This window comes from Aquimarina macrocephali JAMB N27, from assembly GCF_000520995.1.
GTDB classification, from domain to species: domain Bacteria; phylum Bacteroidota; class Bacteroidia; order Flavobacteriales; family Flavobacteriaceae; genus Aquimarina; species Aquimarina macrocephali.
Window position 1 is genome coordinate 1 of the sequence record NZ_JACA01000020.1, and the last position, 199547, is coordinate 199547.

Genomic DNA, 199547 nt, shown 5'->3' on the forward strand with positions numbered 1-199547 from the left:
CGAATAATAGCAATTATAAACTAGAGCGTAATTCTTTTAAGGTATTGGCTTTACTTTTTTCAGCATAATAAAAAGCTTGATGTAGCGATTCTTGGTTTTGATCAATTTGATGAAGTAACAATTGTGCTTGTATAGCTCCTGCATATATTTTTTGAGTTTGTTTTGCAAAAGTGAGTTTATCCTGATACGTATGTAATGATTCTCGTATACCATACATTAAATTATCTGCTTTTTGATAAGCAATTATACTTTCCTTAAGATCTCCTAAATTATTATCAACATTAAATAGTTCTTGCAATACCTTAGCTTTACCATAAAAAGTGCTTAGCAAAATATTTAGATCCAAATAATCGTTCGGATTCAACTTATTAACATTGCTTAGAGCATTATTAGAATTAGCTATAATAGCTTTTTCATAATACTCTATTGCTTTTTTATAGCGTTTAGTTTGATCATACACCGCTGCGATCTGGTTATACGATTTTGCGGTTCTGGGATGATGATTACCATCGGTACGAAGCCTAATCATTATACTTTTTTGCAAATACTCCAAGGCTTTATTATACTCCTTTTGTTCTGTATAGAGATTTGCAATTGCATTATAAATATCACTTACATAATAATTTATTTCTCCAAACAAACTTATATGAATTCTTAAGGTTTTTAGATAATACATCAAAGCAATATCATATTCTTTTTTTAAAACATAAAGATTCCCCATATCAAAATAGGTATGTGAAGTATCAGAATGATATTCTCCCTGAGTATTTATTCGTATGGTTAGTGCTTTTTGATAGTAACTTAATGCTAACTCGTATTCTTCTTTGGCTTTATATGTATTCGCTATATTATTATAGGTACGTGCAACAGCAGAATGATTCCTTCCCAAAGAATGAATAAAATTAATAACTGCTTTTTTATAATATAACAAAGCCTTGTTATACTCTCCTTTATATTGATATACACTACCAATATTATTATAACTAGACCCAAAATAAGAATGCTGCCTTGGGTATATCTTTAATTTAATTGTTAAAGATTTTTGATTATTCTTAAGACATTGATCATACTCTCCTTTTTTAAAATTAATAATACCTATCTCAGTATACATACTTGCTATTCTAGTATGTGTGTCCCCTAATTTTTGAACAAGACTAGTTAAGGCTTTATTATCATACAACAAGGCCGTATTGTGCATCCCCATATATCTATATATAATACCAATACTTTCATAACAAAGCGCAGCATTAGGATGGTCTTCCCCAAAAACATTAATTAAAATCTTTAACGCCTTTTCTTGATTTTTCAATGCTTTATCAAACTCATTTAATCGGGGGAGAATATTACCTATATGATTATAACAAAAAGCTACTTCGGGACTATTAGCTCCAAAAATAGGAGTTCTTATTTCTAAAGCGTTTTGGTAATTCTCTAAAGCCTGATGGTATTCTCCCAGATGGTAATGAGTAGTTCCTATATCTATATAGCTATCCGCTATTTTTTGGTGTTTTTTACCAAAAGTGTTTATCCTAATAGCCAGGGCTTTTTTGTACTGCTCCATTGCCTTATCATATTGGGCTAATACATGATGAATGGTCCCTATATTATGATAACAATCTGCCACATGATGATCATTCTCTCCAAAAGTATCCAATTGAACTGTTAAGGCTTTTTGATAATATTCCATTGCCTCTTCATATTGGTCCTGTTGCTTAAGAATATGCCCAATACTATTGTAAGAATACGCTACTTCGGGGTGTTTGTTACCAAAAGCTTTTAATCGTATATCCAATGTCTTTTTAGCATACACCATCGCTTGATCAAAATTGTAATTAGCCTTGTGAGCTTCTGTAATTTTATCACTGCAATCTGCTACTCGTTTTTGAGAGTCTGATAGCATATATACAACTAGTGCTTTCTCAAAATATACCAATGCGCTATCTTGTTTTCTATCAGCCAACAACTCTTCTCCTTTTGAGAAATACTGAGCAGCAATGATAGTATCTTGCGTGGATTGTGCACGAATAGTAGAACAAGAGATCAAACAAATAATCAGGAATACAATTTTAACAGGAAATAGAAATTTTAAGGGACTCATAAAAGCACTTGTATTAAGGCAATTGCAAAGATCGTAAAAATGTTGTTTATGATAAACATCTACACTAAACATTAAATCAACAAGTATTAACATCTGCCCTTCGACAGGCCTGTCCTGAGTTTATCGAAGGGCTCAGGGTGACAAGCGTTTTTATATTTGTCATTATTAGAAACAATGTCATACTGAGCCTTTCAGGAAACTCAGAGGTAAGCCTATCAAAATACACTTCCTAAATCGAGAAAATACTCTGACTTACGTAATTTTGTGTTACCTCAAAACTCAATTAGTCCAAAACTACACTTTTCTTTCATTCGTTTTTGTGCTATGTGGTTTATAGAAGTTTCTGTTAGTTGTAAAACTCTTGGGTATCCTCCCGTAGTTTGGCAATCTCTCATTAACACAATTAAACTTCCAGACGGAGTTAATTGTATTGTACCTGGTAAAACAGGTGAAGTTATAACCGAAGGTAAAGTGTTATCAATTTTCTCTTCTAACTGAATTGCCATTCGGTTTATAGTATTAGAAATTGTAAAAAAGGAATCAAACAATCTAGATTTTTGGCCTTCATTTAACATATCAAATTCGGGTCCTTTATACACCTCTAATGTATTTGAATTTTCTAAAAACAAAGGTGGAGAAATTGTAGAAAAATGGTTGGTATAACCACTACTACTTTGGTATGAAATTTTGTCATTTTTATCCAATCGAAACTGAGATGTAATTGACTTATAAAAAGATCTACTATGTAACACTTCTTCTGAAAGAAATCCATCCTTAATTCCTACATAACCATACATTCCTTTCTTACAAAAATTTATTTTAAGAATATCATCTTTTAAGACTTTAACCTCGCGATACATTTCTATTTTTTGATCATTCAAAAATGCATCCGTTTCGCCACCCGTTAAAACAATGGTTGTTGTTTCACCAAATTTTAAAACAGGGGGCTGGATTGTCCATTCGATACATGCTGTATTTTTAGCATTTCCCAATATTAAATTTGCGAATCCAAATGATACTTGATCCATTGCTCCACTTTTTGGAACTCCATATTTTGAAAAACCAAAACGTCCTTCATCCTGAATTGTAGTAAAAAGCCCAGGCTTAACTATTTCTACATCTGCAATCATAAACTAACAGATTCTGGCATATAAGTACCTTCTAAAACTGAAGTACTTATTTCGTTATATTCTTTTTCTTCTATCGATATAAACTGAATTTTATCTCCCAACGATATAAAACAACAATCTTCCGTTTTGGGGTTAAAAAAATCCAGAGGACACATCCCAATTACATACCATCCTCCAGGACTGTTTATAGGATATATTCCTGTCTGATTTCCACCAATTGCCACAGCACCTTTTTTGACATGTAAAGAGGGTGTCATTTTTCTAGCATTATGCAATTGATCATCAAGACCACCCAAATACAAGAAGCCGGGTAAAAAACCAATAAAATATGTAGTATAAAGTGGAGTAGTATGTAACCTAATTATTTCTTCTACTGTAAGAGATTTACTTTCTGCAAATGTTTTTAAATCCTGAGCAAGAGAAGTAGTGTAGCAGACAGGGATTTTCCACAGTCTACTTTCGGACCTTGTTTCACCAAACCCTTTAGAATACAATGATTTTAGTCTCAAAACCTCACTATAGAAATCCTCTATAGTATACACATAATAAATTAATAGTGAGTTATATGCAGAAATTACCTCAACAATTGATTTATCATAATAGGAAAGTATAGATTTTTTAAAAGAAAGTAGATTTTGAAGGATATTTTCTTCAATTTCTGGAGGCCATTCTATTAAAATTGATCTTTCAGAATATCTTTTATATTGTAATTTGTATTTCATGAGCTTCTCATTATAATAAATTTAAATTCGAAAACTCTGTATACAAATATTTCAAAATCTGAACAGATTTTGGATTATCTCCATGCACACAAATTGTATCAAAAAAAATCGGAACCTCTACTCTATTTTTCGTTTTCACTTTTCCTTCAAGAACCATTCTTTTTACATGATCAAAAACTTCTTTTGGTTCTGTAAGCATAGCCTCTTTTTCTTTTCTTGAAACCAATGTCAAATCATCATTATAATTTCGATCTGCAAAAGCTTCGTTCTTGACCTCAAAATCTCCACGGGAAAGATACGATAATTTAGCATTTTTTAAAGTAACTATAGACAAACTTTTATCGACGTTTTTCACAGCTTCAATAATTGCACCAGCAACTGATTCATTTTTCACTGCTTCATTATAAAGTGCTCCATGTGGTTTTACATGATGTAGTTTCCCTCCTGCTTTTTCGGTATAAGATTTCACCAACTGTATTTGTTCGGTTATTGTTTTTACCAAATCATCATATGATATTTCAACTTTGATTCTTCCAAAATTTTCACGATCAGGGTATGATGGATGTGCACCAATTTTCACATTATGCTTCATTGCCAATTCGATCGTTCTTTGGATTACTTCAGCATCTCCCGCATGGCTTCCACATGCAATATTGCACCAAGAGATATACTGCATAATTTGGGTATCGAAACCTGCCTCTTCCCCCACATCTGCATTAAGAATAATCTTCTTCATATTCCTACATTTGTTATTATAAACTCCTACATACTTTCTATTACTTTCCAAATACCTCTAAATCCTAAAAAACAAGTAATGACAAGAATGAAAAAACCAATCAGGTTTTGTTTCCATGAATTGGTATATTTTCCTAATATTTTTTGTTGGTTCATTACCCACAAAAGGAAGATTGCTATTACCGGTAAAAGGAGTCCATTTGCGATCTGTGCAAATCGAATGATCACTATTGATTTTATACCTAAGGAAGAAAACAAAACTCCCAAAAAAAGAATAAACATCCATACTGCTCTAAAGGATTTACTTTTGAGTCCTTTTTGCCAACCCATACATCCTTTTACCACATAAGCTGCTGCAAGAGGTGCTGTGATCGCAGAGGTAATTCCAGCTGCAAATAACCCAATAGATAGTACATATTTTGCCATTGAACCAAAAACCGGTTCTAACCCTTTTGCCAGATCGGCTGCATTATTTACTTCTGCTTCTTGAATAGCTGCTCCGGCAATGATAATTGCCATTGATACTAATCCACCCAGTACTATTGCAACTACAGTATCCTTTTTTGCTTCTGGCAGGTCTTCTGTAGATTTCCACTTTTCACTAACAATAGATGCATGTAGAAAGAGATTATAAGGCACTACTGTTGTCCCGATCAACCCAACAATGGTAAGTACATTATCACTAGAGAAGTTAGGAACAAACCCTTTAAAGATCATAGAAATATCTGGTTTGGTAACTATTGCCGTTACTATAAAAGCTACACTCATTAACAAAACCAGTACGATTAAACTTCGTTCTAAAACCTTATAATTACCTATATATAATAGTATAAAGGCAATCACCCCAATAACAATACTTAAATACTTCTCTGAACCCTCGATTGAAGATTCTAGGATTGTAGACAATCCAAGTACTCCTCCACTAATATTACCAGCTTCGTATGCTGCATTTCCAATAAAAATTGCTGACAAGATTAATGTAATAAGAGCTCCTCTTACAATCTTGTTATCAAATTGAGATTTTAGCACTTCGCTTAATCCCTTTTGGGTGACTACACCTAATCTTGCTGCCATTTCCTGTAAAATAACACAAGCTACAATAGATAACACCAATGCCCATAGTAACGAAAACCCAAACTGTACTCCTGCTAATGTACATACAGTTACTGTACCTGGACCAATAAAAGCTGCAGTCACCCATGTTCCTGGGCCTATATTAAAAAATTTCTTCATTTATTTCGTATTAACATCAAGTGTATAAATAGCAAATGATCCTAACCAATGCCCTCCTTCATAGCTATCTCCAACCAGATTAGGCAAAGAATAGTTTACATGTGTATTTGCTACCGAAAAAAGATGTGCATACTCCTTATACTGTTTGGCAAGTCCATATAACACCCATGCTCTACTAAAATTAAGTCCATCTAAATGAACCAATTTTCCATCGGTACGATCAGACACTTCTCCTACATTAATGGTAAAATTTTTGGCTTTAAGTTGAGGCATAAAAGTAGAAACCCAACTATCAAATTGTTCTTTGTTTAAGACTCTTCTCATTACATCCATTTCTTCAAAACAAGGAGATAGGAAATCATATCCACTAGGTTCCCAACCGATGGGACAATCTTGATCATTGGCATAGAATTCTCTTGCTCTGGTTTCGATAAGGTCTTTTAGCTTTTGATCCTCCAGGGTATTTGCATAGTCCCAAGCAAAGGATAATCCAAAGGCAGTATTCGTATGCTCTCCTACTCTAATTGGATATTTAAGTTTTGGGAGAAAATCAATATACCGTTGCACGATCAGTGCCGTTAGAGGCTGTAGGTTTTGTTCTAATTCTCTTGCTAGCGGATCATCCCAGGTATGTAGTTCTTCGGCCAGCTTAAGCAACCAGGCCCAACCGTATGTTCTCTCGTATGATTTGTTATGTTTTCCTTCAAAATATTTGATTTCTTCTTCAATATTCTTCTTAGACATATTTTGAAGCAATTTATTTTTTGCTTCTTCCTTTTTTTCCAGATCGGGAAATGCTTTTAATAACTTCACCAATGACCAATGCCCATGGACTGAGGAATGCCAGTCAAAACAACCATAGAAAGTAGGATGCAATACGTGAGGTTCTCCAATATTTTCTTTCCCTCCTAACGTTTGTCCCAGTTTGTTAGGGTATTCTACTTGCAAGCAAGCTAATGGTAGCTCTATCAATGTATTGGCTTGCTTTAATGTGAGTTGTAAAGGTTGTTCTATCGGGTTTTCTTGTGGTTGTTCTTGAGTTTTTATATCCTCAGACGGTTGTTTTTGTGTATCATTGTTTTTATTACATCCTAATAAAACAAGCATTGAAATCAGAAAAAGTATTCGGTACATAATCAATATTTATAAGTTTAAAATATCTACTTTCTTAAAAATATCAATTTCCGGAATCATGCGTATATGATTGTTGATAAGAACAGGAAATAGTTTATAAATTCTCAAAACCATTCACTAAAAAGCATAATCCAGGCTGAAGTATCTTTTACCGCCTGGAGATAAAAAAAGGGATATGATTAAATCATATCCCTTTACTTTCATTTCTAACTTGGATTTACATCTTCACGTCGGTAAGTTTCACTTCTTTTCCTTCTTTATCTAACATCAACACTTCATCAAACCCTGCATTTTTAAATTGCTCAAACTGTGTAGCTGCATCTCCAATTAACAGGTATGCCATTTTGGTTTCATCAAGATATTTATTTGCCAGTGCCTTATGCTGTTCTAAGGTCATTTGTTCTATTACCTTCTCTTCTTTGGCTATATAATCTGATTCGAAATCATACCTCCCCATTTCTTGTAACATTCCTAATAATGCACCTTGAGTTTCAAATCTACGAGCATTTGATTTTATTAAGGCATTTTTGGTAAACGCTAAATCTTCTTCGGAGATACCATTTTTATACTTCTCTATTTCATCTTTAAAAATCTTTACAGATTCAAAAGTAGTATTGGTACGAACACTTGAAGATGCTGTAAAAGTCCCTGGTATTTTACTCCCGCTAAACCTTGATCGTGCACCGTAGGTATATCCTTTTTCCTCTCTTAAAATTAGATTTACATTTCCTGAGAAAGATCCTCCTAATTTATAATTCATAACCGTAGCCGGAAAATAATCCTCATCTGTACGTGCCATAGAAAGATACCCTATATTAATTACAGATTGTTTTGCATTAGGAATATCAACAAAATATAACGATGATTTATCTCTAGTATTAACTACTTCATATTCTGGAATAGTTACTTCTTTGCTGGCCCACTTACTTTCTAAGTTTTTAAGAGCAGCAAGTGCTTTGTCCTGATTTAAATCTCCTACAATTTGAAACTTACTTACTGAAGGAGAGAAATTATTGGTATAAAACTGTTTTAAATCATCTATAGTAATAGCTTCTACAGAAGCTACAGTACCACTGGTAGGGTAAGCAAACATATGTTTTTCTCCATAAAGAAGTTTATTATATACATTTCTTGCTACTGTGTTAGGATCTGCAGCAGATCTTTTAATCCCATTAATAGTCTTCGTTTTTATTCTTCCGAATTCTTCTTCATCCCATCTTGGTTCTAATAATATTTCACCTATCAAATCCATTGTTTTGTCAAGATTACGAACCAAAGTATTACCTCTGATAATAATTGCTTCTCTTGTAGTATACATTCTGATAGAAGCTCCCAGCAACTCTATCTCTTCTTCTAGTTGCTCTGGAGTTTTGGTAACTGTACCTTCCATCATGATATCGGTCATTAGGTTTGCTACTCCAACTTTATCAAATGAATCTAACAAATGTCCTCCAGAAATTATCAGGCTAAAATTAACCAATGGAAGTTCATTTTGTTCTAAACCATATACTTTCATTCCATTAGATAATGAAGTACTCCAGGATTTAGGAATATTCAGTTTTGGAGATTCTCCCTCTTTTGGTGCTACAGAACGATCAAAAGCCGAAGGTGTTTTTTGTATTTCTTCTTTTGTTTCTGCTACCGCTTCTTCTACGTTTTCTTTAATAACTTCCTCGACAACTGCTGCTTTTTCTGAATTATTTGCTGCCAAATCCAATTTTCCTTTAGGAACAAAACTAGTGATCACATAAGGCTTATCTTTGATGTATGTATTATATACTCTAATCACATCTTCTTTTGTAACCTTCTTAATATTTTCTATATCTTCGGTAATAAATCCTGGGTCACCGGCAAATACATTGTATTGTGCTAATTGAAATGATTTTCCTAACACACTACTAATTCCATTATAAAATTGTGTTTCGAGTCCTGCTTTAATACGTTCGATATCTGTTTCAGTAATTCCTTCTTCTTCAAATTTTTTAAATGCTTCAAAGACTCCTGCTTCGATATCGACCAGACTTTTTCCATCATTAGCAGTAATATTCACTCTGAATTTACCTGCTATTTCCATAGATCTATTCCATGCATTGGTATCCGAGGTTAATTCTTTTTCTTTTACTAAAACTTTATATAATGGAGCTTTTTTTCCATCGGATAACAATTGCCCTAAGAAGTCTAATGCATATGCATCTTTAGTATATTGTTCTACTGTTGGCCAAACCATATTTAATTGTGCGGTAGTAGCAAAGTTATCTTCGTGAGAGAATCTTTTGGTTTCAGATAAAGTAACATTCTGTACTTTTAATTTCTCTACCGGTTGACGTTTTTTAATTTCGCCAAAATACTTCTCGATCATTGCCTTAGCCTGTTCTGTTTCAAAATCCCCGGCAAGTACTATAGTAGCATTATTAGGCCCGTAATATTTATCATAAAACTCTTTTACATCCTCTACAGTAGCACTTTGAAGATCCACTAATTCTCCTATTACCTGCCAGTTATATGGATGTCCTTCTGGGTAAATATTCTTATCAATTACCCAATTGGTATGCCCATAAGGATTATTATCTACACGTTGTCTTTTTTCATTTTGTACAACTTCCTGTTGGTTTTTGAAAGCACTTTTTGTGACTGTATTAATTAGAAACCCCATTCTATCGGACTCTAACCATAATACGGTTTCCATAGCATTTTTAGGAACTACCTCATAATATATGGTTCCATCCTGCCATGTTCCTCCGTTAAGTGTTCCTCCAACATCCTGAATCTTTTTAAAGAATTGATCCTGAGGTACATTTTCTGATTCCTGAAACAGCATATGTTCGAATAAATGTGCGAACCCTGTTCTTCCTGGCTTTTCTCGATTAGAGCCTACACCATACTGGATCGCAACTGAAACGATCGGATCAGACTTATCCTGATGCAATACCACCTGAAGTCCGTTTTCTAACTCATATTTTTCGAAATCAATAGATAACTTACCTACTTCTTCTGTTTGTGTTTCAGAATTTGTTTCCTTCTTGCAAGAAATAACTCCTAAAAATAAAAAGGATACTGCTACAATGAGTACCCTATGAACCTGAGTTTTCATAATTATATTTTTTGTTTATGGAGTTAAAAATAATCTTTGCCAATGAGTATTTCTATGGATGCATTATTAAAATAAAGTTAAAGGAATCTATTTTATGCCTGCGAATTCTCTTAAAGGGGCTTTTATGAAGTAAGGAAATGAGATTGTTTATGCTGATCTATTTCTTGATTAAATTGAAAGGTTTTGAATAAAAAGGCCCTCCATTTTCTTGGAAGGCCCTTCTATCGATAAGTAGTATTTACTCCTTTTAAAAAATTGTAGTTAGTTAAGTTACTATAGTTTATCTGAGTTTGTTTGTACTTTTGAAATATAATTTTCTAATCATACATCAACAGATTCAATGTAGTAAAGAAATATTGCTATTTTTCTCAACATAACAACAAAACTGTATAACTCTAAAACGAGGTAAATTACTTACACGGAAGATTCTTAAGCCTTGATTAAAACAAATCACGGGTTAATATGTACATTGATTTGCTGCATTTGTACATTCTGTTGAAATATTGGCCAATCTGTTTCGAAACTCCTGAGAATTGGCTACTCCGTTAAGAACCTTTTTTAGCCCTTTATCGTATAGCAGGTTGGTCCAGCCCATTCCTCCTGTTACATCTGGTTCTCTTAAAAGCATCCCTCTATACGTAATATAAATAAGCTTGTCTACTTGATTACTACTAAGACCATTTCTACTTAGATAACTATTATATTGAGAGTTCCATTTTACACTTGCTTCGTTTGAAGTTACAAATCCTTTTGTCATATCATCAAACCCTTGAGAATTCAATATATTAATCCAATAATTCATCACTCCAGAGTTTTCTGGACATCTTCTTAAAAAAGACAAGTATGATAACCTAACTACACAAGGTGCATTATATCCTGGTCTAGGAATATTAGGTTCTCTTAAATCAGGATCTAAAGGAAATGATTTTTCTGATACTTCTTTGGTGTCCACTATTTCTACCGGCTCATTATCTGTATCTTCTTTTTCGCAGGAAGAGATCAAAAGCAATCCTAAAATCATAGGAAATAGGACAAGGTAATGTGATCTAAACATTAGTTTTTTCATGATATAAAAGTTGTTTTAATGATTTATTATGTGAAATTATTTATGTGTCAAATAGAGGCTAAACTACATAGAACTTAGCCTCTTATTAATTGATTCGTCTCATCCGAATCCAAGATGCATTATCCTCTAATACAATGACCATTATTACTACATACCGGCCATAAAAAAGGGCAATCTGCATCAGAATTGCAGTCTATTTTTATCCCTCCTTTAATAAAAGCTTGTTCGTCTCTTTTTAATTGATCTACACCATTAAGGTTTACAATGTTTTTTAACATAACTATTAATTTAAAAAATCGTATTTGTGTGAACATTTATAGACACTCACAGTTTATGTCTATCCTTGCAAGAATATTTTTATATCCTAAAAAGTTTTTACATCTTTAAGACAGTTTCTTTTTTAATTTTTAAAATACTAGATCTTGTTTGCAAATAGTTCCAGAAGTAGAACACATGCTAAGCACTTATCTCAAAATTAGGTGGTGTATCCCTTTAAAACAAAGGGTTAATATTCATATTTATAAATTTGAACAACCAAAAATCAATAGCTTGATTTTAACAAAATGGCACTTCTTGAAGGATTGTTATTCTCATCGTATTAGAGTGGCAACTCTTATGTGTTTGGGTAATCAAAATAGTTAATTAGTAATAAGAAATTCTCGTTTATAGGTATGATAAGAATACATTAAAATAAGTTCAACAACAAAAACCGTCTAGACGTATCGTTAGACGGTTTTTGTTGTTGAACTCATCTTGAGTAGTGGTTTTAGTTTTTTATCAGAGTTTTATAATACTTATTTTCTCCGCAGGTAATCTGGCAATAATACATTCCTTTTTCCAGATCTAATGTTTCAAAATTATACATTGCTTTTGATCCTATACTGCCTTTACTTTTTAAAGTACTACTCCTTAATTTTATCCCATTGTTATTATATACATCTATTTGAATTTTATGATCATTACTCTTCTTACCAAAATATTCAATAGTCAAATGATCTTTAACAGGATTAGGATAAAATTGAATTGCATTTTGATGAGTAGATTTCATTGATATACGATCAGAACGACCTTTGCCTATAAATACGTCAATTTCTAAAATATCATCCAACCACACCCCATCTTCTTCATTATGATAATCTTCTTCATTATCATATTCCATCAAACGCAATGAAATTGTATTGTTCTTCTTTTTAAAAAATAGAGGGGTATTAAAAACATAGGGATAATCAAATATTGGTTCTACGATTGATAGAGCCGGTATAGGGTCGTTTTTTACGGGAGGTATAATTACAGGTGCACTGGCTCCAAATGGGTCACTGGGTATTACGGTAACGGATAATCTAAGATATTTTGTAGTATTTATACTAGAGCTATAATCTAAATTAAGCTTTAGCCTTATAATATCATGTGGCCCAAAGGCTAATCTTTCTGGCCCTTTTAATTTTACAACCTGTTCTATTATCCCTTTATCATTAAAGGAATCTGTGACAGATATAGACACATCAACGGTACGATTTTGGGGGACTAATGTTTCTTGTGCATTAATAAAATAAGGAATACATACGACAAGAAGAATAAAAAAATACTTCGTTTTCATGATTGAAATTTTAAGAGTTATACATTAAAAACAAAGTATCAATATTTGAGCTTATCTAATAATCCGAATTGTTCATATTTATAAATTTAAACAATAAACCCCTAGTTTAGCTCTAGTTTCTTAATATAATAAGCAGGGTTTAGTCCAGTCTTACCTTTAAAAACTTTAATAAATGTAGTCGCACTTTTATAACCCGTTTCCTTAGCCACTGCCCTAATAGTATACGATCTAAACATGCGATCTTCTTTAAGTTTTAGCAACGCATAATTAATTCTTAACTCATTAAGATATTGGTTAAATGATTTCTTTCTTATTTCGTTTAAGGCTTTTGATAAGTAAGTAGTATTGGTATTAAGTAATTTTGCTGTTGAATATAAATTACAGTCTTGTGAGATATAAAAATGAGTATGTTCTAATTCTTGAAGTTCCTTGAGAATTTTTTCTGATTTCTCATCTTTTATTTTTACCTCTAGAACCGGGTTTTCTGGTTCGTGATCTATAGATTTTTTCTCTTTAATATCTTCAATCACTTTTAGAAACTTTTGTTCTTTTATCTTAGTTTTTCTTCGATATATCAGAAAAACAGACAATAACACTGTAATCAACACTATAGATACGGCAACAATAATTCTCTTACTTGTTACGCTTTTTGTTTTTTCACTTACCAGTTTATTATTCTCGATTTTGAAATCTTCCAAATCATCTTCATACAATAAATCTTTGGCCACTAATCTTTTGTCACTTTTTACCTGAATAATGTTTTGAAGCTTGTCATAATAAGATATCTGCTTTTCCTGATCACCCATCATTTTTGATGTTTCGATCGCCAGTTTATACATGTTTTCTATTTTATCTGCCTCTATGTTATCACCAATTAAGTCAAAATTTTTGTTTAATAAAGAAATTGTTTCATCATATTTTTTTTGTTGATATAAACATCTTGCTATATAATAATTGGCTATATACAAATTGGTTTGTTGCCCCCCTATATTATTTGCAAAAATGTCTTTTCCTTGTTTAAGGAACCCTAGCGCCTTATGGTATTCTTCTTTTTTATAATAGATATCTCCTAGATTAATATAAAAATAACTTTTGTATATAGGCAAATCATAATTATCTGCAAACAAAACACCTTGATTATTAGTCTTTAAAGCCTCGTCAAGCTTATGAATTTCTGCCAGGCATTTGCCTTTTCCTAGTAATGAACTTAGATAGGTGTTTTTATATTGAATGAAATTATTTTTTGTTTCTTTTTCTAAGGTTTTAAGCACTAAATCATATTCATTAATGGCATCTCTGTATCGTTTTAATTTCATACGTACATTAGCTATATTGGTATGACTTATAAACTTATATGATAAATTCGGTATACCTTTAGAAAGCTCTTTTGCTTTAAGGTAAGATTGTAGTGATTCTTCATACGCTCCAAGAACATAATAACTACCTCCTAGCAAACTGTGGCTTCCAAAAATCTTTATGGTATCCTTTATTTTTTCTGCAGCTTTAACGGATATGTAGGCATTTTTTATCGTGTTACTGTGATTAGAACGTATGTATTCTATATATGCAATTTGATAGCTTGAGAAATATTGAATATTATAGTCTTCTTGTATTTTTCCTCTTTGCAAAAAAACTTTGCAATAGGCTAAACCTTTTATAGTATCTTTCTCTTTGGAGAATGCGTTTTTGATAAAATTTTCTATTTTTCTTATAGAATCAGATTGAGTAATAAACAGTTTTTCTTTTTCTGAAATCAAATAAGACACCTCTCTTTCTTCTGCTTTGTTTTGCCCAATCACAATGCTAGAGCATAGAATAAGAATATAAAAGATAAGATAATATCTACAGTATGTAGAATTACCAAAAACTGACAAAATCAGTTTTAAAAAATGTGATAGTGAAAATAAGGTCATTGGTTTTAAAGAGTTAAATTTTCATATCATCTTCAATTATATGTAGGACTATTTATACAGCCCTTTGTTACAAATTGAATTTTAATAATTAAAGAAATGTACATTTATATTTCCAAAATCATATCTTAATTAACACAAATAAAACTTATTTTCTTATTGCTTTCTAATATTACCCTAACCATCCATCACGGTCCAGGCTTCTATATTGAATTGCTTCAGAAATATAGTCTCCCAAAATTGATTCTGCTCCTTCTAAGTCTGTTTTTATTTAAAATCTATCAAAATATATGCTGAATTCAGTGTCATTACAACTAGACGGAGAAAGACAAAGAATTACTCTTGTGAAGATTAATAAATAATATTTTTGGATAATATTATTTTATTAAATTAATTAAGGTTAGTCATTGATATTTTACCTTTTATCTGATGTCTATCCTGAGCTTTAATAAAGAAATCTGAAGATGAGTGTGGTTTCATTTTTAGTGTCGTCGACCTTCTTGCATAACCACTTATAAACCTTATTTCATTATATCTTACCTTACAATGGTAGCCAGAGCACAAGTCACATGTTTTATGACAACCCCAAATATTACTCGACAATTCAAGTTGAAGTTTACCAGAAATATAGTCATTAAGGTTTACTATAAAATCAACATTATGAGCATAATTATTCAGTTTGTTGATATTTCTTTTATGGTAATCCTTGTTTAAGGTTCCGTTAAACAATAACAAATTGAAGTTGTAATCCCCAACATAATTGACAGATGGAGCTAAAGTATTTTTTGTTGGATAATAATACTCTGAGTTATCTATGTTCTTGATTTTTACTATAAGAGAACCTTGTAACCTCGAGCAGTCACTGTTATGAAAGGATTCAAAAGACATATCAGAGACGCTTATTCTAATTAATTGATTTATTCTTTCTCCTTTCTCTATAGTTTTAAGTTTCCATGCAGAACCGTATCTTTTCCACATAACTATTTTGGTTCCATCTGTGCGTTTTCCCCATTGGTTAATCATGTATGTTCCTTTTTTAGATTGAATGGAATAGTAACCATCTCCTATATCATTAAATTTCCATTTTGTATTAGAATTCCCTTTCCCTTCCCAAAGAACAACTTTAGCATCAGAATTGGAAGAATTATTTTCTATATGAACATATTTCCCAAGGTCGGATTTGATATAAAAATATCCATTGCCAGCATCCTCTAAATTAAACCGTTGAGTGACACCATCACTGCCATTCCTTAGGTTTAGTGGTGTGCCATTTTCTGACATATGCAATTCAATGTCGAGGTATTTGTTTTCAAATTCTGATTCTATATAATATTTCCCCTCTGATTGAGCGTTCAAATTAGTTATGAATAGAACAAGTACTATTAACTGAAATAAAAAAAGTGTTTTCATGATTTAGTGATTTACCTAAATCATGCACTGAAATTTTGACTTCATTAGGAAATTTCAGCGCACAATCCTGGTCGTAAGTTTTATTTATTTGTTTTCTGAATTTTTTAAAGCTTTCAATTTCAATGAAATTTCTTTTTGAGCAACCCCAAGGTTTTCACATAATTCACTTAAAACTTCTTCTACAATGTTTTCTTTTTTTATTACATCAATAAAATTATAAGAATCATTCTTTCCTGAAGATTTGCTAACAAGATCATGTATCTTATCATTTACTAAATCTTTGACTAGCGGACCTAGTGGCCAAGGCCAAGGGTTTATATCATCAGGAACAGGATAACCTACAGGATTATTATTAAACCACTTTGAACAATTTATGCAAGGTTCTGGCCATGGGGGACCTGACAAACCTTCAATTCCGGATCTTACATGAAAATAATTTCTCCAACCAATGGGTCGTGGCCATGTTATTGGGTAAGGCTCATCTGGATCTGGAGTATATCCTACCAGGTTTCTGAGCTTAGACAGTTCTTGATTTTGTAAAAAATCCTTTAAATAAGTTCTTGCTATTGTGGTAAGTTGAAACGTACCTGGATCAAAAAAAGACTTTGGCAAATTCATTTTCTTATGTATTAAGTTAAACAATTGATAATTTTCTGACTCTATGCTAAACCACTAGAGATCATAGAAATAAATATTTGCTAATAATTTGTATTCCAAATTTCGTGAAGTCTTCTTTTTAAATCGATGACTCATTAACCCAAAACTAGGCAGTGTGTTAGCGTAATTTAATTGGGTCATTTAACCCTGTGGATTTAAGTTAGATCACCTTATCAGAAACCACCAGTTAATTGTTTCTTTGTGAGGCATTTAAAAATAATTTCAGTAACTCAAAACAAAGTATTATGAAAAAAAGAATCGTAACTTTATTAGTATTTGTAGGAATAGTAGCTTTTATAATTTTTAGTGGTTGTAAAAAACAAAAAGTAGATCCAGCTTTTGACAAAACTATTTGTTTTAATTATACTAGTGATCCAATCAGTAAAATACCTGTTGGATTGGTTCATGATATGGTAAATGGCTACAAAACTAGACAATTAGCTAAAATCAACGAAGGATTGAAAATAGATGATGCTAGAGCTATTTGGTTTGATTTAGAAACATTAAAAAAATTTATATATCACATTGAATCCGTGACAATAGAAAATAATTCTTCGAAATCTAAAGAAGATTTAGGAATTCGAATCTATTATGCAAGTTATCCATCTAAAGATACCTGGGAGAATACACCTAAATACCATGGTTATTTAAATGGTTATATGAATCATCCAGAAACAATGCAATATGAAATAAAACATACTTTAGTAATGATACCAACAATAAAAATTGATAATATAGATGTAGATTTTAATCCATTAGACACAATAACCTACAACCATGGATTACAAGACACCATTAAATATGGTTCCACATCAGAGTTCCCTACTTTTGGTTTAAACTTAATGCCTAGATTAAAACCAAATGGTGGGGGTAGTATATTAGGTCAAAATCATGGAGGTTTGTTTCCTCCAAAAAAAGAAGAAGGTTTTGGTTTTTAATTAAAAAAAAATGTTGAATTATTATCCAATCATGCACAAAATATTATTGGTATTGCAACTTTTCGCTGCCATAGTAGGTTTTATATATGTATTTAGGTTGAGAAACTCGTATTGGAAATGGTTTTCGATATATTTAATTTTTATTTTTATTCAGGAATCTTTTTGGACCCTTAATACTTATTCATTAGATAGTATAAATATAAAATATTATGCTTTCATCGGCATTCCTATTCAATACCTTTTTCTTTTTTGGTTATATGCTTACAAATCTCTAAATAACAGAAAATTATTTTATTTTTTTTCCTTTATTTATTTATCGACCTATTTACCGATAGAACTTTATTTCGGAAAAATTAATTTAGTTTATTCTATAAATCTAACCGCAGGCACAATATTACTTACATTTCTTGTTGTTTTAGAATTTATTAAACAAATCAAGAACGATAATATTCTTGAGTTCACTAAAAATAAAATGTTTTATATTAATGTTGGGGTCATATTATTTTATATTGGAACATATCCATACTTTGCCTTTTATGATGTACTTTCAAAAGAACCATATATAGAAATATGGAATGCATATTATCTGTATTTTTTAGTATCTAATTATGTCATATATTTATTATTTACAGCTTCTTTTATATGGGGGAAACATCATTTAAAATAATGTTAATCATTTTTAATGTAATTTTTATTGCCTTTATCGGGGCGATAGTGGTTTTCATTCGTGAATACCATAGAAAAAAGAAAGCATATATAGAACAAATCAAAACTATTGATATACTACATAAAAAGGAGCTTTTAAAAACGCAAATGGAAATACAGGTTCAAACAATGAAATCTATAGGTAGAGAAATACATGATAATGTAGGGCAAAAACTTACTTTGTCTAGTTTATATCTGCAACAATTAGTTTATGAAAGCAAAGCTCCAGAAATCATTGATAGCATAAAAAATATAATTATAAATGAGTCATTAGAGGATTTGAGACATCTTTCAAAATCTTTAACTGATGATACCATTGAGAATAATACAATCTTTGAATTAATCGAAAATGAATGCAAAAAAATAAGTAATTTAAAAAAATGCAAGATTAGTTTTAAAAGTGACTCTCAAATTAAACCTGTTTCTTATCGTAAAAAAAGTATTTTATTAAGAATCTCTCAAGAGTTTATCCAAAATAGTATAAAACATGCCAGTTGCGAAAAGATAGATATCTCGCTATATGAAAATGAAGGTAAATTACATTTAAAACTGCAAGACGATGGTAAGGGGTTTGATGTAGAAAACTTAAAAACAAATGGTATTGGAATAAAAAATATGAAGAAGAGAACGGAAATGATTGATGGTATTTTTAATTTAGAAAGTAATATAAAAAATGGTACAAAATTAACTGTGGTAATTCCTATTTAGATGAAATATACTATTGTAATTATTGATGATCATATTTTAATAGCAAATGCACTAAGTGATTTTATTTCCAATTTCACTCAATTTAAAGTTTTGTATGTGTGTAAAAATGGGAAAGATTTTCAAGACAAAATTAAAACAAAACCTATTCCAGATATTGCTTTATTAGATATTAGTATGCCAATTATGGATGGTTTCGAAACATCAAAATGGCTAAAGGAAACGTATCCAACAGTTCTAGTAATGGCTTTAAGTATGCAAAATGATGAACAAAGTTTGATCAAAATGATAAAGAATGGAGCAAAAGGATATTTACTAAAGAATACTAATCCTAATGAATTAAAAAAAGCTTTAAATGAATTAGTTGATAAAGGATATTTTTTCCCAGACTGGGCTACCAGTAAAATACTTACCTCCATCAGTGACAATACAATAAATGCTGATATAAGAACCAACTTATCCGATAGAGAAATAGAGTTTCTCAAATATACACCTACAGAAATGACCTATAGAGAAATTTCAGAAAAGATGTTTTGCAGCCCCAGAACCATAGAAAATTACAGAGATAGTTTATTTGAAAAATTAGAACTCAAAACTAGAGTAGGGCTTGCTGTTTATGCGTTAAGAAATGGTTATGAAAAGTAATTTATAGAATGATCAGGCTAAATTCCAAAGATCACCCTTTTCGTTGGTTTTATCATGCTAAAAAACTTTACCCTAACCATCCATCGCGATCCAGACTTCTATATTGAATTGCTTCAGAAATATGGTCTCCCAAAATTGATTCTGCTCCTTCTAAGTCTGCAATAGTCCGGGATACTTTTAAAATACGATCGTATGCTCTGGCAGAAAGGTTTAATCGTTCCATTGCAGTTTTTAGCAATTCTTTAGAAGCGTTATCTAAAACACAGTATGCTCTGATTTGCTTTACTCCCATCTGTGCATTGTAATGGATATTTTGTAATTCTATAAATCTTTCGGTCTGGATATCTCTGGCTTTAATAACTCTTTTCCTTATCTCCACACTGGATTCTCCCTTACGCTCTTCACTCAGCTTATCAAAAGGCACCGGTGTAACTTCTATATGAATATCTATTCTATCTAATAATGGACCCGAAATTTTACTAAGATAGCGTTGCATTTCTGCTGGCGAAGAGGTTACGGGTGCGTTGGGATCATTAAAATATCCTCCCGGGCTTGGATTCATACTGGCAACCAACATAAAACTGGATGGATATGTTACTGTAAATTTTGCTCTGGAAATCGTTACTTCTCTATCTTCTAGAGGCTGACGCATTACTTCAAGTACTTCTCTTTTAAATTCTGGTAATTCATCTAAGAATAAAACTCCGTTATGAGATAGTGAAATTTCTCCAGGTTGAGGATAGCTTCCTCCACCAACTAATGCTACATTAGATATGGTATGATGCGGACTACGAAACGGACGTTGCGCCATTAATCCTACATTATCTTTAATGCGCCCAACTACACTATGTATTTTTGTTGTTTCAAGAGCTTCTTGCAATGACATGGGAGGTAAAATGCTAGGCAACCTTTTACTCAGCATCGTTTTACCACTTCCGGGTGGACCTACTAGTATGATATTATGCCCTCCTGCAGCAGCAATTTCCATACATCGTTTTATACTTTCCTGTCCTTTTACGTCTGCAAAGTCAAATTCGGGATTATCCAGGGCCATATAAAATTCTTCTCGGGTATCTACAATGGTTTGCTCAAGCTCTCCTTTTTCATCAAAATAGTTGATTACTTCTTTGATATTTTCTACTCCGTATACTTCTAAATGATCAACTATAGCAGCTTCTTTAGCATTTTGCTTCGGAAGTATAAATCCTCTAAACCCTTCTTCACGTGCTTTGATTGCAATAGGTAATGCTCCTTTAATGGGTTGCAAACTTCCATCCAGAGATAGTTCCCCCATAATCAAATATTCTGAAATTGTGTCTCCTTTGATTTGTGAACTTGCTGCAAGAATCCCTAAGGCTAAGGTAAGATCGTATGCAGATCCTTCTTTCCTTAAGTCTGCAGGAGCCATATTAATCGTGATTTTCTTTCCTGGTAATTTGTATCCATTGTTTTGCAAAGCGGCAGCTATACGATAACTACTTTCTCGTATTGCATTATCTGGTAACCCTACAAGGTGATATCCTATTCCTTTATCAATATTCACCTCGACTGTAATGGATGTTGCCTCGACTCCAAAAACAGCACTCCCAAAAACTTTTGTAAGCATGTGTTGTGTTTTACATCCATGCAAACATAAGTACGATGAGTTTTAAAAAATGAAACTGGGATTTTGTATCAAAAATACTTCAGGATACATTTTAAAGATAAATAACCTACTCTCTTTAGACTTAATAAGGTTGGAATTGAAAAGTAGGGCCCTCGCTTTATAAAGATATATTACGTATGATAGAATACACCAAGCTCATGCCCTACTTATTTTATGTATAAATTACATAACAAACAATCATACAACTGCTTCTACTGTAGTTTGAAACAGTTTTTTATTTAAAAACTTTAGTGTTGGTATTTTGTCTTTGGTATCTACCAAAATAGATATATTATTATTACTTCCACCGTAAGATACCATACGTACTGGAATAAAATTTAATATTTCGAAAAGTCTATATGAATTCTTATCATTGATAACAGATTCTCCTACAATACATATGATACTATGATCTTGTTCTACAGTTATTTCTGCATATGTTTCTATTTCTTTTACGATTTGATCCAAATTACTTGTATCATCAATAGTTAATGATATAGCAATCTCTGAAGTTGTAATCATATCAATTGATGTATGATAGTTATCAAAGACTTCAAAAATCCTTCTTAGATATCCATGAGCCATCAACATTCGATTCGATTTGATCTTAATTGCTGTAATCCCCTCTTTTGCAGAAATGGCTTTTAATCCTTTTCGATATGTTTTATTAGAAATTATGGTTCCTGGCGCTTCTGGATCAAATGTATTTTTAAGAAGTACTGGTATATCTTTACCTACAACAGGAGAAACGGTTTGTGGATGAAGGATTTTGGCTCCAAAATATGCTAGTTCTGCTGCTTCATTATACGTAAGATGTGAGATTGGATGAGTTTCATCAACATACCTTGGATCATTATTATGTAGTCCATCAATATCAGTCCATATTTGTACTTCTGAAGCGTTTAATGCTGCTCCAATAATTGTAGCTGTATAATCACTACCTCCTCTTTTTAAATGACTAATTTGTTCTACCTCGTCTCTACATACAAACCCTTGAGTAATATATAATGACGTATGGATATTACTTTCTATTACTTTATTTAGTTTTTTACTAACCTTATCTATGTTTGGGTTTTCAACAGATTCTACATACATAAATTCCTTTGCGTCTAATAAAACATTAGATATACCTTCTGCTTTTAGAAATCCCGAGAATATGTACGTCAAAAGAGCTTCTCCAAAAGTAATAAGCTTAGAATTAACAGCCTCGGAGTATTCTTGACTAGAAATCTCAAACATTTCTGTAATCATTGTAGATAATCCGTCTTTAAGAACATTTCTTGTTTCCTGATCCTCAATTAGTTCATCAATAACATCACTATGTTTGCTTTCTAATCGATGTAAATTTCTCGTAATAGCATCAACATCATTAAATTTCACATTTTCTACCAAACGAATTAACTGATCTGTAACACCAGACATTGCAGAACAAACTACAATTTTATCTTCTTGATCCGAAATTAAAATTTCCTTTACCTTATTGAGATTTTCAACAGATCCTACAGAAGTTCCTCCAAACTTTAAAATTTTCATCAATCTTGCTTTTTCATTTGTTTTTAACAATGCATAGTTAATTAATAACTCACAAATAATAAATATTTTAAAAGAAAAAACATAAATTTGCACAGAATGTTAAATATGTAACAATGAAAACAATTACAGATTGTGTACACAATATATTAAGGCATCAACCTTTTCTAGAGGACGCACTATCAAGGGATATTATTAATTTTAGTTCACTGGCTGTTGATCTTTTACCTAAAGTGGAAAAGATTATGAAAAAACCTGTCAAACCTGGTTCTATTGTGATGGCATTAAGGCGTTACCATCCAAGAAAAATAAAGCATATCGATAATCTAAGAAATCTTGGTGATATCATGGTACGATCGGGGATAACCGAGTATACATTTTTAAACTCCAATAGTATTTTAACCAGCCAGAGTAATCTTTTAGAAAGTGTAAAAAACGAAACAAAAGCTTATTTTACATACTCTAGTAATTTTCAAGAGAGTAATATATTAGTGTCTTCATCACTTAAATCTACTGTCGAGAAACATTTCAAAAATGAGGTCTGTATCTCCGTTGCAGACGATTTGTCTTCTATTTCTATTGCGTTACCCGAAGACAACTCTAAAGTAATTGGTTTATATTTTTATATTTTTAAGCTATTAGCTTATGAAGGCATTCCTGTTTTTGAAGTCATTTCTACTTCAAACTATTTCACTTTATTTTTAGAAAAAGAATATGTTAATAAAGCGTTTTTATTAATGAATGAAGTTAAAGAAGATCAATCTTTTTAAGCAAAAAAAACCCTGCTGTTGAGCAGGGTTTTAATAAACTTCATATTATATTTTACCAAATATGTACTCGTTTTTCTGGTGCCAAATACATTTTATCTCCTTCTTTTATATCAAAAGCTTCATAAAAGGCTTTAACATTTAATAAAGGTTGGATAGCACGTGTTGTACCAGGTGAATGCGGATCTGTCTTAATTTGAGTTCTTAAAGCATCTTCACGAATCTTTGTTCTCCATACGGTAGCCCAAGACATAAAGAAACGTTGTTCTGCAGTAAATCCATCAATATCTTCTGGTCTTCCATTTTCTGCAAAATACATCTGTAATCCATCATAAGCTCCTAACACACCTCCTAAATCTCCTATATTCTCTCCTAGTGTAAATTTACCATTTACAAATACACTATCTAAAACTTCTAAAGAACTGTATTGTTCTGCTAATGCATCTCCTCTTTCTGTAAAAGCTTTAAGGTCATCTTCTGTCCACCAGTTTTTAAGATTTCCATCTGCATCAAAACGAGCTCCAGAATCATCAAAAGCATGAGATATTTCATGCCCAATAACTGCTCCAATACCTCCATAATTAACCGCTTCGTCTGCTGTATAATTATAGAAAGGTGGCTGAAGTATAGCCGCTGGGAACACAATTTCATTAAATAAAGGATTGAAGTATGCGTTCACGGTTTGAGGAGACATTCCCCATTTTGTTTTATCTACTGGCTCTCCTATGTCGGCAATCGCCTTTTCGAATTGCCATTTTGATACCGCCATTGTATTTTCAAAATTAGAATTCCCTTCTTTTACATCAAGTGTAGAATAATCTTCCCATTTATTTGGATACCCAATCTTAACAGTAAACTTATCTAATTTCTCTATAGCTTTAGCTTTTGTGCTATCACTCATCCATTCTAATACTTCAATTCTTTTTTGGTATGCTTTGATTACATTAGCAATCATTTTCTCTGCCTTAGCTTTTGCTTCGGGTGGAAATTTAGCATCAACATACAATTGTCCAATAGCTTCTCCTACAGAACCATTTACGGTACCTAATGCACGTTCATCAAGTGGTCTTTGTTTTTTTGCACCTCTAAGTGTTTTGCTATAAAAATCCCAGTTTGCTTTTTCTATTTCTGTAGAAAGAGATCCAGTTGCACTATTTAAAGTAGACCAACGCATTACGGTTTTAAGGTCTTCGATATCTGTTCCTGTAAGCACTCCTTGTAAAGCTTTCATATATTTTGGCTGTAACACCATAACTGTATCCAGTTGTTGTTTAACACCAAGATCTTTCAATAATTTATTCCAATCTACTGCTGGAGTCATTTCTGAAAGTTGAGCTATACTTCTTGGATTATTAAAGTTACGAGCATCACGACTTTGAACTTTATCTAATCTAGGTTCGGATAATTTGGTTTCGATATCCAAAATCTTTTCTGCAGCTTTATGCGCCTGATCTTCGGTATCCCCAATAAACTGAAGCATTCTCGTAATATGATCCACATATTGTCCTCTAATTTCTTTAGACTTTTCATCCTGGTCCAAATAGTAATCACGATCTGGTAATCCTAAACCACCAGTAGTTACATATGGAGCATTTATATCACTATTATTTAAATCTGGAAAAGAAGTAAACCCTAAAAACGGTGCAGAAGCAGCTGTTTCTGTTGCTAATACAGATTGTAAGTCCTGAATATTCTTTATCGCAGCTATTTTATCTAGTGTTGGCTGTAATGGAATTATACCTGCTTTATTTCTTGCTATTGTATCCATTATAGATTCGAAGATAACCAGAGCCTTATGCTGATCAGTTCCCGCAGCATATTTACCACTGGATTTTGCTTCTTCCATAATCTTAAGCACATCATCATCTGTTTTCTTTCTTAAAACCCCAAAGCCTCCCCATCGTGTTCTATCTTCAGGTATTTCGGTGTTCTTCATCCAATTTCCATTAACGTAGTTATAGAAATCATCTTTAGGACTCACGTTTGTGTCCATGTTTTCCAGAACTATGCCAGGAACTTTTTCTACCTCAGCTACTACTTCACTTTCACTATCACTTTTTTTTGTTTCGTTTTTACAACTCACAAAAGCGAAAATAAATGCAGCCAAAAAGTAAACATTTTTCATTTTTATACTCATTCTGTTATTAAATTAAGATTAGTTATTAGTAAATATGACGTCTGAACCGAAAATTCGTTACGTATATTAAGCTCGTAATTTATATAAAATGAAATATGTTGGTGAGTTTTGTACCGAGTTTTAACGAAAAAATAAGATTTAACAAACGGATTTTATTTTAACAACCTGGTATCAAAACAAAATGGTTCAACATCAATAAGCTTTACTTTATCAAATTTAGGGTGCATTGGATTAACCAGAAGGTTTTTTTCTTTCGGAATTATGATGCTAGGCACTTTAAGACCTAGATATTGCTCTTCTGCAATCCATTGCATTGCAAAATTTTGAATCTCGATAGGTACAGGAATTTGATTCCAATTATCTGGTATCTTTTCTATGTCTATAGTGGTAATTAATGTATCAGGAACTTCTATAGTAGCAATCGACATATCATCTGGAAAATATGCAGCTGGCAAATGAGCTAGTACTTCGAGGGCCGAAAGTGCTGCTGTAGTACTAGTATACAAAACAGCAACTCCTTTAGGGTTCCATCTTCCTCCTACTGTTTTTGCTCCGATTCCGGTAAGATCTTTTATATATTTTTGTTTAGCTATTCGATATACTCGCATTAGGCAAAAATTCCATGTTCTATTCTAACTAATTCTTCATTAAGTAACTGAAAACCAAACGTAGTATCTAATAATTCTTTTGGTTTTTTCATGGCTAATGCCACACTTGGGTGTCCCATCCAATTTTTAAAACGAGAAAGGTCACCAAAAATATTTTCTCCTCTTGCATAAAGCTTAGCTAACTGTAATACTCTAGCGCTAGCTTCTGTTCCTAATTTTTTATTTAAATCATAACGCTGGATAGTGCGTTCAGACATATGAAGTATATGTGCCAGTTCTTTAAGGTCAAAACCAATAGTCTTAGCTAGGTGTAGCAATGCCTTTTTATCTATCCCATTTCTTGATAGCTCAATAAAATCATACATGTTACGTAAAGGGATATCTATATTAAGATATCGTAATAAACCTTTATTTTCGAAACTATCAAAATCTAATGGAGATACTGCACTCATGATTACCTATTTTATGACAAAAATACAAAAAAAAATGACAACTGTCTTAGTTTACTGTTAAAATTGAGTCTAATTGTGGTTTTACCTCACTTAATCTTGCTTCCATAGATCTAACTGCCACAGTAGACAGGTATCGACCCAACGGTAAAACTGGCTTAATCATAAGAACTTCTTCTTCTATATTTTCTGATTCTGATAAAGAAAGAGGTATCATAGTTGGCTTTAATTTTATTATATACTTACTCCCAAGTTTTTTGATAATTTCCTGAGTATGCCCATATCTAACATTTTGTAAGGTTGTTAAAGGGGCTTTATATTGTGTTTGCGTTTTTATCATTTTACGCTCTTCACTATTAGCAATGATAATATGTTTGATATTGATTTTATCTTGTAACTCAGGGAAAGAATCTCGTAATACATTTCTAAAAACTTCTTCAACACCTTTGGATACTATACCTCCTACATTATCATAATATCCTGCATCTGCATATTGATCAGAATATTCTTTACCAGAAATAGAAGATTTTTTTACTTCTCCAACCGGGGTTATATAAGGAAACCCTGCATTTATACGCATTGCTGTTGATAATCCAATAGAGCTATCGGGGTAGCTTTTTTGCAAATTTTCTATAAAGTCACGCATCCCTGTAAGAGGTCTTAGATGAGCATATTTAACAGGACTTATTACATTATAGTTTCCTGTTTGTGTATGTGTAGTATTAATAAACAAAAGTGGTGGGGTTGTCTTCTCTTCTGTATTGGTAATATTATTATAAAAAGATAAAAGCTCTTTCTGTAAGATATCTTCGTTTGATTTTTTAGAAAAGTATTTTTTGTAAGTATCACTCCATTGTTCTTCTAACAGCTTGCCTCTGTTTTTAAAACGAAACAAACTTGTTGTTTCCTTAAATAAATCTCTACCTAATAGCGAAAGTAATGAAACCGATAAATAATTTTCTTTGTACACTGCACTTGCCTTATATTTTAAATCCGGGTATCCATCGGTCGACTTAGTTTTAAAATTAGCCTTTTTGTTATCATACATGGCAAGTTGTGCTTCAGCAAAAAACATAGCATTGCCTACACTTCCTCCCGATGCTCCGGTTAAGGATAGTAAATTTTCCTCAAAATAACTTCCATTAGATTTCTCATACAAATAACTATGTACTAAAAAAGACCAAAGCCCAGCTCTGGATCCTCCTCCTTCTGAAGAAACCAGAAGAGCAGAAAACTTCCCTTCTTTCTTTTCTATAATATCAATTCTATCTTTTATCCATTGATACATATATTGCTCCATAACCGGCCTTTCTACTTCTGAGGGTTTTATCGTAAGCTGATAATGATCAGAGCTTTCTGAAAAAAGCCTGGAAGAAAATAAACATACAACAACAACTATAGAAAATAAAGGTAGTTTTAGCTTTTTACCAGAAAGAATTAGCACAAAACTTATCATAAACAAGCTTAATAATGATAATATTAAAATCGATAAAGGATTTATTCTACTGGCCCATTCGGGAACAAAATTAAGTGCCAGAAAAGAAAACAATAAAATAAAACCTGAAAAGAGAACAACCCCATAGAAGAGTTTTTGGGGAAATTCTTTTAAAAAACGATAACTATTAAACGATAATGTAAAGAAAAACAAAGCTAGTGCGCAATTAGACAGAAAAAGATTCCCTAAATCTTTTTCTGTCTGAGTATTTAGGGTACCCAGAGATATAATAAAAACAATCAATCCTACCGATAATAGAATTATAAAAGCATTCGTCTTGGGGATTTTATTAATAAATTCCTGTATATGGCCGTATATAGTAGGTTCTGATAAAAGAAATAAAAAAAAGATACAGTAAATAAGTGTATTTGTTGGTTCTAAAAAATTAGTATAGATATTATCAAGTTCAAACAACTCCATCGCATTAAGAATACTTAAAGCTGAAATAATCAATAATAAAAGAGCTAATATTCGAGGTAGTACTTTTCTCATATGTACTCTAACCAGGTAATGATATCTAACCGATTTATTTCTATCCTGAAATTTATAATGTTGATTAGGGATAAAACCAATCAGGTTAGAAAAGGAGATATCCTTGTAATTATAATAATAGAAATACTTTGGGATATTCCAGATCAAAAATGCCGAAACCATAAGTAAGAAAAAATACAAAGGTACTTCAAACAAAAAGGCATCTGCTTGATTAAGAATTAACAATAAATCTATAGTTTGGGGAAAATGCCATAAAGCAAAATATAAAGCCAAAATAAAAAAGAGGCTAATTAGGTTATTAGACAACTCGCTCAACAGTATTTTAAACCATATACTAAATTGTTGAAAAAACAACAACAGTTTTACCATTTCTGTAATAATTAGATTTTAAGAATAAGAATATAAATCTAATGAATAAAACGAATACTCATGTCTAAATATATTTTAATTTATTATTCATTAAAATCAAACAAATAGGGTGTCTTCTTTCAAAAATTGTTAAAAAAAACAAAAAAAGAATTTTTAATAAACTACCCGTAACCAAAGGGTCATACGTGATTTTTGTTTATAAACCACAAATAAAAATCAATACTGAACCTAAAAAAGTTACGTTTTTAACATAAAATGTTGTATATTGTCGTTGATTTTGTGTTTTACAACGATAAAAAATCATTTAAAGTAAGTAATTACTTACAAAATTTAAGTTCAACCCCAAAACCAAACTTTATGAAAAAATTTCTACCCTTATTAGCCTTGTTACTAACAAGCATAACATTTGCAAACACTAAAATTGACATTTCTTATAAATTAATGTCAGTAACAGAAAACACTGTAGTTGATGGTTTGGACGAAAATTCTGAAGAAGGTGTTATTTTCATTACAGAAAGTTTACATCTTGAAGCTGGAGTACGTATTAAAGTAAGAAACGCTTGTTTAATAATTCTTGGTGATTTAACAGGTAATGGTATTATTGATATCGATGATACAGCAACTGTAACATTAGAAGGAGATGAGCAAGGACGAATTACTTTTATTAATAAATTTTTGGCAGATGATACCTGTCAACAAACTACAGACCAAAAAACTTTTAAACATATAAAAGAAGTTCCCCAAGGCCTTAAATATAGTCTTTACAACATGTCTGGAAGATTATTAGACAAAGGAGAAGTTGATGATTATATTCAAAATTATATTGACCCGAAGACCTATTTAATTAAAATTGACGGATACAAATTAAAAAAGATAATTTTCAAAATGTGATTTAATCATTAAAAGTAAGGTTTAAAATCCACGGCAATCCCCTGTCGTGGATTTTTTTAAGAATACTCTAATCCTCTGGTATATAAATCCTTAAAACATTGCTTAATATTTCAAAAAAAAACTATATTTAGCAATTATTCCCCCTAAGCTTCTCCCTAATACGCCGGTTTTTTAAATAATAAAGAACGTAAGAGCTCAACCAAAATTATTATTATTATGGCACGAATATCATGGTTCAAATCTGAAGCGGCTAGATATACTTTATATGGGATATCTTTCGGATTTGCATTTCCTATTCTGGCCACAAGTATAGACATTGCCAGACTTGACCTTGAATTCTCGTTACAATCTATAGCCTATGTACAAAGAAATTTCCCTATTCATTATATTATAGATACTGCTCCCTTATTTTTGGGTCTGTTTGCCATGTTTGGAGGTAGAAATCTAGATCAATTAAAAGAAAAAAATCAACAAATCTTAAAGGGCTCAAAATTTAAACAAGAGTTCCTTGCCAATATGAGTCATGAAATCAGAACCCCTATGGTTGGTGTTATAGGTATGATTGATTTACTTTTTAATACTACAAAACTTAATGATCTTCAAAAAGAATATGTTACTACAATTCACCAATCTTCGCATAATTTATTAGAAATCTTAAATCAAATTTTGGATCTATCAAAAATGGAAGAAGGAAAATTTAATTTATCCCCTACTCCCATTAATTTTAAAAAGTTAATCCATCAAAATGTAGATCTCTTTTTGGCCACTGCTACAGCTAAAGAAATTAATTTGATTCCTAAATACTCTGAAGAATTACCCGAAAATATAATAGCAGATGGTAATCGTTTAACTCAAGTTATTTCTAATCTTATTGGTAATGCCATTAAATTTACTAATGGTGGAGAAATACACATACATATTTCTGCTGTATCTCAAAAAAATGACCACCTAACCATTAAAGTAGAAGTGATCGACTCTGGCATTGGTATTGGAAAAAAAGATCAGGAAACACTTTTTAGTCGTTTCAGTCAATTTAATGAAGCAACTATCCTAACTGGTCAAGGAAGCGGACTAGGGCTTTCTATATGTAAAAAACTAGTAGATCTAATGCAAGGAAAACTTGGTGTAAAAAGCGAGCTCGGAAAAGGTAGTAATTTTTGGTTTACTTTTAAAACAAATATCGTCGACACACCAGTATTAGTTCAAAAAAGTAAAGTTCCTACACGAATAAAAAATTATAACTATAATTTACATGTATTGTTAGTAGAAGATTCTGAAACCAACATAATGGTATCCAAACAAATTCTAAAATACCTTGGTTGTACATCAGATATAGCAAAAGATGGGAAACAAGCATTCAACATGTTTAAAGAAGACACTTATGACCTTATCTTAATGGACATCAATCTACCAGAACTTGATGGTGTTCAAACTTGTAATCTGATTCGTAAAAACTATAAAAAAGTTCCCCCGGTAATTGCCTTAACCTCTAATGCCTTACCCGGTGATGCAGAGCGATTTATCGCTAAAGGACTGGATGATTATATTACTAAACCTTTTACTACAGAAATTTTAAACATTAAACTCAAGAACTGGTTCGGAGATCATTACAAGTATCATTAATCCTATTTAAAACAATCAGAAATTTAAAATAAGCTACTGTTTTAACGTATTGACATCAATTTTCTTCGGTAAAATTTCTTACCTTGTAATGTAGGATTAAGCTCTTTAAAAAAGAATTTACAACCAAAAAAACTCGAGCTATGAATAAAAAAAATATTTTTTTTCACAATAGATATACTGCTTTTTTATTGTTTATTTTGCTAACTCTCTCATACTCTGCTCATATACAAGCATTCACCTATTTTCAAGATAGTAATCAAGATGACACCAACTATAATGAATACAAAGGATATTTACTCGATAATGAGACCAATCGTCCTTTAGTATCAGCATCTATTACTGTAAATGAAACTAATATTTCTACGGTTACAAATGATGAAGGGAAATTTTCATTAAAAGTTCCTAAAAATATGGCTAATGGTAAAATAACGGCCTCATATCTTGGATACAGAGACAAGGTAATTATGCTATCAAAATTTAATGGTAAGGAATTAAAAATAAAACTTAATGTCTCTGTCACCGAATTATCCGAAGTTAATATTGACCCAAAGGATCCAAATGCACTTATACGTGAAGTAATAAAAAGAAAAGGAAGCAATTACCTTAATGAAAATAGTATTATGACTGCTTTTTATAGAGAAACTATCAAAAAACGTAGAAGCTATGTTTCTCTTTCTGAAGCCGTAGTAGATGTTTATAAAAATCCTTATGAATCCACAAAAACAGATATCATCAAGCTTTTTAAAGCACGAAAAAGTGCTGATTATAAAAAACTAGACACACTTACATTAAAATTACAGGGAGGGCCTACTAGTACACTTTATATTGATGTGATGAAAAATCCTGAGATTCTTTTTACAGAAAATATGACCGATACTTATGCCTTTAGTTTCGATAAGTCCACAAAAATTCATGATCAGTATATTTATGTATTAAATTTTAAACAACGCTCTTACATAAAAGAGCCATTGTATTACGGAAAATTGTATATAGATGCCGAAACATTAGCAATGACCAAAGCCGTCTTTAGTCTTAATATGGAAAATAAAGAAGAGGTTAGTAAAATGTTTGTTAGAAAAAAACCAAAAAAAGCAAAAGTATACCCTACCCAGGCATCTTATACTATTGATTATCGCCAAAAAGATGGGAAATGGTACTATGGTTATGGAAGGATTGATCTTGTCGTAAAAATCAATTGGAAAAAGAAGTTATTTAACTCAGTCTATAAACTAAATGTAGAAATGGCGGTTACCGATTGGAAAAAAAATATCAATAATGAAACCGTTAGACCAAGAGACCAGTTAAAATCTTCTGTAGTAATTAGTGATGAAGCATCTGGATTCTCTGATCCAGTATTCTGGGGTGAATATAATGTTATAGAACCAGAAAAATCTATAGAATCAGCAATCAAAAAAATACAAAGACAACTGCGAAAATTAAACTAAAAACAGAACAATTTGCAATCTAAAAAGAGTATGTTTTCATACTCTTTTTTTAGTAAACTCATTTTATTAAATTCAATAATACATAAAATTCACTCAACAATTTCATTACTTTTACATCTGGGAAAATAAAAAGATTGCAACAATAGGCAATCTAAAGAAGTCAATTAAGTTATATCGTTAAAATCATCTAATGAAAAAAATACAGTATTTTGTACTTTTTTGCACACTTACCTGTGTACTTTCTGCACAAAAACGTATGGATTCTCTTGGGGTTAGAGAAGATTTCAGAATTTTTGAAAATATCCTTAAAAAAGGACATCCAAGTTTATATGAATATATTGATCAAGATTCTTTAGAGTATGTCTTTAAGGTTGTAAAAGAATCTTTGACTACAACAGATTCTGATATAAAATTATATCAAAACATGCTGGAGGTTACAGATAAAATAAAAGATGGACATCTTTTGTTTTTTGCTCCCAATACCATAAAAACAGATCAATATTATTTTCCTTTGATTCTTAAATTGATAAATACCGAGTTTTATACAGATACGGATGATTTTGATATCCCGATAGGTTCAAAAATTAATCAAATTAATGGCCACCAAGCCCATGAAATTTTACATCGCCTAAAGAAATATGTATCTAGTGATGGATATAATCTCACCCGTAAATATCGAGAAATAGAGTTAAAATTCGGATTATACTTTGCGTATGAATATGGTGTTGAGAAAAAATTTAGTATTGACTATACAGCCCCAGATGGAACAGAAACAAATAAAGTCTTACCAGCAGAATCTTTTGTAACCGTAAGACTTAGAAATGCCAAGCGTAATTCTTATTTTGCTAAATACCATAAGCAGGAAAATGGTTTTGATTACTTTGATACATTTATTAATAACAAAAGCCCATTTGTATATTACAAAGAAGACTTAAATACGGCTGTTTTGGTTGTCAATTCATTTAGAGGAGACATCAGGATTTTTAAATCAAATCTGATAAAAATTTTCAAAGAAATAAATAAAAAGAAAATTAGCAATCTTGTTGTTGATGTTCGACAAAATGATGGAGGTTTTAGATCTAATGCTGTACATTTATTCTCGTTTATAACCAACAATCTATTTAAACAGATAACTAGTGAATATGTCGCTTCACTTGCCATTCCGGAGCGAAAATATGTCACTAGAACGTATCTTAGTGAAAAGCATTTTTTAAAAGATAAGTTTTATAATCATCCTATATATGATGGATGGAAACTGGTTTTTGATGATATGGAAGCTATTATGGTTCCTGATAAAGATAGGTTTCGAGGAAATGTATATGTGCTTGCCGGAGGAACAACTTTTTCTGCAGGATCTACCTTTGCGCTAAATGTAAAAAATGATCCAAATATTATTTTAATAGGAGAAGAGACCGGTGGTGGATATCATTTTTCTAATGGAGAATTTCCCGTGTATTATGAATTTCCTAATTCCAAAATAATAATGGTAATGTATATGGAAAAGATCAACCACTATATAAAAGACAAAAGAGTCCCTAAAGGCTCTGGTGTACTTCCTGATAGGCAAACTATATTCTCTATTGATGATTTAATCTCTGGTAGAGATCCTGATCTGGATTATGTTCTAAAATTGATTCGTGGCTAAGTAAAAGCTAGCTTCTTACTATCCTAAATTATGCAATATATGTATTTACACTAGTGACTAATTCACAAGAATTATGCAACATTTGCTTAAATCTTAATGCAAGATGCTCATCGTTAAACTTCATCGCCTCACTAATACTATTAGATAATACCAGTTCGCCGATAAGATATTCAACAAAATAACTTTGATCATTTGTTAAAAGTACATATTCTGTCATACAGTAATTTATTTTCTGAACTATATTTTATGATTGTACAGTTCCATAAAGTTCGTCAGTAAAAATAAGTTTAAAACTTACTCGAAAAGATAAAGGAGTAGAATACTTTTACACAGAAGTATTAACAATTATATCCTACACATACATTATAAGTATTGTTGTATATTTTAATATAATCCTGATGATTATCAATTTTGAAAATTCTTAATGGTATTACTTAAACAAATGCTTTAAATTTGTTAACGCACTAAAAACGATCTCATATGCCAATAGACAAACTAGCAGAGGCTTACATTAATATTGATAAAGCGAATGCAGAAGACCCTAATAAGGAAGAAATAAATAATGTATTTGTTTCCAAAGAATTAATCTATGGTCAACGAATGACAGATACTATTGAGGATTTTGAACCAAACGCCCCTGAAGCCCTTAAACTTGCTGCTAGATCACAACATATTTGTAGGTGGAAAATCCCTCGTAAAAATTATGCAATGGATCGTATTGGTTATCTAAAATGGAGAGAAGAGCTAAAACGGTTTCATGCATTAAAAGCCTCAGAAATTCTTGAAAAGGTTGGTTACGATACAGAAACGATTAACCGGGTATCTTTTTTGATTCAAAAGAAAAAATTAAAAAAGGATAAGGATACACAGACTTTAGAAGATGTGATCTGTCTAGTTTTTCTTAATTTTTACTATGAAGATTTTCTAGCTAAACATACCGATCAAAAAATAATTGATATCCTTCAAAAAACCTGGCGTAAAATGTCTGAAAAAGGTCATGAATCTGCACTACAACTTTCCTATTCAGAAAAAGCTTTAGACTTAATTAAAGAAGCATTGAGTAAAGATTCCTGACCTATATTAAATTTAATTTTTTTTTTTAATTACTTCATTGCGATAGTAATCAATAATTCCATCAATAGGTCTTCTTACTATATTACCAACTTTTAGGTGATATGGCCAGACTGCTGCTCTTATAATATCTTCACTAAAATGAGCTATCGAACCAATAAAATGTATAGGTACATGTTGTGATTCTGGAAAACAAAGTACTCTGGTTTCTATAAATTCTTGAATACCTTCGGTAATAATTTTATAAAAATAACCATTACGTTCACTGGTAAAAATAAATTCTGCAAAAGAAGCTAGGTATGTATTAGGATTTTCTCTTTTGTATAGATTTTCCTTAATTGAATCTGAAGAAAGGTCAAAACGTTTTTCAAATTCTGATGCTATTTCGGGAGGCATTCTTTTATAGTAATAATCGCGTATCAGTTTTTTTCCAAAGTGATTTCCACTAGCCTCATCCATAAGAATATATCCAAGAGAATCTACAGACATATGAATATCTTCGCCATCAAAGTAACAACTATTAGATCCTGTTCCTAAAATACATATAATCCCAGGTTCTGTTGTAGCTGCATACACTGCTGCAACCATATCTTCTTTAACGACAATTTCGGCTCCAATAAAAAAATCTTCAAAGATCTTTTTCAACATTACTGCTGGCTTTGTTGTACCGCATCCAGCTCCATAGAAATGAACAGTATCAATTTTATCTCGATAAGAAGAAAGTTTATCATTTTTTCTAACTCTTTCTTCTAAGAGAGATTTCTCAAATACAGCAGGGTTTAACCCTTCTGTACGGGTTTTAAAAACGATTTCCCCTACATCATCCAGAAGAATCCAATCGCATTTAGTAGAACCGCCATCAGCTAATAAAATCATTTAAAAATTTGTTATGTGGTTAGCAAATAGAATAAATACTCTGATTTATTCTTTTGAATTTGATATGCTATCATATTGCGCGTAATCGAGGAATATTGATCTCTAATTACCACTTTTCGATTACGCCCAATGCAACAGTTAATACTATACTTTATAAGTTATATACTAATTTATAAATTACCTACATGCATAGATAAGTCAACTAACTTCGTAGAATACCCATATTCATTATCATACCAGGATATCAGCTTAAAGAAATTCTCATTAAGTGCAATTCCTGCATTAGCATCAAATACAGAAGTTTGTGATTCTCCTACAAAATCCTGAGATACTACTGCTTCTTCGGTATATCCAAGAATACCTTTTAATTCATTCTCAGAAGCCTTCTTTACAACAGCCTTAAGTTCTTCGTAAGAAACTGATTTTTTAGTTTTCACAGTAAGATCTACTACAGAAACATCTACTGTAGGCACTCTAAATGCCATACCTGTTAATTTTCCTTTTAATGCTGGAATTACTTTGGTAACTGCTACTGCAGCACCTGTAGTAGAAGGAATGATATTATTTAATGCACTACGCCCTAATCTATAGTTCTTTCTCGACGGAGAATCTACTGTAGCCTGTGTAGCTGTAGCAGAGTGTACTGTGGTCATCAACCCTTCTTCTATTCCAAAATTATCATCTATAACTTTTGCTAACGGAGCTAAACAATTTGTAGTACATGAAGCATTAGAAACAATGGTATCAGAAGCTTTTACATCATTATGATTCACTCCCATTACAAACATTGGTACATCTTTTGAAGGAGCAGAAATCACTACTTTCTTAGCTCCTGCTTTAAGATGGGCATCTGCTGTTCCTAGTGTGGTAAAGATTCCTGTACAATCCATAACTACGTCTACTTCTACTGCACCCCATTTTAGATCTTCTGGATTACGTTCGGCGGTTACTCGAATTTCTTTTCCATTGACAACAAGATTACCGTTTTTAACTTCGATAGTTCCATCAAATTTTCCGTGTACCGAATCATATTCTAATAAGTAAGCTAAATGCTCTACATCTAATAAATCATTAATTGCTACTATCTCTACATTATCACGTTTAGAAGCAATTCTAAAAGCAATTCTTCCAATTCTACCGAAACCGTTAATTCCAATTTTTAACGTACTCATATTTAAAAATTTAGTTGTTTTTATTAATTTATACTGACTGTGGTTATACTATTTAAAATTATACAGAAGTAATATCTGCTACTTTTATTAATCCATCATGTTTATGAGGTCTTTTATCTAATGCAGTCTTAAGAGGTACAATAGTGACAACCTTATGAACTATCCCAATCATTACTTCGCTTTTACCATCTAATAGTGCTTCTACCGCTCCTACTCCAAGTTTACTGGCTAGTACGCGATCATAGCAGCTTGGTGGTCCACCTCGTTGGATGTGCCCGAGTACAGATACTCTTACTTCATAATCATTAAGATTTTCTTCGACATATTCTCCTAATTCAAAAATATTCTTACCAGATTTGTCACCTTCTGCTACTACAATTATGCTCGAGGTTTTTCCGGTTTTCTTACTTTTCCTTAACGATTCTATAAGTCGCTCTACTCCCATATCCTCTTCGGGAATCAAAATCTCCTCTGCTCCTGCTCCAATACCTGCATTTAAAGCAATATCTCCTGCATCACGTCCCATTACTTCGATTAAAAACAATCGATTATGAGAACTTGCTGTATCTCTAATCTTATCAATTGCCTCTACCACTGTATTTAAGGCTGTGTCGTATCCTATAGTGTAATCTGTACCATTAATATCATTATCGATAGTACCCGGGATACCTACTACCGGAAAATTAAATTCTTCTGATAATTTTAAAGCTCCTGTAAAACTTCCATCACCACCGATGACAACAAGTGCATCAATACCATTCTTAATCAGATTTTCATATGCTTTCTGCCTACCTTCTACAGTTCTAAACTCTTTTGATCTGGCAGATTTAAGAAAAGTTCCTCCTTTATTTATAACATTACGAACAGATCGTGCATTTAGTTCTTCAACTTCATTATTAATAAGACCTTCATACCCTTTATAAATACCAAAACATTTTATAGTATAATAACTACACGCTCTAACTACTGCACGGATTGCCGCATTCATCCCTGGAGCATCTCCCCCAGAAGTTAGTACGGCTATATTTTTAACTTTTTTTGTCATTGAGCCAAATCTATCGTTATTGGTAGTAATAACCTAATTTGCCAAAAAACTAAAACGTTTTCGGTTAATAAATTCAGCTTTTACTGACAAAAAATGCATTATTTTAACACATATTCGCACATTACGTTAAGAATAAATTAATGAGTTTAAAATTGTAGAAAAATAAAAACGACTCGCAATAGCAAGTCGTTTTTGTAAATTAATATTTCTTATTTTAAGTATTCTCTATTCAGTACTATTTTACAAATTGTTTAGTAATTATCTTATCGTCCTCTGTATATACCTTTATTATATAGTTTCCTTTTGGTAATTTTTTAATGTTAATCGAATTGGTTGTAGAAACACCTAATAATCTAGAATTTAAATCATAAATTTCACTCTTTTTGATAAAACCAGAATATTGGATAACCACTCTGTCTTTACCAGGATTAGGATATATCTTCAGGCTATTTATATTGGGTGTGCCAGATTCTAAAGATACTTTATTTCCTTCACCGCCATTAGCACCAGGAAATATTTCTCCTGTAGAGCTTCCTGTTACAGACTTACCACAATCTTTCATTTCTATTCCGGTCCATCTAATTACCCATTCCCTATTCTTTGCTGTACTAGCTCTTAATGGATTTGGAAAATTAAGTGATCCAACTGTTGGTAAATCAGAAGGTGCATCTGCCCATCTTAGATATATTCTAAATCCTGTAGGCGTAGCATTATAAATAGACGAGGTCCCAGAGATATACCAATGAAATCCTTTGTTACCTATAGACTCCAGAGTTACTAAATAATGTGGAGTTGTTTTAAAAGCACATGCTGTGGTATTTACATCTACATAGATTCCTGTTGTGTTATAATTAACCCAGTCATTTGGAGAGGTAACACCTTGCCCCATTTTTATTTGTCCCTGCACTACCACAAGGCAAAAAATAGCTAAAATTGTTAAAGAAATAGTTTTAAGAGATTTCATAATAAAAAGGTTTTAAGAATTAAAAAAGTGAGTTGCTTTCTTTACTTGTTTAGTATAAAACAACGTTTTTCTAAGATACTACAAACCTCAAAAATTAGCTTATGGAATACCAGTAAAAAAAAGAACAAATCTCCTTATTTTTTAATTCAAAAAATATAATAACCATATGATAATAAGATATTTAAAATAAACAAATAATACATTAAGAATTAGATTTAAAGTTGATATTTAACATTTTATTAACTAATAATTTCCCCAAAAATAACTTGTGTTTTAGTTCTAAATCCAATACCTATATCATTCTTCAATCAAAATCTGATATTGCCATGGAGCAAATTCGTATGCTGCACCTGGTAATGCTTCTATTGTTTCTCCAGAAAGGTAATCTGTAAACTTTCCTTTATATTCCAAAGTAAACTTTATTGGTTGCTTTGTCATATTTGCAATAAAGACCACTTTATTACCTTCTTTTTCTCTTAGAAATGCTAATACATTAGTATCATCCGAAGTTTTAATACGAGTGTATGAAGCTGCATTTTTACCACCATGCAATGCCGGATTTGTATTTTTTAGTGTTCCTAATTTCTCATATAACGGGAAAAATTTGCCTTGTTTTTTTATAATAGTATCCTTATCAAAAAACAAAAGGCGTTTATCCATATCATATTCCTGTCCAGAATAAATCAAGGGCATACCTGGTGCAAGGTATGTAAGTGCTGCGAGCATCTCTTTTGCTTCTCCCATTCTTTCATCGACCGTACCATTCCAGGAGTTTTCATCATGATTTGATGTAAAGTTCATTAGAATATCATCTTTTGCATACATGGTATCTATCTGGGTCATTCTTTTATCCCATTCAGTAACATTAGCTTTTCCCTGGGCGATATCATTCATTTTATGATGCGTATCCCATCCATATCCCATGTCAAAAGCATTTTCTAATAATTCTGGCTCCCAACCTTCGGCTAACATAAATACAGGTTTAATCTTTTTAAATTCTGCTACAGTTTTATCCCAAAAATCTACAGGAACCATCCCTGCCACATCACATCTAAAACCATCTACACCTTCTTCTTTTAACCAATACAGCATATCATTTTTCATCTGCTCACGCATCTCCTGGTTGTCATAATTAAGATCTGCTACGTCGGTCCAATCTGTACCTTCTGTATGTGTAATAGCACCGTTTTTATCTTTGGTGTAATATTCGGGATGCTCTTTTAACCAAACATGATCCCAACCGGTGTGATTAGCCACCCAATCCAAAATCACATAAATCCCATTATCATGGGCAGTTTTTACTAATGCTCTAAAATCTTCGATAGTCCCAAATTCTGGATTGACCTTTGTATAGTCAGATACAGCATAATAACTTCCTAATGATCCTTTACTTTTGGTTGTAGAGATAGGATATATCGGCATTATCCATACTACTTTAACTCCTAGTTTTTTAAGAACAGGAATATCTTTGGTAAATGCACTAAAAGTACCTTCTTCAGAATATTGACGAATATTAGCTTCATAAATAACTGCATTTTCCATCATGGCATCGTCAATCGATGGCAGTACTTCTTTTATTTCTTCCAAAACTTCGGTCTTGGCAGTGGTCTCTTCTTTTGTTGTCTTTCCGCAGGAAAATAGAATTCCAATTACTGCAAGACTTAAGATTATCTTTTTCATTTAATTAAATTTATAGGTGGTTATATTTTATTTTAAATCCAATATCATTGATGTCTTAGCCGGTATATTAAAATCCTCGGTGATATCTATATTAGAATCAGTAATAATATCGGTTCCGACACTATAGTTTTTTATACCTTCTTTGAATCGCGTAATATCTAACTGTTGGTCTTTTAAGCTATTATTAATAACTACCATTACGCTTTTCTCTTCATTATACCTGAAGTATACATATACATTATCAAAAGGAATGAATTGTAATAGTTTCCCGGTATGAATTACGGCTGCCTGCTGTCTCCATTTTAAGACTTTGCTCGTAAAAGAGTAAAATGCTTCCTGGTCATTGGTTCTTCCATTTTTGATTTCTGAAGACAAAAAGGCGTTTTTTGTATCTCCTGGCCATCCACCAGGGAAATCTCTGCGAATATCACCATCTCCTTTTTTATCACGATTGCCCAACATACCTATTTCATCTCCATAATAAATTTGAGGGATGCTGCGCGTGGTAAATATCAACGTCATCGCCATTTTATAGGTATCAATATCTCCTTGATATATCTCATTAATACGATTTGTATCATGGTTTCCTGCAAATAATAGAATATTGTTGATATCGGGATATAGAAAATCATTTGTGAAGTTATTATATGCCCTGATCATTCCTTTATCCCAAGAATTTTCATCTTCGTTAAATAATACTGTAATAGCATCATGAAGCGTAAAATCCATTACCGATGGCAAGTGAGAATTGTAGTTATCGATAGCTCCAATTTTACTATTTTTTTGCCAGTATGCTATCTGCGCCTGATTATGCATCCATACCTCTCCTACAATATTAAAATTAGGATATTCGTTCATAATCGCTTTGGTCCATTTGGCTATCCCATCTTTATCATTATAAGAATAGGTATCTACTCTAAAACCATCCAGATCAGCATATTCTATCCACCAAATTGCATTTTGGGTAATATACTTAAGAAGTAAAGGGTTACTTTGGTTCATATCTGGCATTGTAGTATCAAACCACCCGTTCATACATCCTTTACTATCTATTTGTGAAGCATTATCATCAAACTGGGTAGTCATACGATAATTACTACGTCTGAAACCTTCTGGCCATTGGTGTATCCAATCTTTAGTTGGTAAATCTTTTATCATCCAATGCTTAGACCCCCAATGATTTGTAACATAATCCATAACCAGTTTCATATCCTGTTTATGCATTTCTGAAGCTAACCGTTTATAGTCTTCATTGGTTCCATATCGTGGATCTATTGTATACAAATCGCTTTGCGCATAGGTATGATATGAATATGTTGATTCATTATCCTCTAGCAATGGAGTACTCCATAATGCCGTAACTCCCAAATCTTTAAGGTAATCCAAGTGATCAATTACTCCTTGAATATCGCCTCCATGGCGTCCTCCGGGATTAGAACGATCTGCTTTTTCTACTGTATCCTTATGAGAATCATTCTCGGGGTTACCATTTGCGAACCGATCCGGCATGATTAAATACATCACATCACTACTATCAAATCCTTTTCTTTCTGCAGAATTTTCTCTCCTGGATTTAAATTGATACTGTTGAGAAAAGACTACACTACCATTCTCTTTAAAATCAATTGAAACTGTACCTGCTTTAACTTCTTTAGTATCTAAGGTTATAAACAGGTAGTTTGGGTTTTCAGTTTTTGTAATATCCCTAATCGTTATATCTTTACTCTCTACGTTATATTTAGCAATATCTTTTCCGTAGCAAAGTACTTGAAGCTCGTCATGATGCATAGCACTCCACCAAAATGGAGGTTCCATTTTTTCTACCTGTGCCTGGGCTAACGCGATAAAACACAAGGACAACAATATAATTAGTTTACGTTTCATTTTTATATATTTTGTATTTATAGAAATGTAGGTATCAACATTTTTTTGAAAACAATTAGTCTAGCGAAAAAAAAGTATTACTATTTCTTTAAGCAGAGTCGAATAAGTAGGGTTCATTCATCTTAATACAGCTCGACTCTGCTCTCTAGAAAAGGTTGGGGGGCAAAACTCTTATTATAAAATCTATTTCTTAGCAATAGTATATCACACAGTTATTAAACTGTTGGGAGAAATTCTAAACTCCTTATTATCTACATAAATTAATAATTCCTTAGTACCTTCAAGAGTAAACGATGTTCCTTCTTGAGATACCTTTACTTTAAGAATTTGATTTCTGAAATTTACATTGAAGGTATACCCTTTCCATTCCTTAGGAATTTTAGGAGAAAAAGACAGGGTATCGTTTTTAATTCTAAGTCCTCCGAATCCTTCAACAATGCTCATCCATGTACCTGCCATACTTGTGATATGCAGTCCTTCTTCAACTTCTTTATTATAATCATCCAGGTCTAATCTTGAGGTTCTCAGGTAAAAAGTATACGCCTGATCCATTCTATCTAAGCTAGCCGCTTGAATACTATGAACACATGGTGAAAGTGAAGATTCATGCACTGTAAACGGTTCATAGAAATCAAAATGTCGTGTCAATTCTTCTTTGGTAAATTGATCCTCGAACATATAAAACCCTTGAAGTATATCAGCTTGTTTTATATAAGGAGAACGCAATATTCGATCCCAACTCCACTTTTGATTAATAGGACGTTGCGACATTTCCAAATTGTTCACTGTGATCAATTCTTTATCTAAGAATCCATCCTGTTGTAAGTATACCTGATGCTTTTCTGAATATGGAAAATACATCTTATCAGCTACTTCCAGCATTGCATTGATTTCTTCTTGATCTAAATTGGTCTTTTCTATAATCCTGTGATAGTCACTCGTATATTGAGCTTTTATCTTATTAACGTTTTCAATACAATACTCGATACACCATTTTGCCAAATAATTAGTATACCAATTGTTATTGACATTATTTTCATATTCATTAGGCCCTGTAACTCCAAGGATCACATATTTATTTTTATCTGTAGAGAATGTTGCTCTTTGATGCCAGAAACGAGCTATGGCGATCATTACTTCTAACCCTTTCTCTGTAACATAATTATAATCATCTGTGTACCTAACATAATTGTAGATTGCAAATGTCATTGCACCATTACGATGTATTTCTTCAAAGGTGATTTCCCATTCATTATGGCATTCTTCTCCGTTCATAGTTACCATAGGATATAATGCAGCACCATTGGTAAAACCAAGTTTTTTTGCATTCTCTATAGCTTTTTCGAGATGGTTATAACGATAGGTCAATAAATTACGTGCTACACCTTGATCTTTGGTAGCCATATAAAACGGAATACAATACGCTTCGGTATCCCAATATGTACTTCCTCCATATTTCTCACCTGTAAATCCTTTAGGCCCGATATTTAATCTTGCATCTTTACCAAGATATGTTTGATTGAGTTGAAAAATATTAAATCGAATTCCTTGTTGTGCTTTTACATCTCCTTCGATTACAATATCGGCCATTTCCCATACTCTAGACCACGCCTTTTTTTGTAAATCCAAAAGAGCATTAAATCCAGATTCTGAAGCTTGCTTAAGTATTTCTTTGCTAGCCACTTGCAGATCTTCTTCTTTATGATTAAGAGATACTGTATATCCTCCAAACTTTGTGATACCTGCCGTCTCTCCTTTACGAACCTGAATAGTATATTTTAAATGTATGTATGTACCGTTAGCCTCTACTTTTGGGGATATATCTTTTTGTATACTATTTACAAAAATCTTATTTGACATTCCTGTACACACATGATAATCAGTCTTCATGGTTTTAGATAAGATATATGCAGAGTTTTCTTCGTGTGCCAGGTTATAGGTATCCCAAAACTTATCATCCCAGTTCGTATCTTCATTCATGATTCCCGAATCCAGATATGGTACCAATGTTATGGTAGCTTCTTGATTCACAGGAGTTATTTCATATTTAATTGCACCTACTTCATCCAAGTCCAGGCTTAGAAAACGTGTAGATGTAACGGATACTTCTATATTATTGGGTAAAACGGCATGAAATGAGCGTTGATACCAACCCTCTTTCATATTTAGTTCTCTTCTAAAATTGGTTATTGATTTACATGTATATAAATCTAGCTTCTCTCCATCAACTTCTATATCGATACCGATCCAGTTTGGAGCATTTAATACTTTGGCAAAATACTCTGGATATCCATTTTTCCACCAACCTACTCTGGTTTTATCTGGATAATACACTCCAGCTATATAGCTTCCCTGAAAAGTAGGACCAGTATATGTTTCTTCAAAATTGGCGCGCTGCCCCATAGCTCCATTACCAATACTAAAAAGGCTTTCTGATGACTTAACTCGTTCTACATCAAACCCTTCTTCAATAATTGACCAGTTATCTGGTTTTATATAATCCTGATTCATTTATTCTTTTTTATTCATTTTTAGTAATCAGACCTGTACAGATATACGTCTGTCTAAAACATGCCATGAATTTTATCCAAAATTTTTAGGATGAATTGCTGTGGCTTTCTATATTCTTACTAAACTTTTTTGGCCGTGACCAATTGATTTATAAATTCTTCTTTTATTTCTGTGAAATCTTTAAAAATGTAATCTGCTTCGTGTAGTACTTCTTGATTACCAATACCAATACTAATCATATTGGCGATATTTGCAGCCTTAATTCCGGCAACAGAATCTTCGAATACAATACAGTTTTCTGGGGAGATCCCCAATCCTTTGGCGCCTAATAAAAATACTTCAGGATCTGGTTTAGCTTTAGAAACATTCGTTCCATCTACGATTGTATTAAACTTATCATAGAGCTGTACTTTTTCTAAAATCGCCCTGGCATTTTTACTTGCAGAACCCAAAGCAATTGCTTGTTTCTCCAAAATCAAATATTCCAAAATTCTCGGTACATCGGGTAGGATTTCACTAGCATCCATCTCAGAGATATAAGTGAGATACTCTGTATTCTTTTCAGACATCAATTGACTAAATTTTTCTTCTGATATGGTTTTGTTTCCCCATTCCAGAATCTTTTCTAGTGATTGTACCCTACTTACTCCTTTTAGTTGTTCATTCTGTTCTTCAGAAAAAGAAATTCCAAGACTATCGGCAAGTTTTTGCCAGGCCTTAAAATGGTATTTTGCAGTATCGACGATAACACCATCGAGATCAAATATAAATGCTTTTTTCATTACTCTATCTCGCCTTTTGGGTTATACGTTATAGCATCTTTATTTACAATCAACAAATTACACATCCCTGCAATGATCAAACTTATTCCTGCTACCAGCATTGCATTAATCGTTTCACTTCCTATAAGTTTGTATGCAAAATTAACTCCGCCTATAGCTGCTACAATTTGAGGAATCACAATAAACATATTAAATATCCCCATGATGACTCCCATTTTCTTTGGGTCTACAGCACTTGATAACATAGCATATGGCATCGATAGAATACTTCCCCAGGCAAAGCCTACCAAAGTAAAAGAAAGAAATAACCACTCTTGTGAAGGAATAAAATACATCGATATAAAACCGAGACCTCCCAAAATTAGAGATCCAAAGTGAACCCATTTTCTATTAATTCTTTTTCTCGAAGTATAAAAAGTTAATATCAAGGCAAAAGCCATAGAGGACAATCCATATGTCCCCATATATCGACCAACTTGGTTAGATGATTTTTGAAATGCTGTATTTGCTTTTTCGAATGCTGCAACCGACTCTGGGATATCCATATTAAATGTTGATTCGACTGGTGCAGGAGTATTAAACACATGTTCTGTTAAGGCCGGATTTGCAAGACTCCACATAGTAAAAAAGGCAAACCAGCTAAAAAACTGGATAAGCCCAAGTTTTTTCATAGTAAGTGGCATACTTCCGATATTATTCAAAATATCAGGTATAAATTGGTTCTTTTTCTTCTTTTCTAGTTTAAATTCTTCCATATCCTCGGGAGGATATTCAGAAGTTGTAAAAACGGTATATAAAATACTGGCAAGAAAAACAAAAGCTCCAATAGCAAAAGCTATTTTTACCGACAGAGGGATCACACCGTTTGGAGCAGCATCACTTACCCCCATTTGAGAAATCATCCAAGGTAAATTACTAGCTACCCAGGTACCAATACCTATAATAAGTGTTTGAGTAACAAATCCGTATGATCGTTGAGATTCTGGTAATTTATCTGCTACCAAAGCTCTAAATGGTTCCATAGAAATATTTATAGAAGCATCCAGAATCCATAAAAATCCTGCTGCTACCCATAAAACCGGGGAATGAGGCACCAAAAACAGCGCTATAGAACTTAGTACTGCTCCAATTAAAAAGTAAGGTCTACGTCGACCCCATCTTGGGCTCCAGGTACGATCACTTAAGTATCCTATAATTGGTTGAACCAAAAGACCTGTCAAAGGAGCTGCAATCCACAATAAAGGTATTGCATCTTTTTCTGCACCTAAGGTTTGGAAAATTCTAGACATAAATCCGCCTTGCAGTGCAAAACCGAATTGAATCCCCAGAAAACCGAAACTCATGTTCCAAATTTCCCAGAAACTTAATTTACGCTTGTTCATCAAGTAAATGTTTAATTATTACTATGATAAGCGAAACTACTTATCAAAACTTATTTTAGTAGAAAGTGAAAATATAAGTCTTGATCGAGGTCAAAGATATTATAATTTTTTAATTAAAATAGCCTCTCTTTATTTTTTTGTTGATTTTCTTTGAATCAGACTTGTATCAATAATAACTGTTCTATACTCCTCTGTTACAGCATCATCCCCTTCTAATTTATCGATAAGAAGTTTTGCTGCTCGTATCCCCATATCTTCTCCATGCTGGCTTATCGTAGTTAAACTTGGGATAAAATGTTTAGAAAGAATACCATCTGTAAAACCGATAATAGCGATATCATCCGGTACTTTTTTTCCTTGTGCATCAAGGACTTTGGCTGCAGTAACTGCAAATAATTCATTTACTGCAAAAACAGCATCTATATCCTTATCCTTTAAGAAATCTGAAATTTCGGCTTCACAATTATCTATATCTTCTATTTTAAGGATAAGCTCTTCTTTTTCGGGTATATCATAAGCTCTTAGCGCTTTTAAATATCCGTTAGTTCTTAATTTACCCACGCTTATATAATCTACTGTAGTAAGGATGGCTATTTTCTTACATCCAATAGAAAGCAGGTGATTTGTAGCGGTTTGAGCTCCTTTAGCATCATCTATAATCACTTTATCACATACAACCTCATCAATAATTCTATCAAAAAGCACAACAGGCATCCCTTGACTCATGGTCTCTTCGATATGATGATAATCTTTTTTGAGCTGTGTTTCTTTGGCTACAGACAGGATAAATCCATCGGCACTCCCACTAGCCAGCATTTCTAAATTAATGACTTCTTTATCAAAAGAATTGTTTGAAGAACAAATGATTACATTGTATCCTTTTTCATTTGCTACCTTCTCTACCCCACCAATTACCGTTGTAAAAAAGTGATGAACAATTTCTGGAATAATAACACCTATGGTCTTTGTTTTCCTATTCTTAAGGCTTAACGCTATATTATTAGGCTTATAATTGTATAGCTTGGCAAAGGCTTTTACTTTTTGTCTGGTATCTAAACTTATCTCTGCACTATCTTTTAGTGCTTTAGATACGGTAGAAATGGAAACATCCAGTTCCTTTGCTATCTGTTTTAATGTAACTTTTCTCTTCATCCTTTTCCTTTTATTGTTTTATCATCAGATCATTTGATGTAAATCCACCTAAAATGTACTACAAAAACATATTGAATTATCCTAAATCAATATATACAGCCTTTTCATTATTCGTATCTTTTAGTTGAAAATCAAATGTAAGCATCAAAATATGCCATATGACCAGAATTATACTTAAAATTTTGATAGAATTCTAAAAGTTTTCCACACGCAAACGTTTGCGTAAGGTTCGGACTACAACTTGACAAAAAATTAACACAAAATTTACATACTTTGGTTGCAGAAAGTGAAAATATAAGACGTAAAACAATCAAAAACTAATTTAATTTTATGAAAACATTTACCAAAAGCGCATTGTTTTTATTATGGTTGATACCAATGAGCTTTTTTGCACAGTCAACTGTTAATGGGACAGTTACTGATGCTGGAAGTGGTCAGCCCATTCCTGGTGTAAATATCATTGTTAAAGGAACCACAAACGGAACAACCTCTGATTTTGATGGTAACTATACTATAAACAATGTTAACAATGAGGATATTATTGTATTCTCTTATGTTGGATTTATACCTCAAGAAATGGTATATAGTGGTCAGGCTACTATAGCTATCACATTAGAAGAAGATGCTGCAGAACTCGAACAGGTAGTACTGATTGGGTATGGTACCACCAGAAAAAAAGATTTAACAGGATCTGTTGCTTTGGTTACATCAGAGGATTTCAATACGGGTAACAATGTTACTCCCGAAAACCTATTTAACGGTCGAGTTGCCGGTGTATCCATTAACACTAACGGTGGTCCTGCCGCTAATTCTGAAATCAGAATCAGAGGTGGAGCATCATTAAACGCATCTAATGATCCACTAATTGTTGTAGATGGCTTACCTCTAAATGATCCAGGAGATTTAGCCAATGGTTCAAGATCTATTCTTTCTTCAATTAACCCCAACGACATTGAGTCTTTTTCTATTCTTAAAGATGCATCTGCAGCTGCCATCTATGGTAACCGTGGTGCAAATGGTGTAATCATTATCACAACCAAAAAAGGGAAAAAGAACTTACAGATCAGTTTAGATTCTAAAACCAGTGCTACTCGTGCGCATGAAACAGTAGATGTTTTCTCTGCAGATGAGTATAGAGCATTTATTGCAGAAAATTTCCCAACTCGCGTTGCAGATTTGGGTACTGCGAATACAGATTGGCAAGATGAAATTTACAGAACAGCTTTTTCAACAGATCATAACCTATCTGTAAGTGGTTCTCTTATGCAAGTTTTACCTACAAGAATTGCCATAGGAAGATCAGATCAGGAAGGACTTAGAAAAACATCTAAGTTTGAAAGAACGACTACATCTCTTTCTTTAAATCCAAGGTTATTTGATAATCATCTAAAAATAGATGTAAACGCTAACTTAAACTTTGAAAAAAACCGGTTCGCGCCAGGTGTAGAAGGGGCGGCTATTACTTTTGATCCAACTCAGCCAGTCCTTGACTCAAGTTCTCCCTACGGAGGTTTTTTTGAATACCGAGATTCTAGTACTGGATTTGCCTCAAACAATGTTCAGAGAAACCCTCTGGCTCAACTATCACAAACAAAAGAGATCGCTAATGTAAGACGGTATTTTGGGAATATAAAACTAGACTATCAATTACACTTCTTTCCCGATGTACGCGCTGTATTAAACCTGGGAATAGATGATAGCGAAACAGACAGATTCCAGGAACGTTCTACCGAAAGCGCAACCGGTTTTAATGCTACACAAGGAGAATTTTTAGGTTTTAAATCAGATACAGATCTATTAGTAAAAAACCGACTTCTAGATGCCTACCTTAAGTATAACAAAACTCTTGGTCAATTAGATATCGAAGCTACAGGAGGATACTCATATCAAAAATTCGAATTAGATAAGTATGAAACAGGGGATCAGCGTGATCCAGGTAATTTCCCTGAAAGAACTATTGATCCAGACGAAGTACTACTGGCTTATTTCTTAAGAACCAACTTAAAATTTAATGACAGATATTTTTTAACAGCCTCTATACGTAGAGATGGTACTTCTCGATTCGGAGAAGATAACAGATGGGGATATTTTCCTTCGGCCTCTTTTGGATGGCAAATAAGCGAAGAGAATTTCCTTAGAAATTCTTCTACCGTAAGTAATTTACGATTACGTTTGGGATATGGTATAACTGGTCAGCAAGATATCGATCAAGCCTATGCATACCTGGAGCGATACAGAAGAAGTAGTCCTCTTACACAATATATCCTTGATGGTGAGGTCATCAATATTGTGCAGCCACAATTTAGAAATGAAGATATCGAATGGGAAAAGATAACTGAGTATAATATCGGTTTAGACTACGGTTTCTGGAACGATAGAATTAGTGGTGCAATCGATGTGTTTAGAAAAGAATCCGATGATTTACTTTCTCAGGCGCCCATCCCCGATGCGGCCAACTTTTCTAACCAGGGATTCCAGAACATAGGTAAGTTTATAACAGAAGGTATAGAGTTTTCTATTAGTGCCGATGTTATTAGAAATAGCAACCTAAAATGGAATGTAAGCTATAATGCAACATTCATCGATAGAGAGATTGAAAGTCTGGCATTTGGTCAGGATATCTTAACCACTGGTATTGGTGGTGGTACTGGTAACACAATCCAGATACATAGAGAAGGAGAGGCTCCGTTCTCATTCTTTACCTATGCACAAGTTTATGATACCAATGGCAAGCCTATAGAAGGAGCATATGCCGATCTTAATGGTGATGGGATCATTAATAACAATGATCGATATATTTCTGGTAAAGGTACTCCAGACCTAATCATGGGGCTTCAATCTAGTGTAAGCTATAAGAATTTTGATTTTAGTTTTAGCATGAGAGCTAATATCGGTAATGAAATCTATAATAATGTTGCTTCTTCAAATGCACAACGAGGTAACATATTTAGAACTGTATTTAATAATACACCATCATCAATCGTAGATACTAATTTTCAGAATACATCAGATGTTATTCTTTCTGATTATTATATAGAGGATGCCTCTTTTCTACGAATGGATAACATTACATTAGGATATACTATTAAAGATCTTATGAAAGGAGTATCCAGTCTTCGATTATGGGCTGGAGTGCAGAATGCATTTGTCATTACTGATTATTCTGGACTAGATCCCGAAATCCAAAATAACGGTGTAGACAATACTATTTTCCCTAGAGGAAGATCACTCCTACTAGGATTAAATTATAAATACTAAAAAATTAAGAAATGAAATTATATAAGATCTTTTTATACGCATTTCTATCCATAGGTATCTTCACCTCTTGCGAGGGGGATTTGGATATCGAATTAGAAGATGATGATGATTTACTAGCGAGTGATGTATTTAATACTCGAGAAGATTACCTTAAAGCCCTTGGTGGTGTATATGCAAACTTATCATTAGTTGGCCTTGATGTTGATTCTAGTGGTGATCCTAATCAATCCAACCTTGCAGGTATCGATGCCGGGACAAGTCAATATGTTCGAGGTTTATTCAGTATGCAGGATGTATCTACCGATCAAGTGATATGGACCTATGAGAATGACCCTGGTATACGTGAGATCCAGAGAAATACATGGGATGCCAATAATGTTATTGTTCTTGGTTTTTGGGCAAGAGCAACTTTTGAAATCTCTCTGGCAAATGAATTTTTACGCCAGACTACAGCTGCCAAATTAGATGAAAGAGGTGTATCTGCAGACCTTAGAAATGAGGTTAAAACCTTTAGAGCAGAAGCTCGCGTATTACGAGCGTTAGCTTATTATCACCTTATGGATCTATATGGTCGTGCTCCTTTTGCAACAGAAAATGATCAGGTAGGGTTTATAAGAGTTCAGGAAATTAAAGGTCAGGCGTTATTCGATTATATAGAAAAAGAACTTCTCGAAGTGAATGCAGATTTATTAGATGTAAATCCTAGTCAGAACTATGCCCGCGCTAATAAAGGAGTGGCAAAAATGATTTTGGCTAAGATCTATTTAAATGCAGAAGTGTATTTAGGAGCAGGTAATGGTCGATATGCAGATTGCTTACAAACATCTCAAGAGATTATTAATAGCGGGTATTCGCTAACACCTAATTATCTGTATAACTTTATTGCAGATAATGACGCTAATGGTGCTCAAAACGAAATCATATTTCCTATTGTTGGTGATGGTGCTAATGTAAGAAATTTTGGTGGTGCATCAATCATTATCCAGGGACAGCAAAATGCAGATGGTTTTAAGCCTACTCCTGCTTCTTTAGGAGTACAAGGATTTACTACACTGTATAGAGCTAGAAAACAATTCTCTGAGTTATTTGTTACCGATCCGGTTTTTCAAAATGACAATAGAAATACTTTGGTAACTCAGGATATTAGTTCTGATCCGGCGAATACAGATCCTCCTGTGGACAGACCTATCGAAATCGGTTCTGATTTTACAGATTTTTCAAGAGGATATCTGGTTACTAAATATTCTAACATTAAGTCAACAGGTGAAGCTGGACAAAGTGCAAGATTTGTCGATACCGATTTTCCTTTATTCAGGTTAGCAGATGCTTACTTAATGTATGCAGAAGCTCATCTTAGAAGTGGCGGTGGTGATCGAGCTACTGCTCTGGGGTATGTAAATGCTCTTAGAGAAAGAGCGTTTGGTGATGTGTCTGGAAATATTACAGATTCAGAACTTACCCTGGACTTTATCCTTGACGAAAGAGCACGAGAATTATATTGGGAAGCTCACAGAAGGCAAGATTTAATCAGATATGGTAAATATACTGGTGGAGCCTATAATTGGAGATATAAAGGAGGTACACCTAATGGATCTTCAATCTCAGATAATTTTAAACTATTTCCGGTTCCGGCATCCAGTAGAGCTGCTAATCCTAATCTAGGACAGAATACTGGATTCTAAAACAACGATTACAAATTTAATTTACTCAGTCATGAAAAAAATATCAATACTACTATTTGCATGTATCGCTGCACTTTGCTTCAATGCGTGTGTAGAAGATGAAGAACCAACGTTTGTTATTCAGGAATCACAAACAGAAGGGCCACTAATAGTAACCGCCAATTCTACAGTTAGTCTTGTTAAAGATTTGGCAGACCAACGTGCTTTTACCTTAGTTTGGGAAGATGCAGGATATAATATCAATACCCCTATCACCTATACTATAGAAGCCGGTTTAGGAGGTACAAATTTTGAAACCACCTTAGATCCCGCTGTTATTGCAACTACCAGTGATCGTTTTTATAACTGGACAATTGGAGAGCTTAACAACCTTGCCATCGGATTAGGTATAGAGCCTGATAAAGAAGGAGCAATAGATCTACGTGTGATTTCTTCTATCGGAACAAATGGCGGAAGCGCTATACCATCTAATGCAACCTCTTTAACAGTTACTCCTTATGCTACTGTCCTTCCTCAAAAAGATCTTTTCTTAGTAGGAAGCGCAACCGCACCAGGATGGGATAATAATAATAACAACCCTCCATTAGTAAGAGATCCTAGTAACCAGAATGTATTTAAATTCACTGGTAAATTTTTAGGTGGTGGTGACATCGCTTTCAAATTCTTAGAAGTATTAGGTGAATGGCAACCACAATGGGGATTAAGCGGTGGTAGTTTGGCCAGTAGTGCGACCCTTGGTTCTGATCCGGATACATTCTCTGTTGCTGCAGAAGGATATTATACACTCGATGTAAACATTCAGGATTTAACCTATACTGTTAATGCATTTGATGCTAGTGGTGCAACTGATTACACAGCTCAAGGTATTGGTATTATTGGTGATTCTACTCCGGGAGGATGGGATAATGATACTGATCTTACTCAATCGGCTTTTGATCCACATTTATGGTATATCAATGGCATCGTTTTAACCAACGGTGAAGGAAAATTCAGAGCTAATAATGCCTGGGATGTAAACTGGGGTGCAGATACTGCAATAACAGGATACGGTACCGCTGGTGGTCCTAACATCCCTGTTGCTGCGGGAACATACAACGTATGGTTCAATGACGTAGACGGAAGTTATGTTTTTATCATTCAATAACAAATCTATATTCACTTAAAAAATTGAAATGAAAAAAATAACACATATATCAACCAAAACCATCCTCCTTTTAGGAGGGTTGGTTCTTGGATTGACCGGTTGTTCTGATGATGACGATTCTGCAAACGATGCAGCACCCATAATCACAAGTCAATCTCTAAAAATGGATTTGGCAGAACGTAAGAAAGAAAATGCAGGTGTATTCATGCAGGCTTTTTATTGGGATACAGAACCTGCAGGAGAATGGTATAATGAAGTAAGCACAAGGATTGAAGACTATAAAGCTTCTGGAATCAATAGAATATGGCTCCCTGCTCCGGGAAAAGGTGCCTCGGGAGGTTTATCTATGGGATATGACCCTTCTGATTATTTTGATGTTGGTGAGTTTGATCAACATGGTACTGTAGAGACCCGTTTTGGATCCAGACAAGAACTAGAAGATCTTATCCAAAAAGCACATGCTAATGATATAGAGGTGATTGCCGATATCGTCATGGGGCATAACTCTGGAGGAGGAAAACAAGCGAATCCTTTTCGTGGGGGTACCGAAGTATATTCTTTGTTTAATGAATCAAACGGAAATGCCTCTGGGAAATTTAATCGTTCTAACGAGCATTTTCACCCTAATGATATTCATGATCACGATGACCAGGCATTATTTTTTGCAGAAACAGACCTTTGCCACGATCAACAATATGTACAGGATTGGTTATGGGGTAGAGATGATTCTGTTGCAGAATTCTATAAAAAGACCCTTGGTTTTGATGGATGGCGTTTTGACTATGTAAAGAGTTTTGATCCTAAATGGGTTAAAGCCTGGAATGCTAAAATTGGAGGATTCTCTGTAGGAGAGAATTTTGATGGTAATCAACAGGTACTAAAAGACTGGGTAGATGCATCTGGATCAACTGCATTTGATTTTGCATGTTTCTACAGATTAGATGAAACCCTGGACAGAGCAAATGATCTTACTGCATTAGGCGAAGCTGATAATATGCTTAGAAAATTAGATCCAGCTAATGCCGTTACTTTTGTTGCTAATCATGATACCGAAAAAGATGATAATCCCGAGAATAGAATAAGTTATAATAACAAGCTACTCGCCTACTCTTATATTCTTACTCATGATGGATATCCAACTATTTTTTATCTTGATTATGAGGCTTTTAAAGGGCAACTTAAAACCCTTATCCAGATCTATACGACATTAGCCGTTGGTGATGTCGAAATACTCGAAGCTAGTAAAGATGAGTATATCATGAAAAGAAGTGGTAGCGGTGATAACCCGGGACTAATTCTATATATGAATATTGGACAGCAAACAAAGCAACGTGTTGTAAAAACCAACTGGGCAAACAAAACCCTGGTTGACTATACCGATAATTCTAGAGCTACTCCTACTACAGACGCAGAGGGTAATACCACACTACAGGCACCTGCAGGAGGATATGCCATATGGTCTGTAACCAAGGAATAAAATTCTATTGAATTCTTATTATACATTAGCCATAAACCATAAAAGAGTGCTTTCTAGCACTCTTTTTTTTGTGTTCTATATTATACTAGGCTTTTCCCAATAATGGGTGATGTGTCCCGTATCTTATTTCTCGTGTCTTTGCATTGATATATTGTATCCAATCTACTGGATTATCAGTTTTCCTCTTAGGGATATATGCACTTTTTAATAGTAATTTCTTTTTCATAACAATGTGTTTTATTTAATTTTTTGTTGTCGTTATGAATACATATACCAATCATGATGCCAAAAATGATTTTTTCTTATGTATTGTAGTGTTTATAGGCCTTAAACGGTAGGTATTAGATTACTATGGTATCAGGGAGATATGGATTTATGGTATAGATTTCTTGTGGAATAATTTTTAAACTCGGATTATGCCTTTGAGGTTTTTTAATTCGGAATTCGTCAATTCGAGTGCTTCGACCAAAGGAAGAAGTGTATCGAGAATAGAATTTCTAATTAAAAAAGCTATTCTCAATAATCCTGCTGAGCTTGCCGAAGTGCAATTTTTCTTCGTTTCACTATGAAAAATCACTCGAATTGATGCTTTTTTTATATTATTAGTTTTAAAATGAACAACGAGTTCCATACATAATTTTTTATCGATTAAAAGGATATTCATTAATCCAATTAAAACCTCTTCCGGTAAGTAAAAAGTCTTTTTTGTCTAATCTTTTTGTTTTACAATCAATCGTATCCTTCATAAAAACACCCTGGATATGCATTGTCGAATCTGTTCTACTGTAGTTTAAAGTATATACTTTTGTAGAATCTTTACGATGTGTTAGCTCAATTTTTTTGGCGATTGTATCAACTTTTGATTTATAACCTATTCTAGACATATTTGTTTTATATAGGTTTAAAGATTTTGCTCTCTCTATAGCAATGTATCTCCATCGGATCGAATCAGTAATAACGGGAATGATCTCTTTAGAATTTATTTTAAAATCTGTAACCTCATATAAACCATATAAAACAGGTTTAGGAGCATTAGGCCCATATTTTTTGCTGGATTCTATGGAACCCTCAATATTAGAATAAAGGAAAAAAACTACAATGATCCATTTTACAGCATTTTTTATTTGTAGTTGCCTTTTTATGATAAATGGTTCTTTGTATTGGATAGGTACTGTTGGTTTATTAAGCAGGATAACATTAAGTAATCGTTTTAAGTGAGGTGCCATGATAAGTAACACCATGATAAATAATTCTGATGAATATAGTTTTACAGGAACATCATAACAGAAATTAATCAAAACAATATTAGCTAACACAGATATTAATATCATCCCACCGAGTGCTACCGTTTTTCTATGGAATAGTAATATTCCCCCAATCACCTCGGCTAGTCCGCTAAATATAGTATACCCTTTTGATGCTCCTATAAATGTCCATACTAATCCCATAGGAGAAGATTCCCCATAGGGTAGTAAAAGCCTATAAAATGAAGGTTCTCGAAATTGCAAAGGAATTACCTTTACCATACCATAAGAAAGCATTACATATCCAACATAATATCGTAGAAATACCAAAAACCAGTAGTTAAGTTGCTCATAATTTCTTTCTTTTTTATCAAAAAATGACCAAATAGCGGTAATCATAGCAGCTACTACTACAAAAAACAATACTAACACATAATCATAAGTAGTATCCCCACTACCATTGGTAAAAACAGTAATCTCATAATCTAATTGTAAGATATTCTTGCCGATCCAGGGAATTATAATATGATATAAATCAACAATAGGGTCTTCTACAACATCTAACTTAGGAATAATATTTATAGGAAACGGAAAGGTTAACAATCCAAAAAAGAGCAGTAAAAACCTAAGTAAGGTTTTATTTTGAGTAATCATAGTTTATTGTTTCTTTAATCGCTTCTCAATTTCTTTTTTACCTCCAGGAGTAAGAACCGCACTAGAAGTTTCTTTGATAAAGGTATATTAAAAACTACTTATAAACCTTTATTTATCTAGAACATTGATCTTAATTCTAGAATCAAGACTATTGAAGTGTTGATGAGTTTTGATTTTTAGGAGTTTAATTTTTTAATAAAATAAGATGGATATATGCCGGTTCTTTTATGAAATGACTTCGAGAATACTTCGGTAGAATTAAAACCTGCTTCGTTGGCTAATGCTTTAATCGTATATTTTTGTATTTTTTTATCAGTTTTTAATCTTTCTACAATATAATCAACTCTTAAATCATTGATATAGGGAGAAAAGCTTTTATCTCTATAAAATTTGATAACCTTTGTCAAGTATTTAGAATTCGTATTTATTTTTTTGGCTAATGTTCCAGAGGCAATATTTATTTCTAAAAACCCATCGTTTTTTTTCAAATTTATCTAATGCTTTTAAGATTGCTTCAACAACATCTTTTGAAATACCTATTGAAGTATTTTCTTCGTTTATTTTAGTATTGTTTCTTTTGACCTCATTATTTGCAGAAACCATGAGTTCGTCAAAATGCTTTTTGTATCGCTTATTTTTCCTATAACTATTGAAAAGAATAGAAGTAATAATAATTATAACTATTGATGTGATAAAAATAACATAATACGACCGATTATTTTTGGTTTTAAGTTCATGAATGATACTTTCTTTTTGTGATATCAAAATAGGAGTATCAAATTCTGAATTTAATTTATCTGTCGTAGTTATATATCTGCTGTGAAATAAACTATCATTATAAAGTAATCTATTTATATAATAAAGCTGATTGTCTCTATCATTAATAGATTTATAGTAGCTTATAATTTCTGGGTATGCTGGTCTAGCTTCCGAAATTAAATTATTGGATAATTGAACAATGGAATCTATCTTTTTTAAATAATCAATAGCAATCTCTTTTTGGTGTAATGCATTATATGATTTACCAAGAAAAAGATATCCATTAACGAGATTATGATATCCATAGCTTGCTCTGTGCTTATTTTCCAAAAATTGTTTTATACCTTGTTTTAATGATAGTATTGCATTGTTATAGTCTTTATCATAATACTGCAATATTCCTTTTTCCAAAATATAAAGATCTTTAATATCAGTATTTTGGGACATTTTTTCTCCTATACTATGAAAATAATATGCTGAGTCAATTTCTTTATTCAACCTATAAGTATATATTAAATCAGAAAGGAACATCAGGTACCGTATTGAATCATTTACCCTTTTACCAATTTGTATTTTTTCATATTGCATAGATTGTTTATAAAGGAATTTTGCTTCATTATACTTTCCTAATTTTCTTTTTAGGTCAGCAATTTTAGAGCGAAAAAGGGATACATAGACTAAAACATTCTTTTTTTTTGCGTGTTCTAGCCCCACAAGGAAGTAGTCTAAAGCTTTATTATAATCGCCTTTTTCTTGCGTTATTATCCCTTTAGTCATATACATAGATCCCGTTTGCAGCACATGTTTTGTGTTTTTTACCACCTCAATACCACTATCAATGTAAACAATGCGTTTTTCATAGTTTTTTTCAAAAAAATATGAAAAACGCATTGTTTTTGATAGAGTTCTTGAAAATCCAATTCAATCAATGAATCTAAATCTTTGGAACTTAAATTTTGAGCATACGATAGATATTGACATAACAGTAGTAAGCAGAGAAAAAAGAATATTCTATATCTACCCATTTTAATTTGGTTTTTTTGATAATGTGCCATCACCTTAAAAAATCAATTTAGTTTATCTTTTTATACTTAAAGCTGCTTTCTTTCAGGTTTTAAAACTTAATAAAGATATATTTAATATTAGGCCTCTATAATTTTTGTTAAAGCATAATAAACTAAGGAATTAACAAAGGTTTTTTTCTAAATTCTAGAATTAAGACTTAAAAAAATAATATCCTTATGATTGTATTCTCTTTATAAAATACGATGGGTATATCCCTGTTTTCTTTAAAAAAGATTTAGAAAATACTTCTGTAGAATTAAACCCGGCTTCGGATGCTATTGCTTTGATTGTGTAATTTTGCAATTTACGATCTGTTTTTAATTGCTGAACGATATGATCTATTCGTAAATCATTTATATAAGTTGTAAAGGTTTTTTTTCTATGGTATTTAATCACTTTGGTTAAATATTTAGAATTTGTATTCATCTTTTTAGCCAATATACCAGAAGTAATATTGATTTCTAAAAAGTCGTTATATTTTTCAAAAGTTTCTAACTCTTTTAATATCATTTCAACAATCTGATCAGCAATACCGATACCTGGATCCGATTTAATGTTTTCGTTCTTAAATTCTTTATTTTTTTGATCCATCAATTCTTCAAAACGAGTCTTATATTTTTTATTCCTTCTGTGATTAAGAATAAAAACAACTATAATTACCATGGTAATTATGAGTAAAACAATAATACCGTAATGAGATTTGTTTTTTTGAGCTTCAAGTTCATAAATCAATTTCTCTTTTTCAGAAAACAAGATAGGAGTATCATATTCTTTGATCAATTTATTGTTGATATCCTTGTAATTACGATCAATTATACTATCGTTATATAATAATCTGTTAATATAGTACAACTGATTATTTTTATCGCCTATGGATTTGTAATATTTAATGATCTCTGAGTATGCTGAACGAATTTTTGGAATTAAATAGTTCGTTTGTTGAAGGACAGAATCTATTTTTTTATAATAAATAATACTTTGTTCCTTATTAGATAAAGCATCATAAGATTTTCCAAGAAAAAAATAAGCATCAATTAAATCATAGGTTGCGAAATATACATTACTTTCAGGTTTTCGAAATATCTTTAAGGACTCGACTATATTTTTTATTGCAACGGTATATTCCTCACTATAGTAATGAAGAATCCCTTTGTTTAATCTAAACAATGATTGTATTATTTTCCCGTTAGACATTATCATGCCTTGTTTATTCAAAATGGCAGCAGAATCTAGTTCTTTATTTTGCCTATAAGTATTCGCTAAATCTGAAAGTGTTAAAAGATAGCTTAACGAATCATTTGGTTGTTTTCCCATTTTTAATTTTTCATAGTTCAAAGCTTCTTTAAATAGAGATTTAGCTTCTTCATATTTTCCAAACTTTCTTTTTAGCACTGCTATATTATGTTGTAAAATAGCTATATAATCCGAATCGTTTGTCTTTTTTGCTAACTCCAAGCTCTCTAAATAATTATCCAGAGCGATATCAAAAAAAGCTGCCGTCTCATAAACTGTGCCTTTATGGGTCTTAAGAAAAACTAAAGTCCCTTCATTATTTATACTTGTAGCTATATTAATTGCACTATCAATATATATAATGCGTTTTTCAAGGTTATTTGGATAAAGCGTTCCCAAATAATATAGCCCAGTTATTATACCTAAATCGTTTTTTTCTTTTTTTCCTTTTTGCAGAAGAGCGTTTGCATATAGCCTGGCTTTGATATGATTGGTATCAAAATTATTACCATATCCTTCACTAAGCTCTTTGTATTCTAACTTTATTAAAGAATCTAAAACTTTAGAACTTATATTTTGACAGTATAATGGATATTGGTTTATTAATAATATAATCAAGCAAAAAAGTGTTCTATGTATGTACATTAAACTAAATTTATTGTTTCTCAAATCTTTGATTTCTTTTTAATTTATGTGTTAGCCAAAAGTATAGAATCTGATTAATTTTTCTCAAAAACATTTACCAATTGTAAACAAAACTGGTCTTAATTCTAGAATCAAGAGTAGTATAACTTGTTTACAACAAATTACACAGCTTACATTTGATCCAACAAAAAGCAACCAACATGGATTCTTATTCACAATATGACAAGCACAAGTTTATGTCTGATATCCTACAAGCCTTACATCTTAAAATGGATGAATTTATGTATAACCTGGCGCACCATACCCCATATGAGATGATACTCTATAGCTGGATTAATAAACTATATACCAAAGGCAGATCTAGTGAAGAGGCTATACAACTAATCTATAAAGCACGTAATATACTATTACTTACTCCCAAAAATAGTTGGTGTAGTCCCCCAATTTTATCATAAACCACCTACTTATGTTTATGCATTATGATCGACTATGTACTACAGAAAAAGCTTTGGTACATCATAAAATAGCAGTAAGAACAAAAGCTCCCCAAGAGATTGTATGTAAGGTACTTGAGCATATTAACCCTATGATAAAAATAAATAATCGGGATGTGCTTATGATGTACTATATGATGAGTAAGATAGAACAGAGAATACAAGAAGAATTACGAATATCTAATACTGAATGATGAATATCGAATGTGGAAGTAAAAAGTCCGAAGTTCGATGCTTGGAGTCAGAGATTGGAAATGTAAAAATGATAAATAGTCGGAAGTGAAATATAAAATATCGAATACTGAATATCGAATGTGAAAGTAAAAAGTAAGAAGTCAGATGTTTGAAATCAGAGATTAGAAATACTCAAAAAAACTAAATAATAATAATATACATACCAATGATAAAAAAGGAAAAGGTAGGAGTAATTTATATAGCTAAGCATAGTTGAGTTTGTGTACATACCCCCATTTTATAATTGCTCCTACTTCTTTTTTTAAAATGGAAAGCAAACAAACATCAACTAACACAAAAAAGTAAAAAAATGAGAAACATCATTCAAGATTTATTAACACAAGAAGAAAGAGATCAGGCAGGACAATTAGTAGCACAACTAGAAGCTATGTTTACTAATAAACTAGCAGCCCTAACCGAAAAAGAACGCGGGAGCTACAAGGCTATTAATGAGACCAATAAGTTATTTGTAAATAAGGTTTGGGACTACCGCCAAAACAGTAGTACGCTTAGTTCTCCCGATGTAGACTGGGAAGAGTTTGAAAAAGATTATAAAGCTCGTGTATTTGCAGAAAACCTATTGGGTCGCTTAGAAAGTCTGGCCTATCGATTAGAAAGTACCAAAATCCTACATGATTATGATAACTACCAAGATTCACTTAATGATTATGCCTATTCACAATATAGCAAAGGAGCAGGAAAACCTGGTTTTACCGAAAAAGTAGCTGAACTGAAGCAGTTTTTTTCTCGTACCAAGAGTACTCCTACAACCAACGAAACAGAAGAATAATCATGTTTACCTTAAAAGACCTTCCTACAGGTCAAAAAGACAAAGGTTTTAACCAGTTGTGTACAAATTTTAAGGTTGAGAGTCAAAATTTTAACCAAAGACATGCAAATTTTAACCGAAGAGGTTAAAAATCCTATATCCGTAGTCAAAATTTTAAGCTCTAGAGTTAAACACTTGGTCAAAAAGACGCATGACTTCGTCTTTGCCGTTAAACGGATTGTCTCTGGTACTGAACAATTAACCCTGATGGTTAAAAATTCGATCTAAAGCGTTAAAAGTTGCAAAAAAACAGTAAAAAAGGGAAAACAAATTATGAACATTATTATCAAACAGATTGAGCTTATAGAACGAATTGATCAACTCATTCGCTTGCAAGCTACAGGAACACCAGAAGATTTTGCATATCGATTGAGGATATCAAAAACCAAATTGTATCGTATTATTAATACGATGAAAACCTTGAAAGCTCCTATAGAATATGACATTACAGAACAAAGTTTTGTCTATGCAGAAGCAGTCGGGTTTACATTCGGGTTTTACCCAAGACATCAAAAATATAGGAAACTAGATCCTTTTGTGGGAGAGTTTTAGAGGTTAATTAAAGAAAAGACGTGTTTACTTTTATAAAGTATTGAAAACTTGTGGAAGCGAAGAAATTTTCATGAAATTTTTCTCAGTCCCGAAAAATGAAACTGGCTTCTTGTAATATTGTAAGTAGAATATCACTTTTTAATAACCTAATATAATATCAGCTTATAAAAATGAAAAAAATAATATTCCTATTAGTTCTAGCTCTGGTACTTTCCTGTAAACAGCAAAAAAAGGAAGTCAAAACTGAAATTAGCACCAAAGAGCTTACTGTTGAAGAAAAAGCCCAATACACGGCTTTAAAAAATGAAGCTTGGAAGCTCTATGAGTCCAAGGATTATCTACAATCTGCAAAGAAATACTCTGAAGCTTTTGGGATAAGTGGATACCATGGAAATACATCAGATATGTATAATGCTGCTTGTTCCTGGGCTTTAACCAAAGAAATAGATTCCGCATTTGTACACCTATTACGAATTGCCGAGAAAGGAGAGTATACCAATTACAACCACATTACCACAGATAGTGATCTCTCTATCTTACATTCGGATAAGAGATGGAACCAAGTTCTGGCACTGGTTAAAGCAAACAAAGAAAAAGCTGAGATCAATTTTGATAAACCGCTAGTCGCCCTACTCGACACCATATATCAGGATGATCAAGGGCCAAGAAGACTAATAAATGAGGTAATAAAAAAATACGGCAGAGATTCTGATGAGCTAAAACAACATTGGGAAAAAATAGCTACTAAAGATTCGATCAACCTGATAAAAGTTGAAAAAATACTGAAAGAACGAGGTTGGCCGAGTAAAGATATCATTGGCAATAGAGGAAATACTACCATGTTTATGGTGATACAACATTCAGATTTAGAAATACAAGAAAAATACCTACCCATAATACGAGAAGCTGTAAAGAAAGAAAATATACGGCCTGGCAGTTTAGCACTGTTAGAAGACAGGATAGCTATACGTAAGGGGAACAAACAAATTTATGGGAGTCAAATCGGGCGAGACGCAGAAACAGATACATTTTACATTTACCCACTACAAGATCCCGATAATGTAGACAAAAGAAGAGCAGAGGTTGGACTTAGGTCACTACAGGATTATGTTTCTAGATGGGATATCACTTGGGATCCAGAAAAATATAAACAACAATTACCCCTATTAGAAAAAAAACTAAAAAAGTAATTAAATAATCCGTTGGGCATTTGAGATTTTTTAATTCGAAATTCGTCAATTCGAGGGCTTCGACCAAAGAAAGAAGTGTATTGAGAATAGGATTTTGAATCAAAAAAGCTTTTCTCGATACAATTTTTCTTCATTCTATTCCGAAAAACCACATCTCCCCCTATTCTTCTTACTATGAATTCATCCCCTAAACATCCTAAAAAAACAAGGGAAAACACCTATTGTTTTTAGTAGGGGTATATATTACTTTTAAAGTACTACAATTACATCCCAGAAGATAGTGATGCAATAGAATCCCAATAAGAAAACGAAATCAACACTATCACAGATACATTGATTGAATAAGAGTCTAATGCAACATTCTTATACCTCCCAATCAATACTTTGCCTTGTAAAACAAAAGCACATAGATACCTCAATGTGACTACTTGAAAAAGGAAGTTGTACCCCCCTATTTATATTTTAATTGTTATCAAAAATTAATACTATGAAAAAGTTAAGTATACAAACGTTCTTTGATTATCTCTCTGATGTTGAATTTTATATAAAAATCACACTTGCTTGTGTGTTATTTCAATGGATATTTGTTCACCTATTCGAGGGGTTTCAACTTACGCTAATTTCTAAGATTCTTATATATTGGGGAGTAAATCTATCATCATATTATATCATAGCTTTTTTGATAGAAAAGGTAATTAAGAAAAATCACAAGCTCACTAAAAAGCTAAATACCCGAGTGACCAAGGTAAAAAGTCAGCCTTATAAACATCCATCAATCAAACTTTTTTTTCTATCTCTTTTTCAAAATCTTATGATTTCTAGTGGGGTAATTATCATACTTAGAGAGGTACATCGGGAGGTTAATTTTGTCGAAAACTGTGGATGGTTTCTCTTAAGTATTATTGTTACCGATTTTGCTTTTTTTGCTCATCACTACTGGTTCTTACACAATAAGAAGTTTCCGAAATTGTTCAAAATCCATGGTAAACATCATCGCTATAGAGACACATCGGGTTTTGTGACTGCATATAAGAATTTTGCAGATCAGGTTATCAATTTTGTTTTTGCAGATATGGTGGTTCTTATTCTATTTGGTTTTGATTTTTATCAATTACTTGCCTGGACAGTGGTTATCAATTTATTTAACATAGAAGGACATAGCGCCGTGTCCATATTTTTTATAGGTTCTGATTTTCATGACAGACACCATACCAATTATAGAGGTAATTATGGTATACAAGGGCTTTGGGATAAAATCTTTGGTACGTTTATAAGTAAGACAAGAAAGACGGGGGTTTTCTTTCCTGCTAATACAATAGGGCAATACTTTATAAAAAAGAACGAAAAGCCTATCAACATTACAAAAAAACCAAAGCAAAAAGCTTATATAGGTGATATGTATAAGAGTTGAACCTATTTTTTAAACGCAATAGCCTGGATTATAAATCCAGGCTATCAGGTATTGCAACTATTTTATAAACTATCAAATTCTATAAAATCATATTCTGGTGAGGACTCTAATAGATGCCTTAAAACTGCCGCATGACCGTTCCCAATGAGAACAAGGATTCTATCCTCATTATTTTCTGTGATTTTTTGTAATTTTCTAAAGATTCTTGCATTTCTATTATACCACCAGAACGATAAAATGTCGGCGCCTCTTTCGTTATCCAGCTTAAAATCTCCAACAAGATAGGCTCCGTATCCGTATAAATGAGATTCTCTTGAATTTAAATGCTTGAAATAATCTACTAAATTAATTTTTGGGATGATCTCATCTTCTCCTTTATACCAGTTAAGAGTCATTTTTCTGTACGGATCATCATTTTTAAAATCAAAATCTTTATACAGTTTATTAGTGTAAATAGAATCTAGCTTCTCTATATCGTCGCTCATAGAATTTGCATCAATAGCATAAAGCGTGTCTAATTTTAGTTCGTTTGCAATACGCATCCCAATTTGAAACCGTTCATCTCTTTGGTCTCTATATGCTCCTTCTTTATATTTTTTTAGTTTTCCTGTAGCATTCCATTTTGGTGTAGCTTCTATTGCTATTTTATTGGGTTTAAATTTCTTAATATAATTTACAAGTTCATTAACCTCTGATTTCTTAGGCTCTCTTAATACATCTATTTGATTTTCGGGGGTTACTTTGGCCACATCCAGCCCTGGATAATTAAAATGAAAAGTTCCTACAATTAGAACTTTTGCTTTTTCTTTTGGAAAATATTCTGATGCTTTTTTAATTCTTTTAGTTTCATCTTCTGAAGAACAGGATAGTATAATAATTAAAAGAGATAATAAAGTAAGATGTTTCATCTGTTTATTTGTTTTTATCGGTCAGATGGAATTTGCCAATAATCATTTCGGTTGATATTAACCGCGTTATTATGACTCATTTCATAAGATCATATTTGATATATACAGAGTAAGAACATATTACTTTTGAGAATGTTACACTATTTGGCATAAAGGTTTGCCGATGGTCTTACATTAAACCCGCATTATGCATTGGAACTTCGTCATGAAGCTTTGATAGCGCGGATTTGCAATCCCAATGATTCATAGCAAAAGATTAAAATGGTCACGTATGAGTTGACTGTTTTTTTATTCTAACGTATAAAAAATACTCAGTCTCGAAAAATGAAACTGGTATGTCTTATTCTTGTAGAAGATGTAGATGATACATAACAGGTTGTTGTTTTTGATTTATTTTTAAGTTTTATAGTCACGGATTACAAATCGGTATTATCAGGTTTGCGTGAAGGATAGTAGCGGCATCCTTTTTTGTATTTGCTCCTTTTTTTGCTTTAGCAATGAACTCATCTTGAGTAGTGGTTTTAAGCCGAAAAGTTTGGCTTTTGTACCATAGTAAAGTTATTTTTTTTCAGCATAGCCTTAGCTACGGTGAAAAAAAATAACGAAATTAGGGTGCAAAATGTGAATTTTGTAGGGAAAAGCATTACTCAAGATGAGTTCAATATGTATTAAGGAATACTAAAAAAGATATAGCAAATAGCCTGACCCCATAGGGTCACGCCCTAAAACACGGTATTAGTATTATAGAAAAGAATTACTTTACTTTGTAGATAGATACATTACACAAAAATCAATTTAATTTAAAAAAGCTTAATGCCTAAATTTCCATTTTACAAACAAGCAGAGTCGAAAGATTGTGGGCCTACTTGTATTAAGATTATCGCAAAACATTATGGAAGAGTTCTCAATACTCAAAAACTTAGATCATTAAGTGAAACCACCAGAGAAGGAAGTTCTCTTCTGGGGCTAAGTGATGCCGTAGAGGAAATAGGCTTTAGATCCCTGGGGGTAAAACTTTCTTTAAACAAATTAGACGAGGTACCTCTACCCTGTATCGTACACTGGAACAAAGTACATTATGTAGTTCTCTATAAAGTCAAAACTTCGCGTAAAGGTGAAATGACCTTGTATGTCTCTGATCCTGCTCATGGATTGATTACCTATACAAAAGAGGAATTTATTAAAGCATGGATTGGTAATAACGCCGATGAAACTACAGAAGAAGGTGTCGCTCTATTAGTGGAGCCTACTCCTAAGTTTTATAATGATAACCTGGATGAAGAGGATCAAAAATTTGGGTTTAAGTTTATATCCAAATATGTATTTAAATACAAAGCCTTTCTTTTTCAGCTGGCATTAGGTCTAGGTGCGGGAAGTTTATTACAACTTATTACTCCGTTTTTAACGCAAAGTATAGTAGATGTCGGGATCAAAAATCAAGATCTTAATTTTATATACCTTGTATTGATCGCAATGCTTTCTCTATTTATTGGTAGAACATTAATCGATGTTTTAAGAAGTTGGATTTTACTCCATCTTAGTACACGTATTAATATATCGCTGATATCAGATTTCTTTATTAAACTCATGAATCTGCCTATCTCCTATTTTGATGTAAAAATGACGGGGGATCTTTTACAAAGAATTAATGATCACAAGCGAATCGAGCAGATACTAACCATGTCTTCTTTAAACGTGCTATTCTCGATGGTAAATCTCATTGTGTTTAGTATCGTCCTGATCTATTATAGCGTCCCTATTTTTGGTATTTTTGCCATAGGAAGTACATTCTATTTTGCCTGGATACTTGTGTTCTTCAAAAAACGTAAAAAACTAGATTATAAACGCTTTTCGCAGATTAGTGAGGAACAAAGTAAGGTTATCGAACTGGTAAATGGTATGCAGGAAATAAAACTGCATAATGCTGAAAAAAGAAAACGATGGAACTGGGAGTTTGTACAGGCAAAACTGTTTAGAATATCTATTGAGAGTCTGGCTCTGGAGCAGTACCAAAGTGTAGGATCTTCTTTTATCAATGAGTTAAAAAATATCCTGATTACGGTTTTCTCTGCAAAACTGGTTATAGATGGTGATATCACATTAGGTATGATGCTGGCGATTACAGCCATAGTAGGACAATTAAATGCACCTATCTCGCAATTAATCAATTTCTTAAGAGAGCTACAGGATGCACAAATTTCTTTAGAACGTCTGGGAGAAATTCATAATAAAGAAGATGAAGAGCACCCCGGAGATGAAAAGATTAGAGATATCTCGGCAAATTCTGGTTTTGAAATCAAGAATCTAAGTTTTAGATATGTTGGAGCCGATAAACCGGTCTTAGAAAACCTCAACCTTTCTATTCCTGCTAATAAAATTACAGCTGTAGTTGGGGTTAGTGGTAGTGGAAAAACAACACTAATGAAGCTCCTTCTTAAGTTTTATGAGCCGGATGAAGGACAGATTTTTATTGGCTCTCATGATTTACATAATGTATCCCAAAAAGCATGGAGAGATCAATTTGGTGTGGTGATGCAGGAAGGGTATATTTTTAATGATACTATTGCTAATAATATTGCAGTAGGAGAAGATTATCTGGATAAGAAAAAATTAGCACATGCAGTCGATGTTGCTAATATCAAAGAGTTTATCGAATCACTCCCTCTTTCTTATAATACCAAAATAGGGATGGAAGGTGTAGGACTAAGTACCGGACAAAAACAAAGGCTGTTTATAGCTCGGTCGGTTTATAAAAACCCTAAATATTTGTTCTTTGATGAAGCGACTTCTGCTCTTGATGCCAATAATGAAAAGGTAATCATGGAAAAACTGGATACCTTCTTTAAAGACAAAACCGTAATGGTGATAGCGCATCGATTAAGTACTGTAAAAAATGCACATCAGATTGTTGTTTTAGACAAAGGTAAAATTGTAGAAGTAGGAAATCATGAATCTCTAATCAAAGAGAAAGGAAACTATTATCACCTGGTTAAAAATCAACTCGAATTAGGAAAATAATACTTGAATTACGAATTACCAATTACGAATTACCAATTACGAATTACCAATTACGAATTACGAATTAGGAATTAGATGAAAAAAGAAAATGTTGTTCAAACGAAAAGTTATGAATTTGCATTATTATGTATTAAATTATATCAAAAACTGATAAAAGAACAACAAGAATATGTTCTGTCTAAACAAATTCTGAAAAGTGGAACCTCTATAGGTGCAAACATTGAAGAAGCTATAGGAGGGCAAAGCACGAGAGATTTTTTATCAAAAATGGCTATTTCATATAAAGAAACCAGAGAAACACATTATTGGTTAAGATTATTAAGAGATAGTAATTATATAACAGATCAAGAAAGTATACACCTTATTAATAAATGTGAAGAATTACTCAAAATCATTGGTTCTATCCAAAAAACCACTAAACTAAAAATTAGTAATTCTTAATTCATAATTTATAATTAAACACTATGCCAGACACTTTAGACGACATACAATTACGTAGTGAAGAAGTACAGGAAATCTTAACCAGGGTTCCGCATTGGATGATACGATGGGGAAATCTCTTGATTTTGGTATTGGTACTACTGTTATTATTTCTTTCCTGGCTGGTTAAGTATCCCGATGTGATACCTGCAGAAGCGATTATCACTACTCGAATACCACCGCAAAAAGAATATGCTCAAACTAATGGTAAAATTGAGTCTCTATTTGTTAAAGACAATCAAATTGTACCCAAAAACACTCCCCTGGCAATATTAGAAAGCAGTGCTAATTATAAAGATGTGTTTTTGCTTAAATCTATTGTAGATACCATCAAAGTAAATACTAAATCATTTACATTTCCTATTGATGAGTTACCGGTCTTGTTTCTGGGAGATATTGAAACCAGCTATGCAATATTCGAAAACAGTTATTCTGAATATATCCTGAATAAAGAATTACAGCCTTTCTCTAATGAAGCTATTGCAAATCAAACCTCCTTATCAGAACTCTACAGGCGTCTAGAAAGTCTAAAGGCTCAAAAAAGGCTTGGTAAAGCCGAACTAGAGTTTAAACGAAAAGAGCTTCAGCGTCAAAAAAACCTATTTGAAAAAGGAGTAATCTCTGCACAAGAATTTGAAAGCAAAGAACTTGATTATCTGCGGACCAAACGTAATTATGAAAATAACGACGTACAGCTATCTCAAATTAACGAGAGTATTAGCAATGCTACCAAAACATCAAAAGGTACAGAAATCAATAAGAGAAAAGAAGAAATTAACCTGTTTAAAAAGGTGTTACAATCCTTTGGACAGTTAAAGAAAAGTATTAAAGACTGGGAGTTGCAATATGTACTTAAATCAGATATCGAAGGACGGGTTTCTTTCCTTAATTTTTGGACAGAAAATCAAACTGTGGCCCTTGGAGATCTTGTTTTTATTATTGTTCCTTCAGAATACTCTTCTTATCTGGCAAAAATTAAAGCTCCTTCTCAAAATTCGGGAAAAATAAAGGTGGGACAAACTGCTAATATTAGATTAGAAAATTTTCCTGATGATGAATTTGGAACCTTGAAAGGTAAAGTAAAGCATATATCCCTGTTACCAGATAAAGATGGATTATATCTTATCGATGTCGAATTGCCCGAAAAACTAATTACTACCTATGACAAAGAAATTCCTTTTAAACAGGAAATGAGAGGTGTTGTAGAAATTGTAACCGAAGATCTTCGACTTATTGAGCGTTTCTTCTATCAATTTAGAACATTGATGGATAAGTAAAAGATGTTTACAATTTTAAGTAATCAAGTTTGACATAAGAAAACAACTTGTTCTCGATACATTTTCTTGTCTTTGTAAGCCAAGTAAACACTCGAACTGACGCAGTTTTCTTATGCCAAATTCAGGTTTTAAGTAAACTATACGTCTACCTCTTCTGATGTTTCCTCTTGAGAAGAATTAACCTCTTCTACTACTTCTTCTTCAATAGAATTAGCTTCTTCTGAAATTTCCTCTTGAGCAGGGTTAACTTCTTCTAATATTTTTTCCTCAACAACATCGACTTCTTCTGATACTTCCTCTTGAGAAAAATTAACTTTCTCTATCGGTTGAGTCTTTTCAAGTTGCTCTTCCTCGCCTGAGAAATAAGGAAACACATCCATAATCGGAGATTCTGAAATTGCAGGCACTGTATAATCACTAACAGAATCCTTCATCATACTAATAGTATTATCATAGGCTTCTTTTACATCATTAGCCTGTACTAACAAGTACATACTCGACTTTCTTTCTTTACCACTTTCTTCGTCATAAGAAATTAAAGCTACTTTTGATTTAAACCATCGATCAGAATTTTCAAAAGGATGTATCTCGGCAAAATTAGCAATCTTAATATTCGTGATTTTAAATTCTTCACTAATATATGCTGACATTTCTTCGTTGATTCTGGTTTCAGCTTCTGTATAGGACAAAGCATCAACCAAATAAGGTTCTGTAGTAACTTTCTGTACTCCAGAATCATCTAATTTTCTATACTTTACTTTACATTCATACCAAGTAGTGCTCATATCTTTTTTTTTAGGATGGCAAATATATATTTTTAAAAAAACGCTAGCCACCAATACCGATAATAGATATTCACAATTTGAAAATTCTATGTTTTTTTGATATATCGGTTCTGTTATCTAAACCAAAAACAGTAGACTAAAAAACCTCACAGGCATACTGAAATAAGTTCAGTATATGCCTGTGAGGTCTGATTATTATAATACGTAAATAAAGTACTAAGAACCTACTTCTTCTTTAGTCTTATTTGTACTTTTACTGGTCACCCATTCTCCTATCAATTCTTCTAATATCGTAAGTGGTACAGCTCCATTGGTTAACACTACATCATGAAATTCTCTAATATCAAATGCATCACCAAGGGTTTTCTTTGCATTTTCGCGTAGTTCAAGAATCTTATTCATTCCTATCTTATATGCTGTAGCCTGACTTGGCATAACAATATGACGTTCTACCATTTTTACGGCATCACTTTCTGCATTAGGAGTATTATCAACATAATATTTAATCCCTTCTTCTCTACTCCATTTTTTGCTATGAATCCCAGTATCTACAACCAATCGGCAAGCTCTCCAAAGCTCCATTGCCAATCTACCAAAATCCGAATACGGATCACTGTACATTCCTATTTCTTTGGGTAGTAGTTCGGTATACAACCCCCAGCCTTCTGTATATGCTGTATATCCACCAAATTTTCTAAACTTCGGGATGTCCTGTAATTCTTGTGCAATAGATCTCTGCATATGATGTCCCGGTATACCTTCATGATATGCCAAAGCTTCCATTTGGTATATTGGCATTGCCGTCATATCATATAAATTGGCATAATATGTCCCTGGTCTTGATCCATCAGGAGTTCCACTTTGATAGAAGGCTTTTCCTGCATTTTTCTCTCTAAAAGGCTCTACTGCTTTTACAATGATATCTGCTTTTGGTTTGGTGATAAAAAGTTCATCCAACCTGGATTTCATCGTATCAATTAATCCAACTGCTTGTTTAAGGTATGCTGCTTTTCCTTCTTCGGTATTTGCTAAATAGAACTTTTTATCATCTTTCATATACTTGAAAAAATCTTGTAATGTTCCTTCGTATTTAACTTGCTTCATGATATCCCGCATCTCACCATGAATACGAGCCACCTCTTTTAATCCAAGTTCATGAATCTGATCTGCAGTCATCGTAGTAGTGGTCGTGCGTTGTAATGCATTATTATAAAACGCATCTCCTTTAGGAAATTTCCAGCAACCATCATCTGTAGTTGCTCTTTGTTGTTGTCCTTCTAGTAATGTGATAAGATTATCATAAGCTGGTTTTACACTGTCTATAAGTCCTATTTTTGCTTTAGACACCAATTCACTCTGTTCTTCATCAGATAATTTAAGTGTTGAAATTTTACTTTTAAAATCAGCTAATAAAGTACTTTCCTGAATAGATTTATCAAAGGGCTGCCCTACAATAATATTGCGGCTATCATCAAGAACTCTGGCAAACACAAACTTAGGAGGAAGGATTCCGTTCTTTTCTCTGATCTTTATATTTTCTATCGCTTGAGTAAACATTTCACTAATACCATTTAACCTGGAAATGTAAGCTTCTGCATCACTTTTATCCTTGATCTTATGCATATTGATAAGAAAAGCAGGAATCCTGGACTGCATTCCAAACATTTGATTTACAGGATAATCATAGAATCTGTATTGAAAGTCTGCAATCTCATCTTCGAGATCCTTTTTCATCAATTTATAGCTTAGAGCAGTTGCATCATTTAATTTAGATACATCTACAGAATCCTTTAAATAGGCAAGGCGTTCTTTTGCTTTTTCTAAATCTTCTGCTTCTTGTTTAGATGAGATATCATCCCATTTACCATAATCGTCTGTTTTAATCCCTAAATACGTTTGCATCATTGGTGATTTGTCAATTTCTTGCTGAAACTGTGCTTCGAACCAATCGTTTAGTTTTTTTGACTGCTCTTCGATGATGTCTTCTTGTGAAGCAACACCCTGTTCTGGTTCTTTTACTTCTTGCTTACAGCTGGTTAATGCCAGAAGAGAAGAAAATAGCAGTACACTGATTTTTACTTTGGTCATGATAGTATATATTAGGGTTTATTAGTTATTTTAAAATCATAACTTCTATTGTAGAATCATGATATACTTTATGTGTTTGCTTGGTAAAATCAGATTCAGTTGCCTTAAAGATATTAGGGACATAGGTCTGTGGGTTTAAATCGATTAAAGGAAACCAGGTACTCTGTACCTGAATCTGTATCTTATGTCCTTTCTTAAACGTATGATGAATGTCCTGCAACTTAATATTTACATCTGTTTTTTGATTAGCAACAAAAGGTTCCGGTTTACTAAAATCATTTCGAAAACGTCCTCTCATTACTTCACTACGTACCATCATATGGTAATTCGCCATTTTTAAATACTCCTGTGTCTCTTCTGTATCTTCTACATCATTGGGATATACATCTATCAATTTTACTGCCCAGTCCGCATCTGTACCTGTTGTAGCTACTTTTAGTTTTGCCAATACTTCTCCCGGTAATGTCATATCCTCGGTAAGAACAGGAGTTTCAAAAACTAAAACATCGGGACGACGTGCTGCAAATCGTTGATCGTCTGTCATATATTTTCTTGGCGTAAATACCATTTTAACATCTTCAGAATAAGGAACTGGTTTTTTAGGGTCACTTATAAATTCTGAAGACCCTGCTCCGCTTTTACCAGACAATTCATCATTGGCAGAAAGGTAGAATGTCTTTTTCTCTACATTTGCCGGAGGCCAGCTTTCATAAGAATTCCATTCTTTTTTTCCGGTATCAAAAATTTGAATTTCTGGTAATCCAGTTTTTCCATCTGCATTTCCTTTTAGAAAGTGATTAAAAAAGGTAGTTTCTACATTTTTTTGAAATTTTAAAGAAAGATCATCTCCAAAATATACATTACCTATAGCTTGGCGTTTTTTGGTTCTTGCCCAATCTCCATGACTCCATGGTCCAAAAACCATAATGTTATAATTATCACTTTTCTTTTCGATATTTTCATAAGTCTCGAAAGGGCCATATAAATCTTCGGCATCAAATAAACCTCCCACAGTCATTACTGCTGGCTTAATTTTTTGGTTTTTTAAATGTTGAATTATTCCTCTTTTTTGCCAGAATTCATCATAATTAGGATGTTCTTTTAATTGAGTCCAAAACACATTATCTTCTTTATAGTACTGATCTAAAGTGCTTAAAGGTCCAGCATCCAGGAAGAATTGATATTGATCTTTACTTTTCAGTTCTGGAAAAGTGTACCAACTCTTTGTTGTAGGTTTAGTTTTTTCATACCCAAAAACTGCTGTAGCTCTCCAATAGCTTAACAGATATGCGCCATTATGATGAAAATCATCAAAAAAGAAATCACCAATACATGCTTGCGGCGATACTGCTTTTAAAGCCGGGTGTGCATCTAATAAAGAATACGTCGCATAGAAACCAGGGTATGAGATTCCCCATATTCCTACTTTTTTATTAGTATTCGATACATTCTTTACTAACCAATCTATCGTATCATAGGTATCACTGGCTTCATCAAATTGTTTTCCTTTTTTACCAGGAATATATGCTCTCATATTATCATATACTCCTTCACTCATCCAACGCCCACGTACATCCTGATAGACAATAATATTGCCTTCTTTCATTAAAAATGTATTAGGACCGATTTTAGATTTAAATTCATCCTTACCATATGGTCTCGAACTATACGGAGTTCGATGCATTAAAATTGGGTATTTTTTTGAAGTATCTTTTGGAGCATAAATTGTAGTATGAAGTTTAACTCCATCTCTCATTACAATATCAACTTCTTGTTTTGTATAATGTTTTTTTACATCATAGGAATCTGCTTCCTGAGAAAACATAATACTTGTGCAAAGAAGCATTATGCTTCTTAAAAGAATAAATCTGACTGATCGCATTGGTTTAAGTTTAGTTTATTGCTGAAGATAAAAAAATGGTATTGCGAGCCAGATAGTTTTAAGGAGATTTTAACAACTTACAATCAATATGGACGTATTGTAACAAGCTCAACCCAATATAGCCAGTCTATAAGAAGTATGTTATTTTTCTATACATGGCTTTCCTGTAACTTTTTCGAATGCTATAACTTTTGCTAAACTGTAATCTCCAAAAAGCATTTTTTTAAGTTCGAATTTTGCTTTTATGTAGTAGTTTTTATCAGATATTTCGAATGGACTTTCGGGCCATAATTTATCAAAATCTACTTTACTTACATATACCCATTTAATAGTATCATATGGTTCTGCAAGCCATATTCTTTTATTTCTATTTATAGATTCAAAACTATATCTTAAATAATCTTTCTGTTCTATATCAATCATTTTATATTTTATAGAAGAGTCAATTATTATCACTGAATTCGAAGTCAAAAACCGATACCTAAATAATAGAACTAAAAAAACAAGAAAGATTACTCCACAGATACTTATAAAAATATTCATTATTCACCGGCGGTTTTAGTAGTTTTTAATGTAAGAACTTTACTTAGTAAAGTTCTTCAGGCCCGTCTGTAACCATTTAAGGTACTCATTTGTATCTGGAGTATATGCTGCAGTCTTGTTTAGTAAATTCATATCTGCATCTAATAGTGCATAATAAGGTTGTGAGTTATTTTTAAAATTTAGGGTCTGAAATGTCGCCCACTTGTCTCCTACTGTTCTAATCTCTTTAATTCTTCCGTCGGGTTTTAAAAACTTAAATTGGTCGTCTTCTGATAGCTTTTCTCTATCATCAACATATAAAGAAATTAAGACATACTTGTTCTTAAGGATATCAATAATTTCTGGATGACTCCACACCTGCTCTTCCATTTTACGGCAATTCACACAAGCCCAACCTGTAAAATCAAGCATAATGGGTTTATTTTGGGCTTTGGCAGCTTTTACTCCTTCTTCAAAATCGGTATATGCATTAAGTCCTAAGGGTCCGTGAGCTTCTTTTTCATAAATACTATAAAATAATGGTGGAGGAAAACCACTTAGTAATTTTAAGTTCGCATAGGCTGTATTGGTAAGTCCCGGAATTAAATAAATGACAAAAGCTAATGTGATAACGCCTATAGTTTTTCTTCCTTTACTTAGTTTTTGTATCGGGCTATCATGAGGAAAACGTATTTTCCCAAAAAGATACAAGGTTAGTCCCAGACCAATAATAATCCAAATACCAATAAATACTTCTCGTTTTAAAATTCCCCAATGTTCTACAAGATCCGCGTTTGATAAAAATTTAAATGCCAATGCGAGTTCGATAAAGCCCAAGACTACTTTTACTGCATTTAGCCATCCACCACTTTTTGGTAGAGAGTTTAGCCAATTAGGAAATAACGCAAATAATGCAAATGGCAGTGCTAAGGCTAATCCAAAACCTCCCATACCAAAGCTTAGTTGCATTGCTCCTCCATCACTACTTAGAGAACCTCCTAGTAATGATCCCAAAATTGGTCCTGTACACGAGAACGATACCAGCGCCAATGTTAATGCCATAAAGAATATACCTATCACTCCCCCGATACTTGTAGCTTTACTATCTAGTTTGGTACTCCAGGAAGCAGGCAAGGTAATTTCGAAATAGCCAAAAAAGGATATCGCAAATACAATAAAAATGACAAAGAAGACAACATTAAGAGTCACATTTGTCGAAATATTATTCAATATCTCTGGATCTAACGAGTCTAACAAATGAAAAGGAAGGCTTAATAAAATATAAATAATGAATATAAAAAATCCATACAAAATAGCATTGAATAATCCTTTTTTACGATCCTTAGCTCCTTTGGTAAAAAAAGAAACTGTAAGAGGTATCATAGGAAATACACAAGGAGTCAATAAAGCTATTAATCCTCCTAAAAATCCTAAAAGGAAAATATTAAAATAGCTTTTCTCCTCTACTTGTTCTGAAGGAAAAACATCTTTGCCTTTTACATCAATATATAATGCTTTGGATTTCTTTTGATCACCTTCTGTAATACTAGACAGGTCTCCTTTATTTTCAATTGCTTCTCCAGAAAGATTGATATCAAATTCTACGGTCTCTGGAGCTAAACATTTCTCATCATCACAAACCGAAAAGAACACTTCTGCTTTAACCTGTTCCAAAGTTTTGTTTACTCGCTTGATTTTTTGAGAAAAAGTCACTTTATCTTCAAAATACTTCACATCCATCTCGAAGATGTTGTCATACTTCTCAATACCTTTAGGCTCTATCGTTTCTCCTATAAGTGTATAACTCTCGGGAGTATTATTATAAGTAAACTCTGTTGGTGTTGGAGCTATCTCATCACTATCTGCTTCATTTTGAGAATACAAATGCCATCCTTTATCAAGAGTAGCTTCAAAATATAAGATATAAGTATCATCAGTTTCTTTCTCTATAGTAGCTTTCCACTTAACAGGATCCAATGTTTGCGAAAAAAGCGTTGTAGAAAATAATATAGTGGTCAGTAATAATAAGAGATATCGCATCAGGCTATTGTAATTTTAAGTATTTGTTTTGTTTGGGGTATTATTTTAAATCTATTATCTGCTCTATAGTTTATAATCCAAATTATTTCTTTTCCAGAACATAATAACCATACTCTTTCTTTGGCGAGTAAAGATAATTTTTCGTCTTTAAAATATTTACTCAATTTCTTTTTCCCTTTCATTCCCAGAGGGTAAAAATAGTCGCCTTCTTTCCATTTTCTTACAGTTAATGGATACTTTAACTTTTCTTTATCAACATAAATGGTCTTAAGGTCTATATCCGAGATTTCGGATGTTACTTTAAATTTAAGTGTTCCCGGAGGGATCATCAACATACTTTCGGCTTCGGGTATATTGTAATTGCGATCTATGATTTTTTCTGATATTGGACTCAATAATAAACATTCTCTATCCTTTACCAAACGATGGGTTCCCGAAAAAATTTGTTTTCCGGATTGACCAGTGATCATATATTCAATATCACTCCAGGCTTTAAAACCATATTCTTTTAACAAAAAATACAAGCTAGCTCTTGGGTTTCCATAATCAATTAATCTATTAATAGGTATTTTAATAGTATCATTTTCTGAAACTTCGAACAACTCTTTTTTAAGTTGAGTTACCTGACTTTTAATAAATTCACTACTTTGTTTTAGATATTCTAAAGTGGTATTAAAACTCTGTAAAAACTGGGGGTTAACAACTTTTAATTCTGGGATCACATCAAGACGCAGTTTATTTCGCAGGTACTTCGTGCTACTATTACTACTATCTTCTCTCCATTGCCAGTCATTTTTTTCTGCATATGCTAAAATCTGCTCTCTCGAAAATGGTAATAGCGGTCGTACAAAAGTTCCATTAATTTCTGGTATACCTGTTAACCCTTCTATTCCGGTACCTCTGGATAGATTTATTAAAAAAGTTTCTAGATTATCATCTGCATGATGCGCGGTAAGAATATAATCAAACTGGTGCTCTAGGGCTAGTTTCTTAAACCAATCGTATCGTAGCTCTCTGGCCGCCATCTGAATTGATAAATTATGATCTACAGCATAGTTTTCTGTATCAAACTGTGTAGTAAAAACTGAGCATTGAAGCTCATCAGACAATTGAGTAACAAAGTTTGCATCATCATTACTTTCTTCTCCTCTTAATTTAAAATTACAATGTGCTATACTATACTGGAGACCTAGTGCATGACAAAGTCTTACAAGTATAACACTATCTAACCCACCACTACATGCGATTAATAATTTGCTTCCCGAAAGAAATGGAAAGTTTATGGCAATATGATCTTTGAACTCCTGTAACAACAGATTTTGGATTAGAGTTTTCGGTTTTTCAAATATACGATTTTGAATTGCGATAACAATCTTCTTTGAAAATTACATTTACATATTGATTATCAGGTTTTTAACACTTTATTTGGTTTGTTTTTATTATTTTTAGAAAGCAACTCTTAAATTACTGATAAATGAATAGGACACATGAATTACAAGAATTTTATGAGGCGGATGACCAAAGGGAATTTAGTAAAAAATTATTATCCATTGTACCACACTTACATCCCTATGTGAAGCACAGATTATATATTGCAGAAAGCGTAGGTATTTTACCTCAGAACATGTATTGTTCTAATGGTATTATAGATGATGCGATATTGAAACTTTATCATGATGATCTTGATGTCGAAATAGACACCTTATCTCTAGAGCTTAAACTCTTTAAAATTGCCGATGAGCTTATTGATGAATTACATATTCGTGAAGGTTGGCATCAAAGAAATATTAGCACCAGTTATTTTCTAAAAGAAGAACTCGAAAAACTTGAAGAGAATTATACCGTTGAAGGAGATAATGAACTTATTATGAAAGAAGAATTAGATGATATTTGTTATCATCAAAATTCTGAAGAAAAGCAGAGTTTTATATACAATGATATGGATTCTGATATTCTTAAAGTTATAGACTCTGAACCTTCCTCAGAGCATCGAAAACAGAAATTATTAGGTAAGTTCTATAGTTGGCTCCCAATCGAGACTTCTAAAATTATTGATCTTTTTGTTTTCGGAAGATTAAACTTTGAAGAAATTGCTAAAATTAAAGATATAACCGCACAAGAAGTCAAGGAAATTATCATTGATGTACGAAAGAGTTTTAGAAGGAATCTTATTTAGTTAGCAGTATTGAGTGACAGTTTTTATAATATTACCTATATACTTTTTACTGCAATCCCTCTAACACCTCTCGCATTGCTTTTGCTTTAAGCAAACATTCTTCATATTCTTTATCGGGATCTGACTTAGCAGTTATAGCTCCCCCTACGGTATATGATATATATTGCCTTTCCTCATTATAGAGAATACTTCTAATCACTACATTAAAGTCAAAATCTCCATCCGGAGTAAAATATCCTACAGCTCCACTGTATAAACCTCTTTTAGATTTCTCAAGATTTTCTATGATTTGCATTGCAGAAATCTTGGGTGCCCCTGTCATACTTCCCATTGGGAAAGTAGTTTTGATAACATCAACAGGGGAAATGGCATCATCAATTGCCGAAGTCACTGTAGATATCATTTGATGTACTTGTTTAAACGAATATACCTTACACAATTCCTCTACGGTGACCGACCCTTTGGTTGCAGTTCTTGATAAGTCATTTCGTACCAGATCCACAATCATTACGTTTTCTGATCGCTCTTTGGGATCACTATATAGATCTGATATTAATCTTGTATCCTCATCAATGTCCTGAGACCTTTTTGCCGTCCCCTTTATGGGTTGAGAAATTATTTTTTGACCTTCTTTTCGCAAATAGCGTTCTGGTGAAGCTGATAGCAAATAGTGGTCATTCATTCTAAAAAATGTGGCAAAAGGAGGTTTTGAAATATCGTTTAAGTGATAATATGTCTGTAAAGGGTCAATACAACTGTTTTTTGCAAAAAACTCCTGGCAAAAATTAGCTTCATAAATATCTCCCCGATGAATATGAGCAAGCATTTCATTTACCTTCTCTTTATATTCATCTTTTGTAATACGCAGGCTTATTTTTACCTTGCCACAAGGTTGCTCTACCGTATCTTTTTTGAGTATTAAACTCTCAGAAATCGTCTTAAAATCTTCTTCTATTTCATCATCTACCATTCTTAAATAATGCATTTCAAGAATATTTCCTTTGAGTAAAAAAAGTTTTTTAGGCTGAAAAAAATACAAATCCGGAAAACATAATTCATCCTGATTTGCAGAAATCAAGTCTTCTGTATCATTTTTAAGATCATAAGAAAGATATCCAAAAATCCAATCCGAAGTTAATCCCTGATATTCTTTTAATGTATCAAAACCATTATAATAATCGGTTTTTATAGTAGTAAAAGCGTCTACCGCCAATACAGCATCATAACTAGAATATTGCTGTGAATAGCTATTAGAATCCAGCCAAGTAGCCTCTTCGAATTGCTGCCCCCAGTGTAATAGCTTAGTTTTAAATTCTGAAAAATCTTCTAAAGTATATTGTCGAACACTTCGCACTTGCTCATTAAATTTGATGTGCAAAAGTACTGAGAACTTCGTTTAATCCCAATAAAAGTGTCTCATCTGTTACGGTGTTTGATTCTATAGAAAAATTATCATAAAAAGAAGGGAAACTAAAACTCTCCGCTATTTCGGCTCCAAATCTGGGAAACACATTCTTAGCAAATTCTAATGAACTTAGTCCTCCTCTTTTTCCTGGAGAAGTACTCATTAGCAAAATTTTCTTTCCTTCCAGAAAATTACGATCCAATCGAGATAACCAATCTATTACATTTTTAAAAAAAGCACCCCAGCTACCATTATGTTCATTTACAGAAATAATCAATGCATCAGCCTCAGAGATTTCTTGTTTTAGTCCCATAACCATTCCTGGGAAACCATTATTTTTTTCTTCATCCTCGCTATACATCGGCATAGCATAATTTACCAGGTTAATTATTCTTATATCATGTCCTTTTATTTCTGAAACTACAAACTCTACGAGTTTATGATTAATAGAAGTACTGCTATTAGAACCTGCGAAGGCAATGATTTTCTTCATTAGTATTGTATTAGAAAGTCAAAAGTAACCAAAATGTTCACAGTCCCAAAATAAGGCTACCTTTGTAGCATCAAAAAAAAACAAATCAATTGACTTTTCGAGATTTAAATCTAAACACGCAACTTCTTAATTCCCTTGATGATTTAGGGTTTGAGACTCCTACTCCTATTCAGGAAAAAGCTTTTGCACCCGTAATGTCTGGAAAAGATGTTGTAGGTATTGCACAAACAGGTACTGGTAAAACATATGCCTATATGCTTCCGATTTTAAGGATGCTAAAATATTCTGTACAACAAAACCCAAGAATATTAGTATTAGTTCCTACACGAGAACTTGTTGTACAGGTAGTTGATGAAATCGAAAAACTTTCTACATACACCAATGTGCGAATAACAGGAGTATATGGAGGTACAAATATCAATACGCAAAAACAAGCTGTTTCGCAAGGTTTAGATATTGTAGTTGCCACTCCGGGACGTTTATATGATCTGGCAGTAAGTAGAGCGTTACAACTCAAATCGATTCAGAAACTGGTGATCGATGAAGTCGATGTAATGTTGGATTTAGGATTCAGACATCAATTAATGAACATTTTTGATATCCTTCCGCGGCAGCGACAAAATATTATGTTTTCGGCTACAATGACAGATGAAGTAGATCAAATGATTTCAGAAATATTTGTCAAACCACAAAAAATATCAATTGCAAAAAGTGGAACACCTCTTGAAAACATCAAACAGTATGGTTACAAGGTTCCTAATTTTTACACAAAAGTAAACCTACTGGAACAATTGCTTTCTGATAAAGAAACCTATCACAAAACTTTAATTTTTGTTGGTTTTAAAAAGATTGCCGATCGTTTGTTTGAACAGTTAGAAGAAAAATATGCAGAAGAGATTTGTATTATCCATTCTAACAAAACTCAAAATTATAGATTGCGAAGTATCGAGCAATTTAGAAAAGGAGAAAATCGAATATTGATTGCTACAGATGTAATGGCCAGGGGGCTGGATATAGAAAATGTAAGTCAGGTAATTAATTTAGATACCCCAGAATATCCAGAAAATTATATGCACCGTATTGGTAGAACCGGTCGTGCAGAAAAAGAAGGAGTTTCGTTTGTACTTACTACAGAAAAAGAACAAGAGCACCTGGATGCTATCGAAAGTTTGATGGAGATGAAAATCGAGCAATTAGATATTCCTGTAGGTGTAGAAATCTCTGATCAGCTTACTCCCGAAGAACAACCCAAAATTAAAGAAATCAACAATCCTCATAAACGACCCAATGATGAAGTTGGAGCTTCTTTTCATGAAAAGTCAGCAAAAAATAAAAAAGTAAACCTGGGAGGTTCATACCAACGAGAAATTAAGAAAAAATATAAAAAACCTAAAACCAAAGGAGATAAAACATATAACTTAAAAAACAAAAACAAGAAACGATAATATAATTGATTTTGTTTTTTTTAGATTGAACTCTTCTAATACCTTTTTATGGATTTAAATCTTGCAGTATTAATCGATGGTGATAATATACCATCTTCGTACATAAAAGAAATGATGGAAGAAATTGCAAAATATGGCAATCCAACTATCAAAAGAATTTATGGAGACTGGACAAAACCAGATCTTACAAAGTGGAAAAAAATTCTTCTAGAGAATGCAATAACACCAATCCAGCAATATGGATATACAAAAGGTAAAAATGCTACAGATTCTGCAATGATTATAGATGCAATGGATATTCTATATTCTGAAAAAGTAACTGGCTTCTGTTTAGTATCCAGTGATAGTGATTTTACTCGTTTAGCAACTAGACTTAGAGAGGCAGGGATGAAAGTCTTTGGAATAGGAGAAAAAAAGACTCCAAACCCATTTATTGTAGCTTGTGATAAATTTATTTACCTCGAAATTCTTAAATACGAAGCAGAAGAAAATGAATCAGAATCTATTGATACTACATCCGTTTCTAAAAATAGTGTTGATAAAATCACTTCAAAAGAGATTAAACTAATCTCACATACCATATCCGACGTAGCCGATGACGATGGCTGGGCTTTTCTTGGAGATGTTGGTAGTCTGCTACAAAAAAAACAACCAAATTTTGATTCCAGAAACTACGGTTTTCAAAAATTGACCCCTTTAATCAAGTCAATTAAAAATTTTGAAATTGAACAACGTGAAGCTGCTAAAGGACGGTCTAAGTTAATTTATGTGCGGAATAAAAGGCAACGAAAAAAATAAGCTAATTGCAACAAAAAATATAGATATGAAATCATTAGTAGTAAAAGGAGGAATATTTTTCATTATTCTAATATCCTTTCAGATGGAAGCTCAACAGGTCTATAAAGAAAAGTTTGCACATACTTTTTCTATTGTAGCAAGAGATAAGGCAACTGGAGAAATGGCAGTAGGAGTCCAAAGTCATTGGTTTTCTGTAGGGTCGATTGTATCCTGGGGTCAATCTGGTGTTGGTGTAGTAGCAACACAATCTTTTGTTAATCCTGCATACGGCCCTAACGGCCTTAAACTTATGTCTGAAGGTAAAAGTGCCAAAGAAGCACTCGATCTTCTGGTAGCAAAAGATGATGGAAAAGATTTTAGACAAGTAGCATTTCTGGATGTAAAAGGTAATGCAGCTGCTTTTACAGGTGAAAAATGTATTGTTTCTGCGCATCATATCGTTGGAGATAACTATGCTGTACAAGCCAATATGATGCTTAATGACAACGTGGTTCCTGCAATGGCCAAAGCTTTTGAAGAGCATAAAGACCTACCACTGGCAGATCGTGTAGTCAAAGTTCTAATAGCTGCTCAGAAAGCAGGAGGAGATATCAGAGGTAAGCAATCTGCTGCACTGGTGGTTGTGAATGCTAAACCAGCTAAAAATTCTTGGGAAGATAAAAAAGTTAACCTAAGAGTAGATGATCACGCAACACCATTAGTAGAATTGCAACGCCTATTACAAGTACACAAAGCCTATGAATACATGAATAAAGGAGATCTGGCAGTAGAAGTCGGAGATATGGAAATGGCTCTCCAAGCCTATGGAGCTGCAGAACAATTATTTCCTGAAAATTTAGAAATGAAGTATTGGAAAGCAGTAGCTTTGGCCAATAACAACAGGCTTGATGAAGCATTGCCTATATTTAAGCAGATTTTTGATAAAGATGAAAACTGGAGAGAACTTACCAAAAGGCTCCCAAAATCCGGGTTATTAACCGTATCAAAAATACAACTTGATCAAATTCTTAAATTATAAAATTAATTAAAAACCAGAATTCTCATTGGCCTCTATCTTTGCTCATGGATTTACAGCATATGCGTTTGGTAAAAGTTTTTCGAAAGAGATCTATACCAAAAAATTATGGATATTAGGAATTATCTGTTCAATCCTTCCCGATGCAGATGTTATAGGTTTTAAATTTGGTATTACCTATGAAAGTTTTTGGGGACATCGGGGGTTTTCTCATTCATTATTTTTTGCTTTGCTTCTGGGGGTTATCGTTACTTTTATTTTCTATTCTAAAAAGACATTTACCAAAACAGGAGCTGCACTAATCTTATATTTTACCATTTGCACAGCTTTTCATGGTGTTCTCGATGCAATGACCACAGGAGGGCTTGGGATTGCATTCTTCTCTCCTTTTGATACTACCCGATATTTTTTTCCGTGGCGACCGATTCAAGTATCTCCGATTGGTCTTAGTAATTTTTTTAGTATCTGGGGCATTAAAGTATTGTTAAGTGAGTTGATCTGGATCGTGATACCAACAAGTATTTATATCTTAGTGATTCGTTATATCAGAAAACTCAAAAACTAACTTCGAAATAAACAATGAAAAACACTATTAAGCCTCTATTTCTTTTAGTGGTATTGTTATGCATGTACTCATGTAAAAAAGATCAAACTCACGAAGTCATTACAGTATCAGAAGAGCTTCAAATCAAAAAACTTAATGAGCATAGCTATATACATACATCATATCTGAACACCGAAAGTTTTGGAAAAGTACCATGTAATGGTATGATTATTATCGATAATAATGAAGCATTGATATTTGATACACCAACTAATGATTCTGTATCTGGAGCCTTAATAAATTGGATTCAAAAAAACTTAAAATCCGAAGTCAAAGGAATCGTTGCCACACATTTTCATGATGATTGTTTAGGAGGTTTAAAGGAGTTTCATAAAAGAAAAATTTCTTCATATGCCAGCAATGAAACCATACGTTTAGCTAAAAATAAAAACTATACAATTCCTCAAAATGGATTTGACACACACCTTGAATTAAAAGTTGGAAATAGAAAAGTATTCAATACATTTCATGGAGAAGGTCATACTTCTGATAATGTTATAAGTTATTTTCCTGATGAAAAAGTACTCTTTGGCGGTTGTTTGATTAAATCAAAAGGAGCTAAAAAAGGATACCTCGGAGACGCCAATGTAAAAGAATGGTCAACTACTGTTTCTAAAATCAAAGAAAAGTATCCCAAAGTAGAAATTGTAATCCCGGGGCATGGAGCTCACGGCGGACAGGAGTTACTAGAGTATACTATTTCTTTATTTAAAGCTGAATGATAATATATGAAAGAATTTCAAAATAACACCTCACCAAAAGACAAAAGAAAATCAAAAGTAACCATAGGGCAAGCTTTTAAAACCATTATATGGCCAAGAAAAAATCTTGTTTTTATTGGACTATTATTAATTGTCCTAAGTAGATTAGCTAGTTTGGTATTACCTATGGCTAGTAAATATCTAATGGATGATGTTATCGCCAAAAAAGATTACGAAATGCTAAAAATGCTTTTGATTGGTGTAGGTCTGGCAATTCTGGTTCAAGCGATAACATCATTCCTTTTAACCAGAATACTAAGTGTACAAGCACAATTTCTAATTTCAGAATTAAGAGCACAAGTACAGAAAAAAGTACTCTCCCTACCTATTAGTTTTTTTGACAACACAAAATCCGGAGCATTGGTATCTCGTATTATGAGTGATGTAGAAGGAGTTAGAAATCTTATTGGTACCGGATTAGTACAATTGGTTGGGGGCACAATTACAGCTATTATTTCATTGGTATTACTTATCCGAATTAGCCCATCGATGACATTATTTGTGCTGGTTCCCGTATCTGTATTCGGAATCGTAGCTTTAAAAGCATTCAAATATATTCGTCCAATTTTCAGAAAACGAGGAGTTATCAATGCAGAAGTTAAAGGTAGATTGACCGAGACTCTTGCCGGAGTACGAGTGATAAAAGGATTTAATGCCGAGGCGCAGGAAAACAAAACGTTTGAAGAAGGAGTAGATCGATTATTTCAAAATGTAAAAAAGAGTTTAACGGCTACAGCAATAATGACTAGTTCTTCAACATTTTTATTGGGTATTGCTTCTACCGGAATCATGGGGATTGGTGGATATAAAATTATGATCGATGAGTTAACCATTGGAGATTTCCTTTCCTTCACATTATTACTCGGGTTTATGATTGCCCCGATTGTACAAATGAGTAATATCGGAAGTCAGTTAACTGAAGCGCTAGCAGGCCTGGATCGTACCGAAGAGTTAATGAATATGACTCCAGAAGAAGAAATAGAGGATCGAAATATCACCTTAGATAATATAACAGGAAATATCATCTTTGACAATGTTTCATTTTCATACGAAGAAGGAAAAGAAGTACTGCATAATATTAGTTTTAAAGCTCCCTCGGGATCTGTAACTGCTTTGGTTGGTAGTTCTGGTTCTGGTAAATCTACCATTGCCGGATTAGCAGCTACATTCTTAAATCCAAAATCAGGAACCATTACTATTGATGATAATGATATTTCTAAAGTAAAGCTACATAGTTTCCGACGTAACCTTGGAGTAGTATTACAAGATGAGTTCTTATTTGAAGGCTCGATTAGAGAGAATATTTTATTTCCTAATCCAGGTGCGACAGAGGCGCAATTACAGCAAGCTGTAAAAGCATCATACGTGAATGAATTTACAGATCGTTTTGATGATGGATTAGACACTTTGATAGGAGAACGAGGTGTAAAACTTTCTGGAGGACAACGACAGCGAATTGCAATTGCCAGAGCTATTCTCGCAGATCCTAAAATTATTATTCTTGATGAAGCAACATCCAATCTGGATACAGAAAGTGAAGCTTTGATTCAAAAAAGTCTTGGTGAATTAATGAAAGGCAGAACTACTTTTGTTATCGCACACAGGTTAAGTACAATCAAAAAAGCAGATCAAATTTTGGTTATCGAATCTGGTAACATAGCAGAACACGGTAATCATGATGAACTTATCGCTGCAGAAGGCAGATATTTTGATCTATACACATATCAAGCTAGAATTTAGTATTTTTAGAATACAAAAATCAAGCTTATGAAAAATAACATTAGAGGTGGTGATGCGCCAATAGCATGCCAATTAGAGGTTGACAAAAACTATGCTTGGTGTTCTTGTGGGCATAGTACAGATCAACCGTTTTGCAATGGTAACCATAAAAAAACAGGAGGGTCTCCTCCTATCATTTTTTGTGTAGAAGAAACGAAAGAGGCTTATTTATGTACTTGTAAGCAGACCAGCAATCCTCCATATTGTGATGGATCACACAGCAATTAAACAAAAAACCATATAGAAATTTAAGATCAAGAAACGTTTGATTCTAAACATACTACAATCAACAGGTTTTATATTTTTATTTGTTGATTTTGATGAGGTAGCATTATAAAAAGTGATTTGCTACCTCTATCATTAAAATCGATATATATTACTGTATCGTTTTTTGTTTTTGAATGAATGATTGTAATTTATTTTTATCCTTTAATACTACTTTGGTGTATTCTATGTCATTGCTTTGTTTAAAAACTCCTTCAGGGCTAACAATACAATGAAAAGGAATCTCAGAAAAATAAAATTTCTGCATTGTTTCTGGATCATTATCATTGGTGTTCAATTGAATTCCTTTTGGATTTTTATTGGTTATATATTTTCCCCACCGTTTTGTATCTCGATCTATTGAAATATCAATAAATATAATACTCTCATCCTCTATAAATTCATTTTTCATTTGTTCGAGTATAGGCTTTTCTGCTATACAAGGAGGACACCAGGTGGCCCAAAAAGTGATATATAATGTTTTTCCTTTATAACTATTTAAAGAAATTAAATTTCCTTCTGAATCAATATATTCTATATCTGGTAAATAATTATCTGAGCTTGTATTAAAATCCCATAACTTCTGAGCATGTACTAAGTCTCCACCCTGCGTTACTTTAAATCCTTTTTGTAATAAAATCAAAGGTTGAGAAAGTAAAAAATAAGTAAACACAAAAATCAAAATGAAGGCAGAAGATACTTTATACACTTTTTTCACCTCTTTTCTTGAAACTATCAGTGTCAAAACTCCAATGATGATAAGCACTATTATAAAAGGAAAATACAAAAACCTAAATGGCTTAAAAATCAAAAGTGGGAGAAACAGAAAAGGAAGATATTGTATAGGAGTATTTTTATTTATCGTTCCGCCTATATAAAACCCCAATATGCATATCAAAATAGGCACCCATTTTAGTAATGCAGGGTTATAAATAGGGAGTACTTTGAGGAATAGAAAAAACAACGCAAATAATAGTATTGTGAAAGAAAGAATTCCCAAAAGAATTTTAAAAATTGATTTCTTGATCATAACTTTTATTCTATTTCTTTATCTATCCATGTAAAAATAATTGTAGCAATTCTTGAAACTATGAAAACAAAAAAACCAAAGACTGCAGGAAGTGCAGATACTTTTAATCCACTTGCAAAAACATGAGTAGAGATTTCATCTATTATTTCTACTTTATCAAACATTCCTACAATACCTATTAATTGCCCTAATAAACCCCATACTAATGTTAAAAGCCCCATAGAATTGATCAGGCTTATATATTTTTCTGAAGAAACACCTCTTTGTATTATTACCAATGTGTTTTTGATAATGATAAATAATACTAACAACAACATAATAACTATTGGTATCATAAAGAACATCCCTCCTTCTTCTATTCTATTACCGATGAATGTAAAGATCGATGAAGTTTCATTTTGTAAAATAAATAGCTTTGTAATATTGAGAATTAAACTGATCATTCTATAAAATCTATTTTAAAAAGTTATTTTTTGATAATTTCTATTTCCGGGTACTCTTTCCTTGTAAAAGCTCTTTTTATCTCTAATGGTTGTTGTTTAACATATTTATTAAAAAAAGTAAGAATCAATTGATTAGTAATATAAGACATTCTTTCTGGATCGATTTCTCCTGTTTCTGTAAGTGAATGGATTTTTGACCAATACCCAAGATCTCCAAAATTAGCATGACCTGTCGACTTTACTGTAGCTAAATAGTAATCATTTTTTGCCACTTGATCGTATACATAGAAGTTTGGAGTAAAAAATTTATCATAATTTCTGTCGGCATGCATTACCAAGAGTGGTGTTGTCAAGGTTGTATCGATCACCCTTCCAAATTGTGCTCCATCCATATTGATTACTCCCTTAATCTTATTATTTACTGAAGCATTTTGCACTACCGCTGCTCCTCCCCATGAATGCCCCAATAATCCAACTTGATTCATATTTAATTTTTGATATAAAAAGTTATTCGAATCCTCGTTTAACAAGGCCAATTGATCTATAACAAACGAAATATCATCTGACCATCTATCAAGGTTCTCAAAATAAGGTAAATAATGTATCAACTCATAAGTTGCCTTATTGCCTCGTTTACCTTTTGTATTGAGTACTAAATCCATCTTCTTTTTTACAAAACCAAAATCCACCTCTGTATTCATCTTGTCAATATTTTTTTGACTCCATTTGATTTGCTTTCCTTGATATTCTGTAAGAAAGGATTCATATGTATGATGTATTGCAAAAACCACATATCCTTGACTTACAATTTCTTCAATAATCGAAGTATACATTTCACTATTCCATAATAATCCATGAGATAAAACCACAACAGGTAACTGCTTATCTTTTATAATAGGAAGTGATTTTTGAGTATGAGTCTTTGTAAGATCAAAATGTGTAGCAATAATAGAAGGCATACCTTTACTTTCTACAAAAGCTTCTGCATATCCATGATCCATATAACGTATAGGGTTTGTAATTTCAAGATTAGAAGGATAGTATGCCTCTATTTTTAACTTTCTATAATCTCCTTTTTCTTTCGAAAGTGTTTCCTCTCGTGTTTTGTCTTCAAGATACAACGATTCTAATCCCACTGAAAAAGCACCAGATGGTTCTGGAAACTCAATTACTGGCATTATAATGCAGAGAACAATACTAATTATGGTAATAATCAATCCTAAACTACCTAATAAAACCCTTACCACTTTTCTAATGTTTGGGACATAGTACAACAATAAACTTATCAAAAGTGTGGTATACCCAAAATACATTTGCCATCTAACTCCTTCTACTAACCAATGAAGTACAAAAAAAACGACACTAGTGTAAAAAAGCCATTTTTTGATCTTTAAATATTGTGTAAAAAAACAGATTAAAAACCCTATTAATGAAAGAAGTAAAAAAGATTCTAATATTCGCATTGGTTATTTTATGATTTATTTTGAATCAAAACTAACCACATTGGATTTACCTCATTGCTTATTTGCGACAAACTACCAAATTAGCTTTACTTATACCTTAAATAGTACCAAAAATGCGATAAACCTGTAAAAAGCCAAATCAATTTGGCTTTTCATCTCGTTAATAATGTTGTTTAAAAAAATATATAGATATTACGCTCTATTTTGTTTAGCCAATGATTTCTAAAAAGTTTGTATTAAAAATAATTGTAGAATTATTACTTCATATCATCTTTTGGATTGTAGTATTGGTTTGCTATACCTATTTCTTTGGGCATAATACAGACAACATAAGTTATGTTTTTTCTTTTTCCCTATTCTTAATGCCTGTTACCATTGGAACTACCTACACTATAATTAATCATCTAATTCCAAAATATTTATTAAAAGAAAAGTATTTACTTTTCCTGCTATACTGCATATATACCATTATTATTTCTGCTTTTTTTATCACTATTTCATTTTTTTACGGGTTGATTTTTTTATCATCTCTAAAATTAGAAGGGATGGCTCCTATGACCAGAAGTCCTTTTTTTCTCTTCATTGCAGTATACTTTGTTGTCTTTGTTGCCAGTGCTTTTAGTTTGGTAAGACATAATTATAAATCAAACTCAGCAAACCGAGAACTGCAGCATAAAGTCTTAGAGGCTCAACTTAAACTTAAAGAGCAAGAATTACATTATCTCAAAATGCAAATTCACCCTCATTTCCTTTTCAATACATTAAATACTATGTATGGATTTGCATTAAAAAAATCTGAAGAAACTCCAGAAATGATCTTGAGACTTTCTAATCTATTAGACTACCTCTTATATCAAGTAGATAAGCCTCTAGTATCATTAAAACAAGAATTAGATCATATCAAAGATTATGTTACTTTAGAAAAAATGCGATTTAATGATACGCTAGATGTAACTATGAATTTTGAAGACGTAAACGATTCTATTCATATTGCTCCTATGCTATTAATTCCATTTGTAGAAAACAGTTTTAAGCATGGTCAAATAAGGAATAAAAAATTATCTATTTATATGAAACTAACATATATAAATAACGTAGTACATTTTAGTATTAAAAATTCAGTTTATAGTTCTTCTGAAAATGATGATGGCATTGGCTTGTCTAACATAAAAAAAAGGCTTTCCTCATTGTATAACAATAACCATGAGTTATTAATTTCTAAAGATGAACATTGGCATAGTGTCGAATTAAAACTAAACACTTCTAAAACAAAAAACCTATGAACAACAAAATATCCTGTATCATAGTAGATGATGAGCCTACCGCAAGGGAGATTATCTCCTCTCACCTATCAAAAATTGATCGTATTGAGGTTGTAGCAACTTGTAGTAATGCTCTAGAAGCGTTTAATTGTATTAATACCCAAAAAGTAGATCTTATTTTCCTGGATATCAATATGCCTGAGATTTCGGGGATTTCTTTTGCAAAATCTATTAATAAGGATATCAAAATTATATTTACTACCGCTTATCGCGAATACGCTATTGATGGTTTTGATCTTCATGCAGTAGATTATTTATTAAAACCTATCGCTTATGAACGATTACTAAATGCCATACATAATTATTTTGAAGTATATCATAAGGCAGAATCATCAAAAACTATCGAAGCCAGTTCGAATGAATTTATTTTTGTTCGATCAGATCGAAGGATGAAAAAAGTTGATTTTTCTGAAATTATTTACGTCGAAAGTTATAGTGATTATGTAAAAATCCATTGCCCATCAAATACTGTTATCACTAGAGAAACAATAAGTACAATCGAATCCAAATTACCGCAGCAATATTTTATGCGAACCCATCGATCTTATATTATCTCTATTTCGAGGATAGATTCATTTTCTAACGAAGAAATCATAGTTGGTAAGAAATCTATACCTATTAGCAGAAATTATAAAGCTGAAGTACTAGGAAGATTAGAGGGGATATAAAAAAAACCACCTTACGTAAGGTGGTTTTTTTATATTTAGAAAATTATTTTAAATTTCCATCTTTGTAGAAATCACATTTTCTTACTTTTTTACATATGCAATGCTCTATTATCAGTAGCAGCGAGTGCAGCTTCTTTTACTGCCTCTGTAAACGTTGGGTGTGCATGAGACATACGAGAAATATCCTCGGCAGATGCTCTAAACTCCATTGCAGTAACAGCTTCGGCAATAAGATCGGCACAACGTGCTCCTATCATATGTACACCTAATACCTCATCTGTAGTCTCATCTGCAAGTATTTTCACAAAACCATCTAAATCCCCACTAGCACGTGATCTACCTAATGCTCTAAATGGAAATTGCCCTGATTTATATTTGATACCTGCTTCTGTTAATTCTTCTTCTGTTTTACCTACTGCAGCTACTTCTGGCCAGGTATATACCACTCCTGGGATCAGATTATAATCAATATGTGGTTTCTGTCCTGCCAAGGTCTCAGCTACAAAAGTTCCTTCTTCTTCTGCTTTATGTGCTAACATGGCTCCTTTTATAACATCACCAATTGCATAAATATTAGAAGCACTCGTTTGTAAATGATCGTTAACCTCAACCTGTCCTCTGTCATTAAGTTTTACTCCTGCAGCTTCTGCATTTAATCCATCGGTATAAGGCCTACGACCAACAGATACCAAACAATAATCTCCTTTTAGTTCTACCGGGTTTCCTTTTTTATCGTCTGCAGTTACCGTTACCTCATCTCCAGAAACCGATACTCCAGTTACCTTATGAGACGTATAAATTTTGGATTTCTGCTTTTTCATTACTTTTTGCAATTCCTTGGATAGCGCTTTATCCATTCCAGGAATAATTCGGTCCATATATTCTACTACAGAAACCTCTGCACCCAAACGGCGATATACTTGTCCTAATTCTAGTCCAATTACTCCACCACCAATAATAATCAGGTGTTTTGGTACTTCTTTTAATTTAAGTGCTTCTGTAGATGTAATTACCCTCTTTTTATCAATTTTGATAAATGGTAATGTTGATGGTTTAGAACCTGTAGCAATAATCGTGTTTTTTGCTTCGATCGTTTCTACGGTTCCATCTGCTTTTGTAATATTTACATGTGTAGCATCTTTAAATGATCCTACGCCTTCAAAAACATCAATCTTATTTTTTTTCATCAAAAAACTAACCCCATCGCAAGTTTGATCTACCACACTTTGCTTACGGGCAATCATCTTTTCTAGATTGATCTTTACATCACCCGGAATCTCGATCCCGTGATCTGCAAAATGCTTTACAGCATGCTCATAGTGATGAGAAGAATCTAACAATGCCTTACTAGGAATACACCCTACATTAAGACAAGTTCCTCCAAGTGTTGAATATTTTTCGATTATTGCGGTTTTCATTCCTAGTTGTGCGCATCGAATAGCGGCCACATATCCACCAGGTCCAGAGCCAATTACGGCTACATCATATGTACTCATAATAGATTATTATGTTGTGCGTATTAATTATGAACAACAAATGTACAAATGTTTTGCTTCTTACAGAAGCACTGATCTTGTCAAATTTTTATTATAAAGCAATATTAGGACAATCAAAAAGTTATACTTTAATTAATAGAAAGAATAAATTAATGAAAGAATGAGATAATGAAGCCTTCAAAAAACAAAAATCTTTGCTAATTTGCAGCTTCGATACTTTATTTACTCTTAAAGACCTTTTGACATAATTATGCGTTATCTATCCACTCTTTTTTTGCTTGCTGTGCTAGTTTTATGGAGCTCCTGCCGTAATGATTTTGAGTCAGGCCCCAGTACAGGAAATTTAAAATTCTCAACAGATACCCTATTTCTAGATACCATTTTTACCAATATAGGCTCTAGTACGTATAGCTTTAAAGTATATAATCATACCAATGATGATTTTACCATTCCTGCAATTGCACTAGAACGTGGCGAAAGTTCTAACTACAGGCTTAATGTTGATGGTGTTCCCGGTAAATCCTTTGAGAATATTCAGGTTTTAGCAAAGGATAGTATTTTTGTTTTTGTAGAAACTACAACCGACATTACTGACCAAACAGCAGATGTAGAGTTTTTGTATACAGATCGAGTGTTATTTGATACAGGAGGAAATCAACAAGATGTAGATCTGGTAACTCTAATAAAAGATGCTGTACTTTTATTTCCTTCCCGCGATGCCATGACAGGCGAAACAGAAACTTTATTACTTGGCCTTGATGGTGAAAATAACGAAATTAGAATTGAAGGTTTCTTTCTGCAAGATGACCAACTTAATTTCACTAACGAAAAACCATATGTAATCTATGGATATGCTGCTATACCTACCGGAAAAACACTTACCATAGATGCAGGTGCGAGAATACACTTTCATACCAACTCTGGGATTATAGCTGCCAATGGTGCTACCCTAACTGTAAATGGTGAATTAAGTACAGATCCAGAGCTTCTTGAAAATGAAGTAATCTTTGAAGGTGATCGTTTAGAATCTGGTTTTAGTGATATACCTGGGCAATGGGGAACTATCTGGCTTACTGCAGGAAGTACTGGTCACACTATAAATCATGCAACCATAAAAAATGCAACAGTAGGGGTACTTATGGATTCTAATGACGGAGGCACAGATCCAACGCTTACTATTAAGAATACCCAGATCTATAATAGTTCTAATGTAGGACTTTTGGCACGTACAGGCAATGTATTAGGAGAAAACCTGGTGATTAACAATGCTGGACAAGTATCTCTTAATTGTTCATTAGGTGGAACATATAACTTTAATCACTGTACATTTGCAAATTATTCTAATATTGGGACTGGATTTAGAGAACTTCCAACGGTATTGATTGATAACAATCTACGAGTAAATGAAACCGATGTGGTTGTTGCAGATTTACTTGAGGCAAATTTCACAAACTGTATTATTTATGGGAATCAGGAATTAGAATTAATATTCAGTAAAATTGATGGCACAGCATTCAATTATAATTTCAAGAACTGCTTGATTAGATTCAATGATCTCAGTAACAAATTTACAGACAACCCTTTATACGATTTCACCAATACAGCTTTGTTTGAAAATAATATTTTAAATGAAGAGCCTGATTTCAAAACCCCACTTGAAAATATACTTAGCATAGGTGAAATTTCTGCCGCTAATGGTAAAGCTTCTACTCCTACATTAGGAACAGATATTATAGGAACCCTTCGTAGTACTACTGCTCCCGATATAGGTGCATATGAGAGTACTGTCTTTGAAGAAGAAAATTGAAGCACAATATCATTCTTCATTATTGAGCGTCAGTCTACTATATAGAATAAATAGAAAGAGGGTAAAAACCGTATTTCTACTTATAGGAAACAATTACAGTAAAGATTAGATTTGATATAATAACCATATTACTAACTAATCCTTTACACAAATGAAAACTAAATTTGCTAACCTTGCAAGTTCTTTATTAGTCGCTTGTCTTGTAATCTTCGTTATTGTTATTTCTTGTAAAACAGACACAAAGGAAAAAACGGACCAACAACCGGTTGCCTATGATAATGTTCAGGAAAAAAGTAAAGATTGTAATTGCGAACCTAACTGGTTTCCTCATACTCAAACACCTCCTCCAGAAGAAGGCAAAGGAAGTCCATTTGATACTACTAGTACGACTAATTGTATTTTTCAGCAATGGTCCTGGCAAAAATTCTTATGGTTAACCAAACCAGAAAATGGAAAAACTGTTTTCGAAAATAAGTTAATACAGGTTAGTGATTTAATGATTCCCGTAGAACCTCAATCAGGATTATCTTTAGTTCTTAAAGATATAGAGCAAGCTGGTTCCGATGGAGTCTTAAAAACCAATTCTCAATTTAACTCCAGTATTAGTAAATCTGATACCGTTTACTATTCTATTCATATAGACGATACCTTAAAAGTTGCTGCCGATCATTTTAAAACAGCTATCCTGGATGGATCCATTCCTCCAAATAATACCGAAACATTTCCTATAGGATCATTAGAATTAAAAGTTTCTTGGGTAAAAACCAGTGCAATCCCAACAGATAAACTCTCGACATATTACCAGACCAAAGCAGCTATTTATGAAAATGGTGCATATGTTAAAAGTGATGTTGCTTTACTAGGAATGCATGTAGTAGGTGTAGTTATAAACCATCCAGAATTTATATGGGCGACTTTTGAACATAATGATATGGCTCCATACTATGACTGGAGTACCAATATAGTATCATCTACCGATGAAAAATTATTATATGGTAAAGGAAATACTTCATCTCTAGACGGGATTACATGGGGTGGTACTCAACCAAAAGAACCCAACAAAGCGTTTACACTTTTTGAATTTGGTGTTCCTAGAACACAGGGCAACGGTTTTATGGAAACCAGTCAAAAAGAACCAAAAAATTATGACAACATTACAACGATCAATTCCTGTGTTTCTTCAAAATTACAGGATGTTTGGAAAAATTATTTTTATAACGGAGGGATTTGGATCGACACCGATGGGCTATCTCCACAAAAACAAGCTGATACCATCCAAAAATTAGCCGGCAATATATCTCATGCTACAAAAGGATCTATCGCGAGAGGATCTCTAAATCTTTCTAATCTTACTATGGAAACCTATACACAGACTTTTCAAAGCGATGTGCACAACATTAATGTAAATAATCTGGTCAATTGCTTTGTTTGTCATAACTCAGAAAATTTTGACGAAGATAAAGCCAAATCACCATTATACTTAAGTCATATATTTAATGCATATCTACAACATGGCACAGGAAAAACACATGATGAAATCAATGCATTAAAAATCAAAGAATTTAACGAACAGTTTATAAAAAAAGAGTAATTCTCATATTCAATTCAATTATAACTGCTCGTATTTTATCATAGGCAAATACGAGCAGTTTTCTATTTCACCACATATCGAATTCGAATCATCCCATGAATTTTCAAAATTTAAACAATAAAGGCAACAAATCATTACATTTGAATACATTTATAAAAACGAAAACTTATAATCTATTTTTCAGTTTACTACAATGAATTCATATCTCTTTACTTCTCAACGATTAGGTTTCCGTAATTGGACCCTTAATGACTTAGAAACATTATTCGAAATCAATAATGATAATGATGTAATGGAATTTTTTCCGTTTAAACCATCAAAAGAAGATACTAAAGCATTTATTATTAGAATGCAGGAAATGTATGCAGAAAAAGGGTTTTGTTATTTTGCTGTTGATCTCCTGGATAATGCAGAACTTATAGGGTTTATAGGTTTATGTGAACAAAACTATTTAGAAGAACGAGGACCTTTTATTGATATTGGTTGGCGACTCAAAAAGAGTATCTGGAATAAAGGATATGCTACTGAGGGGGCTAAAGCTTGTTTAGATTTTGGTTTTAATACTATTAGTCTAGATAAAATTTATTCTACAGCGCCAGAAATAAATATAAAATCACAATTAATCATGAAAAAGATCGGAATGCAACAAATCGAAACTTTTGAGCACCCCAAATTATTAGATGATAAGCGACTGAAAAATTGTGTGCTATACGAAAGAAAAGGGATACTAGAATAACTTAAAAACAATGACTATGTCAAAATTCAAAATCATACCTGTAGCACTAATTACTTTCCTATCTTTTATACAGGTAGCCGTTGCACAAGAAGGTGCTATACATGAAAAAATCAATGCAGATATGTATGGTAACTTCTCTAAAGCATTCAAAACTTTAGATTATAACTTATTTGCTTCTATACATAGTAAAGAAATGATTCGAATTTCGGGAAATGGTGGTAAAATTGAAAAAGCAATTGTTTATTTAAAGGGGTATCAAAAACGATGGAACGTTCCTTCAAAAAAACCTGCTCCAATTGACTTTAGATTATTTGAAAGAATCTATTCTAATTCACTGGTTTCTGACAGAGGGATTTATAGAGTTACTTATATTAACGACAATAATCAAACTAAATACTCCTATGGTCAGTTTCATGTTGTATTAAAAATGGAAGATGGGGATTGGAAAATATGGATCGATTATGATTCTAACGAAAATAAAAGTATCAATAAAGATAGTTACGATACAGCTTTTTCTATTTCTGAATATAAAAAATACTGGAAACACTAAGATAGTCTGAAGTTTCTATTACATTTGAAAAACACGTATTGCAATTGTACACATGAAGATTACAAGAAAAATAAGAATCACACTCATTCTCTCTCTGGTTTTACTAAATATTAGTTGTGATCAAATTTCAAAGAATGTTGTTCGGCAAGTGATTGATCCTTATGAGCGTATAGAGGTTTTTAAAGATAGTTTTGTATTGACTAAAGTCGAAAATACAGGAGCCGCTTATAGTTTGGGATCAGATTTAGCTCCGATCCTAAAAATACTTTTATTGCAAATTCTTCCAATTTTGGTTTTATTACTATTATTAAGACAAATATTGATTAAAACAGATTATTCTAGAGAAACAATTATAGGTTTTGCTTTTATTATTGGTGGCGGAATCGGAAACCTTTTTGATCGCATTGTATATGGGTCGGTAACTGATTTTTTGATTTTGGATTTAGGAATCATAAAAACTGAAATATTTAATCTTGCCGATGTTTCTATTTTTTTAGGTTCAATTTTAGTATTGATTACTACTTTTTTTAATAAAAAAGGAACTATTTTTAAAGAAAAAATTCATTGAAATGAGTTGGATTAAAGAAATATCGTATACCGATGCAACCGGTCAATTAAAGAAAATCTATGACCGTATTAAGGGCCCAAACAATAATGTAGACAATGTATTGTCTATACATAGCTTACGACCACATACTTTGGTTGGCCATATGGGCTTATACAAAAATGTATTACACAATTCTAACAATACATTGCCAAAATGGTATCTAGAGACACTAGGCGTTTATGTAAGTAGCTTGAATCAATGTAGTTATTGTGTAGATCATCACTCTATAGGATTAAAACGATTGTTGAATGATGACATCAAGTTTCAGGAGATTTTATCCTGTTTATCCAAAGATGAATTGCAAAATCATTTTAAATATCAATATTTGGCAGGTCTTCAATATGCCAAGAAATTAACGCTATCACATCATACTATTACAGAATCCGATATTCACAACCTTAGAGAACAAAAATTATCTGATGGTGAGATTTTGGAAATTAACCAGGTAGTAAGCTATTTTAATTATGTAAACAGAACTGTAGTTGGTTTAGGAGTTAATACAGATGGGGATATTATTGGACTTTCACCCAATGATAGTGATGACGCCAAGAACTGGAGTCATTCCTGAATATCATTAACAGTTTTATGATCATAAGAATTGGTAGTAGTATAATGTTTCCATTTCTTTTGAAATACAGAATCATTTTTGGTATATGGTTTTCCTGATTCATAATAAACAAACTCATCTCTTCCTGTTAGTTCGGGATCGTTGGATATCTTGTCATAAAAATTAGCATACTCTTCTTTTTCTTTTTGTAATGTTTTACGAAGAGAAATATAAACATTTGACTCTAAATCTGACTTTTTCCATATATCATATTCAGTCGCATTTGAAACATATCTAATAGTACTCAATAAACTATCCTTAATTCTTATATCTATACCTTCTGTATAATATATTCTTTTGTTTGAATAGTCTATATTTTTCATATAAAACCGATTCTTATTGTATGACAAAATCCCATGTTCTCCGATAGGAGTACGCCCCTGTACTTTTCTTACTACAATAAAACCAAAATCTTTATCCGAAATTCTTTTTATTAGCAATATAGCTTTATACACAGGATGATTATGTATTGTATCTCGAAAAAAAGCATACCCATCTATAAGATCATAACGTCCTTCTATACTTGGGGTTTCAATACTATTCATGATGTCTTCCTTTTTTTCATCACGCTCAACCTCCTGTTCTAAGTTTTCTTTTTTTACATTTTCTTCAGATTGTTTGGATGTTAAATCACTACAACCAGATAATGTAAGTATCAAATAGAGTAAAATTTGGATATGGCGTATACACATGATAATTAGGTAAATAAAAATTTTAGAATAACAATATAAACAAAAAATGCACTGTCATATATCATGGCAGTGCACTTTCTTTTACTATTATATTTAAAATAAACTGGTTTAAATTTTTATGATTTTGCAGAATATTGCATTTTCAAGTGAATTGAAAAAATCTAAAAACCAATTTAATAAAGTTTTATCCTATAAACAAAGGCTTATCTGCCATCATCGCATTTACATCATCTGCGATAGTATGTAGTTTTTCTTCGCTTTCAACATTTTGGATTACCTGATCGATCAATTCAACAATGGCGACCATATCATTTTCTCTCAATCCACGAGTAGTAACTGCCGCTACACCAATACGAATTCCTGATGTTACAAACGGAGATTTATCATCAAACGGTACCATATTTTTATTTACAGTAATTTCTGCAACACCCAATGCCTCTTCTGCTTGTTTACCTGTTACTCCTTTATTTCGTAAATCGATAAGCATCATATGATTATCGGTACCTCCAGAAATAACTTCATATCCTTTCTTCACAAATGCTTCGGCCATAACTGCTGCATTTTTCTTGACCTGTACTATATAATGTAAAAACTCGTCTGTTAGTGCTTCTCCAAATGCGATTGCCTTTGCTGCAATAATATGCTCTAATGGTCCTCCCTGATTACCAGGAAATACTGCACTGTCAAATAATGAGGACATCATTCGTTTTTTTCCGCTTTTTAAAGTAATTCCAAAAGGGTTTTCAAAATCTTCTCCCATTAAAATAAGACCTCCTCTTGGTCCTCGCAGTGTCTTATGAGTTGTTGTAGTTACTACATGACAATGTGGTACAGGATCAGAGATTATTCCTTTTGCAATTAATCCTGCAGGGTGAGCAATATCTGCAAAAAGAATTGCTCCTACACTATCAGCAATCTCTCTAAATCTTTTATAATCAATTTCTCTTGAATAAGCAGATGCTCCGGCAATAATCAACTGTGGTTTTTCTGCAGTAGCGATTTCCTGAATTTTATCATAGTTTAATCTTCCTGTCTCCTTCTCTACTCCATAAAAAACAGGATTATATAATTTACCAGAAAAATTAACTGGTGAACCATGAGTCAAATGTCCTCCATGAGAAAGATCAAAACCTAATATTTTATCGCCTGGTTTAAGACATGCATGATATACAGCTGTATTAGCTTGTGAACCAGAATGAGGTTGCACATTAGCATATGCTGCACCAAACAATTCTTTAGCTCTATCAATAGCAATCTGCTCTATAACGTCTACTACAGCACATCCACCATAATAACGTTTACCGGGATATCCTTCGGCATATTTATTGGTTAGTACAGACCCAGCAGCTTCCATTACTTGTTCACTCACAAAGTTTTCTGAAGCAATAAGTTCTAATCCGTTGATTTGACGTTCTTTTTCGTCCTGAATTAAATCAAAAATTTGTTCGTCGCGTTGCATGAATTCATTATTTATTAGTAAAGGCGTAAAAATAGGAAATCCATTCTTTAAATCGACCTAAATAGTCTCTAATAAATAAGAACGTCTTGTTCTTTTTATGAATTAATGTTTACACCTGTACATCACTGATAATTTTGCATTAATACCTATCAAATATTACGAAGTAAAACATTTTTTGGTTTCAAAAAATTTAACAAATAGGTATTCCCTCCTTGGTATTGTACTATTAATAACATATCTTATCATTATTTTAATTATTTTTCACATAATTAAAAACTTTTTACCATCCGAAAATTATATATTTGATCATAAAAATTACCAACAACATATAAAAGAACTATAATGCCCATAACTGCAAATTATCCAGATAGAAAGACATGGATTGAAACATTTCCTAATACCGATTTTCCTATACAAAATATTCCTTTTGGTGTATTTCTTACCCGAGATGATATTATTACTATAGGAACCAGAATTGGTGATACTGCTATTGACCTTGGAGCACTTCATCAACTTGGTTATTTTGAAGGAATCCCATTAACAGATGATATTTTTTTACAGGATTCTTTAAATGATTTTATTTCTGATGGAAAAAAGACATGGAGATTGGTTCGTAATAAAATTGCTGAAATTTTTGATGCCAAAAATAATTCCTTAAAAAATAACGAAAAGCATAGACAAGAGGTTTTATTCTCTCTAGATGAAATCGAAATGCAACTACCCGTTAGCATTGGTGATTATACTGACTTCTATAGTAGTATTGAGCATGCAACTAACGTAGGGAAAATGTTTAGAGATCCCGAAAACGCTTTGCTTCCTAATTGGCTACACATGCCTGTGGGATATCACGGTCGCAGTAGTTCGGTTATTCCTTCTGGTATTCCTGTACATCGCCCGCAAGGTCAAAAACTAATCAATGGTGCTAAGGATCCTATTTTTGGCCCTTCAAGATTAGTTGATTTTGAGCTTGAAATGGCTTTTATCACTACCGATGCTAATCAATTGGGAGAACCAATACCTATCGAAGAGGCAGAAGATTATATATTTGGAATGGTATTATTTAATGATTGGAGTGCCAGAGATATTCAAAAATGGGAATATGTTCCATTAGGTCCATTTTTAGGTAAAAACTTTGCTTCATCCATATCTCCGTGGATTGTAACTCTTGATGCTTTAGAACCCTACAGAACAGATGGACCTAAACCAATAAAAAAACAACTACCTTATCTTCAATATAAAGGAAAGAAAAGTTTTGACATCAACTTAGAAGTTGCTATTCAACCAGAAAAAGCAACAGAAACTGTTGTTTCCAAAAGTAATTTTAAGCATATGTACTGGACAATGGCGCAACAACTTACCCACCATACTGTAAATGGATGCCCTGTTAATTCTGGTGATCTTATGGGTAGTGGAACATTATCCGGACCAACACCAGATTCGTACGGATCAATGTTAGAACTAAGCTGGCGTGGAGAAAAACCTTTACAACTTAATGAAGGAGGTAGTCGTAAATTTATTGACGATAATGATACAGTTATTATGAGAGGATATTGCGAAAAAGACGGAGTACGAATTGGATTTGGCGAAGTCTCTACTAAACTGCTTCCTGTGTTTAAAAAATAAAGAAGTTACAAACCATTATATAACCTCGAAAAAATAACTTTCGGGGTTTTTTTATTATCTTTTGGCATCAAAGTTGTTTTCAATACCCAAATCAAAATATTATTGATATGAAAAAACTACTACTCCTACTACTTATAGTTACAATTTTTTCTTCATGTAGCAGTGTTAAGAAAACCGAAAAGGCACTTAACACAGGAAATTATGATCAAGCGATAAATATCGCTCTAAACAAGCTTAGAACAAATAAAGGCAAAAAAGGAAAGCAGCCGTATATCCTAATGCTCGAACAAGCATATGCAAAAGTTCTTGATCGAGACAATAATGCTATTGCGTATCTAGAAAAAGAAGGAAACCCTGCTAATCTTGAGCGTATTTACAACACATACTTATCCTTAAAAAATAGACAAGAACGTATAAAACCGTTGTTGCCGCTTTACCTTGTTGAAGAAGGTCGTAATGCTAATTTTACATTGCATAACTATGACCAAAAGATTATCGATACAAAAGATAAACTCTCTCAGTACTTATTTAATAATGCTAAAGCTTTATTGACATCTGCTAAAAGAAAAACAGATTATAGAGCTGTATATGAAGATTTGAACTACTTAAACAAGATCACTCCTAATTACAAAAATACTCGAGAAATGATTGATGAAGCTCATCAAAAAGGAACTGATTTTGTAAAAGTAACCATGAAAAATAGAACCGAAGTTATTATTCCTAAGAGATTAGAAAGTGACTTACTTAATTTTGGCACATATGGTCTTAATGATCTATGGACAGTATATCACAGTCAACCTCAAAAATCTATTCTTTATGATTATGCTATGGAAGTAGAATTAAGAGAAATTAATATATCTCCAGAACAGATTAAGGAACGTCAACTACAAAAAGAAAAGTTGATTAAAGATGGTTGGGAATATCTACTGGATGAAAATGATGAAATCGTGGTTGATGATAAAGGTGAAAAAGTGAAAGTAGATAGAATGGTAAAAGTACATTGTGAGTATTATGAATTTACCCAGTTTAAAGCTACTAATGTTGTAGGCAATGTTCAATATAGAAACCTAAGAACAAGACAGCTCTTAGATGCTTTTCCTATTGCAAGTGAGTACGTTTTTCAGCATATTTACGCAAATTATAATGGAGATAAACGAGCTTTGGAAAGTGGCTTGTTAGGGTATTTGGGTGTGAAATCTGTACCATTTCCTTCTAATGAACAGATGGTCTATGATTCTGGAGAAGATTTAAAAAACAAATTAAAGAATATCATTACTAATTATCGTTTTAAATAATACATTACGCTATACTTATAATAGTATTTGATCTTAATAGATCTGTACCATATAATAGAGAATTATTAGCATGATCAATCAAGCAAGTTTACTTAATTCGGGGGCAATATTAAAAAAATACAAACGAGGAGAATTTCTTTTTCAAGAAGGTTCTATCGCTCGTTATTATTATCAGGTACACCAGGGAGAAGTTAAAATGAACAATTATAATCAGGAAGGGAAAGAATACATACAAGGTATTTTTACAAAAGAAAAAAGTTTTGGAGAACCTCCCTTATTTGCAGATTTTAAATATCCAGCTAATGCAGAAGCTATTGTAGATTCTGAAGTCTGGCAATTACCAAAAGAAAAATTCTTAAAGCTTTTAGAAGAAAATCCTGATATTCATCACAAATTTACCAGCACACTGGCTTTACGGCTATATTATAAAGCAATTATGGTTTCTGAAATATCTACTCAAGAGCCAGAACATCGCATTCTTAGGATTCTTGATTACTTCAAAAAAAATAGTGAACCTGGCACAACAGAATCAAATACATACAAAGTAGAATTAACCAGACAACAACTTGCCGATCTAACCGGACTACGTGTAGAAACCGTTATACGTAGCATCAAAAAACTAGAGCAAAAAGGAGAACTTTTTATTAAAGACAGAAAAGTATATCGATAATACTCATTATTTATTTATAAAGACAAAAAACAGGATAGCTTCATATTTATCACCAAGTTTTTCACGCAGCAGCGAAAAAGATTTAGTTATTTGAGCTTCTACTGTTTTTATGGATACATTTAAATACTCAGCTATTTCAGCATTTGTCAACCCTTCTTTTTTACTTAACTCAAAAACTTGCCTGCATTTTGGAGGTAGGCTTTGTATTTCCTTATTTACTATTTCTATCATAATCTCCAAAACAGATTCATCACTACCCTCGGCCACCTCATACAATGACTCAATATATTTGTATTGAAGTAACATTGTTGATTTATTTTTTTGGTATGTATTTATAAACTCATTATAAACCGACTTAAATAGAAAGCTTTTGATAGAATAATCGCTATTTAGTTTTTCCCGAAATCGCCATGTTTTCAAAAATACATTTTGCACTATATCTTGTGCCAATACATGATTATTAGCTAAGGATAAAGCATAAGCATGCAGCCTCCTATGATATTTTTCTAACAAAAACATATAAGCCTTTTCCTCTCCTTTTCTAAGAGCTTGTGTTAAAACGTAATCATCTTTAAACTTCACTTAAAAAAATTAACAATTCAATTTAATACCCAAAAACTTATGAATTTTTCAAAAAAACAATTAAAAAGTAAGGGTATTTGTATTTCGTCTTGTATTATTATATAAAGTCACTAAATATATGATTTCTCCTGAAATAGAAAAACTTCTCATAAAATTCTTTAATCAGTCTACAACCAATGAAGACCATGATCTACTGAATGATTGGATCAAAAAACCAAAAAACCAATCTACTTTTAAAGATTATGTCAAAGCGCACTATGCAATCACACTTGGTATGAACAATCCTTCTCTAGACAAGACAAAAGAGTGTTTACTAAAGGAAATAAAGAAAGAAAAAAATCTCTTTCACAGGTCCCGATTTAGAGTATTCTACAAATATGCCGCTATTGCTATATTATGTTTAGGGATAGGCTATCTACTGCAAAAAAACAGTTTGGACACTAAAGAAGGAACATTAACTCCAGAAGAAAGAACAATAACCTTAAAGTTAGAGAATGGAGATACCCAAATAATCTCAGAAGATGGCGATACCAACATTGTCGATGTTTCTGGTACTATTATCATGCAACAACAAGGTACACAATTAGTGTATAACAAAAATATTTCTACTGAGAAACTTAAATACAACACCTTAACTATTCCAAACGGAAAACGATTCGACATTATTTTATCTGATGGAACTCATGTTTTTTTAAACTCAGGAAGCTCAATTAAATATCCAATAAAGTTTATTCCAGGAAACCTCCGTAAAGTTTTTCTGGAAGGTGAAGCTTTTTTTGATGTTACCAAAGATGAAAAACATCCTTTTTTAATAGAAGCTCAATCACTTGATGTAAAAGTACTTGGAACCAAATTTAATGTAACTACATATCCTGGTGATAGTGAAACAGAGGTTGTACTAGTTGAAGGATCTGTAAGTTTAAGTTCTTCAGAAAACAAATCAGATGGTGAACAGAATGTTATTCTAAAACCCGGGTTTAAAGGAACATTTGATAACGTAGAACAAACAATCTCTACTCAAAATGTAAACACTTCTATATATACTTCATGGGTAGAAGGTATTATTGTTTTCAGAAATGTTCCTTTTGAGGATATCATTAAAAAACTAGAGCGCCAATATAATGTTACCATAATTAACAATAATAGAGATTTAGCAAAAGAAGCTTTTAATGCGAGTTTCGAAATTGACAGAGAAACAATTGATGAAGTTTTACATTATTTTAATAAAGTTCATCAGATTAAATACAAAATCATAAATAATAAAGTAATTATAGAATAATAAATAAAATACATATGAAAAAAACGAATTAAACAACCAAAAGATTTTACTCACTTCAATTCTGTTAAAAAAAATCGGAAAATGCTGGCACACTTTCCGATTGAATAAAGTGATTTAACGTCAATACGTAAACCACAAATAAACATTTTAAAATTATGAAAAAAATATTGAAATCCGAGGGTAGACCTCGAGGGATATTAAAGCTTACTTTAAAAATGAAAATATCTTTACTTTTTATACTTCCTACACTATTTACCATACAGGCAAATAGTTATTCCCAGAATACTAAGTTGTCGTTAGACATGGAAAATGTAACTGTAATACAAGTAATTGATGAAATTGAATCTCAAACCGAGTTTAAGTTTGTTTTTAAAACAAAAGCTGTTGACTTAGATCGAAGAGTAACAATAAAACTTAAAAAGAAAAAAGTTGAAGAAATCCTGAATACGCTTTTTTCAAATTCTCAAACCGCCTTTGAGATAGACAATCGTAAGATTTTATTGAAAAAGGCCTTAAATAAAACCCCCTCAATACAAAATGACGAAATAGATAATCAAGAAAAGCAGGAAATAGAAATCAATGGGCAGGTTTTTGACTATCAAAATGCTCCTCTACCTGGTGCCAGCATAGTAGAAAAAGGCACAACAAATGGTGCTACAACAGATTTCAACGGCAATTTTTCTATCACCGTTTCCAATGTCAATGCCGTTTTGGTCATTTCATATCTTGGATTTGAGTCCAAAGAGGTAAATATTACTTCACCTACAGAAGAATTAAAAATCATATTAAAAGAAGGTGGGTTTGCCTTAGAAGATATTGTAGTTACAGCAAGAAAAAGAATAGAAAATGTTCAAGACACTCCGATTTCTATTACTGCCGTACAAGGAGTAGTTTTAGAAGAGATGGGAGTAAACAATATAACCGGAATCGCAGATATTGCCCCTAACCTTACATTTAGTACAACCGGAACCGTATCTGGATCAAGTTCTGCTGCAGTAGTTTACATCAGAGGAATTGGTCAGAATGATTATGTGCCAGTAGCAGATCCTGGTGTAGGAATTTATGTTGATGAAGTGTACCTGGGCAGAACCGTTGGTGCTGTTTTAGATTTAGCAGATTTAAAAAGTGTAGAAGTCATTAGAGGCCCTCAAGGGACTCTCTTTGGAAGAAACTCTATTGGTGGAGCCATATCCTTATTATCTAATGATCCAGGAGATATATTAAAAGGAAAAGTTAGCCTTACAGGAGGCAGTTATTCAAGAAATGATGCTACGTTTAGAATAAGCGGACCTATATCTGAAAGTTTCGGGTTTACTTTTAATTTAATACGACGAAACAGAGAAGGGTATGTAGAACGAGTATTAGTTGATGATTCTGATTTAGGCGATGAAAATTCCCATGGAGCAAGACTTAAATTAGACTATCATAAACCATCCAGTAAATTCTCCGCAAAATTTATTGTTGATTTTGCAACAGAAAGAGAAGAATCTGCCGCAGAACAGAATTTATTCTTTCATGATGATAGGTTATTACCACAATTATGGAACACTAATGCAGCACCAGCAATTACATCTACCGCCACTGGTTATGTCCCTGGAGACACCACTGTAGGAAATGATATTTATGACGAAAGGTGGAATTTTGGACCATTCAAAACAGGTGAAACTTCACTTTCTCAAAATGATATTGATACTTGGGGTATATCTACTAATTTAAAATATGAAATCGGAGAAAATTCTGAGACTAAATTAATTTTGTCCTATAGAGATTTAGATGCCGAGTTTGCAAGACAAACAGATGGATCACCACTTAATATCTTTGAGAATAGAGATGTCTATGAGCAAGATCAATTTAGTGCAGATTTACGTTTTAGTCATTCTAGTGAAAAACTAGATTTTGTAACTGGGTTATTTTATTTTATAGAAAATGTAGATAACGCTTTATCATTTACCGGTGCATTACAAAATACAGTGTATCCAGTATTCTTAGGAGGTTTGGTAGAGAATAGTAATTATGCAATATATGGAGAAGCAACTTATAAAGTAACCGATAAACTATCATTAACTGGAGGTCTGAGATATACTAATGAGACTAAAAAAGCAAAACCAGATGCTTTTAGAGACCCTACAGTAAATCTAGGAGATACTCCTAACGCTCCTAACCCAATTCGGGATATCAATACAAATCCCAGACGTTTACTTGACCAAATGTGGCAAGAAAATACTTTTGATCAAATAACGTGGAGATTTAATACCGCATATAAAGTTTCTGATGCTTTAAATATTTATGGTACTGTTTCTACCGGATTTAAATCTGGTGGGTTTGAATGGAGAGTTACCAATACATCTTTTTATGAGGATCCTTCAAATGATTTTGACGGAGATGGAGATGGAGATTTACCTCAATTTTCTCCAGAAACAGTTACATCTTATGAACTGGGCGCAAAAGTAAAAGTAAAAAAACTAAGGTTCAACACGGCATTCTTCTATACCGATTATAAAGATTTACAAATTGCTGCTAATCCACCAGGATCAATTGCAACTTTCCAGACAAATGCCGGAGATGCCGAAATTAAAGGACTAGAAACCGAAATAATTTGGCTCCCTAACCCTTTTATGCTTGTTAATGTCGGATATGGATATACAGATGCAGAATACAAAGACCTTATCGAAGGTGTCACCGTAACCGAAGATGATAATTTCATTTTAACTCCAGAACATACTTTAACTTTTGGAGGATCATACAAAATTCCCGTGTCCTTTGGTAGTTTTACCCCAAGAGTAGATGGTCATTATAAATCTAGAGTTGATTTTGAAGCTCAAAACAGTGATTTTGTTTTCGATGATGGTCATACTGCACTAAATGCTTCTTTAAAATTTAATGCAAAAAAACACTGGGAACTTATCATCGGTGTCGAAAACTTAACAGATGAACTATATTTAGTTGGAGGTGATGCGAATACTGCAATAGGCTACGAGAATGGAATTTATGCAAGACCCAGAAATTATTACGCCACTCTATCATACTCTTTTTAAATACTTGGATAGTTAGCCCCTTTCCAGAGTTTAATCCTTTTTTGGATTAGACTCTGGATTATTTAATAATGTCGAGTTTGAAAATTCAAATACTATAAAATTTTATATCCAGAAAGGACCTAATACTATAAATTAATGAATTGGAATAAGCTTAGAAAAACTCTAGGACCTGGAATTTTATTTGCAAGTACCGCAATAGGCGTTTCTCATTTGGTCCAAAGCACACGTGCAGGAGCTAATTATGGTTTTACACTCATAATTGTTATTATCATTACCAACATTTTAAAATTTCCTTTCTTTGAATATGGTGCCAGGTATGCTAACGCAACGGGAGAGAGTCTTATAGATGGGTACAAGAGGTTAGGTAAATTTGCTTTATGGATTTATTTTTTAGTTACTATATCATCTATGTTTTTTGTTACTGCCGCCGTAAGTTTAGTAACAGCTGGTTTTATGGACAACCTTTTTGAGGTATCCACACTATGGCCTTCTTTTAAATTATTTCCTATTGCACTTGTTTTTTTAGTATCCTATGGTGTACTGGCCTTTGGAAAGTTTAATATCCTAGATAATATCATTAAAATAATAGGAATCCTATTATTTGTTTCTACTATCATTGCCTTTGTAATGACCCTTAGTAAGGGCCAAGCAACACAGGTAAAAGGTTTCGTTTCTCCATATATTTTTGATGATACAGGGATTTTATTTCTAATCGCATTAATGGGATGGATGCCAACAGCTTTGGATCTATCCACCTGGATCAGTTTATGGGCAGTAGAAAAAATAAAATCAACAAAATATCACCCAACACTTAAAGAAGCTTTATTCGATTTTAATCTAGGATACTGGATCTCTGCTTTTTTAGCCATTTGCTTTTTAATTCTTGGAGCGTATCTCGTATATGGAACTGGAAAAACACTTCCTAAAGATAGTGTAGGATTTGCCGGCGATATAATTGAGTTATATACTACTACTATAGGAAATTGGAGTTATTTAATTATTGCTATTTCTTCTTTTTCAATTATGCTAGGAACAAGTTTAGGAGTTTTTGATGGATATGCGAGAACACTACAACAAACTACAAGGCTAATATTTTCATCAGAAACCAAAAACAATATAGTACAGAAGCCCAGACAAATATACCTTGGTTCGTTGCTTATTTTAGCCATAGGATCATTCTTAATTACGGTTTTCTTTAGAGGGCAGTTTAAAGCTCTTATCGATCTGGCAACTACTATATCTTTCTTAATTGCTCCTTTAATCGCCCTTGCTAATTTCAAATTAGTAAGTAAAAAATATATTAGAGAAGAAGCAACCCCAAAACCATTTATGAAATTGATTAGTTATCTCGGAATTCTATTTCTAACAGGCTTTGCTCTGTTTTACTTATATATTAAATTTTTAAAATAAATGTATTGATCAGGTCTCAATATTATTTTTGAAACGATTTATCAATCTGTATTTTATATATTTTAAGAGAAGCACATAGAACCTTACTTATAATCTACTTTATGATCAGAATCATAAAACTATAGCCCTTCTTTGAAATATCTTTGAATAACACTAAAAGTAATTGTTATGTATTCAAAGTTATTAAAAGATTTTAAGGAAATGTATATGGCATATATACCATTAATGATCATTCTTTCCAGTTGCTTAGGGTCTGTTGCAGCAATGTACATTCTTATGCAAGACAGGTCTATTTCACAAGTCATTCAATTATCTCTTTGTGTAATCATTTGCATGGCATTTAATGCATCTATTCTAGCTCAAATGAAAGCAAAGTTTGTATTTAACCTATTAATTGCAAGTATAATAATCAACAGCTTTTTGGTATTGCTTAACATCACATTTTACTAATAGAAATATAAGATTTCTTACAACAAAAAAAGCAAGCAAAAGTGATTCAAAAAAATGATATCAGAAATAGAAATGATGTAGCAATGCTGGTTTCTAGATTTTATAAAAAAATCAGAAAAGAAGAGAGTTTAGGCCCTATTTTTAATCATATGATAAAAGATTGGGATAAACATTTAGATAGATTAACCGACTTTTGGGAAACCAACCTCTTATTTGTTTCAAAATTTAAAGGAAACCCTATTGAAGTCCACAAACGAGTAGATCAAACGTTTAACCACAGCGTTACAAATGTACATTTTGGAATATGGTTGCAACTATGGATTACTACAATAGATGACCTTTTTGAAGGTGAACTCGCTACTTTAGCTAAAAATCGCGCCAGAAAAATGAGTACAACATTATTCTTGAAAATGTTTCAAGACAGACCTTCTCAAAAAATGATCCCTAACAAATAATTTATACAAATTGATGTAATACCTGGGGCGTAATCGCACTATGCGAAGAATGATGTACCATAACACCATTTCTAATAACAATAAATTGTGGTGATTCATGAAATACTTGAAATTTTGCAGCTACTTCTGCAGACACATCACGATGATTCAATAAATCAAGATAATACAAATCTATTTGATCTTCTGTAATATCAAAACTGCTTTCAAAATTACGGATCACCATTCTACTAATACCACAACGAGTCGAATGCTTAAAAATAGCCTGCGTTTTAGTCTTTGATGCTTCTGCTATTTCCTCTAATTGCGAAATAGAATTGAGCACTTGCCATGGCAAAGCTTGTTTTTCCTGCTTAGGTTCTTTCTCTTCTGATCCAAATAATTTACCAAATATTCCCATTTTTTCCCTTAATTCTAATTATCACAAACATAGTCAAATGATTTTTAAAATTGACTATAATCATATATTGGTCGTTACAAAATTCGTAACTTTACATTAAGCCAAAAAGTCAGTAAAATCAAGCAACAACAAGACATTTTGACACATTATCAAAGTAGGAATATTATTTGATCCTCTACTAGAAACTCAAAATAAGAGACTATGAATTTTAATAATTTCACTATAAAATCACAAGAAGCCATACAACAAGCTCAACAGCTTGCACAAGGCTTTGGACATCAACAAATAGAAAACGAACACATTTTTAAAGCTATCTTTAATGTAGATGAAAATGTGCTTCCGTTTTTGCTAAAAAAGTTAAATGTAAATATCAATCTTTTACAACAAGTTCTCGATAGCACACTAGAAAGTTTTCCTAAAGTTTCTGGCGGAGAGTTACAGTTATCAAGAGAAGCAGGAAAATCGTTAAATGAAGCAAGCATTATTGCTAAAAAGATGAATGACGAATATGTTTCTATTGAACATCTGGTGATTGCTATCTTTAAATCTAAAAGCAAGATTGCACAAATCCTAAAAGATCAGGGAGTAACAGAAAAACATCTAACCGAAGCTATTAATGAGATCAGAAAAGGCGAACGAGTAACATCACAAAGTGCAGAAGAAACCTATCAGGCCCTAAATAAATATGCCAAAAATCTTAATGAAATGGCAGAGAACGGAAAATTAGATCCCGTTATAGGTCGTGATGAAGAAATCCGAAGGATATTACAAATCCTTTCTCGTCGTACCAAAAACAATCCAATGTTGGTCGGTGAGCCTGGCGTAGGTAAAACTGCTATTGCCGAAGGGTTAGCTCATCGAATTATCGCCGGAGACATTCCCGAAAACCTTAAGAACAAACAAATTTTTTCTTTGGATATGGGAGCTTTAATTGCTGGTGCCAAATTTAAAGGTGAATTTGAAGAACGCCTTAAATCTGTAGTAAAAGAAGTAACTTCTAGTGATGGAGATATTGTATTATTTATCGATGAAATCCACACTCTTGTAGGTGCAGGTGGTGGCCAAGGTGCTATGGATGCCGCAAATATCCTAAAACCAGCTTTGGCAAGAGGAGAACTTCGCGCAATTGGAGCCACAACTCTGGATGAATATCAAAAGTATTTTGAAAAAGATAAAGCCCTGGAAAGACGTTTCCAAAAAGTTACAGTAGATGAACCAGACACAGAGAGTGCAATATCTATTCTTAGAGGAATTAAAGAAAAATACGAAACACATCATAAAGTACGTATAAAAGATGAGGCTATAATCGCTGCAGTAGAATTATCTCAACGTTATATCACAAATAGATTTTTGCCCGATAAGGCTATTGATTTAATGGATGAAGCTGCCTCTAAACTGCGAATGGAAATTAATTCTAAGCCTGAAGAACTTGATGTTCTCGATAGAAAGATTATGCAACTTGAAATCGAGATCGAAGCTATAAAGCGTGAAGATGACGAAACCAAGTTAAAAGTACTTAATGCAGATCTTGCAAACCTTAAAGAAGAACGTAATGAGATTTTCGCAAAATGGCAAAGCGAAAAAGAAGTTGTAGACGCTATTCAAAATGCAAAAACAGATATTGAAGAATATAAGCTTGAAGCAGAACGTGCAGAGAGAAATGGAGATTATGGAAAAGTCGCCGAATTGCGGTACGGAAAAATAAAAGAAGCTCAAGAAAGATTGGATGAATTGCAAAAACAACTAAATGAACAGCAAAGTAAATCTTCGCTTATTAAGGAAGAAGTTACTAATGATGATATTGCAGAAGTAATAGCAAAATGGACAGGAATACCAGTAACCAAAATGCTACAAAGTGATCGCGAAAAACTATTAGTGCTTGAAGAAGAATTACAGAAACGTGTAGTCGGACAAATGGAAGCTATACAAGCTGTTAGTGATGCCGTAAGAAGAAGTCGAGCAGGTTTACAAGATCAAAAAAAACCAATAGGGTCATTCTTACTTCTGGGAACTACAGGGGTAGGTAAAACAGAACTAGCAAAAGCACTGGCAGAATATCTGTTTAATGATGAAACGGCTATGACCCGAATTGATATGAGTGAATATCAGGAACGCCATGCGGTAAGCAGGTTGATGGGTGCACCCCCTGGATATGTAGGATATGATGAAGGAGGACAATTAACCGAAGCTGTTCGAAGAAAACCATATTCTGTAGTGTTACTCGATGAGATAGAAAAAGCACATCCAGATACGTTTAATGTGTTATTACAGGTGTTAGACGAAGGCAGGTTAACAGATAACAAAGGGAGAGTCGCAGATTTTAGAAACACTATCATTATCATGACCAGTAATATGGGTAGCCACATCATACAAGAAAAACTTGAGACTATCAAAGATATGGATACTGCTATGGAGGCAGCTAAGGTAGAAGTATTAGGGATATTAAAACAATCTGTTCGTCCAGAGTTTTTAAATAGAATAGATGATATCATTATGTTTTCTCCGCTTACCAAAGCTAATATAAATGAAATTGTAAGGCTTCAGTTAAATCACGTTTCTAAAATGCTGGCAGAGCAACACATAACTTTGGATGCTACAGAGCAAGCTATACTTTATCTTTCTGAGAGAGGTTTTCAGCCAGAATTTGGAGCAAGACCAGTGAAACGTACTATCCAAAAAGAAGTTTTAAATAAACTATCTAAAGAAATTTTAGGAGGAAAAATCTCTACAGAGAGTGTAATTTTACTCGATGAATTTGATAGTAATCTAGTATTCAGAAATCAGGAAGATTTGGTTTCTTAATCAATCTACAACAGTAATTACGTATAAAAACAGAGCTATTGGTCTAGAAATAAATCAATAGCTCTAATAGTTTTAAACAAAAAATCAACAATGCTATATTTTGTCGGGCGGCATACATTACGGTTTTACCGTAGATATTAACAAAACTATTCCTACAATGGTTAATAACTAAATAAGGAAAAAAACAAGGTTTTTAAGTACATTGCTCTCTCAATGAGACCAACCATATTACTTGCACTTCTTCTAATTTCACACATCTCCCTGGGCCAAAACAAAAAGGGAGCCTTATCCGATATTAGAAATAAATATCAGTTAATCCGAGAATTAGTAGACACCAATACACTTAGACAGCATCATACTGATTACTCATGTGATGAATCGTCGGAAAAAGGGTCGCTTACCTTTTACTATAATGGCACAGAATTAAAACATATTATCCACACCTACACTCAGGGGCATGTAAAGTATAGAGATGAATTTTATGTTTGGGATAATCAATTATTTTTTCAATATGCTACGCATAAGATCTGGTATAAAGAATATGAAAGAAATCGTTCTGGTAAACGTCGATTAGTAAACATCGAATTAACACTCGAAGAACGCTTTTACTTTGAGGATAGAAATATTATCAAATGCCAGTTTAAAGATTTTGAAAACAGAAGCAGTAGTCCAAAAAAAATCAAAACTAACAATATCAGAAATATAAATGTAGGGTGTGATCAAGCACAAGTTGCTCTTGAAAAATTTGATCTTTTGCTAGATTTTCAAAAAATGAAGATCGAAGATGCTTGTAATCTCCCTAAAAGCATTACCAATACAGAACCTTTAGATCATATTTACGGTAATATAGGCCGAAATTAACGACTCCTTCTCTTTATTAAACTCTCTTCGGGATATGTTAAAATAAAATATTTGTTACATTAAAAAATATACCGATTGGTATTTTTTAGTATATTCGGTCTATATTTCAATAAAATATGCTCACCAAAGCCGAACAAACAACAGAGTTTATAATACAAACCGTAGCTCCTATTTTTAACAAAAATGGATATGCTGCGACAAGTTTGAGTGATATCACTAAAGCTACCGGGCTTACTAAAGGTGCTATTTATGGTAATTTTAAAAATAAAGAAGAACTTGCTATTGCTGCTTTTAAAATGACCGAAGGAAATATGATTGGCCGAATAGCAGATCATCAATCCTTAAGTAAATCACCTATTGAGAAATTATTTTTAGTTACCGATTTTTATCGAAACTATTACAACTTTACTCAAGAGCTAGGTGGTTGCCCTGTACTTAATATGGGAGTAGATGCAAAATATCAGGTTCCTGTTCTTTTCAAACATGTAAAATCTGCAATCACCAAAATTCAGAACAATGTTGCTAAACTTATTGATGCCGGGAAAGAGTGCAAAGAAATAAAAGAAGAGGTAGATTCAATGCTATACGCAAAACGATTGTATAGTATGATAACCGGAGCTATTTTTATGACCCATACTATGGAAGACAATAGCTATTTATTAGAAACTATGGATCAGATAGATACCATGATTCATAAAAAACTTAAACGATAATTATCATTTTTTTTAACTATAAATATACCAATTGGTATAAAAATAAATTAAATCATGACATTAACTAAAGTACCAGAAAGCAAAGCAAAAATAAGGTTTCAGGATTGCGATCCTTTTAACCACCTTAATAATGCTGCATACATTAATTATATGATCAATGCGAGAGAAGATCAGATTGATCAATACTACAATCTTGACATTTTTAAACTCGCAAAAACCAAAGGCATAAGCTGGGTGGTAGGCACAAACCAGATTGCGTATTTAAAACCTGCCCTACTTATGGAGAGTGTGGTTATTGATTCTCAACTTATACGATATACAGAAAATCAATTACATGTAGAAATCAGAATGTGGAACCATGACAAAACCGAGCTTAAAGCTGTACTATGGAGTTCTTTTGTGCATTTTAATTTATTACAACAAAAGCGTTGGAATCACGATCAACAACTCTTAGAGTTATTTCAAAATATAATCGAACCTATATCCGCTAACAGTTTTGAGGAAAGAATTTCACAATTAAAACCACAAAAAGTGTAACATTTTCATTTTTTATTCGTCTTAATATAGAACGTAACCATTTAAAACTGGCCACATGAAATCTTCTGGCGATTTAGGCTCTTCTAATAAAAGAAGAAGCTCGTATATTTATATAGGATTTTTTATCATTGCTATTCTATCAATGGGTATCGTTATTTGGCAAATGGGAATGTTAGAATAATATAATCAGGTATAAAAAAGCTAATATTATTTTTATAATAGCTTTTTTATACCTGATTATATTATTTAGTTTTACGTTATAAATTATGCATAATTGAGAATTTCAACACGTCCAAAATAATCATTATGCAATCTTGCCTAACCTCTAAAACAATAAACACAAACAGATGAAACCTATACTCGTTTTACTTATTTTTCTTTCTTCTTGGGTAAGTTCTTGCCAAAGTAATGTATCACCGCAAGAAGTGACCACTACATATTTCTTAGTTAGACATGCTGAAAAAGATCTTAGTGATCCAGATAATCGAAATCCAGAGCTTACAGAAGCAGGAAAAATACGATCAGAAAACTGGGCAAAAATGCTTGTTGACACTCCAGTAGATATGGTATACACAACAGATTATATCAGAACTAGAAAAACGGCAGAGCCAATTGCCAAAAGTAAAAATTTAGAACTGGTTTTATATAATCCCAGAAATTTAAACGACACCGAATTTCAAGAAAAAACCAAAGGAAAGACTGTTGTGGTTGTTGGTCATAGTAATACAACACCTACCTTTGTCAATAAAATTATTGGTAAAGAAAAGTATAGCTCGATAGATGAAAAGATCTATGGCAAACTATTCATTATAAAAGTTACTGGTGATATAATTACTGATACTGTACTTACTATAAACTAACAACAATCTCTTTCAATATAAACATAAATATCCTCTAGTTCTATTTTTGAAAGTAATTTCAATTGCTTCTTTTCAAATAATTTGTCAAGATTATGTAGTGGCGTGGTAAGGTCATCTGTCTTATAATTTTTATAATCAACAAAACGTATTCCATTTACATTTCTAGGATTATATGCTTCTCTAAACCGTATTCCTCCGCCATTTACAGCATACTTATATGCTAGGTAATCTACAGTAAAGTTCTCCTTATGTATCCAATACATAAACTCATCTTCAAAATCAGTTCCACCACCTTCTTGATCAAAAGTTACTTTAACTTTATAATATAAAACTCCATTAATAACGGATTCACCGATCAGTTCTTTGTGCACAGCTGGCGCATTAAGTCCATACGGAAGGCTTGCAAAATAATGTACAGAATTCACTCCATCACTTATTTTTGTAACTAAAGAATCTGCGATTTTCACCGGGCAATTCTCTATAGTTCTTTTCAAACCAGAATTGCTTATCACATCATGAGTTAATCCTTTAGGGCTTTTTACAAACCTCTCTAATGCATACACTCCTTCTCCTCTTTTACTTCGATATTGTTTACCTCTAAAAACGAAATGTATAATTGCCTTATCATATTTTTCTCCTCCTGCATTTTCTATCACTTTATCTACTATTTCCTGGGTAGAAAACTGAGCGGAAATAGGTGCAACAAAAGAAAAAACAAATACTAATACTATAAAATAACGTCGCATAAAAATTGCTTTAAAAACTAAATTAATCTTTCTCTTTTCAATAATTGTAACATTTTTGTTAAACTAAATAACAAGTACAATCAATTATTTTTTTAGACGAAAATCTAGTTTTATACTTACCGATACATAATAATTTTAATATTTGTTCTGATACGAATTGAAGATTGTTTTCTTTTTAATTAAAAAAAAGATAATTATTTTGCAGTCCCTAACCTCAAAATAAGAATACTATGAAATATATAATCCTACTTTTAATTTGTTTTACCGTTCAATGTGGTTTAGCCCAAGATGCCAGTACTTATGAGAGTGTAACAAAGACTTTTCAAGAAGATTTTAATGCACAGAACATAGATGCTATTTTTAACATGTACACTTCAGAAATGCAAGAAAGCATGACAAAAGAAGGTGTTTCTAGTTTTATCAATGGTTGTTATGGACAATTTGGTAGCATAAAAAATATAACTTTTGTTGAAACAGCTGAAGGAGTTTATAGCTATAAAGTAAAATTTGATAAAACAATTTTGACTATGGACCTGCAACTAAGTGTAAATGGTAAGATTTCAACAATACAATTTCAAGAACTATAAAAAGTATTTAAAATATTCGTTTTTTGTATAAAGCTTTCTTTCAGGAAAGCTTTGTACTTTTGTAGGCATTTACAAAGTATTTCGAATACCCAGATATGAATCCAAACAAAATCAACATATTAAACCGTAAGGCCAAATTTGAATATGAGTTCCTAGACAAATATACCGCAGGAATTAAACTCGTTGGCACAGAAATAAAGGCTATTAGAGAAGGAAAAGCAAATATTGCTGAGAGTTTCTGTGAGTTTAATAACAATGAATTATTTGTTATTAATATGCATATCGAAGAATATTCTCATGCCACTTATTTTAATCACAGTCCCAAAAGTGAGCGAAAATTATTGCTCAATAAAAAAGAGTTAAAAAAGCTTGAAAAAGAAGTAAAAAACTCTGGATTAACCATTATACCTACCAAATTATTCATAAATGATCGTGGGTTAGCAAAGCTTAATATTGTTCTTGCACGTGGTAAAAAGATGTATGATAAACGAGAAACAATTAAAGACAGAGATAATAAAAGGAATCTTGATCGTATTAAAAAAGATTATGGATAAAGTAATTACCCCTCCTAACCACTGTGATTTAACTTTCAATTCTTATCCTCTAATAAAGGAACAAATCTAAATTCTCCAAATTCTCGTTTTTCAAACTCTGTTTCGCTTTTACGAATAAAAAGCGTCATTATTTGCACATCCTCTCCCACAGGAATCACTAAACGACCATTAATTTGTAATTGCCCTAATAATGGCTTAGGAACAAAAGGAGCACCTGCTGTTACTATAATTCCATTGTATGGTGCATGCTCTGTCAAACCTTTATATCCATCTCCAAACGACAAATGTTTTGGTCTATACCCTAGTTTAGATAAAAACAATTTTGTTTTTTTAAATAGTTCTTTTTGGCGTTCGATACTATATACTTTTACTCCGAGTTCACATAAAACTGCAGTTTGGTATCCAGAACCAGTGCCAATCTCTAATACCTTATCTCCTTTTTTTATTTCTAATAATTCAGTTTGAAAAGCCACAGTATAGGGCTGAGAAATGGTTTGATCTGCTGCAATGGGAAAAGCTTTATCCTGATATGCATGATCTTCAAAACCAGAATCCATAAACAAATGTCTGGGTATCTTGGCAATGGCAGACAACACAGCTTTATTTTTGATTCCTTTTTTAATCAATACATCTACTAATTGTTTTCTTTTTCCGGCATGTCTAAGAGTATCTTTCACTATTCTAAGGGTTATTTAGCAGGCTAAAATTACATAAAGATTTTAAAGATTTGCAAACTATTTCTTTCTTCGAACTAAATTTTTGCATTTTAGATATAATTAGGATTTAAAATTTATAAATAATACTATTTTTGTGTAAAATCAATATATTATGCTCAAAGCCGGAGTACTCGGTGCGGGACACCTTGGTAAAATCCATTTACGTCTTCTACAACAATCAGAAAATTATGACCTTATAGGTTTCTACGATGCTAGCGAAACTCAAGCTAAATCTATCGTAGAAGAATTTGGGTATCAACTTTTTAATTCTGTTGAAGAATTAATTGATGCTGTAGATGTAGTAGATATTGTCACCCCAACTTTCGCTCATTTTGATGTAGCTAAACAAGCAATAAAAGCAGGCAAACACGTCTTTATAGAAAAACCTATTACCAATACTGTAGCAGAAGCCCAACAACTTATTGATTTGGCTAATGCACACAATGTAAAAGGACAAGTAGGGCATGTAGAACGTTTTAATCCTGCATATACTGCTGTAGCTAGCAAGATTGACAGCCCAATGTTTATAGAATCACATAGATTGGCAGAATTTAATCCCAGAGGCACAGATGTTCCTGTAGTTCTTGATCTTATGATTCATGATATAGATGCAATCCTAAGTGTAGTACACTCAGAAGTTAAACATATCAGTGCCAGCGGAGTATCTGTAATTAGTGAAACTCCCGATATCGCAAATGCCCGAATAGAATTTGAAAATGGTTGTGTAGCCAATCTTACTGCCAGTAGAATTTCTCTTAAGAATATGCGGAAATCCAGATTTTTTCAACGTGATGCATACATCTCGGTCGATTTCTTTGAGAAAAAATGTGAGGTTGTAAAAATGAAAGATGCTCCTCAAAATCCAGATGATTTTGCTATGATATTGCAAAATGCTGAAGGCATAAAAAAACAAATCTATTTTGATAACCCTAATGTCCCTTCTAATAATGCAATATTAGATGAGTTAGATACTTTTGCAGAAGCTATAAAAAATGACACTACACCTATTGTATCATTAGAGCAAGGTAAAAAAGCATTAGAAGTTGCATTAAAAATTATTGATTGTTTCGCACATTAAAAACAAAATTTACAGATTTACACTAAATAAAAAAATACATATGAAAAACATTGCAGTAATCGGTGCAGGAACTATGGGGAATGGTATTGCACATACTTTTGCTCAAAAAGGCTTTAAAGTACAGCTTATTGATATTTCTCAACAATCTTTGGATAAAGGCTTAGCTACAATCACAAAGAATTTAGATAGAATGATTGCTAAGGAAAAAATATCTGAAGCCGATAAAGAAGCTACACTTGCCAATATCTCTACTTATACAAATATCAAAGAAGGAGTAGAATATGCTGGTCTTGTAGTTGAGGCAGCTACTGAAAATGTAGATTTAAAATTAAAAATTTTCAGAGAACTTAGTGAGGCATGTCCAGAAGATACAATTTTGGCTTCTAATACTTCATCAATATCGATTACACAAATTGCTGCTGTAACCAATCGTCCAGAAATGGTTATTGGTATGCATTTCATGAATCCGGTACCGATTATGAAATTAGTGGAAATTATTAGAGGATACAACACCTCTGATGAAGTGACTTCTACTATTATGGAAATGTCTAAAACACTGGGTAAAGTTCCTGTAGAAGTTAATGATTATCCTGGATTTGTAGCAAATCGTATCCTGATGCCAATGATTAACGAATCAATAGAAACTTTATACAATGGTGTGGCAGGAGTATCTGAGATTGATACCGTTATGAAACTAGGAATGGCACATCCTATGGGGCCATTACAATTGGCAGATTTTATTGGTCTTGATGTTTGCCTTTCTATTCTTAATGTAATGTATGAAGGTTTCAAAAATCCAAAATACGCTCCTTGCCCATTATTAGTTAATATGGTTATGGCTGGTAAACTCGGAGTAAAAAGTGGAGAAGGATTCTATGATTATTCTGAAAACAGAAAAGCAGAAAACGTATCCAAACAGTTTATATAGTTAGTAGTTTAGTGTTTACTTCCTGATTTTACGATGAACAAAACCCTGATACTAATTATAGTTTTGACTTTGATTTCCTGTAAAAACAGAAATGAGGCATTTAGCTTTGCTATAGACAAAAATCAAGATCCTTATCAGATCTATATTTCTCTGTTTAAGGAAAATCCAGAATTTATCGCTTCTGATTTTGATTATCCAATAGGCAAACCAAATGCTGAAGGTTATTATAATGCTCAAAAATTTAGAGAAAATAATCACTTAGGAGATGATTGGAATGGTGTTGGTGGAGGTAATACAGACTTGGGAGATCCTATATATGCTATTGCAAATGGGTATGTTTCTTTTGCTAAGGATATTAAAGGAGGCTGGGGCAATGTTATAAGAGTAATACATAAATACAAAGGAAAATATTATGAATCTGTATATGCCCATTGCGATTCTATACGTGTAAAAGAAGGAGATTTTGTAAAAAAAGGTGCTTTAATAGCAACTATAGGTAATGCAAATGGTATATATTTGGCTCACTTGCATTTAGAAATCAGAGATGATATTTTTATGGATATCGGTGGTGGATATGCAAATGACAAATCTGGCTACCTAGATCCTACAAAATTTATAAATAAAAATTAATGGCAAAAATTCATCCATTTAAGGCTGTACGACCAACAAGGGATAAAGTAAATCTGGTTGCTTCCAGATCATATCAAAGTTACACTTCTTTTGAGCGAGATTCTCGAATGGATTATAACCCCTACTCCTTTCTACATATTGTAAATCCAGGATATAAATACCATAAAGAGATATCAGGAGAAGAGCGCTATAAATTAGTTCGAAATCGATACCTAGAGTTTAAAGAAGATGAAATTTTCATGCAAGAGGATAGCTCTTGTTATTACATTTACAAAATTGTAAATCGCGAACAAGAATCCTTTTGTGGTATAATAGCTGCCGCCAGTGCAGAGGATTACCATAATGATATTATCAAAAAACACGAAGATACACTTCAACATCGTGAAAGTACTTTTAAGGAGTATTTAAAAACAGTAGGTTTTAATGCAGAACCTGTATTGCTCACCTACCCTGATAATGATTCTATTTCAAAAATTATTTCAGAAACTGTTGGAGCAAGAGCAGAATATGAATTTACGACTACAAATCGTGACACTCATTATCTTTGGAAAATAGAGAATCAAAAATCTATTCATGAGATACAAGAAGCCTTTTCTTCTATAGAAACCATATACATAGCAGATGGGCATCATCGTTCTGCATCATCCTATCTACTATCGCAGGATTTAAAAGAAAATAACCCTGAGCATAGTGGTGATGAAGCTTATAATTTCTTTATGAGCTATTTGATTCCTGAATCTGACTTAAAAATTTATGAATTTAATCGATTAGTAAAAGATCTCAACGGCTTATCTAAAGAGGAATTCCTGATCAAACTTGATGAATGGTTTCGTATTGAAAATAGAGGACCCGAGGTATACAGACCTTCAAAACCTCATCATTTTAGCATGTATATTGATGATGAGTTCTATTCATTATATCTAAGAAAAACAACTTATGAATTTACAGATGCTCTAGAAGAATTAGACGCACAGATTTTATACAAAACCGTTTTAAAACCTATTTTAGGTATTGAAGATTTGCGCACAGATACACGTATCGAATACTCCCATGGCAAAAATGGAATTGTAATGGTAAAAAGCGAGGTTGATAATGGAGAATATAAAGTAGGATTTGGGCTTTTTCCTGCATCTGTAGAACAAGTCAAAAAAATTGCAGACCAAGGATTAAAAATGCCTCCAAAAAGCACATATATAGAGCCAAAATTAAGGAGTGGAATCACTATTTATGAGTTTTAAAATCATAATTGCTTTTGCGCGATAACATTGTAATATGCTTTTCTTTAAAAATTGAGAACATATAGTATATTAGATAAACTAAATATGGATTATCCATAACAATAAAAAATGATTTTAGATATCTTTGCAAACTATGAATGATATCGAACAAAACCTTCTTGAGATAAAAACATCAATTCCTGAAGGGGTTACTCTGGTAGCAGTATCCAAAACCAAACCTGTTTCTGATCTAATGAATGCCTATGAAGCTGGTCAAAGAATTTTTGGTGAAAATAAGATCCAGGAAATGACCGAAAAGTGGGAAACTATGCCAAAAGATATCAGCTGGCATATGATTGGACATGTACAAACTAATAAAGTTAAGTACATGGCTGCCTTTGTAGATCTCATTCATGCAGTAGATAGCTATAAGTTACTTAAAGAGATCGACAAACAAGCAAAAAAACATAATAGAACTATTAACTGCCTATTGCAGATCAAAATTGCTAAAGAAGAAAGTAAATTTGGTTTATCAGAACAGGATGCCATCACCTTATTAAATACTGAGGAAGTTAAGAACTTGACCAATGTTAATATTAAAGGACTTATGGGTATGGCAACTTTTACAAATGATGAGCAACAAATACACGATGAATTTAAAACGATTGCATTTTTTTCTGAAGAAATGAAAACAAAATATCCACAATTAAAAATCTTATCGATTGGCATGAGTGGAGATTACAAAATGGCTATTGACTGTGGGAGTACTATGGTTAGAATAGGAAGTTCTATTTTTGGAGCTAGAAATTATCAATAATAAATGATCTTTTATCATTAACACTTGATTTACAGAATTGATAAATAAAATAAAAAAACAATAATGCCCCTTATTAAGCTAACTTCGAAAAAATAAAGATTACCGAATTATATGTATGCAATTTTAGATATTGAAACAACCGGAGGAAAATATAATGAAGAAGGAATTACTGAAATTGCTATTTATAAATTTGACGGGCATGATGTTGTGGATCAGTTTATAAGTCTTGTTAACCCTGAACGTCCTATACAACCATTTGTAGCTAATCTTACTGGGATAAATAATCAAATGCTTCGCAATGCACCGAAGTTTTATGAAGTAGCCAAAAGAATTGTTGAAATTACTACCGACTGCATTATCGTTGCACATAACTCTAGTTTTGATTACCGAATTCTAAGAACCGAATTCTCCAGATTAGGATTCGAATTCGAACGACAGTCTTTATGTACTGTAGAGCTTTCTAAAAAATTAATCCCGGATCAACAATCTTATAGTTTAGGTAAGCTTGTTCGCGGACTTGGGATCCCTCTTTCCGACAGACACCGAGCCAATGGTGATGCTCTTGCTACAGTAAAGCTATTTAAACTCCTACTTACAAAAGATATAGAGAAAAAAATAATTACAGAAACTGTTCGAACGGAAACTAAGCGACAAGTTGATGATAAACTTCTTAGATTGATTGAAGCTGCCCCTTCGGCAACAGGAGTATATTACATGCATCGCGAAGACGGGACTATTATATATATAGGTAAAAGTAAAAATATAAAAAAACGCCTCAATCAACATTTCACAAACGACAATAGAAAATCTAAAAAAATACAGGAAGAAGTTGTTAGCGTCACGCACGAGAATACAGGAAGCGAACTTTTAGCTTTGTTAAAAGAAAGTGAAGAGATAAAACGCAACAAACCCAAATACAATACAGCACTGCGTAAAACGAAATTTGATCAGGCCTTATACCAATTCACAGATGACAACGGGTATATAAATTTCAAAGTTCAAAAAGCAGATAATCGCAAAATAAGCATCACTACTTTTTCTAACAGACAACAAGCCAAGACCTATATGCATCGATGGACAGAGGAGTATAGTTTATGCCAAAAATTAATGGGTCTGGATAATGGAAAAAATAATTGTTTTAACTACACTATAAAGCAGTGTAATGGCGCTTGTATTGATAGTGAATCTGCAGAAGAATATAATATTAGGGCACAAAAACTTATTTTTAATACTTCTTTTCAAAGTCAGGATATGATTATTATAGATCGAGGAAGAGATATTGACGAGCAAAGTGTAATATTGGTTGAAGAAGGAAAATTTAAAGGTATAGGGTACTTCAATCTAAATCATCAGGTTAACAATATAGAGATTTTACGCTCTATTATTACTCCAATGACCCATAATAGAGATGCCCAACACATTATCCAAAGTTATGTACGTACACATAAAAGATTGAAGATTATTAAACTACAAAAAAATGTATAGATTCCTATTCTTTATATTCTTAACCACCTTCTCTTTTCTAATAAGTGCTCAAGAAGCTTACAATACTAAAAATATGGTTGTAAGCATGATTGATATACAAAGTAAAACATATAAAAAAGATAGTACAGCTAATGCTTTTTTTATCTATGAAAAAGGTTTTAGCAGAGTTGAAAATGGAGGAGGTTATAATTTGTTAACAGATCATGAAGCAAAGATTAAAATATTAAATGAACAAGGGTATGATCACGCTACAGTAAAAGTTCTTTTATACAGAAATAAAAAACACAAAGAATCTTTCAATAGTCTTGTTGCTTATACTTATAATTTGGAACAAGGTAAAGTCATTAAAACTAAAGTAGAAAAAAATCAAATTTATTATGAAAAACATGATCAGAACTTCACTTCTGTAAAGTTTACATTTTCTAACATAAAGCCAGGGTCTGTACTTACTTATAAATACCAAATAGAATCCCCTTTTATGTACAAGTTTAATGGATGGGAATTTCAAGATGATATACCAAAAATGCATAGTGAGTTTATAGCTGATCTACCAGGCAACTATATTTACAACATAAAACTCGTAGGAACTCTAAAATTAAACACCAAAGAGTCTACTATCAAAAAAAGGTGTCTTCAAGCACCAGGTTTAGGATCTGCAGATTGTTCTCATAACATTTATATCATGAAAGACATTCCTGCTTTCAAAGAAGAAAAATATATGACCGCAAAGAGTAATTATTTTTCTCGTGTTGAGTATGAATTGAAAGAGTTTAAAGGATTTGATGGAGTCAATAAAAAATATACCGAAACTTGGAAAAATGTTGATGATAAATTAAAAAAAGAAGCTACAATTGGAGTGCAACTTAAAAAATTATCTGCTACCAAAAATCTTCTTCCCGATTCTATACAGTCGCTACCTAAAGATATAGCTACAGCAAAAATAATCTACCGTTATATTTCGAATAACTATAAGTGGAACAAGAAAAAAAGAATTTTTAATGACGGTAATATTAATAAAGTAATTAAAGACAAGGTAGGTAATGTTTCTGATATTAATATACTTCTTCATAATGTATTAAAGCAGCAACAATTTATGGTGCACCCTATATTGTTATCCACCAGAGATAATGGCTATGCAACAAAAGTTCATCCAGTAATTTCTGATTTTGATTATCTTATTGTGCAATTATCCTTAAACGGAAAAACATATCTATTGGATGCTACCGAAAAGGTATTGAAATTTGGTGAAGTTCCTTTTCGTTGTTTAAACCAATATGGTAGATTACTAGATTTTAAAAATGGTAGCTCCTGGATTAATATAGAACCAAAGCGACATTCTGTTCACTTTTTTAAGGAAGACTTAATACTAAATGAAGAGCTAGAATTAAGCGGTAAAGCAAAACATGTTTATTCTGGATATCATGCTTATTATAAAAGAAAAGAACTAAATTATTCCAGTAAGAAAAAGTTTCTAGACAATATTAAAAATCAAGATCAAGAAATCACAATTTCTGATGCACAGATCAATAATCAAAATAGCTTTGAAAAAGCTATTGAGGTAGAGTTTAATTTTAAAAGAGATGTTTCGGAGATAGATGATATCTTTTATATTAAACCTTTTACTAAAGCATTTTTTGAAAAAAATCCATTTAAGCTTAATCAAAGAACATACCCTGTAGATTTTGGTTATAAAGATTCTTATAGCTATCTCGTCTCTATTGATATTCCAAAAAATTATGATTTCATTGATATCCCAAAAAATTTGGCATATACACTCCCTAATGAATTAGCACAAGTAGCGATTAGTTTTCAGAAGAATGATAACAAGCTTATTATTAATCATAGAATTACATTTAATTCCTCTTATTACCCAACAGAATATTATGCGTCGTTAAAAGAGTTTTTTAATCATATAATAAGTATAGAAAACGACTCTCTTATAGCTGTCAGGAGAGTACATTAGTTTTTTTAGTATTTTTATTCAAAATCAAGAAGTTTGAACAATAACTCATCTCATAAGAACTGGAAAAATCAATTACATGATATCATTTATGAAGCCGATACTCCTATAGGAAAGTTATTCGATGTAATTCTACTTATCCTAATCGTATTAAGTATCATCTTTGTGATGCTCGAAAGCGTAAAAGGCTTATCTGTTGAAACATATACATTATTATACTATGCAGAATGGGTCATCACGATATTTTTTACTTTTGAATATATCGCCCGCATTGTTTCTATAAAAAAATCAGCTTCGTATATTTTTAGTTTTTATGGGATCATTGATCTTTTATCTACTTTACCATTATACCTATCATTTTTTATTACAGGTACCAGCGCGCTACTAGCTGTTAGAGCATTAAGATTACTTCGGGTTTTTAGAATTTTAAAAATCTCTAGATATATTGGTGAGTCAAACAGGTTAGCACAAGCTATAAAAGATAGCAGAGCCAAAATATTGGTATTTCTGTTTGCTGTATTAGTCTTATGTATAATCATGGGTACGGTAATGTATATTATAGAGGGAGAAGAAAGTGGTTTTAAAAGTATCCCAATAAGCGTATATTGGTGTATTGTCACTCTAACAACGGTTGGTTATGGTGATATTGCTCCTGTTACTCCATTAGGGCAATTTCTTGCAGCTATTATTATGATTATGGGTTACGGTATTATTGCTGTCCCTACAGGTATTGTAAGTGCCGAATATACACATCACCAAGCCAATAAGGTTCATCTAAACACTCAATCCTGTAGTCATTGTAGTGAGAATGAGCATCGCGATAATGCTAAATTCTGCCATAAATGCGGAGAAGATTTACACAATGACAATGAATAAAAATCTAATTGTGGTTGTCGGACCAACTGCTATAGGTAAGACCAGCTTAAGCATTGAGCTTGCAAAGCATTTTAATTGTGAAATTGTTTCTGCAGACAGCAGGCAGTTTTACAAAGAAATGAGCATTGGTACTGCGGCTCCTTCGTTTGACGAATTAGAGCAAGCTAAGCATCATTTTATCCAACATATAAGTATTAAAAATGAATACAGTGTAGGTGATTATGAAAAAGATGCCTTAGATAAACTTAATGAATTATTTAAAAATAACGACTATGCTATTCTTGTTGGAGGTTCTGGACTGTATATTGATGCAGTAACCAAGGGATTGGATATTTTTCCTGAAATAGATATAAAGGTTAGGCAAGAACTTCAAGAAGAATATAACAACAAAGGAATTGAAAATTTACAGCAACAACTAAAAGTTTTAGATCCATTATATTATGAGAAGGTAGATTTAAACAATACACATAGAGTTATGAGAGCTCTAGAAGTATGTATTGGTAGTGGAGCACCTTATTCATCATTTCTTACTAAACCACGAAAAAAACGACCTTTTAATACGATTAAAATAGGAATTACTGCAGAAAGGCAAACTATTTACGACAGAATAAATCAACGCGTAGAACTAATGACCGAAGCAGGCCTAATAGGTGAAGTAAAAAGCCTTTATCCTTATAAGTCATTAAATGCATTAAACACTGTAGGGTATAAAGAAATATTTAAGTACCTGGATAAAGAATGGGATTTGGATTTTGCGCTCTCTGAAATCAAAAAAAATACCAGGCGTTTTGCAAAAAGGCAACTTACATGGTTTAAGAAAGATTTAGAAATTTGTTGGTATAACTATAAAGAAGATATCAACTCTGTTATAACCCATATAAAAGAAAGTTCACTATGATAAATAAATTACACATAGTGAACTCTTAAAAGTTAGTTACCGTTACTATTCCTACGATTCTTCGTTTCTTACAACTAGTCTAAACCCTTCTCCATGAATATTAAGAATTTCGACGTTTTCGTCTTTCTTTAAATATTTTCTAAGTTTAGCTATATATACATCCATACTACGAGAAGTAAAATAATTATCATCTCTCCATATTTTTGTTAACGCTAATTCTCTAGGCATTAAATCATTAAGATGTAGTGCTAGCAAACGAAGTAATTCATTCTCTTTTGGAGAAAGCTTAATTGGATCTTCTTCTTTATACGTTAAAAAGCGAAGTTTCGAATTAAGGTGAAAGCCTCCAACGTTAAACTCGAACTGTTTACTATCGGCAACAGATTCTGTACTTTTACGTTGCATAATAGCTTGTATTTTCATCAACAACACCTCACTATCAAAAGGCTTATTAAGATAATCATCTGCTCCTACTTTGTACCCTTTTAACACATCTTCTTTCATTGCTTTTGCAGTTAAAAAGATGATCGGTATTTCTTCATTTTTTTCTCTAATCTCCTTTGCTAATGTAAATCCATCTTTATAAGGCATCATGACATCAAGAATACACATATCATAATCATCCTTTTTGAATTTCTCGAAGCCTTCCATACCATTTTTAGCATGCACAACATCATAATCATTCATTACTAGATAATCCTTTAATACTGTTCCGAAGTTTGGATCATCTTCTACAAGCAAAATCTTTTTGTTTTCTGTTTCCATATTTTAAGATATTAACGGTAATTTAATTATAAACGTGGAGCCTTTTCCCCTTTCACTCTCCACCCATATCTGACCATGATGATCATCTATAATTCTCTTTACGTATGTTAGTCCTAATCCGTGCCCTTTTACATTATGAAGATCCCCGGTATGTTCTCTAAAGAACTTTTCAAAAATCTTTTTCTGTGCCACCTTACTCATTCCTATTCCTTGATCACGAACTTTAAGAACAATACTATTTTTTACATTTTCTGTATATACATCTATTTTAGGTTCATCTTCTGAATATTTTATCGCATTATCCAAAATATTCACAATTACATTAGTCAAATGGCTATCATTGGCTAATACTGTTGTTTTAAGTGCTCCTAAATGCATTTTCACATACCCTTCTCTATTTTCTACAATCAGAGATACATGGGTAATCGCGTCTTCAATAATATCATGCAATTCTTGCCTTTCTTTTTTAATATTAAGTTCATTTTTCTCTAACTGAGATATTCTTAATACATTTTCTACCTGGGCATGCATTCTTTTATTCTCTTCACGTATCATACTCATATAACGCTGCACTTTCTCTGGGTCCCCTCCTATTTTTGGGTTCTTTATAGAATCTAATGCCAGATTAATAGTGGCAATTGGAGTCTTAAGCTCATGCGTCATATTATTAATAAAATCTGTTTTAATTTGTGATATCTGTCGTTGCTGCATCAATTGTGATAAAGCACTGGAATATGCAACTACAATAATTAACGTAAATATTATAGACAATATGGCCATTCCTTTGATGGAAGAAAGTACATATTGTTTTTTTCCAGTAAAATTAACATATAACTGATACTCACTTACTCCTTCATCATTTACAAAAAGTGGTATTGCATATGTTGTTGGATAATCCAAACTAAAATCATCTGAACGTACTTTGGTAGCTAAAGCATTACTGTATATAGCATATTCAAAGTCTACTTTTATATCTCTCTCTTCCAGTTCTTTCCTCAACAGATAATCTATTTCTCTTTTTTGAACTCTTCTATGTATTGGTATAAAACTGGCAATTTCTCCTATTACTATTTCATAATCCATTCTCTGGAGATCTGTTAATCCCCGTATTCTCTCTAGTTTGGATTTAGAATTTTGCTTTACAAAATCACTTTTTTCATCTTGTATAGCAGCATCGGTATTACGATTTAAAATATTCTTTAATCGAACCGTATCAATATTTAAATTTATAAAAGACGAAAACAACTTATAGTCTTCTTCTAAAATACCATCTGTATGTGTAAACGACTTTGTCGTATTATCAATACTAATATTCAAAAGCTGACGTATTGTTTTGTTATCAGGTTCTTCTATGCTATCCAGAATCTCTTGTAATGGAAAAAACATTTCTTCAAACTCTCTGTATTGAATTCTATTAGATACAGATATCAGTATTTGTTTCGCATTAAAGGAAAACTGTTCTTCATTATTCTCTACAGTGTTGTTAATCCAATATCCCTGAACAAAAATAATCCCAATTAACGATAAACTCATTAGGATTATCAGCAACACGAATAACCTTTTATTCATAAATCAAAAGTAAGACTTTAACATTTAGCTACTTTAGGGTTTAACCAAATGTTAACAAAATGAAAGATTCGGATTACAAACGTTTTATAGGGATATTTCTTCATGAACCTTATATACCTGATTTTCAGTATCTTTTATGTTTTTATTATATATCACAAAATCGGCTAATGGGATTTTCCGAGTGTCTTCCCACTGGTTATTCATCCTAGAAAGTATATCTTCTTTGGTCGTTTTGTCTCTTTTTAGGACTCGTTGAATTCTTGTTTCTATTGGTGCCGATACAAGAATTGTATAATCACACTGTTTGTGGCCTTCATTTTCAAAAAGTATAGCTGCTTCTTTTATTACGTAGTTTCCTTTTTGATTACTTTTCCAACAATCAAAATGGCTTGCCACAGCAGGGTGAACAATTGCATTTAACTGAAGTAGTTTTGAGGAGTCATTAAAAACTACATTCGCAATATAAGGTCTATTTAATTCTCCGTTTACATAGGAATCATTTCCTAATAACGCGATAATTTGTTTTTTCACTGATTCGTCTTCATTCATAAGTTTTTTAGCTTCGATATCAGCAATATAAACTGCAACTCCCAGTTGTTCAAACATTTTAGCTACTGTAGATTTTCCGCTACCTATACCACCCGTTAGACCTACTACCTTCATACTTCAACTTATTTCAAAACTACAAACTGAACTTGTTTCATCTGCAAACGCACATCATGGATATAATCTGGTTTGTTTACTAGTTCTAAAGTTAAAAACAAACTTTCTTCGGATGCTTTAGCATAATCAGCTACTACCATAAAATCTCTTGGACTTATTTCATTATACTTATCTAACCCCACTCTGTATACGACAGAAATTTCTTTAGGAAAAATCTTAATTTCTACACCTTCAGGTATATTATTTAATGTTATAGGAATTTTTTGATCTCCCTCTGTGAATTTACTCACCAAAACGTTAGCTTCTACTTGCGCTGGAGCAACTGTAATGGTAGATGGTAATTCTTCAGTATTTATATCTAATTTTGAAGTGTAGTTAACATTTAACCCTTCTAAATTTAGATTTTCTGTTGTTATATATTGTATAGTATCTATAACTTGTGAGGGGCCACTAATTGTTATAGAATCGGGAGAGACTACTAATCCCTTATCACTACCATACCCAATAGCATACTGAATCTTCTCTGCTATTTTAACAGGGATTTTTTTTTCTAGATTTTGATCCAGTTTTAATCGTAAGGTATCTTTTTGCACAGATAAAACCCTTCCTTTAAAGTCTAATTTAGTTTTTAATACCGAAGATTCTTTATCAACACGAAAATAATATTGATCTTCGCTATTAATAACTGCATCCTCTACATTAAATTGTAATGTTGGCCTGCTCCAATTATGATTCATCAATCTAAAACCATTTCCGTTAAGCACCATTCTTAATGTTTGATCACTCTGATCATTAAAGATTTTGTCTTTTGGTATATTGGTATATTGTATTGCTACCTCTACTTCTTGGGTATAATTTTTAGAGAATTGTATAAATAGCCACAAGATTGAAGTGAATATTAGAAAAAACAAAAAGGTTTTTACATTACTCCTTTTTAAAGAAAATCTATTCTTTTTTCTATCTGACATACAAATTACTTTGAAAAAAACAATTTCTTAAATTGCTTTTCGGGTACTTTTTTCAATAGATGAATATAATAATAAGATTTTAGGAATCCCTTTCCGTATCCATAAAATTGTATCAAAACTGCCAAAATAGACTGTATACCTATAGATACATTTTTATATTCTAGAGTCGCACCTAGAAAAATAATCCCTAAATACATTCCTAAAATAGCAATAAAATACCACCATCCTAAAAGTGCGGTCACAACAGAGAACACAATATATATTAAGAATAAAGTAGGAAACCAATACGTAAGTTTGGCAGTATCTGGGTGCCATCGATTTAAAATAGGGCGTACTAATCCAAATTTATTAACCTGGATATAAAATTTTTCCCAGGAAATTCTTCTTTTATGAAACACCTTAGCATCAGGAATTAATGTAGTATCATATCCTAATTTCCATAATCTTATCGTAAGATCCGGATCTTCTCCGGGATGTATATTTCCGAAACCACCCGAAGCCTGAAAAGCTTCTTTTGACAGTCCCATATTAAAACTACGGGGTTGAAATTTACCTAATGTATTTTTACGCCCTCTGATTCCGCCAGTAGTTAAATATGATGTCATACTATAGCTTATCGCTTTCTGAAGATTAGAAAAACTTTGATGAGCATCATCAGGGCCTCCGTAGCAATGTACAAAAGTATCAGACAAGAAACTTTCGGCTTTAGACAAATATTCTTTTGGCAATAAAACATCACTATCAAGAATAATGAAGTAATTACCTCTTGCCTTACGCATACCATAGTTACGTGAATCTCCCGGGCCTGTATTTGATTTCTGGTAATAACTTATAGATAATCTATCTGCAAAAGCTTCTATAACCTCCTTAGAGGTATCAGACGATCCATCTTCTACGATTACAATCTCATATGGCTTGGTATAATCCATAGCCACCATGCTATCCAGCAGCTCTTTAATCTCATTTGGCCTGTTATATACTGGCACAATAAAGGAGAAATGTATTTCCATATTGCAAAGGTAAGTGGTATAAATAAAAAATCCCATTACCAATTAAGAATGGGATTTCACACTAATTTATAGTAGTTTTTAAAAAAATCTTTATTCTTCTCCTACAAATTTATCCATCACCAACTGGCTTACTCCCATATTAGAAAAGCCTCCGTCGTGATATAAATTCTGAAGCGTTACTTTTTTGGTCAGATCAGAGAATAGTGTAATTGTATAATCGGCACACTCTGCTGCTGTAGCATTACCTAGAGGTGACATTTTATTCGCATATTCTATAAATCCATCAAATCCTTTCACTCCTTTTCCTGCTGTTGTTGGAGTTGGAGATTGAGAAATTGTATTTACTCGTACTTTACTATCTCTACCAAAGAAATATCCAAAACTACGAGCGATAGATTCTAAATACGCTTTGTTATCTGCCATATCATTATAATCAGGAAACACTCGCTGTGCTGCCATATATGTCAAACCAACTATGCTTCCCCAATCATTCATTGCCTTTTTCTTATATAGGGTTTGCATTGTTTTATGAAAAGAAAGTGCAGATACGTCTAATCCTTTTTGTGTCCAGTCATAGTTCTGATCAGTATAATGACGTCCTTTACGTACATTTATTGACATCCCTATAGAATGTAAAACAAAATCAAGTTTACCACCCAAAATTTCTGTTGCCTTATCCACAAGATTTTCTAAATCCTCTAATGAAGTAGCATCTGCAGGTATGACTTGAGTATTAGTTTTTTCTGCAAGAGTATTTATAGCACCCATTCGCATTGCGACAGGAGCATTGGTTAGAACAAAACTTCCTCCTTCTTCATAAACACGCTCTGCGGTTTTCCAAGCGATTGAATTTTCGTCAAGTGCCCCAAAAATAATTCCTCTTTTACCTTTTAATAAATTGTATGACATTTAATTATAAATTAAAGTATGATTATACGAGTGGTAAAGATAATAAAACGCCCCAAACCACAACTAATCGAAATAGAATTTAGTTAAGTATCTGAAAAAATATTTAAACGGTGCACGACTATATAATGTTAATCAAACTTCATAACACTACATGATAATTTGATATACTTTTTATTTAGACTAATAACGTTTCTACCTCTTTATGAAATAGAAACCTATGATTGTGATAACTTATGAATAACATCGGAAGTCTAAAAAATCAACTTTTAAAATCTGATTAAAATTAAAAAATAATCTATTATTAGTTGATTTTATCAACATATATCTTATATTTGACCAATAATTTTATTGAGTATTGTTTTCAAAATATCATTAATTTGGTATGTAAGATTATGTACAAAATAAACCTCCCCATAATGTATATTTTTCCCCCTTAGAAAAATATACGATTTCATTCCCCCCTTAGAGTATTTGAAATAATTATAGAATTATTTCTATAATAGAATGTTTAATTAAACAAAGATGATGTGCCTATTATTAATAAAAACAATGTTTTTATTAATGTAAGTAGGTAATTAATTCTTAGTGATATAAAATGTTCAATTTATGTATTGGAATAATTCTTTATATAACAAAACTAACCATTATTAAGAATATCACGTTATGAAAAAAAACTACCAATCCAATAATTATCAATGTCTTATGTTTTTATTTTTTGAATTTTGAAATACTAAAAAACCAGGGGCTTTTTTCTTAGAATACATTAATAAAACGGGGCATATGAAAATTATTACGTTAACTCTCTTGCATAAGAGGATCACCACTCTTATTTGTCTTTTTGCACTACTATTCTCATCAACTTATGTTTACGGGCATTACTCTCATGAACACAAGTACACCTCTTTGATCCTAAAAGACACTACTACAACTAATACCGAATATACCAATCCACTAAGTCTTACTATACTTAAAACACAGGATGCTACGATCACTGGAATATGTTGTGACGGTAAGGCTAAGGCTGTCGTTTCTGGCGGAAAACCAGGTTACACATACCAATGGAGTGCTTCTGCTAATAATCAAACCACAGCAACAGCAAGTCTTCTTACCAATCGCACACACAGCGTTACAGTAACCGATGCTAATGGAACTCAAGTAACCCAAAGCATCATCATTAAATGTCTTAATAATTGCGATATTAAAGCTACAAATACTATAACCAATGTATCCTGCACCGGCGATGCTACGGGATCTGTTGATCTAACGGTAGAGAACGGTACTCCTCCATTTACTTTTGCCTGGAGTAATGGTTCTTCTGATGAAGATTTAACTAATGTAATTGCCGGAACATATTCTGTAACAGTTACCGATGCTACAAATTGCTCTACTACAAGCTCAGCCACCATAACCGAACCCAGTAAAGCAATATCTGCTTCCATAAAGGAACTAACTCATATTAGTTGTAACGGTTCGGGTCAAATTATTGTAGAAGGAGCTGGTGGAGTACCACCTTATTCATATTCTATCGATAATGGAGCTAATTATCAAACTAGTGAAACATTTTCAGATCTCGCTCAAGGAAATTATACAATAAAGATACGTGATGCTAATGGTTGCATTTCTATAGTTTGCATAGCAATTTTATATAATTGTACCGATGCCGTAACAGATATTAATAACACTTTTATCAATACACCCGTTTCTGGTAATGTATTAACCAACGATGAAGATCTCGAAGGAGACATACAAACGGTAACAACTACTACTGCAACTACTACAGAAGGGGTTATTGTCGGCATAGAGCCTAATACAGGAATCTATACGTACACCCCTCCTACTGGATTTACAGGAGAAGACTCTTTCGAATATACTATTTGTGACAATGGCAACCCGATTGCTTGTGACACTGCTACTGTATACATTGAAGTACTCCCTGTTGGAGATCCTAAAAACGAAGCTCCAATTGCAAATCCAGATACTGCAATTACCGAAATAAATACTCCTGTAAATGGTAATGTATTAGTTAATGATTTCGATCCCGATGGAGATCCTATTACAGTAACAACAATTACAGCAACCACTACAGAAGGAGTTATCGTAGCTATAGATCCCAATACAGGAGCATATAACTATACACCTCCTATTGATTTTACTGGTGATGACATTTTTGAGTATACCATATGTGACAACGGCAATCCCGTCTTATGTGATACAACTATTGTTATAATTACAGTAATAAAAAACCAGAACAACAGTACTTTTGCTAATGATGATGCATATTTTACCGCATGCGACAATATTCAAGGGAACGTACTGGATAATGATTTTGATCCCGAAGGAGACACACAAACCATAAATATAATTCCGGTAGATGATGTAGATAATGGAATTCTTACCCTTAACACTAACGGCTCCTTTACTTACATTCCTAATTCTGGGTATACAGGTACAGATAGTTTTATTTACACAGTATGTGACAATGGCTCTCCAACTACTGCTTGTGATCAAGCCACTGTATACATTACCATCTCGGTCACCACACCTCCCGACATAACTAATTGTAATGTAGCAGATGAAACAATCGAATGTAATGGAACAAATAATGAAACTATAGCTAACATCTGGAATGCTGATAATATTGCAGAATTAGAATCCTGTGTTTCTGACAGTTGTAATACAGATTTTACTGGTCAAATAACTTCAAATTATGACTTTAATAATTTGGTGAGTTCTTGTGGTTTGGGCGGAGCTATAGAAGTTATATACACTATTACAGATAAAAATGGAGACATAATAACTCTTACAGCAACTCTTACGTTGTATGATTCTACACCTCCAGACCTAACAAGCTGTACAATTACTGATTTAACCTTAGCGTGTTCTACAACTAATATTGAAGAAATTGCTAGTCAATGGAATAATGATAATATTGCAACGCTAGAAACTTGTGCTATTGATAATTGCAATGTGAGTACAACTGCATTAGTAACTTCAGATTACGACTTTGATAATATAGCAGATGGAGTTCTGGTAGTAGAATACAACATCACAGATGATTGTAACAACACAACTACACTACAAGCAAAAATAACATTCGAAAACAATTCTGTAATCGCAAACGACACCAGCTTATGTGCTCTTGATGAAATAGAATCACAAGTTTTTGATTTATTTGACCTATTAGAAGGTGATTATAGTACCGATGGAATCTGGGAGGTTACATCTGGAAATGCAGCTGTAATTGATGATCATTTTTTTGATCCATTAAGCATAGAGTTATTAGACAAAGATGCTTCTGAAGAGATTGCATTTAGTTACACAGAAAACAACTTGGCCTGTCCAATATATCTCGAAACAACGATAGAAGTACATAATAGATGTGCAGTATTCTCTTGTGGAGAAGATACTATTAAAATTTCAAAAGTAATTACACCAAATGGAGATTCGTACAATGAATATTTTGCAGTGAAGGGTGTAGAAAATTGTGGTTACGTTGTAGATGTTAAAATTATTAATCGTTGGGGGGCAATTATATACAAATCAAGTGATTATCAAAATGATTGGAATGGCACAGCACATCAGTCATCTTTAGGATCAGCAAATCAAGTACCTAGTGGTACATATTATTGTATTGTAACTATAAACAATAGTGGCTTAAAACCATTTAGCACCCCGTTATATATTGGTACAAAATAAAAAAATAATTAATGGGCATCGCAAAAAACAAAATAGCAGTACTATTAATACTATGCATTAGTTTTATCGGATATGCACAGCAATTACCGCAGTTTACGCAGTATATGTTTAATACTATATCCATAAATCCGGCCTATGCAGGTAGTAGAGAGACATTAAGCATTGTAGGTTTACACAGGAGTCAATGGACAGGAATACGAGGAGGTCCTCAAACTCAGACACTATCTGCTCATTCTCCCTTACGAAACGAAAAAATAGGAGTTGGATTATCCGTAATACGTGATACTCCTGGTTTTGAAAACTACTTATATATTTATGGTGATTTCTCGTATTCTATTAATATTACAGATAATTCCAAATTAGCTTTTGGATTTAAAGGTGGGGTTACTAATTACAATCTAGATCAGGAATTTTTAAATGACCCCGAAGTAACTGGGGATCCTTTCTTCGGAAATTATTCTAATCGATGGAACCCTAATATTGGGGTAGGATTATATCTCCATTCAGACAGATGGTACTTTGGACTATCATCACCAAGAATATTAAACACAGACAATAATCGTACTGCTGAAACGCCTACGGTAGAGTATGTAGCACTAGAACGCGTTAGTTATTATTTTACAGGTGGGTATGTATTTGACCTCTCTACAAACACAAAATTAAAACCATCGGCTCTTTTTAAAGCAACTAATGGCGCACCAATTTCTGTTGATTTAAATGCAAACCTCCTATTTTATGAAAAATTTTGGTTCGGAGGCTCATACAGATATAATGAACATACCGCTTCTATCGGAGCCTTAGCAGATTTTCAAGTGACAAAACAAATTAGAATTGGCTATGCTTACGAACATTTTATTTCAGATATACGACCATATATAGGTGGTACTCATGAAATTTTACTGATGTATGAATTGTTTAACGAAAAGCGTGTTAGATCTCCCAGGTACTTTTAATACCATACGTATGAAAAATATAATATTTCTAATTTTAGCATTTCTGTTTAGTACTTTTATTCATGCTCAAAAAGTAAAGGTAGCAGATAAATATTTTAGAGATTTTGCATATTTAAAAGCCATAGAATTATATAAAGAAGCATTAAAAAAAGAAGATAGCAGCGAACATATTCTATCTAGAATTGGAGATTGTTATTATAACAATTCTAACTCGGAGCAAGCATATTTTTGGTACAATAAAGCAGTTAACAAATACAATAAAATACACCCTCAATACATCTATAAGTACATACAAACCTTACGCAGCTTAGGCAAATACAATAAAGCCAATCAGTGGCTTAAAAAGTTTAAAACACTTCAACAAAATGGTAAGCACACTAAAGATTTTGAAAGTATAAGTCTTGAAAAATTTCAAGAATTGTCTACTCCAAAAGATATTCACGTTCGGGTAATAAACTTAAACTCCAATAGCAAATTTTCTGATTTTGGCGGGTATGAACAAAATGGAAATTTATATTTTTCATCATCTAGAGCAGATGAAACTACTAAAGGCAAAAAGAAAATTTACAAATGGAATGGAGAACCTTATTTAAATATTTATCAATCTACAATTGATCGAATTGATTCGACCATTGTAGTAAAGGATATTACTCCCATTTCTTCAGACAAAGTAAATTTAAAAAACGAACACGAAGGGACATTAACACTCACCAATGATGGTAAAACACTCTATTTTACCAGAAACAACATTAATAAAAGAAAGAAAACATCTTATGATAAAGAAGGTAATTCTAATCTAAAATTGTATAGAGCTAAGCTTAAAGGCAATCAATGGACAGCTGTTGAAGAATTACCATTTAATGATAAAACTTTCTCTACAGGACACCCAACATTAAGTCCTGATGAAAAAACCTTATATTTTGTGTCGAATAGAAAAGGTGGATATGGACAATCAGACATATATAAAGTTGCTATTAATGATGATGGTTCTTTTGGTACTGTAAAAAATTTAGGAGATAAAATTAATACCGAAGGCCGGGAAGTATTTCCTTTTGTAGCAAAAGATTCTACATTATATTTCTCATCAGACAGTCATATAAATCTTGGGTTTTTAGATATTTACAAATCTAATATACTCAAAAAAAGAGTTGATGAGAATATAGAGATTAAGAACCTTGGAGCTCCTTATAATAGTGGTTACGATGATTTTGCTTTCTTCTTAAACCCAGATGGTGATTCTGGATATTTCTCTTCTAATAGAACTGGAGGTAAGGGAAGTGATGATATATATACATTTGACAAGTATGAATGTAAACAAGTTTTGACCGGTGTAACATACGATAAACTCACCTTAGAATCACTTGCAGATGTTACAGTAAAAATCATTGATGAAACCGGTAAAATTATTAGCACTACCCTATCTGACAACAACGGCAAATACATTTTTGAAGAAATATCATGCGGAAAAACATATTCTATCCTAGCTACAAAAGCAAATTACAGACCTGATTCAAAACAGTTCTCAACAACTACAACTAATGGAAGTGAGGTCAAATTAGATTTATACCTAACTCCACTAATTATAAAAAAAGAAATTGTAGTCAATCCTATTTTCTTTGATTTTGACAAATATAATATTCGTGCAGATGCAGCATATGAATTAGAGAATATTGTTAATGTAATGCGAGAAAATCCTAAAATGATTATCAAGATTGAATCCCATACAGATAATCGGGGTAGTGCAAAATATAACATGAAGCTTTCTAATAAACGTGCTAAAGCTACCAGGGATTACATTTTATCCAGAGGAATTGCTGCAGAAAGAATTCCGAGTGCTATAGGCTATGGCGAATCTCAATTATTAAACAAGTGCGGCATAAACAACAAACCTCCCTGTACAGAAAAAGAACATGATGAAAATAGACGCTCAGCTTTTTTAATCCTCAATGACTATCAATAGCTAGTATACCTCTTGAAGTAATTAGAAGGCTACTATCTTTTAATAAAAATATTAGTGCAATACATCTCTCCATTTTCATTTTGTTCTATAGAGATATCAAAATCTGTAAAATCGCCTTCTATAGTACTTCTATGGCTATCACTTTTTATCCATGCATTAACAATAGATTCTGCAGAGGAATAACCATACCCTACATTTTCGGCTACTTTGCTTGCTCCTGTATTAGTAACAAGATATGATTTACGCTCATAAAAATAATCGTGAGATATGTTATTTTGCTTAATCATATAATCTGTATGACTATATGCTTGTGATTTTATAACATCTAAAGATTCAAGAGTGTTTAAACCTTTAGAAATCCTATAGTTATTTATAAGATCCAAAATTTCAATTTCTATTGACTTTACTTCGGGAACAATAAATTCTTTATTAGAAGACCCTAAATCTTCTTCAACATTTTCTGCAGAACACGAATATAACAACATTGCCATACAAGCAATATAGATTACTTTAATAGGTGATTTCATAATTTGGGGGCGTAGGCTTGGGGCTACTTGCACAAACTACAAAATAAAAGAAAACAACCTGAGCTTAAAGTGTTAAAATCGACAAAAAACATCCTTTAAACGGCTTATATTGCAAATAATCGATAAAATACACAGTTTTAGCACTTTAGGACTTGTTTTTTAGCTATTAGATCAAAGCGCATAACAATCTACTTATCCATGGTAGATTCACAACTTTTCTATCTAATTTAAGGCTGAATCTAATAAGGATTTTGCATGTGTTAATGCCGAATCAGAAATATTTTTACCGCCTATCATTTCGGCAATTTCCTTAATTCGTTCTTCCTCACTTAACAATTTAAGCTGAGTAATGGTAGTATTTTGTATATCTTCTTTATAGACTTTATAATGGTTTTGACCATTAGCTGCGATTTGTGGTAAGTGTGTAATGCTAAAAACCTGTAGGTTTTTACTCATATTCATCATTAAATCTGCCATTTTATGAGCAACTTCACCCGATACCCCAGTATCTATTTCATCAAAAATTATAGTAGGTAATTGCGTATATCTTGATAAAATAGATTTAATAGCGATCATAATTCTTGATAGTTCTCCTCCGGAAGCTACTTTTTTAAGTTGCCCAAAAGCGCCTCCTTTATTGGCAGAGAATAGAAATGTTAGCACTTCTTTTCCATTAGACAAATACTTATCCTGTAGTTCTAAAGAGGCTCGAAATGCAGCATTTGGCATCCCTAACGCTTTAAGAATATCTTCTAGCTCCTTTATCAATAAAGGAAGTGCCTTATTTCGTTTCTTATGAATCTTTTCTGCAACCTTATCTAATTGAGATTGAATAGTGACTATTTCTTTTTTAAGCCTCTCTATATCTTCAGAAAGAGATTCTGTTTTAGAAACTTTTTCTCGCAGCGTATCTGCTATTACAATCAATTCTTTTATATCTGATACTGTATGTTTTACTTGCAGATTATGTAATAATTGCAAACGCTGGCTAATTTGCTCTAGTCGTCCAGGGTCTGCCTCCAGTTTTTCTAATTCATCAAGCAAAGAACTGCTTATATCATCCAGCTCTATATAAACACTTTGGATTCTCTGAGAAAGTTCTTGCAAAGACCCAGAATACGATTCTATCTTAGAAAGGTTATTTTTAATTGTATTTAATTGATCAGACACCCCAACTTCTTCTGAAGACATTATAGAAACTGATCCTGATAATCGTTCCTGAATTTCTTCTATGTTATTAAGTTGATCGTATTGCTCTTCTAATTCCTGAAGTTCTCCAGGTTTAAGCTTTGCCTCTTCTAATTCATTCAAAAGAAAAGCATTGTAGTCATATTCTTTTGTGAAATTTTCTTGATCAGTTATAAGAACGCCTACTTCTTTTTCTTTCTCTTTTAAGAGCTCAAGACCTCTTCGGTAAGATTTTATTTCGCGATCTGCATCAGCCAATGCATCTAACACCTCAAACTGAAAGTCATTTGTAGTTACTTCTAATGTTTGATGTTGACTATGGATATCTATTAATCTACCTCCCAGAGATACTAGTGATTGCAAGGTGACCGGAGTGTCATTTATAAAGGCTCTGGATTTACCCGATGGCAGAATCTCTCGTCTAATTATAGTTTGATCTTCATAATCCAATGCTGCTTCTTCAAAAAAAGAATTAAGTCCATATTTTTTTACATCAAAAACTCCTTCTATGACACATTTTTGAGAGTTATCTTTAACACTGCTAAGATCAGCTCTTTTTCCTAATAACAGTCCCAAAGCACCAAGCAATAAAGATTTACCCGCTCCAGTTTCTCCTGTAATCGTTATTAAACCAGAATCAAAAGCTACTTGTAGCTCTTCTATTAAGGCGAAGTTTTTTATAGAAAGACCTTTTAGCAAAGGATAGAAAAGTTTTTGTTGTTTTTAAAAAAGTAAAGATACCATTTACAATAATTAAAAATAGTATTTAAATTTTTAATCATACTCATTTCAAAATAAAGTGTTTTTTAAAACTTTATAGTTTTCCAGCTTTCTGAATAGGTAGGTGCTACTTTATTAAGTATCTCAACGGTTTCAGCAATATTAACTGAAGGTCCTCCAGAAAGAACACTTGAAATTTCATCAGCTTTGGCATCAAAAAACACTCTCATTATATAAGAATTAGGCCTGGTATTATGCATTTCTTCAAGTGATTTCATAGATTCAGTAATCGTTTCTTTCCCTTTTTTTACATTATTATACATAACATCTAGTCCTTCTCTATGATAGGTATACATTGTTTTTCTATACCCTTCATACGTTCCTGAAAGAAGATCATCATTAAGTCTAAATCTATTAGGGTTTTGTTCCCTAGCCCATCCAAGTGTGTTACTACCTTGTGCATTACCAACAATATTTTTAGCTTCCTGATAATAGCTGGTTCCACTATTTAGTTCAAAAGTATCTGCATCTACACCTAAAATAGTATATAAATAAAATGCAACCACAGAGATTAAATTCGACTCAAAGTTATTTGGATTATAATTTAAAGGTTGAAATTCTAAGTAATTAAAATTAAACTGCTTATCATTTATATTAAAGATTGTAGTATTATAACTAGATCCATATACCGGACGAGATGCCTGCACTTGCACAGTAGCAGAAAAAACATCGTTATCGTAACTACTTATAGTGATAAAAAAACTACAATTAATCCTTTCTTCTGTTCGATAATCTACAGAAGTCCATTTTGAGTTATTAATAAATTCGGTTAATGAACGCTCTAAGGTTTTAAAGACTTGTAAATTGGGATTACCCGTTTGTTCTGCATTAACAGCTACAGTAGCATTAAACTCCTGAGCGTTAACCCCTAAGCTAACTATAAATACGATAACAAGCAACAACCTATTCATTGTTCAATGTATTAATTTCATTAAATATATCTTGTGCGACTTCTGACTTTGTTTTTAAGTCAAACGCTTTAATCTCCAATTTATGATTAATCAATGTTACTTTATTCGTTTGTCCCTTAAAACCAGCTCCTTTATCATTAAGAGAGTTAAGAACAATTAAATCTAAGTTCTTATTTTTCAATTTATTCTTAGCATTCTCTTCTTCATTTTCTGTTTCTAAAGCGAATCCTACAAGAAATTGATTTTTCTTCTCTGCTCCCATCCATTTAAGGATATCATTTGTTCGCTCTAATTTAATAGAAAATTCTGTATCTGCCTTTTTTATTTTTTGATCTGATATGATTTTAGGCCTATAATCTGCAACTGCTGCAGATGCAATTGCAATATCACAATCACTGTATATAGCAACCACAGCTTCATACATATCTTTAGCACTAATTACATTAACCACATGAATAAGAGTATGATCAATTTTAAGAGCAGACGGTCCTAAAACAAGAGTTACTTGTGCTCCTAAATTAGCTGCTGTTTTGGCAAGTTCGATACCCATTCTACCACTAGAGTGATTACCTATAAACCTTACCGGATCAATTGCTTCATATGTAGGGCCCGCAGTGATCAGGACCTGTTTACCTTTTAACGGAAGTTTATCTAAAATATCTTTTTCTACAAATTCAATAATAGTAGAAGGCTCTGCCATACGTCCCTGACCAATCAAACCGCTTGCCAATTCTCCTGACTCTGCAGGGATCATGATATTACCAAACTCTTGTAATGTTTTAAACGTTTGATGAGTAGAAGGATGATTATACATATCCAAATCCATCGCTGGAGCGAAATAAACAGGGCATTTTGCAGATAAATAGGTTGCTAACAGCAAATTATCACTATTTCCTGTTGCCATTTTGGATAAGGTATTAGCAGTAGCTGGTGCTATGATCATAAAATCTGCCCATAGCCCTAAATCCACATGATTATTCCAAACTGCATTCTCATCTTCATCATCAAAAAAAGAGGAATGAACGGGATTTTTAGATAGTGTAGATAACGTAAGCGGAGTTACAAAATCCTTAGCAGCAGGGGTCATTATCACTTTTACCTCTGCTCCTGATTTAATAAATAAGCGCACTAAGCTTGCTGTCTTATATGCAGCAATACCAGCGGTGACACCAATTAAAATCTTTTTACCGCTTATTATAGACATAAATTTATAGAGACTCTGTGCCTACTTTTGTATTTCTGTGATAAATCTTACCTTCTAACCATTCTTGTACTGCCAAAGCATGTGGTTTAGGTAATCTTTCATAGAATTTAGAAACTTCAATTTGCTCTTTATTCTCAAAAATCTCTTCTAAACTATCATTATAAGTAGCAAACTCATCTAATTTTTCAAGAAGTTCTTTCTTGATATCGGTATTGATTTGAGTTGCTCTTTTTGATATTATCGAAATTGCCTCATAGATATTATCTGTTGGCTGATCGATACGATTTTTATCAATAGTAGTTGTGTTTACCGGCGCATTACTTTTTTTCAAATCCATCTTCTACTTTATTTTCTATTTATATTGTTCTAATCTTGTCTTTATATCTTCTCCTAATTCTTCTGCTTTTTCTAAATACTCTCCTTCTGTCTTATAATATTTTTTATAACTATTATAATACCCTTGAGCAGCTTCTAAACGTTCTCTTACTAAACTTTCATAACTACCAATTGCTAAAAGATACTCTGACTCTAATTTGTAATATAATACTTTTTCTCTATAAGGAGATCCTGGGTGATCTATAAGGTAGTTATCAAAAGCCGAAATAGCTACTTTATAATTCTCTCTGTGATGATATCGTTTAGCAACTTCATATGCTTTTCTTTCTTTCTTATCTCTAAGTTCTGCAACTAACTTATTTGCTTCTTTTAAATTTTCACTTTCGGGATACGCATTAATATATGCCTGAAGTTTTTCGAGTGCTTTATCTGTATCTTCCTGATCCAAACTATATCTTGGAGATAAATCATAATAGCTTTTAGCTCCTTTATAAAATGCTTCTTCTCTTTTTTGACTCTTTGGGTAAGATTTAGTAAATCTTTCAAATTGGTATCCTGCAAGATAAAAATCTTCTAATTGATAATATGTATCCGCATAATAGAACATTATTCTTTCTGCTTGCGGCTTACCTCTATACTGGGGTACAATCTGTTCAAAAAGCTTTAAGGCTTTTTTATACTTCCCTTCTTTGTACAAGCCCTCTGCCGTTTTATATTTAGCGGCTAAATCTTCGCCTCTTAGTACCTTTTGGTATTCACTACAAGATCCTAAAAATAATACACAAACAAGTAAATACAATAATCTCTTCATATCTTAAAAAAACATCTGGCAAAAGTATATATTTCTGCCGTATTACAAAAACTTTAATTCATCTATTCACCTGTCATTCTCTATTGTTCTATAATTAAGCAGGTAGAATTGGCTAATAAACATTTCTGTTTATATCGTTTTATTGATTTTAGCTCATTTCAATAACTATATAATTAGAGGTATGTTGCAGAATTAAACCGTATTTAACACTCTATACTAATTTTACAAAATTAAGTAGAACTATGCGGTAAGGTTTTATCCAGATTATTATGATCCAAAATTGTATAGCCATCATCATCATAATAAAATGCCGGAATAAATTTTTGATCTTGTTTTAAATTCTTTAATACATAAGAATGAACCTGGTGAACTTCTTGTGCAAAAGATTCATCATAATAACTAGCTAGTATTAAAATTTCTCCGTTTAATTTTTGCAACTGTTCTTTACTAAATTCTTTTAACGGGCTCGATTCGTCTATAGGATGTACAATAGTCCAGGTTGTAGGCAGATACGTAATCGAATTTCTTTCTAGTTTTAGATTGTAAAAATTATTTACATATTTTTCACCCTTACTTTCCTGAGATAAAGAGAGTGTCGCTTCTATTTTAGGTCGAATCATTACATTAGCACTTCTACTCATTAATCTAAACATAATACAATCTACTCCATTATGTTTCCTATACACCATACTGCTACTAAATCTAATATTTGCTCTTGGTCTAGAAAACCTACCATACAACAATCCTGTAATAAAGGAAAAACTTAACAACCCTATAAGTGCTTCAAAAGAAGAAATAATACCAAAAACTAGTCCTTTTGGTGCCATTGCTCCATACCCCACAGTCGTAATAGTCTGAGCCGAAAAAAAGAAGGCATTAAGAAAATCTTTAAAAACACTTCCTGTAGGTTCTGTGATATTTGATATTCCTAAAAACGTATAGATAATAGCAAATAATACATTAACCAAAGTATACCCCAATACTACCCATAAGAAGAATTTGGTCCAGCTAATACTGATTAAGTAATTATAGCTCTCGGATAAAGAGCTTGGTCTATTGATGTGTTTTATATTAAAAGAACCATCAGAATTGATAAATCGTTTAGCGTGTTTATTAGAGGACTTACCTATACCTGGGTCTTTTATTTTTTTAGCCATCACTTCATTTTTGAAAACGATTAATCTTCAACAAACTCTTCTATTCTTTTTGCTAAATTGTCTGAAACGGGTATTAATGGTAAGCGAAGATTGTCATCACATACGCCTTTTACTTTCAGGATATTTTTTATTCCAGCAGGATTTCCTTCTTCAAAAGCATAATCTATAGCTGGTAATAATGCATATAGTTTCTCAAATGCTTTTTTTGTTTCTCCCGATAACCCTAATCGTATCATTTCTGAAAACGATGCCGGAAACCCTTGACCAACCACACTTATTACTCCATCTCCACCTGCTACCACAGCTGGTAATGCCAATGTATCATCACCAGAAATCACAAGGAAATCAGATGGTTTGTTTTTGATAATCTGTAAAACTTGTGTAAAATCCCCCACTGCTTCTTTAATCCCAATTATTTTATCTAATTGAGCAAGGCGTAAGGTTGTTTCTGCTGTCATATTAGTTGCTGTTCTGGATGGAACATTATACAATATAACAGGTAAAGTCGTAATATCGTTTATAGCTTCATAATGTCTGTAAATACCTTCTTGACTAGGTCTGTTATACATAGGAACAACAGAAAGAACAGCATCAAAATCAGATGAATTGACTTCTTTAATCTCATCAACAACAGCCGATGTATTATTTCCTCCTACTCCGATTACCAAAGGGAGTCTTTTATTATTTATCGCTACAATATGCGCTGTTAAATTTTTCTTTTCTTCTTTTGAGAGCGTAGCTGACTCTGCTGTAGTCCCTAATACGACTAAATACTCTACGTTTCCTTCTATACAAAAATTAACTAATGATGTAACACCATCATAATCTATCGATCCATCTTTATTAAAAGGAGTAGCTAATGCTATACCTGTTCCTCTTAGAAAATCACTCATACTATATAATCTGTAAAATTTTTAAATATTTTTTAAGCTCTGATATAAAAAGATTGGTATCATTTGTTGATGCTCCGATAATCAAATCGTTAATTCGATTATCTACCTCTGCAAAACCAACTTTAAATTTAGCCTTAGAAGCTGCTGCTACATAGTTTAACTCTACAGTATTTTTTTCATAAAAATTGATCAAAACATCAAAATCCTTATCTACAAAATCTTGTAAAGATTTGCTTTTTATTGCACCATTTACTCCAAAACTCTTATCATTATAATAAGCTGCATCCTTATCATCTATAATTTCTTTCTGATCTTCTTTATAGCCTATTACTTTAAGTTCTTCTGATTTTACACCTAATTCATTAGCAAGTTTCAACAATGAAACGATATTAATAGATTGAGTTGCATCAATAAGAACTGCAAGCGTTTTTAAATTAGAAATGTTTTGAGATCTAGCTTCTCTTTCCCCGAGATATGCTTCGACACTTTTCTTTATTGCATTCCTTTTAAGACCTTTTAAAATCATTTATTAAAAAATTAATAAGCCACAAATGTAGCCATTTTACAAATTAAAATCATCTGGTATACTTCGAGAAAAAACAAAAACTTCACAATTAACACAACTTAATGATTTTTGTTAAATCTATAAATATTTGTCTTCTAAACGCTTCTTTTTAACAAGTTTTGTTTCCACAAAAAAAATAGTGAAAAAGTATATCCCTGCTATTTCTACAATATTGATCAATGTAGTAAATAACCTACTATAAAAATATAATTCATTTATTGCAAGAAATGCATCTACAAATAAAGTACAGCACGAAGCTATAAAAAGATAAATTGATTTCTCATATCGATTAGCAACATAAATAAAAAAACAAACTGTAACAAATAAAAGAAGACTTACTATTATCAATAGTACTGATTCTACAGAATTTATAATTTTTGGCAAAACTAACCTCGTAATAGAAAAAATAAGATACCCAATCAAAAGTATACTAACTATTGCTTGAGGTGACATCAATTTATTTAGTTTTATTTCTTGTATTGATATGAAATTCTTTAGTAAAAGTAAGCACAAGGCATAGAAGAGGGCAATTAGAATTGCAATAGTGGAAAAATACTTTACAAAGTCTAAATACACAAAAACATCGGTTGCAGCAATTACAAGCATACTTAAAGGAAACAAAAGATTAGTTTTTTTTACAAATCTTTGATACAAGAAGATTAATGATATAGGAACAATTGGTTTCACATATATCAACACCCATTTATCAAAAAAAATAGCTACACATATAACGATTAAAAAAGTAAAATAGGTAAATAAATATGTAATGTTTATTTTTTTCAAGGAGTTTTTAAAAGATTACAAGATTCATATATAGTATTAATTTAAGTAATATGTATTTCTGTCTTAACAGCTAGTTCTTCGTTATTTAAAATCAAAAACCTTCAAACTCTTCAGATTTAAGGACTAATGATTTAGTTATCATATAGTGTACTAAAAAAACAAGAGCAAGCGGACTGCATATTAACATAAGTACATTAAGTTCTTTAGACCGTAGATAAAATCTATCGATCAAGAACATAAAGTCACTAAATGCAAAATTCAACATGGATAAAAAAAACCATAACGATTTTTCTGATCGAATGTTTATATAATGCATCGCTCCTATAATTAGTAAAACATAAACTAATAATAAATAGAGAAACCCTAATACTTGCATTTCTCCCATAGGGTCTTTAAGCTCAAGGTAAGCCATAAAAAATATAACTGTAAACAGAGAACTACCCAATACTAGAGTAAAGACATCTCTGCTACTATATACGAATGACTTATGATTATAATACAAGAAAAAAAACAACAAGATATAAGCTACTATATGCGCCTCTATCTGAAATTTTACAACATTATCAATAGCATAAAATACACCTAACTCTTTTATAACAAAAACTAAAAGAACAATAACTTTAAATATTCTTATTCGTTTAGAATCTACAAAATAAAGAGTGGTTATTAATACTACAAGAATTAAACTAGTGTATGTGTTTAATAAATCATTTTGAAACACAAACCCTAATACTTGTATAATAATTAAAAAAGAAATTAAAAGCTTTAGTAGTTTTCCTCCATTCATTAATTTTAATTTGCATCCAAAAAATCAACACAATTCTCTATAGGACACTTTGTTACACAATTATATAATTTTTCCCTTACACAAGATACTAAATTTTGAGATAACACAAAATAGCCTTAAAATCCTTCCTTACAATTTATTTAATTTTAAAGAAGTAGGACTAGATATCTTAAACTGTACAAGAAAAAAAACAGCTAATAATTGATAAATAGAATTAATAATTTCAAATTCGATTGAAGAAACATAAAACTTGTTTAACGCAAAGCAAGAATCACTAATAACAAAATTTAATATTGCGATCAAAAACCATAACGACTTGGTTGATCTAACATTTACATAATGAAAAACCGTTCCTATAAACAGAAAATATAATATCAGTAAATACACCAATCCATAGTATTTAAGATCACCCATTCCTATATGTATTGCGTCATAAATTTCATAAACAATAAGAGACCACACCACAAAGAAAATTGACAAATAGGCAATATCAGTACCATCATAATCTATAGGTCTATGATTTTTATATAAAAAATAGAATAGTAATAAATAACAAACACCATAACTTAATAAGACATACACAAAACTATCCTTTAAATCTGTCAATAGAAATATATCTCCCAGAAAGCAAAGAAGCAAAACCAATAAAAACAGAATACTTATACGCTTTGTATTAAACCAGTACAGCATAAAAAACAAAGGGACAGTGGTTGGCTTTACATAAAACTCTAAATCAGGCCAGTTCATAGCAGTACTCAATACACAAAGCCCTCCTGCAATGAGTAATAACGCCTTAATAAGAGTTCTTATTTTCATGCTATTTTACTAAGAAATTCGTCTTCGCTAATAATAGGAATCTCCAATACTTTCGCTTTTTCTAACTTGCTAGGCCCCATATTAGCACCAGCAACAATAAAAGAAGTTTTAGAAGAGATAGAACTAGAAATTTTACCTCCATTATCTTCTATCATTTTCTTAAGTTCATTACGTGATACTTTTTCAAAAACTCCAGAAACCACAAATGTCTGCCCCTGTAAAGTATTTGTTTGATTTGCCAGTTTTTCTGCAGAAACTTCTAATTGAACACCATATCGTTTTAACCTGTTAATTAAATTTCTATTTTCTTCGGAAGCAAAAAATTCTACTACACTTTGAGCTATCTTTATTCCTATCTCATCTACATTTACCAGTTCTTCTTCTGAAGCTTCAATAATAGCATCAATAAACTTATAATGTTTAGCGAGCTTCTTTGCTACAGTTTCTCCCACATATCGAATTCCTAATGCAAACAAAACACGCTCAAAGGGGATTTCTTTAGATTTTTCTATTCCGGCAATAAGGTTTTCTGCACTTTTTTCTGCCATCCTCTCTAAAGGAATAACCTGCTCTTTTTTTAACTCATAAAGATCTGCATAGTTTATAATCAAGTCTTCATTAACCAGCAGTGCTACAGTTTCCCCTCCGAGTCCATCGATATCCATCGCTTTACGAGAAATATAATGCTGTATTCGACCAATTATCTGAGGTGGACATCCTTGGTAATTAGGACAATAATGCTGGGCTTCTCCTTCTTTACGAATAAGATCTGTATGACATTCTGGGCATTGAGTTATATATACTGTTGGTTGCGAATTGTTGTCTCTTTTTTGAAAATCAACTGCTATTATTTTTGGAATAATTTCTCCTCCTTTTTCAACAAAAACCGTATCCCCCTCACGTATATCCAGTTTTGCTATCTGGTCTGCATTATGCAAAGAAGCCCTTTTTACAGTAGTCCCCGCAAGCAATACAGGTTCTAGGTTAGCCACCGGAGTAATTGCACCTGTCCTACCTACCTGATATGTAATTTCATGAAGAGTTGTAAAAACTTGTTCGGCTTTAAACTTATAAGCCATAGCCCATCTTGGGGCTTTGGCTGTAAAACCAAGTTCCTCCTGTTGCTGAAGATCATTTACCTTAATCACCACACCATCTGTTTCGTACGGCAAATTGTGGCGATGCTCATCCCAGTATGCTACAAAATCCAACACCTCATCAATCGAATGTACCAATTTGGATTCTGCAGGAACCTTAAATCCCCATTCTCTGGCCTTTTCTAAACTTTCGAATTGAGTAACAATTCCTAATCTATTTCCTATAATACTATACAGCAAACAATCTAACGGTCGCTTAGCCGTTTCGGCACTATCCTGCAATTTCAGACTACCAGAAGCAGTATTTCGAGGATTAGCATAAGGATCTTCTCCTACTGCTATTCGCTCTTCATTCATTTTTGCAAAACCTTCGTAAGGCAAAATAATTTCACCTCGTATATCAAATTTTGGAGGAAAACCACCTTTTAGCTTTAGCGGTACAGAATTAATGGTTTTTACATTTGTTGTAACATTATCTCCTTGAATACCATCTCCTCTAGTTACTGCTTTTGCCAATACTCCATCTTCATAAGTAAGACTTATCGATGCTCCATCATATTTAAGTTCACAAGTATAATTCACCTCTCCATCGACCAACTTTTTAATGCGTTTTTCCCAATCCAATAAATCTTCTTTTGAATACGAATTATCCAGAGAATACATTCGATGTTCATGAACTATCGTTTCAAAATTCTTAGTTACTTCACCCCCAACCCTAAGTGTTGGAGAATTAGGATCATAATATTCTGGGTGTTTTTCTTCTAATTCCTGTAGTGTTTTGAGTTTCATATCAAACTCATAATCACTTATTACAGCGGCATCCAGTACGTAGTAGTTATAATTATGCTGCCTTAGTTCTTCTCTTAATTGATTGATGTGTTGTTCTGTATTCATTATTCTGGTATCAGTTTTCTGGTATCAGGTTATTAAAACCTACTGTATTGCTTTTTCTATTATTTCCATAATATCTTTAATTTCTACACCGAGATATTCTGCAAGTTTTTGTAAAGATTCTTTGCCTTTTATAAATGTTTCTGCTGTTTTTCTTGTCCAATTAACCCCATCAACACCTTGTTTAATTTTACTAAAAAAACGCCTAAAGCGATTTTTAAAACTGCCTTTCTTTAATTCCTCGATATTTGTTTCGTCAACCGAATCCAATTCTTCTTGAAATTTTTCAGCCTCTTCAAAAAGTTCAGTTCCTTTTAATCCATTCTTAATAAAATCAAAAGCATCTTGAATATCTATGATATTTTGATTTGAAAATTTTATTGATTGTGTTTGTTCTTGTACTTGTTTTTGATCTTGGGTTTGATTTACATTAAGATTTATACTTAAAGGTTCTTTCTGTGAGATAAAAAACAAATTTTTAAATTTTGAGATATCTTCTTCCAAATATTTCACCTTATAATTAGCAAAATTCAAATCAGTTTTAAACTGTGAAATTTGAGAATTATATTTAATCTCTAAAAACTCTATCTCCTTAGTTAGTTCATTAATGATTATCTTATCCTTTAAAGATAAGTTTGCATTATGCACCAAGTTCACATATTCATTAATATAAGATCTAACATCTTCAATATCTACTTCTTTATCAATTGATATTTCCAATTCAATACCGTCAATAGTTTTCTTTGCATGAAACTCTATTATAATTCCCTTTGTATCTTTTACATATTCATCGAAATTTACCAAGTATTTGATAAATGCATTTTTTAAAAGATCATGAATTTTAATCTTATCCTTATAAATTTTCTTCTTATCTGAGTCATACAAATTAATTATTGACTTAGCAAGGTCAAGAGTTATATCTTCTTTCTTAAAAGAAGAGTGAGCGATTAAAGATATGATAACTCCTTCTAACTCACGGAGATTAGTTTTGATGTTATTTGCCAAAAACACTATAACATCTTCTGGCATTTCTACACCATCACGATACAATTTGTTTCTAATTATAGAAACTCGTGTTTCAAAATCTGGTTGATGTAGTTCAGCAGACAACCCCCATTTAAAATGCGAAAGTAATCTCTGTTCTATATCCTGCATATCCACAGGAGCTTTATCACTTGTTAGGATTACTTGTTTTTCATTTTGATGCAACTCATTAAGCACGTAAAAGAACACATCTTGAGTACCAGCCTTACCAGATAACAATTGAATATCATCAACGATTAGAACATCTATAATCTGATAAAAAAGAATAAAATCGTTTCTATTATTCTTTTTTACAGATTCAATATACTGTTGAGTAAATTTTTCTGCAGAAATATATAGCACTTTTTTTTCAGGAAAGTTATCCTTTATCCTTACGCCTATTGCGTGAACTAAATGTGTCTTTCCAAGGCCAAAATCCCCAAAAATCAACAAAGGATTAAAAGAGGTTTTTCCTGGTTTATTAGCTACAGCCATCCCAGCAGAACGAGCAAGTCGATTAGAATCTCCTTCTAAGAAATTTTCAAAATTATAATTAATATTTAACCGAGATTCTATTTTCACATTTCGTATTCCAGGAATAACGAATGGGTTTTTTAGCTCGGGATTTTTACTTTTAATAGGAACATCAACTTCTTGTGAGTTAACAGGGGTTCGATTTGTACTAGGTATTATTTCAGTAAATGACTTTTTATCACTAGAGTCATTTTCCATCCTTATAACATAAACAAGTTTTGCATCATCCCCTAACTCTTGAGCTATGCACACTTTAAGAAGGTGTACATAATGTTCTTCCAACCATTCGTAAAAAAATTTACTTGGAACCTGAATACTGAGAGCACTATTAGTAAGTTTTACAGCTTTGATTGGTTCAAACCAAGTTTTAAAAGCTTGTGGAGTAATATTTTCTTCAATAAAAGATAAACAATTATTCCAAACTAAATCTGCAGTTAAATTCATATCATGTTCTTTCTGGCTTTAACCATTTTGGCACTTGTACCGGCTTGAAGGCTCTCATTTTTTCTAATAACCTATCTATATCATCATCAACAAGAAGCAATTCATAGTTTTCCATTTTTAAAAACCCTCTTCGCACCATGTTTTCTAACAAAGCTAACAGATCATTATAAAACCCTGTGGTGTTTAAAAGTCCAATTGGTTTTTGATGCAAACCTAACTGAGACCATGTTATAATTTCAAACAATTCTTCTAATGTCCCGAATCCTCCAGGTAATGTAATAAAGCCATCGCTAAGCTCCTGCATTTTCATTTTTCGTTCATGCATATTGGCAGTAGTAATCAGCTCGTACAATCCTTGATGTACTACTTCTTTTCGTTTTAAAAATTCTGGAATCACTCCTATCACTTTCCCTTTTTGCTGCATTACTCCTTGAGCAACCTTGCCCATTATCCCAATTTTTGCAGCACCATAAACCAGAGTGATTTTTTGCTGGGCTAGTTTTTCTCCTAATAAAAATGCCTCGGCAATAACCCTGGTATCATTTCCTTCACTGCTTCCACAAAATACACAAATTGAATTCAGATTATTCATATCAACAGGTTTTTTAATTTAAACAAGCTCTTATCATACGTTCATTATTGTATAAATCCTTACGCACTTCTACAGATTTAAATCCTTTACTCTTGATCATATTTTTGGTTTCTACACCTAGGTACTGATTAATTTCAAAATACAAACCACCATTTTCTTTTAATTTTTCTTTAGCCAAATCTGTAATCTTTTTATAAAAGAGCAAAGGCTCATTATCAGAAACAAATAGTGCTTGTTGTGGCTCATTATCCAATACATTAGATCTCATTTCTTTCTTCTCTAATTCACGTACATAAGGCGGGTTAGAAACTATGATATCAAAATCTTGAAATAGTTCTTTGACCTCTAGAATATCTGCTTTAATAAATGTTATATCTGCTTGATTTTTCTTTGCATTGTCTCTTGCAACTTGTATAGCCTGTTCTGATATGTCTATTGCATACACTTTGGCTTCAGGTATTTTTTTTGCTAAAGAAATAGCTATACAACCACTTCCTGTGCCAATATCCAATATTGTTATTGATTGTTTATCCTTTTTTTGATCTTCTATAATCCAACCCACCAACTCTTCTGTTTCTGGTCTTGGAATTAGCACATTTTCATTGACCATAAATGGTATTCCGTAAAAATAAGTTTCTCCAATTATATATTGAATAGGTTCTTGTTTTTCGAGTCGTCTTCTGGCTTTATCAAAATTCGCTTTTTCATCAATGGTAAGTATTTTATCCAGATGCATAGCAACATCTACTCTTTTAAGCCCTAAAATCTCTTCAGAAAGTATATAAAAAAAAGATAGTATTTCTTCAGAATCATAGATTCTGGATAACGAATTTGTAAAATTAGCCCTAAGGTCTTTTATCTTCAATTTGAAGTTTATTTTAGATTATAAATCTTTTATCATCCATGCCTGACAACTATAGTGCCCGGTATCCCCAATCGGCTCTTCTAAAGGAATGAAGCCTACTTTTTTATATAATTTTCTGGCAGACTCCATATAAGGCATGGTTTCCAAATAACATTTGGCATATCCTTGTTCTTTTGCAAAATCAAGACATCTATTTATCATCTTATACCCAACTCCTTTGCCTCTTGCTTGTGGTAAGAAATACATTTTTTGCAACTCGCAAATATTACCAGCAACCTCTCCTTCTAATGGAGCAATACCAGCGCCACCAATAATTTTACCCTCTTCTTCGACCACATAATACTGCATTCTTGAATAGTCGTATGTTTCACACATACTATCTAAGGATTTATCTTCATAAGCAGTACCAACCTTAGGCACCCCCATTTCTATTAAAACTTCTCGTATTACCGAGGCAATTACTTTATTATCTTTTAGCTGTATTGCTCGTATTTTTATATCACTCATTATATTTAAAATACTATTTTTGTTGTATCACAAAAACGTGAACCAGAAGATTCTTCTGATCTTCGTTTGAATAAAAAATTAGCTTCTAAAAAGGTATTGAAATATACGTTAAATCTAACAAGGAATCAATGAATAAGTTTCTATTATTATCAACATTGCTTATAGGTATCACCAGCTGTTCTATTTCTAAAAAACCTAAATTTAAATACGTCAACAATATTGAGGTTAAAAATGTCAGTATGCGCAATATAACACTCAAAGCAGATGCTGTTTTCAATAATCCAAATAACATAAAAGGAAAAATTTCGATAGACAGCATACACATTTTTGTTGATAACATTGATGTCGGAGCGCTCTCTTCGCAAGAGTTCGATGTTCCTTCAAAAAATGAATTCGCCATTCCGCTAGAAGGAACTTTTTCACTTTCTAAAGTCTATAAAAAAAATAAAAACAGTATACTTGGCAGCGTACTAAAAGTAATCCAAAGTGATTCGCTTGATATACACTATAAAGGAGTAATTCGATATCATTTTGGAAATTTCTCTTATCCATACACAATTGACAAACAACAAAAGGTAAGACTAAAATAAAAGTGACAATACACAAAAAATATATAAAACGATGTATCCAGTTGGCCAAAAACGGACTAGGAACGACCTACCCAAATCCTTTGGTGGGTAGTGTAATTGTACATAACGACAGTATCATTGGTGAAGGATGGCATTATCAATCTGGAAAACCTCATGCCGAAGTAAATGCCATTGCTTCTGTAAAAAACCATTCCCTCTTAAAAGATGCTACAATCTATGTTAGCCTAGAACCCTGTAGCCATTTTGGAAAAACACCTCCTTGCAGTGATCTTATTATTGAAAAAGGAATAAGAAAGGTCGTTATTGGTACAATAGATACTTTTGCAAAAGTATCGGGCGCTGGAATTCAAAGGTTAATGAATGCTGGTTGTGATGTAACTGTTGGAGTTCTAGAAAATGAATGCTTAGCATTAAACAAAAGGTTTTTTACTTTTCACAATAAAAAAAGGCCATATATTATCCTAAAATGGGCAGAAACTATAGATGGTTATATTGCACCGGTTTCTACCAACAAAAGAGAGCCTGTCTGGATTACAAATACATATTCCAGGCAAATTGTACACAAATGGCGAGCAGAAGAACAAGCTATTTTAGTAGGAAGCCAAACTGTTATTAAAGACAACCCTAAACTTACTATCAGAGATTGGGCTGATCAACATCACCCTACTAGAGTTGTTATTAACAGATCAGGGAAAATTCCTAAAGATTCTGCCGTACTGGATCAATCAATAAAGACCATAGTGATTACTTCAGAAAAATTTAAAAAAGACAATAGCAATACTCTTATTTATGAAGTTGTCGATTCACAAGAGAATCTTACCAAAGAGATATGCAGCATTCTCTATAAACACAACATCCAATCAGTGATCATAGAAGGGGGTTCTTATACACTACAATCCTTTATTGATAAAAATCTCTGGGATGAGGCGAGGGTTTTTAAAGGAAATACTACTTTTGGAACCGGAATAAAAGCCCCCCTACATAAAGGAAATCTAATTTCTGAACAAAAAATCATGACAGACACCCTAAACATATATCAAAATGATTAAAACTATAATTTTTGATTTTGGAGATGTCTTTATCAATTTAGACAAGCCCGCAACAGAAAGAGAATTATACAATCTTAAAAATGAAAAGCTCACTACAGAAATACGAGAGCTTAATATTTTATATGAAGCAGGCAAGATTACTACGAAAGAGCTTATAGAAAACTTTCAGAAGTTTATCCCTGAAGCTTCAGAGAAGCAACTTACTAATGCATGGAATGCTCTTTTACAGGATTTCCCTAAACATCGCCTAGAATTCATTCAAAAACTAGCTTCAGAACAGCGCTATAAACTGATCTTACTTAGTAATAACAATGAATTACACATTAATTGGATCAAAAAACATATTAGCTTTTTCCCCGCTTTCAAATCATGCTTTGATGCTTTTTACCTCTCTCATGAAATCAATTTACGAAAGCCAGAACCTTATATTTTTGAATTTGTTCTAGAACAACATCAATTAAACCCAAGTGAAACCCTTTTTATTGATGACACAAAGGACAATACAGACACTGCCGCCGCACTGGGAATGCATACCTGGAACAACAACCCTGTAACCGAAGATGTTACAGATTTATTTACCATAAAATCTGATTTATTTTGATCTATTTAGTTTTAAGCGTCCTAGCGTCTACTCTGATTTTTATCATCTTTAAGTTGTTTTCTAAATACCAGGTAGATACACTACAGGCAATTGTTGTAAACTATGTTGTAGCTTCTATTTCGGGAGTCATAGCATACTCAGAACCAATAGATTTACCTTCTGTATCTGGAAAAGGGTGGTTTTATGGAGCAATGATCTTAGGTATAATATTCATATCTGTATTTAACCTAATGGCAATTACTACTCAAAGAAATGGTCTATCTGTAGCTGCAGTAGCGACCAAAATGAGCTTAGTGATCCCCATCATATTTGGAATTATAGTATACCAAGAGAGTACAGGTATAGTAAAAGTCATAGGTATCCTAATTGCACTTATAGCAGTTTACCTTACTTCTGTTAAAACCACCGGAGGAATCCCTTTAACAAAAAAGAATCTAATCTTTCCATTACTGGTTTTTATAGGAAGTGGGGTTATTGATACTAGCATTAAATTTTTAGAAACACATTATGTGGCCAAAAATGATATTCCTGTTTTTTCTGCTACTATTTTTGGATTTGCCGCAATTGTCGGAATTATTACATTAGCATTTAAAGCAATAACCGGAACATTAAAAATTGCGCTTAAAAATATTATTGCAGGGATTATATTAGGAGTTCCTAATTATTTTTCGATCTATTTCCTGATTCAGGCATTGCGCCATGATAGCATGGATAGCTCTACAGTATTCACCATTAATAACGTAGCCATCCTTTTGGTTTCAACTCTTGCAGGAATTCTTTTTTTTAAAGAGAAATTAATCCTTAAAAACTGGATAGGCATCATTCTGGCGATTATTAGCATTATTTTGGTTGCCTTTTCTATATAGCATACACCCATTGGAAATAAAAGACACATATAAAACAATTAATATCCCTGGAGAGGAAGCTCTTTTTAAAGATCGAAATAGCAAGTTTTTTGGATACACATTTCCTATTACTACAGAAGAGGAAGCCAAACATATTATTACTGACCTTAAAAAGAAGCATCACTCTGCCCGACATTGGTGTTATGCCTGGAAAATAGGAACAGAGCCCTCTAGATATCGTATCAACGATGATGGTGAACCTTCTAATTCTGCCGGCCAACCCATTTATGGCCAGATTCTATCTTTTGATGTTACTAATATATTAATTGTTGTTGTGCGTTATTTTGGAGGTGTAAAATTGGGAGTTGGTGGATTAATCAACGCTTATAGAACTGCAGCTCAATTAGCGCTTGAGACTTCAGAAATAGTTGAAAAAACAATTAATATTGATTTTGTAATTATTTTCGAGTACAAAGACATGAATAAAGTAATGAGAATTATTAAAGAATACAACCTAAACATTACTAAACAAGATCATGAATTGAATTGTAAAATTCATATTTCTGTAAGAAAAAAGTTTGTTGATAAAATAAAAGACGTTTTTTCCCCGTTGTATGATATAGAAATTAGAAAAACACAGGATTAATAGTTTTTTATTTTTTCAAGCAAGTAAGAGGGACATGGAATAGGTTTTCTTGTTTTACTATCAACAAAGACTAAAGTTGTAGATGCCGTTGTTAGCAATTCATTATCTTTATTAAAAATCTCAAAATCGAAAGTGATTTTTGCTGTAGGAATTTTCCTTAGCGAAGTTTTAACAATTAATTCATCGTCGAAGAAAGCAGATTTCTTAAATTTAAAGTCTAATGTAAACACGGGAAGCATAATACCATTTTCTTCCATTGATTTATATGAAACCCCTAATCGGGATAACCAATCAATTCGTGCCAATTCTAAATACTGCGCGTAGTTACCATGATATACTACACCCATCTGATCTGTTTCAGAGTATCGCACCTTTAGTAAAGTTTCTGAAGTGATAAACATATTTTAAAAATGAGGGGTTATTTAGTTAAATTAAAAGTAGTATTGCCAAATTATGCAAAAAAAATAATTAATATTCAACCCCTAAATCATTTTTTTTTTACATTTTTTGTTCACATATTTGTCATGCAAAAACAGTAAGGAGTTTTTCAGCAATTTCTTTTTAGTACCTTAACACAAAAAAAGTAAACCTGACCACAAGAATGAATGTAACCGCGCAATCAGTTTGGGATAGTTGTTTGTCTTTCATAGAAGACAATATCACACCCCAAGCTTTTAAAACTTGGTTTGAACCAATCAAAGCTGTAAAGCTTACAGATAGCGCTCTCAGTATTCAGGTCCCTAGTAAATTTTTTTATGAGTGGCTAGAAGAACATTACGTTAATCTACTCAAAGTATCTTTAACCCGAGAATTGGGAGAAAGTGCTAAGTTGGTTTACGTTATTAAAATGGAAAACACTTATGGCAATAAAAAGCCATTTACTGAAAAAATTCCAAGTTCTAACCGAACCCCTGTTAACTCACAAGAAGTTGACGTTCCTATTAAAAGTAAAAACCCCGAGCTAAAAAACCCATTCGTTATTCCTGGAATACGAAATGTAAAAATAGAATCTCAATTAAATCCAAGTTATAATTTTGAAAATTTCTTAGAAGGAGATTCTAACCGATTAGCTCGCTCTGCAGGTATGGCCGTAGCTAATAAGCCCGGAGGCACCTCTTTTAACCCTTTGCTTATTTTTGGAGGAGTTGGTTTAGGAAAAACACACCTTGCTCACGCAATTGGCGTAAACATAAAAGACAATTACCCAGAAAAAACAGTTTTATATATTTCTGCAGAAAAATTTACTCAACAGTATATTGAATCTGTAAAGAAGAATAACAGAAACGATTTTATTCATTTTTACCAGATTATTGATGTTTTAATTGTTGATGACATTCAACTATTATCTGGTAAAGCAGGAACTCAGGATGTATTCTTTCATATTTTCAACCATTTACATCAAAATGGGAAACAAGTAATCCTAACGAGTGATAAAGCTCCTGTAGACATGCAGGATATAGAACAACGATTACTATCTCGTTTTAAATGGGGGTTATCTGCAGAATTGCATCAACCCGATTTTGAAACCAGAATTTCGATCATTAAAAATAAATTATATCGTGATGGCGTAGAAATGCCTGAAGAAATAGTTGAGTTTCTAGCAAACAATATCAAAACTAATATCCGAGAATTAGAAGGTGCAATTATATCATTAATAGCTCACTCTTCTTTTAACAAAAAAGATATCACAATAGACCTTGCAAAAACCATAGTAGACAACTATGTTAAAAACACAAAACGCGAGGTATCTATCGATTATATCCAAAAGGTAGTAAGCGATTATTTCCAAATGGATGTAGAGACACTACAATCCAAAACACGAAAACGCCATATCGTGCAAGCAAGGCAATTAGCAATGTTCTTTGCCAAAAAATTAACTAAAGCCTCTTTAGCCAGTATAGGCACACAAATAGGAAAAAGAGATCACGCTACCGTTCTCCATGCTTGTAAAACAGTAGACAACCTATCATCTACAGACAAGCAATTTAGAAAATACGTAGAAGATTTAGGAAAGAAGCTTACATTATAATTTTACACTTTTAAAGAGCAAATCAAAATTAATACCACAGCTAAGCTGCAGTATTAGTAAGAAAAAGCACACACTACTTTAAAACAGCAAAACAAACCACATGAAAGCTAAAATTCTAATGGTATGCTTAGGCAATATATGCAGATCTCCCTTAGCAGAAGGCATCTTAAAATCTAAACTAAACCCTAGTCATTACAATGTAGCGTCCTGCGGTACAAGCAGCTATCACATTAACAGCAAGCCTGATCAACGTTCTATTGATATCGCCAGACAACACGGTATTGACATCACAGACCAAAGAGCTGCTCAATTTAAGGTTAGCGACTTTACAACTTACGATCACATATACACCATGGATAGCTCTAATTATGAAAATATAATTGATCTAGCCAGTAATGATCATGAAAAAAACAAAGTAAAACACATCTTAAACGAATTACACCCTAACAGTAATCTTGATGTCCCTGATCCATATTATGGAGGAGAACAAGGTTTTGAAGATGTATTTCAAATGCTCAATAAAGCATGCGACAACATTGCTTTAAAACTTAAAGAATCTGATTAGTCTTTCGCTTAACAACAACTAACAACAATGTTAATATCAACATCATTTTCCCTTATCAAATACTATCATTGCAAATAATAGCGTTACAATAGATAACAATAAAAAAAATAATACTATTTTAGTATATACCCTATCAAGGATATACACGTTCTTAAACCTTAAGGGTTAATTTATTAGATAACATACATACGTTTTGACACACTAAAACACATTCATTACAAATAATAATATCAACAAAAAGATCTTTAAAAAACCCGTTATAAAAAGCCTATGGAATTTAAACCCCTAGATCCCAAAGGAAAATTATACCTAATCCCAACACGATTAGGAGATGATGTCCCTTTAGAAGTACTTCCTATATCTATTAAAAAGGTATTAGAGCAAGTAAATCACTATATTGTAGAAAATGAAAAACCCGCAAGACGATTTATAAAAAAGGTTAGCCCCAGCAAGTCACAACGCTCTATTGTCATACACACCGTTAACAAATACACAGATATTTCTGAAATACCAAGCTACCTTACACCTTGCCTTAATGGAGAATCTATCGGCTTATTATCAGATGCCGGATGCCCTGGAATTGCTGACCCAGGAGCAGAAGTTGTTAAAATAGCTCACGAAAAAGGCATACCAGTAACACCACTTGTCGGGCCGTCATCGATTCTACTAGCTATGATGAGTAGCGGAATGAATGGTCAAAATTTCACCTTTAACGGCTATCTTCCTATTGATAAAAACGAAAGAAAATCAACCATTAAACATCTAGAAAAGATCTCTTTAGAAAAGAATCAATCACAGATCTTTATCGAAACACCTTATCGCAATGATAAAATGTTTTCTGACCTCAAAACTATACTAAATGCCAATACTCGATTATGCATTGCATGTGACATCACATTAACCACCGAGTTTATAGCTACCAAAACAGTTGAAGAATGGAAAAAAGAAGAGATAGATCTTCATAAAAGACCTACAATATACATCATACAAAGAGACTAAGCCTAAGAGAAAAACTAGATTGCTTTTGCTCTTCTATTAGAAACAACAAAAGAAGTATCATATCCTCCAAATCGTTTCATATAATAACGAATTGTTGTACCAAAAGCATCTGCAAATCCTTCTACTCCTCCACTACGTAAATATTTTTTTACAGCGCCCGGTCCAGACAAGTGAGCAGCAGCCAGAATCCCTGACTCTGTTACCTCTACTCCATTCATCCTTCTACCAACAAACCATTTTATATCCCTACGTAGAACCCACTTATTCCTGGATAAATTTGCATAAAACGCTTTTTCCTGAAGAGCTGGGTTGTTAAGAAATTTATTTCTTTTTACATTTTTAATCCCTATTAGAGCAAGTGTTCCTTTACCAAATTGATATTTCCCCAAATAACCAAATTGATTAACTACACCATAATCTCCTCTAGACTCCTTAAAAGCAACAGCTTCTTTAAACCCAATATAAGATTTTCCAAGCTCAGGAGAGATAAATGTATTATCGTCTTCTATTTCATTAAAATTTGGTGCAATGTAATACAGATCTAAACCCGCTGTACTATAAGAACTAAGATCTACGTTCTCTTTTGTTCTAAAACTTAGCAAAAGTATTCCCCCAGTTGTAAGTAATATAGATAATCCTATTATCCTCTTTATCATATAAAAAATTTCTAAGTAGTCACCATAAATGACGTCCCCCACTACTTAAATTTTTGCCGTGCAAATATACAGCTTTTTCAAAAACTATCAAGAGTCAAATGTTAAAATAATTATAATGCTGAAAAACAGTGTTTTACAATAAAAAACAAGGTTAAAAACGGTTAAAACACCTATAAAAAACCTTAAAAATGACACTTAAACGTCAAACATAGCATTTTAATCGGAAAAAACTAAACTACTACACTTGTCAGTAATTCACAAAAAAATACATAATTTTGTTAATAAGTTCGTGTTATTTTTTATTCAAAAAGAAGAAATTGCTGTTTTTTTCCTACAAAAAGACTGATCGATAATCATCGTTTTACGCCCTGCTTATTAATCCAATCAACATACTGTTTTTTATTACGATTATGCTGATTGATCGTTTTGGCAAACTTATGATATCCGAAGTTTTCTACATTAGCTACAAAAAAGTAATACTCATGTTTTTCATAGTTAAGAACTGCATCAATTGATGAAATATCAGGCATTGCTATTGGCCCTGGAGGTAACGAAGCGTATTTATAAGTATTATAAGGACTATCTAGCTCTAAATCTTTATATAAAACACGTTTTATAATTGCATCCCAATCATCACGATGTTTTTTAATTGCATAGATCACGGTCGGATCTGCATCTAATTTCCAATTATTATTATACCTATTCATATATACTCCTGCTACTCTTGGGCGTTCATCTACTTTTGCAGTTTCTTTTTGCACAATAGAAGCAATGGTAATAACCTGATTTGGAGTTAACCCAACTTTCTTTGCTTTTGACACACGGGATTCGTTCCAAAATCGACTATACTCTTTTAACATTCTTTTTCTAAACTGTTCTGCAGAAGTATTCCAGAAGAATTCGTACTTATTAGGAATATACATTGCTAAAGCAGTCTCTAAAGAAAAACCATTTGCTTTTAAAAAAGATTCCTCTTTAAACACTTTTAGCAAAGAAACACTATCGGATTCGATTTGCGAAGCAATCCTACCTGCAAGGTTCTCCAGTCTTTCTTGATTATTAAAACTAATATGTATAGGTGAGTTCTTACTACGTAAAACATTTATAATCTCATTATTATTAAGACCTTTGCGCAAAATATATCGCCCTGCTTTAATTTTATCAATATACCCCTTCCTTCTTGCAACCCTATCAAAACTATAAATATCAGTAACCGCTGGGCTTATTGTTTCAATAAGTTCTGTATAGGTAGCTCCCGTAGGGATATATATAGTTGTTGTTTCGGTTTCAAAACTCGTATTAGGAGAAAAAACCGCTTGATAGACATAATATGCAAAAATTCCTCCTGCAATTAAACCTAATAATGCAATAGCTAATAGTATTTTTTTAATGTACATATACTAATTGATATAAAAATTCGTCTTTATAAATATCTTTTACGAGATTCCACTCTTTCTTTACTCCTACTTTATTAAACCCTTTATTTTCAAACAATTTAATACTAGTTACATTATCTTCAGAGATATTTGCATATAATTGGTGTAAATGCAAGTGAGCAAAACTATAATTCACAATAAGCTCTAAAGCTTCTGCTCCATAGCCCTTGCCTCTATTTTCTTTTTCTGCTATCAAAATACCTACTCCCGCTCTATTGTGGGTAGGATTGAAGTCAAACAAATCTATTAAACCTAGTGTCGCATGATCATTAGAGCAAATAACCAACCGTAATTGTTTTACCTCATAAATATCTTTATGAGAATTTTCTAAATACTCTTTAATCAAAAATCGAGAGTACGGAGTCTGGGTAGAGCTCATTTCCCATATCTGTTCATCATTTTCTACAATATAAACAAAATCAAGATCTTCAGGTTCAAGAGCTCGCAAATAAATATTTTCTCCTTTTAATGTTACCATGTGATCTCTCCTTTAAAAACCTGTTTTGCAGGCCCTATCAAAAAGATATTTTCGTATCCATTCCCATTTTTCTGAAAGGTAACTTTTAGCTGTCCTCCTTGGGTATGAATATCAATTTCCTGATCATTTGTTATTTTAGTTGCATGCATAGAAAGAGCCACTGCAGTAACTCCTGTACCACAAGATAAGGTTTCATTTTCTACCCCTCTTTCATAAGTACGTACAGCAAATGCATTTCCGTTTTTCTTTTCTACAAAATTAACATTACACCCTGCTTCAAAATAAGGAGCTCCGTTTCTTATTGTTCTACCAATATTTTCTACATCGTAATTGGTTAAATCTTCAACCATTGCAACATGGTGAGGAGAACCTGTATCCAAAAACAAATGCGTATCATATTTTTCAATCTCAGATACATCCTGCATTTGCAAATACACTAATCCATCTTTAATTTCTGCCTTATGTTTACCATCAATTGCAGTAAACGTTGCTTTATCCTGTACAACTCCCAAAAAAGCTGCAAAAGCAACTAAGCATCTCCCTCCATTCCCGCACATAGAACTTTCGTTACCATCTGCATTAAAATAAACCATCGTGAAGTCATCCTCTTTATCCTGAGGAAGTTCTAGCAACATTAAACCATCTGCTCCAACACCAAATTTTCTGTCACAAAGTCTAGCAAATAATTTGGTATCATTTTTGGAGAGTATAGCATCTCTATTATCAATGATTACAAAATCATTCCCAGTACCTTGGTATTTATAAAATGTAAGGGTCATTATTCTTTCGATTATGAGAGCAAAGGTACAAAGAATGTTATCAAAAAACTGTTGTTAATTGTGAGTTAAATTTCATAAAAAAAGTATACTATAATTGTAATTTTAAGAGTTAATACAAGTCTATTAGATTAGTATTACATAAATCAAACAAAAAAAGAGAAGAAAATGAAAAGATTTTTGAGTTTATTGGTTGTAGCTATCCTAGCAGGTATATTTACTTTAGGTGCATATAAAATGTTTTTAGAACCTGAAGCTATCGTTGTTAAAGAAAGTGAAGCCAAACCAAATCTAACTCCTGTAAATTACCCCCTAACCAATACTAATGCATCTGTTTCTGGTATTGATTTCACTATCGCTGCAGAAAAAACAGTAAATGCAGTAGTTCATGTTAAGCAATATGGAATTTCGCGTACACCAAGAAATTTAATGGAGTTTTTTAGAAATGGTGGAGCGCAAGAAAGAAGAATTCAAGGTGCTGGATCTGGAGTTATTATTACCGAGGATGGATATATTGTAACCAATAACCATGTAATTGACGGAGCTACTGATTTAGAAATTACATTAAATAATAATAAATCGTATAAAGCCAAAGTAGTTGGTACCGCTCCGCAGTCTGACATAGCACTTATTAAGATTGATGCAGAAGAAAAGTTATCATATATCCCATTTGGTGATTCTAATTCGGCTAAAATTGGAGAATGGGTACTTGCCGTAGGTAATCCGTTTAACCTTACTTCTACAGTTACTGCAGGTATTATAAGTGCCAAATCAAGAGATCTTGATGAATCTGATGATAAAATTCAGTCTTTTATACAAACCGATGCCGCAATTAACCCTGGTAATAGTGGTGGTGCATTAGTTAATGTGAGAGGGGAATTGATAGGCATAAACACTGCAATAACCTCGCAAACCGGAAGCTATGTGGGATATGCTTTTGCAGTACCATCCAATAATGCCAAGAAAATTATAGATGATATCATTGAATTTGGAGGCGTACAACGTGGGATATTAGGCATACAAGGAGGGACTATAAACCCAAAAGTTATGGAAGAGTATGACATTTCGGTTTCTCAGGGCGTATTTGTAGCCTCGGTCGCAGATGATAGTGGCGCTAAAAAAGCTGGTCTTCTTGAAGGTGATGTTATAAAAGAAATAGATGGGCTACCTATAAATAAATTTTCTGATTTAACAGGATATGTAAATAGTAAGAGACCTAAAGATGTAATCAATGTTAAAGTCTTAAGAAAGAGAAAAGAAATAACTCTACCCGTTACCTTATCAAAATACGAAATTCAAAAGTACAATATAGATGATGTTGGTGTAGAAGTTAGGAACCCTCCTAAAGGATATTTAGACAACTTCAAACTTGATCATGGAGTCGTAATTAGCAAAGCACTAAGTTCGAGAATGAAAAGATACAAACTAGAAGGGTTGATTATTAGCGAAATAGACGGGAAAAAGGTAAGAGATGTTCTTGAGGTAAAAGAAATAATAGAACGTAAATACAAAGACGAAGATATCACTATTAGTCTGGTAGATCGAAGTGGTCAGAAAAGAGAATTTGTATTTCAATAAGCATCACAAAACATAAATACAATAGCACCTCCCATTACTTTTATAAAGTAATGGGATTTTTTTTCATAAAAGGTTTCACGAAAACGTTTGAAATATATACTTTTGCACGAAATTTCAAGACTTTAAAACACAACACATTATGAGCTCTAACGAAGTTTATGAAAAAGAATTAGCCTTTCAGGCAGACAGGCGTCGCGCTACAGTAGCATTTATAAAGACTGTAAGCGATCTTTGGTACGACAATTCTATCGAGTTGGTACTTTTCCGCAATCAGTTGATTGATAAAAACGTAAGTGAAATTATCAATTTACACGAATATGCTGGAGAATTTGTACAAAAACCTATTTCAATTTTTGATTCCGCAGAAATTGCGCAAGCTATCAAATTAATGAATTTACCTCCATCAAAATTAGATATAGGTAAACTTACGTACGAGTATCATTTAGCAAGTGATGAGTACAGTTCGATAAATAGCTTTGTACAAAATAAGCTAAAAGACGCAAAGACATTCAAACCTATTTCTCCAAAAAATGTAGTCCTTTATGGATTTGGACGAATCGGTCGTTTGGTAGCCAGAGAATTGATGACCATTACGGGTAAAGGAAGCCAATTAAGACTTAGAGCCATAGTAACAAGAGGAGCTATAACTCAAGATGTATTAGAAAAAAGAGCCTCGTTACTTCGTAGTGATTCTGTACATGGAGATTTTGCCGGTACTGTAGAAACAGATTTACCAAATAGTGCTTTGATCATAAATGGTACTACTGTAAAAATTATTAGTGCTAATAATCCAGAAGATATAGATTACACATCTTATGGTATTCAGGACGCTTTGATAATAGATAACACAGGTGCTTTTAGAGATAAAGAAGCATTAAGCAGACATCTGGCAGCAAAAGGAGCAAACAAAGTATTACTTACCGCTCCCGGAAAAGGAATTCCTAATATTGTACATGGAGTTAATCATAAAGAACATGATCCGGACAAAGTAGATATTTTTTCTGCTGCTTCTTGTACCACCAATGCAATTACCCCAATACTACAGGCTGTAGACGAAAGTTTTGGTGTAGTTAATGGTCACCTAGAAACAATACATGCGTATACTAATGACCAAAATCTGGTCGATAATATGCATAAAAAATACAGAAGAGGTCGTGCCGCTGCTCTAAATATGGTGATTACAGAAACAGGAGCAGGAAAAGCAGTTTCTAAAGCATTGCCAAGTTTTGAAGGAAAATTAACATCTAATGCAATACGAGTTCCTGTACCAAATGGATCATTAGCGATTCTTAATCTTAATTTAGAAAAAGAAACTTCTAAAGAAAGTATGAATGCAGTACTTAAAAAATATGCACTGGAAGGAGATTTGGTAGAGCAAATAAAATATTCATTAGACAACGAATTAGTATCTAGCGATATTATTGGTTCTTCTGCACCGTCTATATATGATAGTAATGCTACTATTGTGGACGCAAAAGGAAATAATACCGTTTTATATGTGTGGTATGATAATGAATATGGATATAGTCATCAAGTAATAAGACTATCAAAATATATTGCCAAAGTAAGACGTTTCACATATTATTAGAAATCGTTTTTATCAAAATATTAAAAGTCGTTATTGAATAAATAACGACTTTTTTTATCCCTATTCTTCAAAAAGAAAAAGTGTTATTTTCAAAATTCGTTTTAAAAAGATGTAATATTTTAATTATCAATAAATTAACTTTAAAATCATCTATACATGAATTCTTATAAAAAAAACTTTATAATTACTTACAATATCGTACATTTATTACCGTTACAGAAGAAATTAATAACCAAAAAGAAACGACATATAAATATTCCCTATACTACAAGTCATTAGTTATTTTATTCTCTAACTACCACCTCACTATAGGAATATCGTATCTAACCATTAAAAAATTAAGAATAACAATATGAAATTACCACAGTATCTACTAGTTTTAATACTACTTCTATCCTTTTCTGAAACTACATATGCACAAGAAGAAAATGCAACTGTTGCTGATGCTTTAAGACAGGAAAAGATTGAAGGGCAATTTGATATGGTGATAAAAAAATCCGGGAAATTTCAAGAATACAAAGTAGTGAAGTTGATTTGGTTAAACAAACTTAAAAGCAACACTATAGACACACTTAAGACATTAGAATCAAAACTAAATACAACCAATCTTAAGATTGATGAACAAAAATCTACAATAACCGGACTCGAAGAATCACTTGCTAAAACAAATGGTGATCTTACTACCGTTACCAAAGAAAAAGACAGTATTAACTTTTTTGGAGCGGCACTAACTAAATCCAGTTACAAAACCATTATGTGGGTTATTATTGGTGTTCTCATCGCTTTACTTAGTTTCTTCATATACAAGTTCAAAAACAGCAATACAATAACACTACAAGCCAAAAAAGTATTAGCTGAAACTGAAGCAGAGTTTGAGGATCACAGACGAAGAGCCCTGGAACGAGAGCAAAAAGTAATGCGTAAGCTTCAAGACGAAATCAATAAACAACGTAAAGCTGGCGCTAAGTAGTTCTATTTCTAGATTTTCACCATATTCTTTTGCATCTTTGCACCCATAAATGAATTAGATAAAGATGCGTATAGATATCATCACTGTAGTACCAGACATACTAAAAAGTCCTTTCGAAGCCTCTATAATGAAGCGGTCAATAGAAAAAGGATTAGTCGAAGTACAGTTTCATAATCTTAGAGATTATACCGATACAAATTATAAACAAGTTGATGATTATCAATTTGGAGGTGGTGCTGGCATGGTTATGATGATAGAGCCTATCGACAAATGTATTTCCAAATTAAAATCAGAAAGGGATTATGACGAGGTCATCTATATGACTCCAGATGGCGAGACCTTAAATCAAGGAATTGCAAATCAATTATCTTTAAAAGGAAATTTAATTATTCTTTGTGGTCATTACAAAGGGGTAGATCAACGTGTAAGAGATCATTTTATTACCAAAGAAATATCTGTAGGAGATTATGTATTATCGGGCGGAGAACTGGGTGCACTAATCTTATGTGATACAATCATTAGACTGATCCCGGGAGTACTTGGTAACGAAACTTCTGCATTAACTGATTCATTTCAGGACAATTTATTAGCGCCCCCTATTTACACAAGACCCGCAGAATATAAAGGCTGGAAAGTACCTGAAGTTCTAACCTCTGGTAATTTTCCTAAAATAGAAACATGGCGAGAAGAACAAGCATACCAAAGAACAAAAGATCGCAGACCTGGTTTATTGGACGAATAAAATAAATACACCATAGTATCAACACTTAATCAGGTATTTATTCTAAGCTAAAGTCTTTTAGATTTAGCTTTCATACATAAAATGTAATCACAAACTTACTTTCTATGCACATCTTGTCATAAATTGAAAAATGATTAATTAACAGAGAAGTAATAATAATCGCAAAACACTTGCAAATCATCAAATAATACTTACTTTTGCACCCTGATTAGACCAACCTCTGGCGAAAATCGCGAATGTTGCTTTAACAAAACCATGAAACTATATCAAAAATGGAAGATTTAGTGAAATTCGTACAAGACGAATTTGTTACAAAAAAAGAAATGGCAGAATTCTCTGCAGGTGACACAATCACTGTTTATTACGAAATTAAAGAAGGAAACAAAACACGTACACAGTTCTTTAGAGGAGTTGTAATCCAAAGAAGAGGTTCTGGATCTACTGAAACATTTACAATCAGAAAAATGTCAGGAACTATTGGTGTAGAACGTATTTTTCCTATAAACTTACCAGCACTTCAAAAAATTGAAGTAAATAAAAGAGGTAAAGTTCGTAGAGCTCGTATATTCTACTTTAGAGGACTTACCGGTAAAAAAGCACGTATTAGAGAAAAAAGAAGCTAATTCTTTATTTCTTTTTACAAATCAAAAAAGACTTCCAATTGGGAGTCTTTTTTTTATGAACAAAAGTTAACAACTCAAGTTCATAAACTGTTGATAACTAATACAATAAGAATTAACGGACCGCAAATCAATTTTCCTTATATTTATATTAGAATTACATATAGCAAAAGATGACACAAGGATTCTTGGCTGTATATCTAAACAAACGTTCTCTGAACATATTAAGACCAGTTTAGAATTAAAATAAATATAGAACGAAAGTTATTTTTTTGAATACATCCTTGAAATCACTTTAAGGGCTTTACTTTAGGATCATTTCAAAATGAAATTCAGAAGAAAAAATTAAGTTTTGACACCTTTTTAATTGTAAATGGCATTTGACTATCCGGGTGAAAAACTGAAAAATTACAAAAGTAATTTAGAAACACAAACACACGTATTAGTCGCAAGAGTAGAAACAAATTATACAAATCATTATTTGACAAATTTAAATCTGCTCAAAATTGAAAATAAGTATTTTGTTATAAATAACGAAAGTTTTTATTTAATAGCGGGTAAAACAGCTAGCATCATAATTATTTTCAATGAAGCCATATCAAAATATTCGTATTCTTGATATGGCTTTTTATTTTTGAGAATACATCTAAAAACAGATCAAAATTTCAACATCTTACATTTTTTTCACTTGAATATTCAATAAACTATAATTCAACTCTCTCTAACTCAAAACTAATAACACACAGGTTGCATTTAGGCGACTAGATTTGTATCTTCGCGCTCGGAAATCTATGACTACAAAATTGTAAATCCAAATAGAATCAATACTAAAAAGATCGGCCAATATTGTTTGTCTAAGAAAAATTAAACGACTAATTATTTCCTTACATAAATAGTATAATAAAATTAGGGAGTCTACTACTTTTCAGGTATTAAAAACCTCTAGACCCCTAAATAAAAAACCAAAAATATGGGAGTTGATAACTCAAAAATAGTGTACACCAAAACAGATGAAGCTCCAGCTTTAGCTACCTATTCTTTTTTACCTATTGTTCAAAAATTTACTAAAGCAGCAAATATCAATATTGAAACAAAAGATATTTCTCTTGCTGCTCGAATTTTATCTAGTTTTCCCGAAAAATTAACCGATAAGCAGAAACAAGCTGATGCTCTGTCAGAATTAGGTCAACTTGCTCAAACACCAGAAGCAAATATCATAAAATTGCCGAATATAAGTGCTTCTGTACCGCAATTAAAAGCTGCAATTGCAGAGTTACAACTTCAAGGATTTGATCTTCCAAACTACCCTGAAGAACCTGAAAACGACGCAGAAAAAGAAATTAAAAGTCGATACGACAAAATAAAAGGTAGTGCAGTAAATCCTGTTCTAAGAGAAGGAAACTCTGATCGTAGAGCGCCAAAACCGGTAAAGCAATATGCTAGAAAGAACCCACATTCTATGGGTGCCTGGAGTTCTGATTCTAAAACTCACGTAGCCACCATGTCTAGTGGAGATTTTTGTTCAAACGAAAAATCAGTTACTATTGATAAAGCTGGAGATGTAAAAATTGAGTTTGCAGATCAAAATGGAAGCACAACAACCTTAAAAGAAAAAATAACTTTACTTGAAGGAGAAGTTATAGATGCTACAGTAATGAGCAAAAAAGCGCTTATCGCTTTTCTTAAGGAACAAATAGTTGATGCAAAAGAGAAAAATGTATTGTTTTCTTTACATATGAAAGCAACAATGATGAAAGTTTCTGATCCCATTATATTTGGTCATGCGGTAGAAGTGTTTTTTAAAGATGTATTCGAAAAACACGCTGCTACTCTTGAAGAAATTGGTGTTGAAGTAAACAATGGTTTTGGAGATCTTATCAATAAACTAAAAAAATTACCAGATACCAAAAAAGCAGAAATAGAAGCTGATATACAAGCATGTTACGAAAAAGGACCAAAACTAGCAATGGTAAATTCTGATCAGGGAATTACCAACTTACATGTACCAAGTGATGTGATTATCGATGCATCTATGCCAGCTATGATTCGTAATTCTGGTCAAATGTGGGATGCACAAGGAAATACACAAGATACCAAAGCGGTTATCCCAGATAGTAGTTATGCCGGTATATACCAGGAGACTATAGACTTTTGTAAAAAACACGGAGCCTTTGATCCCACCACTATGGGAACTGTTCCAAATGTTGGACTTATGGCTAAAAAAGCCGAAGAGTATGGCTCTCATGATAAAACATTCGAAATTAAAGGTAATGGTACTGTTCGTGTTATCGATGCTTCTGGAAACATACTAATAGAACACCCTGTAGAACAAGGTGATATCTGGAGAATGTGTCAAACCAAAGATGCTCCAATAAAAGATTGGGTAAAGCTTGCTGTAAATAGAGCAAAAGCAACAACTATCCCTGCCATCTTCTGGTTAGATAAAAATAGAGCACACGATGCCGAACTGATCAAAAAAGTAAATACATATTTACCAGAACACGATACTACTGGATTAGATATCAGAATCATGTCTCCTGTTGAAGCAACTCGCTTTTCATTAGAAAGAATTAAAGATGGTAAAGACACCATTTCTGTAACAGGAAATGTCTTACGTGATTACAATACCGACCTCTTCCCTATTCTAGAACTGGGTACAAGTGCAAAAATGTTATCTATTGTTCCTCTAATGAATGGAGGTGGTTTATTCGAAACCGGAGCAGGAGGTTCTGCACCAAAACATGTACAACAATTTAATAAAGAAGGTCACTTAAGATGGGATTCTTTAGGAGAATTTCTGGCTCTTGCAGTATCTTTAGAACACCTTGGAGAAACCAATAATAACACCAAAGCTTTAATTATTGCAGAAGCACTTGATCAAGCTACTATCAAATTTCTGGAGAATAAGAAATCTCCTTCCCGTAAGGTAAATGAACTAGACAACAGAGGAAGCCATTTCTATCTGGCTCTATACTGGGCACAAGAACTTGCAGAACAAACTCAAGATAAAGAATTACAAAACGAGTTTTCTATAGTTGCTAAACAACTTGTTGATAATGAAACTAAAATTATCAATGAACTAAATGATGCGCAAGGTAGTACTGTTGATATGGGGGGATATTATTGGCCAAATGCAGATAAAGTTTCTACTGCAATGCGCCCAAGTGAGACATTTAATACTATTATTGAAAAATAATATAAGTAAACAATACATTAAAAAAGCCTGTGAGATATTAATCCCACAGGCTTTTTTTAATACTTCCTTATTTCTTTATTAAAAATATTCATATTAATTTCTTATTACATGCAACCCTTTGATTTTTAAATTGTCAATGATAATAACCAAAAGAGAAGTACATTTAAAGAAATTTACAATCAAGTAAAACTAATTGGAAACCAATATTCTTTATACGCACAAGGATCTTGTAGAAAAAAGCAAGTCTGGTGATAGGAATTCGCAATACCGATTATATGAGCTCTATGTCGATGCCATGTATAATATAAGTATGCGTATGCTAAGCATAAAAGAAGATGCAGAAGATGTCGTACAAGATAGTTTTGTAGAGGCTTTCAAAAATTTAAAATCTTTTAGATACGAAAGTACTTTTGGCTCTTGGTTAAAGAGGATAGTAATTAATAAAAGCTTAAACCATTTAAAGCTAAAAAAAATACCAGTTACACCTCTTGACCAACACGAGTATCATATTAGCGAGGAGATAATTGATCCCGTTAAACCGAATGATATTAGCAAAATAAAAAGAGGAATTAAAACTCTTCCGGATGGATATAGACAAATCATAAATCTTTATTTAATCGAAGGGTATGATCATATAGAAATTGCAGAGATATTAGGTATCACTATTTCGACTTCGAAATCGCAATATCACAGAGCAAAGAAAAAATTAATTGAAATTGTAAATACATTATAGTACAATGGATGATTTTGAAAAATATATAGTAGAAAACAAGCACCTATTTGATGAGCATAAAGCAGATAAATCAAAAATCTGGAATGAAATTGAGTCTAATTTAGACTCTTCAAAAACAATTCGCCTGTGGAGGTCTCCCCTAATAAAAATAGCTGCAAGTATTTTGATTCTGATAGGAGCTTTTTCAATAGTAAATCTAATCACATCAGGATTTAACAATAGCAACCAAAATAATATTGTACATCAGGAATTACGAGATATAGACACCTATTATAAGGATCTAGTATCTTTTCAGGTACAACTTGTAAAAAACAACTCAAAATTGCAACCCGAAGACAAAAAGAAATTCTTGTCTTTTATGGATGAGCTGGATGAAGAATATGATACCCTTAAAACAGAAATGGCAAAAAACTTGAACAATGAATACATTTTAGAAGCCATTGTTAATAATTATAAAAAAAGAATCGAATTGATTGAAAATCTGTTGAAACAGATCAATGATTCTAAAAAATCGAATGAAAATGAAGGCTATATCTTATAAATATCTTTTACTGATGCCCATATTGCTATTCATAGCAAATGGTGTGTGGGCACAGCAAAAAGTGTCAAAAAAAATTGAAAAGACATTTCCGTTAACTAATGCAGGAGAACTACATTTAGAAAATAAATATGGAAATGTAACTATTCAAGGATGGGAGAAAAAAACAATACAAATTGATATTGACATACAGGTTGTCAAAAAGAAAAAAGAAGATGCAAAAGAATTATTAAAACGTATTAACCCTGCCATTAATAACACCGAAGATTTTGTGAGTATTTCTTCTGTAATTGAAGAAAAAAACACAAGTATGATTTCTAGATTTTTTAATAAAGAACTCTTCGACAAAACAAGTTTCTTTGATTTTGACAAAGGTAATATTCAAATAGATTACACTATTTATTTGCCTTTTAATGCTGAAATTAATATTATAAATAAATTTGGAGATATCATTATAAGTGAATGGAACGGAAAATTAAAAGCTAATGTACAACATGGCGATATGTGGGTAAATAAAGACCTTAATAACGCAAGTATAGAAATGAAATTTGGAAAACTAAAAACCAAATCTATTACTTATGGTAACATACGATTCAAAAATGGAGAAATCGATATAGAATCATCCAATGATCTTAAAATAAATAGTAACGGAACAATCATAAAAATTGAAAATGTAGAGTCATTAGAAATGCACTCCAGTAAGGATCAGATTACCATTCAAAGACTAGGAAGTATTCATGGTGAACTTATGTTTAGCACTATGAATATAGATACAGTATATAAAAATATTAATCTTGTTACAGAAGTAGCAGACGTTTGGGTTTCCAACATTCAAAAAACCAATGCTAATATAACTATTGATCAAGAATCTTCAGAACTAAGCATAAATGTTTCAGGAATGTCCATAGACTTTAATGCTTCTCTTGAACAAGGACTATTAAGAATCCCTAAGTCGTTTACAAACATAAAAACCGATGTGATTGATAAACGAAGAAAAATAAGAGAAATTAGTGCTACTTATGGAAATAGTAGTTTAAAAGGAAAGTTCCATATCACAGGTAGAAAAGGAGTGGTCATATTAAAAGAATGAGTATGCACCTCTCTTTTAATTACCCCAGTGATCATTGATTATGATAAATTTAACAGTATCGAAACGAATTACATGCAACTATTACAAATTTAACTTGTCAATGATATAACAAATCAAGTATAATGAAACACGTGAAAATTATATTACTTTTTGCTTTAACCTGCTATATGTATCCAAGTATAGCTCAAGAGTCTCAGAATTATATAGAGTTTAATGACCGAAAAAATATTGTACATGGTGTTTATCTGGGAGTACATGCTGGTTATGGCGAAATTGAAGGCAAAGAAACATATATTGCCGGGCTTAAGATAGCCTATGTTGCTAATCAAAAATTTGAAATTGGTTTTGTAACAAAAGGCCTCTTTTCTAATCAAAATATTCCAGGAATTTTCTCGCCAGAGATTGCAGATCTGGGAGCAGTATATTCAGGTCTTCATTTAGAACCAATATTTTTTAGTAAAGCCAAAATCAATCTTTCTTTTCCAGTATTAATAGGTGGTGGTGCAACGGGATACATTAATACTAACTGGGATGATGAAGAAGAAGTAGAACGATATCAAGAAGATCAATGGGATGCAATATTTGTTGTAGAGCCTGGAGTGAATATTTTGTATAATATTTCGCGATACGTTCAGTTAGAAATGGGAGTTAAGTACAGGTTCTCTAGTAAAGTAGAATTATCATCAGATGAAATTACTCGAATCAACGGTTTTTCGGCTGGATTCGGTGTAAAAATGGGAGTATTCAATCTTGGAAGAAATCGCTATAAAAAAAACATACCAAATCATGAATGAATTAAAAACAAACCGCAAAAAAAACATGAATGTTGTTTATGTATTCTCAGAAAACGACAAGGTTTATGTTAAAAACAGTACATGTTCTGAACCTCATAATCAAACCTCGACAATACATGAAGAATGGTTTCCAATTAATTTTCAATGGAAATCATTAATGGATTTAAGAAAAAATATGAGACTTCAAAATGTAGATGAAAGCTATTAATTAAGAACACATTCTTATATAGTACCCTATAGTACCTACCCCTATCAAAATTATTAAATTACTAATAATCAGATCTTTAAATAAATCAGACACTACATCTATTGCCTAATAATTTTATCCTGATGCATTAAACATTTTAGTTTTCATTTTAAAACCTTAAAAAATAAACAAATGAAAAAGGCAACCTCTTTACTTCTTCTTTTTTTAATATTCTCATGTGGAATAGATGATGATATTCTTCATACACACATAGAATTACAAGAATTATATGACGAGTCAGAACTAGTTGGGCTTTCTGTAGCCATAGTAGATAATAGAAAAGTGCTTTATAAAAACTCTTTTGGACATGCAGATATTAATAAAAATAAAAGATATTCTAGCCATACAATTCAAAATATAGGATCTATATCCAAGACTTTTATCGCACTAGCAGTAATGAAAGCTGTAGAACAAGGTAAACTTGATTTAGATACCAACATCAATACATATTTACCATTTGATGTAATACATCCGCTTTATCCCGAAAAACCAATAACTGTTCGGCATTTAGCAACTCATACTTCTGGAATTACGGATGGAGAAGTATATTATAGAAGTTATGTATTTGAGAATCCCAATCAAGTAGATGTATCTACTTTCCCAGAAGATTATCAACCTATTGTAGAGCTAATTAAAGCAAATGTAAAAATCGATGAATCTGTTTTTTTTGAAAATGTATTATCTACATCTGGTCCATGGTATTATCAGGAAAATTTTCTAGAAAATGCTCCGGGAGAAAAATATGAATATAGCAATATTGCAGCTGCTCTAGCTGCTTTTGTTATAGAAAATGCTACAGGTATCTCTTATGAGAGCTATACTCGTAAATATATTTTTGAACCTTTACATATGGATGCCACAGGATGGAGTTTTAATGACGTGAATATGCAAAATCATGCTACACTCTATTATGCAAAAGATTTTGAAGTTCCCAAGTATTCTTTAGTGACTAAAGCTGATGGTGGGCTAATAACCAGTAATTCTGATTTTAGTAAATATTTGATAGAAATGATGAGAGGCTACCAAGGGAAAGGAAAACTATTATCGGCAGCATCCTATAAAGAAATGTTCCGTTTTCAATCAAAACATAGCGAAATCAAAGAAGCAATGGGTGGTATTTTTTGGGATATTAATGACAATAAAACAATAGGACACACAGGAGGGGATCCAGGTATAATAACAGCATGTATGTTTGATCCCATAAAAAACAGGGGATATTATTTAGTAACAAACACAAGTGAAGAATTTAATATTAATATCGAAAGGTCAATAGAAAAAATCTGGAAAACATTGATTAACGAAAACCCCGATCGTAACTATTAAATATAGAATTTACCTCTAATTATTATTAAGATTTCACAACAAAGTTTTGCTATATAATTAGGGGTAACATAACAAGATTAATTAAACTTCTAAACAAGTATAATTCAAAACACAAGAAAAAATCAGTACTAAAAGCGATAATTAACAATAAATTAATTGTAGAACTCGTAACATATTTCTTCCTTTACGGTTACATTATTAGTACTAATTGATAAAATACTTTCCTTTGAATAAATACATATTATCTGGTCTCATATTAGTATTCTTATCATCGTTCTCAATTCAAAGTCAGGAAAAATTTACATTAAGCGGGATTATTTCAGAAAAATCCAGTAACGAAACACTTATCGGAGTCAACGTCATATTTCCAGAAATAGGAAAAGGTATAGTTACTAATGAATACGGTTTTTACTCTATCACCTTACCTCAGGGAAAATACAAACTACAGGTTAGTTATTTAGGGTTCACAGATAATATACTTGAAATTGACCTTAATGAAGATAAAAAACTTAATGTTCAACTTATAGAATCTTCAGAGGTTCTCGATGAAGTAATCATTACAGAAAAAACAGAAAAATTAAGTATTAAGAACCCTCAGATGAGTATTAATAAACTCACTGCGGGAACTATCAAACAAATTCCAGTTGTTCTTGGAGAAGCCGATGTAATCAAGGCAATTATTCTTTTACCAGGAGTAACTAGTGGTGGCGAAGGGGCCTCTGGGTTTAATGTGCGAGGAGGATCAACTGATCAAAACCTTATTTTATTAGATGAAGCTACCATTTTTAACTCTTCCCATCTTTTTGGTTTTTTCTCTGTATTTAATCCAGATGCTATAAAAGACATCAAACTATACAAAGGCGGAATCCCCGCTAGATATGGTGGTCGTGTATCATCAGTATTAGATATTTATCAAAAAGAAGGAAATAGCAAAAAATTTAGAATTAATGGTGGTCTTGGAGCAGTAGCAAGTAGATTGCTGGCAGAAGGTCCTATTGTAAAAGATCGAGGTGCATTTTTGGTAGGTGGTAGAGCTTCTTATGCTCATCTTTTTTTACCTCTTTTTGATAATGATAATGTTGCATATTTCTATGATCTCAATACCAAACTAAATTATAAGATTAATGACAGTAATAATTTATACCTGTCTGGTTACTTTGGTCGGGATGTATTTGCTATAGATGAAGTTTTTAAAAACACGTATGGCAACACGGTACTTAATCTAAGATGGAACCATCTGTTTTCAGATAAACTATTCTCTAATCTATCCCTAATATATTCTGATTATTTCTACGGATTAGAACTCGATTTCGTAGGTTTCGAATGGGATTCTGGAATCAGAAATTTCAACCTAAAATATGATCTAAAACATTATATCAGTGATAATTTTCAGCTTAATTATGGAATCAATACTATCTATTTCAGATTTAATCCCGGTGAAATAAAACCCAATAGTGAAGATTCTGGAATCAATAGAGAAAAGCTGATCGATAAATATGCAAATGAATTTGGGGCATATATCGATGCAGAACATAAAATCTCTAATAACTTAACCCTTCAGTATGGACTTAGGTTAAGCAATTTTATAAGATTAGGACAAAATGAACTTAATATCTATCAAAATGATAATCCCCTTTTATTTAATGAAGAATTGCAGATTTATGAAGATGCAAAACCAATAGGTACCGAAAATTTTAGCAGAAGCGATCAAATAAAAACATTTACCAATTTAGAACCCAGAATAGCTCTGGCATATGCTTTTAATGACAACACTTCAATAAAAGCTAGTTATAACAGAATGGCACAATACCTTCATTTATTATCAAATACTAGCTCCCCTACTCCTTTAGATGTATGGACTCCTAGCGGTAAATACATAAAACCACAATTACTTAATCAATATGCACTAGGGTATTTTAAAAGTATTAATGATGATGAATACTCCATAGAAACAGAAGTTTTTTATAAAGACATAAAAAATCGCATAGATTATATTGATGGCGCAGATCTAATTGCAAATAATGCTATCGAACGAGATATTTTAAATGGAGAAGCTCGTGCTTATGGTTTAGAATTTCTAATAAGAAAAAATAAAGGAAAATTTAAAGGTTGGCTAGCCTATACCTTATCAAAATCAGAACAAAGAACTCCTGGTAGAACGCCGCAAGAACCAGGAATCAACAATAGCAAATGGTATAGTACTCCATATGATAAAACCCACGATATATCCTTTAATGGGAGTTATAAGCTAAACGAAAAATGGAAATTTGGAGCTAATTTCATATTCCAAACAGGACAACCAACCAATTACCCTACAGGGCAATTCGAATTTCAAGGATTAGTAGTACCGGTCTTTGATGGCCCACGAAATAGTGAACGATTACCAGCATACCATAGAATAGATATATCAGCTACTTTAACACCAAGAAAAAACAAAACCAGAAAATGGCATGGAGAGTGGGTATTTAGTATCTATAATGTATATAACCGTAAAAATGCAGCATCAATTACTTTTAAAAGAAATCAGGATTCTTATTTAAATGAAGCCGTAAGAACTTCTATATTTGGAATTATACCTGCTGTGACCTATAATTTTAAATTCTAATAAATGAGCACAATTAAAGGTTATGTAAATTTAATTTTGATCGCTGAAAAGAAAATTAGAAACAGATAAAATGAAGAAATTAATCTATATACTGATAATTTTGACAATATCGATTAGCTGTGAAGACGCAATTGATATAGAAGTACCTAATGGAAAACAAAGATTAGTAATTGATGCTTCTTTTGAATATTACCTAAACGAAAACCCAGTTGATATTGAAGGTGGAGTAAGGCTTACATTATCGGCTCCATTCTTTGATAAAGATACTCCTACTGTAAGTGATGCTACTGTTTTTATTACAGACCTCTCTAATAATTCGGTTATCAATTTTACCGAATCAACAGAGCCTGGATTTTATACTCCAGTCTCAACTGCATTTACTCCAGAATTCAATACTACATATCAACTTACTGTTATCTACAACAATGAAACTTTTATTGCTACTGCACAACTTATCCCTACTGTTCCTATTGATAATGTAGTACAAGGTGATAATACTTTATTCGATGATGAAACCGAAGTTGTTATTTTCTTTACAGACGATGGAACTCGTGATGATTTTTATCTTTTTGATTTTGATTTCAGTTTATTCCTGGCAAGTGAAGATCGTTTTTATCAAGGCGAAGCTTTCAATTTTTCTTATTTCTATGAAGACATGGTAAATGGGCGTAATGTAACCATCAAAATATTAGGAATTGATGAGCGTTACTACAATTATGCAAACCTGCTTATTGAGCAAAGTGAACAAGAAGGAGGAAACCCGTTTCAAACACCTCCTGCCCTACTAAGAGGTAATATCATTAACACAACTAATATTGATAATTTTGCCTTAGGATACTTTAACCTTTCTGAAGCCAATAGATTTGATTTTACTATAAAAGAATAGTGCCTTATGATTAAACTTGTTTTGGCTTTTTAGATTTGGCCAAAAAATAGTTTTTTGCTTAAAAGAAGTTTTTTTGCGTTGCATGGCATAGTTATGAAACAATAAAAAGATGGCTTTTGAATGAAAAAAGAATAGTATAATATAACGAATCATAGAAAGTCTAAATAACTTCATTAAAAAAAGAAAGTTACTCTCTGTCTTGAAATCAAAAAATGAGTATTTTTGAAGTATGTCATTTACAAAAACTACAGAGAAATCCTCAAAATATGATCATTTAGAGAAAATGAGCATTAACGAGTTACTTTCCAACATAAACAAAGAAGATAAAACAGTTCCTGATGCTGTAGAAAAATCTATTCCACAGATTGAAGCTTTGATTGCCCAAATTGTACCAAAACTAAAAGATGGCGGTCGGATTTTCTATCTTGGAGCTGGAACAAGCGGCAGATTAGGAGTTGTAGATGCCAGCGAATGCCCACCTACTTTTGGTGTTTCGCCCGATTTGGTTATTGGATTAATCGCTGGTGGTGATACCGCAATTCGTAAATCCGTAGAATATGCTGAAGATAGCACAGATCAAAGCTGGAAAGATTTAGAAGAATATCAGATTTCAGAAAAAGATGTCGTTATTGGTATTGCAGCTTCGGGTACTACTCCATATGTTATAAGTGCGTTACAAAAATGTAATAAAAACAATATTACTACAGGATGTATTACCTGTAATGAAGGTAGTCCTTTGGCTCTAACTGCTCAATTTCCGATTGTCATTACTGTAGGTCCCGAATTTGTAACCGGAAGCTCTCGTATGAAAGCTGGTACTGCTCAAAAACTGGTTTTGAATATGATTTCTACAGCCACTATGATTCAATTAGGGCGAGTAAAAGGTAACAAAATGGTTGATATGCAGCTTAGCAATAATAAACTAGTAGATCGTGGAATACGCATGATTATGGAAGAATTATCGATCGATCGTGCAAAGGCTTCCGAAGTATTAGAACAGTACGGAAACGTACGTGATGCAATAAGTAAGTATGGAGCCTAAAAGAACAAATAAAGATTTATTAGGTAAAGGAGTGCAGCGTATGGCAATAGCACTTATTTTTATGTTTATTAGCCCGGTTATTATTCACTCTGCTTTTAAAAATCAGGACCATCCATTATATATCCCTATACTAATATTAGGAATAATTGGCGCTGGATTTGCGATATTTATGGCTTTTAGAGGTATTAGAACTATTATGGAATCAATGTTTGGTAAAAAATAAAATAGTTTAAAATCATTTCTAACTAAATTCCTTCTCTTTTACTAATCGGTGTTGTTGGGTTATAACCAAATCCCGGAATTTTTATTTCTACTCCTAACCGATTAAGAATATACCCAATAGTTGCATAATGATGTACCGCATGACTATTGGCATGAGCAAGAATACTCTCTAACGTATAGTTTACAGTTACTTTTCCTTGTCCCAAATTATCAGTAACATGAATTAAATAATCCGTATTTGTATCAATATATGATAATAATGTTTCCTGAAGTTGGTATATATGGTGTATTGCAGACTCCTTATCTGTAGATAATATTTCATCTCGCTTACGGGCAGTAAGGTCAATGTTATTAGAATCTAACCCATTAATTATACAATCAAAAAAATCAAGAATATGACGTATGTGCGAGCCAATACTAGAGTAATATGGCCCAACCGAACTGTTTAGATATGTAGTAGAATCTATAGCATTAAGTAAGTCTACAGCGCTACTAAGATTATAATTTATTGAAGAGATAACTAATTGTTTCATGAGCCGTTTAGACGTAAGATACATAATTAACTTACAAATTTTATCGATAAGACTATAAAATTAATTTTCAAAAAAGTCATATCACAAATAATATTACATACAAATCATCGTTTAGATATTGATTTACAGTAACAATCATCTAGTTTTCTCACACCCAGTAGGATATTTATCACCAAGAATAAGGTTTACCCGTAAAAATTAAGACAAAATGCGTATTTCGTCGATTAATGACTGTTTTTTTTGGATGTTACATATAAAATATTGTATTATTGCTATGTGATTTAAAAGCCCCCAAAGAATGAAAAAAATTGCACTTATACTGTTTTTGTTATGTTTTATCCCCAGAACTAACGCTCAAAATATATACGACGATGCACTAACTGCTGCCAGTTATGCGTACTCACACAGTAAAAAAGCACACGGGGCAAATAACGTCTTTCATACTCAAGAATATGCAGATAAAGCCATAGAAGCTTTCCAAAAAGTAGAAGATTTAGCAGATAAATGTGGCTGTAAAGTAGCCAATGAAACTGCATACAAAGCTAGAGTTGATATGGAAAGTTCACTAGAACAAGATACCTATGAGCGTAGTAGATTTTTTGCAAAACGAGCTAAAGAATTAGGGTCCGAACTCCTAGAGCAATTAACTTCTTGCCAAGCTAATAGTGATAATTATGCAGATGAAGAGGTAGCCTCTTCAGAAGATGAAAACGAATTAGCAGAAGCTACTCAAGAAGTTGCCAGCAAACAAAAAGAATTAGAAGAAAAACGTCGTCAGTTAGAAATTGAACAACAAAAGCTTGAGCAACAAATAGCTGAGCAAAATAAGATAAAAGCCGAATTTGAAGCTAAGCGCGCTGCTGAATTAAAAGCACAGTCATTGATGAAATCAAAAGCTGAAATGGCACTACAAAAATTAGAAAATGCACTACAAGAACTAAGCGTAGTTCTAAACGAAGAATCTAAATTCGAATCACAAGCTGATTATGTGCGAAGTGAAAATGATCTAAAGAACGAATCACTAGACGATACAAAAACATTCTATGTAAATAGAGCAAAAGAACTTACCCAAACCGCTATGCAACAATTTGCCGGTTATAATATGGTAGAAAATTAATTAATGCTGAATTTTATTTTGTAGCCCCAAAATAAAATTTTTACAAGCGACATCTCTCTTCTTGCGAGATGTCGTTTTTTTTTATCCTGTTGTGAATAAAAAAATTGCTCTAATATAATTATTATGGAATTATTCCTTATTTTTGGAATTATTCCATAATTAATATCTTGAGAACTATATTACATCTTGATCTGGACACATTCTACGTATCTGTAGAACGCATGATTAACAGCACTTTAAAAGAAAAACCACTTCTTGTTGGCGGGATTACTGATCGTGGCGTTGTAGCTGCATGCAGTTATGAAACCAGATCTTATGGTATACATTCTGGTATGTCTATGAAAATTGCCAAAGAACTATGCCCCGAGGCTGTTGTTATAAAAGGCAATGCCGGAACATATAGTAAATACTCTGATATGGTTACAGAAATCATCAAAGAAAATGTACCCGTATTCGAAAAATCAAGTATTGATGAATTCTATGCAGATCTCTCGGGTATGGATAAATTCTTCGGAACCTATAAATATTCTTTAGAATTACGTCAAAAAGTTATTTCAGAAACGGGGCTTCCAATATCATTTGGTCTTTCTGGCAATAAAGTAGTGTCCAAAGTGGCTACCAACGAAGCAAAACCTAATAACCAATTAAAGATAGATTTTGGTACAGAAAAACCGTTTTTAGCTCCGCTATCGGTTAAAAAAATTCCGATGGTAGGTGATAAAACATATCAAACTTTACGAAATCTAGGTGTTCGTTATATAAAAACTATCCAGGATATGCCAGTAGATGTCATGAAAGGGGTACTTGGAGCAAACGGCCTTACCATCTGGAAAAGAGCTAATGGGATAGACAACACACCTGTCATTGCATTTTCTGAACGTAAATCAATCTCTACAGAAAGAACATTCGACAGGGATACTATAGACATCTATAAACTTAGAAATCTCCTAATAGCAATGACAGAAAACCTCTCCTATCAATTACGAAGAGGAAATAAGTTAACCGCTTGTATTGCAGTAAAAATTAGATACTCAGATTTTAACACATATACTAAGCAACATAAAATACCATACACCAGTGCAGATCATATCCTTATCCCTAAAATCCTGGAAATATTCGAAAAACTATATCAAAAACGATTATTAATTCGATTAATAGGAATACGATTTAGCCACTTAGTTAGTGGCAACTACCAGATCAACCTATTTGATGATAGCGAGAAACAGCTTAACCTATATCAGGCGTTAGATACTATTAGAATTAGATATGGAGACCGAAGTGTAATAAGGGCTGCTGCTATAGGATCAAAAACTATTGGCAGAATGCAAAACCCATTTAACGGGCAACCTCCTATTGTATTAGCCCATAGAAAACAATAGTTTTTATAGCCATCAGTATCATAATATTGGCATCCGGGCGGGTTATTCACTATATCTTTTTCTGTCAATTCTAATCAATTGATAGAAAAAGGATGTCGTTGCTACCCCTGATGCAAAACTCAAAATATGAAACTATATGTACCTTAATTGTCATTCATTTTATAGTTTGCGTTTCGGAACTTTTTCTGAAATCGATCTTTTAGAGTTGGCCAAAGAAAACAAAACAAAGTGCCTTGCTCTAACTGATATCAACAATACTTCTGCTTGCCTAAACTTTATTAGAAAAGCAAAAGAGTATAAGATTAAACCTATTGTAGGAATAGATTTTAGAAACAATCACCAACCTTTATACATCGGTCTGGCAAAAAACAATGAAGGATATAAAGAGTTAAATGATTTTTTATCATACCATTCTTATAAAAAAATCGATTTCCCCAAAATAGCTCCTCCTTTAAAAAATTCCTATATCATATATCCTCTTCAACATGTATTGTCAATAAACAAAACCAACTTTACAGATAATGAATTTATAGGTATATCTATAAAAGACATACCTAAACTTCGTCTTTCTAATTTGCGAAAACTGAAAGATAAATGCATAGCACTACAGCCTGTTACCTTCAGAAATAAAAAAGATTTTAATGCCCACCGATTATTAAGAGCTATTGATAATAACATACTACTAAGTCGTTTACCCAATGATCAACAGGCATGTTTTTCAGAGCAAATGATTCCCGATCAAGAAATAAAAAATAAATTTTCAGAATTTGACTTCATTATTAATAACACCCTTACTGTTCAAGAGGAGTGTTTTATTGATTTTAATTTTTCAAAAAACAACCCTTCTTTAAACCAAAAAACATACACTAGCAGTATACAAGAAGATAATAAACTGCTTAAAAAGCTCTGTCAGGAAGGTCTTCTCTATCGGTATCCAAATCCCAAAAAAAAAGTATTAGATCGTTTAAAAAAAGAACTATCACTAATTACAAAAATGGAATTTGTTTCCTACTTTTTGATCAACTGGAGAATTATCTCTTATGCACAGAGTAAAGGATATTATTATGTAGGCCGTGGTAGTGGGGCAAATAGTATTGTAGCATACCTACTTCGTATCACAGATGTAGACCCAATAGAATTAGATCTATACTTCGAGCGGTTTATCAATACACACCGCACCAGTCCTCCTGATTTTGATATTGATTTCTCATGGAAAGACAGGCAAGATATCACTCGATTTATTTTTCAAGAATTTGACAATGTAGCATTACTAGGAACCTACATCACTTTTCATTATAAAGGAGCAATAAGAGAATTAGGTAAGGTATTCGGTCTTCCAAAATTTGAAATCGACAAGTTAAGCGAAGGAGATTATGATTATAGTTCCCTTGATCAAATTCATAAACTGGTAGTCATCTATAGTAATCTAATACGAGGGATCCCTAATTACCTTAGCATACATGCTAGTGGAATATTGATTAGCGAATCCCCGCTACATTATTATTCTGCCACAGATCTCCCTCCTAAAGGGTTTCCTACTGTACAATATGATATGATCATCGCAGAAGATCTGGGGTTATACAAATTTGATATTTTAGGACAACGTGGATTAGCAAAAATTAAAGACGCAATTACAATTATAGAATACAATCAACCGGAATTAGCTGATTTTGATATTCATGACATAAAGAGATTTAAAAAAGATAAAAAAATAAATGCTTTGATACGAGATGCAAAATGCCTGGCTTGTTTTTATGTAGAATCTCCTGCTATGCGTATGCTTTTGAGTAAGCTAAAAACAGACAATTACCTAGGACTAGTAGCAGCAAGCTCAATCATACGCCCCGGAGTTGCTAAAAGCGGGATGATGCGAGAGTATATTTTACGGGAGCATGACAAAGAAAGAAGAAAAAACTCACACCCGATTATGCTTGATTTGATGAGTGAAACCTATGGTATTATGGTATATCAGGAAGATGTGATTAAAGTAGCTCATTTTTTTGCAAAACTAACCTTAGATGAAGCAGATGTATTACGCCGGGGTATGAGTGGTAAATTTAGATCGCGAAAAGAATTTAAGGATGTCAAAAATAAATTCATAAATAACTGTAAAAATGAAGGCTATGCTGAATCCTTAATTTTCGAAATCTGGGATCAGATAGCTAGTTTTGCCGGGTATGCATTTCCAAAAGGGCATTCTGCTTCTTATGCTGTAGAAAGCTACCAAAGTTTATTTCTCAAAGCTTATTTCCCATTAGAATATCTAGTAGCTACACTAAACAATGGAGGCGGTTTCTATCGTCCCGAAATATATCTTCATGAAGCCAAAATATTAGGAGCTACAATACTAACCCCTTGTATCAATACCAGTGGGTATGAACATACCATAAATGGTAAAAGTATATTTTTAGGATTGATGATACTAAGAAATCTAGAGTATAAGATTTCAGAAAACATTTTGAGTAATCGTTCTCAAAATGGCCCATATACTTCTTTAGACAATTTCATTGATAGAGTACAAATAGGTATAGAGCAAGTTAGTATTCTCATCAAGATTGATGCATTTAGGTTTACCAACAAAAACAAACATGAACTATTATGGCAGGCTCATTTTAAAATAAACAGTATTCCATCAAATAACCAAAATCAATTTCTTTTATTTAATCAAAAACGAGTAGAGCATACACTTCCAGAGTTAAAAACATCAAAACTAGAGACTATGTTTGAACAAATTGAAGCTTTCGGGTTTCCGCTTTGCGGTTACTTCAAAATATTAGTTACAGCACCTAAAAACAGTAATAATGCTAATCAATTATATGATTATCTAAACAAAAACATAGATATATACGGATATCTCATAGCTATGAAAAACACTAAAACTCATACAGGAAAGCGTATGGCCTTTGGCACGTTTCTAGATCAATCTGGAAATATCTTTGATACTGTACTATTTCCCAAAATACAAGAGAGGTATCAATTAAGAGGAAGAGGTATTTATCGTATATATGGTAAGGTAGTTAAAGAGTTTGGTTTTTTGAGCATAGAGGTTATTAAAATCATAAAACAAGATTATATTCAAGATCCTAGGTATGCATAAACGAAATAAGCTAAAAAACAACATGTTAACAATATTTATTTTTAGAATACTTCATGCTTTCTAAGGAAAGATAATCTAAATTTTATAACTTCATATCATCTTAAAAAATTATTAACCTCTTAAATTAATTAGTATGTACACAAAAATTTTAATCGTGAAAGGCGTCAAAAAACTAAGTAAAACTGATCAATCTACAATTAAAGGAGCGCGTTTTGGTGGTTGTAGACCAGGTGGTGGATATACAGGTCAAAGTTGTAGTACTTCAGATCAATGCAGGCCTTTTGAACCGGGTTTTCCTGTTTTTTGTTCGCATGGCTGCTGTTATGGCGCTTTTTAGTTGAAAATATGCATGATAATTACAAGTCCTCTTTATTTAGGTAAAGAGGATTTTTATATCCAAAATTTGTTGCATAAAAAAAACCCTTCATAATATTATGAA

The 199547-nt window shown here is 32.5% G+C and carries 177 protein-coding genes; 94 read left to right on the plus strand and 83 right to left on the minus strand.

What is annotated here, in order from left to right; translation table 11 throughout:
• Positions 1–13 precede the first annotated feature (13 nt).
• From Z054_RS0112330 to Z054_RS0112390, 13 genes are all read right to left on the minus strand, one after another.
• Positions 14–2098 carry a tetratricopeptide repeat protein gene (locus Z054_RS0112330; RefSeq protein WP_024770369.1) on the minus strand — a complete coding sequence of 695 codons (2085 nt, stop codon included), beginning with the start codon at positions 2096–2098 and terminating at the stop codon, positions 14–16.
• A gap of 272 nt (positions 2099–2370) precedes the next feature.
• Positions 2371–3228, minus strand: a complete 858-nt coding sequence (locus Z054_RS0112335) for a 5-oxoprolinase subunit C family protein (protein ID WP_024770370.1) — start codon at positions 3226–3228, stop codon at positions 2371–2373.
• Positions 3225–3950 carry a 5-oxoprolinase subunit PxpB gene (gene pxpB / locus Z054_RS0112340; RefSeq protein ID WP_024770371.1) on the minus strand — a complete coding sequence of 242 codons (726 nt, stop codon included), beginning with the start codon at positions 3948–3950 and terminating at the stop codon, positions 3225–3227. Before pxpB ends, Z054_RS0112335 begins: the two co-directional genes overlap by 4 nt.
• A gap of 10 nt (positions 3951–3960) precedes the next feature.
• Positions 3961–4686, minus strand: a complete 726-nt coding sequence (gene pxpA / locus Z054_RS0112345) for a 5-oxoprolinase subunit PxpA (protein ID WP_024770372.1) — start codon at positions 4684–4686, stop codon at positions 3961–3963.
• Between the two features lie 26 nt (positions 4687–4712).
• Entirely contained in the window at positions 4713–5918 is a 1206-nt protein-coding gene (locus Z054_RS0112350) for an Nramp family divalent metal transporter (protein ID WP_024770373.1), read from the minus strand.
• Entirely contained in the window at positions 5919–7052 is a 1134-nt protein-coding gene (locus tag Z054_RS0112355) for a DUF2891 domain-containing protein (RefSeq protein ID WP_024770374.1), read from the minus strand. It lies immediately after the preceding gene.
• A gap of 217 nt (positions 7053–7269) precedes the next feature.
• Complete coding sequence (locus Z054_RS0112360; protein WP_024770375.1) at positions 7270–10143, minus strand: M16 family metallopeptidase; 2874 nt, start codon at positions 10141–10143, stop codon at positions 7270–7272.
• Positions 10144–10600: 457 nt separating this feature from the next.
• Positions 10601–11209 carry a hypothetical protein gene (locus Z054_RS0112365; RefSeq protein ID WP_024770376.1) on the minus strand — a complete coding sequence of 203 codons (609 nt, stop codon included), beginning with the start codon at positions 11207–11209 and terminating at the stop codon, positions 10601–10603.
• Between the two features lie 119 nt (positions 11210–11328).
• The gene (locus tag Z054_RS31740; RefSeq protein ID WP_160111943.1) at positions 11329–11487 is read right to left on the minus strand and encodes a hypothetical protein; all 159 of its coding nucleotides are present in this window, start codon (positions 11485–11487) and stop codon (positions 11329–11331) included.
• A gap of 488 nt (positions 11488–11975) precedes the next feature.
• A complete protein-coding gene (locus Z054_RS0112375; protein ID WP_024770377.1) occupies positions 11976–12806 on the minus strand; it encodes a T9SS type A sorting domain-containing protein in 831 nt (276 codons plus the stop codon).
• 101 nt (positions 12807–12907) lie between these two features.
• On the minus strand, positions 12908–14719 hold the full coding sequence (locus Z054_RS0112380) for a helix-turn-helix domain-containing protein (RefSeq protein ID WP_084050334.1): 1812 nt from the start codon (positions 14717–14719) through the stop codon (positions 12908–12910).
• 387 nt (positions 14720–15106) lie between these two features.
• Entirely contained in the window at positions 15107–16126 is a 1020-nt protein-coding gene (locus Z054_RS0112385) for an RICIN domain-containing protein (protein WP_024770379.1), read from the minus strand.
• Positions 16127–16210: 84 nt separating this feature from the next.
• The gene (locus Z054_RS0112390; RefSeq protein WP_024770380.1) at positions 16211–16744 is read right to left on the minus strand and encodes a hypothetical protein; all 534 of its coding nucleotides are present in this window, start codon (positions 16742–16744) and stop codon (positions 16211–16213) included.
• Between the two features lie 284 nt (positions 16745–17028).
• On the opposite strand from Z054_RS0112390, the gene Z054_RS0112395 reads away from it, so the two are divergent.
• The 3 genes from Z054_RS0112395 (at position 17029) to Z054_RS0112410 (ending at position 19776) form a co-directional block, all read left to right on the plus strand.
• On the plus strand, positions 17029–17721 hold the full coding sequence (locus tag Z054_RS0112395; RefSeq protein ID WP_024770381.1) for a hypothetical protein: 693 nt from the start codon (positions 17029–17031) through the stop codon (positions 17719–17721).
• A gap of 642 nt (positions 17722–18363) precedes the next feature.
• Entirely contained in the window at positions 18364–19134 is a 771-nt protein-coding gene (locus Z054_RS0112405; protein ID WP_024770383.1) for a sensor histidine kinase, read from the plus strand.
• The gene (locus tag Z054_RS0112410) at positions 19135–19776 is read left to right on the plus strand and encodes a response regulator transcription factor (RefSeq protein ID WP_024770384.1); all 642 of its coding nucleotides are present in this window, start codon (positions 19135–19137) and stop codon (positions 19774–19776) included.
• A gap of 67 nt (positions 19777–19843) precedes the next feature.
• On the opposite strand, the gene Z054_RS0112415 is transcribed toward Z054_RS0112410, so the two are convergent.
• On the minus strand, positions 19844–21382 hold the full coding sequence (locus Z054_RS0112415; RefSeq protein WP_024770385.1) for a YifB family Mg chelatase-like AAA ATPase: 1539 nt from the start codon (positions 21380–21382) through the stop codon (positions 19844–19846).
• A 237-nt stretch (positions 21383–21619) separates the two neighbouring features.
• Entirely contained in the window at positions 21620–22954 is a 1335-nt protein-coding gene (locus Z054_RS0112420) for an aspartate kinase (RefSeq protein WP_024770386.1), read from the minus strand.
• 113 nt (positions 22955–23067) lie between these two features.
• On the opposite strand from Z054_RS0112420, the gene Z054_RS0112425 reads away from it, so the two are divergent.
• Positions 23068–23721 carry a hypothetical protein gene (locus tag Z054_RS0112425; protein WP_024770387.1) on the plus strand — a complete coding sequence of 218 codons (654 nt, stop codon included), beginning with the start codon at positions 23068–23070 and terminating at the stop codon, positions 23719–23721.
• A gap of 52 nt (positions 23722–23773) precedes the next feature.
• Here the strand turns inward: Z054_RS0112425 and Z054_RS0112430 are convergent, their stop codons facing one another.
• The 4 genes from Z054_RS0112430 to Z054_RS0112445 all read right to left on the minus strand — a co-directional run bounded on the left by Z054_RS0112430 (position 23774) and on the right by Z054_RS0112445 (position 29124).
• Complete coding sequence (locus tag Z054_RS0112430) at positions 23774–25843, minus strand: M13 family metallopeptidase (RefSeq protein WP_084050344.1); 2070 nt, start codon at positions 25841–25843, stop codon at positions 23774–23776.
• 164 nt (positions 25844–26007) lie between these two features.
• Complete coding sequence (locus tag Z054_RS0112435) at positions 26008–26463, minus strand: RES family NAD+ phosphorylase (protein WP_024770389.1); 456 nt, start codon at positions 26461–26463, stop codon at positions 26008–26010.
• Positions 26463–26915: a type II RES/Xre toxin-antitoxin system antitoxin gene (parS, locus tag Z054_RS0112440; RefSeq protein WP_024770390.1), complete on the minus strand. Its 453-nt coding sequence runs from the start codon at positions 26913–26915 to the stop codon at positions 26463–26465. The genes Z054_RS0112435 and parS overlap by 1 nt, the downstream gene beginning before the upstream one ends.
• Before the next feature lie 46 nt (positions 26916–26961).
• On the minus strand, positions 26962–29124 hold the full coding sequence (locus tag Z054_RS0112445) for a hypothetical protein (protein WP_152538536.1): 2163 nt from the start codon (positions 29122–29124) through the stop codon (positions 26962–26964).
• A 501-nt stretch (positions 29125–29625) separates the two neighbouring features.
• Between Z054_RS0112445 and Z054_RS0112450 the strand changes: the two genes are divergently transcribed.
• The 4 genes from Z054_RS0112450 to Z054_RS0112465 all read left to right on the plus strand — a co-directional run bounded on the left by Z054_RS0112450 (position 29626) and on the right by Z054_RS0112465 (position 34872).
• Positions 29626–30159 (plus strand): hypothetical protein, encoded by a 534-nt coding sequence (locus Z054_RS0112450; protein ID WP_152538537.1) that lies wholly within the window; start codon positions 29626–29628, stop codon positions 30157–30159.
• A 216-nt stretch (positions 30160–30375) separates the two neighbouring features.
• Complete coding sequence (locus Z054_RS28460; RefSeq protein WP_024770393.1) at positions 30376–31782, plus strand: ATP-binding protein; 1407 nt, start codon at positions 30376–30378, stop codon at positions 31780–31782.
• A gap of 140 nt (positions 31783–31922) precedes the next feature.
• A complete protein-coding gene (locus Z054_RS0112460) occupies positions 31923–33227 on the plus strand; it encodes a carboxypeptidase-like regulatory domain-containing protein (protein ID WP_024770394.1) in 1305 nt (434 codons plus the stop codon).
• Positions 33228–33417: 190 nt separating this feature from the next.
• The gene (locus Z054_RS0112465) at positions 33418–34872 is read left to right on the plus strand and encodes a S41 family peptidase (protein ID WP_024770395.1); all 1455 of its coding nucleotides are present in this window, start codon (positions 33418–33420) and stop codon (positions 34870–34872) included.
• A 28-nt stretch (positions 34873–34900) separates the two neighbouring features.
• Here the strand turns inward: Z054_RS0112465 and Z054_RS0112470 are convergent, their stop codons facing one another.
• Positions 34901–35089: a hypothetical protein gene (locus Z054_RS0112470; RefSeq protein ID WP_035091774.1), complete on the minus strand. Its 189-nt coding sequence runs from the start codon at positions 35087–35089 to the stop codon at positions 34901–34903.
• Positions 35090–35352: 263 nt separating this feature from the next.
• Between Z054_RS0112470 and Z054_RS0112475 the strand changes: the two genes are divergently transcribed.
• A complete protein-coding gene (locus Z054_RS0112475; protein WP_024770397.1) occupies positions 35353–35946 on the plus strand; it encodes a DUF4202 domain-containing protein in 594 nt (197 codons plus the stop codon).
• A 12-nt stretch (positions 35947–35958) separates the two neighbouring features.
• On the opposite strand, the gene Z054_RS0112480 is transcribed toward Z054_RS0112475, so the two are convergent.
• The 10 genes from Z054_RS0112480 to Z054_RS0112530 form a co-directional block, all read right to left on the minus strand.
• A complete protein-coding gene (locus tag Z054_RS0112480) occupies positions 35959–36819 on the minus strand; it encodes an N-acetylglucosamine kinase (RefSeq protein ID WP_024770398.1) in 861 nt (286 codons plus the stop codon).
• 170 nt (positions 36820–36989) lie between these two features.
• Complete coding sequence (gene gap / locus Z054_RS0112485; protein WP_024770399.1) at positions 36990–37991, minus strand: type I glyceraldehyde-3-phosphate dehydrogenase; 1002 nt, start codon at positions 37989–37991, stop codon at positions 36990–36992.
• A gap of 58 nt (positions 37992–38049) precedes the next feature.
• Positions 38050–39036: a 6-phosphofructokinase gene (gene pfkA / locus Z054_RS0112490; protein ID WP_024770400.1), complete on the minus strand. Its 987-nt coding sequence runs from the start codon at positions 39034–39036 to the stop codon at positions 38050–38052.
• A gap of 235 nt (positions 39037–39271) precedes the next feature.
• Positions 39272–40000, minus strand: coding sequence for a T9SS type A sorting domain-containing protein (locus Z054_RS0112495; protein WP_024770401.1), 729 nt, complete (start codon positions 39998–40000; stop codon positions 39272–39274).
• 297 nt (positions 40001–40297) lie between these two features.
• Positions 40298–41680, minus strand: a complete 1383-nt coding sequence (locus tag Z054_RS0112500; protein ID WP_024770402.1) for an alpha-amylase family glycosyl hydrolase — start codon at positions 41678–41680, stop codon at positions 40298–40300.
• A gap of 27 nt (positions 41681–41707) precedes the next feature.
• Positions 41708–43564 carry a glycoside hydrolase family 13 protein gene (locus Z054_RS0112505; protein ID WP_024770403.1) on the minus strand — a complete coding sequence of 619 codons (1857 nt, stop codon included), beginning with the start codon at positions 43562–43564 and terminating at the stop codon, positions 41708–41710.
• Positions 43565–43768: 204 nt separating this feature from the next.
• The gene (locus Z054_RS0112510) at positions 43769–46075 is read right to left on the minus strand and encodes a glycoside hydrolase family 65 protein (protein WP_024770404.1); all 2307 of its coding nucleotides are present in this window, start codon (positions 46073–46075) and stop codon (positions 43769–43771) included.
• 119 nt (positions 46076–46194) lie between these two features.
• On the minus strand, positions 46195–46857 hold the full coding sequence (gene pgmB / locus Z054_RS0112515; RefSeq protein ID WP_024770405.1) for a beta-phosphoglucomutase: 663 nt from the start codon (positions 46855–46857) through the stop codon (positions 46195–46197).
• Positions 46857–48239, minus strand: a complete 1383-nt coding sequence (locus Z054_RS0112520) for an MFS transporter (protein ID WP_024770406.1) — start codon at positions 48237–48239, stop codon at positions 46857–46859. Before Z054_RS0112520 ends, pgmB begins: the two co-directional genes overlap by 1 nt.
• Before the next feature lie 129 nt (positions 48240–48368).
• The gene (locus Z054_RS0112530) at positions 48369–49391 is read right to left on the minus strand and encodes a LacI family DNA-binding transcriptional regulator (protein WP_024770407.1); all 1023 of its coding nucleotides are present in this window, start codon (positions 49389–49391) and stop codon (positions 48369–48371) included.
• A gap of 330 nt (positions 49392–49721) precedes the next feature.
• On the opposite strand from Z054_RS0112530, the gene Z054_RS0112535 reads away from it, so the two are divergent.
• The 4 genes from Z054_RS0112535 to Z054_RS0112550 are packed head-to-tail and all read left to right on the plus strand — an operon-like array spanning position 49722 to position 56952.
• A complete protein-coding gene (locus Z054_RS0112535; RefSeq protein WP_024770408.1) occupies positions 49722–52649 on the plus strand; it encodes a SusC/RagA family TonB-linked outer membrane protein in 2928 nt (975 codons plus the stop codon).
• A gap of 11 nt (positions 52650–52660) precedes the next feature.
• Positions 52661–54331, plus strand: coding sequence for a RagB/SusD family nutrient uptake outer membrane protein (locus tag Z054_RS0112540; RefSeq protein WP_024770409.1), 1671 nt, complete (start codon positions 52661–52663; stop codon positions 54329–54331).
• 31 nt (positions 54332–54362) lie between these two features.
• Positions 54363–55475, plus strand: a complete 1113-nt coding sequence (locus Z054_RS0112545) for a SusF/SusE family outer membrane protein (protein ID WP_024770410.1) — start codon at positions 54363–54365, stop codon at positions 55473–55475.
• A gap of 28 nt (positions 55476–55503) precedes the next feature.
• Complete coding sequence (locus Z054_RS0112550; protein WP_024770411.1) at positions 55504–56952, plus strand: alpha-amylase; 1449 nt, start codon at positions 55504–55506, stop codon at positions 56950–56952.
• Between the two features lie 85 nt (positions 56953–57037).
• Here the strand turns inward: Z054_RS0112550 and Z054_RS31745 are convergent, their stop codons facing one another.
• The 6 genes from Z054_RS31745 to Z054_RS0112580 all read right to left on the minus strand — a co-directional run bounded on the left by Z054_RS31745 (position 57038) and on the right by Z054_RS0112580 (position 62525).
• Positions 57038–57178 (minus strand): hypothetical protein, encoded by a 141-nt coding sequence (locus Z054_RS31745; protein WP_159025448.1) that lies wholly within the window; start codon positions 57176–57178, stop codon positions 57038–57040.
• Between the two features lie 177 nt (positions 57179–57355).
• Positions 57356–57583: a hypothetical protein gene (locus Z054_RS0112560; protein ID WP_152538538.1), complete on the minus strand. Its 228-nt coding sequence runs from the start codon at positions 57581–57583 to the stop codon at positions 57356–57358.
• A 10-nt stretch (positions 57584–57593) separates the two neighbouring features.
• A complete protein-coding gene (locus Z054_RS0112565; protein WP_024770413.1) occupies positions 57594–58850 on the minus strand; it encodes a hypothetical protein in 1257 nt (418 codons plus the stop codon).
• 176 nt (positions 58851–59026) lie between these two features.
• On the minus strand, positions 59027–59257 hold the full coding sequence (locus tag Z054_RS0112570; protein ID WP_161635287.1) for a helix-turn-helix domain-containing protein: 231 nt from the start codon (positions 59255–59257) through the stop codon (positions 59027–59029).
• Positions 59258–59261: 4 nt separating this feature from the next.
• Positions 59262–60500 (minus strand): tetratricopeptide repeat protein, encoded by a 1239-nt coding sequence (locus Z054_RS0112575; protein ID WP_024770415.1) that lies wholly within the window; start codon positions 60498–60500, stop codon positions 59262–59264.
• A gap of 348 nt (positions 60501–60848) precedes the next feature.
• A complete protein-coding gene (locus Z054_RS0112580) occupies positions 60849–62525 on the minus strand; it encodes an AraC family transcriptional regulator (protein ID WP_161635288.1) in 1677 nt (558 codons plus the stop codon).
• A 227-nt stretch (positions 62526–62752) separates the two neighbouring features.
• On the opposite strand from Z054_RS0112580, the gene Z054_RS0112585 reads away from it, so the two are divergent.
• The 6 genes from Z054_RS0112585 to Z054_RS0112610 all read left to right on the plus strand — a co-directional run bounded on the left by Z054_RS0112585 (position 62753) and on the right by Z054_RS0112610 (position 67262).
• Positions 62753–63007 carry a hypothetical protein gene (locus Z054_RS0112585; protein ID WP_024770417.1) on the plus strand — a complete coding sequence of 85 codons (255 nt, stop codon included), beginning with the start codon at positions 62753–62755 and terminating at the stop codon, positions 63005–63007.
• 11 nt (positions 63008–63018) lie between these two features.
• A complete protein-coding gene (locus tag Z054_RS0112590) occupies positions 63019–63240 on the plus strand; it encodes a hypothetical protein (RefSeq protein ID WP_152538539.1) in 222 nt (73 codons plus the stop codon).
• 350 nt (positions 63241–63590) lie between these two features.
• A complete protein-coding gene (locus tag Z054_RS0112595) occupies positions 63591–64070 on the plus strand; it encodes a hypothetical protein (RefSeq protein WP_035091827.1) in 480 nt (159 codons plus the stop codon).
• 312 nt (positions 64071–64382) lie between these two features.
• Positions 64383–64661 (plus strand): hypothetical protein, encoded by a 279-nt coding sequence (locus tag Z054_RS28465; RefSeq protein WP_024770420.1) that lies wholly within the window; start codon positions 64383–64385, stop codon positions 64659–64661.
• 170 nt (positions 64662–64831) lie between these two features.
• Complete coding sequence (locus tag Z054_RS0112605; protein ID WP_024770421.1) at positions 64832–65851, plus strand: DUF6624 domain-containing protein; 1020 nt, start codon at positions 64832–64834, stop codon at positions 65849–65851.
• Positions 65852–66338: 487 nt separating this feature from the next.
• Entirely contained in the window at positions 66339–67262 is a 924-nt protein-coding gene (locus Z054_RS0112610; protein ID WP_051473738.1) for a sterol desaturase family protein, read from the plus strand.
• 62 nt (positions 67263–67324) lie between these two features.
• Here the strand turns inward: Z054_RS0112610 and Z054_RS0112615 are convergent, their stop codons facing one another.
• Positions 67325–68170, minus strand: a complete 846-nt coding sequence (locus Z054_RS0112615; RefSeq protein ID WP_024770423.1) for a DUF5694 domain-containing protein — start codon at positions 68168–68170, stop codon at positions 67325–67327.
• Positions 68171–68983: 813 nt separating this feature from the next.
• On the opposite strand from Z054_RS0112615, the gene Z054_RS0112620 reads away from it, so the two are divergent.
• The 3 genes from Z054_RS0112620 (at position 68984) to Z054_RS0112630 (ending at position 72945) form a co-directional block, all read left to right on the plus strand.
• Positions 68984–71188 carry a peptidase domain-containing ABC transporter gene (locus Z054_RS0112620; RefSeq protein ID WP_024770424.1) on the plus strand — a complete coding sequence of 735 codons (2205 nt, stop codon included), beginning with the start codon at positions 68984–68986 and terminating at the stop codon, positions 71186–71188.
• A 75-nt stretch (positions 71189–71263) separates the two neighbouring features.
• A complete protein-coding gene (locus Z054_RS0112625) occupies positions 71264–71629 on the plus strand; it encodes a four helix bundle protein (protein WP_024770425.1) in 366 nt (121 codons plus the stop codon).
• A 23-nt stretch (positions 71630–71652) separates the two neighbouring features.
• Entirely contained in the window at positions 71653–72945 is a 1293-nt protein-coding gene (locus Z054_RS0112630) for an HlyD family secretion protein (RefSeq protein WP_024770426.1), read from the plus strand.
• Positions 72946–73082: 137 nt separating this feature from the next.
• Here Z054_RS0112630 and Z054_RS0112635 read toward each other — a convergent pair whose 3' ends face one another.
• From Z054_RS0112635 to tilS, 6 genes are all read right to left on the minus strand, one after another.
• Positions 73083–73730: a DUF4494 domain-containing protein gene (locus Z054_RS0112635; RefSeq protein ID WP_024770427.1), complete on the minus strand. Its 648-nt coding sequence runs from the start codon at positions 73728–73730 to the stop codon at positions 73083–73085.
• A gap of 216 nt (positions 73731–73946) precedes the next feature.
• The gene (locus Z054_RS0112640) at positions 73947–75818 is read right to left on the minus strand and encodes a DUF885 domain-containing protein (protein WP_024770428.1); all 1872 of its coding nucleotides are present in this window, start codon (positions 75816–75818) and stop codon (positions 73947–73949) included.
• Between the two features lie 25 nt (positions 75819–75843).
• The gene (locus Z054_RS0112645) at positions 75844–77700 is read right to left on the minus strand and encodes a CocE/NonD family hydrolase (protein WP_024770429.1); all 1857 of its coding nucleotides are present in this window, start codon (positions 77698–77700) and stop codon (positions 75844–75846) included.
• 141 nt (positions 77701–77841) lie between these two features.
• Positions 77842–78123, minus strand: coding sequence for a hypothetical protein (locus Z054_RS0112650; RefSeq protein ID WP_024770430.1), 282 nt, complete (start codon positions 78121–78123; stop codon positions 77842–77844).
• A 159-nt stretch (positions 78124–78282) separates the two neighbouring features.
• Positions 78283–80262: a protein-disulfide reductase DsbD family protein gene (locus Z054_RS0112655; RefSeq protein ID WP_024770431.1), complete on the minus strand. Its 1980-nt coding sequence runs from the start codon at positions 80260–80262 to the stop codon at positions 78283–78285.
• Complete coding sequence (gene tilS, locus Z054_RS0112660; RefSeq protein ID WP_024770432.1) at positions 80262–81575, minus strand: tRNA lysidine(34) synthetase TilS; 1314 nt, start codon at positions 81573–81575, stop codon at positions 80262–80264. The genes Z054_RS0112655 and tilS overlap by 1 nt, the downstream gene beginning before the upstream one ends.
• A gap of 161 nt (positions 81576–81736) precedes the next feature.
• Between tilS and Z054_RS0112665 the strand changes: the two genes are divergently transcribed.
• A complete protein-coding gene (locus tag Z054_RS0112665; RefSeq protein WP_024770433.1) occupies positions 81737–82438 on the plus strand; it encodes a hypothetical protein in 702 nt (233 codons plus the stop codon).
• 46 nt (positions 82439–82484) lie between these two features.
• On the opposite strand, the gene pabB is transcribed toward Z054_RS0112665, so the two are convergent.
• Together pabB and Z054_RS0112675 are read right to left on the minus strand one after the other, a co-directional pair.
• Positions 82485–83792, minus strand: a complete 1308-nt coding sequence (gene pabB / locus Z054_RS0112670; RefSeq protein ID WP_024770434.1) for an aminodeoxychorismate synthase component I — start codon at positions 83790–83792, stop codon at positions 82485–82487.
• Positions 83793–83799: 7 nt separating this feature from the next.
• Positions 83800–84336, minus strand: coding sequence for an NADPH-dependent FMN reductase (locus Z054_RS0112675; protein ID WP_024770435.1), 537 nt, complete (start codon positions 84334–84336; stop codon positions 83800–83802).
• 89 nt (positions 84337–84425) lie between these two features.
• On the opposite strand from Z054_RS0112675, the gene Z054_RS0112680 reads away from it, so the two are divergent.
• Genes Z054_RS0112680 through Z054_RS0112710 form a run of 7 tightly spaced genes read left to right on the plus strand, consistent with a single transcriptional unit; the run spans position 84426 to position 90966 of the window.
• Positions 84426–85781, plus strand: a complete 1356-nt coding sequence (locus tag Z054_RS0112680; protein ID WP_024770436.1) for a DEAD/DEAH box helicase — start codon at positions 84426–84428, stop codon at positions 85779–85781.
• A 48-nt stretch (positions 85782–85829) separates the two neighbouring features.
• Positions 85830–86579, plus strand: a complete 750-nt coding sequence (locus Z054_RS0112685; RefSeq protein ID WP_024770437.1) for an NYN domain-containing protein — start codon at positions 85830–85832, stop codon at positions 86577–86579.
• A 25-nt stretch (positions 86580–86604) separates the two neighbouring features.
• Positions 86605–87597 (plus strand): DUF1028 domain-containing protein, encoded by a 993-nt coding sequence (locus Z054_RS0112690; RefSeq protein WP_024770438.1) that lies wholly within the window; start codon positions 86605–86607, stop codon positions 87595–87597.
• A gap of 25 nt (positions 87598–87622) precedes the next feature.
• Positions 87623–88159, plus strand: a complete 537-nt coding sequence (locus tag Z054_RS0112695) for a metal-dependent hydrolase (RefSeq protein WP_024770439.1) — start codon at positions 87623–87625, stop codon at positions 88157–88159.
• A gap of 14 nt (positions 88160–88173) precedes the next feature.
• The gene (gene bla, locus Z054_RS0112700) at positions 88174–88920 is read left to right on the plus strand and encodes a subclass B1 metallo-beta-lactamase (protein WP_024770440.1); all 747 of its coding nucleotides are present in this window, start codon (positions 88174–88176) and stop codon (positions 88918–88920) included.
• Positions 88921–88926: 6 nt separating this feature from the next.
• Positions 88927–90699, plus strand: a complete 1773-nt coding sequence (locus Z054_RS0112705) for an ABC transporter ATP-binding protein (protein ID WP_024770441.1) — start codon at positions 88927–88929, stop codon at positions 90697–90699.
• Between the two features lie 27 nt (positions 90700–90726).
• Complete coding sequence (locus tag Z054_RS0112710; RefSeq protein ID WP_024770442.1) at positions 90727–90966, plus strand: CDGSH iron-sulfur domain-containing protein; 240 nt, start codon at positions 90727–90729, stop codon at positions 90964–90966.
• Positions 90967–91114: 148 nt separating this feature from the next.
• On the opposite strand, the gene Z054_RS0112715 is transcribed toward Z054_RS0112710, so the two are convergent.
• From Z054_RS0112715 to Z054_RS0112725, 3 genes are read right to left on the minus strand one after another with little or no spacing between them, the layout of a single operon-like run.
• Positions 91115–92032, minus strand: a complete 918-nt coding sequence (locus Z054_RS0112715; protein ID WP_024770443.1) for a TlpA family protein disulfide reductase — start codon at positions 92030–92032, stop codon at positions 91115–91117.
• A gap of 5 nt (positions 92033–92037) precedes the next feature.
• On the minus strand, positions 92038–92475 hold the full coding sequence (locus Z054_RS0112720) for a MotA/TolQ/ExbB proton channel family protein (RefSeq protein ID WP_024770444.1): 438 nt from the start codon (positions 92473–92475) through the stop codon (positions 92038–92040).
• 23 nt (positions 92476–92498) lie between these two features.
• On the minus strand, positions 92499–93938 hold the full coding sequence (locus Z054_RS0112725) for an alpha/beta hydrolase (protein WP_024770445.1): 1440 nt from the start codon (positions 93936–93938) through the stop codon (positions 92499–92501).
• A gap of 215 nt (positions 93939–94153) precedes the next feature.
• Here Z054_RS0112725 and Z054_RS0112730 point away from each other — a divergent pair, with 215 nt between their 5' ends.
• Together Z054_RS0112730 and Z054_RS0112735 are read left to right on the plus strand one after the other, a co-directional pair.
• Positions 94154–95221, plus strand: coding sequence for a sensor histidine kinase (locus Z054_RS0112730; protein ID WP_024770446.1), 1068 nt, complete (start codon positions 94154–94156; stop codon positions 95219–95221).
• Positions 95218–95928 carry a LytR/AlgR family response regulator transcription factor gene (locus Z054_RS0112735; RefSeq protein ID WP_024770447.1) on the plus strand — a complete coding sequence of 237 codons (711 nt, stop codon included), beginning with the start codon at positions 95218–95220 and terminating at the stop codon, positions 95926–95928. The genes Z054_RS0112730 and Z054_RS0112735 overlap by 4 nt, the downstream gene beginning before the upstream one ends.
• 89 nt (positions 95929–96017) lie before the next feature.
• Here the strand turns inward: Z054_RS0112735 and lpdA are convergent, their stop codons facing one another.
• Positions 96018–97424 carry a dihydrolipoyl dehydrogenase gene (gene lpdA / locus Z054_RS0112740; protein ID WP_024770448.1) on the minus strand — a complete coding sequence of 469 codons (1407 nt, stop codon included), beginning with the start codon at positions 97422–97424 and terminating at the stop codon, positions 96018–96020.
• Between the two features lie 250 nt (positions 97425–97674).
• Here lpdA and Z054_RS0112745 point away from each other — a divergent pair, with 250 nt between their 5' ends.
• From Z054_RS0112745 to Z054_RS0112770, 6 genes are all read left to right on the plus strand, one after another.
• Positions 97675–99231 carry a hypothetical protein gene (locus Z054_RS0112745; protein WP_024770449.1) on the plus strand — a complete coding sequence of 519 codons (1557 nt, stop codon included), beginning with the start codon at positions 97675–97677 and terminating at the stop codon, positions 99229–99231.
• 151 nt (positions 99232–99382) lie between these two features.
• Entirely contained in the window at positions 99383–100822 is a 1440-nt protein-coding gene (locus Z054_RS0112750; protein ID WP_024770450.1) for a hypothetical protein, read from the plus strand.
• A gap of 193 nt (positions 100823–101015) precedes the next feature.
• A complete protein-coding gene (locus Z054_RS0112755) occupies positions 101016–101558 on the plus strand; it encodes a GNAT family N-acetyltransferase (RefSeq protein ID WP_024770451.1) in 543 nt (180 codons plus the stop codon).
• A 16-nt stretch (positions 101559–101574) separates the two neighbouring features.
• Entirely contained in the window at positions 101575–102108 is a 534-nt protein-coding gene (locus Z054_RS0112760; RefSeq protein ID WP_024770452.1) for a nuclear transport factor 2 family protein, read from the plus strand.
• A gap of 52 nt (positions 102109–102160) precedes the next feature.
• Entirely contained in the window at positions 102161–102676 is a 516-nt protein-coding gene (gene lspA, locus Z054_RS0112765) for a signal peptidase II (RefSeq protein ID WP_024770453.1), read from the plus strand.
• A gap of 1 nt (position 102677) precedes the next feature.
• A complete protein-coding gene (locus Z054_RS0112770; RefSeq protein ID WP_024770454.1) occupies positions 102678–103283 on the plus strand; it encodes a carboxymuconolactone decarboxylase family protein in 606 nt (201 codons plus the stop codon).
• On the opposite strand, the gene Z054_RS0112775 is transcribed toward Z054_RS0112770, so the two are convergent.
• Positions 103274–103981 carry a hypothetical protein gene (locus Z054_RS0112775; RefSeq protein WP_152538540.1) on the minus strand — a complete coding sequence of 236 codons (708 nt, stop codon included), beginning with the start codon at positions 103979–103981 and terminating at the stop codon, positions 103274–103276. The genes Z054_RS0112770 and Z054_RS0112775 overlap by 10 nt on opposite strands.
• Positions 103982–104198: 217 nt before the next feature.
• A complete protein-coding gene (gene glyA, locus Z054_RS0112780; protein WP_024770456.1) occupies positions 104199–105473 on the minus strand; it encodes a serine hydroxymethyltransferase in 1275 nt (424 codons plus the stop codon).
• 342 nt (positions 105474–105815) lie between these two features.
• Between glyA and fahA the strand changes: the two genes are divergently transcribed.
• The 3 genes from fahA (at position 105816) to Z054_RS0112795 (ending at position 109061) form a co-directional block, all read left to right on the plus strand.
• Positions 105816–107096, plus strand: a complete 1281-nt coding sequence (gene fahA / locus Z054_RS0112785) for a fumarylacetoacetase (protein ID WP_024770457.1) — start codon at positions 105816–105818, stop codon at positions 107094–107096.
• Positions 107097–107203: 107 nt separating this feature from the next.
• On the plus strand, positions 107204–108391 hold the full coding sequence (locus Z054_RS0112790; protein ID WP_024770458.1) for a hypothetical protein: 1188 nt from the start codon (positions 107204–107206) through the stop codon (positions 108389–108391).
• A gap of 70 nt (positions 108392–108461) precedes the next feature.
• On the plus strand, positions 108462–109061 hold the full coding sequence (locus tag Z054_RS0112795; RefSeq protein ID WP_024770459.1) for a Crp/Fnr family transcriptional regulator: 600 nt from the start codon (positions 108462–108464) through the stop codon (positions 109059–109061).
• A 6-nt stretch (positions 109062–109067) separates the two neighbouring features.
• Here Z054_RS0112795 and Z054_RS0112800 read toward each other — a convergent pair whose 3' ends face one another.
• Positions 109068–109643, minus strand: a complete 576-nt coding sequence (locus tag Z054_RS0112800) for an RNA polymerase sigma factor (RefSeq protein ID WP_024770460.1) — start codon at positions 109641–109643, stop codon at positions 109068–109070.
• 118 nt (positions 109644–109761) lie between these two features.
• On the opposite strand from Z054_RS0112800, the gene Z054_RS0112805 reads away from it, so the two are divergent.
• The 5 genes from Z054_RS0112805 to Z054_RS0112825 all read left to right on the plus strand — a co-directional run bounded on the left by Z054_RS0112805 (position 109762) and on the right by Z054_RS0112825 (position 116272).
• Positions 109762–110922: a FecR family protein gene (locus tag Z054_RS0112805; RefSeq protein WP_024770461.1), complete on the plus strand. Its 1161-nt coding sequence runs from the start codon at positions 109762–109764 to the stop codon at positions 110920–110922.
• Between the two features lie 155 nt (positions 110923–111077).
• Complete coding sequence (locus Z054_RS0112810; RefSeq protein WP_024770462.1) at positions 111078–113957, plus strand: TonB-dependent receptor domain-containing protein; 2880 nt, start codon at positions 111078–111080, stop codon at positions 113955–113957.
• Positions 113958–114092: 135 nt separating this feature from the next.
• Positions 114093–115367: an Nramp family divalent metal transporter gene (locus tag Z054_RS0112815; protein WP_024770463.1), complete on the plus strand. Its 1275-nt coding sequence runs from the start codon at positions 114093–114095 to the stop codon at positions 115365–115367.
• A gap of 168 nt (positions 115368–115535) precedes the next feature.
• Positions 115536–115817 carry a hypothetical protein gene (locus Z054_RS0112820; RefSeq protein ID WP_035091802.1) on the plus strand — a complete coding sequence of 94 codons (282 nt, stop codon included), beginning with the start codon at positions 115536–115538 and terminating at the stop codon, positions 115815–115817.
• 41 nt (positions 115818–115858) lie between these two features.
• Positions 115859–116272: a group III truncated hemoglobin gene (locus Z054_RS0112825; RefSeq protein ID WP_035091805.1), complete on the plus strand. Its 414-nt coding sequence runs from the start codon at positions 115859–115861 to the stop codon at positions 116270–116272.
• 1 nt (position 116273) lies between these two features.
• Here Z054_RS0112825 and ytxJ read toward each other — a convergent pair whose 3' ends face one another.
• The gene (gene ytxJ, locus Z054_RS0112830; protein ID WP_024770466.1) at positions 116274–116669 is read right to left on the minus strand and encodes a bacillithiol system redox-active protein YtxJ; all 396 of its coding nucleotides are present in this window, start codon (positions 116667–116669) and stop codon (positions 116274–116276) included.
• Between the two features lie 201 nt (positions 116670–116870).
• Here ytxJ and clpB point away from each other — a divergent pair, with 201 nt between their 5' ends.
• From clpB to Z054_RS0112855, 6 genes are all read left to right on the plus strand, one after another.
• Positions 116871–119471, plus strand: a complete 2601-nt coding sequence (clpB, locus tag Z054_RS0112835; protein ID WP_024770467.1) for an ATP-dependent chaperone ClpB — start codon at positions 116871–116873, stop codon at positions 119469–119471.
• Positions 119472–119684: 213 nt separating this feature from the next.
• A complete protein-coding gene (locus Z054_RS0112840) occupies positions 119685–120332 on the plus strand; it encodes a hypothetical protein (RefSeq protein WP_024770468.1) in 648 nt (215 codons plus the stop codon).
• A 116-nt stretch (positions 120333–120448) separates the two neighbouring features.
• Positions 120449–121045, plus strand: a complete 597-nt coding sequence (locus Z054_RS0112845) for a TetR/AcrR family transcriptional regulator (RefSeq protein WP_024770469.1) — start codon at positions 120449–120451, stop codon at positions 121043–121045.
• 54 nt (positions 121046–121099) lie between these two features.
• The gene (locus Z054_RS0112850; RefSeq protein ID WP_024770470.1) at positions 121100–121582 is read left to right on the plus strand and encodes an acyl-CoA thioesterase; all 483 of its coding nucleotides are present in this window, start codon (positions 121100–121102) and stop codon (positions 121580–121582) included.
• A gap of 55 nt (positions 121583–121637) precedes the next feature.
• Entirely contained in the window at positions 121638–121763 is a 126-nt protein-coding gene (locus tag Z054_RS32585; protein ID WP_255409709.1) for a hypothetical protein, read from the plus strand.
• Positions 121764–121929: 166 nt separating this feature from the next.
• A complete protein-coding gene (locus Z054_RS0112855; protein ID WP_024770471.1) occupies positions 121930–122442 on the plus strand; it encodes a SixA phosphatase family protein in 513 nt (170 codons plus the stop codon).
• Here Z054_RS0112855 and Z054_RS0112860 read toward each other — a convergent pair.
• A complete protein-coding gene (locus Z054_RS0112860; RefSeq protein WP_024770472.1) occupies positions 122439–123188 on the minus strand; it encodes a DUF6503 family protein in 750 nt (249 codons plus the stop codon). The two genes, Z054_RS0112855 and Z054_RS0112860, sit on opposite strands and share 4 nt — an antisense overlap.
• A gap of 230 nt (positions 123189–123418) precedes the next feature.
• On the opposite strand from Z054_RS0112860, the gene Z054_RS0112865 reads away from it, so the two are divergent.
• Positions 123419–123775, plus strand: coding sequence for a DUF3887 domain-containing protein (locus tag Z054_RS0112865; RefSeq protein ID WP_024770473.1), 357 nt, complete (start codon positions 123419–123421; stop codon positions 123773–123775).
• A 95-nt stretch (positions 123776–123870) separates the two neighbouring features.
• On the plus strand, positions 123871–124329 hold the full coding sequence (gene smpB / locus Z054_RS0112870) for an SsrA-binding protein SmpB (protein WP_024770474.1): 459 nt from the start codon (positions 123871–123873) through the stop codon (positions 124327–124329).
• A 35-nt stretch (positions 124330–124364) separates the two neighbouring features.
• On the opposite strand, the gene Z054_RS0112875 is transcribed toward smpB, so the two are convergent.
• Positions 124365–125006 carry a protein-L-isoaspartate(D-aspartate) O-methyltransferase gene (locus Z054_RS0112875; RefSeq protein ID WP_024770475.1) on the minus strand — a complete coding sequence of 214 codons (642 nt, stop codon included), beginning with the start codon at positions 125004–125006 and terminating at the stop codon, positions 124365–124367.
• Between the two features lie 151 nt (positions 125007–125157).
• Between Z054_RS0112875 and Z054_RS0112880 the strand changes: the two genes are divergently transcribed.
• The 9 genes from Z054_RS0112880 to miaA all read left to right on the plus strand — a co-directional run bounded on the left by Z054_RS0112880 (position 125158) and on the right by miaA (position 134934).
• The gene (locus Z054_RS0112880; protein WP_024770476.1) at positions 125158–126123 is read left to right on the plus strand and encodes a Gfo/Idh/MocA family protein; all 966 of its coding nucleotides are present in this window, start codon (positions 125158–125160) and stop codon (positions 126121–126123) included.
• A gap of 40 nt (positions 126124–126163) precedes the next feature.
• The gene (locus Z054_RS0112885) at positions 126164–127051 is read left to right on the plus strand and encodes a 3-hydroxybutyryl-CoA dehydrogenase (RefSeq protein ID WP_024770477.1); all 888 of its coding nucleotides are present in this window, start codon (positions 126164–126166) and stop codon (positions 127049–127051) included.
• A gap of 33 nt (positions 127052–127084) precedes the next feature.
• Complete coding sequence (locus tag Z054_RS0112890) at positions 127085–127681, plus strand: M23 family metallopeptidase (protein ID WP_024770478.1); 597 nt, start codon at positions 127085–127087, stop codon at positions 127679–127681.
• Positions 127681–128919 (plus strand): DUF1015 domain-containing protein, encoded by a 1239-nt coding sequence (locus Z054_RS0112895; protein ID WP_024770479.1) that lies wholly within the window; start codon positions 127681–127683, stop codon positions 128917–128919. The genes Z054_RS0112890 and Z054_RS0112895 overlap by 1 nt, the downstream gene beginning before the upstream one ends.
• 133 nt (positions 128920–129052) lie before the next feature.
• Positions 129053–129715 (plus strand): YggS family pyridoxal phosphate-dependent enzyme, encoded by a 663-nt coding sequence (locus Z054_RS0112900; RefSeq protein ID WP_024770480.1) that lies wholly within the window; start codon positions 129053–129055, stop codon positions 129713–129715.
• Between the two features lie 111 nt (positions 129716–129826).
• A complete protein-coding gene (locus Z054_RS0112905) occupies positions 129827–131200 on the plus strand; it encodes an exonuclease domain-containing protein (protein WP_024770481.1) in 1374 nt (457 codons plus the stop codon).
• Complete coding sequence (locus Z054_RS0112910) at positions 131193–133163, plus strand: DUF3857 domain-containing protein (protein WP_024770482.1); 1971 nt, start codon at positions 131193–131195, stop codon at positions 133161–133163. The genes Z054_RS0112905 and Z054_RS0112910 overlap by 8 nt, the downstream gene beginning before the upstream one ends.
• A gap of 33 nt (positions 133164–133196) precedes the next feature.
• Positions 133197–134036, plus strand: coding sequence for an ion transporter (locus tag Z054_RS0112915; protein WP_024770483.1), 840 nt, complete (start codon positions 133197–133199; stop codon positions 134034–134036).
• A complete protein-coding gene (gene miaA / locus Z054_RS0112920) occupies positions 134029–134934 on the plus strand; it encodes a tRNA (adenosine(37)-N6)-dimethylallyltransferase MiaA (protein ID WP_024770484.1) in 906 nt (301 codons plus the stop codon). Before Z054_RS0112915 ends, miaA begins: the two co-directional genes overlap by 8 nt.
• Positions 134935–134985: 51 nt before the next feature.
• Here miaA and Z054_RS0112925 read toward each other — a convergent pair whose 3' ends face one another.
• The 6 genes from Z054_RS0112925 to Z054_RS0112950 form a co-directional block, all read right to left on the minus strand.
• Positions 134986–135699, minus strand: coding sequence for a response regulator transcription factor (locus tag Z054_RS0112925; protein WP_024770485.1), 714 nt, complete (start codon positions 135697–135699; stop codon positions 134986–134988).
• Between the two features lie 3 nt (positions 135700–135702).
• On the minus strand, positions 135703–137268 hold the full coding sequence (locus Z054_RS0112930) for a sensor histidine kinase (protein WP_024770486.1): 1566 nt from the start codon (positions 137266–137268) through the stop codon (positions 135703–135705).
• Between the two features lie 84 nt (positions 137269–137352).
• Positions 137353–137931, minus strand: a complete 579-nt coding sequence (gene coaE, locus Z054_RS0112935) for a dephospho-CoA kinase (RefSeq protein ID WP_024770487.1) — start codon at positions 137929–137931, stop codon at positions 137353–137355.
• Positions 137932–137939: 8 nt separating this feature from the next.
• Positions 137940–138899, minus strand: coding sequence for a CdaR family protein (locus Z054_RS0112940; RefSeq protein ID WP_024770488.1), 960 nt, complete (start codon positions 138897–138899; stop codon positions 137940–137942).
• A 5-nt stretch (positions 138900–138904) separates the two neighbouring features.
• A complete protein-coding gene (locus tag Z054_RS0112945; RefSeq protein ID WP_024770489.1) occupies positions 138905–139909 on the minus strand; it encodes a glycosyltransferase in 1005 nt (334 codons plus the stop codon).
• A gap of 90 nt (positions 139910–139999) precedes the next feature.
• Positions 140000–140818: an enoyl-ACP reductase FabI gene (locus tag Z054_RS0112950; RefSeq protein WP_024770490.1), complete on the minus strand. Its 819-nt coding sequence runs from the start codon at positions 140816–140818 to the stop codon at positions 140000–140002.
• Between the two features lie 780 nt (positions 140819–141598).
• Here Z054_RS0112950 and Z054_RS0112955 point away from each other — a divergent pair.
• From Z054_RS0112955 to Z054_RS0112965, 3 genes are read left to right on the plus strand one after another with little or no spacing between them, the layout of a single operon-like run.
• Positions 141599–144514, plus strand: coding sequence for an Ig-like domain-containing protein (locus Z054_RS0112955; protein ID WP_084050341.1), 2916 nt, complete (start codon positions 141599–141601; stop codon positions 144512–144514).
• A gap of 11 nt (positions 144515–144525) precedes the next feature.
• Positions 144526–145467, plus strand: a complete 942-nt coding sequence (locus Z054_RS0112960) for a PorP/SprF family type IX secretion system membrane protein (protein ID WP_024770492.1) — start codon at positions 144526–144528, stop codon at positions 145465–145467.
• Between the two features lie 10 nt (positions 145468–145477).
• Positions 145478–147427 carry an OmpA family protein gene (locus Z054_RS0112965; protein WP_024770493.1) on the plus strand — a complete coding sequence of 650 codons (1950 nt, stop codon included), beginning with the start codon at positions 145478–145480 and terminating at the stop codon, positions 147425–147427.
• A 32-nt stretch (positions 147428–147459) separates the two neighbouring features.
• Here the strand turns inward: Z054_RS0112965 and Z054_RS0112970 are convergent, their stop codons facing one another.
• From Z054_RS0112970 to Z054_RS0113050, 16 genes are all read right to left on the minus strand, one after another.
• The gene (locus tag Z054_RS0112970) at positions 147460–147954 is read right to left on the minus strand and encodes a CAP domain-containing protein (protein ID WP_024770494.1); all 495 of its coding nucleotides are present in this window, start codon (positions 147952–147954) and stop codon (positions 147460–147462) included.
• A gap of 222 nt (positions 147955–148176) precedes the next feature.
• Positions 148177–149841 carry a DNA repair protein RecN gene (gene recN, locus Z054_RS0112975; RefSeq protein ID WP_024770495.1) on the minus strand — a complete coding sequence of 555 codons (1665 nt, stop codon included), beginning with the start codon at positions 149839–149841 and terminating at the stop codon, positions 148177–148179.
• Positions 149842–149948: 107 nt separating this feature from the next.
• Positions 149949–150833, minus strand: coding sequence for a type IX secretion system protein PorD (porD, locus tag Z054_RS0112980; RefSeq protein WP_024770496.1), 885 nt, complete (start codon positions 150831–150833; stop codon positions 149949–149951).
• The gene (coaBC, locus tag Z054_RS0112985) at positions 150826–152037 is read right to left on the minus strand and encodes a bifunctional phosphopantothenoylcysteine decarboxylase/phosphopantothenate--cysteine ligase CoaBC (protein WP_024770497.1); all 1212 of its coding nucleotides are present in this window, start codon (positions 152035–152037) and stop codon (positions 150826–150828) included. Before coaBC ends, porD begins: the two co-directional genes overlap by 8 nt.
• Positions 152038–152041: 4 nt before the next feature.
• The gene (locus Z054_RS0112990; protein ID WP_024770498.1) at positions 152042–152374 is read right to left on the minus strand and encodes a DNA-directed RNA polymerase subunit omega; all 333 of its coding nucleotides are present in this window, start codon (positions 152372–152374) and stop codon (positions 152042–152044) included.
• A gap of 15 nt (positions 152375–152389) precedes the next feature.
• A complete protein-coding gene (locus tag Z054_RS0112995) occupies positions 152390–153184 on the minus strand; it encodes an outer membrane protein assembly factor BamD (protein ID WP_024770499.1) in 795 nt (264 codons plus the stop codon).
• Between the two features lie 230 nt (positions 153185–153414).
• Positions 153415–154341, minus strand: coding sequence for an ion channel (locus Z054_RS0113000; RefSeq protein WP_024770500.1), 927 nt, complete (start codon positions 154339–154341; stop codon positions 153415–153417).
• 20 nt (positions 154342–154361) lie between these two features.
• Positions 154362–155234: a 4-hydroxy-tetrahydrodipicolinate synthase gene (dapA, locus tag Z054_RS0113005; RefSeq protein ID WP_024770501.1), complete on the minus strand. Its 873-nt coding sequence runs from the start codon at positions 155232–155234 to the stop codon at positions 154362–154364.
• A 1-nt stretch (position 155235) separates the two neighbouring features.
• A complete protein-coding gene (locus Z054_RS0113010) occupies positions 155236–155760 on the minus strand; it encodes a DUF6913 domain-containing protein (RefSeq protein ID WP_234387199.1) in 525 nt (174 codons plus the stop codon).
• 913 nt (positions 155761–156673) lie between these two features.
• The gene (locus tag Z054_RS0113020; RefSeq protein WP_024770504.1) at positions 156674–157369 is read right to left on the minus strand and encodes a hypothetical protein; all 696 of its coding nucleotides are present in this window, start codon (positions 157367–157369) and stop codon (positions 156674–156676) included.
• A 129-nt stretch (positions 157370–157498) separates the two neighbouring features.
• Positions 157499–158185, minus strand: a complete 687-nt coding sequence (locus Z054_RS0113025) for a lysoplasmalogenase family protein (RefSeq protein WP_024770505.1) — start codon at positions 158183–158185, stop codon at positions 157499–157501.
• Positions 158182–160176 (minus strand): NAD-dependent DNA ligase LigA, encoded by a 1995-nt coding sequence (gene ligA, locus Z054_RS0113030; RefSeq protein ID WP_024770506.1) that lies wholly within the window; start codon positions 160174–160176, stop codon positions 158182–158184. Before ligA ends, Z054_RS0113025 begins: the two co-directional genes overlap by 4 nt.
• A gap of 39 nt (positions 160177–160215) precedes the next feature.
• On the minus strand, positions 160216–162174 hold the full coding sequence (gene dnaA / locus Z054_RS32840; protein WP_024770507.1) for a chromosomal replication initiator protein DnaA: 1959 nt from the start codon (positions 162172–162174) through the stop codon (positions 160216–160218).
• 1 nt (position 162175) lies between these two features.
• Positions 162176–162766, minus strand: coding sequence for an LOG family protein (locus Z054_RS0113040; RefSeq protein WP_024770508.1), 591 nt, complete (start codon positions 162764–162766; stop codon positions 162176–162178).
• A 13-nt stretch (positions 162767–162779) separates the two neighbouring features.
• On the minus strand, positions 162780–163631 hold the full coding sequence (gene prmC / locus Z054_RS0113045; protein ID WP_024770509.1) for a peptide chain release factor N(5)-glutamine methyltransferase: 852 nt from the start codon (positions 163629–163631) through the stop codon (positions 162780–162782).
• An 18-nt stretch (positions 163632–163649) separates the two neighbouring features.
• A complete protein-coding gene (locus tag Z054_RS0113050) occupies positions 163650–164138 on the minus strand; it encodes a GNAT family N-acetyltransferase (RefSeq protein ID WP_024770510.1) in 489 nt (162 codons plus the stop codon).
• Between the two features lie 239 nt (positions 164139–164377).
• Between Z054_RS0113050 and Z054_RS0113055 the strand changes: the two genes are divergently transcribed.
• The 5 genes from Z054_RS0113055 to Z054_RS0113075 are packed head-to-tail and all read left to right on the plus strand — an operon-like array spanning position 164378 to position 167869.
• Positions 164378–164728, plus strand: a complete 351-nt coding sequence (locus Z054_RS0113055) for a hypothetical protein (protein WP_152538541.1) — start codon at positions 164378–164380, stop codon at positions 164726–164728.
• A gap of 2 nt (positions 164729–164730) precedes the next feature.
• Positions 164731–165777, plus strand: a complete 1047-nt coding sequence (ribD, locus tag Z054_RS0113060) for a bifunctional diaminohydroxyphosphoribosylaminopyrimidine deaminase/5-amino-6-(5-phosphoribosylamino)uracil reductase RibD (protein ID WP_024770512.1) — start codon at positions 164731–164733, stop codon at positions 165775–165777.
• Positions 165770–166378 carry an HAD family hydrolase gene (locus Z054_RS0113065; protein WP_024770513.1) on the plus strand — a complete coding sequence of 203 codons (609 nt, stop codon included), beginning with the start codon at positions 165770–165772 and terminating at the stop codon, positions 166376–166378. Before ribD ends, Z054_RS0113065 begins: the two co-directional genes overlap by 8 nt.
• A complete protein-coding gene (locus Z054_RS0113070; RefSeq protein ID WP_024770514.1) occupies positions 166375–167244 on the plus strand; it encodes an EamA family transporter in 870 nt (289 codons plus the stop codon). The genes Z054_RS0113065 and Z054_RS0113070 overlap by 4 nt, the downstream gene beginning before the upstream one ends.
• Before the next feature lie 10 nt (positions 167245–167254).
• Positions 167255–167869 (plus strand): IMPACT family protein, encoded by a 615-nt coding sequence (locus tag Z054_RS0113075; RefSeq protein ID WP_024770515.1) that lies wholly within the window; start codon positions 167255–167257, stop codon positions 167867–167869.
• Here Z054_RS0113075 and Z054_RS0113080 read toward each other — a convergent pair.
• On the minus strand, positions 167866–168270 hold the full coding sequence (locus Z054_RS0113080) for an acyl-CoA thioesterase (protein ID WP_024770516.1): 405 nt from the start codon (positions 168268–168270) through the stop codon (positions 167866–167868). The genes Z054_RS0113075 and Z054_RS0113080 overlap by 4 nt on opposite strands.
• 200 nt (positions 168271–168470) lie before the next feature.
• Here Z054_RS0113080 and dnaA (Z054_RS0113085) point away from each other — a divergent pair, with 200 nt between their 5' ends.
• From dnaA (Z054_RS0113085) to Z054_RS0113095, 3 genes are all read left to right on the plus strand, one after another.
• On the plus strand, positions 168471–169898 hold the full coding sequence (dnaA, locus tag Z054_RS0113085; RefSeq protein WP_024770517.1) for a chromosomal replication initiator protein DnaA: 1428 nt from the start codon (positions 168471–168473) through the stop codon (positions 169896–169898).
• A gap of 100 nt (positions 169899–169998) precedes the next feature.
• Complete coding sequence (locus Z054_RS0113090; protein WP_024770518.1) at positions 169999–170463, plus strand: low molecular weight protein-tyrosine-phosphatase; 465 nt, start codon at positions 169999–170001, stop codon at positions 170461–170463.
• Positions 170464–170733: 270 nt separating this feature from the next.
• On the plus strand, positions 170734–171462 hold the full coding sequence (locus Z054_RS0113095) for an SAM-dependent methyltransferase (RefSeq protein ID WP_024770519.1): 729 nt from the start codon (positions 170734–170736) through the stop codon (positions 171460–171462).
• A 14-nt stretch (positions 171463–171476) separates the two neighbouring features.
• Here the strand turns inward: Z054_RS0113095 and Z054_RS0113100 are convergent, their stop codons facing one another.
• From Z054_RS0113100 to dapF, 4 genes are all read right to left on the minus strand, one after another.
• Positions 171477–172118: a hypothetical protein gene (locus tag Z054_RS0113100; RefSeq protein WP_024770520.1), complete on the minus strand. Its 642-nt coding sequence runs from the start codon at positions 172116–172118 to the stop codon at positions 171477–171479.
• Between the two features lie 353 nt (positions 172119–172471).
• Positions 172472–173515 carry an endolytic transglycosylase MltG gene (gene mltG, locus Z054_RS0113105; RefSeq protein WP_024770521.1) on the minus strand — a complete coding sequence of 348 codons (1044 nt, stop codon included), beginning with the start codon at positions 173513–173515 and terminating at the stop codon, positions 172472–172474.
• The gene (locus tag Z054_RS0113110; RefSeq protein WP_024770522.1) at positions 173505–174032 is read right to left on the minus strand and encodes a GNAT family N-acetyltransferase; all 528 of its coding nucleotides are present in this window, start codon (positions 174030–174032) and stop codon (positions 173505–173507) included. Before Z054_RS0113110 ends, mltG begins: the two co-directional genes overlap by 11 nt.
• Positions 174026–174811: a diaminopimelate epimerase gene (gene dapF / locus Z054_RS0113115; protein WP_024770523.1), complete on the minus strand. Its 786-nt coding sequence runs from the start codon at positions 174809–174811 to the stop codon at positions 174026–174028. The genes Z054_RS0113110 and dapF overlap by 7 nt, the downstream gene beginning before the upstream one ends.
• A gap of 165 nt (positions 174812–174976) precedes the next feature.
• Here dapF and Z054_RS0113120 point away from each other — a divergent pair, with 165 nt between their 5' ends.
• From Z054_RS0113120 to Z054_RS0113200, 16 genes are all read left to right on the plus strand, one after another.
• The gene (locus Z054_RS0113120; RefSeq protein ID WP_024770524.1) at positions 174977–176386 is read left to right on the plus strand and encodes a trypsin-like peptidase domain-containing protein; all 1410 of its coding nucleotides are present in this window, start codon (positions 174977–174979) and stop codon (positions 176384–176386) included.
• Positions 176387–176525: 139 nt separating this feature from the next.
• A complete protein-coding gene (locus Z054_RS0113125) occupies positions 176526–177974 on the plus strand; it encodes a glyceraldehyde-3-phosphate dehydrogenase (RefSeq protein ID WP_024770525.1) in 1449 nt (482 codons plus the stop codon).
• Positions 177975–178326: 352 nt separating this feature from the next.
• Complete coding sequence (locus Z054_RS0113130) at positions 178327–178944, plus strand: hypothetical protein (protein ID WP_024770526.1); 618 nt, start codon at positions 178327–178329, stop codon at positions 178942–178944.
• A 64-nt stretch (positions 178945–179008) separates the two neighbouring features.
• The gene (trmD, locus tag Z054_RS0113135) at positions 179009–179686 is read left to right on the plus strand and encodes a tRNA (guanosine(37)-N1)-methyltransferase TrmD (RefSeq protein ID WP_024770527.1); all 678 of its coding nucleotides are present in this window, start codon (positions 179009–179011) and stop codon (positions 179684–179686) included.
• A 272-nt stretch (positions 179687–179958) separates the two neighbouring features.
• A complete protein-coding gene (gene rplS / locus Z054_RS0113140; RefSeq protein ID WP_024770528.1) occupies positions 179959–180309 on the plus strand; it encodes a 50S ribosomal protein L19 in 351 nt (116 codons plus the stop codon).
• A 967-nt stretch (positions 180310–181276) separates the two neighbouring features.
• Positions 181277–183502 (plus strand): NADP-dependent isocitrate dehydrogenase, encoded by a 2226-nt coding sequence (locus Z054_RS0113150; RefSeq protein WP_024770530.1) that lies wholly within the window; start codon positions 181277–181279, stop codon positions 183500–183502.
• A gap of 193 nt (positions 183503–183695) precedes the next feature.
• A complete protein-coding gene (locus tag Z054_RS0113155) occupies positions 183696–184235 on the plus strand; it encodes an RNA polymerase sigma factor (protein WP_024770531.1) in 540 nt (179 codons plus the stop codon).
• 4 nt (positions 184236–184239) lie between these two features.
• Entirely contained in the window at positions 184240–184776 is a 537-nt protein-coding gene (locus Z054_RS0113160) for a hypothetical protein (RefSeq protein ID WP_024770532.1), read from the plus strand.
• Entirely contained in the window at positions 184757–185863 is a 1107-nt protein-coding gene (locus Z054_RS0113165; protein WP_152538542.1) for a hypothetical protein, read from the plus strand. The genes Z054_RS0113160 and Z054_RS0113165 overlap by 20 nt, the downstream gene beginning before the upstream one ends.
• Before the next feature lie 122 nt (positions 185864–185985).
• Positions 185986–186657 (plus strand): hypothetical protein, encoded by a 672-nt coding sequence (locus Z054_RS0113170; protein ID WP_152538543.1) that lies wholly within the window; start codon positions 185986–185988, stop codon positions 186655–186657.
• 25 nt (positions 186658–186682) lie between these two features.
• Positions 186683–186865, plus strand: coding sequence for a hypothetical protein (locus Z054_RS0113175; protein WP_152538544.1), 183 nt, complete (start codon positions 186683–186685; stop codon positions 186863–186865).
• A gap of 171 nt (positions 186866–187036) precedes the next feature.
• Positions 187037–188227 carry a serine hydrolase domain-containing protein gene (locus Z054_RS0113180; protein WP_024770536.1) on the plus strand — a complete coding sequence of 397 codons (1191 nt, stop codon included), beginning with the start codon at positions 187037–187039 and terminating at the stop codon, positions 188225–188227.
• A 226-nt stretch (positions 188228–188453) separates the two neighbouring features.
• Positions 188454–190832, plus strand: a complete 2379-nt coding sequence (locus tag Z054_RS0113185) for a TonB-dependent receptor (RefSeq protein ID WP_024770537.1) — start codon at positions 188454–188456, stop codon at positions 190830–190832.
• A gap of 70 nt (positions 190833–190902) precedes the next feature.
• Positions 190903–191718, plus strand: coding sequence for a DUF4249 family protein (locus Z054_RS0113190; protein WP_024770538.1), 816 nt, complete (start codon positions 190903–190905; stop codon positions 191716–191718).
• Between the two features lie 229 nt (positions 191719–191947).
• Positions 191948–192760, plus strand: coding sequence for an N-acetylmuramic acid 6-phosphate etherase (murQ, locus tag Z054_RS0113195; protein ID WP_024770539.1), 813 nt, complete (start codon positions 191948–191950; stop codon positions 192758–192760).
• Positions 192750–192983, plus strand: a complete 234-nt coding sequence (locus tag Z054_RS0113200; RefSeq protein ID WP_024770540.1) for a DUF6095 family protein — start codon at positions 192750–192752, stop codon at positions 192981–192983. The genes murQ and Z054_RS0113200 overlap by 11 nt, the downstream gene beginning before the upstream one ends.
• Before the next feature lie 22 nt (positions 192984–193005).
• Here the strand turns inward: Z054_RS0113200 and Z054_RS0113205 are convergent, their stop codons facing one another.
• Complete coding sequence (locus tag Z054_RS0113205) at positions 193006–193515, minus strand: DinB family protein (RefSeq protein WP_024770541.1); 510 nt, start codon at positions 193513–193515, stop codon at positions 193006–193008.
• Positions 193516–193813: 298 nt separating this feature from the next.
• Between Z054_RS0113205 and Z054_RS0113210 the strand changes: the two genes are divergently transcribed.
• The 4 genes from Z054_RS0113210 to Z054_RS0113225 all read left to right on the plus strand — a co-directional run bounded on the left by Z054_RS0113210 (position 193814) and on the right by Z054_RS0113225 (position 199445).
• A complete protein-coding gene (locus tag Z054_RS0113210) occupies positions 193814–194632 on the plus strand; it encodes a hypothetical protein (RefSeq protein WP_024770542.1) in 819 nt (272 codons plus the stop codon).
• A 164-nt stretch (positions 194633–194796) separates the two neighbouring features.
• Positions 194797–196011: a DNA polymerase Y family protein gene (locus Z054_RS0113215; protein ID WP_024770543.1), complete on the plus strand. Its 1215-nt coding sequence runs from the start codon at positions 194797–194799 to the stop codon at positions 196009–196011.
• Between the two features lie 136 nt (positions 196012–196147).
• Positions 196148–199108: a DNA polymerase III subunit alpha gene (locus tag Z054_RS28475; RefSeq protein WP_035091814.1), complete on the plus strand. Its 2961-nt coding sequence runs from the start codon at positions 196148–196150 to the stop codon at positions 199106–199108.
• A 154-nt stretch (positions 199109–199262) separates the two neighbouring features.
• The gene (locus Z054_RS0113225; RefSeq protein ID WP_161635289.1) at positions 199263–199445 is read left to right on the plus strand and encodes a hypothetical protein; all 183 of its coding nucleotides are present in this window, start codon (positions 199263–199265) and stop codon (positions 199443–199445) included.
• The last annotated feature ends 102 nt before the right edge of the window (positions 199446–199547 follow it).

What these genes read in the sequence shown, in the direction of transcription:
- Z054_RS0112360 (WP_024770375.1), bottom strand. Translation starts at nt 10,143, where the DNA reads ATGAAAACTCAGGTTCATAGGGTACTCATTGTAGCAGTATCCTTTTTA.
- Z054_RS0113150 (WP_024770530.1), top strand. Translation starts at nt 181,277, where the DNA reads ATGGGAGTTGATAACTCAAAAATAGTGTACACCAAAACAGATGAAGCT.
- Z054_RS0112665 (WP_024770433.1), top strand. Translation starts at nt 81,737, where the DNA reads ATGAATAGGACACATGAATTACAAGAATTTTATGAGGCGGATGACCAA.
- dapF (WP_024770523.1), bottom strand. Translation starts at nt 174,811, where the DNA reads ATGACCCTTACATTTTATAAATACCAAGGTACTGGGAATGATTTTGTA.
- Z054_RS0112735 (WP_024770447.1), top strand. Translation starts at nt 95,218, where the DNA reads ATGAACAACAAAATATCCTGTATCATAGTAGATGATGAGCCTACCGCA.
- Z054_RS0112425 (WP_024770387.1), top strand. Translation starts at nt 23,068, where the DNA reads ATGAAAACAATTACAGATTGTGTACACAATATATTAAGGCATCAACCT.
- Z054_RS0112565 (WP_024770413.1), bottom strand. Translation starts at nt 58,850, where the DNA reads ATGATTACTCAAAATAAAACCTTACTTAGGTTTTTACTGCTCTTTTTT.
- ytxJ (WP_024770466.1), bottom strand. Translation starts at nt 116,669, where the DNA reads ATGGGAATATTTGGTAAATTATTTGGATCAGAAGAGAAAGAACCTAAG.
- ligA (WP_024770506.1), bottom strand. Translation starts at nt 160,176, where the DNA reads ATGAATACAGAACAACACATCAATCAATTAAGAGAAGAACTAAGGCAG.
- Z054_RS0113120 (WP_024770524.1), top strand. Translation starts at nt 174,977, where the DNA reads ATGAAAAGATTTTTGAGTTTATTGGTTGTAGCTATCCTAGCAGGTATA.
- Z054_RS0112820 (WP_035091802.1), top strand. Translation starts at nt 115,536, where the DNA reads ATGTATTCAAAGTTATTAAAAGATTTTAAGGAAATGTATATGGCATAT.
- Z054_RS0112655 (WP_024770431.1), bottom strand. Translation starts at nt 80,262, where the DNA reads ATGCGATATCTCTTATTATTACTGACCACTATATTATTTTCTACAACG.
- Z054_RS0112745 (WP_024770449.1), top strand. Translation starts at nt 97,675, where the DNA reads ATGCGTTATCTATCCACTCTTTTTTTGCTTGCTGTGCTAGTTTTATGG.
- rplS (WP_024770528.1), top strand. Translation starts at nt 179,959, where the DNA reads ATGGAAGATTTAGTGAAATTCGTACAAGACGAATTTGTTACAAAAAAA.
- pgmB (WP_024770405.1), bottom strand. Translation starts at nt 46,857, where the DNA reads ATGAAAAAAGCATTTATATTTGATCTCGATGGTGTTATCGTCGATACT.
- Z054_RS0112955 (WP_084050341.1), top strand. Translation starts at nt 141,599, where the DNA reads ATGAAAATTATTACGTTAACTCTCTTGCATAAGAGGATCACCACTCTT.
- Z054_RS0113200 (WP_024770540.1), top strand. Translation starts at nt 192,750, where the DNA reads ATGGAGCCTAAAAGAACAAATAAAGATTTATTAGGTAAAGGAGTGCAG.
- gap (WP_024770399.1), bottom strand. Translation starts at nt 37,991, where the DNA reads ATGAGTACGTTAAAAATTGGAATTAACGGTTTCGGTAGAATTGGAAGA.
- Z054_RS0112405 (WP_024770383.1), top strand. Translation starts at nt 18,364, where the DNA reads ATGGGGGAAACATCATTTAAAATAATGTTAATCATTTTTAATGTAATT.
- Z054_RS0112890 (WP_024770478.1), top strand. Translation starts at nt 127,085, where the DNA reads ATGAACAAAACCCTGATACTAATTATAGTTTTGACTTTGATTTCCTGT.
- dapA (WP_024770501.1), bottom strand. Translation starts at nt 155,234, where the DNA reads ATGAGTGATTTTCTAAGAGGAACAGGTATAGCATTAGCTACTCCTTTT.
- Z054_RS0112625 (WP_024770425.1), top strand. Translation starts at nt 71,264, where the DNA reads ATGAAAAAAGAAAATGTTGTTCAAACGAAAAGTTATGAATTTGCATTA.
- Z054_RS31740 (WP_160111943.1), bottom strand. Translation starts at nt 11,487, where the DNA reads ATGTTAAAAAACATTGTAAACCTTAATGGTGTAGATCAATTAAAAAGA.
- Z054_RS0112495 (WP_024770401.1), bottom strand. Translation starts at nt 40,000, where the DNA reads ATGAAATCTCTTAAAACTATTTCTTTAACAATTTTAGCTATTTTTTGC.
- Z054_RS0112950 (WP_024770490.1), bottom strand. Translation starts at nt 140,818, where the DNA reads ATGTCATACAATTTATTAAAAGGTAAAAGAGGAATTATTTTTGGGGCA.
- Z054_RS0112530 (WP_024770407.1), bottom strand. Translation starts at nt 49,391, where the DNA reads ATGAAGAGAAAAGTTACATTAAAACAGATAGCAAAGGAACTGGATGTT.
- Z054_RS0113125 (WP_024770525.1), top strand. Translation starts at nt 176,526, where the DNA reads ATGAGCTCTAACGAAGTTTATGAAAAAGAATTAGCCTTTCAGGCAGAC.
- Z054_RS0112335 (WP_024770370.1), bottom strand. Translation starts at nt 3,228, where the DNA reads ATGATTGCAGATGTAGAAATAGTTAAGCCTGGGCTTTTTACTACAATT.
- Z054_RS0112885 (WP_024770477.1), top strand. Translation starts at nt 126,164, where the DNA reads ATGAAAAACATTGCAGTAATCGGTGCAGGAACTATGGGGAATGGTATT.
- Z054_RS0112585 (WP_024770417.1), top strand. Translation starts at nt 62,753, where the DNA reads ATGGATTCTTATTCACAATATGACAAGCACAAGTTTATGTCTGATATC.
- pxpB (WP_024770371.1), bottom strand. Translation starts at nt 3,950, where the DNA reads ATGAAATACAAATTACAATATAAAAGATATTCTGAAAGATCAATTTTA.
- Z054_RS0112860 (WP_024770472.1), bottom strand. Translation starts at nt 123,188, where the DNA reads ATGCGACGTTATTTTATAGTATTAGTATTTGTTTTTTCTTTTGTTGCA.
- Z054_RS0112470 (WP_035091774.1), bottom strand. Translation starts at nt 35,089, where the DNA reads ATGACAGAATATGTACTTTTAACAAATGATCAAAGTTATTTTGTTGAA.
- Z054_RS0113095 (WP_024770519.1), top strand. Translation starts at nt 170,734, where the DNA reads ATGGAATTTAAACCCCTAGATCCCAAAGGAAAATTATACCTAATCCCA.
- Z054_RS31745 (WP_159025448.1), bottom strand. Translation starts at nt 57,178, where the DNA reads ATGAAAAAGAAATTACTATTAAAAAGTGCATATATCCCTAAGAGGAAA.
- Z054_RS0112550 (WP_024770411.1), top strand. Translation starts at nt 55,504, where the DNA reads ATGAAAAAAATAACACATATATCAACCAAAACCATCCTCCTTTTAGGA.
- Z054_RS0112640 (WP_024770428.1), bottom strand. Translation starts at nt 75,818, where the DNA reads ATGACCAAAGTAAAAATCAGTGTACTGCTATTTTCTTCTCTTCTGGCA.
- Z054_RS0113025 (WP_024770505.1), bottom strand. Translation starts at nt 158,185, where the DNA reads ATGAAAATAAGAACTCTTATTAAGGCGTTATTACTCATTGCAGGAGGG.
- Z054_RS0112635 (WP_024770427.1), bottom strand. Translation starts at nt 73,730, where the DNA reads ATGAGCACTACTTGGTATGAATGTAAAGTAAAGTATAGAAAATTAGAT.
- Z054_RS0112675 (WP_024770435.1), bottom strand. Translation starts at nt 84,336, where the DNA reads ATGAAGAAAATCATTGCCTTCGCAGGTTCTAATAGCAGTACTTCTATT.
- Z054_RS0113065 (WP_024770513.1), top strand. Translation starts at nt 165,770, where the DNA reads ATGATTAAAACTATAATTTTTGATTTTGGAGATGTCTTTATCAATTTA.
- Z054_RS0112450 (WP_152538537.1), top strand. Translation starts at nt 29,626, where the DNA reads ATGAAAAAATTTCTACCCTTATTAGCCTTGTTACTAACAAGCATAACA.
- Z054_RS0112940 (WP_024770488.1), bottom strand. Translation starts at nt 138,899, where the DNA reads ATGTCAGATAGAAAAAAGAATAGATTTTCTTTAAAAAGGAGTAATGTA.
- Z054_RS0112880 (WP_024770476.1), top strand. Translation starts at nt 125,158, where the DNA reads ATGCTCAAAGCCGGAGTACTCGGTGCGGGACACCTTGGTAAAATCCAT.
- Z054_RS0113010 (WP_234387199.1), bottom strand. Translation starts at nt 155,760, where the DNA reads ATGATTTTAAAAGGTCTTAAAAGGAATGCAATAAAGAAAAGTGTCGAA.
- coaBC (WP_024770497.1), bottom strand. Translation starts at nt 152,037, where the DNA reads ATGTCTATAATAAGCGGTAAAAAGATTTTAATTGGTGTCACCGCTGGT.
- Z054_RS0112970 (WP_024770494.1), bottom strand. Translation starts at nt 147,954, where the DNA reads ATGAAATCACCTATTAAAGTAATCTATATTGCTTGTATGGCAATGTTG.
- Z054_RS0112475 (WP_024770397.1), top strand. Translation starts at nt 35,353, where the DNA reads ATGCCAATAGACAAACTAGCAGAGGCTTACATTAATATTGATAAAGCG.
- Z054_RS0112760 (WP_024770452.1), top strand. Translation starts at nt 101,575, where the DNA reads ATGTCAAAATTCAAAATCATACCTGTAGCACTAATTACTTTCCTATCT.
- Z054_RS0112480 (WP_024770398.1), bottom strand. Translation starts at nt 36,819, where the DNA reads ATGATTTTATTAGCTGATGGCGGTTCTACTAAATGCGATTGGATTCTT.
- Z054_RS0112815 (WP_024770463.1), top strand. Translation starts at nt 114,093, where the DNA reads ATGAATTGGAATAAGCTTAGAAAAACTCTAGGACCTGGAATTTTATTT.
- Z054_RS0112645 (WP_024770429.1), bottom strand. Translation starts at nt 77,700, where the DNA reads ATGCGATCAGTCAGATTTATTCTTTTAAGAAGCATAATGCTTCTTTGC.
- Z054_RS0112900 (WP_024770480.1), top strand. Translation starts at nt 129,053, where the DNA reads ATGAATGATATCGAACAAAACCTTCTTGAGATAAAAACATCAATTCCT.
- Z054_RS0112560 (WP_152538538.1), bottom strand. Translation starts at nt 57,583, where the DNA reads ATGGAACTCGTTGTTCATTTTAAAACTAATAATATAAAAAAAGCATCA.
- Z054_RS0112990 (WP_024770498.1), bottom strand. Translation starts at nt 152,374, where the DNA reads ATGGATTTGAAAAAAAGTAATGCGCCGGTAAACACAACTACTATTGAT.
- lpdA (WP_024770448.1), bottom strand. Translation starts at nt 97,424, where the DNA reads ATGAGTACATATGATGTAGCCGTAATTGGCTCTGGACCTGGTGGATAT.
- Z054_RS0112865 (WP_024770473.1), top strand. Translation starts at nt 123,419, where the DNA reads ATGAAATATATAATCCTACTTTTAATTTGTTTTACCGTTCAATGTGGT.
- Z054_RS0112690 (WP_024770438.1), top strand. Translation starts at nt 86,605, where the DNA reads ATGAAATCATTAGTAGTAAAAGGAGGAATATTTTTCATTATTCTAATA.
- Z054_RS0112715 (WP_024770443.1), bottom strand. Translation starts at nt 92,032, where the DNA reads ATGATCAAGAAATCAATTTTTAAAATTCTTTTGGGAATTCTTTCTTTC.
- mltG (WP_024770521.1), bottom strand. Translation starts at nt 173,515, where the DNA reads ATGTACATTAAAAAAATACTATTAGCTATTGCATTATTAGGTTTAATT.
- Z054_RS0112795 (WP_024770459.1), top strand. Translation starts at nt 108,462, where the DNA reads ATGATCAATCAAGCAAGTTTACTTAATTCGGGGGCAATATTAAAAAAA.
- Z054_RS0112960 (WP_024770492.1), top strand. Translation starts at nt 144,526, where the DNA reads ATGGGCATCGCAAAAAACAAAATAGCAGTACTATTAATACTATGCATT.
- coaE (WP_024770487.1), bottom strand. Translation starts at nt 137,931, where the DNA reads ATGAAGGTAGTAGGTCTAACGGGTGGTATAGGTAGCGGAAAATCTACA.
- Z054_RS0112840 (WP_024770468.1), top strand. Translation starts at nt 119,685, where the DNA reads ATGAGACCAACCATATTACTTGCACTTCTTCTAATTTCACACATCTCC.
- Z054_RS0113080 (WP_024770516.1), bottom strand. Translation starts at nt 168,270, where the DNA reads ATGTTTATCACTTCAGAAACTTTACTAAAGGTGCGATACTCTGAAACA.
- trmD (WP_024770527.1), top strand. Translation starts at nt 179,009, where the DNA reads ATGCGTATAGATATCATCACTGTAGTACCAGACATACTAAAAAGTCCT.
- Z054_RS0112575 (WP_024770415.1), bottom strand. Translation starts at nt 60,500, where the DNA reads ATGCGTTTTTCATATTTTTTTGAAAAAAACTATGAAAAACGCATTGTT.
- Z054_RS0113050 (WP_024770510.1), bottom strand. Translation starts at nt 164,138, where the DNA reads ATGAGTGATATAAAAATACGAGCAATACAGCTAAAAGATAATAAAGTA.
- parS (WP_024770390.1), bottom strand. Translation starts at nt 26,915, where the DNA reads ATGAGTGCAGTATCTCCATTAGATTTTGATAGTTTCGAAAATAAAGGT.
- Z054_RS0112630 (WP_024770426.1), top strand. Translation starts at nt 71,653, where the DNA reads ATGCCAGACACTTTAGACGACATACAATTACGTAGTGAAGAAGTACAG.
- Z054_RS28460 (WP_024770393.1), top strand. Translation starts at nt 30,376, where the DNA reads ATGGCACGAATATCATGGTTCAAATCTGAAGCGGCTAGATATACTTTA.
- Z054_RS0112810 (WP_024770462.1), top strand. Translation starts at nt 111,078, where the DNA reads ATGAAAAAAATATTGAAATCCGAGGGTAGACCTCGAGGGATATTAAAG.
- Z054_RS0113090 (WP_024770518.1), top strand. Translation starts at nt 169,999, where the DNA reads ATGAAAGCTAAAATTCTAATGGTATGCTTAGGCAATATATGCAGATCT.
- lspA (WP_024770453.1), top strand. Translation starts at nt 102,161, where the DNA reads ATGAAGATTACAAGAAAAATAAGAATCACACTCATTCTCTCTCTGGTT.
- Z054_RS0112685 (WP_024770437.1), top strand. Translation starts at nt 85,830, where the DNA reads ATGGATTTAAATCTTGCAGTATTAATCGATGGTGATAATATACCATCT.
- pxpA (WP_024770372.1), bottom strand. Translation starts at nt 4,686, where the DNA reads ATGAAGAAGATTATTCTTAATGCAGATGTGGGGGAAGAGGCAGGTTTC.
- Z054_RS0112375 (WP_024770377.1), bottom strand. Translation starts at nt 12,806, where the DNA reads ATGAAAACGAAGTATTTTTTTATTCTTCTTGTCGTATGTATTCCTTAT.
- Z054_RS0113210 (WP_024770542.1), top strand. Translation starts at nt 193,814, where the DNA reads ATGAAAAAAATTGCACTTATACTGTTTTTGTTATGTTTTATCCCCAGA.
- Z054_RS0112355 (WP_024770374.1), bottom strand. Translation starts at nt 7,052, where the DNA reads ATGTACCGAATACTTTTTCTGATTTCAATGCTTGTTTTATTAGGATGT.
- Z054_RS0112930 (WP_024770486.1), bottom strand. Translation starts at nt 137,268, where the DNA reads ATGAATAAAAGGTTATTCGTGTTGCTGATAATCCTAATGAGTTTATCG.
- Z054_RS0112905 (WP_024770481.1), top strand. Translation starts at nt 129,827, where the DNA reads ATGTATGCAATTTTAGATATTGAAACAACCGGAGGAAAATATAATGAA.
- Z054_RS0112420 (WP_024770386.1), bottom strand. Translation starts at nt 22,954, where the DNA reads ATGAAAATTTTAAAGTTTGGAGGAACTTCTGTAGGATCTGTTGAAAAT.
- Z054_RS0112365 (WP_024770376.1), bottom strand. Translation starts at nt 11,209, where the DNA reads ATGAAAAAACTAATGTTTAGATCACATTACCTTGTCCTATTTCCTATG.
- Z054_RS0113190 (WP_024770538.1), top strand. Translation starts at nt 190,903, where the DNA reads ATGAAGAAATTAATCTATATACTGATAATTTTGACAATATCGATTAGC.
- Z054_RS0112755 (WP_024770451.1), top strand. Translation starts at nt 101,016, where the DNA reads ATGAATTCATATCTCTTTACTTCTCAACGATTAGGTTTCCGTAATTGG.
- pfkA (WP_024770400.1), bottom strand. Translation starts at nt 39,036, where the DNA reads ATGACAAAAAAAGTTAAAAATATAGCCGTACTAACTTCTGGGGGAGAT.
- dnaA (WP_024770507.1), bottom strand. Translation starts at nt 162,174, where the DNA reads ATGAATTTAACTGCAGATTTAGTTTGGAATAATTGTTTATCTTTTATT.
- Z054_RS0112995 (WP_024770499.1), bottom strand. Translation starts at nt 153,184, where the DNA reads ATGAAGAGATTATTGTATTTACTTGTTTGTGTATTATTTTTAGGATCT.
- clpB (WP_024770467.1), top strand. Translation starts at nt 116,871, where the DNA reads ATGAATTTTAATAATTTCACTATAAAATCACAAGAAGCCATACAACAA.
- Z054_RS0112510 (WP_024770404.1), bottom strand. Translation starts at nt 46,075, where the DNA reads ATGAATCAGGATTATATAAAACCAGATAACTGGTCAATTATTGAAGAA.
- Z054_RS0112505 (WP_024770403.1), bottom strand. Translation starts at nt 43,564, where the DNA reads ATGAAACGTAAACTAATTATATTGTTGTCCTTGTGTTTTATCGCGTTA.
- Z054_RS0112725 (WP_024770445.1), bottom strand. Translation starts at nt 93,938, where the DNA reads ATGCGAATATTAGAATCTTTTTTACTTCTTTCATTAATAGGGTTTTTA.
- Z054_RS0112395 (WP_024770381.1), top strand. Translation starts at nt 17,029, where the DNA reads ATGAAAAAAAGAATCGTAACTTTATTAGTATTTGTAGGAATAGTAGCT.
- Z054_RS32585 (WP_255409709.1), top strand. Translation starts at nt 121,638, where the DNA reads ATGAAATCTTCTGGCGATTTAGGCTCTTCTAATAAAAGAAGAAGCTCG.
- Z054_RS0112590 (WP_152538539.1), top strand. Translation starts at nt 63,019, where the DNA reads ATGTTTATGCATTATGATCGACTATGTACTACAGAAAAAGCTTTGGTA.
- Z054_RS0112730 (WP_024770446.1), top strand. Translation starts at nt 94,154, where the DNA reads ATGATTTCTAAAAAGTTTGTATTAAAAATAATTGTAGAATTATTACTT.
- fahA (WP_024770457.1), top strand. Translation starts at nt 105,816, where the DNA reads ATGCCCATAACTGCAAATTATCCAGATAGAAAGACATGGATTGAAACA.
- Z054_RS0112895 (WP_024770479.1), top strand. Translation starts at nt 127,681, where the DNA reads ATGGCAAAAATTCATCCATTTAAGGCTGTACGACCAACAAGGGATAAA.
- Z054_RS0113180 (WP_024770536.1), top strand. Translation starts at nt 187,037, where the DNA reads ATGAAAAAGGCAACCTCTTTACTTCTTCTTTTTTTAATATTCTCATGT.
- Z054_RS28475 (WP_035091814.1), top strand. Translation starts at nt 196,148, where the DNA reads ATGTACCTTAATTGTCATTCATTTTATAGTTTGCGTTTCGGAACTTTT.
- Z054_RS0112460 (WP_024770394.1), top strand. Translation starts at nt 31,923, where the DNA reads ATGAATAAAAAAAATATTTTTTTTCACAATAGATATACTGCTTTTTTA.
- porD (WP_024770496.1), bottom strand. Translation starts at nt 150,833, where the DNA reads ATGAATAGGTTGTTGCTTGTTATCGTATTTATAGTTAGCTTAGGGGTT.
- Z054_RS0113175 (WP_152538544.1), top strand. Translation starts at nt 186,683, where the DNA reads ATGAATGTTGTTTATGTATTCTCAGAAAACGACAAGGTTTATGTTAAA.
- Z054_RS0113160 (WP_024770532.1), top strand. Translation starts at nt 184,240, where the DNA reads ATGGATGATTTTGAAAAATATATAGTAGAAAACAAGCACCTATTTGAT.
- Z054_RS0113055 (WP_152538541.1), top strand. Translation starts at nt 164,378, where the DNA reads ATGCGCAATATAACACTCAAAGCAGATGCTGTTTTCAATAATCCAAAT.
- miaA (WP_024770484.1), top strand. Translation starts at nt 134,029, where the DNA reads ATGAATAAAAATCTAATTGTGGTTGTCGGACCAACTGCTATAGGTAAG.
- Z054_RS0112435 (WP_024770389.1), bottom strand. Translation starts at nt 26,463, where the DNA reads ATGCGAGTATATCGAATAGCTAAACAAAAATATATAAAAGATCTTACC.
- Z054_RS0112390 (WP_024770380.1), bottom strand. Translation starts at nt 16,744, where the DNA reads ATGAATTTGCCAAAGTCTTTTTTTGATCCAGGTACGTTTCAACTTACC.
- Z054_RS0112545 (WP_024770410.1), top strand. Translation starts at nt 54,363, where the DNA reads ATGAAAAAAATATCAATACTACTATTTGCATGTATCGCTGCACTTTGC.
- Z054_RS0112605 (WP_024770421.1), top strand. Translation starts at nt 64,832, where the DNA reads ATGAAAAAAATAATATTCCTATTAGTTCTAGCTCTGGTACTTTCCTGT.
- Z054_RS0112465 (WP_024770395.1), top strand. Translation starts at nt 33,418, where the DNA reads ATGAAAAAAATACAGTATTTTGTACTTTTTTGCACACTTACCTGTGTA.
- Z054_RS0112805 (WP_024770461.1), top strand. Translation starts at nt 109,762, where the DNA reads ATGATTTCTCCTGAAATAGAAAAACTTCTCATAAAATTCTTTAATCAG.
- murQ (WP_024770539.1), top strand. Translation starts at nt 191,948, where the DNA reads ATGTCATTTACAAAAACTACAGAGAAATCCTCAAAATATGATCATTTA.
- Z054_RS0112945 (WP_024770489.1), bottom strand. Translation starts at nt 139,909, where the DNA reads ATGGAAATACATTTCTCCTTTATTGTGCCAGTATATAACAGGCCAAAT.
- Z054_RS0112540 (WP_024770409.1), top strand. Translation starts at nt 52,661, where the DNA reads ATGAAATTATATAAGATCTTTTTATACGCATTTCTATCCATAGGTATC.
- Z054_RS0112410 (WP_024770384.1), top strand. Translation starts at nt 19,135, where the DNA reads ATGAAATATACTATTGTAATTATTGATGATCATATTTTAATAGCAAAT.
- Z054_RS0112650 (WP_024770430.1), bottom strand. Translation starts at nt 78,123, where the DNA reads ATGATTGATATAGAACAGAAAGATTATTTAAGATATAGTTTTGAATCT.
- Z054_RS0112615 (WP_024770423.1), bottom strand. Translation starts at nt 68,170, where the DNA reads ATGAAACATCTTACTTTATTATCTCTTTTAATTATTATACTATCCTGT.
- Z054_RS0113000 (WP_024770500.1), bottom strand. Translation starts at nt 154,341, where the DNA reads ATGGCTAAAAAAATAAAAGACCCAGGTATAGGTAAGTCCTCTAATAAA.
- Z054_RS0112720 (WP_024770444.1), bottom strand. Translation starts at nt 92,475, where the DNA reads ATGATCAGTTTAATTCTCAATATTACAAAGCTATTTATTTTACAAAAT.
- Z054_RS0112520 (WP_024770406.1), bottom strand. Translation starts at nt 48,239, where the DNA reads ATGAACAAGCGTAAATTAAGTTTCTGGGAAATTTGGAACATGAGTTTC.
- glyA (WP_024770456.1), bottom strand. Translation starts at nt 105,473, where the DNA reads ATGCAACGCGACGAACAAATTTTTGATTTAATTCAGGACGAAAAAGAA.
- Z054_RS0112855 (WP_024770471.1), top strand. Translation starts at nt 121,930, where the DNA reads ATGAAACCTATACTCGTTTTACTTATTTTTCTTTCTTCTTGGGTAAGT.
- Z054_RS0113130 (WP_024770526.1), top strand. Translation starts at nt 178,327, where the DNA reads ATGAAATTACCACAGTATCTACTAGTTTTAATACTACTTCTATCCTTT.
- Z054_RS0112965 (WP_024770493.1), top strand. Translation starts at nt 145,478, where the DNA reads ATGAAAAATATAATATTTCTAATTTTAGCATTTCTGTTTAGTACTTTT.
- dnaA (WP_024770517.1), top strand. Translation starts at nt 168,471, where the DNA reads ATGAATGTAACCGCGCAATCAGTTTGGGATAGTTGTTTGTCTTTCATA.
- Z054_RS0112620 (WP_024770424.1), top strand. Translation starts at nt 68,984, where the DNA reads ATGCCTAAATTTCCATTTTACAAACAAGCAGAGTCGAAAGATTGTGGG.
- Z054_RS0112790 (WP_024770458.1), top strand. Translation starts at nt 107,204, where the DNA reads ATGAAAAAACTACTACTCCTACTACTTATAGTTACAATTTTTTCTTCA.
- Z054_RS0113040 (WP_024770508.1), bottom strand. Translation starts at nt 162,766, where the DNA reads ATGAATAATCTGAATTCAATTTGTGTATTTTGTGGAAGCAGTGAAGGA.
- Z054_RS0112705 (WP_024770441.1), top strand. Translation starts at nt 88,927, where the DNA reads ATGAAAGAATTTCAAAATAACACCTCACCAAAAGACAAAAGAAAATCA.
- Z054_RS0112850 (WP_024770470.1), top strand. Translation starts at nt 121,100, where the DNA reads ATGACATTAACTAAAGTACCAGAAAGCAAAGCAAAAATAAGGTTTCAG.
- Z054_RS0112430 (WP_084050344.1), bottom strand. Translation starts at nt 25,843, where the DNA reads ATGAAAAATGTTTACTTTTTGGCTGCATTTATTTTCGCTTTTGTGAGT.
- Z054_RS0112770 (WP_024770454.1), top strand. Translation starts at nt 102,678, where the DNA reads ATGAGTTGGATTAAAGAAATATCGTATACCGATGCAACCGGTCAATTA.
- Z054_RS0112750 (WP_024770450.1), top strand. Translation starts at nt 99,383, where the DNA reads ATGAAAACTAAATTTGCTAACCTTGCAAGTTCTTTATTAGTCGCTTGT.
- Z054_RS0112385 (WP_024770379.1), bottom strand. Translation starts at nt 16,126, where the DNA reads ATGAAAACACTTTTTTTATTTCAGTTAATAGTACTTGTTCTATTCATA.
- smpB (WP_024770474.1), top strand. Translation starts at nt 123,871, where the DNA reads ATGAATCCAAACAAAATCAACATATTAAACCGTAAGGCCAAATTTGAA.
- Z054_RS0113110 (WP_024770522.1), bottom strand. Translation starts at nt 174,032, where the DNA reads ATGGTAACATTAAAAGGAGAAAATATTTATTTGCGAGCTCTTGAACCT.
- Z054_RS0112925 (WP_024770485.1), bottom strand. Translation starts at nt 135,699, where the DNA reads ATGGAAACAGAAAACAAAAAGATTTTGCTTGTAGAAGATGATCCAAAC.
- Z054_RS0112415 (WP_024770385.1), bottom strand. Translation starts at nt 21,382, where the DNA reads ATGCTTACAAAAGTTTTTGGGAGTGCTGTTTTTGGAGTCGAGGCAACA.
- bla (WP_024770440.1), top strand. Translation starts at nt 88,174, where the DNA reads ATGAAAAACACTATTAAGCCTCTATTTCTTTTAGTGGTATTGTTATGC.
- Z054_RS0112845 (WP_024770469.1), top strand. Translation starts at nt 120,449, where the DNA reads ATGCTCACCAAAGCCGAACAAACAACAGAGTTTATAATACAAACCGTA.
- Z054_RS28465 (WP_024770420.1), top strand. Translation starts at nt 64,383, where the DNA reads ATGAACATTATTATCAAACAGATTGAGCTTATAGAACGAATTGATCAA.
- Z054_RS0112710 (WP_024770442.1), top strand. Translation starts at nt 90,727, where the DNA reads ATGAAAAATAACATTAGAGGTGGTGATGCGCCAATAGCATGCCAATTA.
- Z054_RS0112535 (WP_024770408.1), top strand. Translation starts at nt 49,722, where the DNA reads ATGAAAACATTTACCAAAAGCGCATTGTTTTTATTATGGTTGATACCA.
- Z054_RS0112380 (WP_084050334.1), bottom strand. Translation starts at nt 14,719, where the DNA reads ATGACCTTATTTTCACTATCACATTTTTTAAAACTGATTTTGTCAGTT.
- Z054_RS0112910 (WP_024770482.1), top strand. Translation starts at nt 131,193, where the DNA reads ATGTATAGATTCCTATTCTTTATATTCTTAACCACCTTCTCTTTTCTA.
- Z054_RS0113165 (WP_152538542.1), top strand. Translation starts at nt 184,757, where the DNA reads ATGAAGGCTATATCTTATAAATATCTTTTACTGATGCCCATATTGCTA.
- Z054_RS0112330 (WP_024770369.1), bottom strand. Translation starts at nt 2,098, where the DNA reads ATGAGTCCCTTAAAATTTCTATTTCCTGTTAAAATTGTATTCCTGATT.
- Z054_RS0113205 (WP_024770541.1), bottom strand. Translation starts at nt 193,515, where the DNA reads ATGAAACAATTAGTTATCTCTTCAATAAATTATAATCTTAGTAGCGCT.
- Z054_RS0113100 (WP_024770520.1), bottom strand. Translation starts at nt 172,118, where the DNA reads ATGATAAAGAGGATAATAGGATTATCTATATTACTTACAACTGGGGGA.
- Z054_RS0113170 (WP_152538543.1), top strand. Translation starts at nt 185,986, where the DNA reads ATGAAACACGTGAAAATTATATTACTTTTTGCTTTAACCTGCTATATG.
- Z054_RS0113020 (WP_024770504.1), bottom strand. Translation starts at nt 157,369, where the DNA reads ATGAATGGAGGAAAACTACTAAAGCTTTTAATTTCTTTTTTAATTATT.
- Z054_RS0112500 (WP_024770402.1), bottom strand. Translation starts at nt 41,680, where the DNA reads ATGAAAAAGATAATCTTAAGTCTTGCAGTAATTGGAATTCTATTTTCC.
- Z054_RS0112350 (WP_024770373.1), bottom strand. Translation starts at nt 5,918, where the DNA reads ATGAAGAAATTTTTTAATATAGGCCCAGGAACATGGGTGACTGCAGCT.
- Z054_RS0112610 (WP_051473738.1), top strand. Translation starts at nt 66,339, where the DNA reads ATGAAAAAGTTAAGTATACAAACGTTCTTTGATTATCTCTCTGATGTT.
- Z054_RS0112595 (WP_035091827.1), top strand. Translation starts at nt 63,591, where the DNA reads ATGAGAAACATCATTCAAGATTTATTAACACAAGAAGAAAGAGATCAG.